The following is a 230686-nucleotide window of genomic DNA, read 5'->3' as shown; positions in this document are numbered from 1 at the left end:
GCTTGTTCTTTAATATTCGCTCGTCTGCCATTTGGGCGATATTACGCTCACTTAGGCGTGCCAAATAATACATACAAAAGATTTGGTATTGTAGCAGACTATACTTTGCCAATTTACACACCGCCTTATCTATCATCATCGCCCTATCGTCTGTGATGCTGTACGATAACGGCTCGCTTGGCACGTTATTCCGCATAATCATCTCAAGCCAAGGGGATGGATAGCCTAAGCGGTCAGGGTTATGCCTTGCCCATTTGCCGTATTCAATAAATTCGTTCATTCCCCCAACCTATCAATAATCTTTCGTTCACGTTCTGACAGCTCCCATATTTGGGCTTGCTTAGCTTGCTTAGCTATGCGGTCAGATACCAAAAGCCCTGCCCCAAACAAACCCTTTTTATGCGTAAAAACGCACTCATCTGTCCTAACTTCAAAATCTACATCTATGTTATTAAAATCGTTTGCCATTAGTAGATTAGGGGATATTGAGAGATGGCCTGCACGTTCTTACGATGTGCCATGTTAGCGACGAACTTACGAGCCGCCTTATGATTCTTACAGCCCGCTTCTAGGGCTGCGGTATGAAGTTCCATGCCACTCACCACAAGACGAGCGTATTTCTTTGTTTTTGAGTGATTGCCATATTTTTTTGTAATATTATGCAACTAATGTTACTAATATTATGTAACTAGTGTTACGTTAGATTAAACGAAGATTTAGGATATTTTTGCCAAAATCAAAAATTTTTTGTAAACAAGAAGGGGTGTGGTGTCCGCTGATTTAAGGTTTTAAAAAATTACCCCCCCCTATAATTTTCTTGTTGTGATTCGGCGTGAATTTTGGTCTGATGGCAAGTTCGACATAAAATCTGCAGATTGTGATGCCATCACTGCCGCCACGTGCGACATCCACGATATAATCAAGCTCAAGCTGACCGCCAATTAAGCCACAATGCTGACAAGTACACCGATCTCTTACTAAAATAGTTTCACGAAGTCGTCCGCCACGACCCTTGACCCAGTTTTGCTTAAGCTTAGGCTTTGCAGATAATCGGGGACACAAGTCGCTAAAGCCATAGTCAATTCCCTAAAAATAGAAAAAACCTTTGCAAACCTTAATCTGCAAGGGTTTAAAGGTACATCTTAACAAAATTAATAAGCCATTCATATACCGAACGGCTATCGTAGCGAAATACTACAAAATGGTACAGCTATCAATAGTCGTGTAGCTGTTTTTGGATATTGCGTTATGCATGACGGGCTTGGCGTGTGACATCGCAAATCGACAGTATGGGCAATCGCCAAGCGATAATGCGTTTTTAAGTATGCCAAGTTATCACGCTTGGCGATCATGGACTGTAATTCATGACCGCTAGTTTTAGCAAGATAATAATATCAATAGCATAAATCAGCATACTTATCGACGTTCGCATAGCTTTCGGTAGCAGCGGCAAGAAACGTAATGGGCGTATGAATCTTATAATAAGGCGTGGCAGCCATGATAACAACTCAAAACACTATTGCAAGTGGGAATATAAGCTAAGTCAACGAATATATCCGTGCATAGTGTGTGCAGGGTTTGCTTTAAGCCCTGCACAGGTTAACTATATGATTTATAAATATTTTTAATTGCTCTGTACAGGGTATGCATAGTGTGAATCGTTTTTTAAGAGTTTTATATACAAAAAAAAATTAAAGAGATAAATAAAAAATTAGGTCTAATATGCAAAAATTCATGATAAAAAAACACTCACACCTTACTCATACTTATTTTCATGATATGAGTGTTTTTATTTATGGCACACCAGTCCCACCATAGCTCCTTAAAAAATTATCAATAAACTTTACTTTTCTATCTTTATTTAATCCTTGATGACAACGCAAAGACTGTTTTAAATGAGAAAATAAACCTTCTAGCTTATTGGTTGTGTTTGGTGTATTAGCTGTGCCGTCTTGTTGATGGATAAATAGGTATGGTAGATTTTCCCTTAAACTTTTATAAGCACTTCTTAACCCGCTTGTGTGTACCATGTTCTTATCTTTTGTGTATTATCATCAAAGGTTATACTACGCTCATTTAAGTAGCTTTCGTGCTTTATGCCAAAGTTATTGATTATCTAAGTGTTTGCCTGATAAAAATTGACGATGACAGGATTTACATAAATACTGCTGTTTGTGGTGCTTTTTACCATTTTTAGCAGTATTTTGACTTTGACAAAACGGACATACTTTTTATTCGTGAGGTTAAACCCCACCCAAAGCTATATGTTATCAGGTTTAAATAGAGTGTCATCATGGATTTTGGGCATTATGCCATAAAAATTTTTAAAATTAATAGCTAAAGATAGTGCAAAATTAACGTTTATCAAAAATAAAGCGATGATTGCATTGGTATAATTATCAAATATCATCTTATTTTTTTGTCTTTAAAGCCATTTATTAAAACGCCCAAGCTTACATCAATACTGGCAATATCTTTTTACCATACCCACAAAAAAAACCGCACCAAAGTTGATGCGGCTTTTAACGTTAAAATTAACGCCAGAACCAATAGGCAAAAATGGTTACAATAACGATGGAGGCGAGATTTAGCACAAAACCGATTCTCATCATATCTCGTTGCTTGATATAACCTGTACCCATCACGATAGCGTTTGGTGGTGTTGCTACAGGTAACATAAATGCACATGATGCACCGATACCAATAACCAATATCAATACTTCTTTTGGTAAGCCTAACGCAACACCAATAGGTGCAAAGATTGGCACAAGTAGTGCAGCTGATGCGGTGTTTGACGTGAACTCTGTCAAAAATATAATAAACGCAGCAATCGCTACAATCACAAGTAAAGTCGGTGCATTTGCAAGCCAAGCTGAAATCTGCTCACCTAATACCGCCGAAGCTCCTGTGCTTTTCATGATGTTTGATAAAGCGATACCACCACCGAACAGCATGAGTACTCCCCAGTCAGTATTATCAGAGATTTGTTTCCAGCTGACCAATCCAAACAATAGCACAACTACTGCCGCCAAGATGGCAATCACCGTATCTGGTTTATCAAACCCAAACGTCTGACCAAGCTGCTTGCCAAAAATCCAGCTCACTGCTGTTACAAAGAACACAATAATCGTCAGTACGCGTGGCAGCGTCCAAGGTACAGCTTCACGATTTCCCATATCCACCTTTTGGTTTAGATTTGGGCGTAATACTAAATACATCGCACCTAATAAAACTGGCATCATAACAAGTGCGACTGGAAAGCCAATCTTAGTCCAACCTGCAAAATCAAGACCAATCTCTTTGGCGGCAATGGCGTTCGGTGGTGAGCCTACCAAAGTACCCAGACCGCCGATTGATGCAGAATAAGCGATACCAAGCAACACGAAGATGAACGTATTGCGGTCTTTTTTAGCGTCTATTTGTGTAAGTAGCCCTAATGCTAACGGCAACATCATCGCTGCGGTTGCTGTGTTACTAATCCACATAGACAGCCCTGCTGTGGTAGCAAAGATTAACAGCACTGCCACACCAAGATGCCCACGAGCCAAACCCATTAAGCTGTATGCAATTTTTTGGTCAAGTTTTTGTACATGCATGGTTGCAGCCAAAGCAAAACCACCAAAGAACACATAGATAATCGGATCTGAGAACGATGATAAGGCTGTTTTAGTATCAAAGTCAGGAATCCCAATAAATATTGCAAGTATCGGCACAAGAATAGCGGTCGCTGTGATATGAATGGCTTCTGTAAGCCATAAAATACCAACGAAGATTGCCAACGCCAAGCCTTTATTTGCCAAATCATCAAATGGTAAAACATTGGCGTATAAAAAGTAGGCAATGATTGCAGCGATAGCAGTGATTATCACGCCCTTAATCGCTTCAGAATGTGCCGAACCTGACGGCGGTGTGTGATTATCATCGGCTAGAAAATCACTTTCTTGAGTAAAAGAAGAATCTTTATCTTGATGTAACTGAGTCATACAAGCTCCTTGCAAATAACCATCAACCGTATATCCTATGCGGGTAAATTATGTTATTTGACTGTTAAAAAAGTAACGCTTGTGTATAAAATCTTACTGCCTTGTCACGATTTTATACTATGCTCGCCTATCATATCAGAAAGATAATGTTTGTCAAAAAGTTTATGTGCGATAAAAGTCTTTGGCTGCTTCTTGTGGTTTTTTGACAAAACGAGTACAATAAAATAACCACATTAAGCTTGAGTGTATTATGAACAAACCAAATAACACCAATCCGATTTTAATTGATGAAAACAGTAGCTTTAAAGACGCTTATGAAGTCTTGCAACGCAATGCCAATGCACTAGAACAGTCGTCAGAGCTTGATATTGATAATCTCATCACAACCGTAGAAGAATCAATCAATGCCTATAAAATCTGTCAAAAACGCATTCATGCCGTTGATCTTGCCCTAAAAAACGCCTTTGATGGTGAGATCTAGCCAGTACACGCCCACACTTAGTAAAATGCCCATATTTAGTAAAATAGCCCACTCATAAAGTCGGCTATTTTAAGCATCCATCTTATCTTGGTTTTATACCAATTAAGGCGTGATTTCAAACACTTGGCGTAAATATGCCAAATACGTTTCATCTTGAATCATGGTCTTGCCAATGCTGTCAGACAGTTTAGCGACAGGCTGACCGTTACATTGTACAAGTTTTAAAACGATGTTTAACTGAGTTACACCCATGTCGTTTGTTAAATTTGTGCCAATGCCAAATGCCGTTTTTATTCTTTGCTTAAAATATTGATGTAAATCCCACGCCTTTTCAATCGTCAAACCATCACTAAAAGTTAGGCTTTTGGTTTTTGGGTCTATTTTTAGTTTATTATAATGATGAATCGCCTTATCACCCCACTCATACGGGTTGCCACTGTCATGACGCAGCCCATCAAAGAGCTTGGCAAAATATAAGTCAAAATCACGCAAAAACGCATCCATCCCAACAACATCTGTCAGTGCAATACCTAGGTCGCCACGATATTCACGCACCCAGCATTCTAGTGCTGCCTTTTGGCTGTCTCTTAGGCGAACGTCTAATGCTTGAAATGCCTGCATAAATTCATGTGCCATCGTACCAATCGGCGTAATATCCAGCTGTTTTGCTAAATATACATTAGAAGTGCCACGAAAAACAGATGGGCATGACTTAGCCAAAGTCTCAACCACATGATAATGCCACGCCTTACTAAAGCGTCTGCGTGTCCCAAAATCAGCAATAACAAATGGCGGATTTTGAGTATCTTGGGTTTGTAATTTGGCATATTCTTGAAGTAACGCCACTTTATCATCAAGCCGCTTTTGACCTATCGTTAGTGCCTTTTTATCATCTAATCTGCGATAGTATAGTTCACTGACAATACACAAAACAAATATCTCAAAGAACATCGCTTGAATCATCGGTCCTTCAATGTCTATGCACAATCGCCCTTCTTCATCTACCGTTACCTTAATAAAACGGCGTTTTAGTTGAAATAACTCCAAATAATCAACAAAATCAGACTTGATAAATCTTAATCCACGCAAATAAGTCAGCTCATCTTGGGTGAATTTTAGCTCACATAGTAAATCTAACTGTGCTTCTAGCTCTGCCTTAATATCTGCTAATGGATAGGCGGCTGCATCATTATTACGACAGCGGAACCGATATACACTATGGGTTTGGGGGAAGTGGTGGAGCATGGCTTGTAACATGGTAAATTTGTACAAGTCATTATCAAGAAGGCTTGTGATGATAGGTGCCTGCTGATTCATTATTAATTCCATGACAAATAAAACCTATCATACCAAAAATCACGCCTTTAAGGTGAAAAAAGGTGAAAATTTATCAACTAATTATAATTGGTCCTAGGTAGCTTGTTCTACATTCTTAGTTTGGCGTTTTTGCTTGCGTCTGTTCTTAAAAAACTGGCTTAATCTCTGTCCGCATTCATAGGCAAGCAAGCCACCTTGTATATCAATCAAATGGTTATAAAACGGCATGGTGTGTAAGGATAGTTGGCTTTTTGCTACGCCTGCTTTTGGTTCTGTTGCTCCAAACACCACTCTGCTAATGCGTGCATGAACCATCATGCCAAGGCACATCGTGCATGGCTCAAGCGTGATATATAACGTTGCACCCATCGGTAAGCGATAATTATTCAGATGATGGCAAGCCTTACGAACAGCGACTATCTCTGCGTGGGCAGTAGGGTCTGCATCTATGATAGGACGGTTATAACCCTCACCGATAATCTCACCCTTATACACGACCACCGCACCTACTGGCACCTCTCCAAGGCTTGCTCCGATATCAGCAAGATATAAGGCTTTGTTCATCATCATAACATCTTGCACGCTCCAAAACTGCAATGCCTGCAAATCGGTGACTTTTGGGGTACTAGCCAAAATAAACGGTGTCATCGCTTAAGCCTAAAGTCGCACTTATGTCTGTGGCAATGCCCAGTCAATCGGTGCTTTGCCATGACGTATCAGATAATCATTGGTGCGTGAAAAGGGACTTGTACCAAAAAAGCCGCCACGATTTGCCGATAGTGGCGATGGGTGGTTTGCAGTTAAGATAAGATGGCGATTTGGATCGATAAACCGTCCTTTTTTCTTAGCATAACTACCCCACAAAATAAATACTGTGTTGGTAGTCTGAGTATTAATGACGTCAATCACCGCATCAGTAAATAACTCCCAGCCTTTGCCTGCATGGCTACCCGCCCGCCCCGCTTCTACAGTTAGCACCGCATTCAATAATAGCACGCCTTGACTTGCCCAATACGTCAAATCGCCATGATTGCTGATTGGAATATGCAAGTCATTAGACAGCTCTTTTAGGATATTTTGTAGTGATGGTGGCTTTGGGACGACTTTTGGAACGCTAAATGATAAGCCCATCGCTTGCCCTGCCCCATGATAAGGATCTTGACCCAAAATCACCACTTTCACCTGTGATAAAGGCGTGGTATTTAGTGCATTAAAAATTTGTGACTTTGGTGGGTAAATCGTCTTATTCTGGGCGTATTCGGCTTGCAAAAACGCACGCAAGCTTGCCATACTGTCGCTTGTAAGCACATCTGCCAGTGCAAATTTAAAGTCATCAGGTAGCTGTACTCGTGCTAATATGGCCGCTTTATCCATGATTACTTATCTTTTTGTAGTTGTGCGGGGTGGGCTTTGACCACCACTGTCTTGGCAAGACGATCATGCCAGCCTTGTTTTTTGGGGTGTTTACTTGCCATAAAGTAGTTTATGGCAAGTAAGATGATATTTAGCTGAAATGGAATGGCAGACGCAATCCAGTAGATGATAAATAATAACACGCCACGCACACCAACAATCTTAGCAATACCAGCACGCTGATGCGTATTCATATCCACGATACGAATGCCAAGTGCAAGCTTACCAATGGACTGTCCTCGCATAATCAGCATAATCAGCTGTACTACCAACAAGCCAATTAGCATCATCAGCGTCATATTCGCCCCTGTTGGATCGATGGTCTGGGTCAGCTCTTGGGCATAAGCTAAGCGTGCTTCAAAATCACCTTGGGTTAGCTTATCTGCATTAGGATTTAGTGCCATAAATGACTGCACAAATGGCATGAATGCCACTATAAATAGTAGCATATTTACGCACGTCGCCAAAAACCGCTTTAATACTGACGCATACACTACCGCCTGTGCTGCCACCTGTGTCTGCATTCTATGACGACCTTGCCAAATTTCTGGCTCTTTAGTAGGTTCGGTAGGTTTGAATGTGTGGTTTTGCTGTGTTTGATGAGTGGTCTGCTCAGGTTTTTTGCCATATAATTCTGCCACGCTAATACGTCTTTTGGCGTCACGCATTTCAACATTATCACCAAAAGCACCTGCTTGTGGTTCAGGCTGTGCTGTACCTAAATCAAGGTTTGGCTGATATGTTAAAGCCCCTTTGGTGACTTCTCCCACTGCTTGCCATGTCGTCATGCCCTTATGCCACATCAAATCCGTCAACAAAACTTCATTGCTTGCTAACATGTGGTTTATTTCATCTAACCCATAAGGACCTGCTTGGATATTATTGCGTGCTAAATAGATTTTCATGATAAAATAGGGTTAAAATTTGGGCTATTGTAACCAAAAATGGGGGTTGATACAAGTAAATTTATTTAGTGATATAGTTGCAATTATTTTTGACTTTATCAAAAATAAGCGTATGCAAGGTTTATATGGTGGTTAAAGACGCTAAGGCACATACAGCGGTATTAACAAGAAAAACGTTTACCTTTTTATGATAGACAAAAGTTTAAGAGTTAACTAGGCTTGCCTGCAACCAGCCTAAAATAGTAAGAAAATGGTGGCAATGTAAGGCTAATCTAGCACAGCTCCTTTATATTTTTTTATATTTTTTTAAAATAAATAATATTATCATATGAAATAACACCAATATAGAACAATATGAACAAATTTTAGCATAATCATGAATATTTTTTGGATCAATCCACAGACTTGTAACTAATGAACCAAGAGCATCTCCTGCCAAAAAAGAAGTTTGTGTAAGCCCCAAAGCCATTGCTAAAGTTGCTTTATTAAATAGCTCATATTCCAAAACCTGTTCAAAAGAGCTAGATAGGCTCAAAAATACACTACGACTAAGAACTAAAAAAAACAAAAACCAAATGCCCAAATTATATCTTAGACCAACAAACATGGCAAAAAAAACGAAAGCAAGAGAAATCATCGCTATAAAAAATCCCGAGAAAGGTACATTTTTCATGAAATGATGATATTTTAATAAATAAAATCCTGATAATATGGATACCAAAGTAGTTAAAAGATAAATAAATATTGATTTATGTTCCGACACGCCATAATCCACAAACATTAAAATCAGATAAGGTTTAAATAGTCCTGTATAAACCCCTGAAAGCATATTAGCAAACATAAATAAAATGATTGTAAAGTTTATTTTTTCACTTTTAAAAATATTTTCTCGCTGCAAGCTACTCTTATTTGTCTTCTCCAATTTAATTATTTTATAGTTTTGAAAAGCAAAATAATTTGAACCAAAAACCAATAATCCCGCTAATATTAACAAATAAAAATAAATAGATTCAAACAAATATGCCGCTAGAGAAACAAGAGCTGTGCCAAGCAATATACTAATATTACCAAGCATTGATCGCATTGCGGTCAGTTGAGTGGTATTAGCATTACTTGTTTGTGAGATTTGCAACACCCAAGAGCGATTAGCAAGGATAGCAACAGAAGCACCCAACCCTGCCATAATTGCCGTTATTACCGCAATGATTGGATTGGTAAATACTCTCATACATAAAGCAACACCGTATAACATCACTCCAAACAACAATGCTTTAGAAAAACCAATTCTATCTACAAACAAACCATAAACAAAAGAAAATGCTCCCGTAATCGCCATGACTGAATACGCCACACCATAAGCAGAAACAGCATTTTCATTTTTAAAATAAATAGGCATAGCTGCCAAAGAAATCGCCATACCCATTTGAAACAATAATGTAAATAATGTGTAACGACTAATATTTGGGCTACCAAAAAAGTTATCTTTAATCATAAAAACTCTTAACTTTTTAAAAAAATACCATAGACTTTAATTATCAGAACAAACCTGACAATTCACAAACTTAATTCACCTTAACTTTAAAACAAAATTGCTGTGCAACTAACAATTTAAGCTTCGAAACTACAAAAAATTGATCACAAGCTACCTTATCACATGAGTTAATGGTGGTTTTTTAAAGCAACAAAAATGCAACTAGATTTTAGCTGTATTTTTGTTGTTTTGTAGAAGATTTATCAATCAATCATCGTTTTATTTTAAGCTCTTATTATCAACAAAACTTATCTAATGTTAATGATAAATACATAAAATATTGGCTGTTGTTGGACTGACGCTATTTTTTAGGTTTCGTTAATTGGCAGGATTTACCCAATTTTGATGGCTAGAGTTAAAAAATCTTAAAACTAGGCACTATTTGCCTAATCTTTAGCAAATAGTGCCATCACGTTAATACCATAGGTCTTAATCTATCGGTTTTAACACAAATAAAGCCAATAGACAAATATTAACTTAGGATTAAATCACTTATCGGCAAGGAACAGCCAAGTATCTAGCACCGTATCAGGGTTTAGTGATACTGAGCTAATCCCTTGCTCCATCAGCCACTTGGCAAGGTCTGGGTGGTCAGACGGACCTTGACCGCAAATGCCGACATATTTGCCCTGCTTACGGCAAGCTTCTATCGCCATGCCTAAGAGTTTTTTGACCGCAGGGTCTCGCTCATCAAATAAGTGCGACACGATACCGCTATCACGGTCAAGCCCAAGCGTTAATTGGGTCAAATCATTTGAGCCGATAGAAAATCCATCAAAATACTCTAAGAACTCATCAGCCAAGAGTGCGTTCGTTGGCAACTCGCACATCATGATGATTTCTAAGCCATTATCGCCACGTTTTAAGCCGTTTTTATCAAGTAATTCAATGACTTGGCGAGCTTCGTCTGTGGTACGCACAAAAGGAATCATGATTTTGACGTTGGTTAGCCCCATGTCATCACGCACATATTTTAATGCACGACATTCTAATTCAAAGCAATCACAAAAATTATCCGACACATAACGGCTCGCCCCACGAAAGCCTAGCATGGGGTTTTCTTCGTGTGGCTCATAAAGCTTACCGCCTAATAGGTTGGCGTATTCGTTGGATTTAAAGTCGCTCATACGCACGATGACAGGCTTATCACGGAACGCCACGGCAAGCGTTGAGATGCCTTCAATGAGTTTGTTGATATAAAACTCCACAGGTGAATTATAACCTGCGATACGCTCAAAGACTTGGGTCTGGGTCTCTTGGGGTAAGCTGTCTATGTTCAAAAGTGCCTTGGGGTGTACGCCAATCATGCGGTTGATGATGAACTCCAAGCGAGCCAAGCCCACGCCTTGGTTGGGAATTTGGGCAAAATCAAAGGCACGGTCTGGGTTGCCCACATTCATCATCACTTTAAAATCAAGCGATGGCATATTTGAAATGGAATTTTTTTGGATTTCAAAATCAAGCACGCCATCATAAATAAAGCCAGTATCACCCTCGGCACATGAGACAGTTACCGCTTGTCCATCGTTAAGTAGCTCGGTGGCATTGCCACAGCCTACGATGGCAGGCACGCCAAGCTCACGAGCGATGATGGCAGCATGGCAGGTACGTCCGCCACGGTTGGTGATGATGGCAGACGCACGCTTCATCACAGGCTCCCAATCAGGGTCTGTCATGTCTGAGACGAGTACATCACCATCTTGGACTTTGCTCATCTGGGCAAGGCTAGTAACAATACGCACCTTGCCTGCACCGATACGCTGACCGATAGAACGCCCTTCGCACAACACTTTCGCCCCTTTTGACTGGATAACATAACGCTCCATACTAGATTTGTCTTGGCGAGATTTGACGGTCTCTGGACGAGCTTGGACGATGAATAATTCGCCTGTGTCGCCATCTTTTGCCCATTCAATATCCATCGGACAGCCATAGTGCTTTTCAATGATGATGGCTTGATGGGCAAGGCGTGTCAGCTCATCTGTGGTCAAAGCAAACGCTTGACGCTCCGCTTTATCCACATCAACAATCTTGGTGGAGCGTTTGGTCGTGCCTTCATCGCCATAGACCATCTTGATTTGCTTAGAGCCAAGATTACGGCGAACCACGGCTGGGCGGTTTTGGGCAAGCAGGGCTTTTGATAAATAAAACTCATCAGGATTGACCGCCCCTTGCACCACCATCTCACCCAAACCATAGCTTGCGGTGATAAATACCACTTCATCAAAACCGCTTTCAGTATCAATACTAAACATCACCCCAGACGTGCCTGTCTCTGAGCGTACCATACGCTGAATGCCTGCTGACAATGCCACGCCAGCGTGTTCAAAGCCTTTATGCACACGATAAGCGATGGCACGGTCGTTGTATAAACTGGCAAATACTTCTTTAATGGCAATCAGCACATTATCAATGCCACGAATATTCAAAAAGGTCTCTTGCTGACCTGCAAAGGACGCATCAGGCAAATCTTCGGCAGTCGCACTTGAACGCACCGCCACCGCCACATCTTGCCCACCTGTCAGCTCATCGTAGGCTTGGCGGATTTCACGTTCTAAGTCGGCAGGTAGCTCTTGGGCGATGACCCAACCACGCACCTTAGCACCCACTTGTGCCAACTGCTCAACATCATCAACATCTAGACTTTTAAGCTCGGCATTGATTTTATCAAGCAAGCCTGTTTCATTCAAAAATCGGTTAAAAGCGTCAGCGGTGGTCGCAAAGCCATTGGGTACACTTACACCCACATTGGCAAGGTTACTAATCATCTCACCCAATGATGCGTTCTTGCCACCGACAATCTCCACATCATCTTTACCCAGTTGATTAAAAGCAATGACTTGTGCCATAGTACGATACCTTTTATTTTATTAAGAATTTATCAAGAAGTCGTAAAACTACTTAACGTTTACGAAATTATAACGAGAAATAACATAATACTCAATGATATTTCTTATAAAAATGATACTATTTTTCTAGTAAATGCGTATAGTGCCTGCCTAATGACTGCATTTAAGAGCGTTCTTTGGGCTTGAAAATTGCGTTAATCAATAACTTAAGCACTACCGCCATTATCCACCATTTATATGGCAAAAAATATGGCTATCTTTTGGGTTCTGCCAGCATCAATAAATCTTTTGCCAATTGATGACCAATTTGTGTATAACCTGTCGCCAAAAAATGCACACCGTCTTTACTGGCACGTCCGCTATTTACCCAAGATTTCATCGTACACACGCCACCCATATAGCCTTGCCAATCCCAATATAATGTGCGTTCGTGCTGGGCGACACGTCTTTGTGCTGATTGTACATCGTCAAGCGTGCTAGGACGTACGCCACAGCGACCAGATAAGGATTTTAAAGATTCTGGTGCTGAGATGATTAAAACGACCGCATTAGGCACAGCTTTGCGAATTTGGCGAATGCGAGTCGTTAGTTCATGGCTCATCTGTTCGCCTGTGATGGCGTTATAACCTTCATTCGTGCCATACGCCAAAGCAACCACAGTGGGCGAAATCACCCCAAGCTCACGTTGCCATGCTTGTGTGTTCCAGCGGTTAAATTGCGACAACTGAGCCCCATTGATGCCCAAAGCAGACACCACCGCCCCACGCCCATTAGGATTAAATGCCCACCACCCACCGATTGCTAAATTGCTTGCATTGGCATTGGTTAGGGTGATAGGAAGCTGTACTTGCCCTAAGGATACCGTCTGCCAAGTGCCGTCTTTGGTCGGACTTTCTATCTCAAATGTCCGCCCTGCCATATCGGTTGCATGAAATACGCCATCGCCAGCGTCTTGGCGTAGCGTCATCATCAGCTGTTGGGGGGATTCGGTGTGTTTTGGTTTAAGTGTCAATGTCGCACCAACTGTGTTAGGCTTGGCAATCATACCCCCTAATGTGTAATTTTCGTGAGTATTAGTGCGACTATACACATACGAAAAAGCATTATTATCATAGCCAAAGCGAGCCATGCGTTGCCCTTTAATATACATTGGCATCGCCCAGCCCATACCACCATCACCAAGCTCATCTTGTAGATAGCGACGCAAAGCATCAGTCATCGTATCGCCTGCGGTATGACTGTCGCCTAACACAACAATATGCACACTATGCTGATTAAGACCATTGATAAGCTGATTGGTGTTTGGGTCGCCAAAGTTGGTCAAATAATTAGCATTTGCCCAAGTCGCAAGTCCTGCCAATAAGAACAAAGACGACTTAACCAAAGTGGTAAGTGGGTTATATTTATTAGTAAAATTACAATTTTTCATAAAAGATACTCATAATTATTGTGATGATACGACCAAAATAGTATGGCGTGATTGCAAGATTTAGGGTTGATTGTTAATGATAAGATACGATTGTACCTGATTTGCTAGAATTTTTTGTCCTGCCACAGAAAAATGAATGCCATCGCCTGTTCTCATCTTAATCTGTTTGCCATCTTTGCTAAGATACTCATGATACACCCCATCAACCCCACCCATAATAGGACGTGAGTCAATGACTTTTACCAAATGGCGATCAAGCTCTTTTGCCATCACGTCATTTAGGATCATCATCTGCTGATTGAGTTTGGCTTTTTTCATATTTGGTGGCGTAATCCAAATAACACCCACGCCACGCTCTGTGGCAAAATTGATGATGTCTGCCATGCGAGATTGATATTCAGTATGCCACTCGGCAGTGTCAAACTTCAGATAACGCCCATCAGACGCTGGCATATCCCAAGGGTCATTTGGACCTAGCATGACCATTAACACCTTGATACTACTGTCTTTGGTGAGTGCTTCTTTGATGGTCTTTGACCAGTCAAATAATTTTGGGTAGGCAAGTCCTGTGCTTTGTTTGCTTAGGTTCACTGAATCAATCCCCAAAGATTGCAGATGTTTTTGAATGTGTGGGGCAATCCCTTGCATCATTGAATCGCCTGCAAAGAGTACTTTTTGGGATGAATTGATGGTCAATGAGTGGGCAATCTTAGCTTGTCTGTCATCAAGTGCGTCTTGTTGTGTATCTGCCGACATAGGCTCTGTGATGATTGGATTATCCGCTGTTTGCTGTATCTGTTTGGCAGTTGGCGTGGGGATAAAATTTGCATTAAAATTTGCCACCTGCAACTCATTAAACTTAGCAATATGACCAGTCATCACCCCATAGCGAGCATACAGCTCATTACCAATCTTACCGCCCAATCGCCACGCAGGATTATCTATGCTTGCCATGGGGCTTGGTGTGTGGTAAGTCTGTATATAATAAGCATTGATGGAATTTTGCATAAGCCAAATACCGCCTGCCGCCGAAACCATCAAAAACACCAACGCCCCTAATACCGAACCTTTTGGCATGATATGCCCTGTGGTAGCACGGTGCTTGGTTAGCTGAACGTGAGCGACTTTATGGTTATTCGCTTTGTCACAAGCTTGGTTATTGGTGTTTGTCATGATGTATTTTACCTTAACTCATCAAAAAACTGTCATTAAAGACTTGTGGTCATAAAAAAAGATATTGTACCTGATTGCGTCAAAAACTTAACTCATCAAAAAACTGTCATCAAAAATTGGCATAAATAAAACCCGGTATGCCAGAAGGTGCAAAAATCACCACCATCATAAAGCCAACAAATAATAGCGGATAAATTAGCACACTCGGTATTTTGGCAATCATTGGGGCAGTTTTGATTGCCAGCGTGCGTGCCATAGGATAGCACAGCCAAGCTGCCGCCAAAATAAAGAGCAGATACATGGGGTTATTTGTCCAAGTAATATGATGATTACCAAACAACGCCCCAAAAATCATCAACGCTTCATCAAAGGTGGTTGCTCGAAAAAACACAAAAGCAAATACCACAAAATGCACCGTAACCACCACGCCGACCACCTGACCAAAAATGCCAGTACTCGTTAAAAAATTACGTCCTTTTGGGTTGCCAGTTATCTTTTGTCCAAGCAAATCCCCTACATTTAGCAAAATAATAGCGATGGCGTGTAGTAGCCCCCAAAACAAAAAATTCAAGGTTGAGCCATGCCAAATCCCAGATAATACCATCGCAATCATCAAATTTAGCTGTGTCCGCACAAAACCATGATGACTACCACCTAACGGAATATAAATATAATCACGAATCCAAGTAGATAGGCTGATGTGCCATCTGTCCCAAAACTCACGAATGTTGTGAGCCAGTAGCGGTGCGTTAAAATTCATCGGCAAGCGAAATCCTAAAAGTAGCCCAAATGCCACCATCATTTCACTATATCCAGAAAAATCTAAAAATAACTGCAAGGTATAACCATAAATCGCCGCCAACACTTCAAGACTATGAAAGCCAGTCGGATTGGCAAATACAGGATTGACCCACTGATCCGCCAAGTATCCTGCCAACCACCATTTTTTGGCAAGGGCAAGCAGTATCAATGCAAATGCCAAAGTCGGCATGATGATGTGGCGTGGTCTGCTCGTCTGCCATTGGGCGTGCATACCACACGGATTGCCTGTGATGTCGTTTAAGCCTTTGGTATCAGTTAGGCGTGTGATTGGACCTGCTGAAATGGTCGCAAAAAAAGAAAAATGCGTCAAAGTCTGCCAAAGGGTGAGTTTTGGCAATACAAGTTTGCCTTGATAAATCGTTACCAAATAACTGATTGCTTGGAATGAATAATAAGAAATCCCTAACGGAAAAATGATGTTAGCTACCAAATGAGTAGAATCTAGCCCCTGCATTTGCATAACTTGACTGATGTGTTCACGAAAAAATTCATAATACTTAAAAAATGCTAAATTTGCCAACGTAAATAACACACCAACCACAAGCCACAGTTTTTTATGTTTGGCATTTGGGGCAGATAACACCTGTCCGATAGCACCTATAAGCACACTAAACACAAGCAGTACCAAGACTGCTAGCACCCCTGCCATCAAATAAATCAGCACATAGCTTATGCCAAGCAGTAGCATATTTTGCCAAGCAGGCTTTGAGCGGCACGCCCAATAAATTGCAAAAAAGGCGATGAATAATAACGCAAATTCTACGGATAAAAACGAAAACATACAAATCCTTGAAAGCTATTTTTGACTAATTTGATGGCCATGCCTGCCTATCTAAAAAGTAGCCTATTTTAACAAAAAAAATAGCAAAAATATTTTTTTAAATACTACTTAACTTAATTTTAATCAAACTTAGTTAACTTAGTTAATAAACTTACCAAAAACTTACCAAAACCACCAACACAAGCACCAAAATAAACCCACTCCCAATAAAGCTCTTAATCAAAATCAAATTTTATGCTATACTCAAAAGCAAACCCCAAAGCAAAAAAGACTTAGCTATGTACGTTCACACTCCAAGTCATGACACCAAGACTAATACCACCAATGACACCAAACCTATGCGTAGTGCGTTTTTTATTTCTGATGGCACGGCAATTACCGCAGAGACGCTGGGCCGCTCATTATTAAGTCAATTTGGCAATGTCAAATTTGACATCAAAATCATTCCTTATGTGGATACCCCAGAGCTTGCCAAAGAAGCTGTCAAACGTATCAATGAAGCCCACCAGTTTTCAAAATTAAAACCCCTAGTATTTGATACCATCGTCAGCGATGAGATTCGCACCATCATCAACAGTGCAGATGCCACCAATTTAGACATCTATGAAGGACTCATCAGTCGTATCGCAGGCGAAATCGGTGAAACCCCTGACCCACACTCAGGCATGGCTCATGGCGATGTTGATTCTGATGATTATAAGGCACGCATTGATGCGGTGCATTTTGCCCTAGATAATGACGATGGGGCGAGAACCACGCATTATGATGGGGCTGACATCATTCTTGTGGGGTTATCTCGCTCTGGTAAAACCCCCACATCGCTGTATCTTGCCTTACAATTTGGCATTCGTGCGGCAAACTACCCACTAACTGAAGAAGATTTAGACACAAGCAATCTACCAAAATCGCTACAACCTTATCGCCATAAGCTGTTTGGTCTGACCATTGACACCGAACGCCTAGTACGCATTCGCCAAGAGCGAAAAGCAGGCAGTCGCTATGCGTCACTTGCCCAATGCCAAGAAGAACAGCGTGCAATCCAAGCCATCTACACCGCCCAAAAAATCCCCAATCTTAATGTTTCAGAGATGAGCGTTGAAGAGATTGCCACTCGCATATTACAGATGACAGGTTTGGCACGGCGGATTGGCTAAACAAATTCACATTAAATCAACACACAGGAAACTTTAGTATGTCAAAAGACAAGGTTCAAAAACCTGCTACCGACACAGCGGACGATAAACCAGATATTAAGGCTAAGCAAGCAGAAATTATCACCCCCAAAACTGCTTATGAAGAGCATGATAATAGCCATCTACTCATCAGTCCGCTAGATGGTCAGCGTGTCGCTATCACCACAAAAAGAACCAGTAAACACAACTATGAATACGATGCCATCGTACTGGGTGCAGGTCCTGCTGGTGAAGCTGCTGCCATGAAGCTTGCCAAGTCTGGGTTAAAAGTGGCAGTCATCGACCCACGTGATCAAGTGGGTGGTAACTGTGCCCATGTCGGAACAATCCCAAGTAAAGCCCTGCGTCAGTCGGTCTTTAACATCATCAGTATGAGACGTGATCCGATTTTTAGTTCATTTAGCGATAACTTCCAAGTACCGCTAAATAAAGTACTTAGTAAGGCTCGCCGTGTCATCGCAAACCAAGTCAGCACACATAAGCTGTTTTATGAGCGTAACCGTGTAGAAGTCATCCAAGGCTGGGGCAGATTCATCGGCGAACACACCCTAGAGATCGATCAAGGACATGATGAAGGTAATAAAATCATCACCTTTGAGAAGGCGGTCATCGCTGTCGGCTCACGCCCCTATCGCCCTGACCTGCTAGATTTTGATCACCCACGCGTGTTTGACTCAGATAAAATCTTACAGATGGATTATGTCGTCCGCAAGATTATCATCTATGGTGCTGGCGTGATCGGCTGTGAATATGCATCTATCTTTACAGGTCTAGGCTATGTCGTTGATTTGATTAATAATAAAGATCAGCTACTAAGCTATCTGGATAATGAGATCTCTGACGCACTTAGCCATGACTTTCGTCAATTTGGGGTACGCATTCGTAATAATGAAGAGATTGACCACCTAGAGACCTTTGATGACTGTGTCGTACTTCATCTTAAAAGCGGTAAAAAAATCAAATCCGATGCTATCCTTTGGTGTAATGGTCGCTCAGGTAACACCGACAGCCTAAACCTAGAAGCAGTCGGCTTGACAGCGAATAACCGTGGTCAGCTTGAAGTGGATAAGACCTATCGCACAAACGTCCCCCACATCTATGCGGTCGGTGATGTCATCGGCTGGCCGTCACTGGCATCTGCTGCCTACGACCAAGGACGTAATGCAGCAGGCTTTATGGTGGGTGATGAGAACGCAGAGTTCATCAGTAGTGTGCCGACAGGTATCTACACCATTCCTGAGATCTCAAGTATCGGTGCTACCGAAGAAGATTTAACTCGTGACCAAGTCCCTTATGAAGTCGGTCAGGCTTTCTTTAAGCATCTAGCTCGCTCTCAGATCATCGGCGAACGCTCTGGCGTCCTAAAAATCCTATTCCACCGTGAAACTCTAGAGATACTAGGTATCCACTGCTATGGCAACCATTCATCAGAGATTATCCATATCGGTCAGGCAGTGATGAAGTGCGGTCACACCCTAGAATACTTCATCAATACCACCTTTAACTATCCAACTATGGCAGAAGCTTATCGAGTGGCGGCACTAAATGGCATAAATCGTATATTTTAACCATAAAACCGCACAAAAAACAGCCACTTATGATAGATAAGTGGCTGTTTTATTGGCTAATGATTGGTTTATCTTTGGCTTAGGTGCTATTAGGCTAAATACCATAAAAAACTTATCTGATAACACTAAAAAACGCCCCGAACTTCGGAGCGTTTTTTTTGTTCAATCAGTGTAAAAAACAAAGCATGTTAGATCACAGCGATACCATGCTGAATATAAACTAAGGTATGCAAATCATTGCCATCCCAATAAGCGTCATAGCCTGATTTTTCTGCAATATGTTTACCGTTGTTATGGTAGCTAAGCACTTTTTGGAAACCACCAAAATTTGGTTTGCCTACAGCACCACCATTAGCGCCCAAATCCACGACAGACTTGCCAATCTTGCCATCAATGGTGAGATAATGAAGATTAATATCTTGGTTATTATTGATGACATCTTTAAGGGTTAAGTCCAGTTGCTGTTTATTATTTAAGCCTTCTAGAACAATTTTTTCAAATCCTGAAACTCTTTCATTAAAGCCTGAAGATAATAAATGCAACTCATCATAACCAGCACCACCTTTAATAGCTACAGGTTTGTGTATATGTCCTCCAACATACATATAATCATTACCTGCACCTAAATCAATGACGCTATTTGGTTTATTAGATGGAATAGAAAAGTCGTTGATATCACGATCTACTTTTACATAATCATTACCTGCACCCATATTGATATTAATATGACTACCTGCCGTTTGATTGTTAATGTAAGCTAATAAGTGCAATGAGTCATCGCCAGCATCAAAGTTTAATGTCGTATCCCTGCCAAATGATGCCATCACAGTGGTTGCAACCAGAGCATCGTTGCCTGATCCAAATGAAAGATTAATATCACCCAACGGATTACCCCCCACATCGCCATAGCCTTTGATCTCACCATTGGTAGCTTTTTTACCAACTAAGACTATATCATGTGGAGAGCCTTGATTAATAATTTCTTTAACTCTCTCCTCGCTATCTTGAGGTGAAACACGACCGCCATAAATATTTGGCATAATCAAAACTTCAACTCCAGGATTTTCAATCGTTTTAACATTACCCGCTTTATCAGTAACAGAAACATTATAAGGATGATTTTCTTGTACGTCAGAGATAGTCGCTACACCTTTACTATCAACGGTAATATTGCGTTTATTAACCAAAACAGTAGAATTTGGTTCAGCCAGCACTTTTAATACTGCTTTGCTATTTTCAATCTCAGGTATCACGCGCACCTGGGTGCGATCATCGTAGATTGCTTCTAATGCATTGCTTTGGGTGGTATCATCCCCCTTAACACGTGCAATTACATTATTTGGCTGACCTGTCAAACGACCCTCAGGATTGGTCATATTCAAGCTACTACCAGTACCAGCTTTCCAAGTTCTACCGCCATCTAGGCTGTATTCCCACGCCGCACCCTGTGGAATGTTGGCAACATTAACCGTAGGATTATTGGTGATATTGTCAGAATCGCTAGAGCCTGTGTCTTGTGCTAGGGATAGGGTTAGTTTGACAGGTGGTGCAGCGATAGTCGCTGTATCCTCACCTATTGACGATGTGTTGCCTTGACCGTCTGTAACTTTGGCAGTCACTACGTTTTCTTCACCTTTGGCTTTTGGTACGAAGGTTGTGGTGTAGCCGTTCGTTAGGTCTGCGGTGGTAAGTCTGTATTCTGGCAAGTCTGAACCATTTACATTAATTACCAGTTTATCACCTGCTGAGTAGCCTGCGTCTTTTGGTAGCGTAACCTTAACTTCTAGGTCTGTATTTGTACCTAGCTCAGTTGGGGTGATGTTACCATCATCGTCTGCATCTGTGGTGATAGCAACCACAGGCTTACCTGCGTCATCAGCTGTGCCATCACCATTGATATCACCTGGGATGATAAGATCAGTGATGGCTGAAGTTTTGGCGATAATAGACGGATTGCCTGCTTTATCGGTAACTTTAGCAGTGACTTCGTTCGGCTCACCTTCTTTATTTGGTGTAAAGGTGGTAGTGAAGCCGTCTGTTTTATCTTTAGCAGTCACCGTGTGAGTGATTGGCTTGTCTGCATTTGGCACAGTGATGGTCAGCGTATCGCCTACTTCCACGTCATTTGGTAGGGTGACCTTGATGGTGGCTTTGTTGTCTGTTAGATCAGTTTTGTTGATCTTACCATCATTATCCTTGCCGTTAGCTTGGTCAGTCGCACCGATGATAGCCACGGTTGGTTTGGCAGGTTTTTCACTATCAATAGTGATATCAAGCGCAGGACTAGGCTCACTGATATTACCAGCAGGATCTTTGATTGCTGAAGTAATGGTGTGCGAACCTTGTGGCAATGGTGCATCTGGTGTTAGCGTTGTTGTACCATCATCGTTTTTAACCGCTGTTGCAGGTACTTCATTACCATCAACCAATAACACAGGTTTGTCATCTGCATTTACTGGCGTTGGCACAGTAAATGATGGCGTGGTGTCGTTGGTGATGTTATCTGTGTTGCTTGTGCCTGTGTCTGTGTCAGCCGTCATGTCTGGGGCTGTTTCAGGTTTGGCAGGTTTTTCACTATCAATAGTGATATCAAGCGCAGGACTAGGCTCACTGATATTACCAGCAGGATCTTTGATTGCTGAAGTAATGGTGTGCGAACCTTGTGGCAATGGTGCATCTGGTGTTAGCGTTGTTGTACCATCATCGTTTTTAACCGCTGTTGCAGGTACTTCATTACCATCAACCAATAACACAGGTTTGTCATCTGCATTTACTGGCGTTGGCACAGTAAATGATGGCGTGGTGTCGTTGGTGATGTTATCTGTGTTGCTTGTGCCTGTGTCTGTGTCAGCCGTCATGTCTGGGGCTGTTTCAGGTTTGGCAGGTTTTTCACTATCAATAGTGATATCAAGCGCAGGACTAGGCTCACTGATATTACCAGCAGGATCTTTGATTGCTGAAGTAATGGTGTGCGAACCTTGTGGCAATGGTGCATCTGGTGTTAGCGTTGTTGTACCATCATCGTTTTTAACCGCTGTTGCAGGTACTTCATTACCATCAACCAATAACACAGGTTTGTCATCTGCATTTACTGGCGTTGGCACAGTAAATGATGGCGTGGTGTCGTTGGTGATGTTATCTGTGTTGCTTGTGCCTGTGTCTGTGTCAGCCGTCATGTCTGGGGCTGTTTCAGGTTTGGCAGGTTTTTCACTATCAATAGTGATATCAAGCGCAGGACTAGGCTCACTGATATTACCAGCAGGATCTTTGATTGCTGAAGTAATGGTGTGCGAACCTTGTGGCAATGGTGCATCTGGTGTTAGCGTTGTTGTACCATCATCGTTTTTAACCGCTGTTGCAGGTACTTCATTACCATCAACCAATAACACAGGTTTGTCATCTGCATTTACTGGCGTTGGCACAGTAAATGATGGCGTGGTGTCGTTGGTGATGTTATCTGTGTTGCTTGTGCCTGTGTCTGTGTCAGCCGTCATGTCTGGGGCTGTTTCAGGTTTGGCAGGTTTTTCACTATCAATAGTGATATCAAGCGCAGGACTAGGCTCACTGATATTACCAGCAGGATCTTTGATTGCTGAAGTAATGGTGTGCGAACCTTGTGGCAATGGTGCATCTGGTGTTAGCGTTGTTGTACCATCATCGTTTTTAACCGCTGTTGCAGGTACTTCATTACCATCAACCAATAACACAGGTTTGTCATCTGCATTTACTGGCGTTGGCACAGTAAATGATGGCGTGGTGTCGTTGGTGATGTTATCTGTGTTGCTTGTGCCTGTGTCTGTGTCAGCCGTCATGTCTGGGGCTGTTTCAGGTTTGGCAGGTGGCGTAGTATCTTTCTTTGGCTCTTGTATCTGTGACTTGGGCTCTTGTGGCGTCTTAGAAGTATCGTTAATGGTTACTTCATTACCTTTGCCATCAACAACCACTTTGGCAGTTTCATCGCCTTCTGTGGTGTTGTCATTTTTGATTGGCGTGGTTACTTCAATCGTTTGAACACCTGGTTTGATGGTTAGTTGATCGCCATTTTTGGTTACGCCATCTGGTACTTCTTGACCATCTTTGTTCTTACCAACAAATGTTTGACCAGGTAAATCAAAGTCATCAGCAGTTGCTGGCTTGTCTCCTGTGCCACCTTCAATGGTCGGTGCAGGGATAGAGCCACCATGGTCGTTGGTAAGTTTGATGGTAGTAGTCAGATCACTCCCTTCGTCTTGAGCGTTTGGTGATGTTTTGACTGCGTCATCACCATCAGCAACTTGGGTGTCTTGTGGCGTCTTAGCGGTTGCTGTTGAGGCATTGCTTTCGTTACCAACTGGGTCTTTGGCTTTGGCTGTAACAGTCTCACCATCTTTTACTTTATCAGCTGGGATGGTTGATTTGTTTTGACCTGCGTCAATGCTTGGTACGACATCAGGGTTATTTGATTCCCAAGAGCCATCAGGCTGTTTAGTTAAGACAACTGTGGTGGTTGAACCATCATCTTGTGGTACTTTCACTTCTACTGTGTCACCGGCATTCGCGTCAGTTGGTACTTCAACATCAACCGTACCATCATCTTTGGCTGTTAATACAGGTGCTGATGGTGCTGTGGTGTCAGGCGTCTTAGCGGTTGCTGTTGAGGCATTGCTTTCGTTACCAACTGGGTCTTTGGCTTTGGCTGTAACAGTCTCACCATCTTTTACTTTATCAGCTGGGATGGTTGATTTGTTTTGACCTGCGTCAATGCTTGGTACGACATCAGGGTTATTTGATTCCCAAGAGCCATCAGGCTGTTTAGTTAAGACAACTGTGGTGGTTGAACCATCATCTTGTGGTACTTTCACTTCTACTGTGTCACCGGCATTCGCGTCAGTTGGTACTTCAACATCAACCGTACCATCATCTTTGGCTGTTAATACAGGTGCTGATGGTGCTGTGGTGTCAGGCGTCTTAGCGGTTGCTGTTGAGGCATTGCTTTCGTTACCAACTGGGTCTTTGGCTTTGGCTGTAACAGTCTCACCATCTTTTACTTTATCAGCTGGGATGGTTGATTTGTTTTGACCTGCGTCAATGCTTGGTACGACATCAGGGTTATTTGATTCCCAAGAGCCATCAGGCTGTTTAGTTAAGACAACTGTGGTGGTTGAACCATCATCTTGTGGTACTTTCACTTCTACTGTGTCACCGGCATTCGCGTCAGTTGGTACTTCAACATCAACCGTACCATCATCTTTGGCTGTTAATACAGGTGCTGATGGTGCTGTGGTGTCAGGCGTCTTAGAAGTATCGTTAATGGTTACTTCATTACCTTTGCCATCAACCACCACTTTGGCAGTTTCGTTGCCTTCTGTGGTGTTGTCATTTTTGATTGGCGTGGTTACTTCAATCGTTTGAACACCTGGTTTGATGGTTAATTGATCGCCATTTTTGGTTACGCCATTTTCTACTGGTTGACCATCTTTGTCTTTACCTACATAAGTTGGTGTACCAAAGTCATCATTATTGGCTTTACCAGGTGTATTACCATTACCATTTTCAATGGTTGGAACAGGGATAGAGCCACCATGGTCGTTGGTAAGTTTGATGGTAGTCACTAAGTTTCCACCTTCGTCTTGAGCGTCTGGCAATGTTTTGACTGCATCATTACCATCAGCAACTTGGGTGTCGCCTATATCATTACCTGCTGGTACATCGGTGGCATTGGCAGTATTGCCTTTATCATCAGTACTAGTGGCTTTACCAGGGCTGCCATCTTTGATAGCGTCTTGTGGGATAGTAATCACACCAGTGTTAGGATTGATGGTTGCACCAGTGTCTCCTCCTTGGGTGATTTTCCAAGTGTCAGGCGTGTTTGGATTATTGTCATGGTCGCCTTTTTCAGCCACGACTTGTTTTGGCTTATCGTCTTCACCAGTAAAGCTGATGTCAACTTTTTTATTGTCGCTACCTGGTTTGACAGTTACAGAACCGTCAGTAGTGCTTGCTGTGATGACAGGAGCGTCTGCGGTGGTGTCTGTTGGGGTGGCTGTAGCATCTTTGCTACCCCCAGCAGCAGCTGCGATACCGCCTAATGCTGCCAGACCCAGTAGCCATGGCCAGATGGCAGCTTTGGTCTCAACCACACCTGCCCACCATGGAGCAGTAAGAGAGCTACCGCCTAGGGCTTGACCTTCGATATCGCCTAAGGCCAGATTTGTAACATAGTCAGCGACTTCACCAGTATCTGGGATATAATAGTAGTATTCGCCATTTTCAGCTTGACCGATTAGGGCGATATTTTCTGAGTCATAGAAATCTTCTAAGATTAGATCTGTTGCACCATCATCATCTAAAGCGATGTGTAAATCGTTACCTACACGCTTAGTAACGATGTGGTCAGGTGCTACGCCTGTTTTTTCATCGATGAACTCATAGTTGGCATTGTGCTGTGTTTTTACACTGGTAGGCTTGCCATCTTTAGTGACGACTTTAATCTGCCCAAGGGTTTGATTAGTTCCTTGTACCTTAACGATAATATTTTTCATGTAAATAGCCTTAATTGTAAATCATCTTATGATGTAGATTTGATAAATTTGTGATCGGGTTATAGATTAGTTCGGAATAACTACCATAACACGGCGGTTTTGTGTGCGGCCTTCTTCGGTGCTGTTATCTGCCACTGGACGGGTTTCGCCATAACCTTGGGCACTGATACGATTTGGCACGATACCATGATTGGTGATTAATGCAGTACGCACACTGGCAGCACGACGCTCTGATAAAGCTTGGTTATAGCTATCAGAACCTTTAGAATCTGTGTGACCTTCTACGATGACTTGAGCGGTTGGGTACTCTTTTAGAAATTCGGCAGCTTTTGCGATTTCTGACTGGTGCTGCGGCTTAATGTTTGATTTATCAAAATCAAATAAAATGTTCAAGCGAACGTTTGGACGCTTCTCAACATAATATCCTGTCTTAGGTGTTGGGACTTGTGCGACTGGAGTTACTGGTGCTGGAGTTGGTGCTACAGGTACAGCACAATCTTTAGCTTCTACACGACTGATTTGGTGTACTTGCTTATACACGCCAGTTTTTAGTAGCTGTGCTACTAATTCTTCGTTCACTTGGCGTACGATTGGCTTAAAGCTTTCATCTGTCATTACCGCAAAGTATGCCGTCTTACCAGCATCTAACTTAATGTTCGTCGCGGCAAGCTTAAGATCATTGGTCTTAGCAGCAGTAGGCGTAACGCCAAGCGTTACATCACCAGCACAAACAACGCCTGATGAATAATGTCCATCTTGTAAGCTAACCAAAAAACGGTTATTTAGGCTGATATTGGTACTAGAGTCAGGATTTGGGGTATCGGTGGTTGCAGGACGGATAAATACCACCGCTGCTGTGCGATCGCTAAGCCCAATGTTGTGAACTTCTGAACTCACCCCTGAAGCAGACTTATTCCATATAACCGATGAGGTTTGAGTAGTGGCAGGCTTAGCTGTGCTACAAGCTGTCATACCTAAAGATATGGCAGCCGCTGATGCCAATACAAGATTTTTATAAGTAAACATTTACTGTCCTTAATAACGCACCTAAGACAAAAATTCATCCTTGAATGCATTATAACTAAAGTTAATTAAACAAATCGTTATCTACAAGGCTAAGCACAGGCTAAACCAATGAGACAAGAAAAAATGCCGTACATAAGACGACATAGACACATACTATCAGATAGTATGATAGTATGATAGTATGATAGTATGATAGTATGATAGTATGATAGTATGATAGTATGATAGTATGATAGTATGATAGTATACAAAAATTGTCGCAAACAATCAATCATAGACAACAAAAGCACACTAAATTTTTACAAAAATTTACAAAAAATACCGTTTTTTGCTCAATTTAGCAGTCGTGGCATCCTAGCAGCTAAGATGATAACTTCTCGGCAATCTTATCCAAGCCTTCAATGTGCACTGTGCGATTAGGATAAGGGATGTCCACTTTTGCATCATCAAAAGCATACTTAACCTGCTCGAGCAAATCACACTGCACGACAAACCAGTTATCATTATCCGACCAGACATATAAGGTTAAGTTCACCGCACTATCGGCAAGCTCTGTGACTCTCACGATAGGCTCTGGATCACTTAGAACAAGCTTGTGTTCTTTGGCAACTTGAATCATTATCTGGCGAGCTTTACGAATATCTGCCGAGTAGCTGATGCCAACGACGATAGGCACACGGCGGTTCGTCAGTGATGTGTAGTTGATACTAGAGCTTGTCATGATGTCGCCATTTGGGATGATGACTTCATGGTTATCAGGCGTACAAATTCTTGTGTTTACCAATGTAATATCCACGACCGTACCAGTCTTGCCACCCACTTCTACATAGTCGCCACGCCCAAAGGGACGAAAGATGACAATCATCACGCCTGCAGCTAAGTTTGACAGCTGGTCTTTAAGCGACATACCGATGGCAACCGCTGCACCACCTAAAATAGCAACAAAAGAGTTCGTGTTTACACCAAGCTTATTTAGTGCTGCTAAAATGACCGCCATCAGCATGACGCCATATAATAGATTACCCACAAAATTCGCCACCGTCGCATCCATACTACTGCGTTCCATCACGCTGCGAGCGAACTTGACTAGCTTTTTACCTATCCAGCGTCCAACAAAAAACACAATCAAGGCTAAGACGATTTTTACCGATAATTCGATACTATTAGCGATAAGTGTGTCTATATCCATGCTTACACCAAAAAATTCAAGCGTATGATTGGTGCTGTCTTCTATCACACGAGTGGTCTGATCGGCAACCTGCTCAGCAGCTCGCTTAGCTTGGCTTACTGTTGCTGTACTGTCTTTTGCGACATTTTGGGTTAAATCTATGCCAGAATCGACGATTTGCTCGCCTGCTTGCTTAATATCCGTTGCTTGAGTCATTGTCCCACCATGATAAGTCGTTAAACACAAAAATGCGTTATTTTATCGCAATCTATCACAAAAATCATCAAGTTTAAAGTCTACTCTACGCTTAAAGATGCCATCTAAAGGCAGTTTTGCATGGGAGTGCGGCTGGTTAATCACAGCTGGGCGTGATGAGTGTTGATACCAATCCTAATCCTGTTACACGCACTGTTGGTGTATTTACCGCTTGGTTAAAGGCATTTGGCGTGCTATAAATCTGCACAGACTGCTTGGCACGAGTAATAGCAGTATAGATAAGCTCGGTGGTTAGTAGTCTTTCACTCTCCCCATCAAAGACGACCGCCACTTCATCAAACTCTGAGCCTTGGGATTTATGCACAGTCATGGCATACGCTGTAGTGACGACATCATCACCTAGTAATGCTGAACTTACCCGTAATGATGGATTGCCATCAAACTGCACGATAAATTGCCCCTTCTCCTGTAAACAGATACCGACATCGCCATTAAACAACCCAAGATCATAACGGTTCGTCTGCACCATCACCACACGCCCATGATACCAAGGCGATCGGGTCTGCTGTAATTTTAGATAATCTTGGTGCATTTTAGCGATAAACTCATTAATCTTGTGATCGCCACACCGACCTAGGTGCGATGCTGTTAAAATACGATAACGGTTTAAGGTGATAAATAACGCCCAAATGGCATCGGCTTGAGCATCTGCATCCATCTGGCTAAAGCGTCTTAGCAGTAGCCGAGTTGCCTCAAAATACGCCTGATAACCTGTCATAATCGCCTGATAGAGTGCCGCTTTATCCAGCCCATCGCTAGATTCATCATCTTTAAGCCATGTGATACCAAGTGATGCGTCATCTAAAAGTAGCTGTAATGCTAAGTCTGCCTTATTTGGCTGAGTGCCATTAATAATCTTAGCCAGTCGCCCAACGCCTGACTCATCATTAAAACGCTGTGACTGCACCAAATGCACTAAGTGATCAGCAAACATCGGTGTACAGCATAAATCCGATAACACCGCCCCTGCTTCTACTGCTGCAAGCTGATGAGCATCACCTAATAAGATTAGCCTTGTGCCTGTCTTTGTGGCACAAACAAGCCGTCTTGCCATCTCAGTGCCAAGCATAGACGCCTCATCAACAATAATAACATCAAACGGTAATGGCTGGCTCTCATCATAGCGTGGTATGCCATGACGAGCGATACCAAGCAAGCGGTGTAGCGTATTTGGTTCAGGTAAGCTAATCTTAAGCTTATCAGCAGGCAGAGCCTTTTGGAGTGATTCACTCATTCTTTGGGCAGCTTTACCTGTCGGTGCAGCAAGAGCAAGACGAGTGTTGGGGTTATTGGCATATAATGCCAGCACAATCTGAGCCACAGTGAAAGTCTTACCAGTGCCGGGCCCACCTGTGATGATACCAAAGGCATGGTTTGATACCATCTTAATCGCTTGCTGTTGCTTAGTATTTAATGAGCTACTTAGGTTATCAGTGTCAAAACAGTTCACCACAGCAGAATCAATCCGCTTAAGATGGGCGAGCAGCTGTTTTTCAGCTTGCCAAGCTCGATTACCCCACAAATACAGCTTATCTGCTGCATGGTGCAAAATAATAGGAGTCATAGCCCGAGTATCGCTTGCATTTCCAAAAAAATAGTTATCTTCTAAAAGCTGACAAAACGCATCAAATTTATGATGTAACGTATGACATACATAATCATACGAATGCACCAACACCGTCAGCATCTGATAAAACTCATCAAGTGATGTCGCCTGATGGTGTGTATTTTGGGTAAAATGCACCGTAGCCTTAGACATGATGTCATTAAGGCATACCTCTTTTTGCTTATGTTCTAATGCCAGATTTTGTAAGTGTTGCCAGTAATAGTCAGCTTCACTTAGATCGCCTGTTTGTGCTTGGATACACAGCCAATCAATCACAGGCGAAAACAGCGTTATCTGCCATGATGGCACAGTAGCAGACAAATCTGCCAGCTTTACTGACCCATCTAGCACGATTAATGTATGCCCCAAGCTTAAGGCATCTAAGCTAATAAAATTCACCAAATAAAAAAACAGCTCATCTACCTCACAGATGGGCGTAGCATGGGTGATGGCGTTTTTTTGGCGATACCAGTCGGCATTTTGCTTGGCCCTAAGAACCATATAATGGGCGATGGCTTGGGTATTCATGGTACTTCCTATTCAAAAATTTCATCAAGTTTTTTAACAAGCTCAAAAGGCACTTGCCATGTAATCCGCCCTAACGTGGCATCTGTGCATTCTACACCACGCAAAAAGACGTATTCTGTCGCCCCAAGATACTGAGTTTCATTACCACAGTAGTCGGCGATTTTTAGCTTGAGTAAGCGGTGCAGTGCCACTTGGTAAATCGCTGCTTGTAGCCAATAGCCTGCCTTTTCCATCGCCATCTCTAGCTGATCAAAAGTATAATAAGATGGCTTATCGCCTAAAAAGTTTGACTTATAATCCACCACATAAAATTTACCATTATGTGAATATAGCAAGTCAATACTCCCCCTTAGGTGGCGATACCAAGGATTAGTATCATCATCACTTAAGCGAATAGGCTTATCACTAAAGCATTTAAACACTTCGTTTAATTTTGCTACGCTAAAGTCATCACCAAGCCCTAGCATAAACCCCATTTCCTTAACGCACAGCTTATCACTTAACTCACTCAATGAGATACCTGAATGAAAAGGCGTGGTTGCTATATCAAGTAGCCACTGCACAAGTTTACGGTGCGTGGTGTTCTTATCAATGGGAGCTGATTGCTTGGTATAGCCTAGACGAACCTTAGCATGATGGCTAAGCAAGTCATAAGATAGCCCCATGCGTTGTACCGTATCATCGATGGCTTGGCTGATGTGTCTTTGGTCGCTTGGTCGCATTTTTTGTAAGATTTCATGTAAAAAACTACCCATCACCGCCCCTTTTGGCAGATGAATACGAATGTCATCGGGTGGATAGCTTGCATCTTGGGGGTTATCTGAAATATCCTCTAAATGCTTGATAGGTACATAGCTTTCGTCATCTTGCACGCCTGCCATACGCTCGTATCGCCCATCTAGACGGCTCACCAATGCAGTAAAGCTTGTATCATACGCTGCAATGAAGCGTTTATGTGCCATCGCCACGTCCCAGTTGACATACTTAATAGGCGTAAGATTACATTGATCATCGTGATAAGCGGTCTGTGGTTGTGACAGCTCACTAATATCAATGCGATCCATAATATCAAGTCTGCTAGGTATGGTGATGTTCTTATCTTTCATCTCAAGCCATAACATTAGCGGCGTTGGGCTTGAGGTATTTTTAGATGCCTGTGCAAAGACAATATACACCTGCTCAGACGCTCGGGTCAGTGCCACATAAGATAAGCGACGTCTCTCGTCTAGCTCTTCAGCTTTATTTAGACGCTTATAATAATCTACTTCAATTAAACCATCTTCCATTATTTTATCTGGTCGTGGCGACAGCCGTCGGCTTGGCTTGTCATCACTGTATGGATAAAACCACTGTTGGCGATTTTTTGCACTGCTGTTTAGCCCAAGGACGTACACGATGGGAAACTCTAGCCCCTTAGAACCATGAGCTGTCATGAGATTTACGCCAATATCGCTTGGCAGTACTGCTCGCTCAAACTCTTTATCTTCGTCATGACTTAGGCGTTCATCATACCACTCCAAAAGTCGTACAGGGCTAATGTGTGGCTGCGAGCCGATGATTTCGACCAACTGCCAGACATCTGCCACATGACGCTCGCCATGGCTTGCGATATTTGTCCATAGCCCAGACTCATCACGCTTATCAAAGGGGTTGGTGGATAGTGCATAATTTAGGGCATTTGCTATGCTGTATTTTTGCCATCTATCATAGATTTGCCTTAGATAAGCGGTCAAATAAAGCAGGCTATCTGATTGACCATTTTGCAAAGTGGCGTCATATTGTGCTAACACCTCATCAAGCGACCAGTTAAACAAGCTAGATGTCAGCAATCTACCGATTTTCTCACGATGAGTAACATCCATGCACGCCACCAATAAAGCGTGCAAATGCATAGCGGCTTTAGTATCAAAGATGCTTTGGCTTTTTGATGTAAAACTAGCAATACCAAGCTTTTGTAATTGCTCTTGAACCTTTAGCAAAATTGGATTTGTTGTCGCAAGCACAGCGATATCACGGGGTAAGATGGCTCGTGGCACGCCACCATCATTAATCGTCTGCTTACTGCGTAACAGGGCATCGATATGTAAGGCAGTTTGTTGGTATTCATTAACTGAATTTGACATGGTCAGCATGGTTACAGGCGAGTTACCCAAAAATGGTGGCACCTGTGCCTTATCATCAGCATTATGCCATGACAGGCGACAATCTTGATTATGGGCAGTGATGTTCTGATAATAAATACCATCGCCAAGATAGGCATGATTATTTGTACCAATCTGATTATTATTCTCAAACCAAGTATTAAGCACCTGAATAAGCCTTTGGTTTGAGCGACGATTGGTCAGTAATGCCAGCTCTTGGTTAATGATGGGGGTGCGACGTTTACCTTGATACTTACCCTTTTGTTTAATGGCGTTATAGTTCATCACATCACCACCTCGAAAGCGGTAAATCGCCTGCTTTGGGTCACCAACAAACAACAAAAATCCTTTTGGCGTCTTACCAAGGTCTGCCTTATGGCGTAAGTCATTTAAGTAAATGCTCTCAACCAAAGACATCTGAGCCTCGTTCACGTCTTGGGCTTCATCGATGAGTGCCACAGGATACTGATGGCAAATGTGCCGAGCCAAATCTGGGCTGCGTTTTAAGGCGGTATTTAGCCGATTCATCTGTAAAAAAAACGACGTCTTGCCAGAGCTTTCCATGACAGATCCTATGGTCTTTTGGATATGTATGGCAAGCGTTTTATACAATGCTTGCTGATACAGTATCGTAAGCTTGCTAATCTGCTGATGCATATCTGCCAAAGGGGTTAATACATTTTTTGCAAGCTCACTAAATAAAGCTTTGGCTTTTTTGTCGTGATCTTTTTTAAAAACTTTATCCACGTTAATTACGCCGCTTTGAGCTTTGTCAAGCCACTCTTTTTGTTCTTTGGTTAATAGTTGATAAAATTTCAAGCCATGTTGGCACACCAAATTCATCACTTGGGGTAAGTGGTGTATATTTTTTGAAAGTGCTATATTCTTGTTAATACCCACTTTATTTCGATAATCAGCTTCTTCAAAGCACCCAAACGGCTCAATGCTAAGGGTTTGAATGTGGGTCAGCTGCTCTTGTAGCTCTTTGATATACTCATCATCTACAGACTCTGCCTCATCTATCGGAACACCAAAAAATTGAATGGTCATTTTTACAGCCTCATATGCTGTATCCACCTTGCCAAATACCGACTTATCAATCAGCTGATACAGATTTGGTGAGTGATGCTTTAGGCGACTGTGCTCGTATCTTAGACGATCATGAATCATGGTCTTAATGATGGGCTTGACATCTTGGATGATGGTAGTTGTGCCATGCTGTCCAATCTCAGCAGCGAACTCTCTTAATAGCTTATGGGCAAGGCTGTCAAACGTCCCCACAAACAGCTTATCAAGATTAGCAAGTAATAATCTGGTATAAGCAATCGTGCGATCTAAAGCTGTCAAGTCCTCATCGGTTAAGATGTACGCCACCAAATGAGCATTAACCAAATCATCAAAGCCTGCAATCATACTGGCATTCGCCCAAGCGGTAATCTCTGCCATCACCTGATTGATGTTTTTTTGATCTACGCCACCAAACCAATCTGGGTAAACGTTCTGCTGAGTCTTTAGCCACGACAGACAGCGATAAAAGTTGCTGATTCTGTCATAGATTCGCTCTTGCATTTCAGCGGCAGCATCTTTAGTGAAGGTTGTAGCGATAATCTGTTCGGGACGATAACGCTTCTCAATGAGCAGTCTTAATACGATACCAGTGAGTGTCCATGTTTTACCTGTACCAGCGGACGCCTCGATAAGATAGCCACCTGTTAGTGAGCAGTCTAAGGCAGGTGTGCCTGTGGCGTTTTGGTTGGGGTGTGATGTGTTATTTGTCATGATTTGGGCTTACTTTTTATTTTGGCAAGTTGGCTTTAGAGTGTATTAAGCTTATAGTGCTTTTAAAATAATAGCGCTTTTAACATAAAATCAATGTAACTTATCCTTCAAGTTGACGCACTAAGGGCTGATACAGTAGTACGGCAAGGCATTCCATCGGTTGTATGGCAGCTAATGGGTTGTGATGACCTAAGATGGCTTGCCAGATGGGGTGCTGGCTACACGTCTCATAAGGAAGCTGCTGAGATTCTGGTTTTAGCCATGCACTAAACAGCTTATCACTATAACAAAAGCTCTCATCTTGGCTGTGCTTAGCGATTATCAGCCCTGTTTGATTTGTTAAAATCAGCGGTACTTTCTCAGCGATTTTAGCGATGATAATGGCATTTTGTAGATATTGCATTGCTTGATGATGATGGATGGGTGGCAAAATCATAACTTCATTTTCACGAAACTGACGCACACTTAGCCCACGCATTGCGTCAATATCTGCCTTGTCGGTCTGACGCACCACTTGCCAATACAGGTGAGACAACCAAAAGCCCATCTTATGATCATCACGCATAGAACTGCTGATCATTGACAGCCAGACATCATCAGTAGCAGGCACATTGCCACTCATCAGCACACGACTACTACCTATCGGTATCGCTACTTGCTGATCATCTGTCGGCGTAATCAGCCAAGCATAATCTGTCGCTAATTTTGCTTGGCACTGCTGCCTAATAGATGACGCTTCTAAGTTATGTACTTGCTGACTAAAGACAGATAGTCGACTACCAAGATCTGCTAAGGCATCATCAAGCTTAGCGGTACGCATCTCGCCTGCTGGCAATAAGTTGCCAAAATATAATGATGACAGCTCATTAGGCAGCTTGGGTGACTGCCATAGCGATTTGGCAGTGAACTTATGCTCTAATGCACCATCAAAACAACCCAAAGATACCGCTTTGGTTAGCATATCATTTAACCGCCAGTTATCAAGATTATCTAATGATAACGGCTCGCTGACGTCAATCTCACCATCACTTTGATACACTTGCAGCTTACCCCTTAGGTAAGTTTTGGCAAACGACTTAAAGGCTTGCCAAACATCTTGCAATCTTAGACTAACTGGCGGCGTAATCTCATACGTATCAAGCAGTGTATCCACTTGACTTACCAGTCCTGACGCGTTGCTTTGCAAGGCTTGGCAGATGTTCATAACATCATCTTTAGTTGGCAGGCTAACCACCCCCATAGCTGGCACACTATTTGCCTCATCGTCTATTGTGGCTCGCACTTGTTGCCATATGGGCGGTGGTGGTAGATGGCGTTGCCACACTTTTTTACTGTCGTCAATAAGCTTAATTAACATCTGCTCAAGCGTGGCATCAGATGTATCATCAGGTGTACAAGGCTCATAAAATAACGCTAAATCAAAGCCGCTTGCGGTATGGTCTGTTATCAAATACCGCTCCACCAAAGCAGGCATGAGATTTTTAATAGTCTTAATGTCTGTATCATGCGTTGTTGGCACATGCCACTCGCCTTCATTTTTTAAAAACTCAATCAACTCGCCCACCGCAGATGCTGGCAGTAGCCGTGTCTTACCATCTGCTGCAATGCCTTGATAAAAAATACAGCAAGCGTCTTTTGCACATAATATCGCATCTAAAAACGCCCCATTATCATCATCTTCATGATAACGATCGCCACGCCGCTTAAGCCCTGCTCGCATAAGATCAAGCCGTACATTTTTATCTTGTCTTGGGAATGATGATAAGTTCATATCAAGCATAATAACAAGCCCAAACGGAATGCTTCTTAACGCCCCAAATCGAGCAAATGTAATCACCCCAGATGGCTCGGCACGCACCGCTTGCATACCGACTGACTCTGATAGATTTTCTAATACAAATTCTAAGCTTAGCTGAATATCATCAGCCGTCTGGGTGGGCATAGCTACATCTGTGAATGACTGAGTCTGCGGCTGAAAATGCTTAGCATTGGCACGCAAACTTGCCATCATTTGGTTTTTCGCCTCAAAAATCGCTCTTAGCTCTGGCGTGTCTTTTAGTCGGTAAAAATAGCGGTTAATCACCTCTGCTTCTATCCGATTTAGCCAAGTTTGCACCCGATCAATGCGTGATGCGTCATGGCGGTGGCGTGATAATGCTTGGTGAATCTCGGTTAATGCAGACACAATAGGCAAGTCTTCTAACGTTATACCAGCTAAAGGCAGGCATTGTTCAGCAAGTACATCAGTATGCCAATCAAATGGGTAAAGCACATCACTTACGCCACTATCAGGCGTTAAAAACCCAAGCACGATACGGTCTAGGGCATAACTAAACGTATAGCGATAATCTAAATCTTGCCCATCTAATGTGTCGCTTAAATGTATAGCGTCAAAGCCACGGCGAAACCCTGCCTGTTTTAATAAGTCGCACGCCCGATATGCTGCATCAAAATCAAGCCCAAAGCTTTCATGCAGTGCAGGCATCATTAGCCATTCGGCAAACTCATCTATCTGAAAGCGAGCATTTTTTGCCCCAAGCAAGCGGTAAAACCCTGCAATAGCACTCATCAAATCATCAATGGCACGATCTGTTGCCCCTGTAATTTTAGCAGGTAGATATAAGCCGTCCGCCCCCTTACCCTCACAAAATACCGCTCCGATTAGGTCTTGGGCAGAGCTTACATCAGGCAATAACACCACCACATCAGACAGCTTACGTGTCGTGCCATCAGTTGGTTCATTTAGGTAGCGGGCGATGATGATGCGTGCAAGCTCAAGCTGACGCTTTAGGCTGTGGCACGCATGAATGCTCAGACTAGGCAGACGAGCATTATCGGTATTTTCTAAGTTAATATCTAGCGATAGTGGCGACTTTTGGCGGGATTTTTGGCTTAAGCCATCAAACATCTGTCTAGTCATAACACTCGATGTTCCGCCTTCTTCTAGCATTAAAATATCTTGCTTAAGCTGACTTAATAAGCTGTCATGAACGCCTGTGGATTTGGTAACAAATGCGTCTTGCCATTGTACTTGCCAATTTTGCACAAAAGGTTGTGGTTGTTTATCAGCAGGTTCATAAGCCCCTGACTCATAATAATAAGCCCCACCTGACATATCTGCCAGCATGGCAAAGGTCTCACGAGATTCCTTACCCAAAGAAGATAATAGTCCGTGAGCATAATCCTTTAGATAGACCGATTCTGGGCGAATAATCTGCTGCGTCATCAGCCAGTTCTTATCCACAATATCTGCCCAAAACATCTTAGATGGATTAAAATGAAATAAATACACATCTGTATGTAGCGAAAGCCGTTTTAAAAATATCAGTTCAACAGGCGGAATCTGCTGCACGGTGAATAAATACAGCTGTTTTGGGAGTGTAGACATCGCCTGCTTATGGCTATCATCGCCACGCTTTTGTTCTAAAATATCCCAAAAACGCTCTTCAAGCAACTGCCTATACTGATATGTGTTGCCAAATAAAGTTTGCCATAAAAATCGCAGTAGCCGCTCTAACTGCACATAATGCAGCTCAAGCCACTCTGGCGTCCGTTCTACTCCCCCAAAATCTGTACTAAAGCGGTCTTTTTGGGCAATCATATCTTCAACGCTCACAGGTAAAGCGGTGTCATTTGCCCACGCCAAAAGCCATTCGGGTCGCTGGGTAAGGTAGCGCACATACAGCCGAGCAAGCTCATCACACGCCTGCCACAGCCGAGATTCAGGCACACTGTCAGTCGCCTCATCATAAAGCAATCCCAAAAAACGGTGTAATACATGCGACTCATCTTCTAAGATAAGCCGATACTCCTTATCAGTCATCACACCAAAAAAACCAAGCAGTCGCCATCGCATGACCGCTGCTGATAATACCGCCACTTCAGGTACTGCCAAAGCGTCTTTTTGACCACTTTCTACGCTTAAGACATCATCAATCAGTCGCCACTGATACTGCCCCCAAAACTGCGACGTAAACAGTGTGCTAATCCCTGCTTTTGTTGCGATGGCTTTTGATAGCCAATCCCCAAGCACCTTAGATGGCGTGATAACTGTAAAGGTAGAAAAAATCTGCTCGGCAATATCAGCACAGTCTGCCTTAGCTTGATAAAATGTCAGTAGCTGCTCCACCAAAACATCGGTATCGTTCGACTGGATAATATGAAACATGAACGCTCGCCTAAAATAAAATGATTATACCAAAATTCTATTTGTAATGTATGCACCCATAAAAAACCGCCCAATTGGCGGTTAAGTTTTATTTTAATTTTTCAATTCATCTTTTTTTTTAACTCGTAAAGTTCACTAAGTCGTTTATATTCAGCAATCCAAATTGCAAAAAACCCATCAATAAAGACATATACCACCTTAATCATCATAGTTGGCGGTGATAATTATTGGCATTAAAAGTAATGATGCAATAACAAAAACCAAAAAAAAGCTAATAATACAAGCATTTAGCCACCCATTGGATAACTAGTAATTAAGATAGCATCTTATAAGGCATACTTTAATCTGTCAATCACTTACTTGATACGATTAAATATCACTATCATCGCTCCATTTACTGATTCATTGTTTAGCTCATTTTCTAGCTTTAAGTTCATCATCACTCATCGGATTGGGTCAATGAGTAAAAAGTCATCAATAGATTTATCTTTATCGCCTGTTTGCAAATAAGCAAAGCCTAAGTCAGTGCGATAACCGCCAATGGGTCTAGGCTATCATAAGCCACCCACATGGTGTTGACCAAAGCCGTTAAACGCCCAGCATTTATCTTACAATCTACCACACCCATCATATAAAACTTTATTTGACAAGAAAAACAATGCTATAATCACCTATTTATCGCATTAAACACATTTGGGGTATTATGGTATTCACTCATCTTGGCGTGCGTAGCGAATACGCCATCGTGGACTCAATCGTCCGCATTGAAGATCTGGTCGAGTCAGCAGCCAAAGATGGACAAACTGCCATTGGGCTTGCAGACTATAATAATATGTTTGCGTCAGTAAAGTTCTATAAAGCCTGCATAAAAAAAGGCATAAAGCCCATACTGGGACTAGAAGCAACCATTGGCGATGCCATCACCCAAGACGCCGAAGAAGCTGGGCATACCGTTATTTTATACGCCATGAATAATGATGGCTATAAAAACCTACTAAGACTCATCTCAGATGCTTATACCGAACGCCCCCTGCATGATAAAGCCACCGCAGTCTACACCCCTATCATCACAAAAGACGCTCTTTTTGGTCGAAATGATGGCATTATCGCCATTTTAACCGATAGATCAGAGATTGAAAAATCCTTGAACAGTAACCATCCAGAACAGGCAATTCCCACATTGCAGGCGTGGCAACAAGTTTTTGGCGATCGATTGTATCTAGGCATTAAACGCACCAAAGACAGTGATAACTACTTTAACGCCCAAGCCATCAAACTTGCCAATCAGCTTGGTATTGCAGCTGTTGCTCATAATGATGTCAGATTTATCAACCCCGTACCAGATGCATCAGGCGCAGGTAAAGAAGTAGATGACAGTAGCGACTTTGATGCTCATGAAGCTCGTGTCTGCATTGCAAGCAGGCGTATTTTAAATGACCCAAATCGCCCACGCCTTTATAGCCCATTGCAGTATTTTAAATCCCAAGATGAGATGGCAAAGCTATTTGATGACCTACCCCAAATCATCAAAAACACAAGCTTGCTTGCCTCACGCTGCAATGTAACCTTAACGCTTGGCATTAATGTGCTGCCAGATTTCCCCATTCCTAAAGGCGAGACGGTTGAGAGTTTTTTTAGAAAAGTATCTGCCGATGGTCTAAACCGTCGCTTAGATAAGCTGTACCCTGTTGCTGAGCGTACAGATGACTGGGCAGATATTCGTAAGCCCTATGATGAGCGACTTGAATACGAATTAAACATCATCATCGGCATGGGGTTTCCAGGTTACTTTTTAATCGTTATGGACTTTATCCGCTGGGCGAAAAATAACGGCGTGCCTGTCGGTCCTGGTCGTGGTTCTGGTGCTGGCTCTCTTGTGGCATACGCCTTAAACATCACAGACCTTGATCCGTTACGCTATGATTTACTGTTTGAACGCTTCTTAAACCCAGAGCGTGTATCCATGCCAGACTTTGACATCGACTTTTGTATCGAAGGGCGAGATCGAGTGATTGATTATGTAGCACGCACCTATGGACGCCAAGCAGTATCCCAGATTATCACCTTCGGCACAATGGCAGCTCGTGCGGTGGTGCGAGATGTGGCACGAGTTCAAAAGAAGTCGGATTTGGCAAATAGAATGTTAAAACTCATTCCAAAAACCCCCGGCATCTCACTTGCTGACGCCCTAAATGAAGAAGTTCAACTTCAAGAACTGCTCAATGATGATTCTACACACCCAGACCATGCCGCCGCCAAAGAGATTTGGGACATGGCAGAAAAATTAGAAGGCATCATTCGTAACGTCGGTAAGCACGCAGGGGGTGTACTCATCGCCCCAAATCGCATCAGCGATTTTAGCCCTGTGTATTGCGATGATGAAGGACACCCTGTCAGTCAGTTTGATAAAGACGATGTGGAAGCGGTGGGGCTTGTCAAGTTTGACTTTTTGGGCTTGCGTAACTTAACGGTCATTCAAGCTGCGATTGACAACATTAACGAAACACGTGCCAAAAAAGGCGAAGAGCCTATCGATCTTGACACTTTACCTTTAGATGATGCTGATGTTTACCAATCAGTTCTTCAGACAGGTAATACCACTGCTGTATTCCAGCTTGAAAGCATGGGAATGAAAAAGTACCTAAAACAGCTAAAACCTACTAATATTGAAGACGTCATTGCGATGTGTGCCTTATATCGACCAGGACCGTTAGAATCTGGCATGGTGTCTGACTTCATTGACCGTAAACACGGCATCCAAGAAGTCGCCTACCCACACCCTGACTACCAGCACGCTGATCTTGAGCCTTCCTTAAAATCAACCTATGGCGTCATCGTCTATCAAGAACAAGTCATGCAAATCGCTCAGGTGCTGGCAGGCTATACCTTAGGCGGTGCAGATATGCTAAGACGTGCTATGGGTAAGAAAAAACCAGAAGAGATGGCAAAGCAGCGTGCCATCTTTGAAGAAGGGGCAGCACGGCAAGGAAATGACAGCAGACTTGCAGGTCAGATTTTTGACTTGGTAGAAAAATTTGCAGGCTACGGCTTTAATAAGTCGCATTCAGCAGCCTATGGCGTACTTGCCTATCAGACAGCTTACCTAAAATATTACTACCCTGCTGAATTTATGGCAGCAGTCTTAACATCTGAGATGGACGACACCGATGCTATTGTCGGTCTGATTGGCGACTGCACTGATAATTTTGGTCTAACAGTTGTTCCACCAAGCATTAACCACAGTCAGTGGCGTTTTATCGTCAAAGACAGCAAAACCATTATTTTTGGGCTTGGTGCAGTGAAAGGCGTGGGTAAAGACGCAGTAGAAAGCATCGTTCATGCTAGAAAAGATGGCAGATTCCACGATCTTTATGATTTTTGTAATCGTGCCGATACCAAAAAAGTCGGCAAGCGTGCTTTAGAAGCCTTGATTTGTGGCGGCTGCTTTGATGTAATGGCAGAGACTTTAGCTCCAAATCTTATCACCGATACGCACGATTACAGCTATCAGATTCGTGGCGGCTTGTGGGAGCAGTTGCCTAGTGCCATGAAAGCTGCCGAACAAAATCGCCACAACAAAAACTCAGGTACATTTGATTTATTTGACGATATTGATGACGATCTAAAGGTAGCCCCGCCTTTACCAAAAGTCTACTGGGGCGATCAAACACGACTCAAAGGCGAAAAAGATTCGCTTGGGCTATACTTAACAGGACACCCCATTAATGAGTATAAAGAAGAACTAAAACGATACACTTCGGTCAAATCGCTCGCCGAATTAGATGATACAGGTCATAATAAATATGCCAAAGTGGCAGGCGTGGTCGTCGATGTCGCTAATTTTGGTAATCGAATCGCCATTACCTTAGATGATGGCAGCTGCCGTATGGAGATTAGTTGTTATACGGATAAATACACGAGACTAAAACCTGTACTTGAAAACAATATCCCAAACGCAAAAGAGTTACCCAAAATCCCCAAACAAGACTGGGAGAAAATCAGCGGACTTAACGGTACAATCATCATCGCTAAAGTTAGCGTTCGTGAATTTGAAGGTAGGCTATTTAGCAGACTCCAGCACGCCGACAGCCTATTACAGGCCAGACTAAAGCACTTATCAGGCGTGAGTATCAAGGTTGATAGCTGTAACATTAATCAGATTGATCACGTTATCTCTTTACTTAAAGAAAATGCTGCACCCAATTTATCTGTCATTGGACAGAGCGAACAAGATGACTTAGAAGAATTAAATAAGGGCGATGCTTGCTTGCCTATTTTTTTATATCTGTATGATGACTGCAGCATCTCTCAGTTGGCAGTTAATGAACGCTTTCGTCTGTTTCCAAGTGATGAGAATATTAAGCAACTTCGAAACATTTTATCAAGCCAGCATGTGGTATTACACTAACCAAAAAAAAGCCCTATTATGACCGATTTTCTAGCCAACATTCACATCGTTATGGTGGGTACAACATTACCCGCTAACATCGGATCAGCAGCTCGTGCCATGCACACCATGGGCTTATCGCTCCTAACAGTCGTAAACCCAAAACTTCCCATTGACGACAGCAGTATTGCCAATGCTGCAGGCGGGGTTAGCATTTTACAATCTGCACAAATCACAAAAGATTTACCCACAGCAGTACAAGATGCATCACTTATTTTTGCTTGTAGCAGCCGCAGTCGTCACTTGCCACGCCCTGTGGTAACGCCAAATCAGTCTGCTGTCTTAATGCACAATTTTCTGTCAAAAAACAGCAATGCCAAGATTGCCATACTCTTTGGGCGTGAAGACCGTGGTCTGACAAATGACGAGCTTGCCTTAGCAGATTATCATATTCAGATACCAGCTAATCCTGCCTATCCTGTGCTAAATGTCGCAAGCAGTGTGCAAGTCATTGCAAGTGCGTTATACGCACATTTTACAGACGTCATCAAAGACCCCGTCCACGCTCTTACCATCACACACCGTGTTGATTGGGATACTCCTGCCATCACTTATAACCAAAAGCAAGCCTTAGAATCAAGCTTTATTCAGATGATGCAAGCATTAAATCTTGCCGATGATGATTTAAAGGATTTACCAAAACGCTTATCACGACTATCAAGCCGCTTACAGCTTGACCAAAAAGAATATACGATGCTAAGGGCAATCTTAGCAAAACTTAGCAAAACCATCGCTAAATAAGAGTAACTGGCAAGCTGATGGCGATAGATTGGCTTTGCCCATTTTCTAAAAATTTGCTAAAATAGCTTAAATTTTAGCTTGATAGACTAGGACAGTTTATGAATATTTTAATATTAGGTACAGGTGGTCGTGAGCATGCTTTGGCGTGGGCATGTGCCAAAGATGACAAGGTAGATACTGTCTTTGTCGCCAAAGGAAATGCAGGCACAGCACAAGAAGCCAAGCTTAAAAACGTCGATATTGACGTAAATAACCATCAAGCACTGATTGACTTTTGCCAAGAAAATCAGGTTGCCTTTGTTATCGTTGGACCTGAAGCACCGCTTGTTGCAGGTGTAGTTGATGACCTAAGTCAAGCTGGTATTAAAATCTGGGGGCCAACCCAGTACTGTGCCCAGCTTGAAGGCTCAAAGGCTTTTGCTAAAGCATTTATGAAAGAGCATGGCATTCCTACCGCCTTTTATGATGTCTTTACCGATGTTGCTGCCGCCAAGGCTTTTGTTACTGAAAAAGGCACGCCGATTGTTATTAAGGCAGATGGATTGGCAGCAGGTAAAGGTGTTGTGGTGGCGATGACTGAGGCACAGGCGTTTGATGCCATTGATGATATGCTAGAGGGTAATAAATTTGGCGATGCAGGTAGCCGTGTGGTTATCGAAGAATTCTTACAAGGCGAAGAGGCGTCATTTATCTGCATGATTGTTGGCAAAAATATCTTGCCTATGGCAACAAGCCAAGACCATAAGCGTATTTTTGAAGGGGATACAGGGTCAAATACAGGCGGCATGGGAGCATACTCACCAGCACCTGTTGTTACCTTTGATGTACACACTAAAGTTATTGAACGCATTATTCGTCCCGTTGTTGATGCCATGGCGGATAATGGCACGCCTTATACAGGCTTTTTATACGCAGGCTTGATGATTGATGATAAGAACGACCCTTATGTCATTGAGTTTAACTGCCGATTTGGCGACCCTGAAACTCAGCCTATCATGATGCGTCTACAATCATCGTTAGTGGATTTGGTGCAAGCAGGACTTGATGGCAATTTGCCAGAGTCTGCCAATTGGAGTCAAAAAGTTGCCTTAGGAATCGTGCTGGCAAGTCGTGGTTATCCAGACAGCTCAAGCAGTGGCGATGTTATCACAGGGTTACCAAACACCAACGACACTAACTCTGATATTAAAGTATTTCACGCAGGCACGAAAGCAGATGGTGAGAATATCGTAACTGCAGGCGGGAGAGTATTATGCGTTACTGCACTAGCAGACACCATCAAAAACGCCCAAACCACTGCCCTAGAAACACTAAACACCATCAATTTCAATGGCATGCAATACCGCCGTGATATTGGCTGGCGTGCGATTGAACGTTAATCACCTACGTTTTTCCCAAAAGGGTGTCACCGCCCTTTTTGGGCATCTAAAACCAATAATCCAATACCGCCATGACAAAACCACTAAATGACATCAAAACCACCGCCTTATCTCGTCGACTAACCATCGCTAAAACTTCACTAAATATTGGTAAAAATTGGGCAAAAAGCGGCGTAACGGGACTGTTTTTATCCAAAGAAGCTAAACAAGCTCAAAAGCACGCCCTGCTTCAAGAACAGGCAGATTATTTGGTCAGCGAACTTGGCAAGCTCAAAGGATCAGTGGTGAAAGTTGGGCAAATGCTGGCTTTATATGGCGATAGCATGCTGCCACCCCAAGTGGTAAATGCTTTGCATACATTAGACGCTCAGACTGCACCACTGTCATGGCATACCATTTATCAGGTGTTAAAGACACAGCTTGGCGAACGTATTCATGACTTTGAGATTGAACGCACACCCATCGGTACAGCAAGTCTGGCACAGGTACATAAGGCTTACCATCTACATACAGGCCGTGAAGTTGTCCTAAAAGTGCAATACCCTGGCGTGGCAGATGCCATTGATTCTGACTTATCAATTTTTAAGCAATTACTCAAAATCACTAACGCTGTGCCACAAACCCAAGCTCTAGATGACTGGTTTAATGAGATTGGTCAGCTGCTACACACCGAAGTAGATTATCGCACAGAAGCCAATACCACCAAGCGATTTGCCAAATATCTGGCAGACGATTCACGCTATATCGTACCCACCATTTATGATAATTATTCAACAGATAAACTTATCTGTATGAGTTATGAGTCTGGCATTCCTTTAAATCATCCTACCCTTACTACTTTACCTACTGAGCGTAAAAACGCTTTAGGTCAAGCTGCTATTGATATTGTCTTGCGTGAGATATTTGAATGGGGAGAAATGCAGACTGACCCAAACTTTGGTAATTACTTAGTACGCACAGAAAATAGCATAGATCGCTTAATTTTGCTAGATTTTGGGGCGGTAAAACACTTTGATGATAAGCTGCTTAATATCGCAAAGCGTCTCATCACAGCAGGCTTTCATCAAGATAAAGCCATGATGGTAAAGGCTATGACAGGTTACGATTTCTTTGATGAACTAACAGGTAAGCCGCAATCAGACATGGCAGATGTGTTTTTAACAGCGTGCGAGCCATTTGCCAAGCCATCGGCAGTGGACGATGCATATCTTGATGAAAATGGACAGTACATCTGGGCAAACAGTAACTTATATAGTCGTGTCATGAAAACTGCAAAAAACGGTATGCAGTCGCTGGAATTTAGTCTACCACCCAAAGAGATGATGTTTATTAGCCGTAAGTTTATCGGAGCATACGCTTTACTTGTTGCTTTAGACGCTCGCACTGATGCTACTGAGCTGGTTTTACCGTATTTACAAAATAAAGATAAAGAGCATATTTTGTCTTAGCTTCGTGGCAGTATGATGACAAAATGATGATTGTCTTAGGATTGTATGTTAAAACGCCATAAAATTTCAATACGCTTTAATCATTTGTTATCAAAATTGCGGTAGGTTACTTTAATCGTGCCTGCCGTTCTACAGCAGCACGCCAATATCTCATCATCTGCTAAGATTGCAATAGGCGTCTGTGTGAATGTCAAGGCGTCCGTACATGACAGCACTCGCATACGGCACGATCCGCAGTAGCCTTGGCGACACTCAAAATTCACCTGCTTATGCTCGGTGCGAATCATACCATCTAGCAATGACTCGCCATCGTGCAAATAAAACCGCATTTCATCTGTAAAAACCCAGCCCATCATCAATCACTGACTATAGCTCAAAGCCATCTAAGTCAGAATCATCTAAGTCTGAGTTGATTTGACCAACCAGATAAGTGGTAATTTCTGTTTCCTGTGGAGCAACTTGCACATTATCCGATGATAGCCAAGTATTAATCCATGGTATCGGGTTAGATTTTGTGGCGAAGATGGTAGGCAATCCCACCGCTGCCATGCGAGTATTGGTGATAAATTCCACATATTGGCATAAAATATCACGGTTTAGCCCAATCATTGAGCCATCTTTAAATAAGTATGCCGCCCAGGTTTTTTCTTGCTCAGCAGCACTTCTAAAAATCTCAATCGCCTCATCTTGGCATTCGGCGGCAATCTGCACCATCTGTGGATCATCACGCCCTGTTCTCATCAGGTTAATCATGTGCTGCGTGCCATTTAAATGCAATGCCTCATCACGTGCGATCATCTTAATGATTTTGGCATTACCTTCCATGACTTTTCGTTCAGCAAAAGCAAATGAACAAGCAAACGATACATAAAAACGAATCGCCTCAAGCACATTAACCGCCATTAAGCACAGATACAGCTTTTTCTTTAGCTCTTTAAGATTGACGGGCATTTTTTTTCCACAGACATCATACTCCCCAGCTCCATGCAGGTCGTATAATTGAGCACAAATATGCAGCTCATCATAATATTTAGCAATGTCATAGGCACGCTCTAAAATGTATTCATTTTCAATGATATCATCAAAAATCTTACTTGGATCGCTAACAACATTACGAATAATATGGGTGTAACTGCGTGAATGGATGGTCTCGCTAAAGCTCCAAGTTTCAATCCACGTTTCAAGCTCTGGAATGGATACGATCGGTAGTAATACCACGTTCGGACTACGCCCTTGAATACTATCAAGCAAGGTCTGATATTTGAGATTGGATAAGAAAATGTGCTGCTCATGATCAGAAAGATCCGCAAAGTCAATGCGATCACGACTAACATCAATCTCTTCTGGACGCCAAAAGAACGACAGCTGTTTTTCAATCAGTTGCTCAAAAATAGGATGCTTTTGCTGATCGTAGCGTGAGACGTTCACAGGCTGACCAAAAAACATCGGTTCTTTTAGGGCGTCATTTTTTGTTTGGCAAAAGATTGAATAGCTCATGTTTTTTCTCGATTTTTTAAGATGATTTAGTGAAATTTGATCGCTATTTTAGCATAAATTGATGGATTTATCACATCTAGCATAAATTGATTAAATTGATAGATTTATCACCCGATACACGCTAAAATGTCACAAAACACTGCCCAATAAAAGGATAACTATGTCAAGTACCCTACCTATGATTAACACCATCTACTGCATTGGTCGCAGTTATGTTGAGCACATTCACGAGCTAGGAAATGCCATACCTGATGAGCCACTTGTATTCTTAAAGCCAAACGCTAGCATCGTGACAGGCGATACCATTACTCTGCCAGACTACTCTAATGACGTACACCACGAGACCGAATTGGTGCTGCTTATAGGCGATAATACTACCATCACAGGCGTAACAGTTGGGCTTGACTTAACTGCTCGTGACGTGCAAAGCATCGCCAAGCAAAAGGGGCTACCTTGGACCAAAGCCAAGGGTTTTAAAAATGCGTGCTGGCTTGGCACTTTTAAGCCTTTTAAAGAAGGCGTGTACGAATTATTTTTAAGTGTCAATGGCGAAATAAGACAGCATGACACCACAGATAAAATGATGTATTCATTCCGTGAGGTTATACAATACTTAGATGGCATTTATGGATTAAAAAAAGGCGACATCATCATGACAGGCACCCCAAAAGGCGTAGGCAAACTGGTACACGGTGACAAGCTTGAGATTAAATTAGATGATGATAGATACCAAGTATCGGTGGTACAGTCTGTTGGTCACTAATTTAACCACAAAAAATTTTTACTAAATTATCATGATAAAATGGGCAAACATAGCCCATTTTATATCTATCCATAAAACTTCAAATCTGCAAGCATTTCACACGCCTCAGCATCACCCTGATTACACGCAATCTCAAAGTATTCTATCGCCCGCTCTTTACTAGCCTTGACACCCTTGCCATCAAGATAGCACATACCAAGCGAATAGTATGCTTTCATAAAGCCAAGGCTTGCCGCTTCTTCAAAATATGCCACAGCTTTTGATGTATTTGGTGACACACCCTCGCCTCGTTCGCTCATTACCCCAAGGTTATAGATGGCTTCAGCGTGCTTGAGTTCGGCAGCCCTTTGATACCAATTAAATGCTTGCTCTAAGTCAGGCTTTATCCCAAAGCCGTGATAGTGCATAACGCCAAGATTATGACAAGCCTTAGCACTACCAGAATCTGCCGCCTTTATAAAAAGCTCTCGCCCCTTTTCAAAATCTTGGCGAACACCTTGACCTTGGCAATGCATGACTGCAAGACTGCACCAAGCATCTGCAAAGCCTGATGTCGCTGCCTCCAGCAGTAACGTTGCCGCTGTATCATAATCCCCCTGATCGTAACATTGGGTTGCCTTATCGTAGATTGCTTGAGCATGTGATAAATCTGCTTGCGTATCGGATTGTTCTTTTTTGATGATATTAGCAATAGAATCGTTCTTAGGCGTCGTTTTAAAAAAATTAGAAAGTAAACTCATAGCAGTATTATCGCTTGTCAGCTTTATGTGGATGCACGCTTGATTAAAAATCACAGCATACACTAAATAACGCCGATCATCTTGAAGATGACAATATCAGTAAAGTTGGCATATTGGCTGTCATTTTAAGTATAAAGCCACCTTGCTGATTGGCAATTTTTTTATCAATTTAAATTATCAAGCCCACGTTTTAGATCATCAATAATATCATTCACATCCTCAAGCCCTACCGATAGTCGGATCAAGCCGTCTTTTACACCAGCCTCAGCTCGTGCCTCAGCAGTCATACGAAAATGCGTTGTTGTTGCAGGATGCGTGATGGTACTTTTGGCATCGCCCAAGTTATTGGTAATAGAAATCACACGGGTGCTATCAATGACGTGCCACGCCTCCTCTTGACTTGCCACCTCAAAGCCAATAATCGCACCGAACGCCCCGCCATTTACGTCTTTTAGGGCAGTATGTTGGCGTTTAGCGACATCATGCGATGGGTGTGCTGGCAAACCCGAAAAATGCACCTGTCTCACTTTAGGGTGGCTTTGTAGAAATTGAGCAACTTTATTGGCATTCTCACAGTGTGCTTTCATGCGGATAGATAAGGTCTCAAGCCCCTTTAATAGCACCCATGCATTAAAAGGCGATAGACTAATGCCACCTGTGCGTACAACTGTGAAAGCCTTCTCCATCAGATCATCACGACCAACCAAAGCCCCACCAAGCACACGCCCTTGTCCATCAATGTATTTACTTGCCGAATGAATCACCACATCTGCCCCTAAATCTAGCGGTTTTTGGAGGGCTGGTGTGGCAAAGCAATTATCCACGATGAACAGTGCATCATGATGATGAGCAAGGGTTGCTAAAAACTTAAGATCAGCGATTTGTGCCAAAGGGTTTGATGGGCTTTCACAATATAAAACCTTAGTATTTGGCTTAATCGCACGCTCCCAAGCGGCATTATCAAAGCAGTCTACATAGTCAATCTCTACCCCTAACGACTTAAAATATGTATCAAATAAAGCCACCGATGAGCCAAACAACTGCTTAGCACAAAGCATGTGATCACCTGCTTTTAGATAAGCTAAGCACATAGTTAAAATCGCCCCCATACCACTTGCGGTAGCGACACATCGTTCGCCATTTTCTAATAATGCCAAACGTCTCTCAAACGCTCGTACAGTTGGATTGGTGTGCCTACTATAAACATTACCCTTTTTATTGCCATTAAAATGATCAGCGGCATCTTTAGCACTTTGGTAGACGTAGGAACTGGTGGTAAAAATCGCTTCGCCGTGCTCACCCTCATCTGTGCGATGATATCCACCACGCACTGCCAAAGTCTGCTCAAAAACCCCAAGCGTAGGATCAAGTGCATCAGATTGCCAATTTGGATCTAAAATTGTCATATTATTTTCCAAGATAGTTTAAATGTTGCTTATCTTAGCATATTTTAGCACTATTTTTCGCTTTAATTTTAGGCATTACCGTCATCAATCGCTTCATCAGTAATAATGATAGTACATCTCAAAAACTTTATAATCATAAGTATCGCCTTACTTAACAAGGATAAATACAGCGTTTAAAATATACGATACTTAAAGTACGTCCTTTTAGCAGCTTATTAGCTTGGTAAATTACGGCTGTGACATCCCAAACGTCATTTTTCATTTATAGATTATCATAGCCTAAAATCAAAATGGCTTAAAATCAAAATCCCCCAAATGTTGGGGGATTTTGTTATCACTTAGTTATTATTCGTCTACAAAAGATAGCCAATGCTTATATTTGTCGTTACGACCTTGCACGACATCAAAATATAAGCTTTGTAATTTTTCGGTGATTTCACCACGCCCACCGTTACCAATGGTGCGATCATCATATTCACGGATTGGTGTAACTTCTGCTGCTGTTCCTGTCATAAAGATTTCATCGGCCAAATAAAACTCATCACGAGTAATACGGCGTTCGATAACTTTAATGCCTAAGTCATGGGCAAACTCAATAATAGTACGACGTGTAATACCATCTAACGCCCCGCCTGCTAAATCTGGCGTATGCAGTTCACCATTTTTCACCAAGAACAAGTTTTCGCCTGAACCTTGGCAAACATAGCCTTGTGGGTCCATCAATATGGCTTCATCGTAACCTGAACGGGTCGCCTCTTGGTTAGATAGGATGGACACAGGGTAGTTAGCGGCGGCTTTTGCCTTACACATGGTGACGTTTGGATGATGGTGGGTATAGCTTGATGTCTTGGCACGGATACCATTTTTGATGCCATCTTCGCCAAGATAAGCACCCCAATGCCATGCTGCAATCGCTGCATGAATGGTATTATCTTTGGCAGCGATGCCCAATTTTTCAGAGCCTACCCAGATCAGCGGACGAATATAAGCACTCGCCAAGCCATTTTCACGCACCACGTCTTTTTGGGCTTGGGCAAGCGTTTTGTGGTCATAAGGTACTTTTAATTGGAAAATTTTTGCAGAATTTAACAGTCGCTCGGTGTGTTCTTCTAGACGGAAAATCGCCGTACGTCCGTCTGGCGTTTCGTAAGCACGCACACCTTCAAACACCGATAATCCATAATGCAAACTGTGGGTAAGTACATGGATTTTGGCATCAGGCTGGTTGATCAACTTGCCATCTAGCCATAATTTACCATCTGTCGTTGCAAGGCTCATGATAATTTCCTTATATGCTATGAATGTTAAAATTAATTATAGCACGGTTCATCATCAATAAAAACTAATTTTTGACAGATAGTCGTATAAATTTAATTTTATTTGCGATAAATTTATGGTTATAGGTCACCGCTAATTTGCTTAGAATAAAAATTGCCAAGTTTTAATGAAAAAACCATAAAATTACGCTAAAATCTATCCTATGATTTCACCACAAATATATATACCCAAACCATCACGCCTATCTCGACAACAGCAGCAACGCATCACCAGATTATGTGTACGCTCTGCTTTGCTATTTATGCAATATGGTGGCGAATCGGCGGTGGTGGTTGATCTTACCAGACGGCTTGGCATTGCTCTTGGTGTAAGCGGGGTTGAGTGTGCCTTATCATTTAATGCCGTAACACTTACCACACTTTACGATGGCAGGTGTATCACCACCGCCAGAAACACCGTCCATCAAGGTATTAACGTTAGCATCCTAGTTCAGATTCAACAAATCGTACTGTTTGCTGAGTCTGCCATAGACCGTGATCACCTAGTGAGTGTGATTGAAGCGAAGTTTGACGCCATCCAAAAGACAAGCTACCCAACCACCCTAACTGCATTAGCTGTAGGGCTGTCTTGTGCAAGCTTTGCATACTTAAACGGTGGCAGTCTTGTGGTTGCAGCCATCACACTGCTGGCAGGGTTTTGTGCCATGCGTACTCGTATTTATCTATCCACTCACCATTTTAACCCTTTTGTTGTGGTTATCATCACCGCTTTTATCGCAACCTTGCTTGGAGCATCGGCATACTTTTTAAGATTAGGTCAAAATGCTGACATTGCCGTAGCAGCAAGCGTTCTTTTGCTTGTGCCAGGCTTTCCTATTATTAACGCCCTGTCTGATATTTTAAAAGGCTATATCAATATGGGCGTCGGTCGTTGGATGTTTGCTACCATGCTCACGTTATCAGCATGTGTCGGCATTGTTTTTGCCTTAATTTTATTACGCATTCCCCACTGGGGTCTAACATAGTGGATAACCATGTGGCTACTTTCTGATATTTTACTCTCATGCATCATCACCCTAGGTTGGTGCTTAATGTTCACCTTACCAAGTCGGTATATCCCCCACTGCCTAGTTATGACAGCATTAGGGTTTGGTGCCAAATCATTGATGATGTCTTTTGGTGTGCATTTAGCAGTGGCGACGTTTTTTGGTGCGATGTTTGCAAGCTTTCTTGGCGTACATCTCGCCCAAAAATTCAAACTACCACCAAAGGCACTAATTGTGCCTAGCATTATCTGTTTAATGCCGGGCATTGCCGCCTATAAAGCTATGGTTAGTATGGTGCAGATTGGTTACTTCGGCTTTAGCATGGAACTGTTTGTTGTGATGATGAGTCACTTTTTTAGTGCAATTTTCGTTATCAGTGCTTTAGTGCTTGGTTTATCCATCCCCGGTATTTTATTTTATCGCAAAAAGCCAATTGTCTAATTATGGCAACTTTCCTTTTACAAAAAACCCCTAAACTTGTCAGGGGTTTTTGTTTGTCGGTTATTTAAAGCCTTGCGATAGGGCAGACAGCGTACCTTTTAGCATGGCAGACACTGTACTGTGACATGTGCCGATACCAGAATAAATCTTGCCATCAATGGCAAGCTGGATATAAGCTACCGCACTGCTGTTGGTTTGATTGTCGCTGTCTGCGGTCGCTTTGTTAATGGCATGCTCAGCATAGTTGGTTACATGAATCTGCCTACCTATTGATTTTACCAATCCATCAATAAATGCAGACAACGCACCATTACCAGAACCGATCACTTCTAAAACTTCTGTTGGCGTTGCAATTTGCCCTTGGAAAGTGACCAAGCTACCTTTATTAGCGATGTTATAATCACTTAATATAAAGGTGTTTTGCTCAAGATATGTTCTGGTAAATATATCCAGCAGCTCCTGTGTTTTTAACTCACGAGCAAGCGTTTCAGCTTCGTTTTGAACCACTTTTGCAAAGTCAATTTGTGTCCAGCGTGGCAAATCAAATCCATAGTGACGTTGTAAAATGTATGCTGCACCGCCCTTACCAGATTGGCTGTTAATTCGTACCACATCTTGGTAACCACGCCCAATATGCATAGGATCAATTGGCAAATAAGCCACATCCCAATGATGGTCTGTATCACGGTGCTTTTCATTAAAGTCTAGTGATTTTTTGATAGCATCTTGGTGCGAGCCGCTAAAGGCTGTAAACACAAGCTCACCGACATAAGGATGGCGAGGATGTACAGGCAGATTATTACACTCGCTGACCACTTGGACAATCTTACTGACTTGAGAAAAATCAAGCTCAGGATCGACGCCTTGCGTGTACAGATTCATTGCCATCACCAAAATATCCATGTTACCTGTACGCTCACCATTTCCAAGCAAGGTTCCTTCAACACGGTCTGCACCTGCCATCACGCCAAGCTCAGCTGCTGCCACGCCACAGCCACGATCATTATGCGTATGTAGACTGATGATGACATCTTTTCGGCTAGGCAAATGACGGCAAAAATACTCAATTTGATCAGCGTACAGATTAGGCGTACTTGCTTCAACGGTCGCAGGTAGATTTAAGATAACTTTTTGACCATTGTGAGGTTCCCATACGTCGCATACCGCTTGGCACACTTCTACTGCATAATCGGTCTCAGTTTGACTAAAGCTTTCTGGTGAATACTCAAAAACCCACTCCGTATCTGGGTACTTTTTGGCAATGTCTTTTAATAAAGTAGCACCATTGATGGCGATGTCTTTAATGCCTTGACGGTCAAGCTGATATACTTTTTCACGTTGCACTTTAGAGGTGCTGTTATAAACATGCACGATAGCACGCTTAACCCCGACCAAGCTCTCAAAGGTTCGCTCAATTAGATGCTCACGAGCCTGCACTAAGACTTGTAACGTGACATCATTAGGCACTAAACCTTCTTCTATCAATCGCCTGGTGAAGTCAAATTCCACTTGTGAAGCAGAAGGAAAGCCAATCTCAATCTCCTTAAAGCCCACTTCTACCAGTAATTTAAAAAACGCTAATTTTTGCTCAATATTCATCGGATCAATCAACGCCTGATTACCATCACGCAAATCAACGCTTGCCCAAATCGGTGCTTTTTGTATGCGTTTATCACACCAAGTGCGATCTGATAGATTAGGAGCAAAAGCAAATGGCCGGTACTTAGTATGATTAAATTTTGGATTTTGTGGTTTAATATGCGGCATATTCACTCCATGTTTATACTTGGTTTATACTTAATTAAGATCAGCTAGGTCTATCTTTCATATCTTAACAAAAAAAGACACAAAACATACCACTTTTTTAATTAAAGTTTGTTGGTTGTATCATTACAATATGTAATGATACAAAAGTATATGAACAAAAGCATAAGCAATTTTTTAATGCCCATGCTCATAAACAAGATATTTGCCTAAATGCCTAAATTTTTGGTACACTATTTAACATCTCACAGCAAACCGTGTGACAATCGCTTTACACCCGCAAGTATCCTAAGGATATCATATGACTATTAAAACAAAAAATCTTATTATCGGCTTTGGTAAAGCAGGTAAAACTCTAGCCGCTCTTTTTGACAAGCATGGCGAAGAAACCATCGTTGTTGAGAAATCGCCAAAAATGTATGGCGGTACCTGCATTAACATTGGCTGTATTCCTTCAAAAAAACTCATCTATGCTGGCTATCGTTCGGGCTTTTCTGATGCCATGAAAGAAAAGAACATACTTATTGATAAACTGCGTCAAGCCAATTACCAAAAGCTAGATGAGCTTTCTTACGTTCAGGTCATCACCGCTTCAGCAAGCTTTATAGATGATAACACCGTAAAGCTTTCTAATGGCGATACCATCACCGCCGAGCGAATCTTTATTAATACAGGTGCAACGCCAAGCACACTGCCTATTGAAGGGATAGATAGTAAACACGTTCACGACAGCACATCACTACTTTATCTAAGCGATAAACGTGAACATGCACCAGATCACTTAGTGATTATTGGCGGTGGATTTATCGCACTTGAGTTTGCTTTTATGTATCGCCAATTTGGCAGTAAAGTTACGATTATTGAAAATGCGCCCAATATTCTTATGAATAACGATGATGATGTGCGTGATGTAATGCTTGAGCTACTGCAAGAGCAAGGAATAAAGCTGCTTTTAAGCACTGATTTACAACGTTTTATTGAGCACGAAGAATATACCGAAGTTATTACCAATAATGGTACATTTAATGCTGATGCAGTGCTATTAGCTGTCGGCAGACGTCCGAACACAAAAGATTTGCAGCTAGAAAATACCAGCGTTACCCTGACAGATAGGGGCTATATCAGCTGTGATGATACGCTTAAAGCCAGTGATCATATTTGGGCATTGGGCGATGTCGCAGGTAGTCCACAGTTTACTTATATATCGCTTGACGATTATCGCATTGTCGCCAATCATCTTTTTGGTGATGGCACCCGCTCAACCGCAGATCGTAGCATCTTCCCAACCAGCGTCTTTGTTACACCACCGCTGTCGCACATCGGCATGAGCGAAAAGCAAGCCAAAGAAAGTGGTAAAAACTATCTGGTAGCAAGCCTGCCTGCAAGCAGTATCGTCAAAGCCAAAATCTTAAAACAAGAAAAAGGCATTCTAAAAGCAGTAATTGATGCTGATACTCGAGAGATTTTAGGCGTAACGCTATTTTGTGCCCAAAGCCATGAAATCATCAATCTATTTAAACTTGCGATGGATCACGGTATTAAGGCAGATTATTTTAAAAATCAAATTTTCACGCACCCCACCATAAGCGAAGCGTTAAATCAGCTATTTGAGCAATTTTAGTCTAAGCTGTCACTACTGCTAAAGCTTGCCTTAAACCATAAATTTAAGGCAAGCTTTTTTGAATATTATTTAAGTTTTTCAATTTAATTGTATACTTTTTATTACTCAATATTATCTGATTTTTAAAATTTATACATTTTATTTACAAATAAATACACAGCTATACAAAAAGTGAACAAAAAGCATTCACAATCACACCTTAAGCCCTTTGACATGAGCATGGCAAACTGTATAATGGATTTACAAGTTGAACAAATGACTTGTGCCTATATATAGGCTAAATCCCAATTAAAAGGAATAAATTATGAGTCGTCTAGTACGTTTACAAGATATCGAAGCTACCCAAAGAGAAGTTTTAGGTAATGATTACTACAACCCAGCAGACAAAACCGCCTATGGTATCGGTGGTGAAAAGATTGGTAAAGTAGTTGATGCCCTAGTTGAATCTGAAACAGGTCGTGTACGTTATCTTATTGTTGACGCTGGTGGCTGGTTCACATCAAAAGAAGTGATTGTACCAGTTGGTCTATCTCGCATTGTTGGTGACGAAGTGTACTTTGACAGCCTAACTAAAGACCAAGTTGAAGCAATGGAAACTTACGATAACGACTATGCTTATACTTATACTGAGCAACATCGTAAAGACCGTGATGTATTCGCTGGCGAAACACTACCAGCTGAATCACGTCTTGATCTAACTGAAAATCATTACGCTGCTCCAAATACGCTAGAGCTTTTAGAAGAACGCCTAAGCGTGAACAAGGATCGTATCGTTGCTGGCGTAGCGAGCATTGGTAAGCATGTCGTAACTGAAGAGCGTGAAGTGCAAGTTGAGCTTGAAGAAGAAAAAGCCCACATTGAGCGTACTGCTGTTAATCGTCTAACTGATCGTCAAATCGGCGATGATGCTGGAGCAACTGTTAGCGTTCAACTTGAAGCTGATCGAGTAAATGTATCAAAAGAAACTTACGTTACCGAAGAAGTCTCTCTTGGTAAGACATCACACTCACATACCGAAACCATCCTTGAGACAATCAAGCGTGAAGAATTAAATGTTGATGATCTAGGTAACATCGTTGACAAAAATGGTTCTGTAGTAAATTATGAAGGCATTACTGCTGATGACGTACGTAAAGCACGTGGTTTATAATCAGTATCTTTCTTCTAAAAAGTCAGGGCTTGCTCTGGCTTTTTCATATTTAATCAAATAAATTAGGAGTTGTTATGAACCATAATACCATTGAGTTATTAGAAGAGCGTTTAAATGTTGATGTTGAAAAAGTACAATCTGGCAAAGTTACGCTTCAAAAAGAAACTCGCACAAAAGTGGTTAATGTCCCAGTAGAATTAAAAGAAGAATATTTAGTTATTCGCGTTCTTAGCGATAAGACTGCAAACGCAGGTGAAGTGCAAATGGTTGATATAACAACTTCAACTGGCGTATTTATCAATGGCACGGAGATTGGGCATGAGCCTGTTGAAGTTTTATTATCAAAAGATGTAGTCAAAGTGCATAAAGAAACATTTGTTGCTGAAGAAATCAGTCTTGAAAAACGCACCGAAACATCAACCCACACAGTTAGCGATACAGTGCGTTATGAAGAGCTGGTAGAAACACTGACACCCAAAGATAATATAAAATAAACATATTCACTTTATATCCATCAAGCCGTCCTTAACCAATAAGACCTTTGATTTTGTAAAATTTTGGACGGCTTGACTTGCCATCGTCAAGAAAAAACCCCAAATCAATGACAAACCCACATTAAAGGCCTAATACACGCTTAGTCAGTACCAAACTCACGTCGTTTCTTAGCAAAAAACCGATCCAACCTGTCCATCGCATCTGCTAAATCAATAAGATTCGGCAAGAACACAATTCTAAAATGATCGGGCAAATCCCAGTTGAACCCTGTGCCTTGCACGATTAACACCTGCTCTTCAAGCAATAAATCCATCATAAACTGCATATCATTGTCAATGGGATATACATTACGATCAATCTTAGCAAAGCAGTAAAACGCACCCTTAGGTACAGTGCAGCTTATGCCTTTGATGGCATTTAGGCGGCTGACCGCCAAGTCTCTTTGCTTACAGAGTCTACCTGTCGGTGCTGTTAGATCTTGCATTGACTGGTAACCACCCATTGCCGTCTGAATGGCGTGCTGAGCTGGCACATTAGCACACAGTCGCATGCTTGCTAACATGACTAAACCTTCGATGAAATCAGCGGCATGGTCTTTTTTACCAGAGATCATCAGCCAACCAGAGCGATAGCCTGCGATACGATGCGACTTAGAAAGCCCATTAAACGTCAGCACCAGTACCTTGTCTGAGATGGTGCACAGCGGCTTATGTATCGCACCGTCATATAAAATACGATCATAAATCTCATCTGCCATCACCACTAAGCCGTATTTTTCTGCCAAGTCGGTAATAGCATAAAGCATATCTTCAGAATATAATGCCCCTGTTGGGTTGTTTGGGTTAATAACAACGATTGCCTTAGTGCGTGGCGTGATTTTTTGTTCTATGTCAGCTAAGTCTGGCTGCCAGTCGTTCTCTTCGACACAGCGATAATGCACAGCAGTTCCGCCTGCTAAATTTGTTGCTGCCGTCCATAATGGATAATCTGGCATGGGGATTAACACTTCATCACCATCGTTTAGCATTGCCTGCATGGTCATTACGATAAGCTCGCTTACGCCATTACCGATGAATACATCATTGACATCTGTGGCGGTCAGCAGCCCCTTAGCTTGATAGTACTGTAAAATTGCCTTGCGAGCGGAGAAAACCCCACGAGAGTCCGAATATCCGCTAGACTCTCCAAGGTGCATTGCCACATCACGCACAATCTCGTTTGGTGGTAACAAACCAAAAGGCTCTGGATTACCGATATTTAGCTTTAAAATTCGGTACCCTTCTGCTTCCATACGATTGGCAGTTTGTAATAGTTCGCCACGAATATCATAACAAACGTTGGATAGTTTTGTTGATTTAGTCAAAGGCTTTATGGTGGATTTATCAGAAGTTGACATGGCTTGATCCATCTTGGTTTTCGTCTTTTGGGGTGTATAATTTATAGTGGGTGATTGATTGGTTGGTGATTGATTAACCTTTGCTTCATAACCCAATAAATAAGCTTCGGTGGTGTTTAGTAAACGAGCAAGGATGGGCAGCTTATTATGGGCAATGCCATTTTTGCCGCATTCCCAGTTTGCAATAGCACCACGGCTTACAGGCGTACCACTCTCACTTAAGAGCTTGGCAAGCTGTTCGGCAGATAATCCTGCTTGTTTACGGAGTTTTTTGAGACGAATGCCTTGCTCACCATTCATAATATCTTTATCCATCAATAGCTCATCATTGGCGATATAACGTAATTCAAGCATTGTAGAAAAATTATAAAATATTTGCAAGTGTATTTTGCAAGTTTTTCTGTCAATTACCAATATTAAACCATAAGGACAGAACTTGTTTTGTTGCAAGTAATACTTGCAATTCAAGTTAAACAATAATTAGTGTGGACAAATAAAACAAAAAATCCCAAGTCAGATAACTTGGGATTTTCAAAATAATGGCGCAGCGGACGGGACTCGAACCCGCGACCCCCGGCGTGACAGGCCGGTATTCTAACCAACTGAACTACCGCTGCGTGCGGTTTATGTCTAATGACATAATGGTGGGCGGTAACGGACTTGAACCGCTGACCCTCTGCTTGTAAGGCAGACGCTCTACCAACTGAGCTAACCGCCCAAATAAACTAGAAAATAATGGCGCAGCGGACGGGACTCGAACCCGCGACCCCCGGCGTGACAGGCCGGTATTCTAACCAACTGAACTACCGCTGCGTGCGGTTTATGTCTAATGACATAATGGTGGGCGGTAACGGACTTGAACCGCTGACCCTCTGCTTGTAAGGCAGACGCTCTACCAACTGAGCTAACCGCCCTAAGTTTTTCTAATTACTTAGGCAACCACACATTGTGTGCTTGTGGTGCGTATTATATATGATTTTTGGTAGTTGTCAAATAAAATTTACTGTTTTTTTCAAAAATAGTACAAATTGTTTTCAACCCCTTCCATTACTATTCGTATCTACACGGATGTCACTCCCATAAGTCAAGTGCGATAAATTATTTGCTTTATAAACATGAAAAATCCGTCCATAACTCATGGACGGATTTAAAAGAAAGTCAAATGCTACTATTTAATACGCATATCACCTGTTTCTACAAAACGTTGGTGCCATGATAGTGCTTCTAGCAGGATATGCGGAGTGTGTAGTCCACCTGCGTGAGAAGCACGGTCATAGTAGTCTTGCAGCATATCACGATAATCAGGGTGCGAGCAGTTATTAATGATAAGCTTGGCACGTTCTGTTGGTGATTTACCACGCAAGTCCGCCATACCTTGTTCGGTAATGACAAACATTACATCATGCTCGGTGTGGTCATGGTGTGATACCATCGGCACGATAGCTGAAATCGCACCGCCTTTAGCGGTCGATGGGCTAACAAACATCGAGAAGAAGCCATTACGAGTAAAGTCGCCTGAGCCACCGATACCGTTCATCATCTTAGTACCCATGATGTGCGTTGAGTTCACATTACCGTAGATGTCTGCCTCAATCATAGCATTAATGCCGATAACTCCCAGACGGCGTACCACTTCTGGGTTATTGGTTAACTCCATTGGGCGTAAGATAATTTTATCACGCAAAAACTCAATATTGTCGTTAAAGCGTTGCAATGCATCTGGGCTAAATGATAAGGCGGTCGCCGATGCAGTCTTCATCTTACCTGCGATAATTAGATCAAGCATACCATCTTGCAATACTTCGGTATAACCTGTCAAATCATCAAACGGTGCATCAAGCAGGCCTGCCAACACAGCATTGGCAACATTACCTACACCTGATTGTAGCGGTAATAGGCTTTTTGGTAAACGCCCTGCTTTTACTTCATGATCAAGAAAATCAATAATTTGAGCAGCGATACGCTTAGACACATCATCAGGCTCAGCAAACTTAGAATTACGGTCATTAGCATCAGTTAGTACAATCGCTTCGATCTTATCTAAATCACACTCAAGGTAAGGCGTGCCGATACGGTCAAATGAACCGATGATTGGAATGGGCTTACGATGCGGTGGCAGACCTACGTCAGTATAGACATCGTGCATACCCTCAAGCCCTGCATTCTGACTGGCATTGACTTCAATGATAACTTTCTTAGCAGCTCTGATGGCTTCGGCAGCGTGTCCGATACCCATAGCAGGGATAATCTTACCGTCTTCGGTAATGCCTGACGCCTCTACGATAGCTAGATCCACATCACCATAAAAGCCTTGACGCATTTGCTGCTCTACATGCGATAGGTGCATGTCTTGGTACTGGGTGTTGCCTGCATTGATGTTATTACGTAAAGTTGGGTCAGATTGGAACGGTGAGCGAAATTTAATCGCATTCGCTTCAGCTAGCACACCATCACACTCAGGAGCAGTAGATGCACCTGTTACCATGCGAATACCAAAGCTATTACCCTTAGCGTGTTCATCTTTAGCCTTATTAGCAATGGCGGTAGGGATAGCTTTTGGATAGCCTGCTCCTGTAAAGCCTGTCATACCCACAAGCATATTATCTTTGACAAACTCAGCTGCTTGCTCAGCACTCATAACCTTATCACGCAAACCTGCGTGGCGAATACGGTCAATACTCATAAATTACTCCATTATTTAAGTATAAAAAATTTAGCAAAATGCTGATATGATTGTAGCATAATTTTGGCAAAAATAAAGTATAAAATCAAAAAGCCATAGACAGCATAGTCAAAAAATGCCAAAGCAACACATTTTTTTATTAGGTGCGTTTATTATGTCAAAAGCTTAATCTATAGAACCCAATATCGCCGATTTTTTCAATCAGGAGCTTAAATCCTACCAACTGGATTATAGATTGGAGCAAGAACACCTAAATGACGACAGCGACAACACCCTAAAAGAATATTTTTCAAAAAATGGTGGCGTGGGGCAAATCGCCCTGATGCTAAGTTATTGCTACAAGACCCTATCAATGGTCAATTTTACCCCATTTTGATTGAATATAAAGGCTATAAAGACAAACTGGTTAAATTAGACAGCAATGGCAATGTAGAAAACCGCAACGCCAAAAACGAACCTATTTTTAAAAATATCAATGGCTATGCGGTTAATGGTGCAGTGCATTATGCCAATGCTATTTTGCACCATACCGCCTATGCTGACATCATCGCCATCGGCATCACAGGACACAAAGACGAAAATGGCAAAATTTATCCGCAAATTGGCGTTTATTATGTTTCTAAATCCAATTTGGGCATTGGGCAAAAGATTGATGAATTTAGTGATTTATCTTTTTTATCCAAAAATCATCTTTATGATTTTATCAATAAAGTTAAAAATTTAAGTTTATCTGATGAAGAACTTGAGCGTATTAAACAAAAACGTGAAAAAGAAATTGACATAAGCCTTGTCAAACTCAATAACGACATTTACCAAAACGAAAAGGTCTGGGCAAAAATGACCGAGTTTATTTAGTGGCTGCCAGTATTATTGCAACCATTGGTGTGGCTGGCAGAGTCTTTCCTCTTGAAAAATCGGATTTAAAATCATCAAACGAAGAAGGCGGACGAGATGGCGACATTCTAATGCGAAAAATTAACGCCTTTTTAAAAGAAAAACAAATTCCCACCGACAAAAAAGACTTAATCGTTCGCACACTACAAAATACCATCACCAACGACAACATCAATAAAGTAATAAATGGCGAAACACAATTAAAACGTGTGTTTTGTAAAATCGTTGATGATTTGGGCATTTATTATAAAATTGGCTTAACCACTGATTTTACAGGCAAATTATTTAACGAAATGTATTCATGGCTTGGCTTCGCCCAAAACAAATCAAATGACGTTGTCTTGACCCCTGCCTATGTCGCTACTTTACTGGCTCGCTTGGCTTGTGTCAATAAAGACAGCTATGTTTGGGATTTTGCCACAGGATCAGCAAGATTATTGGTTGCTGCCATGAATGAAATGCTTATTGATGCCAAAAATAGCATTTTATCGCCACACGAACTAGAACAAAAAATCATCAAAATCAAAGCCGAGCAATTAAAAGCGGTTAAGTGGGGAGAGTTTAGGATTGGGGATTTGTTTGAAATTAAAACTTCAAAAGGATACGATGCTGGAAAAATGGATTTTGTAAAAAAAAGATACAGATGCTTATGAATTTATAGGGAGAACTCAAACAAATTATGGAGTTCAAGGATATGTTACAAAATTATCAAGCGAACCAAACAAAGAAGGTTGTATTTCAGTTAGTCAAATTGGAGCAATTCACGCCCAATTAAGAAATAACAAATGATGAAAAATTAGCGATTAAACGCTTGGAAAATGTGGTATGGGGAGAGTTTAAATTGGTAGATATTTTTAATGTGAAAAATACTTTTAATATATTATCAAAAGATATTAAACCAAATAGCGGCAGCACCCCTTATTTATCAGCCAGCAGAGAAAATAATGCTGTTAGTAGCTATATTTCATATAATGAAAAATATATTGATGAAGGGAATTGTATTTTTATTGGCGGCAAAATTTTTGTTTTAACCTATCAAGAAGCGGATTTTTATTCCAATGATAGCCACAATCTTTGCTTGTATTTAAAAGAAAGTGAAAAAACAACCAAATTAAATCAATTTTTTATGATAACTTGTATAGAAAAAGGCTTACAAAATAAATATTCTTGGGGAAACAGTATTAGTAATAAAAAAAATTCAAAATGATACTGCGTTTTTCCCTATCGCCCAAAACAACCAAATTGATTTTGATTATATGCAAACCTTGATTTCCGCCATTCAAAAGCTCGCCATCAAAGACGTGGTGGATTACGCCGACCAAAAAATCAACGCCACCAAGCAAGTTGTGAATAGGTAATGTTAATAAAAAGACAGCATTTTTTTGCTATCTTTTTATTTTTGGGTCAAATCATAGCCCTGCTTTCAAGCTCGCTTCGATGAATTTATCCAAATCTCCATCAAGCACTGCCTGAGTGTTACTCGTTTCAACGCCTGTGCGTAAGTCTTTAATACGCGCGTCATCAAGCACATAAGAGCGGATTTGCGACCCCCAACCGATGTCGGATTTGCTGTCTTCTAGGGCTTGCTGTTTTTCCATGCGTTTTTGCATTTCAAGCTCGTAAAGTTTAGCGCGGAGCATTTTCATCGCCGTTTCACGGTTCTTGATTTGGCTACGCTCGTTTTGGCACGCCACCACCGTATTGGTTGGAATATGGGTAATTCGCACCGCAGAATCGGTGGTGTTCACATGCTGACCGCCTGCCCCACTTGAGCGATAGGTGTCTACTCGCAAGTCGCTTGGGTTAATATCAATCTGCACATTATCATCAATCTCAGGCGACACAAACACGGCAGCAAATGACGTATGGCGACCATTGTTACTGTCAAATGGTGATTTACGCACCAAACGATGTACGCCAATCTCAGTGCGTAGCCAGCCAAAAGCATAATCGCCCTTGATGGCTATCGTTGCTGACTTAATGCCTGCCACGCTGCCATCAGAGATTTCCACCACATCTGCTTTAAAGCCCTTACTCTCCGCCCAACGTAAATACATTCTAAGCAGCATTTCTGACCAGTCTTGGGCTTCTGTACCGCCTGAGCCTGCTTGTATGTCTAAATAGCAGTTATTAGCATCCATCTCACCGCTAAACATTCGCTTAAACTCTAAATCTTCAACTTTAGCTGTCGCTGCATCAAGCTCAGCTTGCACATCACTAAGCAAGCTCTCATCATCAGCTTCTACTGCAAGCTCAAGCATGGCAGCAGCATCTTCAAGACTGGCATCTAAGCCTTCAATAACGCTGATAACGCCATCTAGGACAGATTTTTCTTTACTAATCTTAGTGGCTTTATCAGGGTCATTCCACAGCTCTGGATTTTCAAGCTCCAAATTAACTTCTTCTAGTCGTTCTTTTTTGCCATCAACGTCAAAGATACCCCCAAAGCTCTTTGCCACGAGCGTGTAGGTCTTTGATTTGTTCTTGATATGGGGCGATTTCCATGATGATACCTTAAATTACAAATGACTAAACCGACTATTATAGCAAATTTCTCTGTCTGATACATTTGTTTTATACCAAAATCAGCAGAATTTTATCGCTAAAAATTTAGACCATCAAATAAAAAATCCCACTTATTTTAAGCAGGATTTTACTAGGTTTAAGATGCGGTTATTTTTATTGAATTCGTCGTCCTTGTTTGTCAATAACACCCCATTTGCCGTTTTGTTCAACTATTGCCAAACCTTCTGAAAAACTCCAAGCATCATCATACTGCAAAGGAATAACTACTTTTCCTGTTTTATCAATAAAACCATATTTGCCGTTTTGTTCAACTTTTGCCAAACCTTCTGAAAAATACCAAGCATCATCATACTGCAATGGAATAACTACTTTTCCTGTTTTATCAATAAAACCATATTTGCCGTTTTGTTTCACTGACGCCAAACCTTCTGAAAAATACCAAGCATCATCATACTGCAATGGAATAACTACTTTTCCTGTTTTATCAATAAAACCATATTTGCCGTTTTGTTTCACTGACGCCAAACCTTCTGAAAAAGACGAAGCATAATCATACTGCAAAGGAATAATAACTTTACCTGTTTTATCAATAAAACCATATTTGCCGTTTTGTTTCACTGACGCCAAACCTTCTGAAAAATCCCAAGCAAAATCATACTGCGAAGGAGCAATAACTTTACCTGTTTTATCAATAAAACCCCATTTGTCGTTTTGTTTAACTAACGCCAAACCTTCTGAAAAACCCTCAGCAAAATCATACCGCAATGGAATAACTACTTTTCCTGTTTTATCAATAAAACCATATTTACCAATATAACCATCTTTGTCGTTTTGTATAACTTTTGCCAAACCTTCTGAAAAACCAACAATCCAATCATACTGCAATGGAATAACTATTTTACCTGTTTTATCAATAAAACCCCATTTGTCGTTTTGTTTAACTAACGCCAAACCTTCTTCTAGGCAACCTACATACTCATACCCACTAACCTGCGGTTGCACACAATCATAAGCCCATGCAGTCTGACCGACTAACGCCACACTTGCGATAGCAACCGCCATACCAAGTTTTTTGATGTTAAAAATTTTCATAAAATCTCCTTACCAGTTATGTGAAAAGTATCGTTATTATATCTCAAAAAAATGATGATGTAACACCCTGTTATTTAATAACCCTAATATTCCCCACCACCATCTCCCCACATTTATTCATCATAAAATCCACGTCCACCGTCTTATATCGCATGGTAGAGACGATGTCGGTTTCGTGTTGGCGATAGGCTGGGCGTGGGTCTTGGGCGATTAGACCTATAACACTATCAATGTCTTCTTGGGTGATGGCATTTACCTGTAACAGCCCATCAAACTGAATTTGTGCCTGCTTTGCAATCTGCACCTGCTTTATGCTTGGTTTATCAATCATACTGATGGCATGGGGCAAGCTATCACTGTAAGGCAGATACGGCTTGACATCTATGATGGGCGTACCATCTATCATATCCGCCCCAACAATATGCAAAATTACTTTTTGATCAATAACTTGTACACTTTTTAATGCCACCACCGACAAGCCAATCTGTGAAGGACGATACATGGAACGTGTGGCAAAGACGCCCATTTTATCATTACCGCCTAATCGTGGTGGACGTACTTGCGGGCGAAAATACGTCTGGGCTTTATTATGATGAAACTGCCACAGCACCCAAAGATGGCTGTAATTTTCAATGCCTAAAAATGCATCTGGCGTATCAAACGGAGCGACAAACTCAATGACAGATTTGATATTCACTAAATTTGGCTGACGTGGCGTACCAAATTTTTGACTTAAAGGCGAACGGTGATAGCCGATGATGGGCAAGGTCAGATCAGAAAGGATAGCTTGCATAGTAATAAAGCACCATTTATGCTAAAATTAAAAATTGATATTCCAAATTTGTGATAATATTTGGCGATAAACTTGCTATTATACGCAAAATTTACAATCATTACTAAACCACTTTATTTTTACTGAGAGTTGCTATGTCAAAATTTATCCATGAAACTGTAACTTACGTCCACCACTGGACCGACCGCTTATTTACCATCAAAACCACCCGAGCTGATAGCTTGCGATTTCGCAATGGAGAATTTGCCATGATTGGGCTTGAAGTGGACGGCAAGCCTTTGGTGCGAGCTTACTCTATCGCAAGTCCCAACTACGCTGAAGAGCTTGAATTTTATTCTATCAAAGTGCAAGACGGTCCTTTGACATCTCGTTTACAGCACATTCAAGTGGGTGATAAGTTATTAGTAAGTAAAAAGCCCACAGGCACACTCGTACTTGATGATTTGGCAGGGGGTAAGCACTTATATATGCTTGCCACAGGCACAGGGCTTGCACCGTTTTTATCTTTATGCCGAGATCCTGAAGTGTACGAGCGTTTTGATAAAGTTATTTTAGTGCATGGTGTGCGTGAAGTAGCAGATTTATCGTATCGTGACATGTTTGAAAATGAACTACCCAACGATGAAATTTTTGGCGAATGGGTGCGTGAAAAATTCATCTACTACCCCACCGTAACTCGTGAAGAGTTTAAAAACCAAGGGCGTATTACTGACCTACTAAAATCAGGCAAACTCTTTGATGATATTGGTTTGCCACCGATGAATAAAGACGATGATCGTGTGATGATTTGTGGCTCTATGGCGATGAATGCTGATACTTGTGCGATATTGGACGAGTTTGGCTTGAGTGTTTCACCACGCATGGGGGTGCCTGCTGATTATGTAGTAGAGCGAGCGTTTGTGGGTTAAGTTTTAGATAAATAAATTAGATAAATAAATTGGCAATAAAAAACGCACTATTATTTTAGTGCGTTTTTTATTACCAAAGTAAGAAATTAAAACCGATTTTATGAAAGCTTCTTAGCTTAACTGCTGTATCGGCAGGCTTTTTTTGCCAAATCCATAGATAATCTACTAATGGCGGCATCACTTAACGCTCGCACTTTTCATGGGCAACGTTATAATCTCATATAAGCAAAGCTTGGTGGCAGTCCTGCTAAATTTTTGTATAAAAATGGCACACAAAGCTTAGTTATTTAGCGTCAGATATTAAGCTTTTAATTCACCTTTTAGCAATTCAAAAATGCTCACTTGCAAGAAGAACGCATTAATCGCCAAAACGGCTACCAGATTTAAACCCCAATCACACCTCAAAGGCGCTTATTATTTTTGCCAATACACCACTATTGATACCAACGTTATTTACATATTTAGCCAAGATGGTCAATATAGCTATTTAAAATCTTTGGCGGTAAAGCAAGTGTCAAAAATATCACTCGCAAGGTGGCTAGATTGATTAAAATATGATATACCGTATCTATCAAAGTGATTTTGTGATTTGTTAAACACCAATAAAAAAAAAATAAGCTTAAAATCAATCAACAATACACGCACGGATTTTAGTTGCCAATTTAGCAAGCTCGTCTTGGTCTGCCATCACGCTTTCATGCTTGCCAAGCTCATGGATATGGGTAGGGATAAGGTGCATATGATAATGAAACACGCTTTGCCCTGCGTCTTTGCCGTTTAGCTGCATTTGCACCACGCCTGCCACGCCAAGTGCTTTACGTTGGGCTTGTATCACTTTTTGGGCGGTTTTAAAGACAGCACAAGCATACTCGGACGCCAAATCTGTCAGCTCCACCGCTTGGCATTTTGGGATAATAAGTACATGACCTTTGGCTTGGGGCATAACGTCCATAAAAGCAAGCGTTTTATCGTCTTCATAGACGGTATGGCTTGGGATATCGCCAGATAAAATTTTAGCAAAAATATTGGTATCATCATAATGCATTGGCAAATTCCTAAGATTAGCAACTTTAAAAATAGCTCAATTGACATTTTAGCATATTTTTTATGCCATATTGGGCAATTTTTTGGTATAGTAACCAAAAACACCAACGATTTTTAGCTATGACTGACAACTCCTTTATTTTACAAGAATTACTTTATCGAGGCGATGTTTCGTTTCGAGTGCATAATGTAAAAATAACCAATTTCTTACACGGACAAGACTTACCTATGATGTTTTTGGCTCACTATGACAGCTTGCCAGACGACATCAAAAACCAAAAACCGCTTGATTTATCACTGCTCAAGCACATGAACGATAAGGTTACAGCGGCGATGGCTTGTGATATGCTTGGGCTATCGCACGGGACGATCAAGCCTGCCAACCACCTTAAAGTAAATGGCACTAGCGTTATCGTCTTTGATGATTTTCCCTTAGCACTGCATTTATCCTTTACCAACACCGCCAAAGAAAACCAGACCACCTACGGCAGCCTATCATCACTACTGTCTAATTTGTCTACAAGCATACTGTTTACTGGCAATGTGCATGTACTACATAAAAATCCAACAAAAACGCTTAAGAGCACAGATTTAAATGAAAATACCATCATTATCGCTCCACAAAATGACTATACTCGCCTGCCTAACAGTCATGCGATGGCAACCACCCACGTTTTAAACACCCTACAACAAAATTCACCAAAAACTTTAGAATTTTTGACAATAGCTATTAGCGAAAGAGTCTTTGAACACTTCAACCAAATACAACAACCCACAAATACATAGCTTAACCAAGTAATCCATCATAGGGTAAGCCACTCCACCCAAAAGCGTGGATTACCTTGCTAAAATCATCATCAAGTGGTGCAGTGATGGCTATAATCCACCAGTATGCTTTTAGTTTTATGGGTGGGATATAATGACAGGTCAGTAGATATTATCGACTTACAGGTCTTTCACCAAGTCTTATTTTGACAAGCATTTGCTCACCATTACGTATGACCTGTGCAGACATGATGGAGTTAGGTGTTTTCTTACTGATAGCACCCATTAAAGCGTGAGCGTTATCAATCTTTGTACTGTCAATACTAATAATAACATCGCCTGCACGTAGCCCTGCATGATCGGCAGGTCCACCTTGGAAAACTTGAGCGATTTTAGCCCCTGTTGTTACGTTTAGGTTGGTTGGGTCAATTGGCAAGTTCTCAATTTGCACACCAATCCAGCCACGACTTACCTTACCTGTCTTGATAATTGAATTTATCACCTGCTCAACAATACCACTTGGAATTGCAAAACCTATGCCCATCGAGCCACCAGATCGAGAATATATGACAGTGTTAATTCCAACCAAATCACCATTAGCATCAACCAAAGCACCGCCAGAGTTGCCAGGATTGATTGCCGCATCAGTCTGAATAAAGTCCTCATAAGTGGTGACACCAAGACCAGAACGCCCTGTCGCTGAGATAATGCCTTGGGTGATGGTCTGACCCACACCAAAAGGATTGCCGATTGCTAAAGCAACATCACCTACTTGGATGGCAGATTGGCGAAATTTAATCGGATCTAAGCCATCTAGTTCTATTTTTAACACCGCCAAATCCGTCTCAGCGTCTGCCCCTACCATGACCGCTCTAGCTTTTCTGCCATCATTAAGCACAACGATAACCTCATCGGCTTTATCCACGACATGAGCATTGGTTACCACATAGCCTTCTTTGGATACGATCACGCCAGATCCTAAGCTAGATGCACCTTGCTCTTGCTTTGGTATTTGACCGCCATAATACTCAAGAAACCTTTGAAAAACAGGGTCATTTATATAAGGATTTTGGATAACTTGGGTGGTATAGATATTAACCACTGAGTTGGCAGCATTATTCACCACTTGATGGTATGATAATGCACCGCCCACAGTCTGCGACTGGGTGGTAACTGGAATGGGGTTGGCTGGATTTTGTGCAGGCTGTCTTGTGGTGAAGTTTTGAAGCACCCACCATAAAGCCACCGCCAACACACCTGCCACAAGCCAAGGCATCAGTACCCAGGCACTTACGCCTTTTTCATTTTTTAGGTTATTCATGTTTCATCTCCTTTGTTGAAGTTTTTTAAAATTGTACCATGATGGCAGATGAATTTTGTTAGGTTTTCGTTTTAAATGTTTACATCATTGTCATAAAAAAGTACAATCTTTGCTAATCTTTATCCACAGGAAATTAACATGAAAAACACTGTTACACCAAAAGCCCTAAGCCAATTTTGTGATGAGCTTTTAGATATTGACGAATTTAAAGACTACTGCCCAAATGGCTTACAAGTAGATGCAGACACACCCATCCATAAAATTATCACAGGCGTAACCGCTTGCCAAGCATTAATTGATCATGCCGTAAAAGTAGGGGCTGACTGTATCTTGGTGCATCATGGTTACTTTTGGAAAGGAGAATCTCAGCCTTTGGTTGATATGAAAGGCAAGCGAATCCGCACCCTTTTGCAAAATAATATCTCACTTATCGCATACCACTTACCGCTAGATGCCCACCCCACACTTGGCAACAACGCCAAGCTTGCTGAACGCTTAGACCTAAAAATCACAGGTGCATTACACCCTAACGAAAAACACCCTATCGGTAATATCGCTACTTGCACACCAATCACCGCTCACGATTTAGCCACTAAAATCGAAAAAGAGCTTGGTAGAAAGCCGTTACACATCGGTGGTAATGACGATAAACTGACCAAAATCGGTCTTTGTACTGGTGCAGCCCAAGATATGATTGAGCAAGCCGCCTTGATGGGCTGCGATGCTTTTATCTCTGGGGAAATCTCAGAACGCACCACTCACATTGCACGAGAAATGGGCATTCATTATTTTGCTGCAGGACATCACGCTACAGAACGTGATGGTATTCACGCACTTGGAGATTTACTAGCTGATAAATTTGGCATTGAAGTGCAGTTTGTGGATATTTACAACCCAGCTTAATAACAGTCGTATAAAAGCCCCTAATTGATTAGGGGCTTTTATACGGTTGGCTTATTTGTTTGGCACAGTGATCTTTTGACCGATAATCAGCTGATCTGTATTGCTTAGATTATTCATTTTTGCCAAATCGCTGATATCAATGCCGTATTTACGAGCTAAAGTTGTCAGATTATCTCCTGAGCGAACAGTATAAATCGTCGTCAGTTTTGGTACTTTTAGCGTCTGACCACGTCTTAATCCTGCCTTACTTGACAGCCCATTCGTCGTCGCTAGATCGTCAATAGACACGCCATATTTATTTGCTAAGCTTGTTAGGCTGTCGCCTGCTTGCACTTTATAGCTTTCGGTTGATTGAATGACATTGCCAGATGGTTTTTGAGCTACCGCTTTGGCTTTACTTGCTGACTGCGTGCTAGTTTCTCCATCTGCTGGGATGGTGATGGTTGCACCACGAAGTAGCTGGTCGGTATTTTGCATATTATTTGCAGCAGCAAGCTCATCAATGCTAACACCGTATGCATTTGCCACACCTGTCAATGTATCACCTGCTTTTACGGTATATTTTATCGTTTTATGATTCTTTGTAGTTGCAGGCTTGGTAGATTTGGTAGAGCTTTCCACAGGTTCGCCTGATACTTTTAGGACTTGACCGATAAGCACGCCATCTGTCGTTGATAACCCATTTAACGCTGCTAATTTAGACAAACTTAAATTGAACTTTTGAGCAATTTGAGTTAAGTTGTCGCCTGATTGCACCTTATAGGTCTCGTCTTGTTTTGGTTTATCAGTAGTGGCAGTCTTTGGCTTAGATTTCACTTTACCAGGTACTAGCCATAACTTTTGACCACGACGCACCATGGTGTCTGTTGCGATATTATTGTACTCAGCAATTTGACTAATGCTTAGATTATGAGTATCTGCGATACCTGTTAATGTATCACCTGATTTTACCGTATAACGTTCAATTGGCTTTTTAGGCTTAGATTGCACGACTGGTTTTGGTGCAGGTTTAGGCGGTGTTACAGTACGCACAGGCGGTGTATAACTTGGCTTTGGTATAGGTGTAGGTTTTGTCTGAGACGGTGCTTGTGCTTGGGTGCGGTTTGTATTACCTGTATAGCTTAGCTGTTTGGTCTGACCACGGGCATCTAATACCGACTGACTGGTCTGAATAGCGTCTAATTCGATATTGCCATCAACAGGACTAATCGCTTGCACGTTCTGTGGGGTGCTTGCTTGAATCTGAGCTGCGATAAATTCACGTTCTTCGCTAGATAATGGCGGCTCTTGAATGACCGTGTTGTTTGGAGTAACTTGTGCAATCGTAGTAGGTAGCGTGCTAGACTGCATGAGTTTTTGTTCAGATGCAGTATTTACCTGACCGCCATGCTCTGGAGTGACATATTGAGTGGTCTGGATAGGGGCTATCGCCACCGAAGAAGAGCCAGCATAGCCTGACAACGCCGACAGATTCATGTCAACAGCAGATGAGACGCTATCAGGAATCACGATGCGATTTGGTCCTGCCGCATCAACGACAAGATTTGTCAAAGCAGGGTTTAATAGCTTTAATTCTTCAATGCTAACGCCCGTTACACCCGCCACATCGTATAAACTTACACCATAATTTACAGGCACAGTTCTAAAGTGTGTGTGGTTAGCAATCGGTGGTAAATTAATGCCGTATGTGGCTGGCGAATTTACAATCTGAGCCACTGCTAAAAAGCGTGGTACATAATTCATCGTCTCAGTTGGTAATCTTAAAGACCAGTAATCTGTTGGCAAGCCTGCCGCTTCATTTGCAGCAATCGCTCGTGATACTCTGCCAGGGCCTGCATTATAAGCTGCCAATGCAAGCTCCCAGCTGCCAAATTGGTTATATAAGCTTGTCAGAAAATCGTAAGCTGCTCGTGTGGACTCAATAACATCACGGCGACCATCGTAGCTTGCACTTTGGTTTAAGCCATAGATACGCCCTGTGCTTGGGATAAACTGCCAAAGTCCTGCTGCTGATGCATTACTGGTGGCAGTGGGATCATAAGAGCTTTCAATAATCGGCAGTAATGCAAGCTCTGTTGGAATGCCACGTCTTTCTGCCTCTGTAATCGTATGATGTAAATAGCGAGATGAGCGAGCAGTTAAGCGATCAATATAGCTTTGGCGTGTATAAAACCATGATTTTTGAGCTTCAATGCGTGCATTATAAACTTCAGGAATGCGAAACCCCTGACGCACCCTACCCCACAGATCGCCATAACGCTGCACCGTTAAAGCATCGCCTTCTACCATCGCCATATTCGTCGCAGATAACAGATCCTCCATCGCATCTAAAGTATCAGCATCAATCACGCCTTGATAATCTGTGTTAGCACTCACTGATTGCGAAGGCATGACAGCAGGTTTGGGCGATGGTGGCATAGCGGCAGGCTTATGTATTGAAGCTGGTGCTTGATGAGTTTGCTGAGTATTGGTCGTACTACACGCAGCAAGCAGACAGGTTCCGACGGCTATAACCAGCGGTTTAATAAGACTAGGGGCTTTTGGTGGGAGTGATGAAAAGTAACGCATGGGTGGATAAATCCTTAAGATAGATAGTTTTATTACTACTGCAAAACGCTTTCAATAATGCCTTATTTTTTAAGGATTATCAACCGTAAAATGTAATTTTCACCCAAAAAATACGTCCGCTTACTTTTGCCTAACAAAAGATAGCGGACGTTAATATTTAAGTTAGGTAATTTGCTAGGGTTATTGAACGGTCACCTGAGCTACGGCTCGTAACATAACCGTCTTACCATTCACTTCTGTAAGCGTTGAGCGAGATGACATGACATGGCGAACTGCATTGCCAGTTTTTTTATCTTTCCATGATTCTGTCGTGGTAATTTGAGCACGGGCTTGGTCACTTGAAACGACGATATTATCAACTTGAATATCGTAATGATAGTCACTTGCTTGCGCCCAGTTTTTCTGAAGGCGAGCCAGGTATTCTTGCTTAGTTAATGTAGCACTGTCACCATTTCTAGATAAAACAATAATCGCCTCATCGTCAATCAATCGACCAATCTGGTCTTTATTTTGACCATTGGCAGCTTTACTAATTTTGGCCACAAAATCTTGCACAGCACTTTCATCCATCGCGTAAGCCTCTATACTCACCAAACTTACTGCTGTCATGGTAGTTGCTACCGCTAAACTCATCAAACGCACCCTTGGGGCTACATTTTTCTTGAATGCTGACTGAACTGCAAAAGTTGCTGCACCAATTTTTACTGCTTTTTTGATTAACTTTTTCATAAAATTTCCAAACTAAAAATGGATATTTTCTAAAATAGCAAAAAATTCCTAACCTATCATGGTTATTTGTAATAATTTGTTACTTTTGATGGTATTTTAGCAAATGAATCAGCTATCAATTTTCGCACCAAGGCGATTCATGCGTCGATCAAGCAGCTGACGTGCCAAGGCTTGCATATCGTCAACTCGGTCAAATTCATCGACAATTTCAAGTCCAAGCAAGGTTTCTAGCACGTCTTCTAAGCTCACCAAGCCTTTAACTTCACCAAATTCGCCTACCGCAAGTGCAATATGCAAACGCTGCTTTAGCATTAAATCAAGCAAATCAAACAGCTTCATCTTAGCAAAGATAAATTGAATATCACGCTTAAACTGTTTAATGGGAACATCAATTTCTTGGTTTGCCTTAGCAATCAACAAGTCGGACTTTAGCACAAAACCTGTCGCATCGTCTAAGTCTTCATTAAAGATAGGAAAACGTGAAAATGACAGCTTAGGATGATTTGCAAAAACTTCACCAACGGTCATATTTTCATCAAACGATGTCACCACAGATCTTGGCGTAACAATATCTTCAACATTAATCATGCTAAGTGCTAGTGAATTTTTAATAATACGCGTCTCAAGCTCACTCATCTGACCAGACACCTCGCCTGCATTGGCAAGTGCAATGAACTCATGGCGGTTAAAGCTGCTTTGTGTATTGCCCTTAGTGAGCAGGCGGGAGATTTTCTCAGCAACCCAAACTATCGGCAATAATGCACTGTTAATTGCTTTTACATAATAAGCCACAGGCAATGCAAATTTACGCCAATAAGTTGCACCAAGCGTCTTTGGGATAATCTCTGTACCAATCAAAATGGCAATCGTCATCACCGCACTAAACACGCCAAACCACGCATTACCAAACACAACGACAGCTTGAGCACCTGCACCAAGCGAGCCTAATGTATGAGCAATGGTATTTAAAGTCAAAATAGACGAAATAGACTTTTCAATGTTATGAACTTTCACATCTTCAAGCAAGCTTGCTGTTTTAGGCTCTTCTTCTTTGATGGTGTCAATGTAGCTTGGCGTCATACTTAAAAGCGTGGCTTCTGACACCGAGCAAATAAACGATGCAATAAGAGATAGTGAGATATAAAACACAAGTAAAGCAATGTGTGTATTTGTAACCACAGTATCACTTGCAGCATAAGCAAACATAGGCAAGCTTAGCAATACCGCCATCATGCTAACGATTAAAAGTGTTTTAGAATAAACAGATGAGTAAAAGCGTGATCGGTGTCGGGACATATAGACTGTTAATTAAAAAATAAGCTCCCATATTAAGCCAAAATAAGCACAACTGCAAGATGTACAGATGCAATTTATGAAAAATCATCAAAATATTGTGATTTGTGTTATGATATGCGTTATTTTATTTGCCCTAGTGCATAAGCCAATCATGGACGGTATCTCGTCCCCCTTATGGAGTTTATTTATGTTAGATCTACTAATTAATACCGCTCATGCCGCACCTGCCGCTGATCAACCATCAATGATTGGTCAGCTGCTTATTCCTGTGGCGTTTTTTGCAATTTTTTATTTTTTAATTATCCGTCCACAATCTAAGCGTAATAAGCAACATAAAGCTATGATTAATGGCTTAAGTGTAGGCAATGAAGTGGTGTTTGCTGGTGGTCTGATGGGTGTCATCAAAAAAATTGAAGGCGACTATGCGGTAATCGCCATTAGCCCAGCCAATGAAGTTAAAGTTCAACGTGCAAGCGTTTTAAGCGTACTGCCTGCTGGCACGATTAATAACATCTAAGCCGTTCATATCCGCTTTTATGGCCATTTGGTTAGCCCAAGTTATAAAAGCAAACATTTGTTTATGCAATGCATCAAGCGTAAGATGATATCTTCGCTTGGCTTGCAAGATATCATAAGAATACCTTTATGCATTACCCTGCTTGGAAATACATACTCATCGTTGTGGTGCTTGTCATAACAGGTCTGTACGCCCTGCCCAATCTCTATCCAGACGAGCCTGCAGTACAGATTACAGGTGCATCAGCTGGCACAGAACTGACAAGCGACGTTCTCACCCAAACCCAAGACTTGCTTGACAAAGCTGGTCTAGAGCATCATGGTGGCAGTTTTGATAAAAACAGTGCTTTAATTCGCCTAGATAATGCCGAAAATCAGCTAAAAGCCCAAGAAGTGCTACGCCGTGAGCTTGGCGATAACTATGTTGTTGCACTAAACCTAGCCCAAACTACCCCGCAATGGCTAAAAGACATCGGTGCTAATCCGATGAAACTTGGTCTTGACTTGCGTGGTGGCGTACGATTTGTGCTTGAAGTTGATATGGCAAAAGCTCTAGAGCAACGCTTAACCACTGCAAGCCAAGATGCCAGACGAGCCTTGCGTGCTGAGAAAATCTCCGTAAAGAGCCTTAAAACAACCGATAAAGGCATGACGTTTATCTTTAGTACGCCTGAAACTCGTAATCAAGCCGAGCGTATCCTTCAAAATACACTTGGCATGGATTTTAGCTTTCGTCCACTGGCAGCAGCAGATGGTGCTGCTCTTGAGCTGACATATACCGAAGCAAAAATCAACGAGATTAATGAATACGCCGTCAGTCAAAACTTAACCACACTGCGTAATCGTATCAATGAGCTTGGTGTCGCTGAAGCACTCGTGCAATCACAAGGCTCAAACCGTATTGTCGTCGAACTTCCAGGCGTCCAAGATACCGCTGAAGCTAAGCGTGTACTTGGCAGAACTGCCAACCTAGAGTTTCGCATGGTGAGTGAAGAAGCGATGAGTCCAACTGGTGGTATCGCACCTGCTGGCACAGAAAGTTTCCCATTTGGCACATTAGATGGCCCGCCCATCTTGCTTGATCGCCAAGCTATTGTTACAGGTGATAAAGTCCAAGGTGCTCAAGCAGGCCTAGATGAGAATGGTCGTCCACAGGTGTCTATCACATTGGATACGGCAGGTGGTCGCCTAATGCAAAACGCCACTCGTACATCCGTTGGTAAACAAATGGCAGTACTGTTTATTGAAAATAAGCAACGGGTCACCTACGAAGAAGATGCTGTAACGGGCGAACTAAAAGAAGTTCGCACCCCTTATGCTGAAACTCGTGTCATTAACCGTGCAACCATCCAAGCTGTGCTGGGGTCTCGATTCCAAATTACAGGGCTTGATAACGAAGCTGAAGCTTCTGAGCTTGCGTTATTACTCCGTTCTGGTGCATTGGCAGCTCCGATGTATTTTGTTGAAGAACGTACCATCGGTCCTTCGCTTGGTCAAGATAATATTGACAAAGGTCTGTTCTCCACGCAAGTAGGCTACCTACTCGTATTTTTATGGATGATCATCTTTTATCGTGTTTTTGGCGTCATCGCAAACATCGCATTGGCTTTAAACGTTATCATCATGACAGCCATTATGTCTATCATCGGGTCATCTCTCACCTTACCAGGTATTGCAGGTATTGTCCTTACCATTGGTATGGCAGTAGATGCGAATGTACTGATTTTTGAGCGTATTCGTGAAGAGCTTGCCAATGGTGTGCGAGCCAAATCTGCCATCGTAGCTGGATTTGATCGTGCCTTTAGCTCAATCTTTGATGCTAACATCACAACACTACTGGTTGCATTTATTTTATTTGCCATCGGCACAGGTCCAATCAAAGGCTTTGCCATCACACTTGCCATCGGTATTGTGACGTCACTATTTACCGCAATCACAGTAACGCGTGCTTTGATTCAGCTGTGGTATGGCAACCGCAAAAACTTAACCAAACTTAGCATCGGATAGGAGTGTGGAAAATGAACGATACTAATCCAATTGATCCAAATCGCCCTACCCATCCTGATGGCACGCCACTCACAGCCAAAGAGATGCGTCGCCGTAAGGGTCCACGCCGTGATGGCAAAAGCAGTAATGCTAAAGCCAACCAAGCCGCCCTATCAGATCAAGATATTGTCGCTCAGCAAGCAGATGAAGCGACTGATAAGGCAGGTGGCGTCAAGCTTATCGCCAATCAGCGTATTTTGCCATTTATGAAGCTTGCTAAGCCTATGGTGGCTTTATCCATTATCATGATGCTTGTTGGAATCATCGCCATCATTATAAATGGGTTAAACTTAGGGCTTGACTTTACAGGCGGTGTTTCTGCAGATGTGACCTACCAGACGCCTGTCACTCAGTCTGAAGTGGTCGCATCGCTGGCTGAAGATGGCTTTGATGATGCAGTTGTTCAGTATCTTGGTACACGCCAAGAATTGCTTGTGCGGCTACCACCCCAGTCTCAGAACGCTGATCAGCTAAGTACAATGCTGACCGAATCGCTAAACTTGCCAAATAACATCGCTACTGTAGATAATATTAACATCATCGGCTCTCAGGTGGGTAATGAGATCTATCTTAACTCGCTGTTAGCATTAGCAGTGGCACTGGGCATGATGTTACTATATGTGGCGACACGCTTTCAGTTTAAGCTTGCCCTTGGGGGGATTTTCGCCCTATTTCATGACACTCTCATTGTGGTTGGTGCATTCGCCCTGTTCGGCTGGCCATTTGACCTAACTGTACTCGCTGCTGTATTGGCACTTATTGGCTACTCAATTAACGACACCATCGTAGTCTATGACCGTATTCGTGAGAATTTCCGTCGTGTGCGTGGCTTATCGCCAAGGCAGGTGATAGACTTATCACTAACTGAAACCTTACGCCGTACTGTTATGACTGTTGGTACAGTATTTGTTGTGGTTATTGCCATGATGTTCTTAGGTGGTGATGGGCTTTACTGGTTCTCAGTCGCCTTATTCATTGGTCTGATTGCAGGTACTTATTCATCTATTTATATTGCCAGCGTCATTCCACTATGGATGGGGCTATCTCGTGAAGATTTTGTTGTGAAACTAAAACCAGAGTTTGAAGATGAAGTTGTGGTTTTTGAAGACCCTAAACTTCAAAACGCCAATGACTAATCTTTACAACCTAAAGCCAAGCCCTTGATAATCAAGGGCTTGTTTAGTTTTATAAGATAGTAGTTCATTTTATACATTAGTTATACATTAAACTTTATCGCACCCAAACTTGTTTTACTATGGCAAAACTCAAGCTTATAAGGCTATAAATTTTCACATTTGTTTCATATATTTTAATAAAGAATATGCTACTATAAGATAGTTGCACAAATCTTGGATTGAATATGACCACCTTCAAAATAGACCTTTGCCACCCCATTGACGACGACACGCCCACCAAACTAACCAACATCGCTGTCTATTGCGGTTCAAATTTTGGCAACACACCTGTGTATTACAAGGCAGCCAAAGAACTTGGTGGCGTTATGGCAAGACGCAATATCGGTCTTGTGTACGGCGGTGGCAAGGTAGGCTTAATGGGTACGATTGCCGATAGCGTGCTACATCATGGTGGTACAGCTGTTGGCGTCATACCAACATTTTTGGCAGCCCAAGAAGTCGCACACACCAATCTAACTACACTTATTGAGACCGCCGATATGGCGACACGCAAATATAAGATGATTGAGCTTGCCGATGGCTTTATTGCTCTAGCAGGCGGTCTAGGCACATTTGAAGAACTGTTTGAAGTATTATCGCTCGCTCAGCTAAGACTGCACAAAAAGCCTATCGGTGTACTTAATACGAACGGATTTTTTGATCCCATCATTGAGATACTCCAAAAAGCTGCTAAAGAAGGTTTTATGCCCGAACAAAATCTGCAGCTGCTTTGTGTCGCAAAAGACCCTGATACACTCATAGACATGATGGCAAATTATCAATACGCATATAACAAAAAATGGTCCAACCCTAAGTGGCTTGATGAAATGAGCGATGATTTTTAAGAAAATTGTAAAATTTTTGATAAAATACTTGCAATAAAACAAAACAAATGTACACTATAGGCAATCAAAAATTTGCCAATTCTACTTAATTAATGATTTAATACTGGTCGTTTTTGCAAAAATTTGTTACAATAATTTTTTCTTAATGAATAAGGTAATGGCATGGATATCACAAAAATTCGTGAACTAATTGATTTAATGGAAGAAAAAGATTTAGCAAATCTTGAGTACGGACACGATGAAAACTACATCAGTCTAACTCGTAACGTCGCTGTACAAACCGTTGCTCAGCAAGTTGTCCCCGCTGCACCTGTCGCTGCTGCTACGCCTGCCGCTAATGTCGCCCAAGGCAAAGTAGAAACATCACCAATGGTTGGGGTATTTTATTCTGCACCTAGTCCAAATGACCCGCCATTTGTTAAAGTTGGTCAAAAAGTACAAGCAGGCGATCAGCTTGGCATTATCGAAGCCATGAAAATTATGAATCCATTAGAGGCCACTCAAAGCGGCATTATCGAAGAGATTTTGGTTAATAATGCTGACGTTGTGCAGTTTGGTCAGCCTGTTATTCGTTATAAGAATTAGGATTTGCCATGATTAAAAAACTGCTCATCGCCAACCGTGGCGAGATTGCCTTACGTATTGTGCGTGCGTGTAAGCAGCTTGGCATTTCAACTGTTGGCATCTACTCCACCGCTGATAAAGATCTCATGCATTTACGTTTTGTGGATGAGGCGGTGTGCATTGGTAATGCACCATCTAACCAAAGCTATCTTGATATTAATAAAATCTTAACCGCAGCCGAGGTAACTGGTGCTGATGCCATCCATCCAGGTTATGGTTTTTTATCCGAGAATGCAGATTTTGCCGAAAAAGTAGAAGAGCTTGGGCTTACCTTTGTTGGTCCACATGCCGATCACATCCGCCTAATGGGTAATAAAGTATCTGCTATTCATGCAATGAAAAAAGCGGGCGTACCAACCGTACCGGGGTCTGTAGGTGCGATTACTTTACATAATGCTGAAGAACAAGCCCGTCAGATTGGCTTTCCCCTAATCGTGAAAGCAGCCGCAGGTGGCGGTGGTCGTGGTATGCGTGTCGTTGAACGATTTGAAGAATTACTTGGTCAAGTTCAAGCTGCTAAAACCGAAGCTGCTAGTGCCTTTGGTGATGATACAGTTTATATGGAACGCTTCTTAAAGAATCCACGCCATGTCGAAGTGCAAGTACTTGGTGATGGCAATGGACATGCATTGCACTTATTTGACCGAGATTGCTCACTCCAACGTCGCCATCAAAAAGTGCTAGAAGAAGCACCTGCACCAGACATTCCTGATGATGTGCGGGAGCCAATTTTGCAAGCGTGCGTGCGTGCGTGCGAGCAGATTAAATACCGTGGTGCAGGAACGTTTGAATTTTTATATGAAGATGGTCAATTCTTCTTCATTGAAATGAACACTCGAGTGCAGGTCGAACACCCTGTCACCGAGATGATTACTGGCATTGATGTCGTAGTAGAACAGCTGAAAATTGCCGCAGGCTACGGTTTGTCTTATCACCAAGATGAGATTACCATTCGTGGACATGCCATTGAATGTCGTATAAATGCAGAAGATCCTAAGACGTTTATGCCTTGCCCTGGTACGATTGAAACACTGTTCACCCCCAGTGGTTCAGGCGTACGCTTTGATTCGCATTTATATCAAGGCTACACGATTCCAAGCTACTATGATTCACTGATTGGTAAACTTATTTGTCATGCTCAGACTCGCAGACAGGCGGTAGCAAAAACACTACACGCCCTAGATGAACTGATTATTGAAGGTATTAATACCAATATTCCGCTACATCGTGATGTGATTTTACAAGATGAAGATTTTGTGAATGAAGCCCAAAATATTCATTACCTAGAAAATCGCCTACTCCAACAAAACAAATAATAAAAAATAAAGCCAAGATTGTTATCTTGGCTTTATTTTATTTGCACCATTTCTAATCAAGCAATAATTTAGTCTTTTCAATAATTGGACGCCCATCATCAAAAATAAAACCATTTTGCCATAGCTTAACTGCTACTGGGCTGCCGATGAGTTGATTTTGAGCATCAATCAATACCTGCTCTTGGCGAGCAAGATTATGCTGGTATGGCGTGCTGATTGCTCCATCAAGCATTAAGGGCTCATCTGCAAGGCGGATATTTGGCAGATAATCATTAATCTTTTTCTTAAGATTACGATAGATTGCTGTCGTCTGATCGTGCAAATGATGGATATGAAGCACGCTATCGCCATCAATCTGCCCTATCATTTGTGCTGACTGAATAAGTGCCAGTTCATCATTGTCAAATAAACGCCCATCACTAACACACGATACCCAATAATCCCACTTCTCTGGCGTCCACTCGCCCACAAGATCAACTTGCTTTGGTCGCATCTTAAGTCTTATTTGTTCTTTTGTAAGGCGGTTATTATAATCTGTAGCTATTTGACCATGATCATCACTTGCAATATCATCACTTGCAATATCATCACTTAAAGCTAAGTTAGTAGTTGATAATGGAGCAAGCTCTGCGTCACGTTGTCTTGTATCAGATGTATTTTCAAAATAAACCGACTGGTTGGTTTTTTTATGCGGTGATGGAATAGAGTCAACATCTAAGTCGTCTTGGATCGGAGTAGCATTAACTTGTACTGACAGACTATCCGTAACATATTCATGATCTAAAGGCATTGGTTTGGCTGGTATTGCCAGTGGTTCATCAGACTGCTTAACTTCATCAAGCTCATAGACATCAGGCGTTTTTGCCTTATCATCATCTGATTTTACATGGATCAGCTCATCTGTGTCAGATTTGACCATCTTGACTTTCTTAGAAGACTCTGCTGATTCATCATTAGTATTTTGATGTGGCTTGTCGCCTGCTTGGTGGGTATCACTTAACTCATCATGGGGTGTGTTATCTAAATGTGATGATGTATCGCCCACCAATGCCTGACCAGATGTTAAGGGGCGAAACGCCAATAACCGCAAGATACCCATCTCTAAAGCCTGCATTGGCGTACTTGCTAAGCGAATGGCGTCATGTGCTTTTAAGATAATTTCATAATACAGCTGTAACACATCTGGACTAATCTGTGATGCCAATTGATAAAACGCCTGCTTTTGTTCATCATTCATATCAAGCGGTAAATCTGGCATGATCTGTGACAATGCCAAACTGTGCAAAGTATCCGTCAATCGTTCAAGCACAGCTGTCGCATCTACCATCTGCAATCTCATTTTTTGGATTTGGCTTGCAACAAATTGGCGATTATCCGTATAAATTGCTTCAATTAAGGCAATCATATCCACACTATCGACAAGACCCAACATCTGCATGATAGTCGCATCATCAATCTGACCGCCACCAAATGCAATCGCCTGATCGGTTAAAGATAACGCATCTCTCACCGAGCCTTTAGCAGATTGTGCAAGCTGCCAGACTGCCTGATCGGCATAACAAATTTGTTCTTCTTTTAGGATTTTAGCAAGATGTTTATGTAGTAATTCTTGTGATAATGGTCTTAGCACAAATTGTAAACATCGAGAAATGATGGTTACAGGAATTTTTTGTGGGTCGGTGGTTGCTAAGATGAATTTGACGTGTTCTGGCGGTTCTTCTAAGGTTTTTAATAAGGCATTAAATGAATGCGTAGACAGCATATGCACTTCGTCAATCAGATATACCTTATATCGCCCTTGCGTGGGGGCGTAGGGGACGTTTTCTAATAGGTCTCTGGTGTCTTCTACTTTGGTGCGACTGGCAGCATCAATCTCAATCAAATCAATAAACCGCCCACTATCCACACTCACACAAGTATCGCAAACACCGCAGGGGGTGCTAGTTACACCTGTTTCGCAGTTGAGACATTTGGCAAGAATACGAGCAATGGTCGTCTTGCCCACGCCACGAGTGCCTGTAAATAAATAAGCATGGTGCAACCGCCCTGTATCTATGGCGTGCGACAAAGCTTGTGAGACATGGCGTTGCCCCAAAAGCTCATCAAAATTTTTGGGGCGGTATTTACGGGCAAGGACTTGGTATTCACTCATGATGGCGGATAAAATTTTGGCTAAATTGATGGCTATTATAGCGTATTTTATCGCCTTTCAACATATTTTTGCATGATTTGGGATATAAAATCAGCCCCACCATAGCAATAAATTTTAATTTTGGGGGCTACTTACTCTTGTGATAGACATATGTCCAATTATGTCCAATAAAACAATTTCCCAATAAATGGCTCACCGCCTTTTTTTAAGACAATGAGCTAAAAATAATCAAAACACGCAGACCATCAAACAAACAATCAAAAACGATTGGGGTCATTAAGTGTACTTGGTGTTTCGTGTTTGGTGTCGTCAAATTCTGGCAATTCTTCAAGCTCTTCTGGCGTAGGCTCATAGAGCGAGATGGTCTGATTGCCAAATTTATCTTCATTGAGTACATACAATCTGTCTGAGCGGTTCATGATTTTATGCATGATACATTGATACCAACCAGCAAAACCTGTCTGCACTTCATTGGGATTATAATAAAAAGCGTTGATGACCGCAGGCAAGCCAAGTCCACACACCACCCCAGATAATAGCACCGCAATAAAAGTATAGCCAATCAAGACATTGGTATAAGGTTGTAGTTGGGGCGTGTTTGCCACCGCCAATATCAATGCAAGCGAAATACCGCCACGCACTCCACCCCATGATAGGATTTCAATCGTGCCTTTGTAGGCATTTTTGCGGACACTTGGAAATAATGCAAATGACGCAAAGTTGGCAATAAAGCGTGATAAATGTAGCACAATAAACGCCACAATACCGCCAATGATGATATAAATATCCAAATCTAGAATGAATAATTCAAGCCCAATGAGCGTAAATAAGAAGGAATTGATAATACCTTCAATGGTATGCCAAAAATGGTTAATTTCATCAATGTCTTTATCCGCCAAAAACGCTTGCCATTTATCACCCACCATCAAGCCACCAATCACACAAGCAATCGGAGCGGACGCATGAGCATAAAGAGCCACCAGATAAGAACCTGCTGCCAAAACAGCGGTGGTTAATATTAGGCTTTCCATTTCATTTTTGCCCTTTAATAAATAAAGAGCCATTTTGCCAAAGACGATACCAATAATCACCGCCACAATGATTTCAAATGCCAAATGCTCCAACACATGAACCAAATTAAAACCATCGCCTTGTATGACTTTTAAAATGGTCATAAATACAGCGATACACATCGCATCATTGAATAAAGATTCACCTTCTAATTTAATCATCAGATGTCGTGGGGCTTTGATGGAACTTAGCACGCCTTTAATGCCAATGGGGTCAGTCGCTCCCAATGCCGAACCCAACAGCAAAAGCACAATCAGTGGCACATGATGACCTGTGATATATTGATAACCAAACAACAAAACGCCAAAAATAAAAGCACATAATAACAAAGCAATGCTCGCCAAAATACTAATTGGCTTCCAATAGGTTTTTAAATCATGAACTTTAAATTTTAACGCAGAAGCGGTTAATATGAAACAAATCACCCCATTGATCAAAAAATCATAAAAATTGATATGGCGAACCGCTTCTTCAATGGCGTGAATGTTGATTGCGATGAATTGATTGCCAGCCAGTAAGGTTGCTGACCATTGCAACACAAAGACAAATAATGCCGACACAATTGGCACACCAATCGCTTGCGGTAAATTTAAAAAGCGTTTGTTAAATAGCGTGGTGCTAATAGAGATTAGGCACACAATCACAAACACTTCTAAATAAATAAAACTGCCCATATCATTCCTTTTATTATTGATTGATAAAATCACCTACCAATCATAAAAATTTTCTTTGATAAATTTGACAAAAAGGGCAAAATCACATTTGCCCTACTTTTTTAAGTTTCATGTATTTAAATTACATAAAACCCATATCAACAAAATAACCCACCAAAATAATAAAAATCACTATGATGGTTTTGGGACATTTGCGATAAATTCTGTGCATGATTTCATCAACAATTAAAATGATAAAAACACGCCACCAAAAAACCAAAACAGTTTTTAAAATTATCGCAAATACTTCGTCTATTTTTTTTAGCCCTTATGACGCATATGTGGGAATAAAATCACATCACGAATGCTTGGGGCGTTAGCAAAGAGCATCACCAGTCGGTCAATGCCAATTCCCTGCCCTGCGGTTGGTGGTAAGCCATATTCTAAGGCTTCAATAAAATCAGCGTCATAATGCATCGCTTCATCATCGCCTGCGTCTTTTTCGGCAACTTGTTGGGCAAATCGCTCGGCTTGGTCTATCGGGTCATTAAGCTCACTAAATCCATTGGCAAGCTCACGCCCACCGATAAAGAACTCAAAGCGGTCGGTAACGTGCGGATTGTCATCATTACGGCGAGCCAATGGCGATGTCTCGGCAGGATACTCAGTGATAAAGGTGGGCTGACGAAGCTTGGTTTCCACGGTTTCTTCAAACACGATGGTTTGTAATTTACCCAAGCCAAAAGACGGTTTAACTTCTTGTTTTAATTGGGTTTTGATGAAATTTGTCAAAAATTGAACATCATTGACATCATCAGGACCAAAACTTGGATTATGCTCTAAGATTGCATCAAGCATTGTAATTTTTTTAAATGGACCTTGAAAGCTAAACACTTCATCACCATAAGGCACATCGGTGCTACCCAAAATGTCGGTCGCCAATTGTTCAAGCATTCGCTCGGTTAAGCTCATCAAATCGGTATAATCGGCATAAGCTTGATAAAACTCAATCATCGTAAATTCAGGGTTGTGGCGAGTAGATACGCCTTCGTTACGAAAATTACGGTTAATCTCAAACACACGGTCAAACCCACCTACCACAAGGCGTTTTAGATAAAGCTCTGGGGCGATGCGTAAGAACAGCTCCATATCAAGGGCGTTGTGATGTGTAACGAACGGACGAGCAGACGCACCACCTGGGATAACGTGCATCATTGGCGTTTCTACTTCCATAAAACGCTCAGCACTCAAAAACGCACGAATGCCTGCAATGACTTTGGCACGAATCAAAAAAGTCTTGCGAGTATCTTCATTGACCATCAAATCTAAATAACGCTGGCGGTACTTGACTTCGGTGTCGCTAAGTCCGTGAAATTTGTCTGGCAGTGGGCGAAGCGACTTGGTCAAAATCTCAAAATCTTCCAAATGAATGTACAAATCCCCCTTACCAGAGCGTCCGATATAGCCCACCGCCCCCACAATATCACCCAAATCAAGTGATTTTATCAGCTCCAAAGTCGTAGCAGGCAGGCCTTTTCTGTCCACATACAGCTGAATGCGACCTGTCATGTCGCTAATGACAATAAACGAGCCACGGTTGAGCATGACACGCCCTGCAATTTTGGCGTAGGTTTTATTGCCCAGTTCAGCTTGACTTTCTAAGGTCGCTTTATCCACATCGGCAAATTTTTCCTGTAAATCCGCACAAAAGTCGGCAGGCTTAAAGGTATTTGGGTAGGCAGTTTTACCATGTTCGCTTGCCTTTTGTTTTAATATGTCTAATTTTTCAAGACGCTCTCGGATTAGTTTGTTAGCGTCAGTTAATTCGGTTTGGTTGGTCATAATTTTTTTCCAAATTTTCAAAATTAAATTTAAGCAGTTACATCAATAATAAAATCAAAATCGTATTTTAAAATTAAACTGTCTGCGGTTAAAAAATAAAAATTTTCGGTGTAAGCTTGGGCTAATAACAAGCGGTCAAAAGGGTCTTTATGGATATGGGTAAAATCATGCAAGTTTTTAATTTGACGTGGCGAAATTGGCAATTCTTTTATGTCATTATTTAATAAACCAATTCTTAATTTTTCAATATCTTGCGGAAAATCAGGTTTGTTTAATAATGATTTGATGGTTAATTCCCAAATACTTGCCACACTAAAATACAACTCGTTGTCCATATCTTTTAAAAGATTGAGCACACGGGCAGAAATTTTATTTGGTTTATTAAAGCCATACCAAATAAGCACTTGACTATCTAAAAGGATTTTCACCATACTCCCCTGCAAACATCGCATAAATCTCATCTTCATTCATACGGTCAAAATCATCAGGCACATCAAATTCTTCATTCATAAACCCAAAATTTAAGGTGCGTTGTAACTTTTTATTAGTGAGCGTAGTAATTTTTGGTTGATCATTTTCAATCACAATTCTTGCACCAATTTTATTTAATTGCTCAGTAATGACATTTAAATCCTGTTGTAATTGCTCAATAATAACAACTTGTTCCATATCGCCCCCATTGGTTTACTTTAACATTCATCATAACAATTTTTGTTAAACTAATCCACACAAATCGTTTGTACTTGCCCATCTTGAATGAAACTTCGGCAACCAAAGAAATTATTATCTGCTTTACAAATGCCATTGATGGGTTTATTTGGGTTAAATCTACTATTTTGGTCAGGTTCACAAGTACCGCTTAGGCAATCATCGCCCTTAGTGCATAATTTACCTGCATCAAGATAGGTAATGACGCACTGGTCAAAGCCAAGCATACCCACTTTTTTTATGACGCCGCCTTGTTTTTGACAGCTCACGATGTCATCGGCAGTGGCATTTTTATCGGCAAATTGGGTGGGTTTGGGTGGTGTGTGCTTCATATCTTGCGATGATTGCATTGGGTGGGTTTGTGTGGTGTTTGGATTTGGCAGTCTACCGCACGCCAATAAATTTAATGATAACAAAGCAATCAATAAACGCTTCATTTTTTAATCGTCCAATCCACCAGTTTCATCACAAAGGGGCGTAATAATGCCACACAAATAAAAGCAATAGGAAAAGCCACCACGTACGAACCAAACACACGCACAAGATAATTACCGCCAACGCCAGTATTGACCGCCACAAGCACGCACGACATGAGCAGTGCCATCAAGCCTGACATATAAAACGCAAAAACAATGCCAGCGAACTTGGCAGGGATAAAGCCTTGTTTTTTCATACTCATCTACTACTCACCCACACTTGCCATCAAATCTGCTTGATGTTCTCTAAGCAAGCTATCTAGTAGCTCGGTCATATCCCCTTCCATGATTGCATCTAGCTTATAGAGCGTGAGGTTAATCCTGTGATCCGTCATACGCCCTTGTGGAAAATTATAAGTGCGAATGCGTTCACTTCTGTCGCCAGAACCAACTAGATTTCGTCTCATATCGCTAGTGGCGTTAATTTGTGCCTCTACTTTGGCTTGCTGTATGCGAGCGATGAGCATTTTCATCGCTTTATCTTTATTGGCGTGCTGACTGCGTTCTTGTTGGCACTCTGCCACCACACCTGTGGGAATGTGGGTAATACGTACCGCAGAGTCTGTGGTATTAACGTGCTGACCGCCTGCACCGCTTGACCGATAAGTGTCAATGCGCAAATCAGCAGGATTAATCTCTACCGTATCATCAATCTCAACCTCGGGCATCACCGCCACTGTACAGGCAGACGTATGCACACGCCCCTGAGATTCAGTGGCTGGCACACGCTGTACACGATGAGCTCCAGATTCAAACTTAAGTCGTCCATACACATCTGTACCTGACACTCGGCTGATGATTTCTTTATAACCGCCATGCTCGCCTTCGTTTGCAGATAAGACTTCCACCGTCCAACCTTGACTTTGGGCGTATTTTTGGTACATACGGAACAAATCACCACTAAAAATCGCCGCTTCATCACCACCTGTACCTGCACGAATCTCCAAAAATGCAGGGTTTTTATCACTTGGGTCTTTGGGCAGCATTAAAATGTTGAGTTTATCGCCAAGCGTTTCAATCAGTGACTCATTGATGGCAATCTCTTCTTGTGCCATCTCTTTCATCTCTTCGTCATCAAGCATTTCTTGGGCAGCGGCAAGATCAGCCTCAGCGTTCAAAAATTTCGTCCATACATCAGTGATCTCAGATAAATCACTGTGTTCTACCGATAAAGCACGAAATTGCTTATTATCAGAGATAACATCAGGGTCAGATAAAAGTGCCGTAACTTCTTCAAAGCGATCAATCATTTGATCAAGGCGATGGCGTAGGGATTCTTTCATGGTTTATTCAGTTATAATACAAATAAATTATCAAACGAACATTTTAGCATAATCTATATGAAATATCATCAGCTAAATCCGCTAAACAAAAACAAAACCGCCCTATCTGCTGGCGGTTTTATGACAAATTATAAGTGTGCAATTAATCAATTCTCAGACACTCATCATATTATTACACGATTACAATCATACTTTTTTGATAATCACCGAGCCGATAGAGTAGCCTGCCCCAAATGAACAAATCACCCCTAAATCGCCACTATTGACGCCATCTTGGTGTAAATGAAACGCCACTATAGGGCTTGCTGAACTGGTGTTCCCAAACTCACTAATAGCAATCGGGGCAATCGCTTTATCCGCATCTTTGCCCATCACGGTGCGTAAGATCAAATCAATCATGTTGATGTTAGCTTGGTGTAGCCATAGGCGTTTAACTGATGACTTATCAATGTGATTTTCTGCCAAATGCGTGCTGATAATCTCAGATACCTTTGGGCAAACTTCACGAAATACTTTACGCCCTTCTTGTAAAAATAGCTTATCATTTACAGGCTCTTTGATGTCAAAGTGCATTTCTTTATCCATCGCCAAAAATTCTGCTCTATCCATAAAGCCATATTCATTCTTAATATTAGCACTAAATTGCGTCCAAAGCTTACTATCGAGCACTTCATAGCCTTTTGGTGTGTCAAGCTCTTCAATAATCGTCGCTGCAGCTACATCACCAAAGATAAAATGACTGTCTCTATTTCGCCAGTTTAGGTGAGCTGATGTGATTTCTACATTCACCACAGCAATACGCTTGCCAAGTCCTGCTTTGATACTACCCACCGCTTGGGCGATACCAAAAGTCGCTGCACTGCACGCGACATTCATGTCATAAGCAAAGCCACCTTTCATGCCGATAGCATCTTGGATTTCAATGGCAATGGCAGGATAAACACGCTGAAAATTAGAACACGCACAAATAATACCGTCTAAATCATCCGCTAAAAGTCCTGCATTATCTAAGGCATTTTGTAATGCACCAATACCCATCTGTGCCATAATAGACAGCTCTTCACCAAGCTTTCTGGCAGGGAAAATAGGTGCCATAATTTCTGGATCTAAAATGCCTTTTTTATCAATCACATAGCGAGACTTAATACCTGACGCTTTTTCAATAAATTCTGATGTAGAGTGTTGCAAAGCGACTTTCTCGCCATTTTCAATCGCTTGGGCATTTTTTTTGTTGTAGTTATCCACGTAAGTGTTAAAAGTGGTTACAAGCTCTTCATTGCTAATGCTATCTTTTGGAATATGTAGTCCTGTTGCAGTAATACAAATGCCCATAAACGCTCCTTAATAAAATTTTTGAAAAAATTCGTTACATATTGCTTGGCATTTTAGCATATTTTTAAGCAAATGGTAGTAAGTTTTAGTAAACATCTGTGCTGTTTTTTCTCAAAATTATAACTCATTTTCATAATGTCAAAATAAAAAGCGAAGTGTCGTATTTTGGTTACATTTTTAATATGTTAGATACTACTTGACATTAAAGTGTAATTTTGTCAATATATCGTAACAGGAACTTTGCATTGCTTTTAAGTCGCTCTTAAAGCACCCTGTTTAGTTCATGTAAGGTGATGCCTTAAAGATCATGGATCATGATGATACGGCTAATTTTACCTTTTAATTATCTGTCATGACAGATGAGTCCACACTGTTATCTGTAACAGTTTCTACACCATAAGGATGTTTAAATGAAAAAAAGATTTGTCCCAAGTGCCTTAATCGCTGCACTTGCTTTGGTTGCTTGTAGCGAGCAAAACCAAACTGCCACTGCTGAGAAGACTGCACCTGTTGGAGAAAGTGCTGCAGCCATTCCTGCTGACGCTAAGCTTGCTGCTAACCAAACCATCACCATCAACAATGGTGCCGAGCCAGAATCACTAGACCCTCATAAGGTTTCTGGTGTGCCAGAATCGAACCTTATTCGCCAAATGCTAATTGGTCTGACCACTACAGATAATGATGGCAACACCATTCCAGGTATGGCATCTGAGTGGTCAACAGACGACAATAAAGTCTGGACATTTAAAATCCGTGACGCCAAATGGTCTAACGGTGATCCTGTTACCGCACAGGACTTTGAATACAGCTTCAAACGCTTAACCGACCCTGCAACCGCTTCTCCGTATGCGACTTATCTAGCAGACTTCGGTGTCATTAATGCTCAAGACATCGTTGATGGTAAGACCAATCCTGATCAACTAGGCGTTAAAGCACTTGACGATAAAACGCTTCAAATTACCTTGGCTGAGCCTGTTCCTTACTTCCCAGACGTACTCATCCATACCTCTGTTAAGCCTGTCAATAAAAAGGCTATTGACACTCATGGCGATAAATGGACCTCTCCTGGTAACTTTGTGGCAAACGGCCCATACAACCTAAAAGACTGGCAAATCAATGAACGCATCGTTCTTGAGCGTAACCCAAGCTACTATGATGATGCGAACACCACCATTAACGAAGTGGTTATGCTGGCTGTTCCAGAATCAACCACCGAGACGAGCCGTTATAAAGCAGGTGAGATTGATGTAACTAATAGCATCCCATCCGATCAATTCCAACAGCTAAAAGCTGAGTTGGGCGATCAAGTGAAAGTTGCACCAAAGCTTTGTACTTACTACTATGAGTTTAACCACACCAAAGCACCATTTAATGATGAGCGAGTACGTCACGCCCTATCACTTGCCATGGATAGAGACATTATTGTCGATCAAATCTTAGGTCAAGGCCAAGAAGTGGCGTATCAATTTACCCCAACTTCTACCCAAGGCATGAAAAATTACACGCCTGAATGGAAATCATGGGATAAAGCCAAACGTATCGAAGAAGCCAAAAAACTGCTAAGCGAAGCTGGTTACTCTGAGAGCAATCCGCTTAACTTTGAATTGCTATACAACACCAGTGAAGATCATAAAAAACTTGCAGTGGCAGCAGCGTCATTCTGGAAGGATTCACTTGGTTTTGTGAATGTTAATCTAAACAACCAAGAGTGGAAAACTTATCTAGATACTCGCAGAAAGCAAGAACATCAAATGTCTCGTGGTGGCTGGTGTGCAGACTATAACGAAGCATCAACTTTCCTAAACACCTTCAAGTCTGATAACTCAAGCAACTACGGCAAGTACAGCAACCCTGAGTTTGACAAACTGATGTTATCAACGCTAGGTGCAGATGTCACCCCAGAATCTCGTGGTGAAATCTATCGCCAAGCAGAAGAAGTGCTTGATAAAGATGCAGCGACCATCTTTGTATATCATTATGTTAGCGCAGGATTAGTAAAACCTTATGTTGCAGGATATAGCAGCAAAGATCCGCAATCAACTTACCAAGTGAAAAACTGGAAGATTTTGGAACACTAATCCGCCATCTTCGTATTGCTTGAATATTTGTTAAAATCGGTCAAGTCATTGCAGTGCCGTGACTTGACTTTTTATTTTAAAGATTGTAACGGCTTTTGGTGTATCCACTCATATTTATGAGCTATGTTTATAACCTTACTCGTGATGAATTACAGTTATGCCTTACCCAAAATGGTCGATTTAATGAACAAAACTATACCTTTATGAGTACATACTATCTAAAAACATTAAAAAATCCCCAAAAAAGCCAACCATGCTCGCCAAACAAAAAAGTTGCAATACTTTACAATAAAATTATGCCCATATAATAAAAATTTATGCTATTATGTCGGTATTTTTTTGGATTACTCCTTTCTACTACTCAAGGATTGTGGTAACTGGCAGCATTAAGCCACCGATTACACGAGAGAACGCGTATGCTAAAACTTATCATCAAACGCTTTTTTGAAGCTATTCCGACGCTTTTTGTGTTAATTACAGTATCATTTTTTATGATGCGATTAGCACCCGGAAACCCTTTTACTGGCGAAAGAAACCTACCGCCTGCCGTCATGGCAAATATCGAAGCAAAATACCATCTTGATGAACCTATCTGGATGCAATACTTTTATTACCTAAAGCAACTCGCTCATGGGGATTTTGGTCCGTCATTTAAATATAAAGACCACACCATCAACGAACTGCTATCACAGACTTTGCCTGTTTCAGTTGAGATAGGTATATACGCTTTTGTGATTGCTGTTGTGATTGGGGTAAGCTTTGGCATTATTGCCGCCTTAAAACAAAACAGCGTGATTGATTATATCGTCATGACGCTTGCTATGACAGGTGTTGCCATTCCTAGCTTCGTGAAAGCTCCGCTTATTGTGCTGATTTTTGCAGTCACTCTAAAATGGCTTCCTGCTGGTGGCTGGAATGATGGTGCGTTAAGAAATATGATTCTACCTGTTACCGCACTTTCTATTGCGTACATTGCTAGTATCGCTCGTATCATGCGTGGCTCGATGATTGAGACGATGAACAGTCAATTTATTCGCACTGCACGCTCTAAGGGTTTGCCTTTGCACCATATCGTGCTTAAGCATGCACTACGCCCTGCTATGCTTCCTGTCATTTCTTATCTTGGCCCTGCTTTTGTGGGTATTATCACAGGCTCGATTGTTATTGAAGTTATTTTTGGCTTACCAGGTATCGGACAGCTTTTCGTCAATGGTGCACTAAATCGTGATTATAGTGTAGTACTAAGCCTAACCATTTTAGTTGGCGTATTAACCATTTTATTTAATGCTGTGGTTGATATTTTATACGCTGTCATTGACCCAAAAATCAAATATTAAGGACAATTCATGACAACACAACTGATAGATACCCAAGATCACGACGTCAAAGAAGTTAAAGGCAGAAGTCTGTGGCAAGATGCTTGGCGACGCTTTTCTCATAATAAAGCAGCTTTAACCAGTGGTTTTATATTGCTAATTATCACAATTTTTGTGGTGATTGCTCCTTTTTTCTCGCCTTTTGCCTATGATTATACCGACTGGTCTAATATGCAATCAGCCCCATCTGTGGCGACCAAGCACTACTTTGGCACAGACTCTTTGGGTCGTGATCTTATGGTGCGAACGGCGGTCGGCGGACGCATCTCATTGCTAGTTGGCATTGCAGGAGCATTCGTAGCGGTCTTATTTGGGACGGTTTACGGAGCAGTTTCTGGCTTTTTAGGCGGTAAAGTTGATATGGTTATGATGCGTTTTTTAGAAATTTTAAACGCATTTCCATTCATGTTTTTTGTGATTTTACTCGTTACCTTATTTGGGCGTAATATCATCTTCATCTTCGTAGCGATTGGGCTTGTATCGTGGCTTGATGTCGCTCGTATCGTGCGTGGTCAAACCCTAGGGCTAAAACGCAAAGAATTCATCGAAGCCGCTCAAGTAGGTGGTGTATCAGGCTTTGCTATCGTTATGCGTCATATTGTACCAAACGTCTTAGGCGTGGTTGTGGTATATGCTTCACTGCTTGTTCCAAGTATGATTTTATTTGAATCCTTTTTGTCATTCTTAGGTCTGGGTGTTCAAGAACCGATGACCAGTTGGGGTGCGTTATTACAAGATGGTTCTAAAACCATGCAAATCGCCCCTTGGCAGCTGCTAATTCCATCGGTATTTTTGGTGGTAACGCTGTTTTGTTTTAACTTCCTAGGCGATGGTCTGCGTGACGCACTTGACCCTAAAGACCGCTAAGCAAGGATAGCTAATTTAAGGATTAATTATGAATGATTTATTGCAAGTCAAAGATTTAAAAGTACAATTTTCCACAGAAGACGGTATCGTAACTGCTGTTAACGGGCTAAATTTCAACTTGCATAAAGGCGAAACTTTAGGCATCGTTGGTGAATCAGGCTCTGGCAAATCACAAACTGCCTTTGCCATGATGGGATTGCTTGCTAAAAATGGTAAAACATCAGGTTCAGTTTTATTTAATGGCACCGAACTTGTCGGCATGCATGAGCGTGAATTAAATAAAATTCGTGCCAATGACATCGCCATCATCTTTCAAGACCCGATGACAAGTCTAAACCCTTATATGAAAGTAGGTGACCAGCTTGCTGAAGTGCTAATCTTGCATAAAGGCATGAGTAAAGCTCAAGCGTGGCAAGAAGCCATTCATATGCTAGACGCTGTGAAAATTCCAGAAGCAGCAAAGCGAATCGGTATGTATCCGCATGAGTTTTCTGGTGGTATGCGTCAGCGTGTGATGATTGCTATGGCACTACTATGTCGTCCTAAGCTGCTCATCGCTGATGAGCCGACCACCGCTCTTGACGTTACCGTCCAAGCACAGATTATGGCTTTGTTAAATGATCTTAAGCGTGATTTTGACACCACCATCATCATGATTACGCATGATCTTGGCGTAGTAGCAGGCACTTGTGATCGAGTGCTTGTAATGTATGCAGGACGCACGATGGCTTATGGTAAGACAGATGAAATCTTTTATAGACCAAGCCACCCTTATACCATTGGACTACTTGGTGCTATTCCACGACTTGATGGCGAATCAGAAAGACTATCAACCATCGCTGGCAACCCGCCAAACCTGCTAAATCTACCAAAAGGTTGCCCTTTTGCACCTCGCTGTGAGCATGCTATGGATATCTGCCACACAAGTCCGCCACCGCTTGAGTTTCTACCAAACGAACGTCAACGTGCCTGTTATTGGAAACCGAGCGACATTTTGGCATCTGAAACAGCTATCAAGGAGATTCGAGTATGACCAGCCCTTTATTACAAGTTCATGATGTCAAAACCGTCTTCGACATTCCTGTAAAAGGTGGGTTTTTTTGGCAAAAACCTGCAACCCTAAAAGCCGTTAATGGCGTGTCTTTTATTCTAAATGCTGGCGAAACATTAGGCGTGGTTGGTGAGTCTGGCTGTGGTAAATCCACTCTAGCACGCACCATCATCGGGCTGGTTAAGGCACAATCAGGCAGCATCTTATTTGACGGTAAAGAGCTTGTCAATATGGATAAGAAATCCTTACGAGAAGCCAGAAAAGACATTCAGATGATCTTTCAAGACCCGCTAGCCAGCCTTAATCCACGCATGACAATTGGTGATATTATCGCCGAACCTTTACGCACATACTACCCCAGCATGGCTAAGGCTGAAGTGGAATCACAAGTGCGTGCCATGATGAAAAAAGTGGGACTGCTGCCAAACTTAGTAAACCGCTATCCGCATGAATTTTCTGGCGGTCAATGTCAGCGTATCGGTATTGCTCGTGCTTTAATCTTAAAGCCTAAGCTGATTATCTGTGATGAGCCTGTATCTGCACTTGACGTATCTATCCAAGCACAGGTGATTAACCTACTAAAAGATGTACAACAAGAAATGGGGCTTGCACTGATTTTTATCGCTCACGATTTATCAGTGGTTAAACACATTTCAGACCGTGTGCTTGTGATGTATCTAGGCAATGCTGTAGAAGTCGGAACAGATAAAGCTGTGTACTCCCACCCAACGCACCCTTATACCGAAGCTTTAATGAGTGCTGTACCTGTGCCTGACCCTGAAGTTGAGCACAATAAAGTCATTCAGCTGTTACCAGGTGATTTACCAAGCCCTATTAATCCGCCGTCTGGTTGTGTATTTCGCACACGCTGTCCTATCGTTTCTGATGAATGTGCCCAAACCAAGCCTACTTTACAAGGTTCAATCAACCATCAAGTAGCTTGTCTAAAGCGACAGCCACAAACTTAACCGACTTATGGTACTAAAAAGCAGCCTAATTGGGCTGCTTTTTAGTATTGTGTATTAATCGTTATAACGTTTTTAATAAAAATCACTGATAATATTTTGTTTTTGCATTAAAAATGACTACTCAACCAACTTAATCACTTAAGTTGAAATAAACTTAAGTGATTAAGTGGTTAAATGATTGAGTTTTTTTTGGTTAAAAACTTATCTAATAACATAACGACAGAACTTACATTGTTTTCTTAAAAAACGTGCAATTTTTTCTTATTTTTTTATTGCAAATACAAAAAGCTTTATAAGCTTAGCATACATTATAAAAAATCTTTGCTATAATCGCACCATTCAACATAGGAGAACCATGTGAGCTTAGCTGACTTACTTCATCATCGCCGTGCTGTGCGTGATTATCTACCCACCCCCATTGATAGTGACATCGTAACCGACTGCTTACGTCTTGCCACGCTTGCCCCTACAAGCTCTAATATGCAGTTATATGAGTTTTATCACATTACCAATAAGGCGACACTTGCCACACTGGCGAAAGCCTGCTTATCCCAAAGTGCTGCAACCACCGCCCAAGAAATGGTGGTTTTTGTGATTCGTCCTGATTTACACCGCAAGCACGCTCAGATGGTCTTTGAGTTTGAAAAACAAAACATCAAATCATACAGTCCAGCCGAGAAAGTTGCCGCTCGCATAAAGAAGTTTGACCACTATTATAACCGTCTAATGCCGCTACTATATGCCCAAAACGTACCTTTAATCAGCACGGCACGAAAAACCTTAGCCTGTGGTATTCAAAAATTTCGCCCCATTCAAGCTGATGTCTCAACCAATGACATCAAAATTGTTATGCATAAAAGCTGCGGTCTTGTGGCTCAGACATTTATGCTAGCGATGAGCGAACAGGGGCTTGATACTTGCCCTATGGAGGGGTTTGATGGTGAGATGATTAAGACGCTACTACGCCTACCCAAAGACAGTGAAGTAAATATGGTAATCTCATGCGGTATTAGAAGCGAAAAAGGCGTATGGGGCGAACGCTATCGTGTGCCTTTTGATGAGGTTTATCATAAAGTATAAGGCAATCTATTTTGCTATTTAGGTGGCGTAGCCATAATATAAACTTAATAAACCACTCAAAACGTGTACTCAAAGCGTGATACAGCTGATTTTATATCACGCTTAAAGCTTTAAGTTTAACATGTGGTAGCTTTATCCCAAGCCTTTTGTAGCCGTTTTGGTGATACAGGCACAGCGGTTTTCATGGGCTGAGCAAATAGATTGATACGATACTCTTCAACAAGCCAGCGATATTCAGCAAATCGAACATCATGCACAACTTGAGCAAGCCTTTCCATATGTTCATCAAGAGCATAAATACCATCTAGGTCGGTTTCTAGGTTGTGTGGCAGTCTGTCTAGTCGCACTTTTAAGGCGTCTAGATAGCGACCATACTGCACCCATCGATCATAATCATGACGATAAATAAAATCGGCAAGCGATAAATCATCAAGCTGATCTTCGATGTCTTCAATACTTTCGCCAAAAATATCACGATCAAGCATAAGCATCTGTCCACGCACCGTCTGCCAAGTGGTGTAGATGTGTTTTAGGGCTTTTAGCACTGATTGACCCATCAGCAGAAAGTTTGTCAAAACCATCTCATTTGTCAGCTTAAACTCATCATTGGTAAGTGGCAACTTATCCAATAAGGCGTTTTGGCTTGGTGTTAGGTTGTTTGGCAAATCGTCTAAAACCTGCCGTGTGTGTGTCTGAGACAATGCCATATCTTTAGCGAAGTTTACACCATGCACATCTAAAGTCGCTTGCAAGGTAGCGTCAACCACGATATTTTTTAGTTTATCTAAGTCTCCCAAAGGAGCAAAAGCAAGTTTAAATGCTTTATCAATTTGGCTGGCAAGCTGCTTTTGCTTAGCACCTAGATTGCCCTTAATTAAAGTTAGCACGCCTTTTTTATGCATAGCTATTGCCTTAGGCAGATCACTTAGCTCAAAAATTGCCACGCCATCACTTAACTTACCATTATCCTCAATCGGCGATAACGCACAAAACTGCTGCATTATCACGCCTGCGGTGTGCTTATTTTTAACAAAGATAAAATGCTCAGGAAAGTTATCGTGTACCCCTGTTTTCACCCCCGCCACAGCCTTAACCTTACTTTTATATTTGGCTTGGAGTTTTGTTAAATCCCGCCCTTTATCCAGCACACGATTTTTATCATCTAGTACACAGATGAGTGGTTTTAAATACTCATCAATCGCACTTACATCAAACTGATTGGGCGATACCGCCACCCCTAATTTTAATAGACTTTGGCAAAGTTGATCTAGCAAGCCTGCGGTTTTGCCCTTGTCCAAATCATCAAAAATTTGGCTCGCTGTATCAGGTATCGGTACGATTTTTCGGCGAATGTCTTTAGGTAGCGTCTTTAATAACGCTGTTACCAACGCCTGTCGCCACCCTGCAATTCCCCATAATAAATCCACGCCATCAAGCTGCGATAAGGCACTAACAGGCACACGCACACTCACGCCATCATCGGATGAACTTGGGTCAAAGACATAAGACAGTGGTAGTTTTAAAGCACCGATCTGCCAATGTTCAGGGAATTGGTTACCGACACTAGCCGACTCATTTAGTACATCTTCATCGCTAAAATATAAAAACTCATCATCTGCCATCTTACCAAGCCAGTCTTCTAGCGACTTAGCATTGGCAACTGATGAATCAATTTTGGTGTCATAAAACTGATACAGTCTTTCTTCATCCACCAATAAATCACGGCGACGCAGCTTATCTTCTGTCTTTAAGACAGTTTGTAGCTTATTTTCATTATGCGTCAAAAACTTCAGCGGTTTTGGGTAATTGTTCGCCACCAAACCATCACGGATAAAGATTTCACGACTGGCAAAAAGGTCAATATTTTCATAATTAACCAGCTCTTTATGCACTAAAATTAAGCCAAATAAGCTCACCTGCATATACGCCTTCACACGCCCTGCTTTTTTAGACCAATGCGGCTCAAAATAATGATACTTTAGTAGTCCTTTTGCAGCGTCAATCACCCATGATGGTTCAATTTTTGCCACGCAGCGTAAATATACTTGTGATGTCTCTACCACCTCAAACGCCATCACCCAATCTGCACCTTGTCTGTACATAGTACTTGCTGGGAAAATGCGTGCTTTTTGGTTGCGAGCCATCATATACTCGCCCCTAACGTCTGTCTTTTGGGCGACAAAAGACAGCAGTGCGGTTAATAACGCACGGTGCAAGTTGGCATAATGTATCGCCTGCTGTTCATTCTCGCTAAGCGGTTTTTGGGCAGTCTTATTCAGCTTTTGATTTTTTGGATGCTTCACGCTTTTTGGTGAGTCTTCAATGGTTGCGACAGTCTGATTTTGAGTGGATTTTTCAATCACAAAACCCAACTCTGCCATCATTTGGCTTAATTGTTCATGTGTTTTTTGCCATTCTTTAATGCGAGCAAAGCTTAAATAATGTTTTTTTGCAAAACTTTTACGTCCATTGCCTGTCAGTCTCTCGCCTTGATGCATTTCATGCTGATTAAACAGCACATCGTATAGCTCTATATAAAATAAAAAGTCTGAATTGTCCTTTTTAAACAAAGCATGCTTTTGGTCGGCTTGGGTCTGCTTATCGTTAGGTCTTTCTCGAACATCTTGCACCGCTAAAGCAGACACCACCACAAGCATATCAGATAGACAAGCAAACTCATCGCCTGCAATTAGCATTCTAGCTAAGCGTGGATCAATAGGCATTTTTGCCATTTTCTTGCCAATAGCGGTCAGACTGCTTGAGCTGATACGGCGTTTTTTATGAGCAGTCTTGGTGGGTTTCTCACTAATCGCCCCCAGCTCGTGAAGTAGTTTTTTACCATCATTAATTAAGCGAAAGTCAGGCGGTGTAATAAAATCAAATTCAGCGACATCACCAAGCCCTAAGTTTTCCATTTGTAAAATAACACTTGCCAAATTGGTGCGTAAAATCTCAGGCTCGGTAAATTCAGGACGCATCTCAAAGTCTTCCTTGGAATACAAGCGAATGCATAAGCCATCGCCCAAGCGTCCACACCGACCTTTACGCTGGTTGGCAGATGCTTGGCTAATCGCTTCAATCGGTAGCCTTTGGATGCGTGAACGATAACTGTATCGACTAATACGAGCAAAACCCAAATCAATCACATAATAGATATTTGGTACAGTTAATGCCGTCTCAGCGACGTTAGTGGCAATAATAATTCGGCGGCCCTTACCACTTGGGCTAAAAATCTTTTGTTGCTCGCTGTAACTTTGGCGAGCAAATAGTGGTAAAACTTCGGTATGCGGTAAGTTGTGGCTGGTGAGAATATCTTGAAGTTCTCTAATTTGTGCCTCTGTACTGGCAAAAACCAAAATATCCGACTGGTGCGGTCTACCTTTAGCATGTGCATCGCTAAAGCATTCATTAACCGCACTTACTAAGGCATAAGGTAAATTATCTTCTGCTTCGTTAAACGCATCGTCATCATGGCTTTGGATAATCTGTTCGCTAATCGGTCGATAACGAACCTCAACAGGATAACTGCGACCCTCTACACTAATGATAGGGGTCATCTCACTTTGTCCAAAATATTTGGCAAAGCGTGCCGTATCAAGGGTGGCGGACGTAATAATAACTTTTAAATCAGGGCGTTTTGGCAATAGGCGTTTTAGGTAGCCTAAGATAAAATCAATATTTAAGCTGCGTTCATGGGCTTCATCAATAATGATGGTATCATATCGACTTAAGAATTTATCATGTGCCATCTCCGCAAGTAATATGCCATCTGTCATCAGCTTAATGATAGAGTGACTGCCCCCTTCTTCGGTGAAACGCACCTTAAAGCTCACCGTTTCGCCAAGCTTCTCACCAAGCTCATCAGCGATACGAGTGGCGACAGAGCGAGCAGCAAGTCGTCTAGGCTGCGTATGCCCTATCTGCCCTGTAATGCCACGACCAGCAAGCATAGCAAGCTTAGGTAGCTGCGTGGTTTTACCAGAGCCTGTCTCGCCTGCCACGATAATCACCTGATGGTCTTGGATTGCCTTGATAATCTTATCAGCTTGGGCTACCACTGGCAATTCGGCATTTAGCGTATCACGCACATGAGTAGGAATGCTTTGTTTTCGTTTTTGGGCGATGCTTTGAGAATGCGATAGCACTTGATCGTATTTGGCTTGCTTTTTGGCTTTTAATTGAGCTGGCAAGTCGCCTTTTAGCTCTTTTGCCAACCGACTTAAAAAATAGCGATCTTTAGCCAGTATGGTGGTATTTTTATAATTTAGCATATTATTTAACTTGGTATTTGGTTCAGTTTTTAAGGTATTAAGGGGTTTGTGATGGTCAAACTAAAGCATATCACTTAATTAAAATATGATATAATCAGCCCATTTCATCACCAATATAGCCTATGGACGTCACACGCTATTTGCCAGCTTTAATAAAGCACTGTTTATATCGCAGTTTAGCTGCATCTTTATTCGTGGTGCTGTTACAGCTGCTATCAGGCTGTCAGGCTGTCAGTTATCATCAAAGTCCATTACCTATTGATGGTATTAATTCTTCTGTGCCACCTGATAATTCTAAAGCAGCAGAACAAGCAACAAAATCAGCCAAAAAACCATCTAAATCAACACCAAAACTCGCAAAATCTACCAACAAACTCATTGATAGAATTTTTATTTTAGAAAGCTGGTTTTAGTGGCTTTGTGTTTGATTTGAATGGTAATTTATGACAGTTTTTGCCAAATGCTCGCCAAACCAAACAGCGGTATCAATATCACCTTGGCATGGCGTTACTTCAGCAGGGGCGTCATTTGACTGAGTCATCAGACCAAGAAAGCTAGATAAACGATTTAGATCAGTTTCGCTACTGCCTGTTGGTAGTAGTGGCAGACCAACCCAGTTCATTCCGTGCTGCATGGCAAATAAACATAAATGCTGTAACACTGCCAGCTTATCACCAGACAGCCCGCCAGAGTTGGCAAATCCTGCCGATAGCTTGCCTTGCCAGTCTCGAGTAACCCAACGCTTAGAAGTGGCATCCATAAACATCTTAAAGCCCGCTGTTACACCGCCTAAATAGACGGCTGTACCAAATACCAGCATATCAGCATTATCCATATACGCCCAATCTTCATCGCTAAGATTGGTTACATCCACCAAATGGGCGTGTGTATGACAAGACACACCCTTAGCAATGGCTGTCGCTACTCGGCGAGTATGCCCATAGTTAGAGTGATAGATGATCGCAATGCTCATGTCTTAATCCGTTTATTATTATCAACACAAACTGCCAATTTTACCACAAAAGTACTATTTTCGCCATTAAACCAGCTTTAAACCAAGCTAAACGCTCCAAGCCTAATTTATCACCCAAAACTCATCATCAAAGTAAAATTATGCTACAATGCAAAAGTTATTTTTCACCATTTTTAGCTTAAGTTATGACAACACCAACAACATACCCATGCCCTACCTGTAAAAGACCTGCCACATGGACAGATAACCCAAATAAGCCTTTTTGTTCAGAGCGATGTAAGCTCATTGATCTTGGCTCGTGGGCAGCTGAAGAATATAAGATTGCCGCAGCTGACACGCCTTTTAGTGATGAGATTGATGATCAAAAAACCTAAATATCATAAACTCATCACATATAAAAATCCCCAGCCTAAAATGCCATTTATCATCAGCAATCTGAAATTTTGGAGAAAATAATGAGTTATCTAATGCCAACTTACGCTCGTCAGCCTATAAACTTTGTAAAAGGTCAAGGAAGCTACCTGTGCGACGACCAAGGGGTAGAATACTTAGACGCCTTGACAGGGATTGCTGTCTGTGGACTTGGGCACTGCCACCCTGCCATTACTAAGGCGACACAAGACCAAGCAAGTAAGCTTATTCACACCAGTAATCTATTTGGCATTCCTTGGCAAGAAAAGGCAGGTGAGATGTTATGTCGTGCCGCTGGTATGCAAAAAGTATTCTTTGCTAATTCTGGAGCTGAAGCCAATGAATGTGCCTTAAAGTTGGCTCGTCTGTATGCTCATAATAAAGGCAAATCACATCCAAAAGTCATTGTCATGCAAAATGCCTTTCATGGACGCACCTTACTTACAGTAACCGCCACCGCAAACCCTAAAGCACGTGAAGGGTTTTTCACTTTAGATAACGACTTTATTAGAGTGCCTTTTAATGATGTTGAAGCGATAAGACGACTTTCAGATGATACTGATATTTGTGCTGTATTACTTGAGCCAATCCAAGGCGAAGGCGGTTTACACGTTCCATCTGATGACTACCTAGAGTCAGTTGCTGATATTTGCCAAACCAACGACTGGCTTTTTATGCTAGATGAAGTACAAACAGGCAATGGGCGTACAGGTAAATATTTTGCCTATCAACACAGCAACGTCAAGCCTGACGTAATTACCACCGCCAAGGGGCTTGGCAATGGCTTTCCTGTAGGGGCATGTATGGTGGCAAACAAAGCAGCAGACCTATTTGGGGCAGGTTCTCATGGCTCAACTTATGGCGGCACGCCTTTTGGCTGCCGTATTGTCTGCACAGTGTATGACAATCTTACACACGAAGTACTGACCAATGCAGCCAACCAAGGTGATTATATCTGTAAGCGTATCCAAGATGAATTTAGTAGCCAAGGCGTTAACGTACGAGGTAAAGGCATGATGATTGGTGTGGTTATGCCAGATGGCACAGATTGCACACGTATTGTTGATTATGCTCGAGATCGCTATAAGCTTATCATAAATGTCACAGGTGGCAATGTCATTCGCTTACTACCCACCCTAAATCTTAGTCGTACTGATGCAGACGAGCTTATTGCACGTCTTATAGCGGTTATAAATGACACGTTACAGGCTTAATATGACAAAATTTTTGTGCCAAGCGGGCTTATTAATAGCAATGGGCTTTGGTCTAATGAGCTGTCAAAGCCTGCCAAAAAACCCACACCTAGCTGACAGTATCGCCCTAACTCAAAAAGTGCAGCAGCTACATAAACAAAGTCGTCAAGGTCGCTTTAAGTCAGATCGGTCTGGTTATTACCCGCTTTCTACTGGGGCTAATGCCTTTGCTGCCCGCAGTATTTTATCGGATATGTCCACACGCAGTATCGATATACAGTACTATATCTGGCATAATGATGAAGCAGGACAGCTGATGATGAAAGACTTGTGGGAAGCTGCCGAACGCGGGGTCAAGGTGCGTTTTTTACTAGATGACTTAAATGGCTCAGAAGGTCTAGATCAAGTGTTGCTGTATTTTTCTAGTCACCCAAATATCACCGTTCGCCTAGCCAACCCTTTTGTATATCGTAAAAACCGAACCATTAATTACATCGCCAATCCTTTGCGCACAAACGTGCGTATGCACAACAAGAGCATGACCTTTGATGATAGTATCAGCATCATCGGTGGACGCAACATTGGCAACGAATATCTAAATAACGATAAATACAACACCTTTGCAGATCTTGATGTCATGCTCACAGGATCTGTTGTGCATGAGATTACTGACAGCTTTGAGACCTATTGGGCATCAAGCCTAAGTTATGACATTGAGACACTAGTCAAGCCAACTACGGATGATTTTTTATCGGTGCTAAAAGAAGATACCCTAATGGAGATTCAAAACAGCCATAAACTCAGTATTGACGATAAAGCACTAAGAACCTATCGTAAAGCAGTAGAAGAATCCACCATCGGCACCGATTTGCGTGATGAAAAACTGCCCTTTCGCTGGGCAAATATCCGATTTTTTGCAGATGACGCTGGTAAGCTTGACAAAAGTATCACCCAAGATGGGTTGCTTGTAACCAAGTTGCGTAAAGCCATCGGTACACCGAATCGCCAGCTAAGTATGATTTCATCTTATTTTGTACCTACCCAACAAGGCGTGGCAACCCTACAAAAACTTGCTAATAGCGGCGTAAAAATCAACATTCTCACCAACTCATTTCATGCTACCGATGTCGGTGTTGTGCATTCTGGCTATGCTCACTGGCGTCAAGACTTACTATCATCAGACATTAGCCTGTACGAACTTAAATCCACTGCCAGTACTGCAAGCCAACAGACTAATAAATTGTGGCGAACCGCTCATCATTCCAATACAAGCCTACACGCTAAAATATTTGCCATAGACGATAACAAGGTCTTTATCGGCTCATACAACATCGACCCTCGTTCTGCCAATATTAATACCGAGCTTGGCGTGGTTATTGATGATGAATCACTAGCGACGCAGTTACACCAAGGACTAGATAGTCAAGATATGCTTCATATCGCCTATAAACTAAGCCTTAACCCTAACGGTAAAATCATCTGGCAGACCATAGAAGATGGCAAAATCGTTACCTACGATACAGAACCAAATACCACCAAAAAAGACCGTGCCATCACATATACATTAAGCTTATTACCGATTGATTGGTTGTTATAAACATTTTTATGTCAAATGGGTAAGCTGACAAATAAAAAACACCCAACATTTTGGGCGTTTTTTTTATTGTGTGGTTTAAAGTTTTATGGTTTAAAACTTTATGATTTAAGGCGTTACTGAAAATCCTGCTTCTTCCACCGCATTAATCAGCTCAATCTTATCAAGCTGAGTATCATCATAGTCAATCACCGCAGTTTTTAGTGGGAGATTGACATCAACATTTTTTACGCCTGCCAATTCATTAATTGCGTTATACACAGAAGAAACACAGCCATCACAGGTCATTCCTTCAACTCTTAAGGTTAATGTATCAATCATCATTTACTCCATAGATTAAATTAATTAAAATTCTCACTCAAAACTTGTCCGTCCATCGCCTTTAGCATTACAGACGCTTTTTGCTTAGCAAATATGCCATTACAGACGACACCAACAATATTATTAAGCTTTTCTTCAAGTTCCGCTGGATTGCTGATGTCTAAATCATAGGTATCAAGGATTAGATTACCGTAATCTGTCACAAAACCTGATCTATATACAGGGCTACCACCAAGCTTAACAAGCTCACGAGCAACATAAGAACGAGCTTGTGGCAGTACTTCAACAGCAACAGGGAATACGCCAAGCTTGGTTACGGTTTTTGAGTCATCAACCATGCAGATAAAACGCTTAGACGCAGCAGCGACTATCTTCTCACGTGTCAAGGCACCGCCCCCACCTTTAATCATGTTGCCAAGCCCATCAATCTCATCAGCTCCGTCAATATATAAATCAAGCTCACCAACACAATTTAAATCAAAAATCTCAATACCTAATGCACGCAGCTTATCTTCTGTAACACAAGATGAAGCAACCGCTCCTTTTAGGCGAACTTGCCCTAAAAGTTCAATCAAGCAATTCACGGTACTGCCTGTACCTACACCTAAAATCATATCATCTTTTATGTATGTCAAGGCAGCTTTGGCGGCAGCTTGTTTTTGGGCAAGTTTTGGATCTGTCATGAGAATCTCTGTAATGATAAAGCATTATTATAGCCAATTTTCGTCCTTTTGGCAAAATTGATCGCTTATGGCAAATTTTAGACAAAAAAATGACTTCATCAGCACATCTTCGGCACACTGTGTATCTACTACCGTTGCTACCTTCCGGTCCTGGCGGGGTTCATAGTACACGGTTGCGAAGCTACCGATGAAGCCAAGTGCCTATTATACGAAAGATTTTATCATTTTACAAGTAAAAAATTAATTTTATTGAGAAGGTATAAACCTATTTATCTGCTTAGCATATTCAGGTGCCACAACCATAGCATCTAATACAGAACACGCTGCCAAGTCAAAATATGTAGGAGTGTTACCATCTAGTATCGCCACCATGCTAGAGATAATAGGCATATGGCAAACGATTGCCACCGTTTTATCATCTGCTTTTCCATCAAAATACTGCAAAATCGCTTCATCAATCGCTTGCACACCTGCCATCGGATTATCATCAGGTGTAATGCCATCTATTTGCAAGCGTTGGGGGCTGCCTACCTTATCAGCAATGATATCAGCAGTCTGTATTGCTCGAGTATAAGGGCTTGAGATAATTAGATCAATCTGATAGTGAACACTAAGCCAATCGGCAGTGCTGGATGCTTGCTTGCGACCAAATGCGGTCAGCTCTCGCACAGCATCGGTGTCTTTTATGGGGTGTGCTTGCCCATGTCGTATAAAAATCAATTTCATTTTACAACTCGCTTGCATCATCTTGTGGTCTTTTGGTGTTATCAGCACTCGCTTTTAATACTTCGCTAAACTCCTGACTCAGCTTAACATTGCTCTCATCATGGGGCATGACAAACTCTACATCGCTTCTAAAGCCTGTCTCCATTAAGTTTAACGCCACACCTAGTGCCGATTTATTCTCATATAAAATAGCGTGCAATGCATGGGTGATTGGCATATATATACCAAGCTGCTGTGCTCTTTCATGCACCTGCTGAATGGTATTTACCCCTTCAGCGGTTTGACCTAACTTTTTAATGGCGGTTTCAAGCTTAACACCCTTACCTAGCATTTTACCAATACGGTAATTACGACTAAGCACCGAATTACACGTGGCATACAAATCGCCCACACCAGACAGACCTAAGAAAGTTATCGGATTTGCCCCTACTGCTACGCCAAATCGACTCATCTCTGCCAAGGCTCGAGTCAGTAACATGGCTTTGGTATTATCGCCCACTTCATAGGCAGCTGCCATACCCATGGCAATCGCATAAATGTTCTTCAATGCTCCGCCAAGCTCCACACCTCTGACATCGTCGGATGCAAACACCCGAAAAAATGCACCGTGCAATGCCTCTTGGACAGCATTTCTTAGCAGTGGTGATGATGAAGCAATAACCGTGGCTGATGGCATATTACTCATGATTTCTACCGCTAAGTTTGGTCCACTCATCACCCCAAAATTCACCTGCGGCAGCTCTTCGGTGATGATATCACTCATTAGATCAAATGTGCCTTTCTCCATGCCTTTAGTCAAAGAAACAACCGCCTGATGCGTAATAAATGGGCGGATTTTTCCAAGCATCTCACGAAATGCCGAACTTGGCACTGCCATGAAAATAATATCCTTACCCCTAACAGCACTTTGTAAATCATGGCTAAATTTTAGACGCTCGTCTAGCTTATGCTCTGGTAGATATTTTTTGTTGATGTGCGTTTTTTGCATGGATTTTACACTGCGTTTATCACGCACCCAAAGCGTTGCATCGCAGCCATTTTTAGCGGCTAAATTTGCCATCGCTGTGCCAAAACTACCCCCACCAATAAACGTCACTCTTAAGGGTGGTGTGTCACTTTCTTCTTGAATTGCTTGTTGTTTTTTGGCTTGGCGGTGTGTAAAGCCTTTAAGCTGCTCTAAGATACCTCTCTCACCTGCGATGGCAAGCATCGTATCTTTGCCTTGTAAGGCAACTTCGGCAAGTTTTTTGACGTTTTGCTTTGGTAATTTCATCATCATTCCTTGCTATATTATTTTATCGTCACAATGTCATGCAAATCAGATATCTCACGATCTGGCATAATTACATCGCTTGAACCGACATAGATAAAGCCACAGACGATATTATCATCATCCACTCCAAAATAGTGCTTCACAGCAGACTCATTACATAAATCACCCGTCCGCCAGATACTCTGATAGCCCATACTGGTGAATGCCAAAAGTAAGTTTTGAATTGACGCACCGATCGCTAATATTTGTTCAAATTTAGGCACTTTATCGTGTGTGCGATAACAGCTTGTTACAGCGATAATCATCGGAGCACGGTTTGGCATATTGATAAATTTTTGGCGAGCAGCTTTAGTTAAGCCCTCCCCAAGTCGCTTTGCTCTTTGCTCGCCTGCTTGCAATAACACTCGTCCAAATTCTTCAAGCTTAACATCTGTCAAAACTGTAAAATGATAAGGCTGTAGCTGCTTATGATCAGGAGCGACAGTTGCACAGCCAATTGCAGTAAAAAGCTCTTCATTATTTGGCATTGGCGAATAAAGCTTACCAATACTGCGGCGTTTTTGTATTGTTTCAATGATTGAATTTACCATGAATTTTCCGTATGATCAGTCCAGTCGATGCTCTTGGCTTAAATAATCTTCTGATTGCATCTCAAGCAAGCGTGACCGAGTACGCTCAATCTCAAATGCCAATTTCTCGCCTTGATACAGCTCTAAAATTGACTGTTCTGCACGCACCAACAGCTTTACTCTGCGGTCATAAAACTCATCCACAAGATAGATGAATCGGCGAGTTGGATCTGCCAAAACATCTGTTAAAGCAGGAACATTATCAACCATCACAGTGCTATAATTATTGGCAATCTCAATAAAGTCACTTGCTGAACGCGGCTGTAAACATAAAGCACGAAAATCTGCCAACAGCGTGGTCTCGGTACGTTTAATCACATCAATCTTGCGTCCAGCAACTGTGATGGGCGTTGTCATAACCTTCTGACCGCCTGCAAGGGCATCAAATCGCTCAGACAGCCAATCTTTAGTTTCTTTAACCAAAGGAGAACTATAAAGCTTAGCTTGCTTTAGCAATCTTAGGCGATAGTCTGTGCCAGCATCAATGTTCATCACAGTGGTGTGCTTTTGAACTTGGGCGATGGCAGGCAAGAAACGATCACGGTGAATGCCGTTTTTATACAGACCTTCTGGAGCGATGTTTGACGTTGCAACCAATGTAATACCACGCTCAAACAGCATGGTAAATAGATCTCCTAAAATCATCGCATCAGACACATTAGACACGAAAAACTCATCAAAGCAAATCACCACCGCCCTATCGTGGATAATGTCCGCTACTTTATTTAGCGGGTCAGATTGCCCTTGTAGCTTTACCAGCTCTGCTTGCACAAACTGCATGAAATGATGAAAATGCATTCTCATCTTACGCTCAATAGGCAAGCTGTCATAAAACATATCCATCAGCCACGTTTTGCCACGACCCACCCCACCCCACATATACAGACCCTTTGGAGCAGTAGGCTTAGACTTAAATAACTTAGCAAAAAATCCTTGGTTTTGTTCGCTATTATTTGCAACGATCGTATGATACAGCTCATCTAAATATGCCACTGCCGTAGCCTGTACATCATCTTGACTAAAGTTACCTGTCGCAAGGGCTTCATTATATCGTTGTAATGGGCTTTTATTGGTCATGAGTATCCTTATTTTATAATACTATGCTCTGCTAAAGCGTGTTTTAGCTCAACTAACTTACCGTGAAAAAAATGCCCAACTTCTGGCATGACTGTCGTGTCAATATCTTTTGATGTCGCAAAATCTTTCATAACATCAGGGCTTACAAGCTTGTCTTGGTCACCATAAATCATAAAAGCATTTGGTGTTGCAACATTCAATGAGCTTGCGTCATTTCTTTCCACCGATGGTGCGATTAACGCCAAGCTCTGCAAGTTAATCTCATTAAAGTCAAATTCTCCTTGACCGCCATTAAGCAATAAATCCGCCATACGACAAGCCACAAATCCACCAAAAGAAAAACCGCCAAGCCAAAGATTCCGTGCCTTAGTCTGACCCATCAACCAATGCAATACAGTCTGCGTATCTACAAACTCACCATCGCCATAGTCAGATACGCCTGTGGATCGCCCCACACCTCGATAATTAAACCGTGCCACATCCATACCTGCATCACGACAAAAACGAAATAGCGTACTGACAACCTTATTATTCATCGTGCCGCCTGCTGGATTTTGGTGGCAAATTACTGCCAAAAAATCTTGTGAAGTCCGCTCGCCTGCTTGACGAATCACTTCCACCTCAAGCTTGCCCATTGGGGCGTCAATAAATACAATCTCGTTATTATACTTCATCGGTTTATCCTAGGTAAATGGGGTATTATAGCACAGTTTTAGGCAGTCCAAATCCTGCTTTTATCGGTTTATAGCATACTAACTATCTTAGTGCCAATAAAAAACATCAATTAATCATATGCTTATCCTACTGTATCATCAAACTAAATTATTTAAAATCGCCACTCTTTTAGCATTAACACTTTAAACCAAAGTAGATACAGTAAAATTTCACATATCAAAAAAGTTATTATAACATACCAGCTATTTTACCAAATATCAGACAACTTAAGCTTTCAGCCTGTTTATGTGGTGGTGAACGGAGATGGAAAATGAATTAACCAGTGATTTTTCTGAGCCATCTGTGTGGTTAACTATCAAAGTTAATAGCAAACCTTAGAGCCTAGCGGTGATAACTTACTGATTGTGTTAGATAATATCGGTGATGATTTACCTGAGTTTTTAGTTACGCTAATTAGCACGTTTAGCGAAATGATGCATGAATACAGTGAGCAGGTGCAATCTGTGAAAAAAGCCATCGAGCACTGCAAATGGCAAAAAACAAAGTCAGAATTAAGCCCAAAGCGGATTGAGATTTACCAAAGGTTAAATTTGCCACTGCCTGATGAAGTGGTGGCAAATCCACTGCTTGATGATGTTATGCGTGTGTTTGTATTAGTAAGCCGTGCTAGGCGTTATCATCATGACGTGGCATTACCTTTGTTGGTTAAGGATATTAGCGATGTGCTAACAGTAAATCCTATCGCTATGGCAAGGTGGCTGATTGATGATGTGGTTTTTGAGTTAGATGAGTTTGTAAGGGGGTAATATGTCAGATAAACGCATGAGCATTACTATTGATGTGAAAAATGCAGATGAACTAACAAGATTACAAAAAGCATTAAAAGACGTTGATAAAACGACACATCAAGCAAAGAACTTTCTAAGCCACCTATGCGGTGGTGAACATTGTTGCTCATAACACCACCTTAAATCATCTTTTCTAAGCCACCTATGCGGTGGTGAACAACGCTTTACGCAGTCTGCTAAATACATTGAATTTCTAAGCCACCTATACGGTGGTGAACAGTGTGCCAAACGGTATTGTTAAACAAATCATTTTCTAAGCCACCTATACGGTGGTGAACCAGTTAGTGTAAAAAGTTGAGTGTTTACTGAATTTCTAAGCCACCTATACGGTGGTGAACAACCCATCTGCTAGAAATCTTGTTGATTCAATTTTCTAAGCCACCTATACGGTGGTAAACTGTTTGATTTGACGTTCACGCTCTAATTTTAATTTCTAAGCCACCTATACGGTGGTAAACCAGTCAAAAAAAGTCATAGAAACGCACATGATTTTCTAAGCCACCTATACGGTGGTAAACATATTGTCCTGACCCTGCCATGTTCGCCAAGTTTTCTAAGCCACCTATACGGTGGTAAACCTGTTTCATCTGCTCAGGTGTTGGTGCAGTATTTTCTAAGCCACCTATACGGTGGTAAACAAATGAACATTGACAAAATTAAACGCACGTTGGTTTCTAAGCCACCTATACGGTGGTAAACTAACACTCAGTCAGACAGCGTCAAAAAAGCATTTTCTAAGCCACCTATACGGTGGTAAACTAACACTCAGTCAGACAGCGTCAAAAAAGCATTTTCTAAGCCACCTATACGGTGGTAAACGCGAGCCAATGACTGATGAAGATATAAAATCATTTCTAAGCCACCTATACGGTGGTAAACTGTTTTGTTGTTGATAGTACAGCATTATTATATTTCTAAGCCACCTATACGGTGGTGAACGCGACGCGGCGGGCGAAAAACAGCAAAAAAGCGTTTCTAAGCCACCTATACGGTGGTGAACTTGGTGAACTTTGCCATAATGGTTTCCTCTTTTTTCTAAGCCACCTATACGGTGGTGAACAAAATCAATAAGATGCCGCATTTGGCATGGGCTTTCTAAGCCACCTATACGGTGGTGAACCTAAAGCAAAACTTTCAAAAGCATATAGTACCTTTCTAAGCCACCTATACGGTGGTAAACTCTACAAACCCTTGATTTCACTGACTTTATTTTTTCTAAGCCACCTATACGGTGGTAAACTGCACTTAATGTATTCAGAACGCACAAGGGACTTTCTAAGCCACCTATACGGTGGTAAACGTTATCGCTCAACCGTGCTTAATCGTGCAGTATTTCTAAGCCACCTATACGGTGGTAAACGGGTAAAATTGCTACATACCGCCATTCATGCATTTCTAAGCCACCTATACGGTGGTAAACTGGGGGGTTTCTACTTGTATTTATACATTAGTTTCTAAGCCACCTATACGGTGGTGAACCTCGTCCTGCTTTCTGCGTTCTAGGGCAATTGTTTCTAAGCCACCTATACGGTGGTGAACAAATGGGTTTAATGTTTAGCTTGTGTTTAATTTTTCTAAGCCACCTATACGGTGGTGAACTGACAGGGGCAATAAGGCGGTACGCTATGAACTTTCTAAGCCACCTATACGGTGGTGAACTCTTACAAACAATTGAAACCGCACTCACCACATTTCTAAGCCACCTATACGGTGGTGAACAAAAAGCAAATGATTTTAGAACATTTGCTATCTTTCTAAGCCACCTATACGGTGGTGAACATTTTTTTTATCACACCACTTCCGAGTGTCAATTTCTAAGCCACCTATACGGTGGTGAACTTCCGCCAAGTGAAGGGCTTACGCTTTTTGGTTTTCTAAGCCACCTATACGGTGGTGAACGATAGCCTAAAAATCCCCCCCCCTGCGTAAGTTTCTAAGCCACCTATACGGTGGTGAACAGCAGGGTCAGAAAATTCATTGGTTAAATTTGGTTTCTAAGCCACCTATACGGTGGTGAACGCGAAGCCCAAAATACTACCTTGACACTTGGGTTTCTAAGCCACCTATACGGTGGTGAACGGTGTATGGCGTTGCGTATGGGCGTGGTGTATTTTCTAAGCCACCTATACGGTGGTGAACATACGTTGAACGTATGAGTCATGCCCCAAATATTTCTAAGCCACCTATACGGTGGTGAACAATCCCTGCTTGTTTGGCAAGTTTGCTAATCTTTTCTAAGCCACCTATACGGTGGTGAACAAGCTCGTTTATGGGGCAATTTTTTGGCGGTAATTTCTAAGCCACCTATACGGTGGTGAACTATCTAAAACGCCACCAGAGAGCAAATCAGACGTTTCTAAGCCACCTATACGGTGGTGAACCTGCCATGTCCGTCATTGCCCTGTGTGTCAATTTTCTAAGCCACCTATACGGTGGTGAACTAGAACTTTAACACAAACAAGCCACATATAGCAAGGCTTAGCAAGTAAAAACCTATTTTTACCCTAAAAAATCAGCCCTGCTATAACTCATTGAATTTTATACAAGTTTTTATTGAATAAAAAATAAGGGTTATTCACCCCTATTTTAGGTTACAAGTTTGGCATTACTCTTTTACCAATGCGGTACAGTTACGCTGCCCGATAGGCTATTTAGTCCATATGTATTAAACTTTCCTGCCACAGGCGAATCCACCGCTTCTTGCCAAATAGACAGTTGATAAGGCTGTTGGGTGGTTTCACTATTTAGGGTGATAAACGGATAATACTTTATCGGTTGCTTGTGTTCACGGCAATGGGCGTGCGATTCTTCCAAACTTATGCCTTTAAACTTGGCAAATTTCGCCACTTGTTTGTCAAAATTTTTGTAGCGATGGCGTTTTACCACCACATAGCCTTTTGCTTGGCTGCCAACTTCTCGGATTGGCTTGATATGAACATAGTCGGTCAATCGCTCCAACCTATAATTCACATCAAGCTTTATTAGTTCATCTTCGGTATTGGCAAAAATGCGTAACTTTGTGCCAAGCGTGGCAAAGGTTTTGCCGTCTTTTTCCTCAAAACGATAGTTAGGAAAACTGATCCCAATACCATCTATGCCATGCTTATTTTTGACATCGGCAAGGGCGATATGTAGCTGATGATACACCTTACTCCATAGGAAGTAAGGCGAGATTTCAGCATCAGGTATCAGTGTGATTTCTTGATAGAAATTCATCACTTACTCCTTACCACTTTCGCCAAACACACCGCCACGAATCAACACGCCCATGACATAATGCTGTTGATTGATATCTGGGACTTCACCTTTTAGCACCCAATTATCAAACAAACTATAAAAGTCTTGTTTTTGTTTAGGTTGGCGGAACGCTACTCCCAAAGTCGTTACTGCTCCATACGGCTCAACAGCAATCGGAAACTTAGCATCTGGATACCAATCATCAATCGTGCGGATGGCATTGCTGACTTTTTGCGAGTGCATTCCTGCATGGTTTTTACTAACATCGCCAACACGGTACAGCACCTTGCTTTTTTTGTTCCCTGTATCAAGGATAAGCTCTTGTGATGGATACACTTCTTGACCATAGCCGATTTTGGCATAAGCGACAACCGATAAAATCACAAATTTTTCGCCTGTCAAACCGCTTTCAATCCATTTAGCTAATTGGGCTAAATCTTTATCATCGTGGTTAAAGGTATTTAACGCAAAATCTTTGGCGTTAAACATCAACGCATCATCGTTAAAACTCACCATCACAGTGATGGTTTCTGCCCCCACACGATTTCGCCACAGCCAACGAGCATTGACAATATTGGTCGCATAGCGTTTGGCAAGTTCGCCCACGCCTTGATTTTGTTGGTAATCTTGCACCACCGCCATCAAGGCTTGTTGGTAATCTTGGTCATTACACACATTCGGCTTACCTGTAAATGGCAACACCTTGCAAGTAAATTTTGCTACCAATGTGTCATTGCTTTCATCAAGACTACTGGCATCAACTTTTTGCAAATTGGCTTTTTGTGTTTCGGGATCCAATTTGACAAGGTTATTGGCAATCGCATTTTTTAGGCGGTTGCTAATCGTACCACGCACCGATTTTTCTTGAACGGTGACAATGGATGTTTTGCTTTCTTTATCTTGACTGTCTTTTTGCCAAAAAAATGCGTCCGAAATATCAAGTACACGCTCAAAAGCAAGGACTGATGCGGTTTTTAAGTCATTTTTTGCCATGTTAATTCTCCTATGAAATGGCGTTAAATTACGATTTTGTTAAAGGTTTGGTTAAAACTGATTATAGTTAATCCGATTTATGACTAACCAAATATAAATCTTGTGTTTCATCATAGCGTTGATACCAAAGGGCGGTTGCAAGTTTTTCTATTGAATAAGGAAATACCCATTTACCCAAACTATAAATGGCTTCCACATATTGGCTTGGGTATTCGCTATTGCGAGCATTTTGCATTTGACCTGCATCAAATTTTGGCGAAATGCCTTGATAACCCACAGGGATTGGCACAAGCCACCCACGTCCTTTTTTGACGCTTTCTACCGACCAGCTTGAGCCGTGTTCATCGTTTGGCACATGGTGCAACGTAGCGGTTTCTAATAAAGCGTCCAAAGCGGTGGCATTAGGATTTTTGGCTTGTAATTGTTGGGTAATCGCTTGCAGGCTGTCGTGAGCGTCGGTCAAAACAAAGGCAGGCAATAGTTTTGGCACGAATTTAGAAATATCTTCTTGTTCTAGAAAACTCACAGGCTCAAATTTATCTAGACCCATGACACTACCGCCAGCGATACGTTGTTGTTGAATTAAATCTTTAACCTTATTATTTAATAATTCAACTTGTTCATCTTCCAAGTAATCGTCAGCATAGATGCCAATAACCAATGACACCGTCAAATGACACCGCCCTTCTTCAATGATAGACGCAGTTTTGCCATCTTTTTTGAGCGGATTGCGAGTTTGGATAAAGGTAAAATCTTTATAACTGCTTTCACGGTAGGTCTGCACTTGACATTCGTGGCAAGCGATTAACACACCGTCCAAACGCACATCGTCCAAGCCGTCAATTTGGCTCACTTTTCGGCTCAACGCATGAACCGCTCCTGTAAAGCCCGTTATCGCAGGAAAACCGTAAGTCAATGGGCTAGAAATGGCATTGGCGTTGATAATCTTGATTTTTTTAATCAATACATAACCGATACAGCTTAGATTTGAATAAATAAAACTCATGCCAAACCTCCTTTACCCAATCTAAGGGCTTTTTTGATTTCATCTTCCATTTCACGTCGCCATTCAAGGTGCTCTGGGTCGGCAAAGTCATGGGCAATCGCTTTAAATTCACGTCTAAAAATTGCTTGCAACCAATTGGCAAAATCGACTTCAATCGCTGCCCGCCAATCTTTAGTTTCTCTTGCCAATTTAAATTCTTCCTCTCCGTCCAATTCGGCACGTTTTGGGTCAAGCCAATATTTTTGGTTCATAGATAAATTGTGGTAATCTTTTGACCAACCTGCAGAACGTACCGTTTGCAAGGTTTCGCCCATGCTAATTACTTGATAGGCAATGTCTGACAAAATTGCTTTGCGAGCATCACGAATATTGACGTTGTTGTAGTTGGTTTTGATAAGATTAAATAAGGATTGGAGTGCGTCTTTTGCTTTGTATTCCAACGCTTTAGTGGCAAAGATACTGGCTTCATTCGGCGATAGGCGAATGCCTTGCGATTGGCGGAAAATCGGTGGCATAGACGGTAATAAATAATTGCGTCCGCCTTGCTTGCTCATCAGTTGGCTGACATTTTGTGGTTTTGTACCGCCAAGTTGAACGGTTGCCATGTCTTTCATAGTCAAATACGGCTGTTGTTTGGCTGTTTTTTTGGTGCGATTATCACGAGCCAATTTATTCTCATCAGAATACCGTTTTTGATTCACCATTTGAAAAAATTCATGGGCGAGAACAGCAGGATATAATGGGACAAGAGTCACATAACCATTACCATCATCAGCACTATCAGTATCTTGTGTCAATGCCCATAAAATTTGTTTATTGCTTTCGTGGGTTTTAGGTTGCTTGATTTGATTATTTAAGCAATCCAAAAAAGTTTGCTGAAATTGCTTGGATAAGTCCAAATCATCGGCAAAACAGGCTTGCACCGCAGATGAATTTTGCAAAATCGCTTCACGCATTTTCACGCCTGTATCGGCAATTTCCCATTCAAAAAATGACACCAACGGCAAATCAATCGCACCCCGTGGGCTATTAGCATCTAAAAACCGACTTTCAATCGTTTTTGTGTTAACAAAATCATGCCCAACTGCTTGATTAAAATTGACATTATCACCACGAGAACTAGAATGCACCCCCTTAGAAACGTGTGTGCCAACTTGGACATGCTCCGCCATTTTTTTGGCTTCAATGAGCCAAGCTGATTTTTGATATTTATCTTTAAACGGTTGCAAAATGGCATTAATTTCAGCAATTTTTGCCACATCATTCTCTTCAATGGCTTTGGCAAGTTGCTTTTGCTCTTTCTCTGTCTTTTTGTCATATTGAGCCGTCAAAAACGCTTGAACTGCATCTTTGATTTGTCGCTCAGTGATGCTTGTTATCATAAACTTTTTATCCTTCATTGATGACTTAATCATATTAAACCACAGTTGCCTTTTTTAATCAACCGTTATTTGATTATAAAAGTAATATTTTTGAAAATTGTATTGTTATGGTATAAAATGCAGTTGCACCGCACAGGTGGCTTAGAAAGTTATATGATTTTAAAATGTGTTTACCACCGCATAGGTGGCTTATCAATCCTTTTTCCAACAGCCAAAGCGTTCATCAAAGTAATAACCACTTTGATGTTCGGCTAAGGCGACATTGGAAAAGCGAATCACTACCGAATTTGAGCTTAATTCCACGAATTTTTGCTCCAATTCTGCCAACACATCATCCAATCGGCTATCAAGCCACACATCCACCAATGGGCTATTGGTCGGCACTTCATACGGCTCAATCACGCTATTTAGCGTATTTGCATGGTATAAAGTGTACTCTTTCACACTTTCGCTATGATACACCTTAAACGTATCATCGCTAGGTTTGACGATGTATTCAATGTTGGCTCGTCCTGCCCGAAATGGCGTTAATGCACTTAGATGTACATGGCTACGATTGGAAGTTTGGCTGTCTTGGAAATAAGCATTGACCACATTAAATTGCGAATTATTCATCAAATCTGCCATCACTTGATGTTCTAAATCTACCAAGCTTGTTTTGGGATTGAGCATTGTTGGTTTTTGAATACGGCTCATGGCATCAATTTTTTGCAAAGTAGTAGGTTCAATCAATTCCGCCATATCATGGGTATCAAGTAGGTATTGTTTGCTCTCAAAACCAGGTTTGTTGAATACCGCAGATTGACTGTTTTGTTGCACTCGGCTTGTTAATGCTCTAATATTATATTGCCAAATGCCAATATTTGGCGTACTTGCCACCAACTCACTTCGGTGTCGCCATACACGCCCTGCAAGCTGAATAATAGACCGCATCGAACTTGGCTCAACCATTGCCCAGTCATAATCATGATCACGCCCCACTTCCGCCACAGGGGTAGCAAGCACAATAAATACATGATTGGTTTTGGTGGGGTTTTTGGCGATAAATTGGGCAATATCTTGACGCTTAACAAATTCGTCTGCATTGAATTGATGGCGATTTAGCACACCATCAAGACGATTTTCTAAACGATTTCGTAAAGCCAAAACCTGTTGTGAGTGATAACAACACAGGTAAAAATGCGTGTCATTTTGACTTGTCGCATTTTGGTTAAGACTTTCATCTAATGTTTGTAATTGGTGCATGGCTTGGGCAATTTTCATCAATGGTTGAATATTTGCCATACGAATCAAGCCAACACTCACATTCTTATTATTCGCCGTCACATGATGATTATCATGAAATTTTTTGGCACGGCTTAATAACTGCTTGGCGATTTCTTGATAAAATTGGGCTTGTTTTTCGCCATGATAAGTGGCATTGATTGGCAAAATTTCTGCCATACGTCTTATCGGTTGTTTTTGCAAAAATTGACCACGTTTTTGGATAAAAGTTTGATGAGTTTGGTTAAAATCATCAAGCGTTTGACAGTTTTTGCTTATCGCATTATTTTCATCAAACCACGCACAGCTTATGTGCGGACTGCCATAACCAAATTGTTCATTATAAATTTTTCGCCCTGCCACATAGGCTTGAAACAGCCCATACAGCATATCAGGTGGCAAAGTCGCAGACGACAACAGCACACGAGAGCCGAACAGCCCTGCCAAATGCACAAGTCTTGATAACGCTGGCATATCGTTTTGGTCAAAATCATCTGGCTCATCTAATATCAAATCACCACTAAACAACCGCAGCATCGGAGCGATATATCCGCCCCCACGTTTGCACTCGCAAGCTTGCATCAGATGGTCAATGGTACAAGTGACAATCGGCGAAGCGAGTAACTGCCAAGCGGATTTATCTTCAATGACTGTATCCAACTGCAAATCGTCCAAAACACCGTCAAAGTTATCGCTATCAACGTATTCATCAATCAAACAATCAGCCGATTCATTGCCAAATCTAGACAACGTATTGTCATCATCGATTTGCGTATTATCATCGGTTTGATTTTGATTGTATTCAAACAATTGCTTTTGAGCCAAACCACCGACCAAAATCGCCAATTGGCTGTCGTTTAGCTTCAAATTTTTGCGAAAACTCTTCCCTGTTTGCAATGTCAAAACCCTTAACCCCAAGGCAATTGTTAGCCTTGCTCCTTTTTTGGGATTGGACAAAGCATACATAATTCGAGCATTGCCAATGGTTTTGCCACAGCCTGTTGAAGCCATATTAACCCCAAAAAAGCCATGTGTTTCGCTGTGTTCGCTCAAAGATAACGCCAATTTAAAGGCTTTGTTTTGCCAAGCAAACAAAGATTCATTCGTATTTCTTATCAAATGTTCGTGATTAACCAGTCTGGGTAATTTTTCGTGTAAAATTGGTAATTTACGGCAAAATTCTGCGGTGAAACGTGCCACGCCAAGCAAGTGTTCATCTAATGGCTGATTAATTTTTCCTGTTTTACGGTCGGTATTGGCAACCAATTTTTCTACCCAGTCTTTACTGCCTTGTACTCGGCGTTTTTTATCGTCTAGATTGTCTTTTAAGCTAGAATAATTATGGTCGGCAACCATGACACTCATGCGAGAAAGCATGAGTAAAAAAAGGATTGGCAATCGCCTGATTTTGCTCGCCAAATTGAGTCAATACGATGTCTTGTTCTGCCTTTTTGGCATAGCGTTTGACTTGCTTTTGCCAATCTGGGCTATTTAATACCAAATTTTCAAAACTAAAAAACTGCTGTTTTTGTTTATCCGTCATTTCTTCAATCGATTTTGGATTTTTGACCCAATAATCAAATGGCTTAATATACTTTTTATAATAACTATCTATTTTGCGTTTAAAATGCAAATGATTAAGTTGTAGATATTCTTCTGTTTTTTTTACTATTAAAAAAATATCCTGCCAGATAAGGTAAGCGGTGATGCGTGACAATGAGCCATGCTATCCATTGGGTAACGCTTGGCAATTTGTCAAATTCTGACTTTTCGATATTGCCTTGAATATCCGCCAAAGTCGGCTGATGTGTCGCCAAAAATACATCAATATTTTGCAGTCTATGAAAAACATCTTTATCCGTTTGGCAGTCTTTGATGAGCCAAACCAATAGTTTTAACGAAATCCATTCATGGCGGTAGGGGTCGCCCAATTTGCTAGAGTGAAGCAATTTTTGTTGAAAACCTACAGTGGATTTGCCGATATCGTGCAACAATGCTGATAAGGTACTAACAATCATCATGGCGTTGAGATTTTGCCAGTTATTTTCCCATTCACTGTTTAAAATATTACGTTTAGTGCGATTAACCGCCACCACCCCCTGTTCATTAAATCGCCTGCGATTACCTACCACCCATAGCAATTGACTTCGCTTACGAGTGCGGACACGATGACAGCTCACCGCTGTGGATTTGGTCGCAGATTGACGTAATAATTTTTTGACGGTATTTAAACCATCTTCAGTAATTGCCGTTTGCCACACATGATCGCCAATCCGATTGGCAAAAGCATCCAAAATCCGCCGAGTGCGGTTTAATGCCTTTTTTTCACATTGCAAGATAAATGTAACTAGCATTTTAACCCCCTGTTAACTCCACTCTTTATTCAACGCCATCGCTTTTACCGTATCAAACATCACATCCAACGCCTGATAAGTCGTAAAATAATTCAAACATTCTTGGCGAAATTCTGATTCGGTGGCATTTTCGGACGCACAAATAAACGCAAGCGGCAACACAATCGTATCTTTGACAATATCGGCAATATCAAATACCAACGCCCCACGCCGAGTTTTGCCGTGCATGACTGCAAACCCATGCGGAATGCCAAGCACCCAAGCGGTGGTCGCCCCCAAGCCATACGCCAAATAATTACCGTGATTCAAAAAAGCATTTGCCTTATCAATACCATCATGTTCACGGCTAAAACCAGCATTATTGGTATTCACTGATGCAATGCGGTATAATTCTTTGGTCATTCGCCCTTCTAGGGTCAATAAATCATTCACGCCATTTTGCCTAAGCACTTGGGTTTGGTAGTTGCTTAATAAGCTTGTCATTGGCTCAGTTTTGCTATCAAAGCCCCACTGTCGCAAGTCTTTATCACGCCCCCACACGTCTTTCATAAATGCAAGCCGTGCGGTTTGAAGCTGTTTTGCCATCAGCAAACGTTTGTCATCGTCCCACCACCAAGACAGCCACCCTTGCACATATTGAGTTGGGCGATATTCGCTTTGTGGGGTCAGCCACTCAATTTGCACTCCCATCAACAGCGGCGTACCACCACCCCCACAAAAACCCACAAGCACGCCTGCTTGCGACAGCATTCGCATGGCAGCTTGGGTGATGGACGTGCCTGTACCCAATAAAATACTCGTGGTGTTGGCTATGGGAATGTTGTAGTACAGATTTTCCTTTTCAGATTCAGTAAGATACAGCACACGCCCACCTTTTTGCATAACTCGGCAATATTCTAAATAGTAAATATTAGCACGCTTAGAATGCAAAATGGTTTTTAAATCAGATGAGTTAAAGTAGTTTGCTTGATACGCAGTCATTTATTATCCTATTAAAAAAGCACAGCCAAAGCTGTGCATTCTCACTATTCATTATTATCCAATGGGATTTTCTTATCAACAAGCCAAACCAACCATAAAATCGGCAAACCGATGGCAAAGGTGATGGCAAAAAACACAGGGTAACTTGTCGCTTCGACAATCGACCCACTATAACCGCCTAGAACTTTAGGCAGTAACGTCATTAAGGATGAAAAGAGTGCGTACTGCACCGCTGTAAAACGAATGGATGTCAAAGCAGATAAAAAGGCGATAAAGACCGCACTGGCAAGACCGCCAGCCAAATTATCTGCGATCACCGCCCCATACATCATCAGTAAGCTTGGCATATTAGCAAGCACAATAAACAGCAGATTAGTCACGCACGCAAGCAATGCCCCAATCATCATCGATCGCATAACGCCTGATCGCTGGGCAAGCCAGCCACCAATAAACCCACCGCCGATGCTTGCAACCACGCCGACAAGCTTAACCGCATTGGCAATATCCGTCTTACTAAAGCCTAAATCCTGATAAAACAGGTTTGAGATATTGCCTGCTACAATGTCAGAAATGCGATACAGACCGATTAACGCCAGTAGTAGTAACGCTTTTTTACCATATCTTTCAAAAAAGTCCGCTACAGGAGTCAGCCAAGTTACTTTAGCAACTTCTGAGCGGACCACACCCATTTTTACAAGTATTGTTCCTAAGCCTGCCATCACCAAGATGCTGCCAATAAACTGCACACAGCCCAACAAAAAACTCACAGCCACATCTTCAACACTCGGCAAAACGCTACCAATCATACGATAACTAACAATAAAACCAATGACAGACAATGCAAAAACGGCTACCAGTCGCACATAATCGGCTTTGCTAAATCGGTATTGCTTTTGCTCTAAAGCTATTGGTAAAACTTGATGAAACTTAGCTTGATTTATCATTAAAAATCCAATTAAGATGGGTAAAATTGCCAATAATGCACCAAAATAATAAATCAAAGCCGTGGCAATAACGCTCGGTAATGCAATCTCGCCACCCGCTAAAGATGTTGCAATTTTCAACACCAAAAATGGTATGCCAACCACTAAGGCAGGCACACAAAGTAGTCCGATATAGATGCCCACAATCCTTTCATTAAGCGTCTGCTTTTTGCCTTCAAAGACAGCATAAGGCTCTCGTATGGTCAGTGTCGTCAAGATAGCAAGCCCCATAACAAGCCCCATAATCAGATAAGTTTTTTGCCATGCTAGATAATTATAAACTTCACTGCTTGAGCCAAAAAAGTCCGCCAAATATAACGCCCCTGCCCCAGAGACGATCATACCGATACGATAGCCTGCCACATAGCTTGCTGATAAAGCGGTCTGCATTTCGCTAGGAGCCGATTCGATTCGATAAGCATCAATGACAATATCTTGGGTGGCTGCCGAAAATCCAAGCAATACTGCCCCTGCTGCCATCACGCTTAGATTTATCCCCGTTGGGTCGGTCATCGCCATCAGCACAATCGCCAAAATGATAAAAATCTGCGTGATTAATAGCCATGATCGCCGATGTCCAAGCCAGCTTGACAGCATGGGCAATCGCAACATATCCACAAGTGGTGACCAAATAAACTTAAATGAATACCCAAGAGCCGCCCAGCTAAACATTGTAACCGTACTCTTATCTACGCCAGCTTCTCTTAGCCAAAGCCCAAGGCTGCTAAAAATTAGTAATATCGGCACGCCTGCACTAAAGCCTAAAAATAAGAGCGATAACGCTTCACGGTTTAAATAAGCTACCTTAAAGGCAGTCAAGCCCGTAGGCTTAGCTTGGCTAGAGATAAAGTTTTTCATCTGATTTCACACAATGATTAAAATATGCACATATTAGACGATACTTAAATTTGTTGCAATTTATTTGCTTGATTTATGATGATATTTTTTGGATAATGTAAATTTTACCACCTAGGCATTTTATGGCAATTGATGTTGTTATTAACCAAAGACATTTACAAATTCAGTTAAAGCAGCTTGAAACCGTCTGGCATACGGTCGTAAACAGCTATAATCTTAGCCAAGCTGCCGACCTGCTTCACACGAGTCAATCTAGCCTATCCAAGCAGATTGCCGCCCTTGAAAGTCAACTAAAAGCTGATGTATTCACCCGCCAAGGCAAGCGTTTGACAGGCTTAACACCGATTGGCAAGCAGCTTTTGCCGCACATTGAAGCGATTTTTGCTGAGATTCGCACCATTGAGAATCTTAGCCTTGATTTTAATAACGCCGAAGAAGGCACGCTCATCGTCGCAACAACACACACCCAAGCTCGCTATGTTCTACCAAAAATCGTCAAGCAGTTTCGTGATAAGTTCCCTAAGGTGAATCTTGTTCTACAACAAGCTGATCCTGAGACCATCGCCCACATGGTAATCCGTGGACAAGCAGATGTTGGTATTGCCACCGAAAGCCTACTTAATAACAGCGTGCTTCGTTGCCATCGTTATTATGACTGGTCGCACGTTGTTGTCGTGCCAAAAAATCATGAGCTTGCCAAGTTTGCAGGCGTGACAGATGGTGTGGACCTACCAAACTTGGCAAGCTACCCTATCATTACCTATCACGGTGGCTTTACTGGACGTGGAGCAATTGATAAGACTTTTGCAAAAGCAGGGTTATCGCCTGACATCGTGCTGTCAGCACTTGACGCTGATGTCATCAGCACCTATGTATCTACTGGGCTTGGTGTGGGTATCATCGCTGAGATGGCGTATGAACCTTCGCACTATCCTGATTTGGTCGCTATTCCAGTGTTGCACTTTGGTCGCTTCACCAGCTGGATTGCTGTGCGTGATGATAGTGAGATTCGCCAGTTTGGTCAAGAGTTTATCAAACTGTGTCAAAACCAATTTCGCTAAGATAATCTTTGATGTGTTGATAGTTTTCACCCAACAAAAAAAGTCAATATCAAAATATTGACTTTTTTTAGGCTTAAGATTATTCGTCATTCGTCATTTGCTGACTTGATGCGCTTAACGTCTGTCTTGACAGTTTTAGCTTCGCCATCAACAACCGTTGAATTACCAAACTTACCACCACCAAATGGATTGCCGCCAAATGGATTGGCTTGACCAAATGGATTACCGCCGAACGGATTGCCACTCATACCACCCATGCCATTACCGCCCATTTGCTTTGCCATCATCGCCATCATCTTATCTTGGTTTTTTAAAGCGTAATTCTTAGCAGCAGCAGTCAGTTTACGCTGAACAAATGGCAACATAATCAGCACCGCACCCAAATCTGTCAATAGACCCGGCAATAAAAACAGTAAGCCTGCAATGCCTGATGCCACTGATTTAGCGATGGTAGATTCTGGTGGCTGATTAGCAGGGTTAGGGATAACGCCATTTTTCATTTGCTGTGCCATTGGGTTTAAGGTACCAGCCGCTTTTTTAATGAGCGAAATACCAATCACCGCTGCGATGATAAACCAAAAAAACACCCACCATCCACTAATAAACTGAGCTACTAAATACCACAATAGCATCTCAATGATAAACCACACTAAAGCAATGCCAACAACTGCACCCATATTTTTTCCTTTTTAATAAATCAACCGTGCTATAATTTGGGCGTAATCACCCATTTTCAATCGGTTTTCATAATTATTGAAATGAATAAACCCCATTATAACAAACTTCAGGCAGTTACCCAACCATTATGACGCTCATTATTGGCATTGACCCCGGTTCTCGCATGACAGGCTATGGCATCATCAGCACACACGCCGACAAACTCACTTTTATCGATGCAGGCACAATCCGTACCGACAGTAGCGATATGCCGACACGCATCGCCCAGATTTTTGGCGGCGTATCTCGTATCGTCGCCCATCACCAAAAGTACACACAAACTACAATGTATGCTGCTGTGGAACAAGTCTTTATGGCAAGCAATCCAGACTCTGCCCTAAAGCTTGGTCAAGCTCGTGGTGCTGCCATCGCTGCACTGACTGCACTTAATCTTACTGTATCTGAATATACTGCTCGCCAAATCAAACAAGCCGTCTGTGGCTATGGTGCAGCCGATAAAGAGCAAGTTTCGGCTATGGTGTGCCGCATTTTATCCCTATCGGTCGTACCCCAAGCCGATGCCGCTGATGGCTTGGCATGTGCCATTTGTCATGCTCATTCTAGCCACTCGATGTCAAAACTACTAGGCAATACTATTTTTAGTAGTCGCACGACTTCCAAGAAAAAGGGGCGATGGCGTCTAAGTGAAGAAGATGCCAGCTGGCTAAAAAATAAATAAAAATGCCATACCAATAAACGACACTCATTGACGAAGCTAACCTTCTAATATCTAAAGTTTGAACACTTTTGGTAAAAATAACAACTAAATATTTTTGGCAATAACTATTTTTGATTCATCTTATGCCATGAGTAGATTTGTTATGTAGATTTTTTTATCTAAGAATAAGCACGACAAACACGCTGATGGTTGGAATGAAAATTTCATTTAAAATGCAAACAAACAATAGCCTACTTGCTATTGCAGAATGTTTATTTTATGGCTATACTACACGCTTGTTGAATGATTAATTTAGCATCCCCCTCCCCATAAAACATTAAGGAAGTGTTTATGAAAACGCCTTTTTTTAAGCTGACTACATTAGCCACTATTGTCGCTGGTGCTGTCGGACTAACTGCCTGCGGTGGCGGTGATAAGACCACAACTGACAGCGGTAGTGCCAATGGTTCTAAAACCTTAGTTTACTGCTCAGAAGGTAGTCCTGGTGGCTTTGATCATGCCCAGTTCACCGATGGCACATCATTTGATGCATCTGCACATACCTTATTTAACGGTCTTGTTGAGTTTAAAATCGGCACTACTGAGCTTGAGCCTTCTTTGGCAGAAAAATGGGATATCTCAGAAGATGGGCTAACCTATACTTTTCATTTACGCCCTGGCGTGAAGTTCCACACCACCGACTACTTCACGCCAAGCCGTGATTTTAATGCCGATGATGTGGTATTCACCCTAAAACGCCTAACTGATAAAGATTTACCATTTAATAAGGCTTATCCTGCAGAATTCCCATACGCTAGTGATATGGCACTGCCTGAGCTGATTAAGTCGGTAGAAAAGGTGGATGATCACACCGTTAAAGTCGTGCTAAATGACGTGAATGCGACTTTCTTATCCAACCTTGCCATGCCGTTCGCTTATATTCATTCAGCAGAATACGCAGACAAGCTAGCAGCTGACGGTAAAGCTGCCAATCTAAACACTGAGCCTGTCGGTACAGGTCCTTTTATTTTAAAATCTTACCAAAAAGACCAACAAATCCGCTATGTCAAGCACCCAGATTACTGGAATAAAGACATCGTTCATTTAGATAACTTGATTTTCGCCATAACCAAAGACTCAGGTGTACGTGCCCAAAAAATGGAAGCAGGCGAATGTAGCGTCTCTCGTTACAATAAAGTGGCTGAGATTGAAGCAGCTAAAAAGTCTGGTAAAATTAATGTCGAATCTCGTGAAGGCTATAATACAGGTTACATGGCTCTTAACGTAGAAAAACCAAAACTTGCTGATGCTCGTGTTCGTCAAGCCCTAGATTTAGCGATTGATAAAGATGCCATCATTCAAGCAGTTTATGCAGGTGCAGGTACTCGTGCAGCAGGTCTACTACCACCTAGCCAATGGGGTGTGGATACCGAACTTAAGCCGTCTGAGTTTAACACCGAAAAAGCCAAAGCCCTACTTGCCGAAGCAGGAGCAACAGATCTAGAAATAGATTTGTGGTACATGCCTGTACAACGACCATACAACCCAAATGCCAAGCTTATGGCTGAGATGATTCAAGCAGATTGGGCAAAAGCAGGTATTAAAGCAAAATTGGTAACTTATGAGTGGGGCGAGTACCTACAACGTGCCAAAAGCGGTGAGCCTGATGCTGTTCTAATCGGCTGGACAGGTGATAATGGTGACCCTGATAACTGGCTAGGCAACCTATTAAGCTGTAATGGCGTAGGTGGCAGTAACTACGCTCGTTATTGCAATAAAGCATTTGACAGCCTAGTAGTAGATGCTCGTAGCATCACAGACCAAGATGAACGTAGCAAAAAATACATCGAAGCACAGCGTATCATCGCTAAAGACGTGCCACAAATCTACTTGGCACACTCAGTAACTGATGTACTGCTTGCTAAGAACGTTAAAGGCTTTGTGCTTGAGCCACTTGGTAACACACGTTTTGAAGGTGTTAGCGTGGAATAATAAGATGCTTTGCCGTTTGTCTGTATGGTTTGCAGGCAAACGGTTTTTTGTGTTTTTAGGCAATGGCATGATACAGCGGTCATTTTAAACTTGAATAATAATTAAGACAACTAAACGCCAGCTTGTCGCATAAGTCTATCCATGTTTAACCATTATTTGATTTATCATCAAGCCAAACACACTTACACTGCATCTTAAACCAACCTACCACACCGCCCCTCCCTAAACACGGAAAAAAATAAGTATGTTTGCTTTTATCTTACGCCGTATTTTGCTTATGATTCCCATTTATATTGGGCTTACCATCTCTACTTTTACACTTATTCGTCTAGTGCCAGGAGATGTGGTACAAGTCATGATGGGCGAACGCACCGTTGACCCTGCCTTGCGTGCAGAAATGCTGACACGTCTGGGGTTAGATAAGCCCATCATCGTGCAATATTGGGATTATTTGGTTAGAATTTTAAGTGGGGATTTTGGCGAAACCTTTCGTACCCGTACCCCTGTATTACAAGATTTTTTTCATCATTTTGTGCCGACACTTGAGCTTGCTATTTGTGCGATGATTATCGCTTCGATTGTTGGGGTGTCGCTTGGCATTGCTGCTGCTTTAAAACGTGGCACTTGGCTTGATTATGCCTTAATGAGTGGAGCGTTGGCAGGCTATTCTATGCCAATTTATTTGCTCGGTCCGATTTTGACAGGGATTTTTGCTCATTATTTGGGTCTATTACCCGTCTCTGGGGTGATTAATATTATTGAGTTTATTGATATTGAACCTAAATATGGCTCATGGCTACTTGGCTCAGCACTGTCTGGCAACTTAGCTGCATTTTGGGATGTGGTCAAGCATTTTATCTTACCGTCCATCGCCTTATCCACTATTCCAATGGCGATGATTGCTCGTATGACACGCTCTGCTATGCTTGAAGTATTAGGCGAAGACTATATTCGTACTGCTAAGGCAAAAGGTCTGTCGCCTACTCGCATTATCTTAGTACACGTTTTGCGTAATACCATGATTACAGTGATTACAGTGATTGGTTTACAAATGGCACAGCTGATGGCAGGGGCGATTTTAACTGAGACGATTTTTAGCTGGCCAGGTGTAGGTACATGGCTGTTAGATGGCTTTTTTAGTCGAGATTATCCGATTGTCCAAAACGGCATTTTGCTTGTGGCAACCATGCTTATGTTTATTAGCCTTTTGGTTGATATTACTTACGGCTTGATTAATCCACGCATTCGTCATGCCGCCTGATGCGATAATATAAGGAAAATGCTATGTCCACGACAATCACAACTGCCCCAAAACCGCCCAGCGAATGGCAACAATTTGTCGCCACCTTTTTTAAGAATAAAGGTGCAGTCATAGGGCTAATCGTACTTATTTTGATGGTGCTAGGTGCGGTATTTGCCCCAGTTATCGCCCCTTATGACCCCAATATCTTACATACTGGAAAAGAACAGTTGCCGCCCATGCTCTTTGGTGGCACAAGTGAATTTATCTTTGGCACAGACGATGCAGGACGAGACACGCTCTCACGCTTATTATATGGTGCTCGCTACTCACTTATGATTGGCTTGACTGCCACCATTATTGCGATGATAATTGGGGTAACGTTAGGCTTGATTGCTGCCTTTTGGCCAAAAGTGCTTGGCAAAGTCATCATGCTTATCAACGACATTGTCATGTCATATCCAGGCCTGCTACTTGCCATTATCATTGCTGCCATTCTTGGTCCGTCGATGATAAATACGATTATTACCATTGCCTTGGTATGTATGCCGCCGTTTATTCGTATCACCAGAGCCACCGCCTTAGTGGAATTGCAGCGTGATTATGTGTCAGCAGCTCGTGTGATGGGAGCAAGTCTGCCACGACTGATGCTGATTACGGTATTACCAAACTGTATGGGGCCTTTGATTGTCCAAGCCACGATGATTTTCTCGTCTGCCATCTTAGAAGCAGGGGCGATTGGCTTTCTTGGCTTTGGCGTACAACCACCTTTGGCAGAATGGGGGGCGATGCTGGGTAATGCTCGCCAATACATTCAAAGCAATGTCTGGATGGCTATTTTTCCAGGTCTTGCAATTTTTACTGCCGCTTTATCGGTGAACCTAACTGGCGATGGGCTTCGTGATGCCCTTGACCCCAAACTCAAGCAGGTATCATGATGAAACAGCCTTTATTAGATATTGAACAATTACAAGTGGTATTCGGGCAAGGGGTTCGTGCCTTTCGTGCGGTAGATTCGGTCTCGCTATCTGTGTCAGCAGGTGAAGTGCTGGCAGTGGTGGGCGAGTCAGGCTCTGGCAAGTCGGTCTCTATGATGGCACTGATGGGACTTTTGCCAAATACGGCAAATATCCACGCCAATCGTATGCAATTTGACGGTAAAGACCTTTTAAGCATGAATGCACGCCAAAAACGCCAAATCATCGGCAAAGATATCTCGATGATTTTCCAAGATGCGATGACCAGCCTAAATCCAAGCTTTACCATCGAAATGCAAATCACCGAAGTGCTATCTGCCCACCTAGGCTTAAAAGGAGCTAAGGCTCGCCAAAGAGCGATAGAGCTACTTGAGATGGTAGAGATACCTGATGCTAAGGGACGATTAAAGGCATATCCACATCAGCTATCAGGGGGTATGAGTCAGCGTGTGATGATTGCGATGGCACTTGCTTGTGAGCCTAAACTGCTTATCGCTGATGAGCCGACCACCGCTCTTGATGTCACCGTGCAAGCTCAAATCATGGAACTATTACACCGTTTACAAAGCGAGCGGCAGATGGCAATGATTCTTATCACGCATGATTTAGGTCTGGTTGCCGAAAATGCTCATCATGTGGCGGTGATGTATGCAGGTCAAGTGGTGGAAACCAGTCGTGTGCCAGCGATTTTTGAGAATCCTGCCCACCCTTATACCGAAGCCTTATTACAAGCTGTGCCAGAATTTTCACGTGGCAAAAGCCGTCTACAATCACTGGCAGGAGTTGTCCCTAGTCAATACGACCGACCAGTCGGTTGTTTATTGTCGCCACGCTGCCCCTATGTACGTGAAGCGTGCCATATCCCACCTGCCATGCTAGATACAGCTTATGGGAAAGTACGTTGTATTAGCAACAACCTTGCTGATTTAAAAGGAGTAAGCGTATGAATGACCAAAAAGTGCTTATCGCCAACAACCTAACTCGCCATTATGATGTAGCAGGCGGACTTGGCAAACCTAAGCAAGTTGTTAAGGCATTAAATGGCGTATCTTTTGACTTATCAGCAGGTAAAACCATTGCTGTGGTGGGGGAATCTGGCTGTGGTAAATCCACGCTTGCTCGTCAGCTGACTTTGATTGAATCGCCAACCTCAGGCGAGCTTATCATTAACGGCACCAATACCGCCAAATTAAGCAACAAAGAGCTAAAGCAAAAACGCACCGAAATTCAAATGGTGTTCCAAAACCCCTATGCCAGTCTTAATCCACGCCAAACCATCGCCTATCAGCTTATCGAGCCGCTCATCATTCATAATCGCTTTAATAAGGCTGAGCGTACCGAGCGAGCTGTTACCATGATGAAAACGGTGGGTCTGCGTCCAGAACACGCCAGTCGCTATCCGCATATGTTCTCAGGTGGTCAGCGTCAGCGTATCGCTCTAGCCCGTGCGATGATGCTAAACCCTAAAATTGTCGTGGCAGATGAACCGACTTCTGCCCTTGATGTATCTATCCAAGCCCAAGTGCTTAATCTTTTTATGGATTTACAAGACGAATATCACACCGCTTATGTGTTCATCTCACATAACTTATCAGTCGTTGAGCACGTTGCCGATGAGATTGTCGTCATGTATCTTGGCAAGGTGGTAGAACATGGTAAGACTGATGATGTGTTTTCCAGTCCCATGCACCCTTACACGAAAGCATTGCTGTCGGCAGCGCCAAGTCTTACCGTCAAAAAAGAAAAGCTTAAACTCACAGGGGAGCTACCAAGTCCGCTCAATCCGCCAACAGGCTGTGCCTTACACCAACGCTGTCCGCACGCCAGTGCAGAATGTGCGATGATAGAGCCGCCACTTCGTGAGTGGCAAGGACGTAAAGTAGCATGTATCCGCATTGAAGAGATTTAAAGGTCATAGTCAAAACAACTTGACTAGAAATTTTTAACTAATCTTACTGATTTACCTTAATTTAGAATAATAAAAACCACGTCTAGGCGTGGTTTTGGCTTTTAGCATAATAACAAATCAAATAACCAAACTGCAATGCTTAGTAAAAATTGGTTTGGCTTAGAAAATGAATGAATACTCACTCATTATTTATCAAGCAGCTGTCTTAATGATGCGATTTCTTTGTCTTTTTGGGCGATGATGAGTTCTAGTTTTTCTATTTGTGCGGTTGTCTCACCATAGTAACGGTTGGCGTAATTTGTATTATTATCGCCCAATAAAAAAAATAATATCTTTATGTTCTTTTAATAACTCACTAACATCAATATTAAACTCTTGGGCGATTTTAAATAAATGCTCAATGGTAATTCTATTTTCACCACGCTCGAGCTTTATATAACCATTTTTGGGCATTTATAATTTTTCTGCCATTTGCCCTTGGGTCAGACGGTTTTCTTTTCTAAGATTGACAAGGTTTTTGTGATGTTCATAAAGCCCCTTTTGTGGGCGAGATGATGAAAAAGTGGGTGTGAAAAGTCGGAGTTGTTGGTTGATTGCGGTACAGAAATTTATACAATAATTAACCATTATGAAACAACTTATGCTAGACGATTTTGGTAAAAAAATCAACTCTAACAGTGTAATATTTATTGATTTAGATGGAACATTGGTTGATACCGATATTGCTAATACGCAGTCGTATTTAAATGCCCTGAGAGAGTTGTCTAATTTTAATGCAAAAAATCTACATTATAGCAAGAGATTAACAAAGATAATATTAAAGGAATTTGGTTTGTCCAATGAGCAAATAGATTGGGTGGTAAAGCGTAAGAGGCAGATATATCCGATGTTTTTATCAAAAACAAAAGTAAATGATAATTTGTTGAAATTTATAGAGAAGTTTTATAAAAACTATCATTTTTATTTGGTAAGTTCAGGCGATGAACAGCGTATAAAGCAAACGCTGCAATATCATCAGCTACAGTATTTATTTAAAGGAATTATCTGCCACCCCCAAAATAAATATGCTTATGCTTTGGATTTATTAGCATTAAGTGCTAACCAAGTTTTTGTTTTTGAAAATTGTAAAACAGAAATTGAAAATGCTCTTAAGGCAGGGGTTTTAGCACATCAGATTGTTTATACAGATGGAGATTATTTTTATGCTGCATAAATTTATTGTTGAACGTAATGATTTTTTACATCAGAATGTACAAGGTTTTTATCGTACGGATTATGTGGGCTATCAACAACCCAATAATCCAGATTATCTTAATACGTTAAAAAACACCTTTAATAAAACTCCCAAGAATGAGTTAATGAGTGCTGTGAAAGCGTTAAAGTACAATCTTATTGATGAGTTAAATTATATTTATCAGCAACTAGATTTAAGTGATAAATTATATATTTGTGTTGTACCTAGAGCAAAAGCATTAGAGACTTATTCTGAATATCAATTGATTTTTAGAATATTATTTCAAGCTATTGTAGGATCAGATAAACTTAATCAAAATTTATTTGGTGATGGTATTGACTTTATCATCAGAACGAGAAACACCAGAACAACCCATCTTAATGGGAGATGTTTAAGTATAGAAAATGATGGCGATATGCCTTATGTTGGCATCACTAAAGACACTTGTCAATTATCGCCAGAAATTGCAGGTAAGCATATTTTATTGATTGATGATATTTATACAAAAAGTATCAATATTGATGAAGATGTCTTACAGGCATTGTTGGATTGCGGAGCAAAAAGTGTTACGCTATTTGCTATTGCAAGAACGGTTTTAAAGTCGAGACATTTCCAATTTACAAAAAGAAGCACAATCGAATTTATCTAAGGCAACATAATGAAATACACAGATAATGCATTAAATATTCTGACCACCTTATTGTACAGAGGTATCGGCAAAGCGTGGGTTCATAAAAATATTTTAGCAACAGACTGCCTAGAAAGCATAGTAGAGAAAATTGCTGTAAAATATCCAACGGCAACAGAAGAAGATTTTAAACAAAAACGAGATTTTATTGAACAAAAAATTTTGGCGTTGGGTGAAAGTTGTGATGGTTTGGTAGCATTGCACGACAGTAAATTTCCTGTATATCGTGGTAAAGTGACTGATGGAGATAAGCCTATCGCATTATTTTATAAAGGTGATTTATCACTTTTATCCAAAAATAATACCAATATTGCGGTGATTGGTTTGCTTAATCCTGATGATGTTACCGAGCAAGATGAAAGGGCAATTGTCGATGAATTGGTAAAGCAAAATGTAGTTATTGTGAGTGGCTTAGCAAAAGGCTGCGATGAAATTGCCCATAGGCAGACATTGCAATCAGGTGGTTTAACGCTTGCAATTTTACCCAGTCCATTAAATAATATTCAACCTGCCGCTAACAAACAATTAGCAGAAGAGATTGTTGAAAATGGTGGATTGCTAGTTACAGAATATTTAACAACACCGACGGACCAACGCAAAATTATCTCTCGTTATATCGAAAGAGACAGATTGCAAGCATTGTATAGCGATTGTGTTTTATTATCTGCAAGCTATGCCCAAAATGATCAGGGTAATGATAGTGGTGCTCGGCACGCATTAGAGAAAGCCAAAAAATATGGGCTTTTGCAAGCGGTAATTTACGATAATATTCACCGAAGCAATCCAAAATATGACTTAAATCGACAAATTATCCAAGAGCAACCCAAACCAATTGTTATTCAACCAAATAATATGAGACAGGACATTAATGAGCTATTGCAAGCCATTAAAAAGAATAATCAATCGTTGAAATATACTACACCAGCAGTACAAGGTGGGTTACTCTAAATAAAAAGCCAAGATTTAATTCTTGGCTTTTTTTTAAATCACCCATCAAACCTTAACCTTGCCCGCTTTACCGCCAAATGTAATTTTTGTTCTAATAACTCTTTGGGTGGTAATACAGTCATATATTCAGCAATATAAATGTCGCTGTTTTCTAGCCCCACAAGCTCAATTTGTTCGCTCTTTTTGGATGTACAAAAATAATGCCAATCGGTGAATTTTCGTCTGTCTCTTGCTCATATTTTGCCAAATAATTTAAATACAGCTCCATTTGGCTTTTGTGGCTGTTTTAAAACTATTGCAAAATTTCAACAAAAGAGATAACACAAAAGAACCTAAGATAATTATGATTTTGGTGTGTAATTTACTTCTGTCGTCATTTGTATTACAATGTGATACATCAGACAAAAGGGTTTAATTTTAGGATAATCATGCAAACTGCAACCACTGGCAAATCCGCCATTTCCCTTAGAATTGATGTGGAAACCAAGCAGGCATTACAGGAGCTTGCAGAAAAAGAAAACCGCAGTATTCACTATATGGCGGTACAAATGCTCGATAGAGCTGTAAAAGAACAGCTTCATTACCAAAAAATGCTTGAAAAAGACATCATGCAAGCTAGCGACAATTTACATGAAAATGGTTCAAGTGGCATAAGTGCGTCAGAAGCTCATAAAAATGCCCTAGAGTATGCAAAAATGTTTTTAGCTAGGTAGGGTCGGCAACAGAACACATCATGAGCGAACATATAGAGCATTTTGAACGCAAATACAGTGTTATTTACGAGCAGTCCGCACAAGATGATTTGAATAACATTGCTTCATTCTATGCAAAGACCACCAAAAACATCGATGTTGTGATGATGGTTTTGGAGCGTATCGAAGTTGCAACCAATACACTTAAAACTATGCCGAGACGCTGTAAGTCGGTGAATTTTTACACAAAAGGGTGTGAAATTCGTAAGCTGTTTGTACCGAAACCGCCTGTGATTGTTTATTTTGAGATTTTGGGCGAATGTGTTTATGTTTTAAAGATTAAGCATAGCAGAGCCGATCAAAGCAAAATTGCTGACTTGATTTCATCATTATAAAGCCACAAAAATCATGTTTGCTAGGGTTTATGAGAGTTCATAACTCTGTAATGAGTGTTTATAGTAGTTAAAAAATGATATAAAGTAACAATATCTGCAGATGCATATAATACACTAGGGCTTTACCGACGCTATGTATTATTGTAATTTTATTTCACAAATCAAAAACCGCCATACAGCGGTTTATTTACATCTATCAATACTCCCTCGTGCTTTTAAACTCCGCCTTTGGATATTGCCCCTATATGAGCTGTAAGTTCACACAGCTTAAAGCAAGGTAGGTCAGATAGCCACCGCCATCAATGGAAAACTGGTTATGGGTTTTTCTTAAATTTTTCAAACGCTACCTTGTCATCAAAGTATACCCGCAACGCTAGTAGTACGAATAGGCTAAAAACACCCATCACGCCTATATTATACTGTAAATTGCCGCTTATGTTATAAACAACGCAAAAACATCACAAAAATAACACTAAAATTTGCCACATTTTAAATAAATTTGTTACAATGGGGTGGATTTAGCAACTTTAGATTTTACCATGACTGACATTAAGACCACCCACGTTCAGACTGACGCCACACTTGATAACAGCAAGCCTACTCTAATGCAGAAAATCTCTGACATCAGTAGCTTTAACAGTGATAATTTCATTGAAGATTTATTTGTTAGCTGGCAGCAGACGCTTGGCAGTATTAAGCATAGCTATGCTACAGCTGCTGATAACTTTCTTGATGAGATTTATATCACACTAAGCGAAGAGCAGGTCAATGACGCTCTTAAGCAGTTTGTTGTAGATAATGTAGGTATGCTCCTAGATTTAAAGCTTGAACTACATGATGACTGGCTAAGACTATCCACCACGGTCGATGTTGCAGGGATTTTTGCAAGTGTGGCAAGTAATTTTGAGTTAGTGCAAATTCAGCTTGATCGCTACACCCAAAGACTTGTGCTTAGACAGATTAGTAACACAGATGTGATTGAGCTGCATTCACGCACATGGTGGCAAGCACCTGCCGCTAAGTTTGCCCTAGGGGCGTATCGCACTATCCTTAGAAAAGACCCGCTTCCTTTTATCTTAAGCCAAGTAAAGATTAAAGGCGTGCCTTTTACTGAACACAAAGGCGATGTTATTTATCTTGAGATTGGACGTTGGCTAAAAAATGTCAAAGTGCTTACCAATAATATCAAAAAGGCTCAAATAAATACTGCCACTACCAAAGAAAACCAGCTTATTTTAAAAATTCAAATAAACTTTGGTGAAGTTTTAAGTTTTGGCGATGCTAATGCCAACATCATCACCGAAGAAGACAAACCAAAAACAGAGCAACCAAAAGCCCCAAAAACAGAACCTATCTAATCTAATCGCATAAAAAAGAGCGTATTTAACGCTCTTTTTATTGCACATAAATCATATCCACATCACCAATATCATGCCATACTTGGTGTGTGCAAATCGCCAATACGCCAATATCTCCGCTGTTTTGTAGCGTGGTTAAGGCTGTCCATACAGTTTGCCTTGTAGCAGCATCAAGCCCTGCAAATGGCTCATCTAATAGTAGCATTGCCTTTGGGGTGAGTAATAATCTTGCCAAAGCGATACGGCGAGCTTGACCGCCAGACACCGCCATGCCATATTCACCAAGCGGGGTATCAAGCCCCTTTGGCTGGTTGCTTGCCCAAGTGGATAGACCGACTTTTTGCAGCACTTGCCAAAGCTCTTCATCACTAGCAGAAGGCTTGCCTAATCTTAGGTTATCCGCTAAAGTCTGGTCAAAAATATCAACTTGCTGACCTAAAAATCCAAGCGACTGCCCAAAATCACATTCCCAAAGATTTATTTGCCCTTCTTTATAGCAGACCGTAATCACGCCATCATAAGGCAAAATCTCGCCTGCTAATGTCGCAAGTAAAGTTGATTTCCCAGCTCCTGATGCCCCTACGATTAATGTCGGCTTATCGGTGCTAAGTGTCGCACAAATTGGGCGAGTAGGCGTTAAACCCTTAGGCATTTTTACAGACAAATCATCTAAAACCAAGCGATGTACATCAGTTAGATGAATTTTACTTGTCGTATGATTGTCGGTATCAATGAGTGCGTTTAGGCGGTTTTTGGCGATTATCGCTCGCCCAAATGCCAAAGGCTCACTCACAAGCCCCATCAATATCTCGCCTAGACCCATCAAAGCAAATACCACCGCCAAAGCAAATACCGCTTTTGTGCCTAGCAAGCCATCAGTAACCCCCTGCCACTGCTTGATAGATAGCCCAACTATCATCAGCGTGATAGCAACTGCTACCGCTAGCACAATTTGGGTTTTAAGCTGTGCATATCGTCTTAATTTATCAGCTTTTTTAATCGTTTTATCATAATCATCTTCAAGATTAAAAAGCTGTTTTGCTTGATTATCCCACGCACCCCATGTTAAAAGCTGAGTTAAGGCAGGTAAAGCATTAAGTAGGACGCTTTTTTTGTGAGTGGCAAGTTCACTTTGAGCTCTTGCCAATGCCTTGCCTTGCTTTAAGGCGATAATAGCAATGATAAATGGTAAAATAAGTATGGATAATGCCCAAAAAATTTGTGGGACATACACTAAGCCAAACACCATTAAAGCAAAAACTGCCACGCCTGCCACGATAAAAGGCGACGCCAATCGCAAAACGAACTCATTTAGCACGTCGATGTCTTTGACAAGCTTGTGCATTTTTTGGGCACTGTTGCTATCTTTTAGGCGTTCGCTAGTGGGCAGTCTTACCCAGCTTGAGAAGAACTGAACTCTCAAATCCTTAAGCAAGCGAAAAATCGCTTGATGCGACACCATCAGCTCAGCATAGCGAAACAGCGTTCGCCCAACAGCAAAAATACGAATGAGTGCCGACGGTAAAAGCCCTACTGCCATCACGCCGACAGTTGCAGTCATAGCCGCAAATGAGCCAGCTGCCATCATAAGACCGATTGCTGATAGAGCAGCCGCTATCCCAAAAAGCCATGAGACAAGCCATAGGGTTTTTTGACCCAAGATTAGGCTTGAGAGTTTGAACTTGGTTGGAGGCATTTGCTGTCTCATGCTGTTATCTCACTAGGCTTTGCACTTAAATGATAAATTTGGTTAAATCTGTCAAGATCTTCGGTATGATGTGTTACCCAAATCACCGTTTTACCCTGTCCAAGTTCATGCAAAAGTGTTCTAATCTGTGTGGCAGTATCAAAATCTAAATGCTCGGTCGGCTCATCAAGCAGCCAAACTTTGGCATCTTGTAAAATTAACTGAGCAATCCCAAGCCGATGTGCCTGACCCCCTGACAGACCACCACCCCTTTCAAACAGCACTGTATCAATGCCTTGTGGCAACTGATTTACGACATCTTGCATCTGCACATCTGCCAAGACACGCATGAGCATCTCATCAGTTGCATTTGGGTTGGCTAAGCGTAAATTATCTGCAATACTAATCGGCAATAGCGACACGTTTTGGGATAAATAACCAAATGATTGGCGTAATTTTGCCAAATTTATCTGTGAATAATCTGCCCACACCACACCATCATCAATGATAATTTTACCTTGAAACTTACCAAAACCCAGCAAAGCCTGTAAAATGGTAGACTTACCCATACCGCTTTCACCCATGATGGCAGTGCTTTGGGCGGATAAAAATTCTAATGTAGTCGGTGCTAGTCGAACACGTCCATCATCGCCTAGCACCTTAAGGCTTTCTAAGCGAAAAGTCGGTGGATAAGATAGCACCATATCACTTTTGCCAATGTTAGCTTGGGCTGCCAAAATCGGTGCTGCTGCTTTAGCACACGCTAAAGCTTGGGATTTTACATGATAATCTGCCCCAAGCCGTCTAAGTGGCGAATAAAATTCTGGCACAAGTAGCATAATAAATAACACCGACCACAGACTTGGAGTCGGTAAAAATGATAAAAATGACGGCAATAAATCTGTCAAGCTAAGCCCTAGATAAATCGCCACAAATGCAATGGATAAAGCAGAAATCAGCTCAAGAGCAGCACTGTTTAAAAAAGCTATCTTAAGCACACTCATTGTCCGCTTGCGGTAACTTTCTGACGCACTTTTCATATCATAAATGGCAATCTGCGTCGCTCCTAGTCGAGATAATGTATTTGCCCCACGAATCCAGTCTAAAAATCGCCCGCCAAGCTGTGCCATCGCATCCATCTGCTCACGGCTTTTGCGTGCGGTAGCAATCCCGATCACCGCCATGCAAATCGGTATGAGCGGTGCACTAGCAAGTAAGATAAACGCCGCCGCCCAATTATAATACGCCACAATAGCAGCTAAGATAATGGGTGTCATGATTGCCGTCTTTTTTTGGGCTTCAAAGCGAGCAAATCCTGCTAAATGCTCTGGCTCATCCATCACTTTACTGGCTAATACGCCATCTGAACCAAAATCACGGCGAGCCAAGCCAAGCTCTGACAGCTTGTAAATTAGCTGTTTTTTGGTGGTTTTAGCGACCATAAGACCGACATCTGCCAGCCATTTATCACGCCAAAACGCAATCAAAGAACGCCCTATCATACAACCAAATACAATAAGCACAGCCATCGCCAAAGGCATCGCTAATGGCTGATTATCATCATGGGTAAGTACACCAATCCAGTCATTAAAAATCCCCGCCAAGACATACGCCATCACTACTAATGCCATGATACTTAACACATCAAGCAGCCACACTCGCTTCATGACACAATTAAAAGGGTAAAACGCCTGCCCTAAAAACTGATTTGCCAAAATATCTTCTTTGGACTTTTGTCTTTTTTTGGTCTTGGTTTTGGGGCTTAGGTGGCGGCTATCTGTCATAGGAATACCAGACTTTTTTGGGGAATTTTTAATAAATAACGGTGCATTATCGCTAAATATTGGCTTTATTTCAAGATTTGGTTACAATGACTTAAATTTTAAGAAGATAATCTATGGATAACCACACTTTACGCAAACAAATTTGTCAAGCTCGCAGAAAACTTCACCCAAAAGCACGGTCTTATGCTGGCTTTTTAACCCATCTGCACCTAAAAAAACTACTACCCTTATTACCAAAACACGCTAAGATAGGTCTGTATCTTGATGCTTTTGGCGAGTTGCCGACCGATGTTTTGTTAGAATTTTGTCGGCGATATGGATTTTTACCCTATTTACCCATCACTAAAAAAGGGCGAGCCTTACGATTTAGCCGTTGCCAATTTAACATGCGTAACACTCCGCTAAAACGTCACGCTTTTGGCATGAAAGAGCCGATAGCAACACATACCATCACCGCCAATCAGCTGGATGCTGTCTTTTGCCCTTTGGTTGCATTAGATGATACAGGTAACCGACTTGGCATGGGCGGCGGGTTTTATGATAGAACATTGGCACGCACGCCAAACTTGCTAAAAATAGGCTACTGCTATGACTTTCAGCGTGTGCCAAAGCTAAAAACCAAGCCTTGGGATCAGAGCATGGATTTAGCGATAGGCGACTTTGGTATCGTACGCTTTAAGCATTAACTCATATCTATCGCAAGCGATATTGCACATCGTAAGCTGCTGCTGTCTGCTGTGCCTGTACCTGCAAGCGATAACGCTGTCCCATGATCCACTGACGTACGCACATACGGCAAGCCAAGCGTAATATTTACGGTATCTCCAAAACCATGTGACTTTAACACAGGCAGCCCTTGATCGTGATACATTGCGATGATGACATCTGCATCTTGTATGTGCTTTTTTGTAAAAAGCGTATCAGCAGGCAAGGCAAGCGAAACATCAAACCCTTGATTAATAAAATCTTGTAAAACAGGATTGATAATCTCAATCTCCTCTAAACCTAAAGCCCCACTCTCGCCTGCGTGGGGATTTAGTCCGCAGACTAAAATTTTAGGATGGGCTATGCCAAACTGCTTAGTCAATGCATCATGCGTAATCTGAATTGTCTGTCGTATCTCATCAGGCGTAATAGCACTTGCTACATCTTTTAAGGGTAGGTGAGTTGTGACCAATGCTACTCTCATGGTGTGATTAGCAAGCATCATGACCACTTTTTGACACTCTGCCTTTTGCATAAAATACTCAGTATGCCCGCTAAATATCGTACCGTCACCTAAGCTAATACCGCCATCTACCATAACTGATTTTTGGATAGGGCAAGTCACAACACCTGACACAACACCCGCTTTTGCCATCGCATGGGCAAAAGATAGCTGTCGCTCTACCATCTTGGCATTATTTGGGTTTAGCACGCCTGCTACAACCTTATCTGCACATGGCACATCTATCAGCAAAACATCACAGCAAGCTTGGTTAATCCCATCACTATCATCAATATGAACCATCTGATAAGATGGTAAAGCGGTAATTTTAGCAAGTGCTAAGAGCGTTCTTGCACGCATATCAAAGGCACAAGCATCCGCTATAATCCATAAAGGATAAGGCAATGTATCCTTATGATGGACAAGCACATCAATCACAATATCCATGCCGATACCTGCTGGCTCACCTGTGGTAATCAGTAAAGGCTTGGGCAGTGTTAAAGAAGATTTGGCAGTCATATCCATCACCAATTTTGGGAAAATTATTCGTACATTATACCGCTTTTATGCTAAAATTTATGCAAATCATTTTTAAATAAATGCCTTAAAAATTGGAAAAATACCATGTCAAGCTCGCCAAAAAGTAATGTGGAACTCAGCTCTTCTGACAATAAGACCGATCTGCTTAATCTGCAGCCGCCCCATAACATCGAGATTGAACGTGCTTTACTAGCTTCATTGATGAGCATTCCTGACGCCTTTGAACAAGTTGAAGACTTGGTGGGTGAAGATGATTTTTATGGTGAGCGACATCGGCATATTTTTCGCACGATTGCCCACTTATCTAGAGTGAATCAACCTTATGATACACTTATGGTACATGACGCCTTAAATACCCAAAATCTACTAAACGCAGCAGGTGGCGAAGAGTATTTGATGCAAATCAACCAAAGCCCTGCCACCTTATTTAACCTAGTTCCTTATGCTGAGCGTGTGCGTGAATTATCCGTGTATCGTCAGCTGATTAAGTCTGCTAATAAGATGCTAAATCTTGCCTACCACCCCAAAAAACAAAGCGTAAGCGACATCTTAGACGCAGTAGAAGCTGATATTTTTAGCATTAATGAAAGCTATGCTGGCAATAACAACAAACAAGGCGTACAGCACCTTACTGACATCTTTTCTAAAATTGGCGATCAGTTAGAAGAAAGAAAAAACAACGCTGGTATGATGCTTGGACTAAGCACAGGGTTTCACGAGCTTGATAATAAAACTCAAGGGCTACAAAAAGGAGATATGATTGTCGTGGCAGCTCGCCCATCTATGGGTAAGACCACTTTTGCCATGAATCTTGCAGAATGTGCCTTGATGGAAAATAAGCCTGTTGTGATGTTTTCTATGGAGATGCCTGCTGAAGGTATCGTTGAGCGTCTGCTATCTGCCCATGGTACAATCCACCAAGGTCATCTAAGATCAGGGCAAATGGATCCTGAAGAATGGTACAGAATGAATGCAGCGATTACCAGCTTACAAGATAAGAACCTGTATATCGATTCTCGCAACAACCTATCACCATCAGAAGTGAGAGCCACCTGTCGCCGCATCGCTAAGAACCACCCAGATGGTCTTGGCATGATTATCATTGACTATCTACAACTCATGAAAGTACCCGGCATGGATAATAATCGTGTCGGTGAAATCAGTGAAATTTCTCGCAGTATTAAGGCTTTAGCTCGTGAAATGCAATGCCCTGTCGTCGCCTTGTCACAGCTAAACCGAACCTTAGAAAACCGCCCTAATAAACGCCCTGTCATGAGCGATTTGCGTGAATCTGGAGCTATCGAGCAAGACGCTGATCTTATTATGTTTATCTACCGTGATGAAGTCTACAATAAAGATAAAGAAGGCAATAAAGGCGTGGCAGAAATCATCATCGGTAAACAGCGTAACGGACCGATTGGCAAAGTCGCCCTTAAGTTTGAAGGGGAATACACACGCTTTTCTAATCTGGTTGCAGGCTATGATCTGCCAGAAGACTACGAAGATTAATCACTTTTTTTTAAATCAACCAACAAAAGCACTACTTATGCGATACGCTCAGTTTACCATCTCAAAAAACGCCCTAGCACATAACTTGGGCGTCATTCACGCCAATCTTAGCCCCATCGCCAAGCCTAAGGTGTTAGCTATGGTTAAAGCGGACGGCTATGGGCATGGCATCATGAATGTCATAGAAGGCTTGGCAGCTGCTGATGGCTTTGGTGTGGCATGTATGGCAGAAGCCCTAGCCCTAAAAGACGCTTGCGATAGATACGACATCATAAAGCCCATCGTGTTGATAGAAGGCGTATTTAGTGAAGCTGAATGGCAGCTTGCCCTATCACATCATTTTATGGCGGTGGTGCATAATGCCACGCAGCTAAATTTTGCCTTAGACGCTGCACCACAAAGTGGCAGTCCAACCTGCACCATCTGGCTAAAATACAATACTGGCATGAATCGACTCGGCTTTCAAGCAGCGGATATCCCAAAGGCAGCCCAGCAGCTGCATGATAAGGGTTATCAGCTTATTTTAACCAGTCATTTTGCTTGTGCTGACGAAAATGTCATTATGAATGATCAGCAGATTACTCGCTTTAATACCATGCTCGCCAAATTACAACAAACAATTTGCTTAAGCATTCAAGGCTCGTTATGTAATTCAGCAGGCATCTTTAGATTTCCACATGCTCATCATCATTGGGTGCGTACTGGTATCGCTCTATACGGCTCAACCCCCTTAGCCGATAGCACCGCCCAAGCATTAGGACTTAAGACTGTCATGACTTTTGAGGCTGCCATCATGGCAATCCATCACCTTCAGATAGGCGAAAGCGTCAGCTATGGGGCGATTTGGACAGCACAAAAGCCTTCACGCATTGGCATTATCAGCGCAGGCTACGGCGATGGCTATCCTAGAGTGGTGACAAATGCTACAGTGGTCATTCATCATGGCAATAAACAATATCGCACAGCCTTAATCGGACGTGTGGCGATGGATATGATGGCAATCGATCTTAGCGATCTGTCAGATGAGATTAATGTTGGTGCTAAAGTAACCCTATGGGGTGACGCATCAGATAAACTTCCAAGCGTTGATGATGTCGCTTTATCTGCTGGCACCATTGGTTATGAAGTTTTATGCCGAACCACACACCGCCCTACTCGCATCTTAACACCATAGCCTAAAGTGCATCGTTAATTTAAAAATATGGCTAAAAATAAGACAAATCACCAACAAAATAGGTAAATTGCTTTATGACATAAAATATTATCAAGCAATTTACCTTAAATTTATAAATTTAGCCATTTTAGACCGAAAACACAGTTGGTTTGGATTAAAAAATACGCTCTAGCCAACACCCGTAACAAGTGCTATACTTAAACTTATTATCTTAAAAAAAGGAATCACCATGAGTGTTCGTCATTTCCTAACCTTATTAGATTTAAGTCAAGAAGAATTAAAATTCCTAATCGAGCGTGCCACTGAGCTTAAGAGTATGCAGCACCGTGGCGAGATTTATCGCCCTTTTGTGGGTCGCACTTTAGCCATGATTTTTGAAAAGTCAAGCACTCGTACCCGTGTATCCTTTGAAACTGGCATGGGACAGTTTGGCGGTCAGGCGTTATTTTTATCGCCAAATGATACTCAGCTTGGGCGTGGCGAACCGATTGAAGACAGTGCTAGAGTAATCAGTAGTATGACAGACATCGTCATGATTCGCACCTTTGCACACCAAAAAGTAGAAACTTTTGCAAAATACTCAAACGTGCCTGTGATTAATGCTCTAACAGACGACTACCACCCATGCCAGCTGCTTGCAGATATGCAGACTTTCTTTGAGCATCGTGGTGATATCCAAGGCAAGACCGTCGTGTGGATTGGTGATGGCAATAATATGTGTAACTCATATATCATTGCCGCCCATCAATTTGGCTTTAATTTGGTGGTTTGTGCCCCTGATGGCTATAAGCCTGATAGTCGTCTTACTGAGCAATATAGCCACTGCGTAACACTCATTGACAATCCCAAACAAGCCGTAAAAGACGCCCATTTGATTGTCACTGACGTCTGGGTAAGCATGGGCCAAGAACAAGAGCAAAAGCAGCGTGAAAAAGACTTTGCAGATTTCCAGGTAACCCCACAACTGCTAGATTTAGCAAATAAAGACGTGCTGTTTATGCACTGCTTACCTGCCCATCGTGGCGAAGAGATTAGTCATGATCTACTAGATGATCCACGTGCAGTAGTATGGGATGAAGCTGAGAATCGTCTGCACGCCCAAAAAGCCTTGATGGAATTTTTATTAAAAGATAAAATCAAATCATAACCTTAGCCATGTATACTAACGCCTGCACGAACCATCTTATAATACAAAAGCAAGCAGGCGTTTATTAACCTGCTTAGCATATCACTTGTGCCATGTTGTGAATGTAAATCCTTAGTTATTACGGTGAATTTATGCACTATCTTACCCAAAAAACCTTACGAAAATCACTTGCCATCACCCTATTTACCGCCTTATCTGTGACAGCTTATGCCAATACGCAAGCTGCCATCATGACAGATGGCGATATTGTAGATGGCGAAGTACAAATTACTGATGAAAACGCTATCACAGACAACACCACCATTGACAGCATCGAAAAAGATGGGAAACGCTACTCAACCTTAAACCTATCGCAGTATGCCCAAGCAGTAAACGAAGCTGAGTGGTCAAAAGACATGAAAGTCAATACCGCCATGACAGTTAAAATCCAAGTACTACTTGACTGGAATCACGCTTCTCCAGGTCCTATTGATGGTGGCTGGGGCATGAACAGCAAAAAAGCTTTGATTAACTTTCAGCGAATCCGCGGGCTTGACGAAACGGGCAAGATGAATGCCGCCACATGGCATGAATTAAACAAAGAAATTCCTGCCGATCAGCCTGTATTAGTCTCTTATACACTAACTGCAGACGATGTGAAAGGTCCTTATAAGGCATTGCCAAACGATGCTGAGTCTAAGTCTAAGCTTAAAGCACTCAGTTATGAAAACGTGCAAGAAATGCTAGGCGAACGCTTTCATATGGATGTAAAATACCTTAAAAAACTCAATGCCAATAAGCAATTTAAGGCAGGCGAAACCATTACAGTTATTAACACAGGCTCACCACTTAAGCAGACGATTACTCGTGTGGTTGCCGATAGAGAAGATAAGATTTTATACGCCTATAATGGCTTAAAATTAGTCGCCGCTTATCCTACAACCATTGGCAGTATCGCAACCGCAACCCCAAGTGGTACGTTTAAAGTCATTAATAAGGTAAAAATGCCAGAATATAAAGCGACCGTTAATCGTGACAGCGAAGATAAAAAAACTTTCATCTTACCGCCCGGACCGAATAGCCCTGTCGGCGTGGTTTGGATGGGATTAAATAAGCCAAGCTATGGTATTCATGGCTCGCCCATTCCAGAAGGCATCAGCCGCCAGCAATCGCTTGGTTGTATTCGCCTAACCAACTGGGACGTCTTAGAAGTGCACGCTAATATCAAAAACGGAGCTACCGTTGAGATTAAGTAAATCCATAGTCTTACGATTAAAAGCACGTTTTGCGTGCTTTTGTTTTAGGCGACTGCCCAATACTCGTTAAGTATTTATTGCTACATTACGACACGAACGCATTGGTTTTGTATTCATACAGTGATATAATATCCGTTGTATTTTTCGTTGTCATATATTTTGACGCACTGTCTAAATAGGATTGCCATGTTTAATTTTTCTCACCCCCAAAGCACCTTGCGTGCTGCCATTACCGATGCCTATCGCTTAGATGAAGCTGTCGCTGTCCGAAACCTAGCAGGCACGCTAAACTTTAGCTCAGCTGAAAAAACCGCCATTGAAAATCTTGCCAAAGAGCTCATCACTCAGGTGCGTAATGATCGCAGCAAGTCATCTGGCGTCGATGCACTCATGCATGAATTTTCGCTTTCTAGCGAAGAAGGCATTGCTTTAATGTGCCTTGCTGAAGCCCTACTTCGTATCCCAGATAATGCCACACGCGATAAGCTTATTAAGGATAAAATGGCAGGTGGCGACTGGAAAAGCCACTTAAATCATAGCCCATCATTATTCGTAAATGCAGCTGCTTGGGGATTGCTGCTAACTGGCAAGCTGTCTCAGCCTACCACTGAGAAAAGTCTATCGTCTGCCTTATCTCGTGTTATCCAAAAAGGCGGTGAGCCGTTCATCCGTGGCGGTGTTAATTATGCCATGAAGATGCTTGGCAAACAGTTCGTTACTGGACAGACCATCGAAGAAGCTCTAAAAAACGGTAAAGAGCGTGAAAAACTTGGCTATCGCTTTAGCTTTGATATGCTTGGCGAAGCTGCTATGACTAGCGAAGATGCCGATCGTTATTACAATGATTATGTCACCGCCATTCATGCCATCGGTAAAGACTCAGGCAATCGTGACGTCTATGACAGTAATGGCATCTCAGTTAAGCTGTCTGCCATTCACCCACGTTATTTTAGAGCACAGCACGAACGTGTCATGACTGAGCTTTTGCCACGTCTAAAAGCTCTTTTTATACTTGCCAAAGAATATAACATTGGACTAAATATTGACGCTGAAGAAGCAAACCGCTTGGAGCTGTCTTTAGACTTAATGCAAGCTTTAGTCTCAGATCCTGACTTAGCAGGGTTTCATGGCATTGGTTTTGTGGTTCAAGCCTACCAAAAACGCTGTCCCTATGTGATTGATTATCTGGTGGATTTGGCACGCCAACATAACCAAAAGCTGATGATTCGCCTTGTTAAAGGTGCTTATTGGGATAGTGAGATTAAATGGGCCCAAGTCGATGGCATGGACGGTTATCCTGTCTATACTCGTAAAGTACATACCGACATCTCTTATTTGGCATGTGCCAAAAAACTGCTTGCCGCCCAAGATGTCATTTTCCCACAATTTGCCACGCATAACGCCCAAAGCCTAGCCACCATCTATGAGATGGGTAAAGACTACGATTATGAATTTCAGTGTCTGCATGGCATGGGCGAGACACTCTATGATCAAGTTGTTGGCGAGAAAAATTTAGGGCGTCGTGTACGTATCTATGCACCTGTCGGAACGCATAAGACCTTACTTGCGTATCTGGTTCGCCGATTATTAGAAAATGGGGCAAACTCTTCTTTTGTAAATCGCATTGTAGATGAGAATGTCAGCATTGACGAGCTGACCGTTTCACCCATTGATGAGATTGATCTTAATCACATCACTCCAAATCCACTGACACCAAAGCCACGCCACATTTATGCAGATAATCGCCTAAATTCATATGGCTTTGATTTATCAAACGAACACGTCCTTTATGAGCTTGAGCAGAATATGACTGCAGCAAGCCACATTCCATTTGACATCACCTCCATCACGCACATACCAGCTGCTCATACCGACAGCCATGAGGTGATTAATCCTGCCGATCACAGCGATATCGTAGGTAAAGTTGCCTTTATTGAGCCTAGCGAAGTTGATGGCGTAATCGCTACTGCCATCCAAGCCCAATCAGCGTGGCAACAGACTACTCCAGAACACCGTGCGGCTATTTTGCGGGCATTTGCAGAGCTTATGGAATCTCCTCGTGGCATGGCACTACTTATGGCGATTGCGGTGCGTGAAGCAGGTAAAACACTGCCAAATGCCATCAGTGAAGTGCGTGAAGCGGTGGATTTTTGTCGTTATTATGCTGATGAAACTGAGCGTTTACGGCTATCAAGCCCACTTGGGACGGTGGTCGCCATTAGTCCTTGGAACTTCCCATTAGCGATTTTCGTCGGTGAAGTGGTATCAGCTTTAGCATCAGGTAATACAGTAGTTGCAAAACCTGCCGAACAAACAAGCATCATTGCTCACATAGCGGTATCTTGGCTTCATGAATGTGGCGTACCGACCGACGTACTTCAGCTGGTACTGGGTGCAGGTGACGTTGGTTCTGCCCTTACTTCCAACACAAATATCGATGGCGTGATATTTACAGGCTCAACCGATGTCGCCAAACGCATTAATACCCTACTGGCACAGCGAAATGATAATCCTGTACTAATCGCCGAAACAGGTGGTATGAATGCGATGATCGTTGATAGTACCGCCTTAGCCGAACAAGTATGTACCGACGTGCTTGCCTCAGCCTTTGACTCTGCTGGACAACGCTGCTCAGCATTACGCATTTTATGCGTGCAAGAAGACGTTGCTGACCATATGATTGAGATGATTAAAGGGGCGATGGATGAGCTGGTAGTGGATAACCCTGCCAAACTCTCAACCGACGTAGGTCCTGTTATTGATCAAGAAGCCCAAGAAAACTTACTTAATCACATCAATGCACTCAAACAAATCGCCCCTTATCATGAGATTACCATAAAATCTCAAGCAAGCGATAGCACTTTTGTTGCACCTATTTTATTTGAGCTAGAAGACTTATCACAGCTTAAAAAAGAAGTCTTTGGCCCTGTATTGCATGTCGTACGATTTAAGGCACATGAGTTAGATATATTGATTGATCACATTAACGCTAAGGGTTATGCCTTAACGCATGGCATTCACAGCCGTATTGATGGCACGATTGAGCATATCTGTAATCGCATTGAAGCAGGAAACATCTACATTAATCGCAATATCGTAGGTGCGGTGGTCGGTGTACAGCCATTTGGTGGTCATGCGATGAGTGGCACAGGCCCTAAAGCAGGCGGTCCTTTTTATCTTCAACGCTTAAGTCGCCTAGATAACTGGAATCTACCGATAGCAAGCGATGCTAACATTCATGATGATGCTTTAGAATCTGTTTTGGCCACTGCCAATAAGATGAACATTGGTGCAAATGACATACGCCAGATCCAAGAAGCTGCAACACAAGCACGCCAAACATCGCTAAATCAAGCCACCTCGGTGCTAAGTGGCCCTACTGGAGAGACTAACACCTTAATATGGCACACGCCAGCAGCAGTTAGACTATATGGTGGCGACCAAGTCAGTGCAGCTAAAGCATTGGCAGTACTTGCAGCAAATGGTATTAAGGTTCATATCACCGAAGATCATAGTTTGTCAGCATGGGCAAAGCATTTACCAAAAGTTTTGCAAGTCTCATCACAGACGGCTGCCGATGAACATGATATTATCATCGCTTTAGATGCTCTACCGTCAGAAGAAAAGGTGAGACTTGCACACTTAGATGGTGCGATTCGTAAAGTTATCGATGCAACAAAAGGACTAGATATGGCACGCTTATACCACGAAGTCAGTTGCAGTCATAACACCACTGCCGCTGGTGGCAATGCAAGCTTGATGGCATCTGCTTAGCCATATTTAGGCTAATAAAAATGGGTGCGATACTGCACCCATTTTTATGTTTATTAGATAATTATTTTTATGTTTATTAGACTATTTTGGCGATTTAATCAGCTGTATCGCTCAGGCTCTTCATCGTGGATGTGAGCGTGATAGCGGTTTATTTGCTGCTGCATAACTGATGCTAACGCTGCTTGAATCATATGCTCGCCGATGATACGCACATCTCCTGCCAGTAGTGATTTAACTTTTTCTGAAAAATCAATACAAACTAAGACCTCATCATGATTCTTTGACTCACGCAGCACTAACCTGCCCTCATCATCTTGGATCAGCTCTAGCATGACTTCTTGCACACTCATCTGCATAAAATCATCATCAGACAAATATTCTTGTGCTTGCGAGCTTGTCATATCAGCGTTTAGCTCACCCGTCAGCTCAGTAACAGCCACCCCAAAAAATTGAGCAATTTTTATTAAAACTGTCTGATTAGGATTTTTGATTGTGCCATTGATTAAACGCGTGAGTGTGCTTTGTGGCACATCAATGAGTGTTGATAATTCTTTAGTACTTAGGTTTTGTTGGTCTAATAATTTGCTAAAATTCTTGGATAATTTTTTGATATTTTGCATTCATCTACCTTTTTTATTGATCATTCTTAGATATGCTAATGACCCATGTCACTCCATCACCGCCAATATCTTAGCTTGGCTAACATGAACAGCAAACCCACAAACATACCCAAATAGTAAGCCATCTTCAAATCAAAACTTTCATCTCGATATTTGATCGGCGAACTGATTACTGCGGTCAAGCTAGGCATTAAAATCAGATAAAACACCCAGTTCTCAAGCACATGCAACACGCCCTGCCACGCATCACCCTCGCCATAACGATAGCTTGATAGCCCTATTAACATAATTATGGCGATAAGTGATAAAATCAAGCCCTTAGGTACATCTTTTGGCACCCAGCAATCTGGCAAAATATCTAAAACCGCCATCAGCTGTATCGCCCCATAATGGTTAAAATCATCACACAAGCCATAAGATAGCCAAGTGTTACTGCGTTTCTCGTCTGAATCTGAGTCCCACTAAACTTGTTTAGCAGCTTTGCACCCCCCACAAACAAAGCAGGGATTACAATCATAAAAAATGACACAACAACAAGGGCATGGCGAATAACAGCACCAAGCTCATCACCTGCTAACAGACGAAAGCCGTAGCCTGCAACTGCTAATGCAAAGGCAAATATCGCAAGACCCACCGTTATCCCAAGCGGTACAAGCTTGGTATTGGCTTGGTTTTTTGGTGAAATGTTATGCATCACACCGACACCGCATGGACTTTTTGTAACTCATTACGCATGGCATCAATGACTGTCTTATAATCAGGCTGACTAAAAATCGCCGAACCTGCCACAAACATATCCACGCCAGCTTCTGCAATACTGCCGATATTTTGTGGATTAACCCCACCATCAATCTCCAAGCGAATGTCCAAACCCCGCTCATCAATCATACGCCGAGCTGTACGCACCTTATCTAGCGTACCATCAATGAATGTTTGACCGCCAAATCCGGGGTTTACGCTCATAATAAGAATTTGGTCTAGCTTATCAATAGTATGATCCAAATAATGCAGGGGCGTGGCAGGATTAAATACCAATCCGCATTTTACCCCAGCATCTTTGATGAGCTGTAAACTGCGGTCAATATGCTCGCTGGCCTCTGGGTGAAACGTGATGATGTCCGCCCCTGCCTTGATAAATGCTTCAATCATTGTATCCACAGGCTTTACCATCAAATGCACATCAATGGGGGCTTTGATACCATAATCTTTTAAGGCACGGCACACCATCGCCCCAAAGGTCAAATTTGGCACATAATGATTATCCATGACATCAAAATGCACGACATCTGCCCCTGCGTCAAGTACCGCCTGCGTGTCATCGCCCAAGCGTGCAAAATTGGCGGACAAAATAGATGGTGCGATTAAAAACGGCTGTTCTGGTAGAATTTTCATAAGCAATCTAAATGGTTTTTAAGTGATATTAAAATTAAAATAACAACTTATCATAACAGATTTTATCAAAAATTGCGATGGCTAATGGTGGGTGGTAATAGGTGCTAATGATTAATGATAGCTAGCAAACATTAAAAAACCATCAATCCCAATCGTCAAATTCACGCCTATACATAAATACTTAGGCTTAATAAATCACTTTAATAATTACCTACCCTTATCTAATGGCTTAGGTAGCTCAATAAATAAATTTGGTAAATTTGGTAATCTTGATAAATTTGATAAGAAAAACAAAAAAAGCCAAAACTTCTGCTTTGGCTTTTTTAATTAACGGTTAATTTATGTAATACAGCTTAGATTTATTTTGCTTGGTAAGCAAGTTTTAGACCAGCGGCAAAGCCGTCATTATTTTTAAAGTGACCAGCGACTTGACCCGTTGGCAGTGTTGCTGTCGCATCGCCAAATTTCAAGTATTTACCGCCCACAGACACCGACCAGTTTTTGGTCACGTCATATTTTGCCCCAAGCGAAGCACTATAATATCCGTTAATCGGCCCTAGTGTCGTTGCCATCTTACCTGCACCGCTGTCATAGCCTATGCCTGCTGATACCGCCAATTTTGGTGCCAATCTTTTACCCAAAGATACATCAACTGACCATTGATCTTTAGCGTAGCTGACAATAGGTAATGGCTTACCTGCCACACGCTCAGTTACCGCCCCATAAGCTGGTGGACGAATCTCAAAATCACTCCACGGTACATAGCGTACTTTTGCACTAAGTAGCGTGGTTGGATTTACCCCTGTTTGAAAATCTAGGTTATAAGATGGTGGTAGTTTTACGCCAAACTTGCTGCTTGATTCTTTACCAGTCGCAGGAACATTTTCATAAATGCTACTTTCATGCTCAATCTCTGAACGATAAGTCAAGGCAGCTTTTAGGGCGATTTTTGGAATGCTGTATGAAGCACCTGCCACCCAGCCTAGATCTGTATCAGGCTTAATGCGAGCGTCATAACCTGTCAAGCCAGAATACGCCACACCACGCAAAGCCACATTACCCGACACACGGCTTAAAGAAGGGCCGCCATATATTTGAAATTGCTTATTATCACCAAATTTCATACCAAGCAAGGCAGTCAGATTATTGGTGCGAATATCAACTTGAGTGCCTTGCCCTTTTTGAGCTTCGGCAGTGTTAGCTGCATTAATCGCCCCTGTCAATCTTGCCACAGTGCCAGAAGCACCATCCAAATTTGGACCAAGTAATTCTATGGCTTCTTTTTTGTTGTCTTCATAGCTTTTTAGCGCAGCGGGTGGCAATTTATCCAGCTTACCCTGTTGCCTTAGTTCTTCAATTCTTTTGCCGCCATTAATGACGCCACTTCTTAAAATACCTGCCTTTCTACTCAATAACCCATGTGCATTTATTGCCTCTTGGACTGTTGGAAGTTGTTGAGATGCTGCCACTGTCAGTTCATTGATGGTGTGATCACCGCCTTGACTGACAAAATTACTGCTGCCTTGTTGTAAAACAGACGCACCAAATGGCTCATCATATAGCACGCCCACGCTAAAGGTGTCATTGATGTCAGCTTTTACGCCATAACGGAAAAAGTCATAAGAAGGTGTCATATCACCTGTGGCCTCACCTTGAACATAAGTCGTACTAATGTCAGGTTTTCCAGTTGCTGGGTTAGGAGTTTCTTTGCGTACCGCATTGAGTCCATGACCTGAGACATCAGCATCGACATAAGTATAGACAAGCTCAGCATAAGTGCCATCTTGTAAAAAGGCACTCACATCTTGCCCAGAACGATCAAGCCCTGCTGCATTGGCGACAGTCGCTGTACCAAGCGTTGCCACGGCAAGCGATAATAATTTAAGTTGGAATGAAGAACGCATATCTACTCCTAAGTAAGCAATTTCCAAAGCACGCCATGAATCCTAACTATAAGCTGTGCGATAAGTGATAACCATTTTAAGTGATAACCGTTTGTTGATTCAGCTAGCTTTACTTGCGTGCTTAAATCGTAACAAAATGTTATTTCTCAGTTATCTTAAAACAAAATAATAAGCAATACAAGCGAAAATTTTTAAAAACATAAAAAAATACAAAGGCCATCATTTGCCTAATAATGTGGCGGTCTGTCAGCTAATAAGTCAAAAGGCGTAATGGTGTTTTCTTTATTTTGTAATTGTCCGTACATCAGCTTTAGTTGGTCTTGTAAGTCAGTCAAAAGACGATCTTGGCGAGTAACCACGTCGTTTAAGCTCTCAACCATCTCTTCTAAGTAGGCAAGCTTAATTTGTAGCTCAACGATATCATTCATAAAAATTCTCAAACCTAAGGGGAAATTTGCTATAATTGGTGAAATTTTATCACGATTTATCATAGCAATGGCACTCATTACCCTAAAAAATATCTCGCTTGCCTTTGGCACAGCTCCCATCTTAGATCACGTTAACTTCTCACTTGAGCCAAATGAGCGAGTCTGCTTGGTCGGACGTAACGGAGAAGGCAAATCTACGTTATTTAAGGTCATTACAGGCGTACAGACTCCTGATGATGGCGAGATGATCGTAACTGATGGCATAAAGATTGCCATGCTTGCCCAAGATGTGCCAAAAGATGATGGCACGCTGCTTGATGTGGTGATGGGTGGCAACCAAAAAGTCGCTCAGCTGCTCGACGATTATCATGCCTTATCTGATCAATGTTCGCTTGGCGATATGACTGCCTGCGAGAAGATGTCTCATTTACAACATGACATTGACGTCCTAGGTGGCTGGGAGTTAGAACGCCATGCTCGCACCTTGCTTGAGAATATGAATCTAAATGCTGATGATAGGTTAGAGAACCTATCAGGTGGTCGTAAGCGTCGTGTGCTTTTAGCCAGAGCCTTAGTGACTAAGCCTGATGTGTTATTACTTGACGAGCCGACTAACCACTTAGACGTTGAGAGTATTGATTGGCTTGAAAAATATCTGCTTAATCAAAACTTTAGTCTACTGTTTATCACGCATGATCGTAAGTTTGTGGATAATCTTGCCACTCGTATTATTGAGCTTGATCGTGGTAAGCTGTCAAGCTATGACGTATCACAAGGCGTGGGAGGATATGCTCGCTACCAAGAGCTTAAAGAGCTTGAGCTTGAATCAGAGGCGAAATCTTTTGCTGAATTTGACAAAAAACTTGCAGCAGAAGAAGTGTGGATACGACAAGGCATTAAGGCAAGACGCACTCGTAATGAAGGGCGAGTACGGGCACTCAAAGCACTTCGTGAAGAGCGTAAAGCACGCCGAGATGTCGTTGGCAATGTGTCTATCAGCCAAAATTTAGGTGAAAAGTCAGGAAAAATCGTCTGTGAAGTTGAGAACCTTACCCTAAAATACGACGATAAAATCCTAGTCAAGGACTTTAGCACCGTGCTGACACGAGGTGATAAAGTGGGAATTATTGGCAAAAATGGCGTCGGCAAGACCACGCTAATTCGCACCATCTTAGGGCTAGATGATAGTGCCAAAACACAAGGCAAAATTAAGCTTGGCACTAACCTTAATATCGCATTTTTTGATCAGCTAAAAGGACAACTAGACGGGGATAAATCCATCGCCGAAAATGTCTCTGAAGGCTCTGACCATGTGGAAGTTGGCGGGCGTAAGACGCACATTTTAGGCTATTTACAAGACTTCTTATTCACGCCTAACCGTGCTAGAACCCCTGTTAAGGCCTTATCAGGTGGCGAGAAGGCAAGGGTACTACTTGCCAAGCAATTGCTAAAGCCTGCTAATGTGCTGGTGCTTGATGAGCCGACCAACGATCTTGATATGGCAACCCTTGAGCTACTCGAAGAATATGTGGTTAATTTTGATGGCACGATTTTATTAATTAGTCATGATAGAGCATTTATGGATAATGTCGTGACTCAGACTTGGGCGTTTGACATCGATTCAAATGGCGATGGCATTATCAGCGAATACGTCGGCGGCTACCAAGACTATCTCAACCAAAAACCTAATACCCAAGCCAAGTCCACTAAAGCCGATAAAGCCGATAAATCAAAAATTGACAAACCACAAGCTAACACCACCCAAAGCACCGCCAACACACTCAAGAAAAAACTTAGCTATAAAGAGCAAAGAGAGCTGGATAATCTACCAAATGAAATCGAAGAGCTTGAAAATGAACAACGCGAGCTTAACGCAAAACTTGCCGATGGCTCGCTATTTGTCAGTGATTTGGCTCTTGCCACCAAATACAGTGAACGACTCGGTGAGCTTGACATCTTACTGCTTGAGAAACTAGAACGCTGGGATGAGCTTGGAAGTCTAGGAAAATAGCCATGAATAAAAGACCTTGCTGTCAGACAAAAGCCCCCGATAAGCCAAGCAGTTCACAGATTAACCCAAAAGCCATGCCTGATCTGACAGCCACTCATAAGCAAACACAGATGGCAGATAAAGCCCCTTTTAGCTGGGCGTTTTTAGCTCCACAATACTGGGGGATTTGGCTTGGGTTTGGTATATTTTTACCACTGATTTACTTACCACTTCGAGTGCAGTTTTGGCTTGGGCGTCAGATTGGCAGATTGGCATTTATGCTTGCCAAACGTCGTGTTAAAGACACGCTGACCAATCTTAGTCTTGCTTTTCCAGATAAGTCTGATAGCGAAAAATTACTGATTGCTAAACAAGTATTTGTCAATCAAGGCATTGGTATCTTTGAGACGCTGTGTGCATGGTTTCGCCCCAATGTCTTTAAACGCACATTTAGCATTGCAGGTTTACAACATCTTATCAATGCTCAAAACGAAGGCAAAGCAGTTATCTTATTGGGCGGACACTTCACCACATTAGATCTTGGCGGTAGACTTTGTACGCAGTTTTTTGCTGCTGATTGTGTGTATCGCAAGCAAAATAATGCTCTATTAGAATGGTTTATTTATAATGGCAGACGGCATATTTTTGATGAGCAAATCCAAAGCCGTAACATGAAAAAACTCATCGGTCGCATTAAGCTGGGTAAAGTGATTTGGTACAGTCCTGATCAAGATTTTGGGCTTGAGCATGGCGTGATGGCGACGTTTTTTGGCGTGCCAGCTGCAACCATCACCGCCCAAAGACGACTGGCTAGACTCGGTGATAAGACTAATCCGCCTGCTGTGATTGTCATGGATATGTTTCGCCAGACGCCAGACCATCTCCCAAAAGGCAAACGCCCACATTATCACATCACCCTATCGCCTGCGCTAGATCATTACCCAAGCAGTGATGAGATAGCTGATGCTCAGCGGATTAACGACTTGTTTGAAGCTAATATCAATAAAAACATCGCCCAGTGGATGTGGTTTCACCGTCGATTTAAGACACAAGCTGATGGCAAGAACTTCTATCAGTAGCTAAATCAATAGCTAAGTAGCCACTGTGCAACTTGCGATAGCCCTGCTCTTTCGTGTGCCTTAAGGGGTAGTCTTTTGGTATGGATATACCAGCACTTATTAATGCGTACTGCTAAAATATCTAAATCCATCGGTACATATTGCTTGATTGTATTATCCGCACTGCGACCGCATAATCTTTCTATTTGCTTAAAATTTTGGGATAATTGCACAATACTGGCAGGGTTATGACATCGTAAAGACGCACATGCGTTATGATAAATCTTATCAGTCTTGCCTGTAAAATCCTTACCAATAATACGATCAGACATCATCAACTCACCAAGCTGATCTAATGCTTGTTTTGCAATATAAAACGCTCGCACGCTGTCAGCATTACTACCAAGCGATAAGATAACATCGCTCACCAAGGCGTCTTTTGGCAAGTCGCAAAATCCATCAATCTGAACTGTCGCACTAGAGTGTATCATTTTATAGTATGGATAGTTATGCGTGTGGTTTTTGGCGAGTAATCTGCACACCCACGCTGTCTGCAGCAGTGATGGCGTTAGGTTTATGGATGGTTAAGGTGATACTATCACAAGGATAACTTTGTAGTAATACATCGCAAATTTGATCTGCTAAATACTCAAGCAGCTTTGCCTTAGTGTCATGGCAAATCTGCTCAATATCTGCACACACCGCCTGATAATCAATGGCATAAGCCACATCATCAGTCTGTGCCGCCTGAGTCATATCACAAGTTAGCTTCGCATCAATCATCAAAAGCTGCTTAATGGCACGCTCCCAATCATATACACCGATGACAGTCTGAACTTTCAATCCTTGGATAAATACCACATCATTCATCTAAATCCCCACTTTTTAAATACTTAAATCAGCGATTTTTCGCCACATCAACACTAAAAATAGCCAAACCCGCCCAAATCAAACCAAATATCACAAGACTATGCAAATCAAAAGGCTCGTGATAATAAAACACCGCCAAAGCAAATACAATGCTGGGCGTTGAATACCCCATAAAGCTTAGCGTATTAAATCTCACCATCTTAGTAGATTTATTATATAACAGTAGTGGCAGCAAGGTAATAGGGCCTGCAAACATCAGCAATAAAATATCGCTTGATAGCCAAAAATTAAGATTTGAGCTTACTGTATCAGACTGCACGAGCCAAAAAATACAGATGGGCAATAACAGCAAGGTTTCTAAGAAAAGCCCATCTATGGCATTAAACGGAGTTTGCCTTTGAATTGCCCCATAAAACACAAAAGACAATGCAAGCAGCAGACTCACCCAAGGCAAACCACCAAAAATCACCACCTGTATACCGACTGCAATCGCAACCAATAAAACAGCAATTTTTTGGAGTACTCTTAAGCGTTCCTTAAACAGCACCATGGATAATAGCACGCCCATCAAAGGGTTGATAAAGTACCCAAGGCTTGCCTCAAGCACCTTATCATGAGTGACCGCCCACACATAGACCAGCCAGTTGGTGGCGATAAGCAAAGCTGCTAAGAATGTCAAGCCAAGCTGCTTGGGATTTTTAATAATCTCATCAATCCATAAACGTCGCCGTCCAATTACCATCACAAAGACAAGAAGCACAAAGGTCCAAACCACTCGATGCACAATAATCTCAACGGCATCATACTCATGCAATAGCTTAAAATAAAAAGGAAAATTCCCCCAAATTAAAAACGCTGCTAAGGCGGTCATCAGACCTTGTGGCGTCGTGGTAATGGCTTGTTTTGACACACTAAAGCACTCAACAATCAATCCCTAAAAAGGGTTAAACACGTTATTTAACACTAATGGCAAGCCCCACACTATTTGCCAATTGAGCAAAATTCGGGAAACTTGTCGCCACCGTCTGCGTGCCATGTATGACAATCTCATCACTGGCACGACTGCTTGCCACCGCAAAGCTCATGGCAATACGGTGATCATGATGGCTTTCAATTTCACCGCCACCAAATACGGCATTTCGCTCGCCTGCCACGCCCTTACCATAAATGATAATACCATCATCTAACACCGTGCAGTCAATACCAAGTGTCGTAAGTCCGTCTGCCATCACCTGTATGCGGTCAGATTCTTTGACCCTAAGCTCTTTTGCCCCTGTCAGCTTGGTTGTGCCAATAGCACAGCTTGCCGCCACAAACAGCACAGGAAATTCATCAATAGCAAGTGGCACAAGGTGCTCTGGAATATCAATCCCGTGCAAGTCAGATGGACGCACCGTAATATCAGCAATCGGCTCGCCACCAATCAGCTTCTCATTACTGATGCTAATGTCTGCTCTCATCAGCTTTAAAATATCAATCACGCCTGTGCGTGTCGGATTCATGCCAACTTTGTTAATCGTCAATCCTTCCCCACCACCAATCGCACCTAGCACCATAAAAAACGCCGCAGACGATATGTCCGCTGGCACGACAATATCTGTGGCAGTTAGTCGCCCACCACCTGTGATGCTGATGGTATTGCCGTCTTTATGGATAGGGTAGCCAAATGCCCCAAGCATTCGCTCGGTATGGTCTCGGCTAATCTCAGGCTCGGTGATGGTGGTTGTGCCATTCGCCCATAGGCTTGCCAAAATAAGGCAAGATTTGATTTGGGCGGACGCAACTGGCAAGGTGTAATTAATACCTTGCAGGGTTTGATTGCCTGTGATAGAAATCGGTGCTGTACCACGGTCGCCTGTGGTCTGAATGACCGCCCCCATCTGTCTTAGTGGTGTCGCCACTCTCTCCATAGGACGTTTTGATAAGCTGACATCGCCTGTCATCACACTATCAAAGGCTTGGGCGGACAATATCCCTGCCAGCAGTCGCATACTCGTGCCAGAATTTCCCATATATAGTGGGTTGTTAGCAGGCTTTAGTCCGTCAATTCCCACGCCATGAATGATAATTTTATCACCCTTACGCTCAATCTTTACACCCATATCACGAAAGGCTTGTAAAGTGGCAAGTGCATCCTCGCCCTCCAAAAATCCGCTGACACAACTCACACCATCAGCAAGCGACCCTAGCATAATGCAGCGGTGTGAGATAGATTTATCACCCGGAACACTAATTGTGCCACTGATGTTCTGTCTTGGGCTGATATAGTAGCTTTGATTATTCATGTCATATCCTATGCGTTTATCTAAAGAAGAATTTGATTTTTGTGCAGTGGGCTGTGTTTTTTTGGCAAGCATATGCCCAAAATGCCTACGAGCTTGGCGTGCGGTATCTAAGCACTGGAGTAACCGAGCAGAATCTTCATGCTCAATCATCTCTTGAAAATCACGCAGTTGCGATTGGTATTTATCCAAAGCATCAAGCAACGCGTCTTTATTTGCCAAAAAAATATCATGCCACATGATAGGCGAGCTTGCTGCAATGCGACTAAAATCTCTAAACCCGCCTGCTGCATAACGAAAAATATCCAGATTATCATCATGGCTTGCCATCTGATGGGTTAAGCTAAATGCCAATAGGTGGGGTAAATGACTGGTATAAGCAAGCACATCATCATGGCGTTTAGCATCCATCTGTATGACATCAGCACCTGTTATCTGCCATAATGATTTAACCACCTGCACGGCATTGGCATCAACTTCATCATGCGGGCAGATGATAACCTTATGATATCTAAACAAGTCTGCATTACGAGCTAAAAATCCAGAATTTTCAGCTCCTGCAATGGGGTGAGCAGGAACGAAAGTTGCTGGAATAGCACCAAATACCGCTTTTGCAGCAGCAAGTATGCTCATCTTGGTGCTAGATACATCACTAATGATACAGTCTGATCTTAGCTTACCATCATTTATGGCTTGATTAATCTTGGTCAATACATCAGGCACAGCTTTTACTGGCACAGCAATGATAATCACATCTGCACCAGCCACACCTTCATAAACGCTAGTACTGCCCAAGCTTAATAATCCATGGGCAATGCCATCACGAATGCTATTAGCGTCTGCATCTACTGCTGTAATCTTAGCAATGGGCGACTTATCAGCGTGCTTTAGGCTGTGATTTTTTAGGCTTTGGGCAAAGCTTGCTCCGATTAGCCCAAGTCCAATCACGCACAAGTTAAGCTGTAACTGCTTAGAATGGTTGTCTTGTGTCATAAACCTAGACTCGGTTATAAAACTGCTTTTGGATAAGAACCTAACACTCTTAAATCCTTAACAAGTGGGCGAATCTCTTTAAGAGCTGTCGCTACATTCTCATCTTTAATATGCCCATTCATGTCAATAAAGAACACATACGCCCACTTATTTGGACGCTCAGGGCGTGTTTCAATACTGGTCATAGATACGCCGTGACGCTTTAACGGCTCTAAAATCTCAATCAAAACCCCTGCTCTGTCTGGACTGGAGACTAAAATAGAAGTCTTATCTTGACCTGATGGCTCAACATCCTCACGCCCAATAATCAGAAATCTTGTGGTGTTGCTTGGGTTATCTTCGATGTTCTCATACAGCTTATGTAGCCCATACTCTGCCACTGCTACATCACCTGCGATTGCCGCTGAATGCCATTCACTTTGCAGTCTACGAGCGGCTTCGCCATTTGAAGATACTGCCACACGTTCGACATTTGGGAAGTTCACATCAAGCCAATGACGACATTGGGCAAGCGATTGCTGATGGCTATAAATACGGCTTAGACTATCCACCTTAGTATGCTCTGCCACCAAAAAATTATGATGGATTGGCAACTCAACCTCGCCAATAATCTTTAGATTAGAGCCTAAAAAACCATCTAAAGTATGATTAACAACACCCTCAGAAGAGTTCTCAACAGGAACAACACCATACATAGCACTGCCTGCCTCCACTTCACGAAATACATCGGTGATGGTGGACATAGGCACAGTGGTTGCAGCTTTACCAAAATGCTTTAAAGCAGCAGCGTGCGTAAATGTCCCCACAGGACCTAAGAATGCCACTTTTTGGGGAGCTTCAAGCTCAAGACACACCGACATAATTTCACGAAATAAGCGTGCCATTTTCTCACCACTTAGCGGTCCTGTGTTACGAGCCATGACCTGCTTTAGCACTTGCGCCTCACGCTCAGGACGATAAAAGATTGGGTGGTTTTCGTGGTGTTTTTTTGCTTGAGCGACCGATTGAGCAATCAAGGCACGCTGATTAATCAGTCGCTGGATTTGCTCATCAATACTGTCTATTTCACAGCGTAATTCTTGGATTTTTGATGTGTTTAAGTTGGTGTGTTCACTCATAGCTACTTCCTTAGAATTTTACTATCAAAATAATGCAATGATACACGATTTTTACAGATTTTGGGGAAAATTAATTTGGTAATTTTACCGATAATCATCTCCTTATTACTCTTTTGCTTGATATCGCTTTATAAATAACCTAAAATGTTTTTTACATAAAATATACAATATAATATAAACTTAGGAATTTTATGCCATCTAACCCAAAAGACATACCAAAACCCTATCGCTTGTCAGTTGTCATGATTGTCAAAAATGAAGCAGACAATCTTGCTATCTGTTTGCCTGCCATTTATGATTTGGCAGATGAGATAATTATCTTAGATAGTGGTAGCACCGATAACAGTCGTAAGATTGCTGAAGCGTTTGGGGCAAGATGGTATGTCAATACCGATTGGCAAGGTTTTGGCAAACAGCGCAAGCTTGCCCAAAGTTATGCCACAGGCGATTGGATTTTGGCATTGGACGCTGATGAAGAAGTGACACCCACACTAAAACAGAGCATCTTAGAAGTTATTAAAACCAAACCAAGCAACACCGTTTATGGCTTAAAACGCTTGGATTTTATCTTTGGGCATCAAATTGATAATGCGTTATGGGGTGTAAAGTCCTATTGGCGGTTATTTCCAAAACGATTTAACTTTAATAGTCTTTTAGTGCATGAGTCGTTAGATGTCAGTGGCGCTAAAACCCAAAGTTTGGCAGGATTTTTGCACCACCACACCGCACCTAATCTTGACTTTTTACTCAAAAAACGCCTGTCCTATGCCAAGACGTGGGCGGATGAAAAGCACGCCAAGGGCAAAAAATCTAATCTTTTTAAAATCATCGCCAATCCAATTTGGCAGTTTTTTCGTCAGTATCTAATTGATGGGCGATTTTTACAAGGCAGATATGGTTTTATTTATTCGTGCTTATTTGCTCAATATACGTTTAATAAATATGCATGCCTGTATGATTTGGATAATAATCAAGCCGAAAAGACATTTTTACAATCAGTAGAATTTACCAAAAAGTTAACACCCGTTAATTTATCTCAAAAAAAATCCACGCTATCGCTTGTGATGATTTGCAAAAATGAAGGTAAGCATTTAAGGGCGTGCCTAAATACTGTGCATGATTTAGTGGACGAAATTATCATTTTGGACAGCGGTAGCATGGATAATACTCGCCAAATTGCCGATGAATTCGGGGCGAAATGGTTTGTGAATACCGATTGGCAAGGCTTTGGCAAACAACGTCAAATCGCCCAAGTCTATGCCACAAGTGATTATATTTTGGTATTGGATGCTGACGAAAGATTGGGGCACACATTACGTCAAGCAATTATTGCTGTATTAAATAAACCTGTACAAAAACAAACAGTTTTTGCCTTGCCTAGAGTCAATCTTTTTTGCGGCGTGGAGGTTATTAAACGCTTTTGGTATGCTGATAATTTAGCTCGTCTTTATGCAAATGATGACTATCAATACAATAATCTGGAAGTTCATGAGTCGCTAGATAGCAAAAATGCCAATATCCAAAAATTAAATGGTTATTTAATCCATCTTACCAATGATAACTTTGTTCATTTTGTCCAAAAAAATATCCGATATAGCAATGATTGGGCAAGAGATAAATTTAATTATGGCAAAAAAGTAGGATTTGGTAGTATTATAGCACGTGCCATTTTTTCTTTTTTAAGAGAATATATAATTCGGGGTGGTGTGTTGGGTGGGGCTTATGGCGTATTACACGCTGGTGCATCTGCCAGTTATACCTTTAATAAATATCTGATTTTATGGGAATTAAATCATCAAACAATGGAAAATAAGCCATGAAAAATTACGTCATTAGCCTAACTAATGCTTGCGACCGCAGAAATCATATCAGCCGTGAATTTGGCAAACAAGGCATTGATTTTGAATTTTTTGATGCGATTACACCAAGTCAAATTAATGAAATCTCTATAAAATTTGGCATTGATCTTAATAAAACCGACCTATCTTCTGGTGAAATTGGTTGTTTATTAAGCCATCTGTGTTTGTGGCAAAAAGCAATAGATAATAATTGGGATAATATTACCATTTTTGAAGATGATGTTTATCTTGGTGAAAATTCAGCAGTTTTTTTAAATACTTATGATTGGTTGCCAAAAAATTTTGATGCGATAAAATTAGAAACAGTTTTAACGCCCGTACATTTATCAAATCCAACTAAGATACATGACAGAAAACTTTGCACCTTAAACACCTTTCATTATGGTACAGGTGCTTATGTTATTTCTAAACAGTGTATTATAGAGTTGCTCAGTCTAATTCAGAAACAGGAAAAAATCACCACCATTGATGATATTTTATTTAATCAAATTATAAAAAGTAAAAATGTATTACAATTAACCCCCGCTCTTTGCATTCAAGAAGTTGTTTGTAAACAAGGTAATTTGGCTTTAAATAGTGATTTGGAAAGCCATCGCAAAAATCATCAGTTTATCAAACCCAAACGCACATTATCTCAAAAAATCATCAGAGAATTAAAAGCCTTATCCAATAAGACAAGGCTAAAACTTTGGGGTGAAATTGTTAAGTTTGAATAATCAATCTCTCATCTGCAAAAGTGCTTTCACATTGCCAAATGACTTGGGGCGTGTGGGGTTTAGGGTTTCGCCTGCGATGACTTTTTCATAGCATACTTGATAAGCTCTCCCCATGGCTTCATGCCCAAAATGCGTTTTGGCGTGTTCATGGCATAGTCTGCGGTCGTACTTATCCACGTCTTTGAGCGCTTCACTAAGCTTAGTATAGCTGTCCGACAATATGCCCAATCCATCATGGCTAATAATATCAGGCAACGAACCAAATGGCGAAGCAAACACAGGACAACCCAAATACATACTTTCAATAATCGCCAATCCAAACGGCTCATGCCATAGCACAGGAAAAACCAAGCCTTTGGAGTTTTTTATGAGTTTGTCTTTGGTAAGGCCGCCAACCATACCATTAAAACCAATATCGGACGAAAAATAAAAGTACGGATTGCGAGAAAAATTAAACCGCTTACCGCCGATGACTTCTAAGCGTTTGCCTGCTCGCTTGGTAATTTCTACCGTGCCTTGCAAATTTTTAACACGCCACGCCGCCTTTGCCAAAAAATGCACATAATCTTTTGGATTGGTTAAATTCGGCTCACTATAATCCGCCCAATACAAGCCATTGTGGACATAGCAAGTCGCTCCGTGATTTTCGGCGTGTTTACTCGACAAAAAAACGGTATTAATCGGATATTCTTTGGCAAGCTCGGCATTGCTATGCTCGGTGCAAATATAGGGCTTGTGTAGCTCGCCGTCGTAGGGCCAATGAAAATGCACCACGTCCGCCCAGTCGTCTATTTGTTCGTGAATAGGTTTGGATTTGTCATACAGTTGTACATCTGGGTTGTTGTTAGGGTTGGCTTTGGTCAAAAAACGCACTTCATGCCCCATCTCACGTTGTGCCACCGCCAATGCCCAGATCACTCGCTCTGTACCGCCATAATCTTTAGGCGGAATGGCAAGACGTGTTAATAGAACGTGTAAAATTTTCATAATACTCCTTTAATTTTCTAAAAAGATGGGTAAAATATCTTGTATCTGCAATTGTTCTTTTAACAGTCTACTTGTAAAAATAGAGCAATTATAACACGTTTTGCCAATGGTTGTTACTATATCAATGGTTGTTGCTATGTAAAACAATTAACCAAAACCACCTATAAAATATTATTCGCATAAATCTCATGCACAAATATTGTTTCAAGGGCTGTACTAGATTGGCCTAAACCCCACCCCATTTTCTAAGCACTATGGCTGATTAGAAAATGGTGTATCATAATTAAAACGAAACTCACACTCTTTGGGTAAAAATGGAAGTTTTTCTTGTTAATACGTAAGTATTTTTTTTAATAAAACGCTTAGCTTGCGACCAAAATTTTTCCTACACCCTTGATATGATTTTATGTATCTGCAAAGGTTTTCAAATTATTAATCCAAAAGTGTTTAAATCACTGGCATCCAATGCCATACATTACAAGGATATAGATAATAACATTATTTATAAAAATAAAAAATACCACCATTCATTTTATAAATAAAGCTTATCATTTTGCTAAAAATATGATTTAATAGGGCAACTTGTAACAAATTACTACATTACATAGCCTGCTATATTGTGATGTTATTACAAATAATTTAATACCATCTTTAAATATCAACCGAGATTTATCATGACTGCTCAAGTTGCTGCTCCTAACTTCGTTCGCCACCAATCCCTAATTAACTGGGTTAATGACATCGCCAAGCTTACCAAGCCAGCAAAAATCGAATGGTGCGACGGCTCAGATGAAGAATATAATCGCCTTATCAACTTAATGATTGATAATGGTACGATGATTAAGCTAAACGATGAAAAACACCCTAACTCTTATCTGGCAAGCTCTGACCCATCAGATGTGGCTCGTGTAGAAGACCGCACTTTTATCTGTAGTGAGCGTGAGATTGACGCAGGGGCGACTAACAACTGGCAAGAACCTGCTCAAATGCGTACCAAGTTAAATAGCCTGTTTGATGGCTGTATGGCTGGACGCACCATGTATGTCGTGCCATTTTCTATGGGTCCTTTAGGTAGTCATATTGCTCACATTGGCATTGAAATTACCGACAGCCCTTATGTCGTGGTCAGTATGCGTAAGATGGCTCGCATGGGCAAGGCAGTTTATGACGTACTTGGTGCAGATGGCAAGTTTGTACCTTGCGTGCATTCGGTTGGCAGACCCCTAGCTGATGGCGAAAAAGACGTAGCATGGCCATGTAATGATGATAAATACATCGTGCATTTTCCTGAAAGTCGTGAGATTTGGTCATATGGCTCAGGCTATGGTGGTAACGCCCTGCTTGGTAAAAAATGCTTGGCACTGCGTATCGCATCAGTCATGGGGCGTGAGCAAGGCTGGCTTGCCGAGCATATGCTTATCCTTGGCGTAACCAACCCTAAGGGCGAAAAACACTACATCGCTGCAGCTTTCCCATCAGCGTGTGGTAAGACCAATTTTGCCATGCTTATTCCACCAGCAGGCTATGAAGGCTGGAAAGTGGAAACTGTAGGCGATGACATTGCTTGGATTAAGCCATCAGAAGATGGACGACTATATGCCATCAACCCAGAAGCAGGCTTTTTTGGCGTTGCTCCCGGCACAAATACCAAAACCAACTCCAACTGCATGGCATCACTTGCCCAAGACGTCATTTACACAAACGTAGCAGTTACCGAAGATGGTGAAGTATGGTGGGAAGGCAAAACCAAAGAAACGCCTGATAACCTAATTAACTGGAAAGGCGAAAAACACGACGGTCGCGAAAAAGCCTCCCATCCAAATGCCCGTTTTACCGTGTCAGCTGCCCAATGTCCATCGATTGACCCTAACTGGGAAAACCCAGAAGGCGTGCCAATCTCCGCATTCATCTTTGGCGGTCGCCGTGCCGACACTGTGCCTTTAATCTCTGAAGCTTTTGACTGGGTAGATGGTGTATATAAAGCCGCCACGATGGGTTCTGAAACCACTGCCGCCGCCACAGGTGCCCAAGGCGTGGTACGCCGTGACCCATTTGCGATGTTGCCTTTTTCAGGCTATAACATGGCAGATTATTTTAGCCACTGGCTTGAGATGGGTGAAAAGTTAGAAAAACTAACGAGCGAGCATGGCACCAAAATGCCAAAAATGTTCAAAGTGAACTGGTTCCGTCGTGACGAGAATGGTGACTTTGTCTGGCCAGGATTTGGGCAAAATATGCGTGTGCTTGAGTGGATTATTAACCGCTGTGAAGACCGTGCTAACGCTGTTAGAACACCCATCGGTCTTGTGCCAACCTATGATGATCTAAACTGGACGAATAGCGATTTTAGCAAGGCTCAATTTGACCTTGTCACCTCCCAAGATAAAAACCAATGGATAGATGAGCTAAATAGTCATAAAGAGCTGTTTGATAAGCTTGGTGAGCGTATGCCTAAGACTCTTAAAGATCATAACCAAAAGCTATTGCAAGACATTCAAGCCTAACACCCTAAAAATCCCCAAACCAAGTTTGGGGATTTTTATTTTATAAATAGCAATTACAGGCATTCATCTGTCACCCCAGCATAACCTTGCAAAGCAATCACAGTCTTATCTAAACGGTAAAATCCTTGCCAAGATATACTTTTTGGACCAACTCATCATCCAAAATGGCTTGTGGAGTGCCTTGTGCGATAATCCGCCCTTCAGATACGATGTACGCTTTTTCACAAATTGACAGAGTCTCACGCACATTATGGTCGGTAATAAGAACGCCAATCCCACGATTTTTAAGGGTGGTAATCACTTCTTTAATATCACCAACTGAAATGGGATCTACACCTGCAAAAGGCTCATCAAGCAAAATAAACTTCGGGTTACTTGCCAAACATCTTGCAATCTCACAGCGGCGACGTTCGCCACCTGAGACACTCATACCAAGAGAATGTCGCACACGCCCTAGATGAAATTCACTCATCAGCTTTTCTAGCTCAGCTTTTTGCTCATCTTTATTTAAGTCGTGGCGAGTTTGTAATATCGCCATAATATTATCTTGAATGGAAAGCTTGCGAAATATCGAAGCCTCTTGGGGTAAATAGCCAATGCCTGCTTTAGCTCGCTCATGCATGGCTTTTTTGGACAAATCTGTATCACCAAGCTTAACTTGACCACGATCCATAGGCACAAGCCCCACCACCATATAAAAGCTGGTCGTCTTACCTGCTCCATTTGGCCCTAAAATACCCACGACCTGACCTGCGTCAATCTCAAATGACACATCAGTCACCACCCAACGCTGACCATAACGCTTGCCAAGATGGCTCATACTCAGTGTCATCTTAGGGGTGGTTGTCGGTATTATCTTTGTCATGTACTACCTTAAACTATTCAACTGTTAAGAACTTGGTGGAAAAACCAGCTCTACTCGCTGTCCGCCACCTGCATTTGCTTCTACATCGCCTTTTGCTAAATTATAGCGGATGGTGTTACCTGCAAAACTTGCACCCGCTTGTGTGAGCTTAGCATTACCTGATAGCGTAATAATACCTGTGGCGGTGTCATAATCTATCTTACTTGCCCGACCTTTTGCCAAGCCCTTGTCAGCAGTGATAACTTGCTGTAACGTAGCAGGTCGTCCTGTCGCCACGACAGTCTGAATGCTGCGATCTTTGGCTAAATTTAGCGTCAGATTATCCGCATTCATCTTTAGCGTGCCTTGGGTGATGGTGACATTGCCTGAGTAGGTTGTCACGCCTGTACTGGCGGTATAAGTTGCCTTATCTGCCAGCAGTCTGATCGGCTCTTTACTATCAGAAGGTAAAGCATTCGCCACGATAGACAAGGCAAGTCCTATGGCAATACCGCTTAACTTTTTCATGTAATTTAATACAATCTTCATATTCAATACCTTAAAACCATTTAGCGACCAGCAGGCTGATACCACATCTCAATGTGATGAAATTGGTATTCACCTGTGTCTAAATCTGCCGTAAACCCCTGTGCTTTAAAGCTGTCAAAACCCTGCTCAACTGTGATAGGCTGATCGCTTTGAACAGTACGGCTTTTGGTGTTACCAACCATCTTGTCACCTTGGATGACCATCTTTGGGGCAGTATCGGTCGCATCTTTTGTCAGTGTAAATCCACCAATCAGATATAAATCCCCTGTCGTCTGATCTAAAGTTGCACGCTTGGCGGTTAAGCCATAATGAGCTAAATCCGACGGCTGCCAATCCATTACCACATCTGCCATCATGTCTTTGCCATCGGCATTTTGGACAAGCGACTGGGCAGTAAGCGTGTATTCTACCTTTCCTGTCTTGGGATTAGTCTGAATGGCTTGAATTTGTGATACTTCAGAAGTCACATCAGGCGTTGATGGTAATGCTGGCTTTACTTCCACATCTTCTTGATAAAAAAACCAAGTCGCTAATGCCAAAATGACAGCACCTAATATGAATAAAAAACGCATTTTCATTGCCAATTCCTACAAAAATTGTGCAATAAATGCATCAAATTCACCACGAGCCTGCAAAATCAGCTCACACGCCTCACGCACCGCACCATCACCGCCATATCGCACGGTTATAAAATCTGCCACAGCCTGAGTTTCGGCACAGCCATTTGGGACACTAATGCCAAGCCCAGCCTCACGAACCGCCTTTAGATCAGGCAAGTCGTCCCCCATATAAGCACACTCATCCAAGTTAACACCTAAGTTGCAGGCAAGCTTTGATAATGCGGTAAACTTATCATCTCGCCCTTGGATGACATGGCTAATACCAAGCTCACTTGCACGACGCTCTACCATAGCAGATCGTCTGCCTGTGATAATCGCAAGTTCCACTCCGATGCCTTGCAATGCCTTTAGACCCACGCCATCTTGCACATAAAATGCCTTCGTCTCCACACCTTCAGCATTATAAATGATTTTACCATCAGATAAAATACCGTCCACATCCATTGCAAATAGCTTAATTTTTTGTGCTTTTTTTAGGATATTTTCATTCATCGCTACGAAACCCCCGCTTGAATTAAATCATGAATGCCAATCACACCCACAAGAGAGCCTTTGTCTAACACAAGTAGCTGGCTGATATTATGCTCGTTCATTAAAGTCAGTGCGTCAGAAGCACGCATGCTTTGGTGAGTGCTTTTTGGTGTTCTAGTCATTAGTTCACCAATTGATGTAGTCAGTGCGACATTTTGACTAAGTTTACGACGTAAATCACCATCGGTAAAGATTCCCACAACTTTATCATCATCATTAAGCACGATAGCAAGTCCCAATCTTCCTGTCGTCATCGTAAGCAACGTATCATTTAATGTCGTCTGTTGGCGAACAATGGGGAGATTCTCAGTGTGCATTAAATCTTGGACGCAAGTTAAGAGTTTACGCCCTAACGCACCCGCTGGATGGCTTAGGGCAAAATCACTGCTCGTAAAATTGCGTGCCTCAAGCAAAGCCACTGCCAACGCATCGCCTAATGCCAAAGTTGCTGTGGTAGAAGACGTGGGTGCTAGCCCAAGCGGGCAAGCCTCTTCAGAGTTACCTAAGGTTAAGGCGATATCCGCTGATTTTGGCAAAAAGCCACGTTTATCACGGCTGATACTAATCAGCGGAATATTAAAATGCTTCACTACAGGTAACAGTGTACGAATCTCATCAGACTCGCCAGAGTTAGAAATCGCAATGAGTACATCGCCAGTTTTTAGCATGCCTAAGTCGCCATGACCTGCCTCGCCTGGATGCATAAAAAACGCAGCCGTGCCTGTGCTGGCAAAAGTCGCTGCCATCTTTCGTCCAATATGTCCAGACTTACCCATGCCTGTTATCACCACTCGTCCATGACATGCCAATATCGCTTGACACGCCTGCACGAACCGCTCGTCAATCTCATTTAGTAAAATCTGAAGAGCCTTAAGTTCGGTTGTGATGGCTTGCTTGCCAATATGGATAAAATCACAGTCTTTGGTTGCTTTATCGGCCATATCGTAAATAGTGTTCATGATTGGTTATTTACATGTCTAAAATAAATGATTTATCATATCACAGTTTATAGGCTTAAAGATACAATTACCGCATCATCGCATTGACAACAAGCACATCACCGAACAAAAAGGGCAACTTACTTAATAACCTGCTTAATAAAAAAGCCCACCAAGTGAGCTTTTTGATAAATAACGGGTAAAGGCTTGTAATGTATTAGTGAGTATTGCGGTAATTTGGGTCGTCTTTAAACCCATCCTCAGCATTAAAACTCTTTGAGTCATTTCGCTCAAAACCCTTGCCATCAAAGCCACGCTCTTCATAGCTTGAGCGATCAAAGCCCCTGCCAAAGCTTTCTGAAGTACGGTCATAATCAGTTTGACGTGTACCAAACCCACCGCCCTGCGGGTAGCTGTGGCGATCAAATCCGCTATTTTGGCGGTCAAACCCAGCATTCTGCGGTGGTGTGCGAGTAAAGCCACCACGCACGACCGAACCTGTGTTACCAAACCCAACGTTTTGGCGGTCAAACCCACCTGAGCTTGGGTAGCTTGGCGTGCTGGGAAAGGTGTTATTAGACGAGCCAGACGAAATACCATCAGTGCGTGGATTGCGTGTCGGCACAACCGTTGAGATGGCATGCTTATAGACCATCTGGCTTACGGTGTTTCTTAACAGCACCACATATTGATCAAAAGATTCAATCTGCCCTTGCAACTTAATGCCGTTCACCAAAAAAATAGAAACAGGAATACGATCTTTACGCAGCGCATTTAAAAATGGGTCTTGTAAACTTTGCCCTTTTGACATAATTTTCTCCAAAAGCACACAATGCCACTATTTTACTCTTAAAATAGGCTTTTAAAATAAACAATTTTTTAATTGTTGTATGCTGTCAAATGATGTAATTTTTACGTTTGTATTATTAAAATTAAGGCGTTGAAGTTGGCGTTGCCAAGTGGACTGGCGTTTTGCTAACTGCCTTGTTGCATATAATGCCTTATTTTTCATGTCTTGACAAGCCAAATCAACGAAATTTTGGTTGGATTTTGGGTGATTTTTTGGTAAATTTTCTAAAATTTTGTTATTTTTTTGTAGGTCGCTACTTAGGCGTGCCATTTGGTCATTTATCATCATCGCATCATGCCCTATAACCGCCAAGAACTCTAACACCTGTCGATAGCCAACGCATCGCATAGATGGCATGGTTGGCGTTAAGGTGGGGTATTGACGAATTAATCCAATGACTTCATCAATAAAACCTGCCTGCCACATCATATCAAGTCTTAGGGCAATCCTATCATGCAGCCACGCCCTATCAGGACAGACAGACAGCCCAATCCACTGCTTTGATGTGTCGTGGCATAATGCCTGCTTAGGCGTCGTCTGCCATACACTCATAGCTACATCAGTTTGCAAATGCACTTCCACCGCTCTTGTGATACGCTGGGTGTCGGTAATTTTTAGTTTATTACAAATCTTAGGGTCGTGCTTTTGTAGATAAGCGTATAGCTCATCAATCCCCTGATTGTAAAGCCAATTGGCCACTTTTTGGCGTATCTTAGGATCAGTATCAGGCACAGCAGATAGACCATCAAACAATGCCATATAATACATCATCGTCCCACCAACAAGCAGCGGAATCTTGCCCTTGTTATGAATTTGTTCAATCAGTGATTTTACATCTGTGACGAAATTTGCCACATTATATACTTCGGTAGGGTCAATAATATCCACCAAATGATGGGGAAATTGTGCCAACTCTGCATCTGTGGGCTTGGCTGTACCGATGTTCATATCTCGATAGATTAAAGCAGAGTCTACCGAGATCAGCTCAAACCGCCCTGTATCATACAGCTTGCACGCCAAATCCGTCTTACCGCTGGCAGTCGGTGCAATGAGTGATAGCACGGTGTTATCTGGTAGATTTTTATGGTTTAGGCTTGGCATTATCAGACATTTAGGTCGGTTAAGTTTAGGTGGGCTAAGTTGATTGTATCATTAGGGCTAGTGACGGTAACACTACGACAGTCGTTTTTTAGCTGCTTAATCTTGATTGTTAAATCAGGCTTTGGTAATAAGGTTTCGGCACGGCTTGCCCACTCAATAATAACCAACACATTAGGCTCATCAAAGTATTCAAAAAACCCAATAAAATCGAGCTCTTCAGGGTCATTTAAACGATAAAGATCAGCGTGATAAACTGACTTTAGCTCGCCATTTGGCTGAGTAATCTGATAGGGCTCAACCAACGTAAAGGTAGGGCTTTTTACACTGCCTTTATGACCTAAGGCTCTAAGCAGATGGCGGGTTAATGTGGTCTTTCCTGCACCCAAATCACCAGACAAGCGGATAAAGCCTGTAGGGTTTAACTCCGCTAGACATTTGGCAAATTGCTCGGTTTGTTTTTCATCGCTCAATATAAAAGTCTGTGTCGTCATAAATCTGGTAATTGTCAGGATAAATCTGTTTGGTTAATAACAAAAACCCTTAAAGTTATCAACTTCAAGGGTTTTGTCTATAATATGGTGCCCGGGGCCGGACTTGAACCGGCACGCTCAAAGAGCGAGGGATTTTAAATCCCTTGTGTCTACCAATTTCACCACCCGGGCATATTGCTGTTAGCAACTTTTGGAGGCTGAGGTCGGAATCGAACCGGCGTACACGGAGTTGCAGTCCGCTGCATGACCACTCTGCCACCCAGCCTTTGTGGTTTGTTATAATACCAAAGATTTTAAAAAACGCAAGTAAAATTTTACAAATTTTATAAAAAATTTTATCCGTGGTATAAAAATGGTGTAAATTCACCACAATAACACCGATAAATCACATAAAATTAGACTTGCTTTGCACACACTTTTTAGCAAATGTCAAAGAATTTATTTTCATTTATCGCTATATTTTATAAGGTTTTCTGTACGATTTTAGCGTATAATGAGAAAGTTTACTGATGTAAACCAATCACAGTTATGTCTTTTTAGACAATACTCGTAGTTTTAGAATTTCATTTATAATGACAACTCATTAAGAATAAAATTCTAAGACTTTTCTTTATCCTAAGGAAAGTTTATGAAATCAAACTTATACATTGCCATCATTACTGCTATTATGGCAGGCGTGGCTCTGACAGCTTGCGATAAGCCAAATGATGCTAAGCAATCTGTCGCTCAGCAGATGCCTGTTGCAACTGTCAATGTCCAAACTGTAAAATTACAGTCTTTACCTGTCATCAAAGAATTCTCTGGGCGAGTGAATGCTGTCGCTGTCTCAGAAGTTCGTCCGCAGGTCACAGGCATTATTGATGAAGTACTGTTTCGTGAAGGCAGCTATGTTAAAAAAGGTCAGCCGCTTTATCGCATTAACACTGACAGCTATAAAAGTGCTGTGATTTCAGGTCAAGCTGCCGTTGCCAATGCCCAAGCTACCGCCCAAAACGCTCGTGCCGCCTATGCCAATGCTAAGGCTAATATCGCCGTTCAAAAGGCAGCTCTTGATCAAGCTCAAGCAGATTTACAGCGACTATCTGGACTTGTTGAAGTAGATGCCATCTCTCAGCAGGCGTACGATCAAGCAGTTACAGCTGTAAATACCGCTCAAGCAAAACTACAGGCTGCACAAGCCACCGCCAATCAAGCTGCAGCTGGCATTAACAGTGCAGAAGCTGCCATCGGCAGTGCCAAGGCTGGATTAAATGCCAGTCAGCTTGATCTAAGTCGCACGATTGTTAGAGCTCCTATATCAGGGAAAATTGGCATTTCTGCTGCCACTAATGGGGCTTTAGTCTCTGCCAACCAAGCAAAAGCACTGGCCACCATCTCTCGCACTGATATGGTCTATGTGGACATCAGCCAATCAAGCTCAGAACTACTTCGCTTACGTCAGCAGCTTTCTGAAGGCACAGCGTCCCAAGGTAGCCTAGAGGTGCAGATTGTACTAGAAGACGGTACAGTTTATCCAATTTTAGGTCAGCTTGCCTTACTAGATGCCACTGTTGATGAATCAACAGGCTCAGTTACCATTCGTGCCGTATTCCCAAATCCTGACGACATTTTATTGCCTGGTATGTATGTCAATGCTCGAGTGGCGCAAGCAGTCATCGATAATGCGACTCTTATCCCCCAAAGTGCCTTAATTCGCTCACCCAAAGGCGACACCCAAGTCTATGTGGTTAATAATGCCAATAAAATTGAAGTGCGACCTGTTCAGGTGGCAGGCACTTACGAAGGTCAATGGGTAATCTCTGAGGGGCTTGTATCAAAAGATCAAGTCGTCGTGTTAGGTGGTGCTAAAGTTAAGCCAGGACAAGACGTAAAAACAGCTCCTTATGTGTCAGATACCGCTTCTCAGCCAAATGTAGCTCAAGCAAATGCTGATGCCAAAGTGACTCAATAAGGTATAGCCGTCATGTCAAAATTTTTTATTGAACGCCCTATTTTCGCTTGGGTGCTGGCAATGCTTATCATGTTAGTGGGTCTATTATCTACTCGCTCGCTACCTGTAGAACAATACCCAAAGATTGCCCCAACCACAGTCAGTGTGAATGCCGTCTATCCAGGAGCAGACGCTCAAACAGTTGAAAACTCAGTGACCCAAGTTATTGAGCAACAGATGAAAGGGCTTGATGGCTTACAGTATATGTCATCTAGCTCATCAGCAACAGGCTCAGCTTCTGTTACATTAACTTTTGATAACAGCATCGATCCAGACACTGCCCAAGTGCAAGTCCAAAACAAACTCCAAGCTGCCACAAGTTCTCTACCAGAGCCTGTCCAGCGTCAAGGCGTGTCTGTCTCTAAATCGGCAAGCGGATTTTTAGCAGTATTTGCTTTTACATCAGAAGACGGCTCTATGGACCGTACAGATATCGCCGATTACCTAAACTCAAGTGTCGTCGATCAGATAAGCCGTGTTGATGGCGTGGGTGGCGTCAATGTCTTTGGCTCATCTTATGCCATGCGAGTGTGGCTAGACCCTGAAAAGTTACGTGCTTATAGCCTTATGCCATCAGACGTCGCAGCTGCCATTACCGCCCAAAACGCTCAAGTGTCAGCAGGTCAGCTTGCTGCAGTTCCATCAGCTACTGATCGTCAGGTGATTAACGCCACCGTTACTGTTCAAAGCTATCTAAAAACAGTTGAAGAGTTTAATAATATCCTACTAAAAACCGATGGCAGTGGTGCTAAAGTACGTCTGCGTGATGTCGCTAAAGTCGAAATTGGCAGTGAAAATTACAACTTCATCAGTGAGTATGATGGCAAAGCAGCTTCAGGCATGGCGATCATGCTTGCCAGCGGTGCAAACGCCCTAAGCGTACGAGAAGCCGTTCAGCAGCGTATGGATGAGTTGTCGGTTAATTTCCCAAAAGGCATGGCGGTAAATGTGCCATACGACACCACGCCATTTGTGAAACTATCCATCAAACAGGTGGTCATGACTTTATTTGAAGCGATTGTGCTTGTATTTTTAGTCATGCTACTGTTCTTACAGAATTGGCGAGCCACATTAATCCCAACGCTTGCTGTGCCTGTGGTCATTCTAGGCACGCTTGCTATTTTGCTGATAGCTGGATTTAGCATTAACATTCTTACCATGTTTGCCTTGGTGCTTGCCATCGGTCTTTTGGTAGATGATGCCATCATCGTTGTAGAAAACGTGGAGCGTATTTTAGAAGAAAACCCGACCATCTCAGTCAAGGATGCCACCAAACAATCTATGAGAGAGATTGGTAAAGTTGTTATCGGTATTGCCTGTATTTTATCTGTGGTGTTTGTGCCAATGATTTTCTTTGGTGGCTCTACAGGGGTGATTTATCGTCAATTTGCAGTAACACTAATCACCAGCATGACGCTATCCGCCCTTGTGGCACTCATATTCACACCTGCTTTATGCGTGTCTTTACTTAAACGCCATAACAAAAAACCACTGTCACAGCAGACAGGATTTTTTGGTTGGTTTAACCGCTTTTTTGATAAGGCAAGTCGCAATTATGAGTCTTTTGTAGGTAAGTCAATCAAGGCTCGCTGGGCTTTTCTTGCACTGTATGCACTGGTTGTTGGTATTATGGGCTTTACACTTCATAAACTACCCGGTTCATTCGTACCCGAAGAAGACCAAGGCATGCTAATGTCTATCGTACAGCTACCTACTGGCTCAACCATTAATCAAACCCAAGCGGTGATGAGTGATGTGCGGCACTATTTTGAGAATCAAGAACAAAATAACGTCGAAAGCGTCTTTACCATTGCAGGCTTTAGCTTTATGGGTTCTGGTCAAAATAACGGCATGGCATTTATTCGCCTAAAAGACTGGGACGAGCGTACAGGTGATGCCAACACAGCTGCCAGCATTGCAGGCAAAGCGATGGGCTACTTTATGGGTGGCTACAACCAAGCAAACGTCTTTACCCTAGCACCACCTGCCATTCAAGGCATGGGGCAATCAAACGGCTTTAACTTGCAACTACAAAATGTCGGCAATCTAAGCCATGAAGAGTTTATTGAGGCTCGCAATATGCTTCTTGGTATGGCAGCCCAAAGCACTGTCGTTACCCAAGTTCGCCCAAATGGTCAAGAAGACGCACCTGAACTTAAAGTAGATATTAACCAAGAGCAAGCTGCCGCCTATGGGTTAAATCTTGCCACCATTAACGCTACCATCTCACAAGCGTGGGGGTCTCGCTACGTTAACGACTTCATTGACCGTGGACGCATTAAAAGAGTTTATATGCAAGGTGAACCTGAAAGTCGCAGCGTACCTGAAGACATTAATAAATGGTATGTACGCAATAATGAAGGTCAGATGATAGGCTTTGGGGCGTTTTCTAGTAGTCATTGGCAATACGGCTCACCTAAGCTTGAACGATATAACAGCCTATCATCGCTAAACATCACAGGCTCAGCGGTCGCTGGCAAATCCACAGGCGATGCGATGGCAGAAATGGAAAGCATGATTGCCAAGCTGCCTGATGGCATCAGCTATGAGTGGTCTGGCTTATCTTTAGAAGAGAAAAAATCAGGCTCACAAGCACCAATACTTTATGCCATTTCTATGCTTGTGGTATTTTTATGCTTGGCTGCCTTATACGAAAGCTGGTCTGTACCTTTTGCTGTTATGCTTGTTGTGCCACTTGGCGTGGTAGGTGCTGTACTGTTTACCGCCTTTGATGGGCTGGCCAATGACGTCTATTTGCAAGTGGGACTTTTAACCGTTATCGGATTATCCGCTAAAAATGCCATCTTAATCATCGAGGTTGCAAAAGAACTCCAAGAGGCAGGTTACACCCTAAAAGAAGCAGTGATGAAAGCAGGAAGACAAAGGCTTCGCCCAATCATCATGACATCGCTTGCTTTTGGCATCGGTGTTGTGCCATTATATATGGCAACAGGAGCAGGCTCAGGCAGTCAAAATGCCGTGGGTACAAGCGTGCTGGGCGGGGTGATTACTGCCACACTCTTAGGTATTTTCTTTATCCCAATGTTTTATGTATGGGTGCGGTCAATTTTCCCTTATAAAGAAAATAAAGAAAAACCTGTAACAACAACTCACTAAACCATAAAAGCCCCACTTTTAAATAAGTGGGGTAGTAGGATTTTACATGAAAGCAATTCGTCCTTTATTAGCATTGACTGCCATTAGCCTTGCAGTATCGGCGTGTAGTGTCCCGCCAAAGACCACACCCCAAAACATCCGACCAAACCTTCCAAACGAAAGTTATGAGTTAGACCAAACTCCCCAAAGCGATGCCAAGAGTGTGGCAGCGATGCGTTGGCAAGATTTTTATTCAGATGATAAACTTAAGACACTAATTAAACTTGGTTTACACCATAATAAAGATCTAAAAAACGCTGTACTTGCCATTCAAAGTGCCAAGGCAAAATACCAAATCACCGACGCAAACAGCCGTCCCACGCTTGGTATAAATAGCAGTGCCAATCACGGTGTAACACCACCTGATGCAAATCCGCATACCATTTATCAAGTTGGGCTTGCTGTGCCAAGCTATGAGATTGATTTATGGGGTAAAGTTGCCAGTAGTAAAGCTGCCGCCTTAGAAGACTATCTAAGCACAGCCGCTGCCAAAGATGCTGTGCAAATTTCGCTTATTGCCAATATTGCAGAAACTTATGTCAACTTAAGCTATGCCCTAGCTCAGCAGCACCTAGCCAATGAGACACTAAAGACTCGTGAAAAAGCATTTGACATCACTAAAAAACGCTTTGAAGCAGGCATTGACGCTCGCACATCAAGCCTACAAGCTGAATCATCGCTTGAAAACGCTAGGCTTGCGGTATACCAATCCCAAACTGCCATCTTACGCTATAAGAACGCCCTGCAACTGCTTGTTGGCACACCAATTCCAAACGAGCTTATGCCTGTCATCGCTGTCGGCAATGTGACAAGCCCAAGCGTTTTTAGTGCAGGCTTACCAAGCGAACTGCTCACTTACCGCCCTGACATCATTCAGGCTGAACATCGCCTTAAGTCCGCAGGAGCAAATATTGGTGTGGCTAGAGCCGTTTATTTTCCAAGCATTCGCTTAGCAAGTAATATCGGTTATAGCTCAACTAGCCTTGATAATTTATTTAGCTCTGCTGCCCTTGGTTGGTCGTTCATGCCAAGCATTCACCTACCCATCTTTGATGGCAAAGCACGCCAAGCCAACTATGAAGTAGCAAAAATCGCCGAACAACAAGCCTTAACCGATTACGAAAAATCTATCCAAACAGCTTTTAAAGAAGTATCAGATGTCTTGGCAAGTCGTGCCACGATTGAAGATCAGCTAAAATCAGGCTACAAACTACAATCTAATTTACAACAGACTCATCTGATTGCTTATGCTCGCTTTCGTGCAGGCGTGGATAATTACCTAAACGTCCTAGATGCCGAACGCTCCTTATTCACCAATCAGCAGCAGCTGTTACAACTAGAAGAGCAAAAATCCATCAGTCAGATTCGTCTGTATCGAGCATTGGGCGGCGGCTCTACATTGGTGCAATAATCACCTTTACAAAAACCTAAAAAACGGTCGTCTAGCACGGCTGTTTTTATTTAGGCTGTAATATTTTTAATGCAATGGCTTGTATTTTGAGTAAAAAGCACCATAAACTTTTGAACTGATTTCATAAGATTAGGAATGTTTATGACCGATAATAATAAAAGACTGCCGCTACTTGCTGTGCGTGATGTCGTGGTTTATCCAAAAACACAAATCGCTTTATTCGTCGCACGCCCGCAATCGCTTTGGGCAATTGAAGCTGCTCAAGATAAGCACGATGGCAAAATTATCATCGTCTCCCAAAAAGACTCGTTAAGCGAAGAGATTGATACTGATAATCTACATGATGTCGGTACGATTTGCCGTATCATCAGCACCATGCCACATGATGCTGACAGCAACTGCCTAAAAGTCTTAATCGAAGGCTTAGAACGCACTAAGATTGACGACGTATTAAGCGAGTCGTTTATAACAGCAATCGCCAAACCAAGCCCTGTCAAGAACGACATGAGTGAAGATGAAATCGAAGCTCATCGTGAAGTGTTGCTTGACTTATTTACAGATTATGCCCAAGCCCACCTTAAGAACGCCAAAGATTTATTGCGTGTCGCTCATAAAATCACCGACCTATCAGAGCTTATCTATTTTATCGCCATGCGTACTTCCATCAGCCTAGATGATAAGCAGTTAATCTTAAGTAATGATGATGTCGGTGGCTACTGCGACCTTCTTATTAGCTACTTCACTAAGGCTAAGTCTGAACGTGGGTTTGAAAAAGAACTTCAAGACAGCGTGCGTAAACGCATGGAAAGCAATCAGCGTGAGTACTTCTTAAACGAAAAAATGAAAGTCATCAAAGATGAGCTTTACACCCTAAATGGTGAAAGTGATGATGACGATGATGAACTAGAAAAACGCCTAAAAGAAGCTGATCTACCTAAAGATGTTCGCAAAAAAGCCGAGAGTGAATTTAAAAAGTTAAAAATGATGCCTTCATCTTCATCAGAAGCTTCTGTGGTGCGTGGCTACATTGAGTGGATTTTAGACACCCCTTGGAATAAAGCCAGTAAAATCAGTATCGACCTAGACAAGGCAAAAGACACATTAAATAAAGACCATTATGGGCTAGATGATGTTAAAGATCGCATCTTAGAATATCTAGCAGTCCAAAGTCGAGTCAAACAACTTAAAGGTTCGATTTTATGTCTAGTAGGTCCGCCAGGTGTCGGTAAAACATCACTAGGCGAGAGTATTGCTCGTGCCACAGGACGTAAATTTGTGCGTATGGCGTTGGGTGGCGTGCGTGATGAAGCTGAAATCCGTGGACATCGCCGTACCTATATTGGTGCTATGCCCGGTAAAATCGTGCAGTCTTTGGCCAAAACTGAAGTGAAAAACCCATTGTTCTTGCTTGATGAAATTGACAAAATGGCACAAGACTCTCGTGGCGATCCAGCATCTGCCTTGCTTGAAGTGTTAGACCCATCTCAAAATAAAGCCTTTAACGACCATTATTTGGATTTAGATTTGGATCTTTCCCAAGTTATGTTCATCTGTACAGCAAACAGCATGGATATTCCACAAGCCTTACTAGATCGTATGGAAGTGATACGCTTGCCTGGCTATACCGAAGATGAGAAAATGAGCATTGCTCAAAACTACTTAATACCAAAAGCCCTAGAGCAAAACGGTCTAAAAGAAAACGAGCTTGATATCACAGACGATGCAGTGATGAGCATCATTCGCCATTATACACGAGAAGCTGGTGTGCGAAATTTAGAACGTGAGATTAATAAAATCAGCCGTAAAACGGTACGCCATCAAATTGAAACTTATGGCATTAAGCCAAAAAAATCAACCAAAATTAACGGCGTTACTATTGACGATAGCAACATTAGTGACTATCTTGGCGTCAAGCCATTTGATTATGGCTTAGCCGAAAAAGAGCCAGAAATTGGGCGAATCACAGGGCTGGCATGGACTTCTGTGGGCGGCGAACTACTCACCATTGAGACTGCCACTATGACAGGCAAGGGCGAGCTTGTCTTTACAGGGTCGCTTGGCGATGTCATGAAAGAGTCTATCCGTGCTGCCATGAGCGTGGTGCGTGCTAATGGCGAACGTCTTGGTATTGATTATGAGAAATTTAAAAATACCGACATTCATGTTCATATGCCAGAAGGTGCAACTCCCAAAGACGGACCTTCAGCAGGTATCGCCCTAACGACTGCAATTACTTCAGCCTTTACAGGCATTGCGATTCGACCTGACATCGCCATGACAGGCGAAGTAACACTTCGTGGCAAAGTCTTGCGTATCGGCGGACTCAAAGAAAAGCTTCTTGCTGCCCATCGTGGCGGTATCAAGCAGGTTCTAATCCCCAAATCCAACGAACGAGATTTGGCAGATATTCCTGACAATGTCAAAGAAGGTCTTATCATTCAAGCAGTTGAGACCATAGATGAAGTACTGAGTGTCGCCTTGACCAAACCCTTGATGCCCTTAAAGCCAAGTATGGTCGTCAAGACAGGCGAGCAAGTACTCAGAAGTTGATTAGATGGATTTGAACGTAAATAAGCCCAATATCATGTTGGGCTTATTTATTTGGGATACTGCCATTAAGGCAGAGCTGATATTGCCATTATGCTTGTGCAAGCAATGTCTATTTGGGTGTTATACGAAAAACTTGGTATTGAATATGTTACGATGATTACTTTGGCTTCTTTGTTCTTAAATGCCGTTGTCAGTAAGAAAATAGGTGTCATATTAGATAAGCATTCAAGGATACGTTCTGTTGTACTGGCAAATAGCTTGATGTGTTTTGTGATTATCTTTGCCTTAATCACACAAACAAAATAGCTTATTTTATGTTTTGTTATCCTTACTGGTTAGCGTATATTTTTCTATCTTTTACTCCGCCAGAAGTGCGGTTGCACAAGCCATCTCAATCAAAAACTACGACAATCAATTTACAAGACTCAATTCAGTATTGATGGTTGCTGATAAAATTGGGGCGATTTTAGTTAGTGTCATCATTGCGTCTTTATTTGCGTTATTGCAAGTTAATTATCTTGTTTTGCTCTCTTTATTGATATTGATTGCTTCTAATTTTTATTGATAAGATTTAAAAAATACGAATCAATCAATACCACCAAAGTACCAAAAGAACAATCATCAACAACACCCAAAAATTTTGGTTGGTTCTTCTCTCATCGCATCGCCTTTATCACAACTTATGCTTTGGTTGTTACAATTGTCATCATGGCTGGCAATACCATAAATAAGGCTGTTGTATGCCAATGGTGATTTATGTGTGCTTTTTGATGAATGATGAATGTGCTGTGGCTCATTAAATTTAACAATAACCCCAACAAAAAGCTGATTTTTCCCCCAAAACCATGTAAAATACCTCCTTTATTTCACGCAAAAAATACCCCATGAAATCCTTACTTGATTTTATCCCACTCATCGTTTTTTATGTCTTATACAAAAAAACAGACAAAACAGATGCAGACCACCCCCTTTTGACCATATTTGGGCTAACAGGGGGCGTAGATAATAATCACATCTTGGTTGGAACCTTAGGTTTGGTGCTTGCTACCATACTTGTTTATGGTTATTTGTTTGTCAGTCAAAAATTTCGCCTAGAAAAACAGCAATGGTTCGTACTTGCCATGACGATTGTCTTTGGCGGTCTAACCCTTGCCCTATCAGACGACTACTATATCCGCCTAAAAGCAGTACTCATCAACCTTGCTTTTGGTCTGGGGATTGCCATCTCGCCCATTTTTACCAAAGACCGCAAGCCTGTGGTAAAAAAACTATTTGACCCCATCTTAAATTTAAACAGTCAAGGCTGGGTAAAATTAAACTTAGCTTGGGCTGGGCTATTTATCGTCATGGCAGGATTGCACGGCTTTTTTGCCTTTGTGTTCATGGGGGGTGAATACTGGGGCGACTTTGCCGCCTTTGGCGATGTGATTGTCATGATGACATTTATGGCAGGTATGTTTGTGGTATTGCGTAAGCATTTTAAATTAGATGAAACCGCCATTAAAAAATAACGGATTGAAACTTTTGGAGTGTACCTACCTTTTGTATTTGCAATGAAAAATGCGAAAAATGGGGTTAAATACAAGACAAACAAGTTTCATGCCAATAATCGCCCCACATCAAAGATAACAAGGAAATATTATGCCCTTATTTGCCATCATCGGACATGACACAGCTGACAGCACCGCCAAACGTAGTGAGCTAAGACCTGCTCATTTGGCACGACTAACCGCCCTACACGCCCAAAATCGCCTTGTCATCGCAGGTCCGACACCCATCAATCACGGCGAGCCTGCCATGAGCGGTAGCCTGATTATTGCTCATTTTGATGATCTTGAACAGGCACGAGCTTGGGTAGATGACGAGCCTTATCTGCATGGTGGTGTATATAGCCATGTGGACATCAAGCCCTTTATCCAAGCCCTACCCAAAAACGACAATGACTGACACACTAAGCGTTGCCACTATCCAATGGCGGACTGACCATTTGGGTAATACCGTGCCTGTCTCCACAGCATTTGATGATGTATATTTCTCAAAGGCGGGTGGGCTTGATGAAAGCCGTTATGTGTTCTTACAAGGCAACGATTTATCACATCGCTTAGGCAAGCTTAGTGAATACGATGAATTTTGTGTAGCAGAGACAGGGTTTGGCACAGGGTTGAATTTTTTGGCTTTATGTCAGCTTTGGGGGCAGCTTAAGCAGCAAGGTAAACTTGCCAACCACGCCCGCTTGCATTTCATCAGCACCGAAAAATTCCCACTCACCAAAGAGAATCTGACTTTAGCCCTAAACGCTTGGCAAGATAATGATGGATTATCGTTTTATATTAATAGCTTGCTATGTCAATACCCGCCATTACTAGCAGGCTGCCACAGACTTACGATTGATGATGACATCACCTTAGATTTATGGTTTGGCGATGCCAAGGCAAGCTTTGATACACTACTAAAAACCAAGCCTAAAGGAGCGGGTGTTCACGCTTGGTTCTTAGACGGCTTTTCACCAAGCAAAAATAGCGAACTGTGGTCACCTGCACTGTTTGACACCATTGCCAAGCTGTCTGCCGATGGAGCAAGTCTTGCCACTTTTACTGCAGCAGGTTTTGTGCGTCGAGCCTTGGTTGATGTCGGCTTTTTAGTCACAAAAGTTAAAGGATTTGGGCATAAGCGTGAAATGCTCACAGCTCATATCACTAAGCCCCATCAAGCACTTAACAAACTTGACAAACCTAAACACGTCGCTATCATCGGTGCAGGCATTAGCGGATTGTGTTTGACTCATAGCTTAGCCTTACGCGGCATTCAAGTAAGTTTAATTGATAAGCAATCACCCCTTGCTGGAGCTTCTGGCAATCCAAGAGCCTTACTTGCTCCCAAGCTTACTCTAATTGAAAAAGCTAAAGACCATTTGCCAACTGTTGGGTTTTTATATGCCGAACGGTTTTATAGGCAGTTTAATAATACCGACCAGACGGTTTTTAATAATACTGGCGTGATTGATTTTCTAATGCCGACTAAAAAAAGCACCGAAAAACTACGGTCTCTTATTAGTCCTTATCCTGATGAGCTTATCTATGAGATAAAAGATAAGACCTTTTTGGAACATCAAATCAATGCAGCTATCCCAAAGGCTGGCTTAGTCAGTCCGCGCGCATTTATGAATGCTGTACTAACAGACCCTTTGATTAAGTTTATCAAAGCAGATATAAAGCAAATACGCCATGGTAGTGACGTGCATTTAATAACAGATGCTGGTGAAATCTTAGCGGATGCTGCAGTTATTTGTAGTGGATTTGAGAGCCATCTACTGTGTGATGAGCTGTTTAATTGCCGTAAAATCCGTGGTCAAGTATCTTGGCTAAAGCTATCACATGATGATAATCACGCACAGCTACTACCACGCACGCCCATTAAATACGATGGCTATTGTGCAGCTTTTGACTTAGAAGATGAATCTCATCTCTTAATGGGGGCAAGTTTTGTTAGAAATTGCACAGACACGACAGTAACTGATGATGAGCATACATTTAACCTAGATAAGCTAGCCCAAGCTCTACCAAGCCTAGCCGATAAACTAGACATCACACCAAGCACACTTTCTGGCAGAGCTAGTATCCGTGCTCAGACACCTGATTATCATCCGATTGTCGGTCAGGTAGCAGATGACTTATACGCCATGTATGGTATGGGTTCTAAAGGGTTTAGCTTTGCCCCACTATGTGCTCAGATTTTAGCTTCATATATTTGCGGGTCTTTTATTCCTGTTAGTGAGACGCTGTTAGATAGCCTTTCGCCAAAGCGTCCACGATTGCAGACACCCTTAAATGAAAATTTTTAATGCAAGGTTATGCTTTTGCATTTACCAGCCACTAAAATCCACCAACTGGCGTAAACTCCACGCCTTTGGCAAGCTTAGCTTTTTCCATCAGTGCTAAGGCACGCTCTAGCCAATCATCTACCCTATCGTCGCTTGTGTTTTTTGGGAAATTCACGTCAGCTTTCACGCCAACGCCATCAATTTTCACACCTTTAGCAGTCAGATAATGAGCGGTGGTCAGCTTGACTGCTTGACCGTCTCCTAACGGTATCACCGACTGCACTGATCCCTTACCATAGCTTGATTCACCAACAATCAATGCACGTTTTTGCTCTTGTAAACTACTTGCTAGTACTTCAGATGCTGATGCTGAGTAGCGATTTTGCAGAATCATCAGTGGCAACTCATCAAGCAGCGGTGAACGGGTAGTTTTTAAGACGCGATTTGAGCCATTTTTACCTTGTATTTGGGTAATCGTCTGATCACGCATAAACAGCGATGCAACATCAACAGCAGACTCTAACACGCCACCTGGGTTATTGCGTACATCAATGATAATCCCTTGGACTTTATCCACGCCAGTCAAACCCTGTAAAATCTGCTCTCTGGTATTGTTTTGAAAAACAGGTAACTTAATGATAATGACACCGTCTTTACTTAGCATCTCAATTTGGCTTTTTTTTGGGTGGTTACGCACAAGGCTAACAGTACGCTTTGATCGCCCAGATTTTGAAAGCACAACAGCAACCTCAGTATTTAGGATACCGCTTAAAAGCTGTGCCACATCATTATCAGTCTGAGAGCCATCAAGCTGTATATCGCCAATTTTATGGATAAAATCACCCTCTTCGACACCCTCACTCATCGCACTCATACCATCTACCACCCGAGTAACGACCCATTGCCCCTTGTCTTTTTGCCACGTCGCCCAAAGTCCGACATCAGCAATATCACCGCTTGTAAACGACTGCAAATCAGCATAGTTTTCGGCATCTAAAAAATCAGCGTGACTGTCTACTTTTTGGAGCATACCACGAATAGCATACTCAAACAGCTTCTCATCACTAAGATTCTCAGGGTATTCACGTCTCACCAAGTCCACAACTGCCACAAATGTCTTTAACACTTCAGGCGAAATGGTATTTAAGGGTACACGACCTTGGTGTAAGCCATCAATGCCATGCAGCACGTCAGGCTCACCCCCTAAAGCCTGTAATGCTGGGTTTACTGTCTCGTCATAGCCATCATTTGGGCTTACTTGTGCGACTGCAGACACTGACATCACGCCATAAACTGCAGCCACAAGGGTTAGTTTTACAAAGTTTCCCAAAGTCATCATCTACGACACCAATAAAGACGTACCGCTCATCTCATCAGGTTTTTGCATACCCATCAAATCAAGCAAAGTTGGGGCGACATCACATAACTTGCCACCATCACGAATCGTCACAGCGTTATCACCCACATAAATAAATGGCACAAGCTCAGTCGTATGCTGAGTATGCACCTGACCACTGTCATAATCTTGCATCTGTTCACAGTTGCCATGATCAGCTGTAATGAGTAGATGCCCATTCATCAGCTTTACTGCCTCAACAATCTCACCAATACAAGCATCGACCGCCTCGACCGCTTTCACCGCTGCATCAAAGACGCCAGAGTGACCCACCATATCGCCATTGGCATAATTGACAATCAGCACATCAAACTTGCCAGATAAAATTGCATCTTTTAACTTATCAGTCACTTCAAATGCACTCATCTCAGGCTTTAAATCGTACGTTTTAACATCTGGGCTGTTTACTAAAATACGTTCTTCGCCATCATAAAGCTCTTCTCGACCGCCGCTAAAAAAGAAAGTTACATGAGCGTATTTTTCAGTTTCGGCAATGCGAAGTTGGGTTTTGTTATGGTTTTGGAGATACTCACCTAATGTATTGGTAAGGCTTGTGGGTAAATAAGCAATGCTCGTTTTAGCATTATTTTCTAAGTCATCTGAATACTTTGTCATCATCACAAAAGCTGATAAGGTTGGCGTGTAATGACGCCCAAAGCCATCAAAATCATCACTAACAAATGCTTGGGTAATTTCTCTTGCTCGATCAGCACGAAAATTCATAAAAATCACGCCATCATTATCAGCAATAATGCCGTTATCATCAATAATGGTGGCTTGGATAAATTCGTCCGTCTCGCCTGCCTCATACGCCAAATGTACAGCTTGTAAAGCGGTGCTTGCTGTTCTGACAGCTTTTGCTTCGGTTAAAAGCTCGTAAGCAGCCTCCACTCTATCCCATCGCTTATCTCGATCCATCGCAAAAAAACGCCCAATCACACTAGCAATGCTAGCCACTCCTTCAAACTGAGCATTTAGCGTCTTTAAATAATCTTGTAAATCAGTCACATATTTATCGGCTGACTTGGGCGGTGTATCACGACCATCTAAAAAGGCATGAACAAATACCTGCAAAGCTCCCTGCTGTAAAGCAAGCTTGCACGCTGCCTTAATATGCTCAATATGGGCGTGTACCCCACCATCTGACAACAAGCCTAAAATATGCACCGCACCTTCATTGTCATTGGTTGCTTTAACAGCATCAACCAGCGTTTGATTATCAAAAAACGCACCTGTATTAATGTCATTCATAATGCGGGTAGAATCTTGATATAAAATACGCCCCGCCCCAAGATTCATATGCCCCACTTCAGAGTTACCAAACTGTCCATCAGGTAATCCGACATCCATACCAGAACCACTAATAAGACCGTTAGCATAGGTGGCTTTTAGCTTATCTAGGTTTGGGGTTTTGGCTGCCAAAACAGCATTATCTTGCTCATCTTCTCGGTGTCCAACACCATCTAGAATCATCAGTACATGGGGAATCTTAGTCGTCATAATAAAGCCTTTATGTATTAGATTTTAGGTCATTGTAGCATAAATTTAAGTTAAAAATAACCACTTAGTAAGGCGATTTTAATCATCTACTCATTCATAAAATGCTCGTGCAACGTACAACTTTTAACTGCCTGATTGACAACATAACTTTATCTTTACAAAATAACCACAAATAGCCATTGCATTCGTCTTTTATTTTAGGCACAATAAGATAGACTCTTATTTAAAGTGTGTGAAACTTTTGTATTTGCCACAAAAACGCTTAAAACACTATCAAATAATTTTAAGCGTGTTATTGATTTTAAAAGTGTTGCATTTTAAAAGTATGACAAAACTTTAATATACTGTTATATTTATCAAGGAAATCTAATGAAAACTCAACATAAAGTTATCTCGGTTATCGCTATTGCCACCGCCTTAACAGCTTGCCAGACTGCTCCAAGCGTTCCTGTTATTGAACGTCCAAATAAAGTCTTTGAGACGATAGGTTATGGCAAAACTAAGCTAAGTGCTCGTGATCAAGCATTGACTTACGCCAAATCACAATGTGGCAATGCTCACACACCCATCATTATCAAAGATTCACACCAGTATCATGGCGTGCTTGATGAAAAAGTTGGGCGTGTTGCTGATCAAGCCATCAGCGTTCTTGGTGGTATTCTTGGTAAAAGTGCCAGCATCTCTCGTGATGATGATTATGAATACACCGTAACATTCCGCTGCGAATAATTCATGAAAGCCAGTAGTTTAAGCTACTGGCTTTTTTCAAGCTCTCCACCAAACTCAAAACGCTCACCATCATGCCACATCTGCACATAAGTCACGACTTTATCTCCTGAATAAGTGTAGCGACTAAGACGTAATGCAAGACCACTTTGACAATTTAGCCACTGAGCGATATCGCTTGGGCAATGCACCGCTTGGATAAAATACCGACCCTTTACCAACGGCACATGCTCAATTAAGTAATCACTGGTATTTACCCTATTAAAATCTTGGTTTTTAAAGTCTGGTACTAACGTTAAATCCACATAACGCACTTCCACCTGTAAAGGCACATCATCTCCAAAATGAACTATAACCACTTCAAATACATCTTGAGAGCCATCAAAAACCCCTACTAAAAACTCTGGAACATCATGCCTGCTGATTGATCTTTTACTAATGACTTTAGCGTGGTATCTTTTGCCTGTGCTTTCAATGTCATGGCGAATGTTATGCACTGTCACAAAAGTATGGCTAAACTGCCTTTGGGAAACGAACGTTCCAGAACCCTGCTTGCGTGTCAAGACGCCATCACTGGTAAGTTCATTTACTGCACGATTAACGGTCATGCGAGACACGCCAAAAGCTGTCGCAAGCTCGTTTTCACTAGCAATAGGCATACCTGCTCGCCATATTCCGTGATGAATTTGGTATAAAATATACTCTTTGATACGTTGATAAACAGGTTTTGGCATGATGGGCGTCTTGTGTGGGTAAAATATGATGGCATCAGTAATGCTAAAATTTTGCCATCAAATTATTATAAAAGCGTATTATACCAAAATTTGCACCCAACATAAAAAATCCCTTGCATAACCATCAAAACTTTGTTAAATTAAGCAAAGTTGTCTATACAACTTTATTTTTATCAACTGACAAGCATCTTATTTGACTCACTCAAATTTATAAAAGGACGACCATGAGCAAATTCACTCGCACCGACAGCACTCGCACCATCAAAGCCCCCACAGGCTCAAAGCTAACCTGCAAAAGCTGGCTGACCGAAGCCCCTTACCGCATGATTCAAAACAACCTGCACCCAGATGTCGCCGAAAACCCCCAAAGCCTTGTGGTTTATGGCGGTATCGGACGGGCGGCTCGTAATTGGGAATGCTATGATAAGATTTTGCAAAGTCTAAAAGATTTGGAAAATAACCAAACCCTACTCATTCAATCAGGCAAGCCTGTGGGCGTGTTCAATACGCACGCCAACGCCCCAAGAGTACTGATTGCCAACTCAAACCTTGTGCCACGCTGGGCGACTTGGGAGCATTTTAATGAGCTTGACCGCAAAGATTTATTTATGTATGGACAAATGACGGCTGGCAGCTGGATTTATATTGGCACACAAGGCATTGTACAAGGCACTTATGAGACCTTTGCCGAAGCAGGTCGTCAGCATTTTAACCCCACAGGCGACAAGTCAAAAGACAACTGGCGTGGTCGCTGGATTTTGACCGCAGGACTTGGTGGTATGGGTGGGGCCCAGCCTTTGGCGGCAACTTTTGCAGGGGCGGTATCGCTTAATATTGAATGCCAACAATCTAGCATTGATTTTCGTCTAAGAACAGGCTATGTGGATAAGCAGGCTCGTGATTTAGACCACGCTTATGAACTCATCAAAGAACACACCGACAAAGGCGAAGCGGTGTCTATCGCCCTGCTTGGCAATGCTGCCGAAATTCTACCAAAGATTGTAGAGCGTGCCAAAAATGGCGAGATAAAGCCTGATTTTGTAACCGACCAAACTTCTGCCCATGACCTTATCAATGGTTATTTGCCGATTGGTTGGACGGTAGATGAGTGGAGAGCAGCACAAGCCGACCCTGCCCAACACGAACGCTTAACAAAAGAAGCAGCAAAATCCTGTGCCATTCATGTACAAGCGATGTTAGATTTACAAGCGATGGGTGTGCCTGCTACCGATTATGGCAACAATATCCGCCAAGTTGCCTTTGATGAAGGAGTTAAAAACGCCTTTGATTTTCCTGGTTTTGTGCCTGCTTATATTCGTCCGTTATTTTGTCAAGGCAAAGGACCGTTTCGTTGGGTGGCATTATCAGGCGACCCAGAAGATATTTATAAGACTGACCAAAAAATCAAAGAGCTATTCCCTGACAACACTCATGTCCACAACTGGCTTGACATGGCAAAAGATCGCATTCACTTTCAAGGTCTGCCTGCTCGCATTTGTTGGCTTGGGCTTGGTGAGCGAGATAAAGCAGGCTTGGCATTTAATGAAATGGTCAAAAATGGCGAACTAAAAGCCCCCATTGTCATCGGACGAGACCATCTAGACACAGGCTCTGTGGCAAGCCCCAACCGTGAAACTGAAAGCATGAAAGACGGTACGGACGCTGTCTCTGATTGGGCGTTATTAAATGGTATGCTCAATGTGGCAGGCGGAGCAACTTGGGTATCGCTTCATCATGGTGGGGGTGTCGGCATGGGATACAGTCAGCACTCTGGCATGGTGATTGTGGCAGATGGCACCGATGAAGCTGCTGCACGCCTTGCCAATGTTTTGGTCAATGACTGTGGTAGTGGGGTTATGCGTCATGCCGATGCTGGCTATGAGCTTGCCATCAAAACTGCCAAAGAATATGGTTTAAAGTTGCCGATGGTAGAGTAAGGAATGCTTGATAAATACGACTGTCGTGATAATAAAACACCCTTAAAACGACAGTCTGTTTTATCAACAATAAATACCGCTGGCGTGTATTTATCCTAAAATATACGCCCAGTTATTAAAGGATTAACATGATGAATAACAACCAAACGACATCAAAGCGTTCACAAAAATCCACTTCACTTGCCATCATACAGATGATTGGATTTAGCTTTCTTGGCATTTTGTTGTTTTTTATACCATTTGAATTGGGTGGCAAAACCAGCATTGCATTTGATCATCTTGCCAGTTATTTGGTAAAAGAACAACGTACTTTGGCAGTTGTTTTGTTGTTTTTGTTGATGATTTATGGCGTGATTGAACCATTCTTGGCAGGCACATGGAAAAAGAACACCACCACCAAAATCTTAACTTTATTAAAAATATTGGGTTTAATCTTAGCATCTTTGTACATCACAAACTTATTGCCGATGAGTCTCATGGAAAAAGACATGATGCCGTTTTTGTTTGAAAAGCTGGCATTGTCAGTTGGTATGATTGTACCCATTGGAGCATTGATGCTGTCATTTTTGTTAGGGTTTGGATTGCTTGAACTGATGGGTGTCATCATGCAACCTGTGATGAAGCCATTGTTTAAAACACCAGGTAAATCTGCCATTGATGCGGTGGCATCATTTGTTGGTAGCTACTCGGTAGCACTACTCATCACCGACCGCGTCTATCGCCAAGGAGAATATTCTGCCAAAGAAGCGGTCATTATTGCCACAGGATTTTCTACCGTTTCTACGGCATTTATGGTAATTATTGCCAAGACCTTAGAATTGATGGCGTATTGGAATATTTATTTTTGGACGTGTTTGCTTATTACTTTTGTGGTAACTGCCATCACCGCACGCCTGCCGCCCATTAGCAGGCTTGATGATACGCACGCCAAGACAGATGATTACCCATACCCAACAAGCAACCGACTCAAACAAGCTTGGCAAATGGGCGTTAGCGTGGCTCAAGATGCCCAAAGCCTACCAAAGATTTTGTGGTTAAATTTGTTTGATGGCATTAAAATGGCAGCAGCGATTGTACCATCTATCATCGCCATTGGGCTACTTGGTCTGTTATTGTCTAAGTACACGCCTGTATTTGATATCCTAGGATTGGCATTATACCCCTTTACTTGGGCAGGCGGACTTGACTCTCCGATGTTTGTCGCCAAAGGATTATCATCAGGGCTTGCTGAGATGTTTTTACCAGCCCTACTTTTAGCCAAGCAAGACATATTGACTCGCTATGTTACTGCGGTGGTGTCGGTGTCGTCCATTATTTTCTTTTCGGCAATGGTGCCTTGTGTACTAGCGACCAGCATTCCAATTTCTGTTGCCAAAATGGTGATGATTTGGTTTATTCGCACAGCATTAAGCATTTTATTAGCCTGTTTGATTGGGCATTTAGCGATAATTTTTGGTTTATTGGCATAGCTGATTTTAACTAAAAACCTTTAACACTTGAAAACTTTTAACTTCATTTAACACGACTTTTTACTTTATTGAGGAATATCATGCAACAAATCAACCTAACCCCACGCCATCTCACCTTTGCTGATTTACGCAAAATTTATGACAATCCTGTCAAAATCACGCTTGACCCATCGGCTTATGACACGATAGACCAATCTCGTCAAGCGGTGGAGCGTATCATCGCCAAAGACAAGGCAGCTTATGGCATTAACACAGGTTTTGGGCTGCTTGCCAAGGAACGTATCAGCGATGATGAGCTTGAGCTTTTACAGCGTAATTTGATTTTATCCCATTCTGTTGGCACAGGCGAGCGTCTGCCTGATGGCGTGGTGCGTCTGATTATGGTCATGAAAGTATCTAGCCTTGCCCAAGGTGTGTCTGGGGTTCGCCGTGAAATCATTGATGGAATTTTATCACTCATCAATCACAACATCATACCCAATATTCCTGCCAAAGGCTCGGTGGGGGCAAGTGGCGATTTGGCACCGCTTTCGCACATGACACTGGCATTGCTTGGTGAAGGAGATGTGTTCGTCAATGGCGAAAAAATGAACGCCAAAGAGGCCCTATCGCAAGCAGGCATACAGCCAATTGTGCTTGGGGCAAAAGAAGGCTTGGCACTCATCAATGGCACGCAAGTCTCCACCGCCCTTGCCATTCGTGGTTATTTTATGGCGATGGATTTATTAGCAGCAGCGACCGTTGTCGGTTCACTTTCTATTGACGCTGCCAAAGGCTCAGACACGCCTTTTGATGCACGCATTCATGAAGTGCGTGGTCACCATGGGCAAATCCAAATTGCCAAAGCTCACCGCCATCTGATTGACGGCAGTCAAATCCGTGCGTCCCACCATGTCGATGATGACCGCGTGCAAGACCCTTATTGCCTACGCTGTCAGCCACAGGTAATGGGGGCGTGTTTGGATTTGATTAACCAAGCTGGCAAAACCTTGTTGATTGAAGCCAATGCCGTAACCGACAATCCGCTGATTTTTAACGATAACGACAACCCTGTTGCTCTTTCTGGTGGTAATTTTCATGCAGAGCCTGTGGCATTTGCTGCCGATACGCTTGCCCTTGCGATTAGCGAGATTGGCTCTATGAGTGAACGGCGTGTGGCACTACTCATTGACGCCACCTTATCAGGCTTACCTGCCTTTTTGGTCAAAAACGCAGGGCTAAATTCTGGCTTTATGATTGCCCATGTAACCGCCGCTGCTTTGGCAAGTGAAAATAAATCACACGCCCACCCTGCTTCTGTAGACAGCATTCCTACATCCGCCAATCAAGAAGACCATGTGTCTATGGCGACTTATGCAGGACGCAGATTGTTTGAGATGGCACATAACACCGCCACCATCGTTGGCATTGAGCTACTTGCAGCAGCCCAAGGGGTAGATTTTCACGCCCAAGATAATCTATCAACATCTGCCAAGCTACAACACGTCCACCAAACATTACGCCAAACTGTACCACATTATGACAAGGACCGCTATTTTGCCCCTGACATTGAACACGCCAAACAGCTTGTACTATCTGGCGACTTATTGAGCGAATGGGCGGATTTGCGAGCAGATTGGTTTACCAATATTTAACTTTTAATTAAAAACCCAAAAGGGCGAAAAATCTCGCCCTGACATTGATTAAATAAGCATTAAAATACGCCATGGCTCACACACAGCACACCCCCTTTAACCCTAAGTACTATACTGGACGCACCGACCCCCACGAGACAGGCAGAGCAATCTATTGGCACAATGTGGTTCATGCCTATGAACGTGAGCCTATTTGTCTTGTCGGCTTTGCGTGCCATCAAGGCGTACGGCGAAATCTGGGACGAGTGGGTGCAAAATCTGCCCCCAGTATCATTCGTGAATTTTTTGCCAAATTGCCCATCACATCAGACATTCAAGACACATCTTATGAGTTACAAAACTTGGTTGGCGATATGGGCGACATCGTCTGCCATGATGATGACAAAATCACACCCAATAGTCTAGAACAAGCCCAGCACGCTTACGCCAATCAAATCACCCAAGTTTTAAGCAACAACGCCCTTGCTGTGGGCTTGGGCGGGGGGCATGAGATTGCTTATGGCTCATTTTTAGGCTTGTATCAGCACTTGCAACATCAAAAGCGAAACCAAAAAATCGGCATCATCAATTTTGATGCTCATTTTGATCTGCGGACAGACGAATACGCCACATCAGGCACGCCTTTTTTACAGATTGCTGATGTATTGGGCGATGATTTTTGTTATTTTTGTGTGGGAATTAGCCGTTTTGCCAACACTGCCAGTCTGTTTGATAAAGCCAAACAACTTGGCGTGGGCATGATTTTTGACGACGACTGCCATCGCCTGTCTTATGATGAGATTTGGCAAAAGATGACAGATTTTATCAATGTCATTGATGTACTATATATCACGGTGGACTTAGACTCTCTGCCAGCGTCCGTCATGCCTGCGGTCAGTGCCGTTAACGCCAAAGGAATAGCACTTGATTTAGTGGAGTTTTTACTCACCAAACTCATAGATACAGGCAAGGTTCGGGTGCTAGACTTTGCTGAGTTTAATCCAAACTACGACATAGATGACCGTGGGGCAAAGGTGGTCGCACGGCTTTTGGCGGTATGTGTGGAGCGGTATTTATTGTTAAAAGGACAGGATAATGAATAATTTTGATGAAATTGTGTGTTATTGCTGTGGCTACCTTACCGTCAATGAGCGTGGTGGGTTTGACATCTGCCCTGTTTGTTTTTGGGAAGACGATTGGCTTGTTTCATCACCCGATGAAGTTTTACACCTGCCATCGATGGCAAACAACGGTTTAACCTTATACGAAGCCCGCCAAAATTATCAAAAATATAAAGTATTTGATTTAATGTATTTAACGATGGTAAGACCACCCTTAAAGACCGAACTACCAAAATCATAACAACAAGGACAACCCATGACCTTTGACACCCTAATCACCAATATCAATCTTGCCACTTTTAACAGCGAATTTGGCTTTTGTTGTGGTACGCCTTATGGTCAAATACTAGACACCAATATCGGCATTCAAGACGGCAAAATATCCTTAATTGGTGAATTACCCCAAGATTTCAGCACCAAAAACGTAATAGATGCACAAGGCAAATGGGCAACGCCTGCTTTGATAGACTGTCATACGCACGTGGTCTATGCAGGCAATCGCAGTGATGAATTTGAAATGCGGCTAAACGGCGTGGATTATAAAGACATCGCCAAAGCAGGTGGCGGTATTTTGGCAAGTGTTAGAGCGACCCGTGGGGCAAGTTTTGATGAGCTGTATGAGTATAGCGTGCCACGAGTGCGTGCAATGATAGCACAAGGCATTGGTACGATTGAGATTAAATCAGGCTATGGCTTAGATTTGCCAACGGAACGTAAGATGTTACAAGTCGCCCAAAAAATTGGAGAAGATTTTGGCATAACCGTCCAAAAAACCTACCTTGCCCTGCACGCCCTACCGCCAGAATATGCAGGAAAATCAGATGAATATGTTGAGCAGGCGTGTGCGTGGTTGCGTATTTTGCATGGTGAAGGCTTGGTGGATGCTGTGGACGCATTTTGTGAATCTATCGCCTTTGATGCTGCCCAAGTTGGCAGATTATTTGCTGTTGCCAAAGAACTTAATCTGCCTGTCAAACTACACGCCGAACAAATGAGCGATATGGGCGGTGGGGCTTTAGTAGCAGATTTTGGGGGATTATCTGCCGACCACATTGAATATCTATCAACTATGAGCATAGATAAGATGGCACAGGCAGGTGTCGTGGGCGTACTGCTACCGACAGCGTTTTATGTTTTAAAAGAAACCAAAAAACCACCCATTGACCAAATGAGACACAAAGGCATCAATATGGCCGTCTCTACCGACTGCAATCCTGGCACATCGCCTACAGTATCACTCTTGCTTGCGATGAATATGGCGTGTACCTTATTTGGCTTAACCTGCCAAGAAGCCCTAGCAGGGACAACGATTCATGCTGCCCGTGCGTTGGGGCTACAAGACACCAAAGGTCAAATTAAAGTTGGTATGGATGCTGATTTGGCGATTTGGGACATTGACAGACCTGCCGATTTGGTGTATTTGATTGGTGAGCGTCGGCTTGATAGCTTGATTATTCAAGGAAAGCATGTCTAACATCCATCTACATCACAGGTCAATCGCATCCATCATTCAATTATATGGTGTTAATTCTCACCACCAGCCAGATGATGGATTTACCACGCCTGCACAACAACGGCTGATTCTTAGACAGTATCGCCAAGACACATTGGTAAAATTTTGTGAAAATCTAGGGTTGAACCGCCCTACTTTTGGCAAAACAGGTACAGGCAAGCCTATTTGTACAAATATTGACACACTGCATTTTAGCCAAAGCCATACCAAAGAACATTATGCGTTAGTCTGGACAAACGATAACAGTCGTATCGGTGTTGATCTTGAAAGCTTGGATAGAAAAGTGAACTTTAGCGGTATGGCACAGCGGTATTTTAGCCAAAATGAACAGCGGTATTGGCAAAATTCCCCAAACAAAGTACACGCATGGTTTGAGATTTGGACAGCAAAAGAAGCAGTGTTAAAAGCACACGGCTTAGGCATTCGGCTTAGGCTTGCCGAACTAGACACCAAAGCTGATAAGCTTATGCAACAAGGCATGGCATACCACCCAAAAATTGGGCGCTGGTTCTACCAAGCCCACATACTAAAAGAATGCCGTAGCATGGTTGCTATAGCAAGCGGTGATTTAGCTCATATTATCTTATAAATACAACGCATCAATCTGATTGCTTTAGCTTTTTAAAACTTAAGGCTGGCTATTTAATTAGAGCTTTTATCATCAACTAAGTCTTTAATCTCATCAATTACGCCCCTATTTTCATCAACTATCAGCGACTGGCAGGTGCGTGGCTCAAACAAATGCTTACCATACTCATCGCCAACATAACGCCAATGCCACGCTTCTTCTGAGACGCCGCTTTTTTTGGAATAATCTGCTGTAAAAGTCTGCTCCCAGCCAAACTTCTCGGCATTCTCCAATAACCAAGGATACGCCTTAGTCTTAACAAACTTCTCATCCACAGGGTAAAAATCCACCGCATAGCCTGTATGATGTTCTGAAAACCCTGCTGGCGATGACACAAAATAAATCTGCTCTGGCTTTTGCTTTTTGCGTATTTTATCATTGACAATCCAAGCTTGTTTTTTCACCGAGCGAAAAATAGATGCAGGATACAAGTCCACTTTATCTTTTTTTGCAGCTTTAATCATCTCAAGCAAGGGTTCTTTTACGTCTTTATGTATTTTTTTATTAGCATGACGCTTATCCCCAAACCCGCTCCAGACCAAGTCCGCCCTGCTTGCTTCATCGTAGGAAAAATGCCAAATACCCTGTGCCAACGCTTCAGGTGAGCATATCGGTGCGTCAGCATGTTTTAGATCAGCCGATTTTTCATCTTTTACTTTATCTAACGTTGTGATTACATCAGATGGCTCTTGAGCAGCAAAAGCTGTCTGCATGCCAAATATAGCAACCGCACACAGCCCACTTAGGCAGCCAAGTCTATAAATGACAACGTGGGCTAAATTACCCATCTGCATAATAGTTATTTTCTTTATGTTCATAAATGCACTCTGATTGGTTTACCTACTTAACTCACACTGCCACATATTCAAGACTGGATAAGCTCTGCCACGATTGCATCAAGCACCACAGTTGCAAAACTTCCTTTAGGTAAGTTAAATTCTAAGGTCAATATCTCATCATTTTGCCATTGCCACTTTAGATTGCCGATGAGCAGTCGTGTACTACGGCGTGCCATTTTTGCTTTGATGGCAACCAGCCCCTTAGTAAAGCTTGCGTATTTTTCATCATCTAAAATTGCCTTCTCAAGCGATAAGCAATCATCTGTCGCTAGGCTTTTTCCTGCACCAAACAGCGGTGCAGTCGGATGTATATCACCTTTTGATATCCGCTGGCAAATCTCATCGGTAATCTCACTTGTAAAAACCGAGCCTGTACCGTCCAAGTTAAACACGTCACCTGCAATGGCTTGATTCCACAGTCCAAGGGACACACGATAATCAAGCACAGCATTAAATAGCACGCTTCTAGCAGTGGAAATCAGCAGGGCATGGCGTTCTTGGTCTTTTTTGTAGGGTTTATAAGGCTTGCCCGTTGCTAAAATTTTTTCAAAAAATTGTTGTGATTTTTGGATATTTTGAGCATCAATGCCAAAACGCTGATCGCCAAAATAGTTAGGTACGCCTAGTGTAGCGATGGCGTGTAGTTGCTCATCAATTGCCTGCCGATTACCTTTGACTTCTCGTAAGGTTAAGTTAAAGTGATTTGTCTTATGTGTGCCACGACCCAGTTTTTTATGATGCCAATGCGTTTTGAGTAATGACACTTTTTCATCATCATTTAAAGCTTGGGTTTTGATAAATTTCTCAAAACTTATACTTGGCATGACCGACTTTGGGATAAGCAAGCTAAACCATTGAAAGGTTTGTGCTCGCCTATCTTTTAGCCCACTAAAGCCCACATCACGCACGCCTATATCTGCCCACATTGCCAAAAGTTTTGCAACAAAAGTGGTGTTCATATTTTCTTTAAAAACATACACCCAAAGATGCTCACCAGCCCCACTAAATTCTATATCTAACTGTTCTGTCACGATAAAATCAGCGGGCGTGGTTTTAAAATATGCCGATTCAATGGCAGGCAAATAAGGCTTGGCTTGGCAAATAGTAGTCATAAGTGGCAACTTTAATTAAAGGTTAAACAATCAATGATTTTCTTGGAAAGTAGCCAATCATCATCTCATCAGGCTGATGGCATACGCTTGGGGTTATTTGCAGACTTAGATTACCATGATGACCAGCAAGAACATCAGATACTGCATAGATTTCATCAATCATAACGCTGTGCTTATCGTCAATATGCGATGTCGCTGACGTACCTTCAATGTTAAATTCTCGATAAAAATCACTCTTTTTGGCGATGGCGGTCGCTTCATTCATGCTTTTAGCAATGATCAGCATTTTATGATGAAATTCTTCAAAATGGTTGGGCTTATAGCCGCCTAGATTAACAAAGAACAGCTGATAATCGCTCGCTAGTGCATCAGACTTTGGGACAACTGACACATCAAAGCCATCAACATAAGTAACCGTGCGATACGCATCTAAATGCCAAATGCCAGCCGCTTCTACCCACGATTTATCAACAACCGTCACAAGCTCAGAAATATCATCTGCCAAGCCAAATAATACATCATGCTGCTCAATTAGCCTACCCCTTGGTGTTGCTCCAATTTTTAGCATATATAATTTCATCATATTCCCCTTTATGTTAATAAGTAAGCTAAGTCACTTAGTCATATGGTAAATCAGCATTATACGTGCATTTGATTGATTTTTAAAATTTTTTTACCAAAATTAAAAAAATGACCCAACAGTCTAATCTACCACTTCACATGGCAATCATAATTCGCTACTATAAATTTACCGTGTAAATTAAACCTTATGATGTTGGCTCTTTTGCACGCTTGCACATTGTTTTGCTAAATGATGTCGTTACAATCAGATGACATGATTTCATCTTCATTTCCTAGGATACAAAGGACTTACTATGACGTTACATTATACCGCACCACTTGACGAAATGCGTTTCACCTTAAACGATGTGTTAGACATACCTACTTTTTGGCAAAACACGCCAAAGCTTAATCATGTGGACATGGATACAGTAAATCTGATTTTAGATGAGATGGCAAAATTTGCCACCGAAAAATTACTGCCCTTAAATCAATCTGGCGATGATGAAGGTGCCGTATTTTTAGGAGATGGTAAAGTAGCAACACCATCAGGCTTTCGTGAGGCTTTTAAGCAATACAGCGAGGCAGGCTGGATTGGACTTGGTGGTGATGTAAAATATGGCGGTCAAGGCATGCCAAAAACAGTTACCATGCTGACCGAAGAAATGCTGTTTTCAACCAACCAATCATTTGCCCTATATCCTAATTTAACCGTAGGGGCAAGCTTATGCTTACTTGGGTCAGCAAGCGAAGAACAAAAGAACACTTATCTTGAGAAGCTATACAGCGGTGCATGGTCTGGCACAATGTGCCTAACTGAGGCTCATGCTGGCACAGATCTTGGCATGATTAAAACTAAAGCCACACCAAGACAAGATGGCAGCTTTACCATTACAGGTACGAAAATCTTCATTACAGGTGGGGAGCACGACCTAAGCGAGAATATCATTCATTTAGTGCTTGCCAAAACACCAGATGCCCCATCAGGCTCAAAAGGCATCTCGCTTTTTATCGTGCCAAAGTTTTTAGTGAATGCAGATGGTTCACTTGGTGAACATAATGGCGTACAAGCAGGCTCTATCGAACATAAGATGGGCATTAAGGCATCGGCAACTTGCGTGATGAATTTTGATGGTGCAACTGGCTATATGGTTGGACAGCCTAATACAGGGCTTGCTTCTATGTTCATTATGATGAACTATGAACGTGTCACCATGGGATTGCAAGGCTTAGGGGCAAGCGTACTTGCCTACCAAAACGCCTGTGCTTACGCTAAGGAGCGTCTGCAAGGGCGTAGTGATGCTGGCATCAAAAACCCTGATAAATCCGCTGACAGCATTATCCATCATGCTGATGTTCGTCGTCTGCTCTTAAATACCAAAGCCAATAGCGTTGCTGCTCGTACATTTGCCATGTATGTCGCCAAGCATTTAGACATTGCCAAGTTTAGTGATGATAAAGCCGAACAAGCTGCAGCAAACATCAAAGTCGCCCTACTGACACCGATTGCTAAAGCCTTCTTAACCGATAAGGCGTTCGAAGCAACCATCGACTGCCAACAAGTCTTTGGTGGGCATGGCTATATCAAAGAATGGGGAATGGAACAAATCGTCCGTGATACTCGTATCAGTCAGATTTATGAAGGCACAAATGGCATTCAGTCACTCGATTTATTAGGTCGCAAGGTAATTAAAGATGATGGTATGGCGATGGCAAACTTTATCCTTGAAATTCATCAAGCAAGCGAATCACTGGGCGATAACACACTTAAAAGCACTGTACAAAATGCCTGCCATATCGTACAGACACTGACAGATAATCTTATCACTGCCGCCAAAACCGATCCGAACGCCATTAATGCCAGTGCCGTCAATTATCTGCACGCTACTGGCTATCTGTGCTATGCGTATATGTATGTTCTTATCGCCAAGGCGTGCGAGGGTAAATCAGATGAGTTTTATGTCAATAAGCGAAAGTTGGCAGACTACTTTATCACTCACATCTTACCTAACCTAGCCGCTCATGCTGATGTGGCAAAAGCAGGCTCAGACAGTATTATGGCGTTTGAGTCAGAGTTTTTTTAAATAGCAATTAGCCAAAACCACTCTTATGGGTGGTTTTTTATTGGATTATCAAATAAGTTTACAAGCAAGATATAAAATAGCTCTTTATTAAAGTACAAAGTGTACCGACTAAGTATTGTCAAAGTACCTTTGTTGTGCTAGCATAAGCTTAAACCCACAACGCCATTAAGGATAAAATATGACAACCACCCCAAAAGCTCCAACTCGGCGTAGAACCACCACGACAAGAAAAGCAGCTGCATCAAAGGCGACCGTCGCCAAAAAATCCACGCCAAAAGAGCCTGATAATACTGCCACTGCCGTAAAGACAGCTGACATTGGGGAATATCGTGATGATTTCCCAGATACGCTTAGCCGTCTAGAAGAGCTGGTGCGTCATGCTAGCAATGATGATTTGGTGGAAATCGGTCAGCGTCTGTCTGAATATCTACCAAATACCAATGTCGCCAACCAACTCAGTAGAGAAATGCGTGGCAATAAAGGCAAGGATATGGAGCTTGCCAATGATTGGCGAAATGGCGTGTATCCTTATAAAAACCGCATGAGTCGTAAAAATTACGAAGCCCAAAAATACAAACTTCAAATTGAACTGCTTAAGCTACAACGCCATGTTAAAGAAACTGGACAAAAAATCGTTATTTTATTTGAAGGGCGGGACGCCGCTGGTAAAGGCGGTACGATCAAACGCTTTATGGAGCATCTAAACCCACGTGGTGCTAGAGTTGTCGCTTTAGAAAAACCCACCGAAACTGAACGTGGTCAATGGTATTTCCAGCGTTATGTCAGAACCCTACCAACTTCAGGCGAGATTGTCTTATTTGACCGTTCTTGGTATAACCGTGCGGTTGTTGAACGTGTCATGGGCTTTTGTACTGATGATGAATACCACACCTTTATGGGGCAAGTGCCTTTATTTGAAAAAATGCTGGTAGAATCTGGCATTACACTCATTAAATTTTGGTTCTCGGTTAGTCGTGAAGAGCAGCGTATCCGCTTTGAACGTCGTGAGCATGACCCTTTAAAACAGTGGAAACTATCGCCTGTTGATAAAGCATCACTTGATAAATGGAGCGACTACACCGCAGCCAAAGAAGCCATGTTTTTTGAGACAGACATCAGCGAATCGCCTTGGATTGTAATTAAATCCGACTGTAAAAAACGTGCCAGACTAAACGCCATGCGTTATGTGCTAAACAAGTTAAACTACGAAGGCAAGGATAACGAACAAATTGGCAATATCGATCCTTTAATCGTGGGTCGCGCTGGTGCGTTATACGAAACTGATGAACACCTAGATCTGTTGAACAGACCCAAAAAATAAACAACCAAAAAAAATCCGTGCCATTTGGTACGGATTTTTTATCATTAGGATATTTTTATCATTAGGATATGGTTAGACTATTAGGCTTTTGGCAAAGTAACCCCTGTCTGCCCTTGGTATTTACCGCCACGGTCTTTATATGACACTTCGCACACATCATCAGAATCTGACTGCAAAAATAGCATTTGTGCCACACCTTCGCCTGCATAGATACGAGCAGGTAGATTGGTCGTGTTACTAAATTCTAAGGTAACATGCCCTTCCCACTCAGGTTCAAGCGGCGTTACATTAACAATAATACCACAGCGTGCATAAGTAGACTTACCAAGACAGATGGTCAAAACATCTCTTGGAATCTTAAAATATTCCACCGTGCGTGCCAAGGCAAATGAGTTGGGCGGAATGATACATTCATCACCCACCACATCAATAAAACTTTTTTCATCGAAGTTTTTTGGATCTACGATGGCTGAATGCACGTTGGTAAATACCTTAAACTCGCCTGCACAGCGAACATCATAGCCATAACTTGACGTCCCAAAACTGACGATTTTTTCACCATTTTGATTATGGCGAACTTGACTTGGCTCAAAAGGGGTAATCATCTCATGCTTAGTCGCCATTTGGCGAATCCAGCGGTCGGACTTAATAGACATCACATTCTCACTTTTTAAAATGCGTTCATTATAGCAAATTTCACTATTTTTAGTGGATTAAATTCACTCCACTTAAGATAAACCCTAGCAATACTCCATAAAATTTCACCATCAAAAAATGCGATCACTCACCCCTTTATCAAACTTAGCGATACCGTTGTCAATATTTTTGGCAATAATCTCATAAAATTGAGCAAACTCATCACCCGCTTTTACACTTGGCACACCCTTATCCATTTGGGTGCGAATTTGGGTAGCGATAGGCAGTTGTCCAAGCAGTGGCACTTGATACTCATCGGCTAAGTTTGCTCCGCCATCTGCCCCAAAAATAGCATCGACTTGACCACAATGACTGCAAGTGTGTAACGCCATATTTTCCACCACACCAATCACAGGAATGTCAGTTTTAACAAACATCTCAATGCCTTTTTGGGCATCTAACAGTGCAATATGCTGTGGCGTTGTCACGATAATCGCTCCTGTCACTGGAATACGCTGAGCTAAGGTGAGTTGAATATCGCCTGTTCCAGGTGGCATATCGATGATGAGATAATCCAGATTTGGCCAATTTGTCTGATTATATAACTGCATTAATGCCCCTGTTGCCTTAATGCCACGCCACGCTATAGGTGTGTTTGCTGTCTCGATTAGATTGCCGATAGACAGCATAGCAATGCCATCAATATCAATTGGCACAAACTGATCATTCTCAACGCTTGGCTTTTTGTCCGCCGCGCCAAGCATATCAGGAATGCTAGGACCATAGATATCAGCATCTAATATACCCACTCGCCGCCCCAGCTTTTGTAATGCCAATGCCACATTGACCGTTGTTGTGGACTTGCCCACACCGCCTTTACCCGAAGCCACAACGATAATATGACGAATGCGTGGGTGCGGGGCGATGTCAGACTGCTTAGGGGGTTCTTTGGTGGGCTTATCGTCTGGGTTTGGGGTTTGAGTTGGGATTTTGCTTATGCTAGTGTTGGGAGTAAAATTTTGTACCGTGTTTTTTTGTCCAGTCAAGGGGGCGACTTTATCAGATAAAATCACATTTAGATTCACTTCCGCCACACCGATTAAATGCAGTCTCGCCCGCAGATCGTGATACACTTTTTCAAGCTCAGCTTGATTGGCATCTTTATGCACTTTTAGGGCGATGTTTAGCGTGTCGCCTTGCAATTCTTTATTATCAATGAACGCCGATAAAGGCTCTTGATATAGCTTAAAATCCGATAGCACTTTATCAATGTCATTCATGCCGATGGTTATTTTCTTTTTAAAGGGATTAAACATAACCTGCTCTTTTGGTTGTTAATTTTAAAAATCTTTAAGGTATTGTTAATTTCTTAAAAATTTGGCGTGTAGTGAGTGGATAATATCTGCCTAAATTACGATTTTTCATAGGGCAAAAAAATTTGCACCCCCTGCCATTTTTTTTAATAATGCCAAATTATTTTACAATACCATTTTTTTTAAAATAATAAGGATAAATTTTATAAAATCAACCAAACAGCCCATCGGTGCGTGGCTTTGCCAAAATGCCAATATAGGACACACAAAATAGCCCAAACGACACAATCCACGCCATCTGCGACACCCCAATCCACGTTATATAATCACCGCCAAACATCGGCAAAATCACACGGCACAGGGCGGATATTATCATAAAAATAAAAATCGCAAAGACCGTTTTTGGTGGTTTGTGAATATTTCGCCCTGTATGTCCAAGCGACACACGAGCCATCATAGACACCGTCATTAAGCCTACGCCAAACAACGCCAAGCCGTGCAAGCCAAGTGAATGCAGATTGAGTGAAGTGTGGATAAATGGCAACACCACAAAAAACGCCAAACTCATCGTCATGCCAAAAAAGGCAATCACAAGCGACCATAAAAGGGGTTTTTGCCAAATGGCGGTGTGATACCAATTTTTTAGCCGTGCTAAATTAGCAATTAAGCAAATAAGTGCAAACACGCCTGCGATGATGGGCTGTTTGACAAACAAATCAAAAATGATAAAGCCAAAAAATCCAAATAAATTGGCTCTGTCTAATAACGTGGAATTTTTTTGTTCTATATTTAAGCCGTTTGGCTTGCCGTCATGATTTACGCTCACACCTTTGACAATAAAAAATGGCAGCACTCGTCTGACAATGGTAAACACCACACCAATCACAAGGTATAATGCCAAATATAGCGAAATCTTTTGTATGGTTAATTGATTTAAAAACGCCCCAGCATAAAAAGCGATGTTGGCAAGCATTAAAAGCGTAAGTTTGGCAACGATACCGATTTGGCGTTTTTGGCGAGCGACCCAGACCGCTTTGATGACCGAGTACGCCGTCATGCCCCAAAATATCATGTCAAAGACAAAGGCGATAGCGAGCATGGCAACGCTTGGCGTGGCGTGTAGCCCAAGCCAAAGAAGCCGAGACACCGCCCATGCCCCAAATATCGCCCCCAAATGATAGCCGTAGGGCATCATCTGACCCGTCCACGTCTTGACAGCGGTTAATAAAAATCCTGCAATGACTGCGAGTGCATAACCAAAAACCATCTCATGCCCATGCCAATAAAAGGGGTTTAGCGTGCCGTTAAACGGAGCAAATCCCTGCAAAACCGCAAACCACAGCAACATAGAAACAATAGCAAAAACCGCCGACCCCACAAAAAATACACGAAAGCCCAAATTTAAAATGGGGTGTGGCGATGTCGGACGTGGGGCGGTGTTTTGGATATTCACAAGCATGGCGATTATCCTTGAATATTTATGGATATGATGGGCTTTTTGGGGCGTGCTTGCCTTTTTATATTTGTTGATATGATACGCCTTTTGTGTGGGTTTTTCAAATCCGCCAAAAGCGGTATATGGCGGTTTTGGGCAAATTTTGTTACAATGCCCATCTTATGATGACAATGAAAAAACCACGACCAAACTATGAATAAGCCACTTCTTACCACCGATTTTGATTACCATTTGCCTGATGAACTCATCGCTCGCTATCCGTTGGCGGTGCGTTCTAGTTCTCGCCTGCTTCATGTCAAGGGCGAAAATTTGACCGATTTGCAATTTAGCGATTTGCCAAATCTGCTGAATAAGGGCGACCTACTTGTTCTAAACGACACCAAAGTCATGAAAGCTCGGCTGTTTGGGGTCAAAGACACGGGCGGTGCGGTGGAAGTCTTAATTGAGCGTATCACCGACCACGAAAAGCACATCGCCCATTGCCATGTACGCTCAAGCCGTGCGTTGAAAGTCGGGCAAAAAGTGCATTTGGCGGACGGGCAAATGACGGCAACGATGTGTGGGCGTAGTGAGAATTTGTTTATTTTGCAATTTGACAAGCCGATTTTAAATGATTTGGACAAATACGGACAAATGCCCATTCCGCCTTATTTTGAACGCACGGCTGACGACACAGACGACACGTGCTATCAGACGGTATTTCATGATCCTGCCAAACAGGCAAGCGTTGCCGCCCCCACGGCAAGCCTGCATTTTGATGATGATACCTTGCAAGCCTTGACGGATAAAGGTGTACAGATTGCTTTTGTAACGCTACACGTTGGGGCTGGTACGTTCGCCCCTGTCAAGACGGACGATTTAACCGACCACATCATGCACGCCGAATACGCCCATCTGCCACAAGCGACCGCTGATAAAATCAACGCCACAAAAGCAAATGGCGGACAAGTTATAGCCGTTGGCACAACGGTAACTCGTGTGCTAGAAACCGCCCATTTACACCGAAAAGACGGCAGGCTTAGTGAGTTTATGGGCGACACGCAGATTTTTATTTATCCGCCTTATGATTTTGGCGTGGTGGATAGGCTCATTACCAATTTTCATTTGCCAAAATCCACGCTACTTATGCTCGTCTCGGCATTTGCAGGCGTCGATAATATCAAACAGGCTTATGCTCATGCCATATCACAAGAATATCGCTTTTTCAGCTATGGCGATGCTATGCTACTTGATAAACATAACTAAATCTTACCATCAATAAAAAAAAACCAAACATCATAAGTTTGGTTTTTTTATTTCAAACAGTGTCAAATGTCAACTTTACAAATCAGCTAAAATTAGTTTTAATTTATCCGTAGGATGACTAGCTGTCGTGATAGAACGCCCAATCACCAAAAAATCTGAGCCGTTTTTTAATGCTTCACTTGGCGTGCAGATGCGTTTTTGATCATTATTATCATCGTTTGCCAAGCGAATACCAGGCGTAACAAGCTTAAAATCAGTACCTAATGACGATTTTAGGGCGACCGCTTCTTGGGCTGAGCATACGACACCATCAAGACCTGATATTTGGCTTAATTTTGCCAATCGTAAAACTTGCTCATCTAAAGGGCTTAATACACCTAAACTTTGTAGCACCTCTTGGGTCATAGACGTCAAAACCGTAACAGCAATAAGTAGCGTATCATAACCACCATTCACAAGGCGAGATTTGCATAAAGACATAGCATCAGAACCAATCATCGCATGAACATTCACCATCCAAACGCCCATATCTGCAGCTGCTAACACCGCTTGGGCGGTGGTATTTGGAATGTCGTGAAATTTTAGATCCAAGAACACATCAAAGCCGCGGTCATGCAATGCCTGAACCACGCTAGGCCCACAGGCTGTAAACAGCTCTTTACCCACCTTTAGTCGGCAAAGACTGGGATCTAAGCTATCTGCTAACGCTAAGGCACTGGATAGATCATGCTTATCTACAGCAACGATGATTGGAGATGCAGTGACCGTATTCATCATAAAACATCTCGAGGTGTTGTGGTCGTATTATGAACATCAGCAACGCCAGAGATGACAGGTGGTGCAGCTTCAAGCAGTGTATTTTGACGAGCAATCGTTGCATTAGCTTCAGAAAGCTGGGTTTGGGTTGTTTGAAGTTCTTTTCTTAGGCGGCTAATTTCCCACTTGTTTTGAGGTACTTTAAAGAGCAATAGTGCCAGTAAAATACCGATTAATACACCCAAAAAGATGGTGATCACCAAAAGCAATCCCAAATTCATTGAAGGCACATTTGAGAACATTAAATTAACTGCCACTTCGCTATTATTGATAAGCACAAGAGCGATAGAATAAGCAAAAACCACTGTCAATAAAATTATTAATACAATATGCATAACTTGACTACCTTTTTATTCATCATTTATTAAGTTGACCGATTCACGCAGTGCCTTTCCAGGCTTAAAGTGTGGCACAGATTTCGCTTGTACTGCTACTACTTGCCCTGTTTTAGGATTGCGTGCTTGTCTGGCTTCTCGATGGTGCAAGCAAAAACTGCCAAATCCTCGAATCTCAATTCGCCCATCTTTAGATAGGCAATCTACCATAATTCCGAACATCTCTCGAACTGCTTCATCTACAATGCTTTCTTCTAGATTATCACAGACGGACGCCAGATCAGCTATCAAATCTGACCTGTTTATAGCTTGTTGCATGACATTTATCCAAGAACAATAAAAAAACACTTGATTTTATTTATAAAAGTGCGACAAACGCACTCATTGATAAGGTCTTCTTTCTATCCGTATGATAGCCCAATTTGATACAAAAGTGAATTATTTTTGTTGGTTTTTTGCAATCAAAATCCCATTAACATTTTTACAATAAAAAAGAGTGGTGAAGATCACCACTCTTTAAATGACCTAAAGATGATTAACCTTTAAGTTGGTCTGCAAAAATATCGCCTAGTGTTTTAGGTTGATTTTCTACAGCAGCGTTTGACAGCTCTTTAATTGCTTGACGCTCATCTGCTTCGTCTTTTGCTTTGATAGACAAAGCAACATTACGAGATTTGCGATCCACACGCACAATCTTAGCTTCAACTTCGTCACCAACGTTTAGCACTTTTGACGCATCTTCAGTACGCTCACGAGCAATGTCAGCAACTGATAGGTAGCCTTCAACTTCGTCAGCTAGAGTGATTACAGCACCTTTGGCATCAACTTCTTTCACCGTACCTTTTACGATAGCACCACGATCATTAGACAGTAGGTATTCGTTAAATGGGTCAGAGTTTAGCTGCTTGATACCTAGGCTAATGCGGTTGGCTTCTGCATCTACTTGTAGTACGACAGCTTCTACGGTATCGCCTTTAGAGTAGTTACGGATAGCTTCTTCACCAGACTCATTCCAAGAGATGTCAGACAAGTGTACTAGACCGTCAATACCACCTTCTAGACCAATGAATAGACCAAAGTCGGTGATCGATTTAATAGTACCAGAGATTTTATCGCCTTTGGCATGGTTTTTGTCAAACTCTTCCCATGGATTTGGCATGGTTTGCTTGATGCCTAGGCTGATACGGCGACGCTCACCATCAATTTCTAGAACCATCACATCAACTTCATCGCCCACCTGTACAACTTTTGATGGGTGGATATTCTTGTTGGTGTGATCCATTTCTGAAACGTGTACTAGACCCTCGATGCCTTCAGCGATTTCAGCAAAACAGCCGTAATCAGTTAGGTTAGTCACACGAGCTTTGGTAATCGTACCTACTGGATAGTTTTGCTCAACTTCACCCCAAGGATCAGAACCAAGCTGTTTTAGACCTAGGCTTACACGGTTGCGTTCACGGTCAAACTTCAATACTTTAACTTTAAGGTCTTGACCCACTTCCACCGCTTCTGATGGGTGTTTGATACGTTTCCAAGCCATGTCGGTGATGTGTAGCAAGCCATCAATACCACCTAGGTCAACGAATGCACCATACTCAGTTAGGTTCTTAACGATACCATTAACTTCCATACCTTCTTCTAGCTTAGCTAGTAGTTCATCACGCTCAGCTGAGTTCTCAGCTTCCATAACAGCACGGCGAGATACCACGATGTTATTGCGAACTTTGTCAATTTTAATGACTTTAAATTCTAGCTCTTTGCCTTCAAGGTGAGTGGTTTCACGCACAGGACGTACATCTACCAATGAACCTGGCAAGAACGCACGCACAGAACCGATTTCAACAGTGAAGCCGCCTTTGACTTTAGAAGAGATAAGACCTTTAACAATCTCGTCATTTTCATGAATTTGTTCAAGCACACGCCAGCTTTCTTCACGCTTGGCTTTCTCACGTGAAAGCACAGTTTGACCCATACCATTGTCAACTTTCTCAACAACCACGTCAACACTGTCGCCAACAGCAACTTCAAGCTCACCGTTTTCGTTTAGAAATTCGCTACGAGCGATGATGCCTTCTGATTTTAGTCCAGTATCAACTGTAATCCAATCGCCGTCAATCGCGACAACTGTACCAGAAATCACTGCACCAATTTCAACTTTTACTTCGTTTGCATTGCTTTGCTCAAACAATTCAGCAAATGATACCATTGTGTTTACCTTAAAATTAGCCGTAGCCTGTCTAGCCAGTACGGTTCAAGTGAAATGGCATTGTCAAGAAAGTGCTAGTTTTGGCTTGACAAGCCACAAAAATTCTTATAATTATACCATAAAATCTGCAAGATGACTTAAGTTTTTACAATTTAATTCACAATTTTACCATAAATTCATCGGTTAATCGCCGACAGCCATTCGCCTACAATTATAAAGCCAATGAATACACAAACTGCACGCCTGCCTGCCCCAAATACGTCCGCTGACATTTTTTAAAGCCCACTTTTTCGTATACCTTTTGGGCTGTTACATTGGCATGATTTACCCCAAGTACAATTTCATCGCACTTAGGGACATACGCTTTACAAAATGCCGTTAATAAGGCTTTATCCAAAGCCTGTTTGGCATAGCCTTGATAGATGGGATTGACCGACATGGAGCGGAGCAATAGAGCATTGGGATTGTCGGTATAGCAAAATTTATCTTGCCCAAAATCAAGCACAAAAAACCCCACCACTTTATGATAACAGATAGCAATTTTAAAGGTGTCAGGATTGTTCTCATCAAGCCACTCATGTGGTAGGCTCGTAAATTGGGCTTACTCATCGCCGAGCGAATAAGCAAGCTCATCGACATCAGCCAGATTGATGGGAGCTAACTTAATAGAAGTAGGCGTTATCACGATTTTATCTTCATTTAGCCATATATCACAAATTGCTTAATTACAAATTGCTTAATTACAAATTGCTTAATTACAAATTGCTTAATTGATGTTAGTCGTCATGGAATTTAATTGACCATCAACAAATGCCAAAATCTCATCAAATACCACGTCCACTGATTTATCGGAGCTGTCAATCACCAAAGCATCAGGTGCAGGACGACTGGGAGCAACCGTCCTATTTTCATCTCGCTCATCTCGGGCGACAATCTTGGCTAAGATATCATCATAATCGGCAGTTTTGCCTGCCTGCTGTAACTGCAAAAATCGCCTGTCCGCTCGTGCCTTGGCACTTGCTGTTAAAAATATCTTGGCACAAGCATCAGGAAAAATCACCGTCCCCATGTCTCGTCCGTCCGCCACCAAACCTGTTTTATTGCTTGCGATATTTCTTTGTAAATCAAGCAACGCATTTCTCACTTTGGGAAAGACTGCCACTTTTGACGCATAAGCACCCACCGTCTCGGTGCGAATGTCGTCTGTCAAAGGCTTATCATCAATCAAAATCTGCACCGTGCGTTGGGCAGTATTAGGGCGAAACGACAGATTAATAGAATATATCAATCGCTCCAACTCATCTTCATCAATCTCATCACCAAGCAAACCTTGTTGAAATGCCAACAAACCAATGATACGATATAATGCCCCACTGTCTAATAATTCAAAGCCAAAATGCTCTGCCAAGCGATATGCCACCGTGCCTTTGCCTGCGCCACTTGGTCCATCAATGGTGATGATTTGATTAGTCATTGTCATAAAACTCTCAATTATCTAGCTTGCTTTATTAATTTTATTAATATTGTAGGGGAAAAATGATTATTTTTGGAAATTTTTTATACAAAAAAAACGACAAAAGCGTCTAATTTAGCGTAAAATAACCTAAATTTCATCAAAAAACCGTTATGACACTTTCCACGACTTCTTTAAATTTAACAAACCTTAATCTAAGTACCATCAATCAAGATAGGCTTGCCATTAGCATTCACCCTAATGCTGAATATAACGCCACGCATAATGCTATGCTTGCTCGCACTCTGGCTCGTATTAATGATAAGAAAAATGGTAAAGACCATGCCGATGAGTTATGGCTGGTTGAACACCAAGACGTCTATACGCTTGGGCAAGCAGGTAAAAAAGATCACATTTTATACGACACAGGCACGCCTATTATTCAGACTGATCGTGGCGGGCAAGTCACATGGCATGGCACAGGTCAGGCTGTGGTGTACTGGCTGTTTGATTTACATAATCTAGGAATCGGCGTGCGTGATTTGGTTAGTCATGCTGAACAAGCCATCGAAGACGTGGTGAATGAATACCTGCCCACAGACCTAACGGCAAAGGCTCGCCGTGATGCACCGGGCGTATACATCTACAACACTTTAGGCGATATGCTTGGCAAGATTGCAAGTCTTGGCTTTAAGATTAAGCAAGGCATGAGTTATCATGGCGTGGCAATTAACCTAACCAATGATCTTAGTGCCTTTAATGCCATTAATCCGTGTGGTTATGCAGGCATGAAGATGGTTAAGCTTGAAAATTTCGGTCAATTTGACAGCAGCAAAACCCATGAATTTATACAAAAATTCATCGGCAATATCCAAAAACGCCATGATGGACAGATTGCACTTAGAGCGATTTAATATTACAATGGTACAACTTTAACAATGTTACTTAATTTGGAGTAAAAAATGGTAGATTTTAACAAAGTATTAGACGCAGGCGACGTTGATGGCGGTGAAATTAACGTTGTGGTTGAGATTCCTACAGGTTCAAACCATAAAATTGAATGGAATCGTAAATTAGCTTGCTTTGAGCTTGATCGTGTTGAACCCATCGCCTTTGCCAAACCCTGCAATTACGGCTTTATTCCGCAGACTTTAGATGAAGATGGCGATGAATTAGACGCTTTAATCATCACCGAACAGCCACTCACAACGGGCATTTTCCTAAAAGCTAAAGTTATTGGCGTGATGAAATTCGTTGATGATGGCGAAGTAGATGATAAAATCATCGTTGTACCAGCAGATGATCGTAATAATGGCAATGCATACAACACATTAGAAGATCTACCAAAGCAGCTAATTAAACAGCTTGAATTTCACTTTAGCCACTACAAAGACCTAAAAAAGGCAGGCACAACCAAAGTGGAAGGTTTTTTTGACGCCAAAGAAGCTAAAAAAGTAATCAAAGAAAGCCAAGTACGCTGGACACAAAAATAAGCCAAAAGAAAATAGCCCCAGTTAGGGGTTATTTTTTTGGGCTAATTTATGCTTTAGTAGTGTCTTATAATGCATAAAACATCTGCCGAGCTGCTGATAAGTCATCGCTGCAAATAAAATCACCGTGATGGGTAGCACCATTGATAAAAAGCCAAACCGAGCATACAGTACCACTGCCACAAAGCCACCGCCAAAAAATCCCCACCATAACGCACTTTGCAAGACGATTTTTGGCAGGCTTACTTGACCGCCCATAAGCCACCGCCCAACTGCTGCTCCAAGGTCTGATGTCGTTCCCGTTAGGTGGGTGGTACGCACCACCGTACCACTGTATGTGGTTACCATAGAGTTTTGCAGTCCGCATGCCATCGCAATCATCATTTGACCAAAAAAGCTGTCGGTTAGGTACAGGAGCAAGCTTGCAATAAGTAAGAACGCTTCTAGATACATCGCATAGCCATAATTTCGGTTAATATTTAGCTCGCTTGAACCAATAATCATACCGCTTAACACCGATCCCGACCAAAATGCAGCGATAGAAATCAAAAATAACCGCACATTTATCCAATCGCCAGACATTAGCGAAGTGACCAGCAAGCTAACATTACCTGTCACGTGCGATGCTGACACATTTGTAAATCCCATTAGGGCTATGACGTTTAACATCCCCGCACAAAATGCAAGCACAACTGCCCCACACATTACCCACAGCGGAATACGTTCTTTTGGCATGGCATGGCACTCAACATCAATTTGATATAGCAAAGCACGATTTTAATCATTTTTGGCAAAAAATAAAAGCACAAAGTACACTTTATGCTTTTATTTACCATCAAGTCATCAGATACAGTTACGCTTCATCATCAACCATGCTCATGATTTGTTCGCTGATGGCGACCGTATTAAAGCCTGCATCTACAAACATAATCTCGCCTGTAACACCACTTGCCCAAGGCGATAATAAGAACAAAGCGGCATTACCCACTTCCATCTGGCTAACATTACGGCCAAGCGGAGCGATTTTTTCGCTCACATCTAGCATTCTGCGAAATGACTTAATACCACTGGCTGCCAACGTACGGATTGGACCTGCTGAGATGGCGTTTACACGAATGCCATCTTTACCAAGTGAGCTTGCTAAATAACGCACACTTGCTTCAAGACTTGCTTTTGCCATACCCATAACGTTGTAATTTGGTAATACAGAAATACTGCCTTCATAGGTAAGCGTCAATAACGACCCTTGGCGAGCTGCCAATAACGAGCGAGATGCCTTCGCCAAAGCAACAAAGCTATAACTGGAAATATCATGAGCAATCGCCGAGCCTTCTCTGGTTGTGGCATTGGTGAAATCACCATCTAGTTGATCAGCAGGTGCAAAGCCGATGGCATGTACCACACCATCGACACCGTCCCAAAGCTTACCTACTTCTTTAAAACAATCGTTAATAGAGTCGTCTGAACCTACATCACATTCAAGCACAGCGACAGCATTAAATGCTTCTGCTGCCATATCCACACGCTTTTTAATTTTATCGTTTGGATAAGTTAAGATTAACTCAGCACCTTCACGGTGTAGGCATTCAGCGATTGCCCATGCGATAGATAGCTTACTGGCAATGCCAGTTACGACAAATCTTTGACCTTTTAATAGCATAACATACCTTCATTGGTGGTAAAATAAGACAGATTATAGCATGGATTTATAACAAAAGTAATAAAATAGTACAAATGTAAACCAACTTTAGGCTGTATTATAAATCCAAATTCAATCTATGGCATGATACTTGTGCCATAAACTTACGCAAATCACATCAACTAATTATGCTATAACAAATTCATGCACCGCATCAACAAAGATTTTGGCGTGATCAGGATTTGCCCACTGAGTAATTCCATGACCAAAGTTTGCCACATAGCCTGAATGAATGCCGCCTTGATAGACGTCATTTAGCATATCATTAACCGCTTTTTTGATGGCAGTTGGCGCGCCATACAACGTTGCAGGATCAAGATTTCCTTGGATTGCTTTTGATGTGCCAAGTGCAAGACGTGCTTTATCCAAAGGCATCGTCCAATCAAAACCTAAGGCGTCTGCTTGACTGTCAGCTTGTGTATCCACCCATAATCCACCACCTTTTGTAAATAGCACCACAGGCACATTGGGGTGCTTTTGTTTGAGCTGTTTGACAATTTGACGGTTATAGGCATGGCTAAATTCGGCAAATTGGCGATGCCCAAGTGCCCCACCCCAGCTATCAAAAATCTGTACCAAGTTCGCCCCAGCGACAATCTGAGCATCTAGATATGTAGTAACCGCTTCGCAAATTTTGGCAAGCAAGGCGTGAAGCAGTTCAGGAGTGGCGTACATCATATGCTTGGTATGGCGATAATCTTTACTAGAGCCGCCCTCAATCATGTAAGTTGCAAGCGTCCATGGACTGCCACTAAAACCAAATAACGGCACAGCCCCTGCTAAAGCGTGGCGGATGCTCGTTACTGCATCTGTCACATAAGATAAATCTGCCATGTTAAGCGTCGGCAGACGAGCAATGTCGCTTTCGGTGCGAATGGTTTTTTGGAATTTTGGACCCTCGCCTGTCTCAAAGTATAGACCCAAACCCAATGCGTCTGGCACAGTTAAAATATCGCTAAATAAAATCGCTGCATCTAAATCAAAGCGACGTAACGGCTGAAGTGTCACTTCTGTTGCTCGGTCGGTATCTTTACACAGGCTTAGAAAATCACCCGCTTCGGCACGAGTTGCCTTATATTCTGGCAAATAACGTCCCGCTTGACGCATCATCCACACAGGCGTCGTATCCACAGGTTCAAAGCGTAAAGCACGCAGTAGGCGGTCATTTTTTAGGGTTGGGAAAACAGCAGCATTCATACAATTTCCTAGTAATTAATTAATCATCAAAGTTATAACTATAAATAAATTAGAAAGCCAATCAGACGGTACACACAATCACACAATAATTACAAAGTAATCATAAAACTGCCATCTCGTCACGATGTACCATAACGGCAGTATCTTTATCGGTAATGTTTAGTAAAGCTTTTACTTCGGCGGTGTTCTTTTGGGTGATTTTTTTGGCATTGGCTGAGTCAAATCCCACTTGACCTACCGCAATGCGTGTCTTATGCTCATCAATAATCTCAACCACATCACCTGCATCAAAGTCACCTTGAACATCTATCACGCCAACAGGCAGCAGTGATTTATGCTTTTGTATGATGGCAATTTTCGCTCCATCATCCACCACAAGTGTGCCTTTCATGCGAATATGAGAAGCAAGCCACTGCTTTTTGGCAATGAGTTTATCGGCATCATCAACAGTAAGGTAAGTGCCGATTGCCTCACCATCTGCCAAGCGGGTAATGACGTTTTCCACCTTACCATTTGCAATTACCGTCGGGCAGTTACCCATGGCGGCTAATCGTGCTGCTCTGATTTTCGTCAGCATACCGCCACTTCCCCATTTACCACCATCGCCTGCCACATCAAACAGATAATCTGCCATGGCACGCTCTTGGCTGATTAAGCGTGCATGAGCATCTGTGCTGGGATTGGCAGTAAAAACGCCATCTTGATCAGTCAAAATAACGTATAAATCAGCACCCACCATGGCTGCACTCATCGCTCCTAACGTATCGTTATCGCCAAACTTAATCTCACCATAAGAGACTGTGTCATTTTCATTAATCACTGGGACGACACGCCATTCTATTAGCTGATTTAATGTTTGGCTGATGTTTAGATAACGAGAGCGATGTGCAAGATCGTCATGGGTAAGTAGAATCTGGGACGACTGCACGCCTTTTTGGATTAAAGCTTGCCACCATGTTTCAATCAAACCCATCTGACCAATGGATGCACACGCCTGCAAGGCAGAAAGCTTCTTAGGTCGTTCAGAAAGGTTCATGCGAACAACGCCTTCAGCAACTGCACCGCTAGATACCAATATCACTTCTATGCCACGGGCGTGAAGTAAAGCGATTTGTCCTGCCCATTCATAAATGGCGGTGCGATCAAGTCCACGTCCATTATTTGTAAGCAAAGATGAACCGATTTTAATGACAATTTTTTGATAAGAATTCATAAAATCAGAAAGGTTGAGACATTCATTAAAATTATACCATATTTTAGTAAATGAGCATGAAGATGATTTAAAGGTTTAATGAAACAGTGACATTGATAATCCACAGACATGCAAAGTAATCGACATACTCTTTGTGCATGGGTGAGTCTAAAAATTACACATGTCAGTTGTTATTGATGTTTATAATCTATAGAGCAATTTTTATCTCATCGTGCTTTTGGTGAGTGTTTTTAAATAAAGATGTGCGTTATGACTTTATTGATAAGGCATGTTTTGGTCAAAAAGTTGGCTTGCTGCATTGTGATTTTTAGCTGTTAATAAGTTAGTTAATCAGATTATTACTGTGCTGATATTTAGTAGCATAAAATCCCATAATTCATCAACCGATACATTACCAAGCCCACTCACACTAATACAAAAAACCCCTTACTCATCTAGCAAGGGGTTAGATATTATTTAAGCAATCATTCTTTGACGTATTCTACTGCCACATCATAATCGTCATCATCCCAGTCGTCGTCATCGTCAATATCCACACCTTCACGCTCAGCCTTACGTCTGGCACGATAAGCTTCTTTTTGGATCTCAGTATTATGGCGAACTTCTTCTTCAAGCCTTGCAAAACGCTCAGCCTGCTCTTCGGCAAATAACGGATCTTCACGCTCACGCTCTTGTTCGTCTTCAATGGCTTGCATTAAGTAATGCTTAACATCATCCACGCCTTCACCCGTCAAGGTGGAAGTGCGAAATACCATACCTGTCCAGCCAAGTCGTGCAACGATATCGGTACAGATGGCATTTTGTTCATCATCTGCCAGTTGGTCAATTTTATTAAGTACCAAAATCTGGGGGAGATTTGACAGCTCTTTAGAAAACTTAGCAAGCTCATTTAAGATAACTTCAGCATTTGCTACAGGATCACTACCATCAATCGGCTTGACATCCACGATGTGTAGTAATCTGCGAGTGCGAGCAACATGCTTTAAAAAGCGAATACCAAGCCCTGCTCCGTCTGACGCCCCTTCAATTAATCCTGGAATGTCCGCCATCACAAAAGATTGGTGAGTGCCAACATCCACCACGCCTAAGTTTGGCACTAATGTGGTGAAAGGATAATCAGCAACTTTTGGGCGAGCAGATGACACTTGACGGATAAAGGTGGATTTACCTGCATTGGGTAAACCAATAAGCCCTACGTCCGCCACGACTTTAAGCTCCAATTTTAGGTTCTTAGCTTCGCCAGGAAATCCAGGTATTGCTTTTCTTGGCGCTTGGTTGGTAGATGTCTTAAAGCGTGTGTTGCCAAATCCACCATCGCCACCTTTGGCAACAAGGATGGTTTGCCCTTTTTCGGTCAAGTCTCCAATCACCACATCAAGGTCAGTATCAATGACTGTCGTGCCAATCGGTACAGACAAATAGATATCGTCTGCACCTTTACCAGAGCAGTTTTTGCCACGCCCATTCTCACCACGCTTACCTTCAAACTTACGAGTGTAGCGAAAATCCACCAATGTGTTGGTGTTATCATCGGCAATCACATAAACGCTACCGCCCTTACCGCCATCGCCACCGTCTGGGCCGCCTTTTGGGACAAATTTCTCACGGCGAAAACTCACCGCACCATTACCACCATCACCAGCTTTAACACTGATAACCGCTTCATCAATAAAACGCATTGTCGTTCTCAAAATTAGATAAATATATGACTGTATTCTAACACATATTGCACAAATTAACTAACCCCTACTATTTAATTCTTTTTTTCGCTTATACGTCCCATAAAAAACACCGCACAAATTAAGTACGGTGTTTTTGTTGTCATCTAAGTCAAACCGATTATTTATAACCTGCTTTTTTCATCAACATGATGGCTTGGCGTTGGTTTTTACCAGCTACTGATACATTGATGATGTCACGGCGGAAGTTACCCCATGAAGCGACTTTTGGATCTGGGCTGATACGTGGGTTTGCTGGATATTCGTGGTTTAGATCAGCAAATAAGTTTTGGGCTTCAGATCCACTTAGCCATTCGATGAACTTTTGGGCTTCAGCAGCGTTATCACTGTATTTGACCACGCCTGCACCTGATACATTGACGTGCGTGCCTTTGGCGTTTTGATCAGCGAAGAATACTTTAACGTTTAAGTTTGGTTTTTTATCAAGTAAACGCCCATAGTAATAAGTGTTGGCAATACCCACATCACATTGACCAGCATCGATTGCTTCAAGCATGGCTGTATCATTAGAAAATGGGGCTGCTGCTAGGTTGTTTACCCAGCCTTTAACTACTTGTTCGGTTTTTTTAGCACCGATATTTTGAATCATCGTCCCAACCAATGATTGGTTATAGACGTTATTTGATGTGCGTAGGCACAGTTTGTCTTTCCACTTAGCGTTAGCAAGGTCTGCATAAGTAGAAAGTTGTGATGGATTTACTTTAGATGGGTTATAAAAAATTGTACGAGCACGCACAGACAGACCAAACCAGCGGTTTTTTGCGTCTTGGAAGTTTGATGGAATATTCGCTTCTAGCGTTCTTGATTTGATTGGGCGAAGCAAATCCATCTGAGCTGCCTGCCATAAGTTACCGC

Annotated in this window: 190 protein-coding genes, 6 tRNA genes, 1 other RNA gene, 2 pseudogenes and 1 CRISPR repeat array (2 of these 200 running past the window's edge); of the genes and pseudogenes, 80 read left to right on the top strand and 119 right to left on the bottom strand. The window is 42.1% G+C overall.

Annotated elements, in window-relative coordinates:
• The 7 genes and pseudogenes from LU293_RS09430 to LU293_RS09405 all read right to left on the bottom strand — a co-directional run.
• A protein-coding gene (locus LU293_RS09430) for an antiterminator Q family protein (protein ID WP_242747590.1) crosses the window boundary here: on the bottom strand, nt 1-280 show its 5' portion. 71 nt of this gene lie to the left of the window's left edge; the window shows 280 of its 351 coding nt (coding positions 1-280); its start codon is at nt 278-280; its stop codon lies beyond the left edge, outside the window.
• Nucleotides 277-468 carry a hypothetical protein gene (locus LU293_RS09425; protein WP_242747588.1) on the bottom strand — a complete coding sequence of 64 codons (192 nt, stop codon included), beginning with the start codon at nt 466-468 and terminating at the stop codon, nt 277-279. The genes LU293_RS09430 and LU293_RS09425 overlap by 4 nt, the downstream gene beginning before the upstream one ends.
• Nucleotides 468-665 (bottom strand): hypothetical protein, encoded by a 198-nt coding sequence (locus LU293_RS09420; protein WP_242747586.1) that lies wholly within the window; start codon nt 663-665, stop codon nt 468-470. The genes LU293_RS09425 and LU293_RS09420 overlap by 1 nt, the downstream gene beginning before the upstream one ends.
• A gap of 115 nt (nt 666-780) precedes the next feature.
• A complete protein-coding gene (locus LU293_RS09415; protein ID WP_375540339.1) occupies nt 781-1062 on the bottom strand; it encodes an HNH endonuclease in 282 nt (93 codons plus the stop codon).
• Between the two features lie 731 nt (nt 1063-1793).
• The gene (locus LU293_RS09410) at nt 1794-2030 is read right to left on the bottom strand and encodes a hypothetical protein (protein ID WP_242747584.1); all 237 of its coding nucleotides are present in this window, start codon (nt 2028-2030) and stop codon (nt 1794-1796) included.
• A 75-nt stretch (nt 2031-2105) separates the two neighbouring features.
• Nucleotides 2106-2213, bottom strand: a pseudogene (locus LU293_RS09945) (IS1/IS1595 family N-terminal zinc-binding domain-containing protein); the annotation flags it as partial.
• A 321-nt stretch (nt 2214-2534) separates the two neighbouring features.
• Nucleotides 2535-3983 (bottom strand): SLC13 family permease, encoded by a 1449-nt coding sequence (locus LU293_RS09405; protein WP_242747581.1) that lies wholly within the window; start codon nt 3981-3983, stop codon nt 2535-2537.
• Nucleotides 3984-4233: 250 nt separating this feature from the next.
• On the opposite strand from LU293_RS09405, the gene xseB reads away from it, so the two are divergent.
• A complete protein-coding gene (gene xseB / locus LU293_RS09400; RefSeq protein ID WP_242747579.1) occupies nt 4234-4464 on the top strand; it encodes an exodeoxyribonuclease VII small subunit in 231 nt (76 codons plus the stop codon).
• Between the two features lie 102 nt (nt 4465-4566).
• Here the strand turns inward: xseB and pncB are convergent, their stop codons facing one another.
• The 9 genes from pncB to LU293_RS09355 all read right to left on the bottom strand — a co-directional run bounded on the left by pncB (nt 4567) and on the right by LU293_RS09355 (nt 16684).
• Nucleotides 4567-5781, bottom strand: coding sequence for a nicotinate phosphoribosyltransferase (gene pncB, locus LU293_RS09395; RefSeq protein ID WP_375540338.1), 1215 nt, complete (start codon nt 5779-5781; stop codon nt 4567-4569).
• Between the two features lie 93 nt (nt 5782-5874).
• Nucleotides 5875-6429, bottom strand: coding sequence for a tRNA adenosine(34) deaminase TadA (tadA, locus tag LU293_RS09390; protein WP_242747575.1), 555 nt, complete (start codon nt 6427-6429; stop codon nt 5875-5877).
• A 21-nt stretch (nt 6430-6450) separates the two neighbouring features.
• Nucleotides 6451-7155, bottom strand: a complete 705-nt coding sequence (gene ung / locus LU293_RS09385; RefSeq protein WP_242747573.1) for a uracil-DNA glycosylase — start codon at nt 7153-7155, stop codon at nt 6451-6453.
• A 2-nt stretch (nt 7156-7157) separates the two neighbouring features.
• Complete coding sequence (locus LU293_RS09380) at nt 7158-8099, bottom strand: RDD family protein (protein WP_242747571.1); 942 nt, start codon at nt 8097-8099, stop codon at nt 7158-7160.
• Nucleotides 8100-8385: 286 nt separating this feature from the next.
• On the bottom strand, nt 8386-9591 hold the full coding sequence (locus LU293_RS09375) for an MFS transporter (RefSeq protein WP_242747569.1): 1206 nt from the start codon (nt 9589-9591) through the stop codon (nt 8386-8388).
• A 527-nt stretch (nt 9592-10118) separates the two neighbouring features.
• The gene (gene ppsA / locus LU293_RS09370; RefSeq protein ID WP_242747567.1) at nt 10119-12479 is read right to left on the bottom strand and encodes a phosphoenolpyruvate synthase; all 2361 of its coding nucleotides are present in this window, start codon (nt 12477-12479) and stop codon (nt 10119-10121) included.
• 253 nt (nt 12480-12732) lie between these two features.
• A complete protein-coding gene (locus LU293_RS09365) occupies nt 12733-13908 on the bottom strand; it encodes a GDSL-type esterase/lipase family protein (protein WP_242747565.1) in 1176 nt (391 codons plus the stop codon).
• 60 nt (nt 13909-13968) lie between these two features.
• Nucleotides 13969-15081: an SGNH/GDSL hydrolase family protein gene (locus LU293_RS09360; RefSeq protein WP_242747563.1), complete on the bottom strand. Its 1113-nt coding sequence runs from the start codon at nt 15079-15081 to the stop codon at nt 13969-13971.
• 109 nt (nt 15082-15190) lie between these two features.
• Nucleotides 15191-16684 (bottom strand): MBOAT family O-acyltransferase, encoded by a 1494-nt coding sequence (locus LU293_RS09355; protein WP_242747561.1) that lies wholly within the window; start codon nt 16682-16684, stop codon nt 15191-15193.
• A 338-nt stretch (nt 16685-17022) separates the two neighbouring features.
• Between LU293_RS09355 and ppsR the strand changes: the two genes are divergently transcribed.
• The gene (ppsR, locus tag LU293_RS09350) at nt 17023-17838 is read left to right on the top strand and encodes a posphoenolpyruvate synthetase regulatory kinase/phosphorylase PpsR (RefSeq protein WP_242749779.1); all 816 of its coding nucleotides are present in this window, start codon (nt 17023-17025) and stop codon (nt 17836-17838) included.
• Nucleotides 17839-17876: 38 nt separating this feature from the next.
• Entirely contained in the window at nt 17877-19445 is a 1569-nt protein-coding gene (sthA, locus tag LU293_RS09345; RefSeq protein WP_242747559.1) for a Si-specific NAD(P)(+) transhydrogenase, read from the top strand.
• A 188-nt stretch (nt 19446-19633) separates the two neighbouring features.
• Here the strand turns inward: sthA and LU293_RS09340 are convergent, their stop codons facing one another.
• From LU293_RS09340 to LU293_RS09315, 6 genes are all read right to left on the bottom strand, one after another.
• On the bottom strand, nt 19634-25966 hold the full coding sequence (locus LU293_RS09340) for an Ig-like domain-containing protein (protein ID WP_242747557.1): 6333 nt from the start codon (nt 25964-25966) through the stop codon (nt 19634-19636).
• Between the two features lie 66 nt (nt 25967-26032).
• Nucleotides 26033-26992, bottom strand: coding sequence for an OmpA family protein (locus tag LU293_RS09335; RefSeq protein ID WP_242747555.1), 960 nt, complete (start codon nt 26990-26992; stop codon nt 26033-26035).
• A 361-nt stretch (nt 26993-27353) separates the two neighbouring features.
• The gene (locus LU293_RS09330; protein ID WP_242747553.1) at nt 27354-28376 is read right to left on the bottom strand and encodes a mechanosensitive ion channel family protein; all 1023 of its coding nucleotides are present in this window, start codon (nt 28374-28376) and stop codon (nt 27354-27356) included.
• A 136-nt stretch (nt 28377-28512) separates the two neighbouring features.
• Complete coding sequence (recD, locus tag LU293_RS09325; RefSeq protein ID WP_242747551.1) at nt 28513-30570, bottom strand: exodeoxyribonuclease V subunit alpha; 2058 nt, start codon at nt 30568-30570, stop codon at nt 28513-28515.
• Between the two features lie 8 nt (nt 30571-30578).
• Nucleotides 30579-34490 carry a UvrD-helicase domain-containing protein gene (locus LU293_RS09320; protein WP_242747549.1) on the bottom strand — a complete coding sequence of 1304 codons (3912 nt, stop codon included), beginning with the start codon at nt 34488-34490 and terminating at the stop codon, nt 30579-30581.
• Between the two features lie 100 nt (nt 34491-34590).
• Complete coding sequence (locus LU293_RS09315; RefSeq protein WP_242747547.1) at nt 34591-38658, bottom strand: exodeoxyribonuclease V subunit gamma; 4068 nt, start codon at nt 38656-38658, stop codon at nt 34591-34593.
• A 703-nt stretch (nt 38659-39361) separates the two neighbouring features.
• On the opposite strand from LU293_RS09315, the gene dnaE reads away from it, so the two are divergent.
• The 4 genes from dnaE to LU293_RS09295 all read left to right on the top strand — a co-directional run bounded on the left by dnaE (nt 39362) and on the right by LU293_RS09295 (nt 46673).
• Nucleotides 39362-43066: a DNA polymerase III subunit alpha gene (gene dnaE, locus LU293_RS09310; RefSeq protein WP_242747545.1), complete on the top strand. Its 3705-nt coding sequence runs from the start codon at nt 39362-39364 to the stop codon at nt 43064-43066.
• Between the two features lie 18 nt (nt 43067-43084).
• Nucleotides 43085-43846, top strand: a complete 762-nt coding sequence (locus LU293_RS09305) for an RNA methyltransferase (RefSeq protein ID WP_242747543.1) — start codon at nt 43085-43087, stop codon at nt 43844-43846.
• A 98-nt stretch (nt 43847-43944) separates the two neighbouring features.
• The gene (purD, locus tag LU293_RS09300; protein ID WP_242747541.1) at nt 43945-45225 is read left to right on the top strand and encodes a phosphoribosylamine--glycine ligase; all 1281 of its coding nucleotides are present in this window, start codon (nt 43945-43947) and stop codon (nt 45223-45225) included.
• 71 nt (nt 45226-45296) lie between these two features.
• Nucleotides 45297-46673: an ABC1 kinase family protein gene (locus tag LU293_RS09295; protein WP_242747539.1), complete on the top strand. Its 1377-nt coding sequence runs from the start codon at nt 45297-45299 to the stop codon at nt 46671-46673.
• An 80-nt stretch (nt 46674-46753) separates the two neighbouring features.
• Here LU293_RS09295 and LU293_RS09290 read toward each other — a convergent pair whose 3' ends face one another.
• Nucleotides 46754-47026, bottom strand: coding sequence for a 2Fe-2S iron-sulfur cluster-binding protein (locus LU293_RS09290; RefSeq protein ID WP_242747537.1), 273 nt, complete (start codon nt 47024-47026; stop codon nt 46754-46756).
• A 13-nt stretch (nt 47027-47039) separates the two neighbouring features.
• The gene (nrdB, locus tag LU293_RS09285; protein ID WP_242747535.1) at nt 47040-48170 is read right to left on the bottom strand and encodes a class Ia ribonucleoside-diphosphate reductase subunit beta; all 1131 of its coding nucleotides are present in this window, start codon (nt 48168-48170) and stop codon (nt 47040-47042) included.
• A gap of 160 nt (nt 48171-48330) precedes the next feature.
• Here nrdB and LU293_RS09280 point away from each other — a divergent pair, with 160 nt between their 5' ends.
• Nucleotides 48331-48933 (top strand): fumarylacetoacetate hydrolase family protein, encoded by a 603-nt coding sequence (locus LU293_RS09280; protein WP_242747533.1) that lies wholly within the window; start codon nt 48331-48333, stop codon nt 48931-48933.
• Between the two features lie 65 nt (nt 48934-48998).
• On the opposite strand, the gene LU293_RS09275 is transcribed toward LU293_RS09280, so the two are convergent.
• From LU293_RS09275 to LU293_RS09265, 3 genes are all read right to left on the bottom strand, one after another.
• Nucleotides 48999-49673: a tetratricopeptide repeat protein gene (locus LU293_RS09275; protein WP_242747531.1), complete on the bottom strand. Its 675-nt coding sequence runs from the start codon at nt 49671-49673 to the stop codon at nt 48999-49001.
• Nucleotides 49674-49837: 164 nt separating this feature from the next.
• Nucleotides 49838-51079 carry an O-succinylhomoserine sulfhydrylase gene (locus tag LU293_RS09270; protein ID WP_242747529.1) on the bottom strand — a complete coding sequence of 414 codons (1242 nt, stop codon included), beginning with the start codon at nt 51077-51079 and terminating at the stop codon, nt 49838-49840.
• 345 nt (nt 51080-51424) lie between these two features.
• On the bottom strand, nt 51425-52357 hold the full coding sequence (locus tag LU293_RS09265; RefSeq protein ID WP_242747527.1) for a branched-chain amino acid transaminase: 933 nt from the start codon (nt 52355-52357) through the stop codon (nt 51425-51427).
• 202 nt (nt 52358-52559) lie between these two features.
• Between LU293_RS09265 and LU293_RS09260 the strand changes: the two genes are divergently transcribed.
• Entirely contained in the window at nt 52560-53381 is an 822-nt protein-coding gene (locus LU293_RS09260; RefSeq protein ID WP_242747525.1) for a threonine/serine exporter family protein, read from the top strand.
• 9 nt (nt 53382-53390) lie between these two features.
• Nucleotides 53391-53843, top strand: a complete 453-nt coding sequence (locus LU293_RS09255) for a threonine/serine exporter family protein (RefSeq protein WP_242747523.1) — start codon at nt 53391-53393, stop codon at nt 53841-53843.
• A 60-nt stretch (nt 53844-53903) separates the two neighbouring features.
• Here LU293_RS09255 and leuA read toward each other — a convergent pair whose 3' ends face one another.
• Nucleotides 53904-55610 carry a 2-isopropylmalate synthase gene (leuA, locus tag LU293_RS09250; protein WP_242747521.1) on the bottom strand — a complete coding sequence of 569 codons (1707 nt, stop codon included), beginning with the start codon at nt 55608-55610 and terminating at the stop codon, nt 53904-53906.
• 298 nt (nt 55611-55908) lie between these two features.
• Between leuA and LU293_RS09245 the strand changes: the two genes are divergently transcribed.
• The 3 genes from LU293_RS09245 (at nt 55909) to LU293_RS09235 (ending at nt 58872) form a co-directional block, all read left to right on the top strand.
• Nucleotides 55909-57228, top strand: coding sequence for an FAD-dependent oxidoreductase (locus LU293_RS09245; protein ID WP_242747519.1), 1320 nt, complete (start codon nt 55909-55911; stop codon nt 57226-57228).
• Between the two features lie 301 nt (nt 57229-57529).
• Nucleotides 57530-58378, top strand: a complete 849-nt coding sequence (locus LU293_RS09240; protein ID WP_242749777.1) for a DUF2382 domain-containing protein — start codon at nt 57530-57532, stop codon at nt 58376-58378.
• 74 nt (nt 58379-58452) lie between these two features.
• Complete coding sequence (locus LU293_RS09235; protein WP_242747517.1) at nt 58453-58872, top strand: YsnF/AvaK domain-containing protein; 420 nt, start codon at nt 58453-58455, stop codon at nt 58870-58872.
• A gap of 140 nt (nt 58873-59012) precedes the next feature.
• Here LU293_RS09235 and LU293_RS09230 read toward each other — a convergent pair whose 3' ends face one another.
• The 6 genes from LU293_RS09230 to scpC form a co-directional block, all read right to left on the bottom strand.
• Nucleotides 59013-60584 (bottom strand): aminotransferase class I/II-fold pyridoxal phosphate-dependent enzyme, encoded by a 1572-nt coding sequence (locus tag LU293_RS09230; RefSeq protein WP_311195323.1) that lies wholly within the window; start codon nt 60582-60584, stop codon nt 59013-59015.
• A 225-nt stretch (nt 60585-60809) separates the two neighbouring features.
• Nucleotides 60810-60886 (bottom strand) — tRNA-Asp (locus LU293_RS09220).
• A gap of 25 nt (nt 60887-60911) precedes the next feature.
• Nucleotides 60912-60987: transfer RNA gene (locus LU293_RS09215), tRNA-Val, on the bottom strand.
• An 18-nt stretch (nt 60988-61005) separates the two neighbouring features.
• Nucleotides 61006-61082: transfer RNA gene (locus tag LU293_RS09210), tRNA-Asp, on the bottom strand.
• A 25-nt stretch (nt 61083-61107) separates the two neighbouring features.
• A tRNA-Val gene (locus LU293_RS09205) sits at nt 61108-61183 on the bottom strand.
• A gap of 254 nt (nt 61184-61437) precedes the next feature.
• Nucleotides 61438-62952 carry a succinyl-CoA:acetate CoA-transferase ScpC gene (gene scpC / locus LU293_RS09200; protein WP_242747515.1) on the bottom strand — a complete coding sequence of 505 codons (1515 nt, stop codon included), beginning with the start codon at nt 62950-62952 and terminating at the stop codon, nt 61438-61440.
• A 333-nt stretch (nt 62953-63285) separates the two neighbouring features.
• Between scpC and LU293_RS09195 the strand changes: the two genes are divergently transcribed.
• The 3 genes from LU293_RS09195 to LU293_RS09185 all read left to right on the top strand — a co-directional run bounded on the left by LU293_RS09195 (nt 63286) and on the right by LU293_RS09185 (nt 65053).
• Entirely contained in the window at nt 63286-63807 is a 522-nt protein-coding gene (locus LU293_RS09195; protein WP_242747513.1) for a hypothetical protein, read from the top strand.
• A complete protein-coding gene (locus LU293_RS09190) occupies nt 63807-64499 on the top strand; it encodes a DNA methyltransferase family protein (protein ID WP_242747511.1) in 693 nt (230 codons plus the stop codon). Before LU293_RS09195 ends, LU293_RS09190 begins: the two co-directional genes overlap by 1 nt.
• 167 nt (nt 64500-64666) lie before the next feature.
• Nucleotides 64667-65053 (top strand): restriction endonuclease subunit S, encoded by a 387-nt coding sequence (locus tag LU293_RS09185; protein WP_242749774.1) that lies wholly within the window; start codon nt 64667-64669, stop codon nt 65051-65053.
• Between the two features lie 202 nt (nt 65054-65255).
• Here the strand turns inward: LU293_RS09185 and prfB are convergent.
• From prfB to tsaA, 3 genes are all read right to left on the bottom strand, one after another.
• A protein-coding gene (prfB, locus tag LU293_RS09180) for a peptide chain release factor 2 (RefSeq protein ID WP_242747509.1) occupies nt 65256-66351 on the bottom strand; the annotation gives its coding sequence in 2 pieces (ribosomal slippage) (nt 65256-66278 and nt 66280-66351; 1095 coding nt in all).
• A gap of 174 nt (nt 66352-66525) precedes the next feature.
• Nucleotides 66526-67464, bottom strand: coding sequence for a WG repeat-containing protein (locus LU293_RS09175; RefSeq protein ID WP_242747507.1), 939 nt, complete (start codon nt 67462-67464; stop codon nt 66526-66528).
• A 70-nt stretch (nt 67465-67534) separates the two neighbouring features.
• Nucleotides 67535-68257 (bottom strand): tRNA (N6-threonylcarbamoyladenosine(37)-N6)-methyltransferase TrmO, encoded by a 723-nt coding sequence (gene tsaA, locus LU293_RS09170; protein WP_242747505.1) that lies wholly within the window; start codon nt 68255-68257, stop codon nt 67535-67537.
• Between the two features lie 134 nt (nt 68258-68391).
• Between tsaA and LU293_RS09165 the strand changes: the two genes are divergently transcribed.
• Nucleotides 68392-69165: a ferredoxin--NADP reductase gene (locus LU293_RS09165; RefSeq protein WP_242747502.1), complete on the top strand. Its 774-nt coding sequence runs from the start codon at nt 68392-68394 to the stop codon at nt 69163-69165.
• Nucleotides 69166-69790: 625 nt separating this feature from the next.
• On the opposite strand, the gene LU293_RS09160 is transcribed toward LU293_RS09165, so the two are convergent.
• On the bottom strand, nt 69791-70210 hold the full coding sequence (locus LU293_RS09160) for an HIT family protein (RefSeq protein WP_375540337.1): 420 nt from the start codon (nt 70208-70210) through the stop codon (nt 69791-69793).
• Nucleotides 70211-70329: 119 nt separating this feature from the next.
• Here LU293_RS09160 and LU293_RS09155 point away from each other — a divergent pair, with 119 nt between their 5' ends.
• Entirely contained in the window at nt 70330-70995 is a 666-nt protein-coding gene (locus tag LU293_RS09155) for a hypothetical protein (RefSeq protein ID WP_242747498.1), read from the top strand.
• Between the two features lie 151 nt (nt 70996-71146).
• On the opposite strand, the gene LU293_RS09150 is transcribed toward LU293_RS09155, so the two are convergent.
• A complete protein-coding gene (locus LU293_RS09150; RefSeq protein ID WP_242747495.1) occupies nt 71147-72295 on the bottom strand; it encodes a S1C family serine protease in 1149 nt (382 codons plus the stop codon).
• Nucleotides 72296-72433: 138 nt separating this feature from the next.
• Between LU293_RS09150 and LU293_RS09145 the strand changes: the two genes are divergently transcribed.
• Nucleotides 72434-73198: a Nif3-like dinuclear metal center hexameric protein gene (locus tag LU293_RS09145; RefSeq protein ID WP_242747493.1), complete on the top strand. Its 765-nt coding sequence runs from the start codon at nt 72434-72436 to the stop codon at nt 73196-73198.
• A gap of 51 nt (nt 73199-73249) precedes the next feature.
• On the opposite strand, the gene LU293_RS09140 is transcribed toward LU293_RS09145, so the two are convergent.
• The 3 genes from LU293_RS09140 to LU293_RS09130 all read right to left on the bottom strand — a co-directional run bounded on the left by LU293_RS09140 (nt 73250) and on the right by LU293_RS09130 (nt 77791).
• The gene (locus tag LU293_RS09140; RefSeq protein WP_242747491.1) at nt 73250-75766 is read right to left on the bottom strand and encodes a LysM peptidoglycan-binding domain-containing protein; all 2517 of its coding nucleotides are present in this window, start codon (nt 75764-75766) and stop codon (nt 73250-73252) included.
• Between the two features lie 180 nt (nt 75767-75946).
• On the bottom strand, nt 75947-76495 hold the full coding sequence (locus tag LU293_RS09135) for a hypothetical protein (protein ID WP_242747489.1): 549 nt from the start codon (nt 76493-76495) through the stop codon (nt 75947-75949).
• Nucleotides 76496-76603: 108 nt separating this feature from the next.
• Nucleotides 76604-77791: a CNNM domain-containing protein gene (locus LU293_RS09130; RefSeq protein WP_256462109.1), complete on the bottom strand. Its 1188-nt coding sequence runs from the start codon at nt 77789-77791 to the stop codon at nt 76604-76606.
• A 187-nt stretch (nt 77792-77978) separates the two neighbouring features.
• Between LU293_RS09130 and yajC the strand changes: the two genes are divergently transcribed.
• The 6 genes from yajC (at nt 77979) to accC (ending at nt 84313) form a co-directional block, all read left to right on the top strand.
• Nucleotides 77979-78308, top strand: coding sequence for a preprotein translocase subunit YajC (yajC, locus tag LU293_RS09125; protein ID WP_242747487.1), 330 nt, complete (start codon nt 77979-77981; stop codon nt 78306-78308).
• A gap of 128 nt (nt 78309-78436) precedes the next feature.
• Nucleotides 78437-80314 (top strand): protein translocase subunit SecD, encoded by a 1878-nt coding sequence (secD, locus tag LU293_RS09120; RefSeq protein ID WP_242747485.1) that lies wholly within the window; start codon nt 78437-78439, stop codon nt 80312-80314.
• Nucleotides 80315-80325: 11 nt separating this feature from the next.
• The gene (gene secF, locus LU293_RS09115; RefSeq protein ID WP_375540336.1) at nt 80326-81489 is read left to right on the top strand and encodes a protein translocase subunit SecF; all 1164 of its coding nucleotides are present in this window, start codon (nt 80326-80328) and stop codon (nt 81487-81489) included.
• A 224-nt stretch (nt 81490-81713) separates the two neighbouring features.
• Nucleotides 81714-82373, top strand: coding sequence for an LOG family protein (locus tag LU293_RS09110; RefSeq protein ID WP_242747483.1), 660 nt, complete (start codon nt 81714-81716; stop codon nt 82371-82373).
• 162 nt (nt 82374-82535) lie between these two features.
• Nucleotides 82536-82958 (top strand): acetyl-CoA carboxylase biotin carboxyl carrier protein, encoded by a 423-nt coding sequence (gene accB / locus LU293_RS09105; RefSeq protein ID WP_242747481.1) that lies wholly within the window; start codon nt 82536-82538, stop codon nt 82956-82958.
• An 8-nt stretch (nt 82959-82966) separates the two neighbouring features.
• Nucleotides 82967-84313, top strand: coding sequence for an acetyl-CoA carboxylase biotin carboxylase subunit (accC, locus tag LU293_RS09100; protein ID WP_242747479.1), 1347 nt, complete (start codon nt 82967-82969; stop codon nt 84311-84313).
• Between the two features lie 52 nt (nt 84314-84365).
• Here accC and dnaX read toward each other — a convergent pair whose 3' ends face one another.
• The 9 genes from dnaX to LU293_RS09055 all read right to left on the bottom strand — a co-directional run bounded on the left by dnaX (nt 84366) and on the right by LU293_RS09055 (nt 93830).
• Nucleotides 84366-86468: a DNA polymerase III subunit gamma/tau gene (gene dnaX / locus LU293_RS09095; RefSeq protein ID WP_375540369.1), complete on the bottom strand. Its 2103-nt coding sequence runs from the start codon at nt 86466-86468 to the stop codon at nt 84366-84368.
• A 254-nt stretch (nt 86469-86722) separates the two neighbouring features.
• A complete protein-coding gene (locus LU293_RS09090; protein ID WP_375540335.1) occupies nt 86723-88210 on the bottom strand; it encodes a cation:proton antiporter in 1488 nt (495 codons plus the stop codon).
• Between the two features lie 300 nt (nt 88211-88510).
• Nucleotides 88511-90031, bottom strand: a complete 1521-nt coding sequence (gene lysS, locus LU293_RS09085; RefSeq protein WP_242747475.1) for a lysine--tRNA ligase — start codon at nt 90029-90031, stop codon at nt 88511-88513.
• 29 nt (nt 90032-90060) lie between these two features.
• Nucleotides 90061-90462: a type II toxin-antitoxin system VapC family toxin gene (locus LU293_RS09080; protein WP_242747473.1), complete on the bottom strand. Its 402-nt coding sequence runs from the start codon at nt 90460-90462 to the stop codon at nt 90061-90063.
• A complete protein-coding gene (locus tag LU293_RS09075) occupies nt 90440-90700 on the bottom strand; it encodes a hypothetical protein (protein WP_242747471.1) in 261 nt (86 codons plus the stop codon). The genes LU293_RS09080 and LU293_RS09075 overlap by 23 nt, the downstream gene beginning before the upstream one ends.
• Before the next feature lie 50 nt (nt 90701-90750).
• Nucleotides 90751-91176: a hypothetical protein gene (locus tag LU293_RS09070; RefSeq protein WP_242747470.1), complete on the bottom strand. Its 426-nt coding sequence runs from the start codon at nt 91174-91176 to the stop codon at nt 90751-90753.
• Nucleotides 91173-91418: a DUF2798 domain-containing protein gene (locus tag LU293_RS09065; RefSeq protein WP_242747468.1), complete on the bottom strand. Its 246-nt coding sequence runs from the start codon at nt 91416-91418 to the stop codon at nt 91173-91175. The genes LU293_RS09070 and LU293_RS09065 overlap by 4 nt, the downstream gene beginning before the upstream one ends.
• 3 nt (nt 91419-91421) lie before the next feature.
• Nucleotides 91422-92498, bottom strand: a complete 1077-nt coding sequence (gene prfA / locus LU293_RS09060; protein WP_242747466.1) for a peptide chain release factor 1 — start codon at nt 92496-92498, stop codon at nt 91422-91424.
• 186 nt (nt 92499-92684) lie between these two features.
• Complete coding sequence (locus LU293_RS09055) at nt 92685-93830, bottom strand: beta-ketoacyl-ACP synthase III (RefSeq protein WP_242747464.1); 1146 nt, start codon at nt 93828-93830, stop codon at nt 92685-92687.
• Between the two features lie 410 nt (nt 93831-94240).
• On the opposite strand from LU293_RS09055, the gene LU293_RS09050 reads away from it, so the two are divergent.
• The 6 genes from LU293_RS09050 (at nt 94241) to LU293_RS09025 (ending at nt 101250) form a co-directional block, all read left to right on the top strand.
• Complete coding sequence (locus LU293_RS09050) at nt 94241-95908, top strand: ABC transporter substrate-binding protein (protein WP_242747462.1); 1668 nt, start codon at nt 94241-94243, stop codon at nt 95906-95908.
• A 416-nt stretch (nt 95909-96324) separates the two neighbouring features.
• The gene (gene oppB / locus LU293_RS09045) at nt 96325-97245 is read left to right on the top strand and encodes an oligopeptide ABC transporter permease OppB (RefSeq protein ID WP_242747460.1); all 921 of its coding nucleotides are present in this window, start codon (nt 96325-96327) and stop codon (nt 97243-97245) included.
• A 9-nt stretch (nt 97246-97254) separates the two neighbouring features.
• Nucleotides 97255-98151, top strand: a complete 897-nt coding sequence (gene oppC / locus LU293_RS09040) for an oligopeptide ABC transporter permease OppC (RefSeq protein WP_242747458.1) — start codon at nt 97255-97257, stop codon at nt 98149-98151.
• 28 nt (nt 98152-98179) lie between these two features.
• Nucleotides 98180-99184, top strand: a complete 1005-nt coding sequence (gene oppD, locus LU293_RS09035; RefSeq protein WP_242747457.1) for an oligopeptide ABC transporter ATP-binding protein OppD — start codon at nt 98180-98182, stop codon at nt 99182-99184.
• Nucleotides 99181-100170 (top strand): murein tripeptide/oligopeptide ABC transporter ATP binding protein OppF, encoded by a 990-nt coding sequence (gene oppF / locus LU293_RS09030; RefSeq protein WP_242747454.1) that lies wholly within the window; start codon nt 99181-99183, stop codon nt 100168-100170. The genes oppD and oppF overlap by 4 nt, the downstream gene beginning before the upstream one ends.
• A gap of 357 nt (nt 100171-100527) precedes the next feature.
• Nucleotides 100528-101250 carry a nitroreductase family protein gene (locus tag LU293_RS09025; RefSeq protein ID WP_242747452.1) on the top strand — a complete coding sequence of 241 codons (723 nt, stop codon included), beginning with the start codon at nt 100528-100530 and terminating at the stop codon, nt 101248-101250.
• Between the two features lie 116 nt (nt 101251-101366).
• Here LU293_RS09025 and hrpA read toward each other — a convergent pair whose 3' ends face one another.
• A complete protein-coding gene (hrpA, locus tag LU293_RS09020; protein WP_242747451.1) occupies nt 101367-105521 on the bottom strand; it encodes an ATP-dependent RNA helicase HrpA in 4155 nt (1384 codons plus the stop codon).
• 122 nt (nt 105522-105643) lie between these two features.
• Between hrpA and LU293_RS09015 the strand changes: the two genes are divergently transcribed.
• On the top strand, nt 105644-105934 hold the full coding sequence (locus LU293_RS09015; protein WP_242747449.1) for a hypothetical protein: 291 nt from the start codon (nt 105644-105646) through the stop codon (nt 105932-105934).
• On the opposite strand, the gene LU293_RS09010 is transcribed toward LU293_RS09015, so the two are convergent.
• Nucleotides 105931-106494, bottom strand: a complete 564-nt coding sequence (locus LU293_RS09010) for a flavodoxin family protein (RefSeq protein WP_242747447.1) — start codon at nt 106492-106494, stop codon at nt 105931-105933. The genes LU293_RS09015 and LU293_RS09010 overlap by 4 nt on opposite strands.
• A 185-nt stretch (nt 106495-106679) precedes the next feature.
• Between LU293_RS09010 and LU293_RS09005 the strand changes: the two genes are divergently transcribed.
• The 3 genes from LU293_RS09005 to LU293_RS08995 all read left to right on the top strand — a co-directional run bounded on the left by LU293_RS09005 (nt 106680) and on the right by LU293_RS08995 (nt 109695).
• Nucleotides 106680-106868, top strand: a complete 189-nt coding sequence (locus tag LU293_RS09005) for a DNA gyrase inhibitor YacG (RefSeq protein ID WP_242747445.1) — start codon at nt 106680-106682, stop codon at nt 106866-106868.
• 81 nt (nt 106869-106949) lie between these two features.
• Complete coding sequence (locus tag LU293_RS09000) at nt 106950-108119, top strand: aspartate aminotransferase family protein (RefSeq protein ID WP_242747443.1); 1170 nt, start codon at nt 106950-106952, stop codon at nt 108117-108119.
• A gap of 1 nt (nt 108120) precedes the next feature.
• Nucleotides 108121-109695 (top strand): phospholipase D family protein, encoded by a 1575-nt coding sequence (locus tag LU293_RS08995; RefSeq protein WP_242747441.1) that lies wholly within the window; start codon nt 108121-108123, stop codon nt 109693-109695.
• Between the two features lie 105 nt (nt 109696-109800).
• On the opposite strand, the gene LU293_RS08990 is transcribed toward LU293_RS08995, so the two are convergent.
• The 8 genes from LU293_RS08990 to LU293_RS08955 all read right to left on the bottom strand — a co-directional run bounded on the left by LU293_RS08990 (nt 109801) and on the right by LU293_RS08955 (nt 115075).
• Nucleotides 109801-110013 carry a heavy-metal-associated domain-containing protein gene (locus tag LU293_RS08990; RefSeq protein ID WP_242747440.1) on the bottom strand — a complete coding sequence of 71 codons (213 nt, stop codon included), beginning with the start codon at nt 110011-110013 and terminating at the stop codon, nt 109801-109803.
• Between the two features lie 20 nt (nt 110014-110033).
• A complete protein-coding gene (gene rpiA / locus LU293_RS08985; RefSeq protein WP_242747439.1) occupies nt 110034-110696 on the bottom strand; it encodes a ribose-5-phosphate isomerase RpiA in 663 nt (220 codons plus the stop codon).
• 93 nt (nt 110697-110789) lie between these two features.
• Nucleotides 110790-110886, bottom strand: an RNA gene (ffs, locus tag LU293_RS08980) — signal recognition particle sRNA small type.
• Between the two features lie 56 nt (nt 110887-110942).
• Complete coding sequence (gene sixA / locus LU293_RS08975) at nt 110943-111422, bottom strand: phosphohistidine phosphatase SixA (RefSeq protein ID WP_242747438.1); 480 nt, start codon at nt 111420-111422, stop codon at nt 110943-110945.
• 1 nt (nt 111423) lies between these two features.
• Nucleotides 111424-112695 carry an NAD(P)H-dependent glycerol-3-phosphate dehydrogenase gene (locus LU293_RS08970; protein WP_242747437.1) on the bottom strand — a complete coding sequence of 424 codons (1272 nt, stop codon included), beginning with the start codon at nt 112693-112695 and terminating at the stop codon, nt 111424-111426.
• Between the two features lie 17 nt (nt 112696-112712).
• A complete protein-coding gene (locus LU293_RS08965; protein ID WP_242747436.1) occupies nt 112713-113285 on the bottom strand; it encodes a nitroreductase family protein in 573 nt (190 codons plus the stop codon).
• 15 nt (nt 113286-113300) lie between these two features.
• Entirely contained in the window at nt 113301-114401 is a 1101-nt protein-coding gene (gene zapE / locus LU293_RS08960; protein ID WP_242747435.1) for a cell division protein ZapE, read from the bottom strand.
• Nucleotides 114402-114409: 8 nt separating this feature from the next.
• The gene (locus LU293_RS08955; protein WP_242747434.1) at nt 114410-115075 is read right to left on the bottom strand and encodes an alpha/beta hydrolase; all 666 of its coding nucleotides are present in this window, start codon (nt 115073-115075) and stop codon (nt 114410-114412) included.
• A 405-nt stretch (nt 115076-115480) separates the two neighbouring features.
• On the opposite strand from LU293_RS08955, the gene LU293_RS08950 reads away from it, so the two are divergent.
• Nucleotides 115481-115882, top strand: coding sequence for a hypothetical protein (locus tag LU293_RS08950; protein ID WP_242747433.1), 402 nt, complete (start codon nt 115481-115483; stop codon nt 115880-115882).
• 112 nt (nt 115883-115994) lie between these two features.
• Nucleotides 115995-118365: direct repeats of the CRISPR family, unit length 28 nt; unit sequence TTTCTAAGCCACCTATACGGTGGTGAAC.
• A 172-nt stretch (nt 118366-118537) separates the two neighbouring features.
• On the opposite strand, the gene cas6f is transcribed toward LU293_RS08950, so the two are convergent.
• The 9 genes from cas6f to LU293_RS08905 form a co-directional block, all read right to left on the bottom strand.
• Nucleotides 118538-119140 carry a type I-F CRISPR-associated endoribonuclease Cas6/Csy4 gene (cas6f, locus tag LU293_RS08945; protein WP_242747432.1) on the bottom strand — a complete coding sequence of 201 codons (603 nt, stop codon included), beginning with the start codon at nt 119138-119140 and terminating at the stop codon, nt 118538-118540.
• A gap of 3 nt (nt 119141-119143) precedes the next feature.
• Entirely contained in the window at nt 119144-120154 is a 1011-nt protein-coding gene (gene csy3, locus LU293_RS08940) for a type I-F CRISPR-associated protein Csy3 (RefSeq protein ID WP_242747431.1), read from the bottom strand.
• 67 nt (nt 120155-120221) lie between these two features.
• Nucleotides 120222-121160, bottom strand: a complete 939-nt coding sequence (csy2, locus tag LU293_RS08935) for a type I-F CRISPR-associated protein Csy2 (protein WP_242747430.1) — start codon at nt 121158-121160, stop codon at nt 120222-120224.
• The gene (csy1, locus tag LU293_RS08930) at nt 121157-122542 is read right to left on the bottom strand and encodes a type I-F CRISPR-associated protein Csy1 (protein ID WP_242747429.1); all 1386 of its coding nucleotides are present in this window, start codon (nt 122540-122542) and stop codon (nt 121157-121159) included. Before csy1 ends, csy2 begins: the two co-directional genes overlap by 4 nt.
• 192 nt (nt 122543-122734) lie before the next feature.
• Nucleotides 122735-125170 carry a type I-F CRISPR-associated helicase Cas3f gene (gene cas3f / locus LU293_RS08925; protein ID WP_242747428.1) on the bottom strand — a complete coding sequence of 812 codons (2436 nt, stop codon included), beginning with the start codon at nt 125168-125170 and terminating at the stop codon, nt 122735-122737.
• Nucleotides 125145-125348 carry a hypothetical protein gene (locus tag LU293_RS08920; RefSeq protein ID WP_242747427.1) on the bottom strand — a complete coding sequence of 68 codons (204 nt, stop codon included), beginning with the start codon at nt 125346-125348 and terminating at the stop codon, nt 125145-125147. Before LU293_RS08920 ends, cas3f begins: the two co-directional genes overlap by 26 nt.
• A 94-nt stretch (nt 125349-125442) precedes the next feature.
• Nucleotides 125443-126159: a P-loop NTPase family protein gene (locus LU293_RS08915; protein WP_242747426.1), complete on the bottom strand. Its 717-nt coding sequence runs from the start codon at nt 126157-126159 to the stop codon at nt 125443-125445.
• 12 nt (nt 126160-126171) lie between these two features.
• The gene (gene cas1f / locus LU293_RS08910) at nt 126172-127140 is read right to left on the bottom strand and encodes a type I-F CRISPR-associated endonuclease Cas1f (RefSeq protein ID WP_242747425.1); all 969 of its coding nucleotides are present in this window, start codon (nt 127138-127140) and stop codon (nt 126172-126174) included.
• Nucleotides 127141-127184: 44 nt separating this feature from the next.
• Nucleotides 127185-128981, bottom strand: a complete 1797-nt coding sequence (locus LU293_RS08905; RefSeq protein WP_242747424.1) for an AmpG family muropeptide MFS transporter — start codon at nt 128979-128981, stop codon at nt 127185-127187.
• Nucleotides 128982-129103: 122 nt separating this feature from the next.
• On the opposite strand from LU293_RS08905, the gene LU293_RS08900 reads away from it, so the two are divergent.
• The gene (locus tag LU293_RS08900) at nt 129104-130042 is read left to right on the top strand and encodes a LysR substrate-binding domain-containing protein (protein ID WP_242747423.1); all 939 of its coding nucleotides are present in this window, start codon (nt 129104-129106) and stop codon (nt 130040-130042) included.
• A gap of 86 nt (nt 130043-130128) precedes the next feature.
• Here LU293_RS08900 and LU293_RS08895 read toward each other — a convergent pair whose 3' ends face one another.
• Nucleotides 130129-130719: an FxsA family protein gene (locus LU293_RS08895; RefSeq protein ID WP_242747422.1), complete on the bottom strand. Its 591-nt coding sequence runs from the start codon at nt 130717-130719 to the stop codon at nt 130129-130131.
• A gap of 128 nt (nt 130720-130847) precedes the next feature.
• Here LU293_RS08895 and ruvC point away from each other — a divergent pair, with 128 nt between their 5' ends.
• The 6 genes from ruvC to LU293_RS08865 all read left to right on the top strand — a co-directional run bounded on the left by ruvC (nt 130848) and on the right by LU293_RS08865 (nt 137535).
• The gene (ruvC, locus tag LU293_RS08890) at nt 130848-131438 is read left to right on the top strand and encodes a crossover junction endodeoxyribonuclease RuvC (protein WP_242747421.1); all 591 of its coding nucleotides are present in this window, start codon (nt 130848-130850) and stop codon (nt 131436-131438) included.
• A gap of 330 nt (nt 131439-131768) precedes the next feature.
• Complete coding sequence (locus LU293_RS08885) at nt 131769-133409, top strand: ABC transporter substrate-binding protein (RefSeq protein ID WP_242747419.1); 1641 nt, start codon at nt 131769-131771, stop codon at nt 133407-133409.
• A 244-nt stretch (nt 133410-133653) separates the two neighbouring features.
• The gene (locus tag LU293_RS08880; RefSeq protein WP_242747418.1) at nt 133654-134670 is read left to right on the top strand and encodes an ABC transporter permease; all 1017 of its coding nucleotides are present in this window, start codon (nt 133654-133656) and stop codon (nt 134668-134670) included.
• Between the two features lie 23 nt (nt 134671-134693).
• A complete protein-coding gene (locus LU293_RS08875) occupies nt 134694-135587 on the top strand; it encodes an ABC transporter permease (protein WP_242747416.1) in 894 nt (297 codons plus the stop codon).
• Complete coding sequence (locus tag LU293_RS08870; protein WP_242747414.1) at nt 135584-136573, top strand: ABC transporter ATP-binding protein; 990 nt, start codon at nt 135584-135586, stop codon at nt 136571-136573. The genes LU293_RS08875 and LU293_RS08870 overlap by 4 nt, the downstream gene beginning before the upstream one ends.
• Nucleotides 136570-137535, top strand: coding sequence for a dipeptide ABC transporter ATP-binding protein (locus tag LU293_RS08865; protein ID WP_242747412.1), 966 nt, complete (start codon nt 136570-136572; stop codon nt 137533-137535). The genes LU293_RS08870 and LU293_RS08865 overlap by 4 nt, the downstream gene beginning before the upstream one ends.
• A gap of 185 nt (nt 137536-137720) precedes the next feature.
• Here the strand turns inward: LU293_RS08865 and LU293_RS09865 are convergent, their stop codons facing one another.
• Both LU293_RS09865 and LU293_RS09935 read right to left on the bottom strand, forming a co-directional pair.
• The gene (locus tag LU293_RS09865) at nt 137721-137852 is read right to left on the bottom strand and encodes a hypothetical protein (RefSeq protein WP_256462108.1); all 132 of its coding nucleotides are present in this window, start codon (nt 137850-137852) and stop codon (nt 137721-137723) included.
• Nucleotides 137842-137988, bottom strand: a complete 147-nt coding sequence (locus LU293_RS09935; RefSeq protein WP_375540334.1) for a helix-turn-helix domain-containing protein — start codon at nt 137986-137988, stop codon at nt 137842-137844. Before LU293_RS09935 ends, LU293_RS09865 begins: the two co-directional genes overlap by 11 nt.
• Nucleotides 137989-138175: 187 nt before the next feature.
• On the opposite strand from LU293_RS09935, the gene LU293_RS08860 reads away from it, so the two are divergent.
• The 6 genes from LU293_RS08860 to LU293_RS08835 all read left to right on the top strand — a co-directional run bounded on the left by LU293_RS08860 (nt 138176) and on the right by LU293_RS08835 (nt 142850).
• A complete protein-coding gene (locus tag LU293_RS08860; protein ID WP_242747411.1) occupies nt 138176-138748 on the top strand; it encodes an HAD hydrolase-like protein in 573 nt (190 codons plus the stop codon).
• Entirely contained in the window at nt 138738-139418 is a 681-nt protein-coding gene (locus tag LU293_RS08855) for an amidophosphoribosyltransferase (RefSeq protein WP_242747409.1), read from the top strand. Before LU293_RS08860 ends, LU293_RS08855 begins: the two co-directional genes overlap by 11 nt.
• Nucleotides 139419-139427: 9 nt before the next feature.
• On the top strand, nt 139428-140405 hold the full coding sequence (locus tag LU293_RS08850) for a DNA-processing protein DprA (RefSeq protein ID WP_242747407.1): 978 nt from the start codon (nt 139428-139430) through the stop codon (nt 140403-140405).
• 428 nt (nt 140406-140833) lie between these two features.
• Nucleotides 140834-141118 carry a CopG family ribbon-helix-helix protein gene (locus LU293_RS08845; RefSeq protein WP_242747405.1) on the top strand — a complete coding sequence of 95 codons (285 nt, stop codon included), beginning with the start codon at nt 140834-140836 and terminating at the stop codon, nt 141116-141118.
• Between the two features lie 20 nt (nt 141119-141138).
• Nucleotides 141139-141492 (top strand): type II toxin-antitoxin system RelE/ParE family toxin, encoded by a 354-nt coding sequence (locus LU293_RS08840; protein ID WP_242747403.1) that lies wholly within the window; start codon nt 141139-141141, stop codon nt 141490-141492.
• A 539-nt stretch (nt 141493-142031) separates the two neighbouring features.
• On the top strand, nt 142032-142850 hold the full coding sequence (locus tag LU293_RS08835) for a hypothetical protein (RefSeq protein WP_242747401.1): 819 nt from the start codon (nt 142032-142034) through the stop codon (nt 142848-142850).
• Nucleotides 142851-142887: 37 nt separating this feature from the next.
• On the opposite strand, the gene LU293_RS08830 is transcribed toward LU293_RS08835, so the two are convergent.
• Both LU293_RS08830 and LU293_RS08825 read right to left on the bottom strand, forming a co-directional pair.
• Nucleotides 142888-144558 (bottom strand): amino acid ABC transporter ATP-binding/permease protein, encoded by a 1671-nt coding sequence (locus tag LU293_RS08830; protein ID WP_242747399.1) that lies wholly within the window; start codon nt 144556-144558, stop codon nt 142888-142890.
• Nucleotides 144555-146321, bottom strand: coding sequence for an ABC transporter ATP-binding protein/permease (locus LU293_RS08825; RefSeq protein ID WP_242747398.1), 1767 nt, complete (start codon nt 146319-146321; stop codon nt 144555-144557). The genes LU293_RS08830 and LU293_RS08825 overlap by 4 nt, the downstream gene beginning before the upstream one ends.
• A gap of 113 nt (nt 146322-146434) precedes the next feature.
• On the opposite strand from LU293_RS08825, the gene LU293_RS08820 reads away from it, so the two are divergent.
• A complete protein-coding gene (locus tag LU293_RS08820; RefSeq protein ID WP_242747397.1) occupies nt 146435-147007 on the top strand; it encodes a 5-formyltetrahydrofolate cyclo-ligase in 573 nt (190 codons plus the stop codon).
• Here the strand turns inward: LU293_RS08820 and pdxA are convergent.
• Entirely contained in the window at nt 147004-148047 is a 1044-nt protein-coding gene (pdxA, locus tag LU293_RS08815) for a 4-hydroxythreonine-4-phosphate dehydrogenase PdxA (protein ID WP_242747396.1), read from the bottom strand. The two genes, LU293_RS08820 and pdxA, sit on opposite strands and share 4 nt — an antisense overlap.
• Nucleotides 148048-148152: 105 nt before the next feature.
• Between pdxA and dnaB the strand changes: the two genes are divergently transcribed.
• The 5 genes from dnaB to putA all read left to right on the top strand — a co-directional run bounded on the left by dnaB (nt 148153) and on the right by putA (nt 156907).
• A complete protein-coding gene (dnaB, locus tag LU293_RS08810) occupies nt 148153-149577 on the top strand; it encodes a replicative DNA helicase (RefSeq protein WP_242747395.1) in 1425 nt (474 codons plus the stop codon).
• Nucleotides 149578-149614: 37 nt separating this feature from the next.
• Complete coding sequence (gene alr, locus LU293_RS08805) at nt 149615-150751, top strand: alanine racemase (protein WP_242747394.1); 1137 nt, start codon at nt 149615-149617, stop codon at nt 150749-150751.
• Between the two features lie 229 nt (nt 150752-150980).
• Nucleotides 150981-151898 carry an ornithine carbamoyltransferase gene (gene argF / locus LU293_RS08800; protein ID WP_242747393.1) on the top strand — a complete coding sequence of 306 codons (918 nt, stop codon included), beginning with the start codon at nt 150981-150983 and terminating at the stop codon, nt 151896-151898.
• 131 nt (nt 151899-152029) lie between these two features.
• On the top strand, nt 152030-153133 hold the full coding sequence (locus tag LU293_RS08795) for a L,D-transpeptidase family protein (RefSeq protein WP_242747391.1): 1104 nt from the start codon (nt 152030-152032) through the stop codon (nt 153131-153133).
• A 186-nt stretch (nt 153134-153319) separates the two neighbouring features.
• Nucleotides 153320-156907, top strand: coding sequence for a bifunctional proline dehydrogenase/L-glutamate gamma-semialdehyde dehydrogenase PutA (gene putA / locus LU293_RS08790; protein ID WP_242747389.1), 3588 nt, complete (start codon nt 153320-153322; stop codon nt 156905-156907).
• A gap of 98 nt (nt 156908-157005) precedes the next feature.
• Here putA and LU293_RS08785 read toward each other — a convergent pair whose 3' ends face one another.
• The 6 genes from LU293_RS08785 to LU293_RS08760 all read right to left on the bottom strand — a co-directional run bounded on the left by LU293_RS08785 (nt 157006) and on the right by LU293_RS08760 (nt 161251).
• Nucleotides 157006-157527: a helix-turn-helix domain-containing protein gene (locus LU293_RS08785; RefSeq protein WP_242747387.1), complete on the bottom strand. Its 522-nt coding sequence runs from the start codon at nt 157525-157527 to the stop codon at nt 157006-157008.
• A 56-nt stretch (nt 157528-157583) separates the two neighbouring features.
• Nucleotides 157584-157937: a hypothetical protein gene (locus LU293_RS08780; RefSeq protein WP_375540333.1), complete on the bottom strand. Its 354-nt coding sequence runs from the start codon at nt 157935-157937 to the stop codon at nt 157584-157586.
• Nucleotides 157898-158221 (bottom strand): hypothetical protein, encoded by a 324-nt coding sequence (locus LU293_RS08775; RefSeq protein WP_242747385.1) that lies wholly within the window; start codon nt 158219-158221, stop codon nt 157898-157900. Before LU293_RS08775 ends, LU293_RS08780 begins: the two co-directional genes overlap by 40 nt.
• Nucleotides 158221-158919, bottom strand: a complete 699-nt coding sequence (gene rpe, locus LU293_RS08770; protein ID WP_242747383.1) for a ribulose-phosphate 3-epimerase — start codon at nt 158917-158919, stop codon at nt 158221-158223. The genes LU293_RS08775 and rpe overlap by 1 nt, the downstream gene beginning before the upstream one ends.
• Nucleotides 158920-159278: 359 nt before the next feature.
• Nucleotides 159279-160823, bottom strand: a complete 1545-nt coding sequence (locus LU293_RS08765; RefSeq protein ID WP_242747381.1) for an outer membrane protein transport protein — start codon at nt 160821-160823, stop codon at nt 159279-159281.
• Between the two features lie 227 nt (nt 160824-161050).
• Nucleotides 161051-161251: a SlyX family protein gene (locus LU293_RS08760; RefSeq protein ID WP_242747380.1), complete on the bottom strand. Its 201-nt coding sequence runs from the start codon at nt 161249-161251 to the stop codon at nt 161051-161053.
• Between the two features lie 67 nt (nt 161252-161318).
• Here LU293_RS08760 and LU293_RS08755 point away from each other — a divergent pair, with 67 nt between their 5' ends.
• Nucleotides 161319-163262 carry an ATP-binding cassette domain-containing protein gene (locus tag LU293_RS08755; RefSeq protein ID WP_242747378.1) on the top strand — a complete coding sequence of 648 codons (1944 nt, stop codon included), beginning with the start codon at nt 161319-161321 and terminating at the stop codon, nt 163260-163262.
• A 2-nt stretch (nt 163263-163264) separates the two neighbouring features.
• Nucleotides 163265-164320, top strand: coding sequence for an LpxL/LpxP family acyltransferase (locus LU293_RS08750; RefSeq protein WP_242747377.1), 1056 nt, complete (start codon nt 163265-163267; stop codon nt 164318-164320).
• 5 nt (nt 164321-164325) lie between these two features.
• Here the strand turns inward: LU293_RS08750 and LU293_RS08745 are convergent, their stop codons facing one another.
• The 5 genes from LU293_RS08745 to pheA form a co-directional block, all read right to left on the bottom strand.
• Nucleotides 164326-164790 carry a 2-amino-4-hydroxy-6-hydroxymethyldihydropteridine diphosphokinase gene (locus tag LU293_RS08745; protein ID WP_242747376.1) on the bottom strand — a complete coding sequence of 155 codons (465 nt, stop codon included), beginning with the start codon at nt 164788-164790 and terminating at the stop codon, nt 164326-164328.
• A gap of 16 nt (nt 164791-164806) precedes the next feature.
• On the bottom strand, nt 164807-165169 hold the full coding sequence (gene folB, locus LU293_RS08740) for a dihydroneopterin aldolase (RefSeq protein ID WP_242747375.1): 363 nt from the start codon (nt 165167-165169) through the stop codon (nt 164807-164809).
• A 28-nt stretch (nt 165170-165197) separates the two neighbouring features.
• A complete protein-coding gene (gene rarD / locus LU293_RS08735; RefSeq protein WP_242749760.1) occupies nt 165198-166040 on the bottom strand; it encodes an EamA family transporter RarD in 843 nt (280 codons plus the stop codon).
• 82 nt (nt 166041-166122) lie between these two features.
• A complete protein-coding gene (locus tag LU293_RS08730; RefSeq protein ID WP_242747374.1) occupies nt 166123-168444 on the bottom strand; it encodes a bifunctional prephenate dehydrogenase/3-phosphoshikimate 1-carboxyvinyltransferase in 2322 nt (773 codons plus the stop codon).
• A 14-nt stretch (nt 168445-168458) separates the two neighbouring features.
• A complete protein-coding gene (pheA, locus tag LU293_RS08725; RefSeq protein WP_242747373.1) occupies nt 168459-169562 on the bottom strand; it encodes a prephenate dehydratase in 1104 nt (367 codons plus the stop codon).
• 191 nt (nt 169563-169753) lie between these two features.
• Here pheA and LU293_RS08720 point away from each other — a divergent pair, with 191 nt between their 5' ends.
• Together LU293_RS08720 and LU293_RS08715 are read left to right on the top strand one after the other, a co-directional pair.
• Nucleotides 169754-171382 carry a glycosyltransferase family 2 protein gene (locus tag LU293_RS08720; protein WP_242747372.1) on the top strand — a complete coding sequence of 543 codons (1629 nt, stop codon included), beginning with the start codon at nt 169754-169756 and terminating at the stop codon, nt 171380-171382.
• On the top strand, nt 171379-172137 hold the full coding sequence (locus tag LU293_RS08715) for a glycosyltransferase family 25 protein (RefSeq protein ID WP_242747371.1): 759 nt from the start codon (nt 171379-171381) through the stop codon (nt 172135-172137). Before LU293_RS08720 ends, LU293_RS08715 begins: the two co-directional genes overlap by 4 nt.
• Here LU293_RS08715 and LU293_RS08710 read toward each other — a convergent pair whose 3' ends face one another.
• On the bottom strand, nt 172138-173124 hold the full coding sequence (locus LU293_RS08710) for a glycosyltransferase family 4 protein (protein ID WP_242747369.1): 987 nt from the start codon (nt 173122-173124) through the stop codon (nt 172138-172140).
• A gap of 674 nt (nt 173125-173798) precedes the next feature.
• Here LU293_RS08710 and LU293_RS08705 point away from each other — a divergent pair.
• Entirely contained in the window at nt 173799-175628 is a 1830-nt protein-coding gene (locus LU293_RS08705) for a phosphoenolpyruvate carboxykinase (GTP) (RefSeq protein WP_242747367.1), read from the top strand.
• Nucleotides 175629-175737: 109 nt separating this feature from the next.
• On the opposite strand, the gene lptB is transcribed toward LU293_RS08705, so the two are convergent.
• The 10 genes from lptB to LU293_RS08655 all read right to left on the bottom strand — a co-directional run bounded on the left by lptB (nt 175738) and on the right by LU293_RS08655 (nt 181817).
• The gene (lptB, locus tag LU293_RS08700) at nt 175738-176493 is read right to left on the bottom strand and encodes an LPS export ABC transporter ATP-binding protein (RefSeq protein WP_375540332.1); all 756 of its coding nucleotides are present in this window, start codon (nt 176491-176493) and stop codon (nt 175738-175740) included.
• Nucleotides 176494-176517: 24 nt separating this feature from the next.
• Entirely contained in the window at nt 176518-177000 is a 483-nt protein-coding gene (lptA, locus tag LU293_RS08695; protein WP_375540368.1) for a lipopolysaccharide transport periplasmic protein LptA, read from the bottom strand.
• A 41-nt stretch (nt 177001-177041) separates the two neighbouring features.
• Nucleotides 177042-177599 (bottom strand): LPS export ABC transporter periplasmic protein LptC, encoded by a 558-nt coding sequence (gene lptC / locus LU293_RS08690; RefSeq protein WP_242747363.1) that lies wholly within the window; start codon nt 177597-177599, stop codon nt 177042-177044.
• Nucleotides 177600-177608: 9 nt separating this feature from the next.
• On the bottom strand, nt 177609-178133 hold the full coding sequence (locus tag LU293_RS08685) for a KdsC family phosphatase (RefSeq protein ID WP_242747361.1): 525 nt from the start codon (nt 178131-178133) through the stop codon (nt 177609-177611).
• Between the two features lie 2 nt (nt 178134-178135).
• Nucleotides 178136-179113 carry a KpsF/GutQ family sugar-phosphate isomerase gene (locus LU293_RS08680; protein ID WP_242749756.1) on the bottom strand — a complete coding sequence of 326 codons (978 nt, stop codon included), beginning with the start codon at nt 179111-179113 and terminating at the stop codon, nt 178136-178138.
• Nucleotides 179114-179327: 214 nt separating this feature from the next.
• Nucleotides 179328-179921 carry an RNA chaperone Hfq gene (gene hfq, locus LU293_RS08675; RefSeq protein WP_242747360.1) on the bottom strand — a complete coding sequence of 198 codons (594 nt, stop codon included), beginning with the start codon at nt 179919-179921 and terminating at the stop codon, nt 179328-179330.
• 51 nt (nt 179922-179972) lie between these two features.
• A complete protein-coding gene (gene miaA, locus LU293_RS08670; protein WP_242747359.1) occupies nt 179973-181061 on the bottom strand; it encodes a tRNA (adenosine(37)-N6)-dimethylallyltransferase MiaA in 1089 nt (362 codons plus the stop codon).
• 2 nt (nt 181062-181063) lie between these two features.
• Nucleotides 181064-181552: a tRNA (adenosine(37)-N6)-threonylcarbamoyltransferase complex ATPase subunit type 1 TsaE gene (gene tsaE / locus LU293_RS08665; RefSeq protein WP_242747358.1), complete on the bottom strand. Its 489-nt coding sequence runs from the start codon at nt 181550-181552 to the stop codon at nt 181064-181066.
• Between the two features lie 85 nt (nt 181553-181637).
• Nucleotides 181638-181723 (bottom strand) — tRNA-Leu (locus tag LU293_RS08660).
• Between the two features lie 20 nt (nt 181724-181743).
• Nucleotides 181744-181817 (bottom strand) — tRNA-Cys (locus LU293_RS08655).
• Nucleotides 181818-182180: 363 nt separating this feature from the next.
• Here LU293_RS08655 and LU293_RS08650 point away from each other — a divergent pair.
• The 7 genes from LU293_RS08650 (at nt 182181) to mnmC1 (ending at nt 194500) form a co-directional block, all read left to right on the top strand.
• Nucleotides 182181-183503 carry an efflux RND transporter periplasmic adaptor subunit gene (locus tag LU293_RS08650; RefSeq protein ID WP_242747357.1) on the top strand — a complete coding sequence of 441 codons (1323 nt, stop codon included), beginning with the start codon at nt 182181-182183 and terminating at the stop codon, nt 183501-183503.
• A gap of 12 nt (nt 183504-183515) precedes the next feature.
• Nucleotides 183516-186659: an efflux RND transporter permease subunit gene (locus LU293_RS08645; protein ID WP_242747356.1), complete on the top strand. Its 3144-nt coding sequence runs from the start codon at nt 183516-183518 to the stop codon at nt 186657-186659.
• A gap of 46 nt (nt 186660-186705) precedes the next feature.
• Nucleotides 186706-188109, top strand: coding sequence for an efflux transporter outer membrane subunit (locus LU293_RS08640; RefSeq protein ID WP_242747355.1), 1404 nt, complete (start codon nt 186706-186708; stop codon nt 188107-188109).
• A 141-nt stretch (nt 188110-188250) separates the two neighbouring features.
• Nucleotides 188251-190659 carry an endopeptidase La gene (gene lon, locus LU293_RS08635; RefSeq protein ID WP_242747353.1) on the top strand — a complete coding sequence of 803 codons (2409 nt, stop codon included), beginning with the start codon at nt 188251-188253 and terminating at the stop codon, nt 190657-190659.
• Between the two features lie 884 nt (nt 190660-191543).
• The gene (locus tag LU293_RS08630; protein WP_242747351.1) at nt 191544-192170 is read left to right on the top strand and encodes an inner membrane-spanning protein YciB; all 627 of its coding nucleotides are present in this window, start codon (nt 191544-191546) and stop codon (nt 192168-192170) included.
• Nucleotides 192171-192300: 130 nt separating this feature from the next.
• On the top strand, nt 192301-192606 hold the full coding sequence (locus LU293_RS08625) for a YciI family protein (protein WP_242747350.1): 306 nt from the start codon (nt 192301-192303) through the stop codon (nt 192604-192606).
• Entirely contained in the window at nt 192554-194500 is a 1947-nt protein-coding gene (gene mnmC1 / locus LU293_RS08620; protein ID WP_242747349.1) for an FAD-dependent 5-carboxymethylaminomethyl-2-thiouridine(34) oxidoreductase MnmC1, read from the top strand. The genes LU293_RS08625 and mnmC1 overlap by 53 nt, the downstream gene beginning before the upstream one ends.
• A gap of 31 nt (nt 194501-194531) precedes the next feature.
• Here the strand turns inward: mnmC1 and LU293_RS08615 are convergent, their stop codons facing one another.
• Nucleotides 194532-195818 carry a S41 family peptidase gene (locus LU293_RS08615; RefSeq protein ID WP_242747348.1) on the bottom strand — a complete coding sequence of 429 codons (1287 nt, stop codon included), beginning with the start codon at nt 195816-195818 and terminating at the stop codon, nt 194532-194534.
• The gene (gene gpmI / locus LU293_RS08610) at nt 195819-197375 is read right to left on the bottom strand and encodes a 2,3-bisphosphoglycerate-independent phosphoglycerate mutase (RefSeq protein ID WP_242747347.1); all 1557 of its coding nucleotides are present in this window, start codon (nt 197373-197375) and stop codon (nt 195819-195821) included.
• A 369-nt stretch (nt 197376-197744) separates the two neighbouring features.
• On the opposite strand from gpmI, the gene LU293_RS08605 reads away from it, so the two are divergent.
• The gene (locus tag LU293_RS08605) at nt 197745-198104 is read left to right on the top strand and encodes a hypothetical protein (RefSeq protein ID WP_242747346.1); all 360 of its coding nucleotides are present in this window, start codon (nt 197745-197747) and stop codon (nt 198102-198104) included.
• Between the two features lie 23 nt (nt 198105-198127).
• On the opposite strand, the gene hutC is transcribed toward LU293_RS08605, so the two are convergent.
• Entirely contained in the window at nt 198128-198835 is a 708-nt protein-coding gene (gene hutC / locus LU293_RS08600; protein ID WP_242747345.1) for a histidine utilization transcriptional repressor HutC, read from the bottom strand.
• 224 nt (nt 198836-199059) lie between these two features.
• Here hutC and hutU point away from each other — a divergent pair, with 224 nt between their 5' ends.
• The 7 genes from hutU to LU293_RS08565 all read left to right on the top strand — a co-directional run bounded on the left by hutU (nt 199060) and on the right by LU293_RS08565 (nt 207077).
• Entirely contained in the window at nt 199060-200772 is a 1713-nt protein-coding gene (hutU, locus tag LU293_RS08595; RefSeq protein ID WP_242747343.1) for a urocanate hydratase, read from the top strand.
• 128 nt (nt 200773-200900) lie between these two features.
• Nucleotides 200901-202241, top strand: a complete 1341-nt coding sequence (locus LU293_RS08590; protein ID WP_242747341.1) for a YjiH family protein — start codon at nt 200901-200903, stop codon at nt 202239-202241.
• Between the two features lie 80 nt (nt 202242-202321).
• Nucleotides 202322-203875 carry a histidine ammonia-lyase gene (hutH, locus tag LU293_RS08585; protein WP_242747339.1) on the top strand — a complete coding sequence of 518 codons (1554 nt, stop codon included), beginning with the start codon at nt 202322-202324 and terminating at the stop codon, nt 203873-203875.
• Nucleotides 203876-203946: 71 nt separating this feature from the next.
• Entirely contained in the window at nt 203947-204957 is a 1011-nt protein-coding gene (hutG, locus tag LU293_RS08580) for a formimidoylglutamase (RefSeq protein WP_242747337.1), read from the top strand.
• Nucleotides 204950-205216 (top strand): CPCC family cysteine-rich protein, encoded by a 267-nt coding sequence (locus LU293_RS08575; protein WP_242747335.1) that lies wholly within the window; start codon nt 204950-204952, stop codon nt 205214-205216. The genes hutG and LU293_RS08575 overlap by 8 nt, the downstream gene beginning before the upstream one ends.
• A gap of 15 nt (nt 205217-205231) precedes the next feature.
• Nucleotides 205232-206449 carry an imidazolonepropionase gene (hutI, locus tag LU293_RS08570; protein WP_242747334.1) on the top strand — a complete coding sequence of 406 codons (1218 nt, stop codon included), beginning with the start codon at nt 205232-205234 and terminating at the stop codon, nt 206447-206449.
• Complete coding sequence (locus tag LU293_RS08565; protein WP_242747333.1) at nt 206442-207077, top strand: 4'-phosphopantetheinyl transferase family protein; 636 nt, start codon at nt 206442-206444, stop codon at nt 207075-207077. Before hutI ends, LU293_RS08565 begins: the two co-directional genes overlap by 8 nt.
• A 53-nt stretch (nt 207078-207130) precedes the next feature.
• On the opposite strand, the gene LU293_RS08560 is transcribed toward LU293_RS08565, so the two are convergent.
• From LU293_RS08560 to LU293_RS08550, 3 genes are read right to left on the bottom strand one after another with little or no spacing between them, the layout of a single operon-like run.
• The gene (locus LU293_RS08560) at nt 207131-207934 is read right to left on the bottom strand and encodes a M15 family metallopeptidase (RefSeq protein WP_242747332.1); all 804 of its coding nucleotides are present in this window, start codon (nt 207932-207934) and stop codon (nt 207131-207133) included.
• A 47-nt stretch (nt 207935-207981) separates the two neighbouring features.
• Complete coding sequence (locus tag LU293_RS08555) at nt 207982-209067, bottom strand: tRNA pseudouridine(13) synthase TruD (RefSeq protein ID WP_242747331.1); 1086 nt, start codon at nt 209065-209067, stop codon at nt 207982-207984.
• Nucleotides 209068-209089: 22 nt separating this feature from the next.
• Nucleotides 209090-209650 (bottom strand): DUF1543 domain-containing protein, encoded by a 561-nt coding sequence (locus LU293_RS08550; RefSeq protein WP_242747330.1) that lies wholly within the window; start codon nt 209648-209650, stop codon nt 209090-209092.
• Between the two features lie 292 nt (nt 209651-209942).
• Between LU293_RS08550 and LU293_RS08545 the strand changes: the two genes are divergently transcribed.
• Complete coding sequence (locus LU293_RS08545; protein WP_242747329.1) at nt 209943-211712, top strand: acyl-CoA dehydrogenase C-terminal domain-containing protein; 1770 nt, start codon at nt 209943-209945, stop codon at nt 211710-211712.
• Between the two features lie 178 nt (nt 211713-211890).
• Entirely contained in the window at nt 211891-213033 is a 1143-nt protein-coding gene (gene ppk2 / locus LU293_RS08540; RefSeq protein WP_242747327.1) for a polyphosphate kinase 2, read from the top strand.
• A gap of 80 nt (nt 213034-213113) precedes the next feature.
• On the opposite strand, the gene dcd is transcribed toward ppk2, so the two are convergent.
• From dcd to LU293_RS08525, 3 genes are all read right to left on the bottom strand, one after another.
• Nucleotides 213114-213689, bottom strand: coding sequence for a dCTP deaminase (dcd, locus tag LU293_RS08535; RefSeq protein ID WP_242747325.1), 576 nt, complete (start codon nt 213687-213689; stop codon nt 213114-213116).
• Nucleotides 213690-213800: 111 nt separating this feature from the next.
• Nucleotides 213801-214985, bottom strand: coding sequence for an Mrp/NBP35 family ATP-binding protein (locus LU293_RS08530; RefSeq protein WP_242747322.1), 1185 nt, complete (start codon nt 214983-214985; stop codon nt 213801-213803).
• A 208-nt stretch (nt 214986-215193) separates the two neighbouring features.
• Nucleotides 215194-216441, bottom strand: coding sequence for an NnrS family protein (locus LU293_RS08525; RefSeq protein WP_242747320.1), 1248 nt, complete (start codon nt 216439-216441; stop codon nt 215194-215196).
• A 189-nt stretch (nt 216442-216630) separates the two neighbouring features.
• Between LU293_RS08525 and queA the strand changes: the two genes are divergently transcribed.
• Nucleotides 216631-217683 carry a tRNA preQ1(34) S-adenosylmethionine ribosyltransferase-isomerase QueA gene (gene queA, locus LU293_RS08520; protein WP_242747317.1) on the top strand — a complete coding sequence of 351 codons (1053 nt, stop codon included), beginning with the start codon at nt 216631-216633 and terminating at the stop codon, nt 217681-217683.
• Nucleotides 217684-217758: 75 nt separating this feature from the next.
• On the opposite strand, the gene pyrF is transcribed toward queA, so the two are convergent.
• The 6 genes and pseudogenes from pyrF to cmk all read right to left on the bottom strand — a co-directional run bounded on the left by pyrF (nt 217759) and on the right by cmk (nt 222514).
• Nucleotides 217759-218457 carry an orotidine-5'-phosphate decarboxylase gene (gene pyrF, locus LU293_RS08515; RefSeq protein ID WP_242749755.1) on the bottom strand — a complete coding sequence of 233 codons (699 nt, stop codon included), beginning with the start codon at nt 218455-218457 and terminating at the stop codon, nt 217759-217761.
• Nucleotides 218457-218834, bottom strand: a complete 378-nt coding sequence (locus LU293_RS08510; RefSeq protein WP_242747315.1) for a LapA family protein — start codon at nt 218832-218834, stop codon at nt 218457-218459. Before LU293_RS08510 ends, pyrF begins: the two co-directional genes overlap by 1 nt.
• A gap of 15 nt (nt 218835-218849) precedes the next feature.
• Nucleotides 218850-219152: an HU family DNA-binding protein gene (locus tag LU293_RS08505; protein ID WP_242747314.1), complete on the bottom strand. Its 303-nt coding sequence runs from the start codon at nt 219150-219152 to the stop codon at nt 218850-218852.
• 217 nt (nt 219153-219369) lie between these two features.
• A complete protein-coding gene (gene rpsA, locus LU293_RS08500) occupies nt 219370-221040 on the bottom strand; it encodes a 30S ribosomal protein S1 (protein WP_242747312.1) in 1671 nt (556 codons plus the stop codon).
• A 211-nt stretch (nt 221041-221251) separates the two neighbouring features.
• Nucleotides 221252-221596: pseudogene (locus LU293_RS08495) on the bottom strand (GNAT family N-acetyltransferase); the annotation flags it as partial.
• A 210-nt stretch (nt 221597-221806) separates the two neighbouring features.
• Entirely contained in the window at nt 221807-222514 is a 708-nt protein-coding gene (gene cmk / locus LU293_RS08490) for a (d)CMP kinase (protein WP_242749753.1), read from the bottom strand.
• 152 nt (nt 222515-222666) lie between these two features.
• On the opposite strand from cmk, the gene lipB reads away from it, so the two are divergent.
• On the top strand, nt 222667-223407 hold the full coding sequence (gene lipB, locus LU293_RS08485) for a lipoyl(octanoyl) transferase LipB (protein ID WP_242747308.1): 741 nt from the start codon (nt 222667-222669) through the stop codon (nt 223405-223407).
• A 48-nt stretch (nt 223408-223455) separates the two neighbouring features.
• Nucleotides 223456-223986, top strand: a complete 531-nt coding sequence (locus tag LU293_RS08480) for an inorganic diphosphatase (RefSeq protein WP_242747306.1) — start codon at nt 223456-223458, stop codon at nt 223984-223986.
• A 21-nt stretch (nt 223987-224007) separates the two neighbouring features.
• Here LU293_RS08480 and LU293_RS08475 read toward each other — a convergent pair whose 3' ends face one another.
• The 6 genes from LU293_RS08475 to LU293_RS08450 all read right to left on the bottom strand — a co-directional run.
• On the bottom strand, nt 224008-224718 hold the full coding sequence (locus LU293_RS08475) for a YoaK family protein (protein ID WP_242747304.1): 711 nt from the start codon (nt 224716-224718) through the stop codon (nt 224008-224010).
• A 118-nt stretch (nt 224719-224836) separates the two neighbouring features.
• Nucleotides 224837-225643 carry an enoyl-ACP reductase FabI gene (locus tag LU293_RS08470; protein WP_242747302.1) on the bottom strand — a complete coding sequence of 269 codons (807 nt, stop codon included), beginning with the start codon at nt 225641-225643 and terminating at the stop codon, nt 224837-224839.
• Nucleotides 225644-225808: 165 nt separating this feature from the next.
• Complete coding sequence (hemE, locus tag LU293_RS08465; protein WP_242747300.1) at nt 225809-226879, bottom strand: uroporphyrinogen decarboxylase; 1071 nt, start codon at nt 226877-226879, stop codon at nt 225809-225811.
• A 100-nt stretch (nt 226880-226979) separates the two neighbouring features.
• Nucleotides 226980-228092: a glutamate 5-kinase gene (proB, locus tag LU293_RS08460; RefSeq protein ID WP_242747298.1), complete on the bottom strand. Its 1113-nt coding sequence runs from the start codon at nt 228090-228092 to the stop codon at nt 226980-226982.
• A 464-nt stretch (nt 228093-228556) separates the two neighbouring features.
• A complete protein-coding gene (obgE, locus tag LU293_RS08455; RefSeq protein ID WP_242747297.1) occupies nt 228557-229771 on the bottom strand; it encodes a GTPase ObgE in 1215 nt (404 codons plus the stop codon).
• A gap of 160 nt (nt 229772-229931) precedes the next feature.
• Nucleotides 229932-230686: the 3' portion of an extracellular solute-binding protein gene (locus LU293_RS08450; RefSeq protein ID WP_242747294.1), read on the bottom strand. The gene runs 238 nt beyond the window's last position; the window shows 755 of its 993 coding nt (coding positions 239-993); its start codon lies off the right edge, out of view — the gene reads right to left on this strand; it ends in the stop codon at nt 229932-229934.

The sequence above is a fragment of the Moraxella nasovis genome (genome assembly GCF_022701215.1).
GTDB classification, from domain to species: Bacteria; Pseudomonadota; Gammaproteobacteria; order Pseudomonadales; family Moraxellaceae; genus Moraxella; species Moraxella nasovis.
This window is presented reverse-complemented; position numbering and strand designations above follow the sequence as displayed.

Excerpts from the sequence above, each read along its gene's own strand:
- LU293_RS09425 (WP_242747588.1), bottom strand. The coding sequence starts at position 468 with ATGGCAAACGATTTTAATAACATAGATGTAGATTTTGAAGTTAGGACA.
- LU293_RS09410 (WP_242747584.1), bottom strand. The coding sequence starts at position 2,030 with ATGGTACACACAAGCGGGTTAAGAAGTGCTTATAAAAGTTTAAGGGAA.
- LU293_RS09405 (WP_242747581.1), bottom strand. The coding sequence starts at position 3,983 with ATGACTCAGTTACATCAAGATAAAGATTCTTCTTTTACTCAAGAAAGT.
- xseB (WP_242747579.1), top strand. The coding sequence starts at position 4,234 with ATGAACAAACCAAATAACACCAATCCGATTTTAATTGATGAAAACAGT.
- pncB (WP_375540338.1), bottom strand. The coding sequence starts at position 5,781 with ATGAATCAGCAGGCACCTATCATCACAAGCCTTCTTGATAATGACTTG.
- tadA (WP_242747575.1), bottom strand. The coding sequence starts at position 6,429 with ATGACACCGTTTATTTTGGCTAGTACCCCAAAAGTCACCGATTTGCAG.
- ung (WP_242747573.1), bottom strand. The coding sequence starts at position 7,155 with ATGGATAAAGCGGCCATATTAGCACGAGTACAGCTACCTGATGACTTT.
- LU293_RS09380 (WP_242747571.1), bottom strand. The coding sequence starts at position 8,099 with ATGAAAATCTATTTAGCACGCAATAATATCCAAGCAGGTCCTTATGGG.
- LU293_RS09375 (WP_242747569.1), bottom strand. The coding sequence starts at position 9,591 with ATGATTAAAGATAACTTTTTTGGTAGCCCAAATATTAGTCGTTACACA.
- ppsA (WP_242747567.1), bottom strand. The coding sequence starts at position 12,479 with ATGGCACAAGTCATTGCTTTTAATCAACTGGGTAAAGATGATGTGGAG.
- LU293_RS09365 (WP_242747565.1), bottom strand. The coding sequence starts at position 13,908 with ATGAAAAATTGTAATTTTACTAATAAATATAACCCACTTACCACTTTG.
- LU293_RS09360 (WP_242747563.1), bottom strand. The coding sequence starts at position 15,081 with ATGACAAACACCAATAACCAAGCTTGTGACAAAGCGAATAACCATAAA.
- LU293_RS09355 (WP_242747561.1), bottom strand. The coding sequence starts at position 16,684 with ATGTTTTCGTTTTTATCCGTAGAATTTGCGTTATTATTCATCGCCTTT.
- ppsR (WP_242749779.1), top strand. The coding sequence starts at position 17,023 with ATGCGTAGTGCGTTTTTTATTTCTGATGGCACGGCAATTACCGCAGAG.
- sthA (WP_242747559.1), top strand. The coding sequence starts at position 17,877 with ATGTCAAAAGACAAGGTTCAAAAACCTGCTACCGACACAGCGGACGAT.
- LU293_RS09340 (WP_242747557.1), bottom strand. The coding sequence starts at position 25,966 with ATGAAAAATATTATCGTTAAGGTACAAGGAACTAATCAAACCCTTGGG.
- LU293_RS09335 (WP_242747555.1), bottom strand. The coding sequence starts at position 26,992 with ATGTTTACTTATAAAAATCTTGTATTGGCATCAGCGGCTGCCATATCT.
- LU293_RS09330 (WP_242747553.1), bottom strand. The coding sequence starts at position 28,376 with ATGACTCAAGCAACGGATATTAAGCAAGCAGGCGAGCAAATCGTCGAT.
- recD (WP_242747551.1), bottom strand. The coding sequence starts at position 30,570 with ATGAATACCCAAGCCATCGCCCATTATATGGTTCTTAGGGCCAAGCAA.
- LU293_RS09320 (WP_242747549.1), bottom strand. The coding sequence starts at position 34,490 with ATGACAAATAACACATCACACCCCAACCAAAACGCCACAGGCACACCT.
- LU293_RS09315 (WP_242747547.1), bottom strand. The coding sequence starts at position 38,658 with ATGTTTCATATTATCCAGTCGAACGATACCGATGTTTTGGTGGAGCAG.
- dnaE (WP_242747545.1), top strand. The coding sequence starts at position 39,362 with ATGGTATTCACTCATCTTGGCGTGCGTAGCGAATACGCCATCGTGGAC.
- LU293_RS09305 (WP_242747543.1), top strand. The coding sequence starts at position 43,085 with ATGACCGATTTTCTAGCCAACATTCACATCGTTATGGTGGGTACAACA.
- purD (WP_242747541.1), top strand. The coding sequence starts at position 43,945 with ATGAATATTTTAATATTAGGTACAGGTGGTCGTGAGCATGCTTTGGCG.
- LU293_RS09295 (WP_242747539.1), top strand. The coding sequence starts at position 45,297 with ATGACAAAACCACTAAATGACATCAAAACCACCGCCTTATCTCGTCGA.
- LU293_RS09290 (WP_242747537.1), bottom strand. The coding sequence starts at position 47,026 with ATGGGCTGGGTTTTTACAGATGAAATGCGGTTTTATTTGCACGATGGC.
- nrdB (WP_242747535.1), bottom strand. The coding sequence starts at position 48,170 with ATGAGCTATTCAATCTTTTGCCAAACAAAAAATGACGCCCTAAAAGAA.
- LU293_RS09280 (WP_242747533.1), top strand. The coding sequence starts at position 48,331 with ATGTCAAGTACCCTACCTATGATTAACACCATCTACTGCATTGGTCGC.
- LU293_RS09275 (WP_242747531.1), bottom strand. The coding sequence starts at position 49,673 with ATGAGTTTACTTTCTAATTTTTTTAAAACGACGCCTAAGAACGATTCT.
- LU293_RS09270 (WP_242747529.1), bottom strand. The coding sequence starts at position 51,079 with ATGACAATTTTAGATCCAAATTGGCAATCTGATGCACTTGATCCTACG.
- LU293_RS09265 (WP_242747527.1), bottom strand. The coding sequence starts at position 52,357 with ATGAGCCTTGCAACGACAGATGGTAAATTATGGCTAGATGGCAAGTTG.
- LU293_RS09260 (WP_242747525.1), top strand. The coding sequence starts at position 52,560 with ATGATTTCACCACAAATATATATACCCAAACCATCACGCCTATCTCGA.
- LU293_RS09255 (WP_242747523.1), top strand. The coding sequence starts at position 53,391 with ATGTGGCTACTTTCTGATATTTTACTCTCATGCATCATCACCCTAGGT.
- leuA (WP_242747521.1), bottom strand. The coding sequence starts at position 55,610 with ATGCCGCATATTAAACCACAAAATCCAAAATTTAATCATACTAAGTAC.
- LU293_RS09245 (WP_242747519.1), top strand. The coding sequence starts at position 55,909 with ATGACTATTAAAACAAAAAATCTTATTATCGGCTTTGGTAAAGCAGGT.
- LU293_RS09235 (WP_242747517.1), top strand. The coding sequence starts at position 58,453 with ATGAACCATAATACCATTGAGTTATTAGAAGAGCGTTTAAATGTTGAT.
- LU293_RS09230 (WP_311195323.1), bottom strand. The coding sequence starts at position 60,584 with ATGGATAAAGATATTATGAATGGTGAGCAAGGCATTCGTCTCAAAAAA.
- scpC (WP_242747515.1), bottom strand. The coding sequence starts at position 62,952 with ATGAGTATTGACCGTATTCGCCACGCAGGTTTGCGTGATAAGGTTATG.
- LU293_RS09175 (WP_242747507.1), bottom strand. The coding sequence starts at position 67,464 with ATGAAAATTTTTAACATCAAAAAACTTGGTATGGCGGTTGCTATCGCA.
- tsaA (WP_242747505.1), bottom strand. The coding sequence starts at position 68,257 with ATGCAAGCTATCCTTTCTGATCTGACCTTGCCCATCATCGGCTATCAC.
- LU293_RS09165 (WP_242747502.1), top strand. The coding sequence starts at position 68,392 with ATGTCAAAATTTATCCATGAAACTGTAACTTACGTCCACCACTGGACC.
- LU293_RS09160 (WP_375540337.1), bottom strand. The coding sequence starts at position 70,210 with ATGCATTATGATGATACCAATATTTTTGCTAAAATTTTATCTGGCGAT.
- LU293_RS09155 (WP_242747498.1), top strand. The coding sequence starts at position 70,330 with ATGACTGACAACTCCTTTATTTTACAAGAATTACTTTATCGAGGCGAT.
- LU293_RS09150 (WP_242747495.1), bottom strand. The coding sequence starts at position 72,295 with ATGAATAACCTAAAAAATGAAAAAGGCGTAAGTGCCTGGGTACTGATG.
- LU293_RS09145 (WP_242747493.1), top strand. The coding sequence starts at position 72,434 with ATGAAAAACACTGTTACACCAAAAGCCCTAAGCCAATTTTGTGATGAG.
- LU293_RS09140 (WP_242747491.1), bottom strand. The coding sequence starts at position 75,766 with ATGCGTTACTTTTCATCACTCCCACCAAAAGCCCCTAGTCTTATTAAA.
- LU293_RS09135 (WP_242747489.1), bottom strand. The coding sequence starts at position 76,495 with ATGAAAAAGTTAATCAAAAAAGCAGTAAAAATTGGTGCAGCAACTTTT.
- LU293_RS09130 (WP_256462109.1), bottom strand. The coding sequence starts at position 77,791 with ATGTCCCGACACCGATCACGCTTTTACTCATCTGTTTATTCTAAAACA.
- yajC (WP_242747487.1), top strand. The coding sequence starts at position 77,979 with ATGTTAGATCTACTAATTAATACCGCTCATGCCGCACCTGCCGCTGAT.
- secD (WP_242747485.1), top strand. The coding sequence starts at position 78,437 with ATGCATTACCCTGCTTGGAAATACATACTCATCGTTGTGGTGCTTGTC.
- secF (WP_375540336.1), top strand. The coding sequence starts at position 80,326 with ATGAACGATACTAATCCAATTGATCCAAATCGCCCTACCCATCCTGAT.
- LU293_RS09110 (WP_242747483.1), top strand. The coding sequence starts at position 81,714 with ATGACCACCTTCAAAATAGACCTTTGCCACCCCATTGACGACGACACG.
- accB (WP_242747481.1), top strand. The coding sequence starts at position 82,536 with ATGGATATCACAAAAATTCGTGAACTAATTGATTTAATGGAAGAAAAA.
- accC (WP_242747479.1), top strand. The coding sequence starts at position 82,967 with ATGATTAAAAAACTGCTCATCGCCAACCGTGGCGAGATTGCCTTACGT.
- LU293_RS09090 (WP_375540335.1), bottom strand. The coding sequence starts at position 88,210 with ATGGGCAGTTTTATTTATTTAGAAGTGTTTGTGATTGTGTGCCTAATC.
- lysS (WP_242747475.1), bottom strand. The coding sequence starts at position 90,031 with ATGACCAACCAAACCGAATTAACTGACGCTAACAAACTAATCCGAGAG.
- LU293_RS09080 (WP_242747473.1), bottom strand. The coding sequence starts at position 90,462 with ATGGTGAAAATCCTTTTAGATAGTCAAGTGCTTATTTGGTATGGCTTT.
- LU293_RS09075 (WP_242747471.1), bottom strand. The coding sequence starts at position 90,700 with ATGGAACAAGTTGTTATTATTGAGCAATTACAACAGGATTTAAATGTC.
- LU293_RS09070 (WP_242747470.1), bottom strand. The coding sequence starts at position 91,176 with ATGAAGCGTTTATTGATTGCTTTGTTATCATTAAATTTATTGGCGTGC.
- LU293_RS09065 (WP_242747468.1), bottom strand. The coding sequence starts at position 91,418 with ATGAGTATGAAAAAACAAGGCTTTATCCCTGCCAAGTTCGCTGGCATT.
- prfA (WP_242747466.1), bottom strand. The coding sequence starts at position 92,498 with ATGAAAGAATCCCTACGCCATCGCCTTGATCAAATGATTGATCGCTTT.
- LU293_RS09055 (WP_242747464.1), bottom strand. The coding sequence starts at position 93,830 with ATGGGCATTTGTATTACTGCAACAGGACTACATATTCCAAAAGATAGC.
- LU293_RS09050 (WP_242747462.1), top strand. The coding sequence starts at position 94,241 with ATGAAAAAAAGATTTGTCCCAAGTGCCTTAATCGCTGCACTTGCTTTG.
- oppB (WP_242747460.1), top strand. The coding sequence starts at position 96,325 with ATGCTAAAACTTATCATCAAACGCTTTTTTGAAGCTATTCCGACGCTT.
- oppC (WP_242747458.1), top strand. The coding sequence starts at position 97,255 with ATGACAACACAACTGATAGATACCCAAGATCACGACGTCAAAGAAGTT.
- oppD (WP_242747457.1), top strand. The coding sequence starts at position 98,180 with ATGAATGATTTATTGCAAGTCAAAGATTTAAAAGTACAATTTTCCACA.
- oppF (WP_242747454.1), top strand. The coding sequence starts at position 99,181 with ATGACCAGCCCTTTATTACAAGTTCATGATGTCAAAACCGTCTTCGAC.
- hrpA (WP_242747451.1), bottom strand. The coding sequence starts at position 105,521 with ATGCTAAATTATAAAAATACCACCATACTGGCTAAAGATCGCTATTTT.
- LU293_RS09015 (WP_242747449.1), top strand. The coding sequence starts at position 105,644 with ATGGACGTCACACGCTATTTGCCAGCTTTAATAAAGCACTGTTTATAT.
- LU293_RS09010 (WP_242747447.1), bottom strand. The coding sequence starts at position 106,494 with ATGAGCATTGCGATCATCTATCACTCTAACTATGGGCATACTCGCCGA.
- LU293_RS09005 (WP_242747445.1), top strand. The coding sequence starts at position 106,680 with ATGACAACACCAACAACATACCCATGCCCTACCTGTAAAAGACCTGCC.
- LU293_RS09000 (WP_242747443.1), top strand. The coding sequence starts at position 106,950 with ATGAGTTATCTAATGCCAACTTACGCTCGTCAGCCTATAAACTTTGTA.
- LU293_RS08995 (WP_242747441.1), top strand. The coding sequence starts at position 108,121 with ATGACAAAATTTTTGTGCCAAGCGGGCTTATTAATAGCAATGGGCTTT.
- LU293_RS08990 (WP_242747440.1), bottom strand. The coding sequence starts at position 110,013 with ATGATTGATACATTAACCTTAAGAGTTGAAGGAATGACCTGTGATGGC.
- rpiA (WP_242747439.1), bottom strand. The coding sequence starts at position 110,696 with ATGACAGATCCAAAACTTGCCCAAAAACAAGCTGCCGCCAAAGCTGCC.
- sixA (WP_242747438.1), bottom strand. The coding sequence starts at position 111,422 with ATGAAATTGATTTTTATACGACATGGGCAAGCACACCCCATAAAAGAC.
- LU293_RS08970 (WP_242747437.1), bottom strand. The coding sequence starts at position 112,695 with ATGAAATTACCAAAGCAAAACGTCAAAAAACTTGCCGAAGTTGCCTTA.
- LU293_RS08965 (WP_242747436.1), bottom strand. The coding sequence starts at position 113,285 with ATGGTAAATTCAATCATTGAAACAATACAAAAACGCCGCAGTATTGGT.
- zapE (WP_242747435.1), bottom strand. The coding sequence starts at position 114,401 with ATGACCAATAAAAGCCCATTACAACGATATAATGAAGCCCTTGCGACA.
- LU293_RS08955 (WP_242747434.1), bottom strand. The coding sequence starts at position 115,075 with ATGAAGTATAATAACGAGATTGTATTTATTGACGCCCCAATGGGCAAG.
- cas6f (WP_242747432.1), bottom strand. The coding sequence starts at position 119,140 with ATGAATTTCTATCAAGAAATCACACTGATACCTGATGCTGAAATCTCG.
- csy3 (WP_242747431.1), bottom strand. The coding sequence starts at position 120,154 with ATGGCAAAAAATGACTTAAAAACCGCATCAGTCCTTGCTTTTGAGCGT.
- csy2 (WP_242747430.1), bottom strand. The coding sequence starts at position 121,160 with ATGAGTTTTATTTATTCAAATCTAAGCTGTATCGGTTATGTATTGATT.
- csy1 (WP_242747429.1), bottom strand. The coding sequence starts at position 122,542 with ATGATAACAAGCATCACTGAGCGACAAATCAAAGATGCAGTTCAAGCG.
- cas3f (WP_242747428.1), bottom strand. The coding sequence starts at position 125,170 with ATGAGTGTCATGGTTGCCGACCATAATTATTCTAGCTTAAAAGACAAT.
- LU293_RS08920 (WP_242747427.1), bottom strand. The coding sequence starts at position 125,348 with ATGACGGATAAACAAAAACAGCAGTTTTTTAGTTTTGAAAATTTGGTA.
- LU293_RS08915 (WP_242747426.1), bottom strand. The coding sequence starts at position 126,159 with ATGCTAGTTACATTTATCTTGCAATGTGAAAAAAAGGCATTAAACCGC.
- cas1f (WP_242747425.1), bottom strand. The coding sequence starts at position 127,140 with ATGACTGCGTATCAAGCAAACTACTTTAACTCATCTGATTTAAAAACC.
- LU293_RS08905 (WP_242747424.1), bottom strand. The coding sequence starts at position 128,981 with ATGAAAAACTTTATCTCTAGCCAAGCTAAGCCTACGGGCTTGACTGCC.
- LU293_RS08900 (WP_242747423.1), top strand. The coding sequence starts at position 129,104 with ATGGCAATTGATGTTGTTATTAACCAAAGACATTTACAAATTCAGTTA.
- LU293_RS08895 (WP_242747422.1), bottom strand. The coding sequence starts at position 130,719 with ATGGGTGCAGTTGTTGGCATTGCTTTAGTGTGGTTTATCATTGAGATG.
- ruvC (WP_242747421.1), top strand. The coding sequence starts at position 130,848 with ATGACGCTCATTATTGGCATTGACCCCGGTTCTCGCATGACAGGCTAT.
- LU293_RS08885 (WP_242747419.1), top strand. The coding sequence starts at position 131,769 with ATGAAAACGCCTTTTTTTAAGCTGACTACATTAGCCACTATTGTCGCT.
- LU293_RS08880 (WP_242747418.1), top strand. The coding sequence starts at position 133,654 with ATGTTTGCTTTTATCTTACGCCGTATTTTGCTTATGATTCCCATTTAT.
- LU293_RS08875 (WP_242747416.1), top strand. The coding sequence starts at position 134,694 with ATGTCCACGACAATCACAACTGCCCCAAAACCGCCCAGCGAATGGCAA.
- LU293_RS08870 (WP_242747414.1), top strand. The coding sequence starts at position 135,584 with ATGATGAAACAGCCTTTATTAGATATTGAACAATTACAAGTGGTATTC.
- LU293_RS08865 (WP_242747412.1), top strand. The coding sequence starts at position 136,570 with ATGAATGACCAAAAAGTGCTTATCGCCAACAACCTAACTCGCCATTAT.
- LU293_RS09935 (WP_375540334.1), bottom strand. The coding sequence starts at position 137,988 with ATGCCCAAAAATGGTTATATAAAGCTCGAGCGTGGTGAAAATAGAATT.
- LU293_RS08860 (WP_242747411.1), top strand. The coding sequence starts at position 138,176 with ATGCTAGACGATTTTGGTAAAAAAATCAACTCTAACAGTGTAATATTT.
- LU293_RS08855 (WP_242747409.1), top strand. The coding sequence starts at position 138,738 with ATGCTGCATAAATTTATTGTTGAACGTAATGATTTTTTACATCAGAAT.
- LU293_RS08850 (WP_242747407.1), top strand. The coding sequence starts at position 139,428 with ATGAAATACACAGATAATGCATTAAATATTCTGACCACCTTATTGTAC.
- LU293_RS08845 (WP_242747405.1), top strand. The coding sequence starts at position 140,834 with ATGCAAACTGCAACCACTGGCAAATCCGCCATTTCCCTTAGAATTGAT.
- LU293_RS08840 (WP_242747403.1), top strand. The coding sequence starts at position 141,139 with ATGAGCGAACATATAGAGCATTTTGAACGCAAATACAGTGTTATTTAC.
- LU293_RS08835 (WP_242747401.1), top strand. The coding sequence starts at position 142,032 with ATGACTGACATTAAGACCACCCACGTTCAGACTGACGCCACACTTGAT.
- LU293_RS08830 (WP_242747399.1), bottom strand. The coding sequence starts at position 144,558 with ATGAGACAGCAAATGCCTCCAACCAAGTTCAAACTCTCAAGCCTAATC.
- LU293_RS08825 (WP_242747398.1), bottom strand. The coding sequence starts at position 146,321 with ATGACAGATAGCCGCCACCTAAGCCCCAAAACCAAGACCAAAAAAAGA.
- LU293_RS08820 (WP_242747397.1), top strand. The coding sequence starts at position 146,435 with ATGGATAACCACACTTTACGCAAACAAATTTGTCAAGCTCGCAGAAAA.
- pdxA (WP_242747396.1), bottom strand. The coding sequence starts at position 148,047 with ATGACTGCCAAATCTTCTTTAACACTGCCCAAGCCTTTACTGATTACC.
- dnaB (WP_242747395.1), top strand. The coding sequence starts at position 148,153 with ATGTCAAGCTCGCCAAAAAGTAATGTGGAACTCAGCTCTTCTGACAAT.
- alr (WP_242747394.1), top strand. The coding sequence starts at position 149,615 with ATGCGATACGCTCAGTTTACCATCTCAAAAAACGCCCTAGCACATAAC.
- argF (WP_242747393.1), top strand. The coding sequence starts at position 150,981 with ATGAGTGTTCGTCATTTCCTAACCTTATTAGATTTAAGTCAAGAAGAA.
- LU293_RS08795 (WP_242747391.1), top strand. The coding sequence starts at position 152,030 with ATGCACTATCTTACCCAAAAAACCTTACGAAAATCACTTGCCATCACC.
- putA (WP_242747389.1), top strand. The coding sequence starts at position 153,320 with ATGTTTAATTTTTCTCACCCCCAAAGCACCTTGCGTGCTGCCATTACC.
- LU293_RS08785 (WP_242747387.1), bottom strand. The coding sequence starts at position 157,527 with ATGCAAAATATCAAAAAATTATCCAAGAATTTTAGCAAATTATTAGAC.
- LU293_RS08775 (WP_242747385.1), bottom strand. The coding sequence starts at position 158,221 with ATGCATAACATTTCACCAAAAAACCAAGCCAATACCAAGCTTGTACCG.
- rpe (WP_242747383.1), bottom strand. The coding sequence starts at position 158,919 with ATGAAAATTCTACCAGAACAGCCGTTTTTAATCGCACCATCTATTTTG.
- LU293_RS08765 (WP_242747381.1), bottom strand. The coding sequence starts at position 160,823 with ATGCGTTCTTCATTCCAACTTAAATTATTATCGCTTGCCGTGGCAACG.
- LU293_RS08760 (WP_242747380.1), bottom strand. The coding sequence starts at position 161,251 with ATGAATGATATCGTTGAGCTACAAATTAAGCTTGCCTACTTAGAAGAG.
- LU293_RS08755 (WP_242747378.1), top strand. The coding sequence starts at position 161,319 with ATGGCACTCATTACCCTAAAAAATATCTCGCTTGCCTTTGGCACAGCT.
- LU293_RS08750 (WP_242747377.1), top strand. The coding sequence starts at position 163,265 with ATGAATAAAAGACCTTGCTGTCAGACAAAAGCCCCCGATAAGCCAAGC.
- LU293_RS08745 (WP_242747376.1), bottom strand. The coding sequence starts at position 164,790 with ATGATACACTCTAGTGCGACAGTTCAGATTGATGGATTTTGCGACTTG.
- folB (WP_242747375.1), bottom strand. The coding sequence starts at position 165,169 with ATGAATGATGTGGTATTTATCCAAGGATTGAAAGTTCAGACTGTCATC.
- rarD (WP_242749760.1), bottom strand. The coding sequence starts at position 166,040 with ATGACCGCCTTAGCAGCGTTTTTAATTTGGGGGAATTTTCCTTTTTAT.
- LU293_RS08730 (WP_242747374.1), bottom strand. The coding sequence starts at position 168,444 with ATGACACAAGACAACCATTCTAAGCAGTTACAGCTTAACTTGTGCGTG.
- pheA (WP_242747373.1), bottom strand. The coding sequence starts at position 169,562 with ATGAGTGAACACACCAACTTAAACACATCAAAAATCCAAGAATTACGC.
- LU293_RS08720 (WP_242747372.1), top strand. The coding sequence starts at position 169,754 with ATGCCATCTAACCCAAAAGACATACCAAAACCCTATCGCTTGTCAGTT.
- LU293_RS08715 (WP_242747371.1), top strand. The coding sequence starts at position 171,379 with ATGAAAAATTACGTCATTAGCCTAACTAATGCTTGCGACCGCAGAAAT.
- LU293_RS08710 (WP_242747369.1), bottom strand. The coding sequence starts at position 173,124 with ATGAAAATTTTACACGTTCTATTAACACGTCTTGCCATTCCGCCTAAA.
- LU293_RS08705 (WP_242747367.1), top strand. The coding sequence starts at position 173,799 with ATGACTGCTCAAGTTGCTGCTCCTAACTTCGTTCGCCACCAATCCCTA.
- lptB (WP_375540332.1), bottom strand. The coding sequence starts at position 176,493 with ATGACAAAGATAATACCGACAACCACCCCTAAGATGACACTGAGTATG.
- lptA (WP_375540368.1), bottom strand. The coding sequence starts at position 177,000 with ATGAAAAAGTTAAGCGGTATTGCCATAGGACTTGCCTTGTCTATCGTG.
- lptC (WP_242747363.1), bottom strand. The coding sequence starts at position 177,599 with ATGAAAATGCGTTTTTTATTCATATTAGGTGCTGTCATTTTGGCATTA.
- LU293_RS08685 (WP_242747361.1), bottom strand. The coding sequence starts at position 178,133 with ATGAATGAAAATATCCTAAAAAAAGCACAAAAAATTAAGCTATTTGCA.
- LU293_RS08680 (WP_242749756.1), bottom strand. The coding sequence starts at position 179,113 with ATGGCCGATAAAGCAACCAAAGACTGTGATTTTATCCATATTGGCAAG.
- hfq (WP_242747360.1), bottom strand. The coding sequence starts at position 179,921 with ATGTCAAAAGGGCAAAGTTTACAAGACCCATTTTTAAATGCGCTGCGT.
- miaA (WP_242747359.1), bottom strand. The coding sequence starts at position 181,061 with ATGCCAAGCCTAAACCATAAAAATCTACCAGATAACACCGTGCTATCA.
- tsaE (WP_242747358.1), bottom strand. The coding sequence starts at position 181,552 with ATGACGACACAGACTTTTATATTGAGCGATGAAAAACAAACCGAGCAA.
- LU293_RS08650 (WP_242747357.1), top strand. The coding sequence starts at position 182,181 with ATGAAATCAAACTTATACATTGCCATCATTACTGCTATTATGGCAGGC.
- LU293_RS08645 (WP_242747356.1), top strand. The coding sequence starts at position 183,516 with ATGTCAAAATTTTTTATTGAACGCCCTATTTTCGCTTGGGTGCTGGCA.
- LU293_RS08640 (WP_242747355.1), top strand. The coding sequence starts at position 186,706 with ATGAAAGCAATTCGTCCTTTATTAGCATTGACTGCCATTAGCCTTGCA.
- lon (WP_242747353.1), top strand. The coding sequence starts at position 188,251 with ATGACCGATAATAATAAAAGACTGCCGCTACTTGCTGTGCGTGATGTC.
- LU293_RS08630 (WP_242747351.1), top strand. The coding sequence starts at position 191,544 with ATGAAATCCTTACTTGATTTTATCCCACTCATCGTTTTTTATGTCTTA.
- LU293_RS08625 (WP_242747350.1), top strand. The coding sequence starts at position 192,301 with ATGCCCTTATTTGCCATCATCGGACATGACACAGCTGACAGCACCGCC.
- mnmC1 (WP_242747349.1), top strand. The coding sequence starts at position 192,554 with ATGTGGACATCAAGCCCTTTATCCAAGCCCTACCCAAAAACGACAATG.
- LU293_RS08615 (WP_242747348.1), bottom strand. The coding sequence starts at position 195,818 with ATGATGACTTTGGGAAACTTTGTAAAACTAACCCTTGTGGCTGCAGTT.
- gpmI (WP_242747347.1), bottom strand. The coding sequence starts at position 197,375 with ATGACGACTAAGATTCCCCATGTACTGATGATTCTAGATGGTGTTGGA.
- LU293_RS08605 (WP_242747346.1), top strand. The coding sequence starts at position 197,745 with ATGAAAACTCAACATAAAGTTATCTCGGTTATCGCTATTGCCACCGCC.
- hutC (WP_242747345.1), bottom strand. The coding sequence starts at position 198,835 with ATGCCAAAACCTGTTTATCAACGTATCAAAGAGTATATTTTATACCAA.
- hutU (WP_242747343.1), top strand. The coding sequence starts at position 199,060 with ATGAGCAAATTCACTCGCACCGACAGCACTCGCACCATCAAAGCCCCC.
- LU293_RS08590 (WP_242747341.1), top strand. The coding sequence starts at position 200,901 with ATGATGAATAACAACCAAACGACATCAAAGCGTTCACAAAAATCCACT.
- hutH (WP_242747339.1), top strand. The coding sequence starts at position 202,322 with ATGCAACAAATCAACCTAACCCCACGCCATCTCACCTTTGCTGATTTA.
- hutG (WP_242747337.1), top strand. The coding sequence starts at position 203,947 with ATGGCTCACACACAGCACACCCCCTTTAACCCTAAGTACTATACTGGA.
- LU293_RS08575 (WP_242747335.1), top strand. The coding sequence starts at position 204,950 with ATGAATAATTTTGATGAAATTGTGTGTTATTGCTGTGGCTACCTTACC.
- hutI (WP_242747334.1), top strand. The coding sequence starts at position 205,232 with ATGACCTTTGACACCCTAATCACCAATATCAATCTTGCCACTTTTAAC.
- LU293_RS08565 (WP_242747333.1), top strand. The coding sequence starts at position 206,442 with ATGTCTAACATCCATCTACATCACAGGTCAATCGCATCCATCATTCAA.
- LU293_RS08560 (WP_242747332.1), bottom strand. The coding sequence starts at position 207,934 with ATGAACATAAAGAAAATAACTATTATGCAGATGGGTAATTTAGCCCAC.
- LU293_RS08555 (WP_242747331.1), bottom strand. The coding sequence starts at position 209,067 with ATGACTACTATTTGCCAAGCCAAGCCTTATTTGCCTGCCATTGAATCG.
- LU293_RS08550 (WP_242747330.1), bottom strand. The coding sequence starts at position 209,650 with ATGATGAAATTATATATGCTAAAAATTGGAGCAACACCAAGGGGTAGG.
- LU293_RS08545 (WP_242747329.1), top strand. The coding sequence starts at position 209,943 with ATGACGTTACATTATACCGCACCACTTGACGAAATGCGTTTCACCTTA.
- ppk2 (WP_242747327.1), top strand. The coding sequence starts at position 211,891 with ATGACAACCACCCCAAAAGCTCCAACTCGGCGTAGAACCACCACGACA.
- dcd (WP_242747325.1), bottom strand. The coding sequence starts at position 213,689 with ATGTCTATTAAGTCCGACCGCTGGATTCGCCAAATGGCGACTAAGCAT.
- LU293_RS08530 (WP_242747322.1), bottom strand. The coding sequence starts at position 214,985 with ATGTTTAATCCCTTTAAAAAGAAAATAACCATCGGCATGAATGACATT.
- LU293_RS08525 (WP_242747320.1), bottom strand. The coding sequence starts at position 216,441 with ATGCTTGTGAATATCCAAAACACCGCCCCACGTCCGACATCGCCACAC.
- queA (WP_242747317.1), top strand. The coding sequence starts at position 216,631 with ATGAATAAGCCACTTCTTACCACCGATTTTGATTACCATTTGCCTGAT.
- pyrF (WP_242749755.1), bottom strand. The coding sequence starts at position 218,457 with ATGAATACGGTCACTGCATCTCCAATCATCGTTGCTGTAGATAAGCAT.
- LU293_RS08510 (WP_242747315.1), bottom strand. The coding sequence starts at position 218,834 with ATGCATATTGTATTAATAATTTTATTGACAGTGGTTTTTGCTTATTCT.
- LU293_RS08505 (WP_242747314.1), bottom strand. The coding sequence starts at position 219,152 with ATGCAACAAGCTATAAACAGGTCAGATTTGATAGCTGATCTGGCGTCC.
- rpsA (WP_242747312.1), bottom strand. The coding sequence starts at position 221,040 with ATGGTATCATTTGCTGAATTGTTTGAGCAAAGCAATGCAAACGAAGTA.
- cmk (WP_242749753.1), bottom strand. The coding sequence starts at position 222,514 with ATGACTAATCAAATCATCACCATTGATGGACCAAGTGGCGCAGGCAAA.
- lipB (WP_242747308.1), top strand. The coding sequence starts at position 222,667 with ATGACACTTTCCACGACTTCTTTAAATTTAACAAACCTTAATCTAAGT.
- LU293_RS08480 (WP_242747306.1), top strand. The coding sequence starts at position 223,456 with ATGGTAGATTTTAACAAAGTATTAGACGCAGGCGACGTTGATGGCGGT.
- LU293_RS08475 (WP_242747304.1), bottom strand. The coding sequence starts at position 224,718 with ATGCCAAAAGAACGTATTCCGCTGTGGGTAATGTGTGGGGCAGTTGTG.
- LU293_RS08470 (WP_242747302.1), bottom strand. The coding sequence starts at position 225,643 with ATGCTATTAAAAGGTCAAAGATTTGTCGTAACTGGCATTGCCAGTAAG.
- hemE (WP_242747300.1), bottom strand. The coding sequence starts at position 226,879 with ATGAATGCTGCTGTTTTCCCAACCCTAAAAAATGACCGCCTACTGCGT.
- proB (WP_242747298.1), bottom strand. The coding sequence starts at position 228,092 with ATGAATTCTTATCAAAAAATTGTCATTAAAATCGGTTCATCTTTGCTT.
- obgE (WP_242747297.1), bottom strand. The coding sequence starts at position 229,771 with ATGCGTTTTATTGATGAAGCGGTTATCAGTGTTAAAGCTGGTGATGGT.